General features: G+C 53.6%; 178 protein-coding genes, 11 tRNA genes, 2 rRNA genes, 1 pseudogene and 1 riboswitch. Of the genes and pseudogenes, 160 read left to right on the top strand and 32 right to left on the bottom strand.

Going from position 1 to position 211,606, the window contains the following annotated elements; translation table 11 throughout:
* The 20 genes from FCN15_RS10240 to glmS form a co-directional block, all read left to right on the top strand.
* Positions 1-86, top strand: a 23S ribosomal RNA gene (locus FCN15_RS10240); the annotation flags it as partial.
* Between the two features lie 207 nt (positions 87-293).
* Positions 294-410, top strand: a 5S ribosomal RNA gene (rrf, locus tag FCN15_RS10235).
* A gap of 16 nt (positions 411-426) precedes the next feature.
* Positions 427-502: transfer RNA gene (locus FCN15_RS10230), tRNA-Asn, on the top strand.
* Positions 503-505: 3 nt separating this feature from the next.
* Positions 506-581, top strand: a tRNA-Thr gene (locus tag FCN15_RS10225).
* A 13-nt stretch (positions 582-594) separates the two neighbouring features.
* A tRNA-Glu gene (locus FCN15_RS10220) sits at positions 595-669 on the top strand.
* A gap of 7 nt (positions 670-676) precedes the next feature.
* A tRNA-Val gene (locus FCN15_RS10215) sits at positions 677-752 on the top strand.
* A gap of 34 nt (positions 753-786) precedes the next feature.
* Positions 787-861 (top strand) — tRNA-Gln (locus FCN15_RS10210).
* 9 nt (positions 862-870) lie between these two features.
* Positions 871-943, top strand: a tRNA-Lys gene (locus FCN15_RS10205).
* 1,054 nt (positions 944-1,997) lie between these two features.
* A tRNA-Leu gene (locus FCN15_RS10200) sits at positions 1,998-2,081 on the top strand.
* Positions 2,082-2,086: 5 nt separating this feature from the next.
* Positions 2,087-2,161: transfer RNA gene (locus tag FCN15_RS10195), tRNA-Gly, on the top strand.
* A gap of 7 nt (positions 2,162-2,168) precedes the next feature.
* Positions 2,169-2,245 (top strand) — tRNA-Arg (locus tag FCN15_RS10190).
* Between the two features lie 19 nt (positions 2,246-2,264).
* Positions 2,265-2,341 (top strand) — tRNA-Pro (locus FCN15_RS10185).
* Positions 2,342-2,348: 7 nt separating this feature from the next.
* Positions 2,349-2,422 (top strand) — tRNA-Gly (locus tag FCN15_RS10180).
* A gap of 239 nt (positions 2,423-2,661) precedes the next feature.
* Positions 2,662-5,457, top strand: a complete 2,796-nt coding sequence (gene ppc / locus FCN15_RS10175) for a phosphoenolpyruvate carboxylase (protein WP_138494897.1) — start codon at positions 2,662-2,664, stop codon at positions 5,455-5,457.
* Between the two features lie 266 nt (positions 5,458-5,723).
* Positions 5,724-6,296 (top strand): RNA polymerase sigma factor SigW, encoded by a 573-nt coding sequence (gene sigW / locus FCN15_RS10170; RefSeq protein WP_138494896.1) that lies wholly within the window; start codon positions 5,724-5,726, stop codon positions 6,294-6,296.
* 119 nt (positions 6,297-6,415) lie between these two features.
* Complete coding sequence (locus FCN15_RS10165; RefSeq protein WP_138494895.1) at positions 6,416-7,033, top strand: zf-HC2 domain-containing protein; 618 nt, start codon at positions 6,416-6,418, stop codon at positions 7,031-7,033.
* A gap of 258 nt (positions 7,034-7,291) precedes the next feature.
* Entirely contained in the window at positions 7,292-8,122 is an 831-nt protein-coding gene (cdaA, locus tag FCN15_RS10160) for a diadenylate cyclase CdaA (RefSeq protein ID WP_138494917.1), read from the top strand.
* Positions 8,119-9,540, top strand: coding sequence for a CdaR family protein (locus FCN15_RS10155; protein ID WP_138494894.1), 1,422 nt, complete (start codon positions 8,119-8,121; stop codon positions 9,538-9,540). Before cdaA ends, FCN15_RS10155 begins: the two co-directional genes overlap by 4 nt.
* Before the next feature lie 74 nt (positions 9,541-9,614).
* Complete coding sequence (glmM, locus tag FCN15_RS10150) at positions 9,615-10,970, top strand: phosphoglucosamine mutase (RefSeq protein ID WP_138494893.1); 1,356 nt, start codon at positions 9,615-9,617, stop codon at positions 10,968-10,970.
* A 610-nt stretch (positions 10,971-11,580) separates the two neighbouring features.
* Positions 11,581-13,413, top strand: coding sequence for a glutamine--fructose-6-phosphate transaminase (isomerizing) (gene glmS, locus FCN15_RS10145; RefSeq protein ID WP_138494892.1), 1,833 nt, complete (start codon positions 11,581-11,583; stop codon positions 13,411-13,413).
* 204 nt (positions 13,414-13,617) lie between these two features.
* Here glmS and FCN15_RS10140 read toward each other — a convergent pair whose 3' ends face one another.
* On the bottom strand, positions 13,618-14,742 hold the full coding sequence (locus FCN15_RS10140; RefSeq protein WP_162515339.1) for an NADH-dependent flavin oxidoreductase: 1,125 nt from the start codon (positions 14,740-14,742) through the stop codon (positions 13,618-13,620).
* Positions 14,743-15,037: 295 nt separating this feature from the next.
* On the opposite strand from FCN15_RS10140, the gene FCN15_RS10130 reads away from it, so the two are divergent.
* The 4 genes from FCN15_RS10130 (at position 15,038) to FCN15_RS10115 (ending at position 18,449) form a co-directional block, all read left to right on the top strand.
* A complete protein-coding gene (locus tag FCN15_RS10130; protein WP_138494916.1) occupies positions 15,038-15,535 on the top strand; it encodes a DinB family protein in 498 nt (165 codons plus the stop codon).
* Positions 15,536-15,555: 20 nt separating this feature from the next.
* Positions 15,556-16,317 carry an SDR family NAD(P)-dependent oxidoreductase gene (locus FCN15_RS10125; protein WP_138494890.1) on the top strand — a complete coding sequence of 254 codons (762 nt, stop codon included), beginning with the start codon at positions 15,556-15,558 and terminating at the stop codon, positions 16,315-16,317.
* A 101-nt stretch (positions 16,318-16,418) separates the two neighbouring features.
* Positions 16,419-16,856, top strand: a complete 438-nt coding sequence (locus tag FCN15_RS10120) for an SRPBCC family protein (RefSeq protein ID WP_138494889.1) — start codon at positions 16,419-16,421, stop codon at positions 16,854-16,856.
* A 195-nt stretch (positions 16,857-17,051) separates the two neighbouring features.
* Entirely contained in the window at positions 17,052-18,449 is a 1,398-nt protein-coding gene (locus FCN15_RS10115) for an MATE family efflux transporter (RefSeq protein WP_138494888.1), read from the top strand.
* Between the two features lie 113 nt (positions 18,450-18,562).
* On the opposite strand, the gene FCN15_RS10110 is transcribed toward FCN15_RS10115, so the two are convergent.
* Positions 18,563-19,915 (bottom strand): MATE family efflux transporter, encoded by a 1,353-nt coding sequence (locus FCN15_RS10110; RefSeq protein WP_138494887.1) that lies wholly within the window; start codon positions 19,913-19,915, stop codon positions 18,563-18,565.
* Positions 19,916-20,068: 153 nt separating this feature from the next.
* Here FCN15_RS10110 and FCN15_RS10105 point away from each other — a divergent pair, with 153 nt between their 5' ends.
* Both FCN15_RS10105 and FCN15_RS10100 read left to right on the top strand, forming a co-directional pair.
* On the top strand, positions 20,069-20,767 hold the full coding sequence (locus FCN15_RS10105) for a TetR/AcrR family transcriptional regulator (protein ID WP_138494886.1): 699 nt from the start codon (positions 20,069-20,071) through the stop codon (positions 20,765-20,767).
* Between the two features lie 52 nt (positions 20,768-20,819).
* Positions 20,820-21,311 (top strand): DinB family protein, encoded by a 492-nt coding sequence (locus FCN15_RS10100; protein WP_138494885.1) that lies wholly within the window; start codon positions 20,820-20,822, stop codon positions 21,309-21,311.
* 122 nt (positions 21,312-21,433) lie between these two features.
* Here the strand turns inward: FCN15_RS10100 and FCN15_RS10095 are convergent, their stop codons facing one another.
* A complete protein-coding gene (locus FCN15_RS10095; protein ID WP_138494884.1) occupies positions 21,434-22,474 on the bottom strand; it encodes an NAD(P)-dependent alcohol dehydrogenase in 1,041 nt (346 codons plus the stop codon).
* 279 nt (positions 22,475-22,753) lie between these two features.
* On the opposite strand from FCN15_RS10095, the gene FCN15_RS10090 reads away from it, so the two are divergent.
* Positions 22,754-23,170: a MerR family transcriptional regulator gene (locus FCN15_RS10090; protein WP_138494883.1), complete on the top strand. Its 417-nt coding sequence runs from the start codon at positions 22,754-22,756 to the stop codon at positions 23,168-23,170.
* A gap of 47 nt (positions 23,171-23,217) precedes the next feature.
* Here the strand turns inward: FCN15_RS10090 and FCN15_RS10085 are convergent, their stop codons facing one another.
* Positions 23,218-24,042 carry an AraC family transcriptional regulator gene (locus FCN15_RS10085; RefSeq protein WP_138494882.1) on the bottom strand — a complete coding sequence of 275 codons (825 nt, stop codon included), beginning with the start codon at positions 24,040-24,042 and terminating at the stop codon, positions 23,218-23,220.
* A 193-nt stretch (positions 24,043-24,235) separates the two neighbouring features.
* Here FCN15_RS10085 and FCN15_RS10080 point away from each other — a divergent pair, with 193 nt between their 5' ends.
* Complete coding sequence (locus FCN15_RS10080) at positions 24,236-26,410, top strand: alpha-galactosidase (protein WP_138494881.1); 2,175 nt, start codon at positions 24,236-24,238, stop codon at positions 26,408-26,410.
* A 153-nt stretch (positions 26,411-26,563) separates the two neighbouring features.
* Here FCN15_RS10080 and FCN15_RS10075 read toward each other — a convergent pair whose 3' ends face one another.
* Both FCN15_RS10075 and FCN15_RS10070 read right to left on the bottom strand, forming a co-directional pair.
* Positions 26,564-27,238: a hypothetical protein gene (locus FCN15_RS10075; RefSeq protein ID WP_138494880.1), complete on the bottom strand. Its 675-nt coding sequence runs from the start codon at positions 27,236-27,238 to the stop codon at positions 26,564-26,566.
* Positions 27,239-27,585: 347 nt separating this feature from the next.
* Positions 27,586-28,926: an APC family permease gene (locus FCN15_RS10070; RefSeq protein WP_138494879.1), complete on the bottom strand. Its 1,341-nt coding sequence runs from the start codon at positions 28,924-28,926 to the stop codon at positions 27,586-27,588.
* A 266-nt stretch (positions 28,927-29,192) separates the two neighbouring features.
* Positions 29,193-29,299, top strand: a riboswitch (guanidine-I (ykkC/yxkD leader).
* Positions 29,300-29,367: 68 nt separating this feature from the next.
* Between FCN15_RS10070 and FCN15_RS10065 the strand changes: the two genes are divergently transcribed.
* From FCN15_RS10065 to FCN15_RS10030, 8 genes are all read left to right on the top strand, one after another.
* Positions 29,368-30,090 carry an urea amidolyase associated protein UAAP1 gene (locus FCN15_RS10065; protein ID WP_138494878.1) on the top strand — a complete coding sequence of 241 codons (723 nt, stop codon included), beginning with the start codon at positions 29,368-29,370 and terminating at the stop codon, positions 30,088-30,090.
* Position 30,091: 1 nt separating this feature from the next.
* Complete coding sequence (locus FCN15_RS10060) at positions 30,092-30,760, top strand: urea amidolyase associated protein UAAP2 (RefSeq protein ID WP_138494877.1); 669 nt, start codon at positions 30,092-30,094, stop codon at positions 30,758-30,760.
* Complete coding sequence (uca, locus tag FCN15_RS10055; RefSeq protein ID WP_138494876.1) at positions 30,753-34,439, top strand: urea carboxylase; 3,687 nt, start codon at positions 30,753-30,755, stop codon at positions 34,437-34,439. Before FCN15_RS10060 ends, uca begins: the two co-directional genes overlap by 8 nt.
* Positions 34,439-36,184: an allophanate hydrolase gene (gene atzF, locus FCN15_RS10050; protein WP_138494875.1), complete on the top strand. Its 1,746-nt coding sequence runs from the start codon at positions 34,439-34,441 to the stop codon at positions 36,182-36,184. The genes uca and atzF overlap by 1 nt, the downstream gene beginning before the upstream one ends.
* A gap of 257 nt (positions 36,185-36,441) precedes the next feature.
* Positions 36,442-37,290 carry an aldo/keto reductase gene (locus tag FCN15_RS10045; RefSeq protein WP_138494874.1) on the top strand — a complete coding sequence of 283 codons (849 nt, stop codon included), beginning with the start codon at positions 36,442-36,444 and terminating at the stop codon, positions 37,288-37,290.
* Positions 37,291-37,413: 123 nt separating this feature from the next.
* Positions 37,414-38,505 (top strand): glycoside hydrolase family 53 protein, encoded by a 1,092-nt coding sequence (locus FCN15_RS10040; RefSeq protein WP_138494873.1) that lies wholly within the window; start codon positions 37,414-37,416, stop codon positions 38,503-38,505.
* A 183-nt stretch (positions 38,506-38,688) separates the two neighbouring features.
* Positions 38,689-40,086 carry a phytoene desaturase family protein gene (locus FCN15_RS10035; protein WP_162515338.1) on the top strand — a complete coding sequence of 466 codons (1,398 nt, stop codon included), beginning with the start codon at positions 38,689-38,691 and terminating at the stop codon, positions 40,084-40,086.
* Positions 40,058-41,029, top strand: a complete 972-nt coding sequence (locus FCN15_RS10030; protein WP_238996607.1) for an RNA polymerase sigma-70 factor — start codon at positions 40,058-40,060, stop codon at positions 41,027-41,029. The genes FCN15_RS10035 and FCN15_RS10030 overlap by 29 nt, the downstream gene beginning before the upstream one ends.
* A 108-nt stretch (positions 41,030-41,137) precedes the next feature.
* Here FCN15_RS10030 and FCN15_RS10025 read toward each other — a convergent pair whose 3' ends face one another.
* Complete coding sequence (locus FCN15_RS10025) at positions 41,138-41,626, bottom strand: pyridoxamine 5'-phosphate oxidase family protein (RefSeq protein ID WP_138494871.1); 489 nt, start codon at positions 41,624-41,626, stop codon at positions 41,138-41,140.
* Positions 41,627-41,809: 183 nt separating this feature from the next.
* Here FCN15_RS10025 and FCN15_RS19475 point away from each other — a divergent pair, with 183 nt between their 5' ends.
* Positions 41,810-41,938: a DUF6254 family protein gene (locus tag FCN15_RS19475; RefSeq protein WP_238996606.1), complete on the top strand. Its 129-nt coding sequence runs from the start codon at positions 41,810-41,812 to the stop codon at positions 41,936-41,938.
* A gap of 228 nt (positions 41,939-42,166) precedes the next feature.
* The gene (locus tag FCN15_RS10020) at positions 42,167-43,150 is read left to right on the top strand and encodes an aldo/keto reductase (RefSeq protein WP_138494870.1); all 984 of its coding nucleotides are present in this window, start codon (positions 42,167-42,169) and stop codon (positions 43,148-43,150) included.
* A gap of 89 nt (positions 43,151-43,239) precedes the next feature.
* On the opposite strand, the gene FCN15_RS10015 is transcribed toward FCN15_RS10020, so the two are convergent.
* On the bottom strand, positions 43,240-43,707 hold the full coding sequence (locus FCN15_RS10015; RefSeq protein WP_138494869.1) for a GNAT family N-acetyltransferase: 468 nt from the start codon (positions 43,705-43,707) through the stop codon (positions 43,240-43,242).
* A 116-nt stretch (positions 43,708-43,823) separates the two neighbouring features.
* Between FCN15_RS10015 and FCN15_RS10010 the strand changes: the two genes are divergently transcribed.
* From FCN15_RS10010 to FCN15_RS09995, 4 genes are all read left to right on the top strand, one after another.
* Positions 43,824-44,561 carry a GTP pyrophosphokinase gene (locus FCN15_RS10010; protein WP_138494868.1) on the top strand — a complete coding sequence of 246 codons (738 nt, stop codon included), beginning with the start codon at positions 43,824-43,826 and terminating at the stop codon, positions 44,559-44,561.
* A 222-nt stretch (positions 44,562-44,783) separates the two neighbouring features.
* Positions 44,784-45,617, top strand: coding sequence for a BglG family transcription antiterminator LicT (gene licT / locus FCN15_RS10005; RefSeq protein ID WP_138494867.1), 834 nt, complete (start codon positions 44,784-44,786; stop codon positions 45,615-45,617).
* 131 nt (positions 45,618-45,748) lie between these two features.
* On the top strand, positions 45,749-47,674 hold the full coding sequence (locus FCN15_RS10000) for a beta-glucoside-specific PTS transporter subunit IIABC (protein WP_138494866.1): 1,926 nt from the start codon (positions 45,749-45,751) through the stop codon (positions 47,672-47,674).
* Positions 47,675-47,735: 61 nt separating this feature from the next.
* A complete protein-coding gene (locus tag FCN15_RS09995; protein WP_138494865.1) occupies positions 47,736-49,199 on the top strand; it encodes a glycoside hydrolase family 1 protein in 1,464 nt (487 codons plus the stop codon).
* 118 nt (positions 49,200-49,317) lie between these two features.
* On the opposite strand, the gene FCN15_RS09990 is transcribed toward FCN15_RS09995, so the two are convergent.
* Positions 49,318-49,689 carry an ArsR/SmtB family transcription factor gene (locus FCN15_RS09990; protein WP_138494864.1) on the bottom strand — a complete coding sequence of 124 codons (372 nt, stop codon included), beginning with the start codon at positions 49,687-49,689 and terminating at the stop codon, positions 49,318-49,320.
* A gap of 180 nt (positions 49,690-49,869) precedes the next feature.
* Here FCN15_RS09990 and FCN15_RS09985 point away from each other — a divergent pair, with 180 nt between their 5' ends.
* From FCN15_RS09985 to rbsB, 9 genes are all read left to right on the top strand, one after another.
* Positions 49,870-52,104: a heavy metal translocating P-type ATPase gene (locus FCN15_RS09985; RefSeq protein WP_138494863.1), complete on the top strand. Its 2,235-nt coding sequence runs from the start codon at positions 49,870-49,872 to the stop codon at positions 52,102-52,104.
* A gap of 236 nt (positions 52,105-52,340) precedes the next feature.
* Positions 52,341-52,604, top strand: coding sequence for a hypothetical protein (locus FCN15_RS19300; RefSeq protein WP_203232119.1), 264 nt, complete (start codon positions 52,341-52,343; stop codon positions 52,602-52,604).
* Positions 52,605-52,657: 53 nt separating this feature from the next.
* The gene (locus FCN15_RS09980) at positions 52,658-52,846 is read left to right on the top strand and encodes a hypothetical protein (protein ID WP_138494862.1); all 189 of its coding nucleotides are present in this window, start codon (positions 52,658-52,660) and stop codon (positions 52,844-52,846) included.
* 243 nt (positions 52,847-53,089) lie between these two features.
* Positions 53,090-54,073, top strand: coding sequence for a LacI family DNA-binding transcriptional regulator (locus FCN15_RS09975; RefSeq protein WP_138494861.1), 984 nt, complete (start codon positions 53,090-53,092; stop codon positions 54,071-54,073).
* A gap of 1 nt (position 54,074) precedes the next feature.
* The gene (gene rbsK / locus FCN15_RS09970) at positions 54,075-54,956 is read left to right on the top strand and encodes a ribokinase (RefSeq protein ID WP_138494860.1); all 882 of its coding nucleotides are present in this window, start codon (positions 54,075-54,077) and stop codon (positions 54,954-54,956) included.
* A gap of 1 nt (position 54,957) precedes the next feature.
* Positions 54,958-55,359: a D-ribose pyranase gene (gene rbsD, locus FCN15_RS09965; RefSeq protein ID WP_138494859.1), complete on the top strand. Its 402-nt coding sequence runs from the start codon at positions 54,958-54,960 to the stop codon at positions 55,357-55,359.
* Between the two features lie 12 nt (positions 55,360-55,371).
* Positions 55,372-56,853, top strand: a complete 1,482-nt coding sequence (locus FCN15_RS09960; RefSeq protein WP_138494858.1) for a sugar ABC transporter ATP-binding protein — start codon at positions 55,372-55,374, stop codon at positions 56,851-56,853.
* 1 nt (position 56,854) lies between these two features.
* Positions 56,855-57,823: a ribose ABC transporter permease RbsC gene (gene rbsC, locus FCN15_RS09955; RefSeq protein WP_138494857.1), complete on the top strand. Its 969-nt coding sequence runs from the start codon at positions 56,855-56,857 to the stop codon at positions 57,821-57,823.
* Positions 57,824-57,840: 17 nt separating this feature from the next.
* Positions 57,841-58,758, top strand: coding sequence for a ribose ABC transporter substrate-binding protein RbsB (rbsB, locus tag FCN15_RS09950; RefSeq protein WP_138494856.1), 918 nt, complete (start codon positions 57,841-57,843; stop codon positions 58,756-58,758).
* Positions 58,759-58,890: 132 nt separating this feature from the next.
* Here the strand turns inward: rbsB and FCN15_RS09945 are convergent, their stop codons facing one another.
* The gene (locus tag FCN15_RS09945; RefSeq protein WP_138494855.1) at positions 58,891-61,482 is read right to left on the bottom strand and encodes a PAS domain S-box protein; all 2,592 of its coding nucleotides are present in this window, start codon (positions 61,480-61,482) and stop codon (positions 58,891-58,893) included.
* Positions 61,483-61,760: 278 nt separating this feature from the next.
* Between FCN15_RS09945 and FCN15_RS09940 the strand changes: the two genes are divergently transcribed.
* The 4 genes from FCN15_RS09940 to FCN15_RS09925 all read left to right on the top strand — a co-directional run bounded on the left by FCN15_RS09940 (position 61,761) and on the right by FCN15_RS09925 (position 65,311).
* Positions 61,761-62,786 (top strand): ROK family protein, encoded by a 1,026-nt coding sequence (locus FCN15_RS09940; RefSeq protein ID WP_138494854.1) that lies wholly within the window; start codon positions 61,761-61,763, stop codon positions 62,784-62,786.
* Positions 62,787-62,849: 63 nt separating this feature from the next.
* Positions 62,850-63,398 carry a YfbU family protein gene (locus FCN15_RS09935; RefSeq protein WP_138494853.1) on the top strand — a complete coding sequence of 183 codons (549 nt, stop codon included), beginning with the start codon at positions 62,850-62,852 and terminating at the stop codon, positions 63,396-63,398.
* A gap of 195 nt (positions 63,399-63,593) precedes the next feature.
* Positions 63,594-64,682 carry a glycosyltransferase gene (locus FCN15_RS09930; RefSeq protein WP_138494852.1) on the top strand — a complete coding sequence of 363 codons (1,089 nt, stop codon included), beginning with the start codon at positions 63,594-63,596 and terminating at the stop codon, positions 64,680-64,682.
* Positions 64,682-65,311 carry a glycerol-3-phosphate acyltransferase gene (locus FCN15_RS09925; RefSeq protein ID WP_238996612.1) on the top strand — a complete coding sequence of 210 codons (630 nt, stop codon included), beginning with the start codon at positions 64,682-64,684 and terminating at the stop codon, positions 65,309-65,311. The genes FCN15_RS09930 and FCN15_RS09925 overlap by 1 nt, the downstream gene beginning before the upstream one ends.
* Positions 65,312-65,345: 34 nt before the next feature.
* On the opposite strand, the gene FCN15_RS09920 is transcribed toward FCN15_RS09925, so the two are convergent.
* Positions 65,346-66,353, bottom strand: coding sequence for a LacI family DNA-binding transcriptional regulator (locus FCN15_RS09920; RefSeq protein ID WP_138494851.1), 1,008 nt, complete (start codon positions 66,351-66,353; stop codon positions 65,346-65,348).
* 421 nt (positions 66,354-66,774) lie between these two features.
* On the opposite strand from FCN15_RS09920, the gene FCN15_RS09915 reads away from it, so the two are divergent.
* On the top strand, positions 66,775-68,520 hold the full coding sequence (locus FCN15_RS09915; RefSeq protein WP_138494850.1) for a glycoside hydrolase family 13 protein: 1,746 nt from the start codon (positions 66,775-66,777) through the stop codon (positions 68,518-68,520).
* A 100-nt stretch (positions 68,521-68,620) separates the two neighbouring features.
* On the opposite strand, the gene FCN15_RS09910 is transcribed toward FCN15_RS09915, so the two are convergent.
* Positions 68,621-70,204 (bottom strand): histidine kinase N-terminal 7TM domain-containing diguanylate cyclase, encoded by a 1,584-nt coding sequence (locus FCN15_RS09910; RefSeq protein ID WP_138494849.1) that lies wholly within the window; start codon positions 70,202-70,204, stop codon positions 68,621-68,623.
* 141 nt (positions 70,205-70,345) lie between these two features.
* Between FCN15_RS09910 and FCN15_RS19695 the strand changes: the two are divergent.
* From FCN15_RS19695 to FCN15_RS09875, 7 genes and pseudogenes are all read left to right on the top strand, one after another.
* Positions 70,346-70,471 (top strand): annotated as a pseudogene (locus tag FCN15_RS19695) (pentapeptide repeat-containing protein); the annotation flags it as partial.
* Between the two features lie 130 nt (positions 70,472-70,601).
* Positions 70,602-71,384 (top strand): ABC transporter ATP-binding protein, encoded by a 783-nt coding sequence (locus FCN15_RS09900; RefSeq protein WP_138494848.1) that lies wholly within the window; start codon positions 70,602-70,604, stop codon positions 71,382-71,384.
* Positions 71,385-71,389: 5 nt separating this feature from the next.
* Positions 71,390-72,202: an ABC transporter permease gene (locus FCN15_RS09895; protein ID WP_138494847.1), complete on the top strand. Its 813-nt coding sequence runs from the start codon at positions 71,390-71,392 to the stop codon at positions 72,200-72,202.
* Entirely contained in the window at positions 72,199-73,194 is a 996-nt protein-coding gene (locus FCN15_RS09890; protein WP_238996605.1) for an ABC transporter permease, read from the top strand. Before FCN15_RS09895 ends, FCN15_RS09890 begins: the two co-directional genes overlap by 4 nt.
* A 600-nt stretch (positions 73,195-73,794) precedes the next feature.
* Entirely contained in the window at positions 73,795-74,892 is a 1,098-nt protein-coding gene (locus FCN15_RS09885) for an ABC transporter substrate-binding protein (RefSeq protein ID WP_138494846.1), read from the top strand.
* Between the two features lie 155 nt (positions 74,893-75,047).
* Positions 75,048-76,517: a CoA-acylating methylmalonate-semialdehyde dehydrogenase gene (locus tag FCN15_RS09880; RefSeq protein WP_138494845.1), complete on the top strand. Its 1,470-nt coding sequence runs from the start codon at positions 75,048-75,050 to the stop codon at positions 76,515-76,517.
* A gap of 49 nt (positions 76,518-76,566) precedes the next feature.
* Entirely contained in the window at positions 76,567-77,931 is a 1,365-nt protein-coding gene (locus tag FCN15_RS09875) for an aspartate aminotransferase family protein (protein WP_138494911.1), read from the top strand.
* On the opposite strand, the gene FCN15_RS09870 is transcribed toward FCN15_RS09875, so the two are convergent.
* Complete coding sequence (locus FCN15_RS09870) at positions 77,897-79,774, bottom strand: PucR family transcriptional regulator (protein WP_238996604.1); 1,878 nt, start codon at positions 79,772-79,774, stop codon at positions 77,897-77,899. The genes FCN15_RS09875 and FCN15_RS09870 overlap by 35 nt on opposite strands.
* Before the next feature lie 359 nt (positions 79,775-80,133).
* Between FCN15_RS09870 and FCN15_RS09865 the strand changes: the two genes are divergently transcribed.
* The 7 genes from FCN15_RS09865 (at position 80,134) to FCN15_RS09835 (ending at position 87,769) form a co-directional block, all read left to right on the top strand.
* A complete protein-coding gene (locus tag FCN15_RS09865) occupies positions 80,134-81,525 on the top strand; it encodes an NAD(P)-dependent oxidoreductase (protein WP_138494844.1) in 1,392 nt (463 codons plus the stop codon).
* A 40-nt stretch (positions 81,526-81,565) separates the two neighbouring features.
* Positions 81,566-82,855, top strand: coding sequence for an NAD-dependent dihydropyrimidine dehydrogenase subunit PreA (gene preA / locus FCN15_RS09860; RefSeq protein ID WP_138494843.1), 1,290 nt, complete (start codon positions 81,566-81,568; stop codon positions 82,853-82,855).
* A 1-nt stretch (position 82,856) separates the two neighbouring features.
* The gene (hydA, locus tag FCN15_RS09855) at positions 82,857-84,311 is read left to right on the top strand and encodes a dihydropyrimidinase (protein ID WP_138494842.1); all 1,455 of its coding nucleotides are present in this window, start codon (positions 82,857-82,859) and stop codon (positions 84,309-84,311) included.
* A gap of 1 nt (position 84,312) precedes the next feature.
* Positions 84,313-84,648 (top strand): hypothetical protein, encoded by a 336-nt coding sequence (locus tag FCN15_RS09850; protein WP_138494841.1) that lies wholly within the window; start codon positions 84,313-84,315, stop codon positions 84,646-84,648.
* Between the two features lie 182 nt (positions 84,649-84,830).
* Entirely contained in the window at positions 84,831-85,862 is a 1,032-nt protein-coding gene (locus tag FCN15_RS09845; protein ID WP_138494840.1) for an ROK family protein, read from the top strand.
* Positions 85,863-85,921: 59 nt separating this feature from the next.
* Positions 85,922-87,175, top strand: coding sequence for an MFS transporter (locus FCN15_RS09840; RefSeq protein ID WP_138494839.1), 1,254 nt, complete (start codon positions 85,922-85,924; stop codon positions 87,173-87,175).
* Positions 87,176-87,193: 18 nt separating this feature from the next.
* Positions 87,194-87,769, top strand: a complete 576-nt coding sequence (locus FCN15_RS09835) for a sugar O-acetyltransferase (RefSeq protein ID WP_138494838.1) — start codon at positions 87,194-87,196, stop codon at positions 87,767-87,769.
* A gap of 190 nt (positions 87,770-87,959) precedes the next feature.
* Here FCN15_RS09835 and FCN15_RS09830 read toward each other — a convergent pair whose 3' ends face one another.
* Together FCN15_RS09830 and FCN15_RS09825 are read right to left on the bottom strand one after the other, a co-directional pair.
* Positions 87,960-88,382, bottom strand: a complete 423-nt coding sequence (locus FCN15_RS09830; protein WP_162515337.1) for a Rossmann-fold NAD(P)-binding domain-containing protein — start codon at positions 88,380-88,382, stop codon at positions 87,960-87,962.
* A 105-nt stretch (positions 88,383-88,487) separates the two neighbouring features.
* Complete coding sequence (locus FCN15_RS09825; protein ID WP_138494836.1) at positions 88,488-89,093, bottom strand: pentapeptide repeat-containing protein; 606 nt, start codon at positions 89,091-89,093, stop codon at positions 88,488-88,490.
* Positions 89,094-89,293: 200 nt separating this feature from the next.
* Here FCN15_RS09825 and FCN15_RS09820 point away from each other — a divergent pair, with 200 nt between their 5' ends.
* Entirely contained in the window at positions 89,294-89,812 is a 519-nt protein-coding gene (locus FCN15_RS09820) for a DinB family protein (protein WP_138494835.1), read from the top strand.
* 107 nt (positions 89,813-89,919) lie between these two features.
* On the opposite strand, the gene FCN15_RS09815 is transcribed toward FCN15_RS09820, so the two are convergent.
* Both FCN15_RS09815 and FCN15_RS09810 read right to left on the bottom strand, forming a co-directional pair.
* Positions 89,920-90,318, bottom strand: a complete 399-nt coding sequence (locus FCN15_RS09815; RefSeq protein ID WP_138494834.1) for an ArsR/SmtB family transcription factor — start codon at positions 90,316-90,318, stop codon at positions 89,920-89,922.
* Positions 90,319-90,744 (bottom strand): SRPBCC family protein, encoded by a 426-nt coding sequence (locus tag FCN15_RS09810; RefSeq protein ID WP_138494833.1) that lies wholly within the window; start codon positions 90,742-90,744, stop codon positions 90,319-90,321.
* Between the two features lie 412 nt (positions 90,745-91,156).
* Here FCN15_RS09810 and FCN15_RS09805 point away from each other — a divergent pair, with 412 nt between their 5' ends.
* The 11 genes from FCN15_RS09805 to FCN15_RS09755 all read left to right on the top strand — a co-directional run bounded on the left by FCN15_RS09805 (position 91,157) and on the right by FCN15_RS09755 (position 102,820).
* Positions 91,157-92,113, top strand: coding sequence for a ring-cleaving dioxygenase (locus FCN15_RS09805; protein ID WP_238996603.1), 957 nt, complete (start codon positions 91,157-91,159; stop codon positions 92,111-92,113).
* 1 nt (position 92,114) lies between these two features.
* On the top strand, positions 92,115-92,741 hold the full coding sequence (locus FCN15_RS09800; RefSeq protein ID WP_138494832.1) for an alpha/beta hydrolase: 627 nt from the start codon (positions 92,115-92,117) through the stop codon (positions 92,739-92,741).
* Between the two features lie 47 nt (positions 92,742-92,788).
* Positions 92,789-93,469, top strand: a complete 681-nt coding sequence (locus tag FCN15_RS09795) for a flavin reductase family protein (RefSeq protein ID WP_138494831.1) — start codon at positions 92,789-92,791, stop codon at positions 93,467-93,469.
* A gap of 10 nt (positions 93,470-93,479) precedes the next feature.
* Entirely contained in the window at positions 93,480-93,971 is a 492-nt protein-coding gene (locus tag FCN15_RS09790) for a MarR family winged helix-turn-helix transcriptional regulator (RefSeq protein ID WP_138494830.1), read from the top strand.
* A 492-nt stretch (positions 93,972-94,463) separates the two neighbouring features.
* Entirely contained in the window at positions 94,464-96,629 is a 2,166-nt protein-coding gene (locus FCN15_RS09785; RefSeq protein WP_138494829.1) for a peptide ABC transporter substrate-binding protein, read from the top strand.
* 72 nt (positions 96,630-96,701) lie between these two features.
* Positions 96,702-97,664 (top strand): ABC transporter permease, encoded by a 963-nt coding sequence (locus tag FCN15_RS09780; protein ID WP_138494828.1) that lies wholly within the window; start codon positions 96,702-96,704, stop codon positions 97,662-97,664.
* A gap of 49 nt (positions 97,665-97,713) precedes the next feature.
* Positions 97,714-98,613 (top strand): ABC transporter permease, encoded by a 900-nt coding sequence (locus FCN15_RS09775; RefSeq protein WP_138494827.1) that lies wholly within the window; start codon positions 97,714-97,716, stop codon positions 98,611-98,613.
* A 1-nt stretch (position 98,614) separates the two neighbouring features.
* Entirely contained in the window at positions 98,615-99,601 is a 987-nt protein-coding gene (locus tag FCN15_RS09770; RefSeq protein ID WP_138494826.1) for an ABC transporter ATP-binding protein, read from the top strand.
* Entirely contained in the window at positions 99,591-100,571 is a 981-nt protein-coding gene (locus FCN15_RS09765; protein WP_238996602.1) for an ABC transporter ATP-binding protein, read from the top strand. Before FCN15_RS09770 ends, FCN15_RS09765 begins: the two co-directional genes overlap by 11 nt.
* A 54-nt stretch (positions 100,572-100,625) precedes the next feature.
* On the top strand, positions 100,626-101,609 hold the full coding sequence (locus FCN15_RS09760) for a glycoside hydrolase family 113 (protein ID WP_420819565.1): 984 nt from the start codon (positions 100,626-100,628) through the stop codon (positions 101,607-101,609).
* A 176-nt stretch (positions 101,610-101,785) separates the two neighbouring features.
* Positions 101,786-102,820 carry a LacI family DNA-binding transcriptional regulator gene (locus tag FCN15_RS09755; RefSeq protein WP_238996609.1) on the top strand — a complete coding sequence of 345 codons (1,035 nt, stop codon included), beginning with the start codon at positions 101,786-101,788 and terminating at the stop codon, positions 102,818-102,820.
* Between the two features lie 226 nt (positions 102,821-103,046).
* Here the strand turns inward: FCN15_RS09755 and FCN15_RS09750 are convergent, their stop codons facing one another.
* Positions 103,047-107,714 carry an S-layer homology domain-containing protein gene (locus FCN15_RS09750; RefSeq protein ID WP_138494824.1) on the bottom strand — a complete coding sequence of 1,556 codons (4,668 nt, stop codon included), beginning with the start codon at positions 107,712-107,714 and terminating at the stop codon, positions 103,047-103,049.
* 860 nt (positions 107,715-108,574) lie between these two features.
* Here FCN15_RS09750 and FCN15_RS09745 point away from each other — a divergent pair.
* From FCN15_RS09745 to FCN15_RS09660, 18 genes are all read left to right on the top strand, one after another.
* Positions 108,575-109,177, top strand: coding sequence for a DUF4269 domain-containing protein (locus tag FCN15_RS09745; protein ID WP_238996600.1), 603 nt, complete (start codon positions 108,575-108,577; stop codon positions 109,175-109,177).
* A 270-nt stretch (positions 109,178-109,447) separates the two neighbouring features.
* On the top strand, positions 109,448-112,753 hold the full coding sequence (locus tag FCN15_RS09740; RefSeq protein ID WP_138494823.1) for a chitinase N-terminal domain-containing protein: 3,306 nt from the start codon (positions 109,448-109,450) through the stop codon (positions 112,751-112,753).
* A 264-nt stretch (positions 112,754-113,017) separates the two neighbouring features.
* Positions 113,018-113,770: a YveK family protein gene (locus FCN15_RS09735; RefSeq protein WP_138494822.1), complete on the top strand. Its 753-nt coding sequence runs from the start codon at positions 113,018-113,020 to the stop codon at positions 113,768-113,770.
* Positions 113,754-114,422 carry a CpsD/CapB family tyrosine-protein kinase gene (locus tag FCN15_RS09730; protein WP_138494821.1) on the top strand — a complete coding sequence of 223 codons (669 nt, stop codon included), beginning with the start codon at positions 113,754-113,756 and terminating at the stop codon, positions 114,420-114,422. Before FCN15_RS09735 ends, FCN15_RS09730 begins: the two co-directional genes overlap by 17 nt.
* Before the next feature lie 163 nt (positions 114,423-114,585).
* Positions 114,586-116,517 carry a polysaccharide biosynthesis protein gene (locus FCN15_RS09725; protein ID WP_138494820.1) on the top strand — a complete coding sequence of 644 codons (1,932 nt, stop codon included), beginning with the start codon at positions 114,586-114,588 and terminating at the stop codon, positions 116,515-116,517.
* A 126-nt stretch (positions 116,518-116,643) separates the two neighbouring features.
* Complete coding sequence (locus FCN15_RS09720; RefSeq protein WP_138494819.1) at positions 116,644-117,276, top strand: sugar transferase; 633 nt, start codon at positions 116,644-116,646, stop codon at positions 117,274-117,276.
* Between the two features lie 22 nt (positions 117,277-117,298).
* Positions 117,299-117,928: an acetyltransferase gene (locus tag FCN15_RS09715; protein WP_203232118.1), complete on the top strand. Its 630-nt coding sequence runs from the start codon at positions 117,299-117,301 to the stop codon at positions 117,926-117,928.
* A 14-nt stretch (positions 117,929-117,942) separates the two neighbouring features.
* Positions 117,943-119,124, top strand: coding sequence for a LegC family aminotransferase (locus FCN15_RS09710; RefSeq protein ID WP_138494817.1), 1,182 nt, complete (start codon positions 117,943-117,945; stop codon positions 119,122-119,124).
* Positions 119,124-120,407 carry a glycosyltransferase family 4 protein gene (locus FCN15_RS09705; RefSeq protein WP_138494906.1) on the top strand — a complete coding sequence of 428 codons (1,284 nt, stop codon included), beginning with the start codon at positions 119,124-119,126 and terminating at the stop codon, positions 120,405-120,407. Before FCN15_RS09710 ends, FCN15_RS09705 begins: the two co-directional genes overlap by 1 nt.
* A 73-nt stretch (positions 120,408-120,480) precedes the next feature.
* Entirely contained in the window at positions 120,481-121,224 is a 744-nt protein-coding gene (locus FCN15_RS09700) for a glycosyltransferase family 2 protein (protein ID WP_162515335.1), read from the top strand.
* 125 nt (positions 121,225-121,349) lie between these two features.
* A complete protein-coding gene (locus FCN15_RS09695; RefSeq protein ID WP_162515334.1) occupies positions 121,350-122,423 on the top strand; it encodes a glycosyltransferase family 4 protein in 1,074 nt (357 codons plus the stop codon).
* Positions 122,420-123,625 carry an O-antigen ligase family protein gene (locus tag FCN15_RS09690; protein ID WP_138494814.1) on the top strand — a complete coding sequence of 402 codons (1,206 nt, stop codon included), beginning with the start codon at positions 122,420-122,422 and terminating at the stop codon, positions 123,623-123,625. Before FCN15_RS09695 ends, FCN15_RS09690 begins: the two co-directional genes overlap by 4 nt.
* Positions 123,585-124,523: a glycosyltransferase family A protein gene (locus tag FCN15_RS09685; RefSeq protein WP_162515333.1), complete on the top strand. Its 939-nt coding sequence runs from the start codon at positions 123,585-123,587 to the stop codon at positions 124,521-124,523. Before FCN15_RS09690 ends, FCN15_RS09685 begins: the two co-directional genes overlap by 41 nt.
* A complete protein-coding gene (locus FCN15_RS09680; RefSeq protein WP_138494812.1) occupies positions 124,520-126,055 on the top strand; it encodes a lipopolysaccharide biosynthesis protein in 1,536 nt (511 codons plus the stop codon). The genes FCN15_RS09685 and FCN15_RS09680 overlap by 4 nt, the downstream gene beginning before the upstream one ends.
* An 85-nt stretch (positions 126,056-126,140) precedes the next feature.
* On the top strand, positions 126,141-127,307 hold the full coding sequence (locus FCN15_RS09675) for a nucleotide sugar dehydrogenase (protein WP_138494811.1): 1,167 nt from the start codon (positions 126,141-126,143) through the stop codon (positions 127,305-127,307).
* Between the two features lie 60 nt (positions 127,308-127,367).
* Positions 127,368-128,552 carry a GNAT family N-acetyltransferase gene (locus FCN15_RS09670; protein ID WP_138494810.1) on the top strand — a complete coding sequence of 395 codons (1,185 nt, stop codon included), beginning with the start codon at positions 127,368-127,370 and terminating at the stop codon, positions 128,550-128,552.
* A gap of 108 nt (positions 128,553-128,660) precedes the next feature.
* Positions 128,661-130,130, top strand: coding sequence for a DHA2 family efflux MFS transporter permease subunit (locus FCN15_RS09665; protein WP_203232122.1), 1,470 nt, complete (start codon positions 128,661-128,663; stop codon positions 130,128-130,130).
* The gene (locus FCN15_RS09660; protein WP_162515332.1) at positions 130,117-130,722 is read left to right on the top strand and encodes a TetR/AcrR family transcriptional regulator; all 606 of its coding nucleotides are present in this window, start codon (positions 130,117-130,119) and stop codon (positions 130,720-130,722) included. The genes FCN15_RS09665 and FCN15_RS09660 overlap by 14 nt, the downstream gene beginning before the upstream one ends.
* 189 nt (positions 130,723-130,911) lie before the next feature.
* Here FCN15_RS09660 and FCN15_RS09655 read toward each other — a convergent pair whose 3' ends face one another.
* Positions 130,912-131,646 (bottom strand): GH12 family glycosyl hydrolase domain-containing protein, encoded by a 735-nt coding sequence (locus tag FCN15_RS09655; protein ID WP_138494807.1) that lies wholly within the window; start codon positions 131,644-131,646, stop codon positions 130,912-130,914.
* 453 nt (positions 131,647-132,099) lie between these two features.
* On the opposite strand from FCN15_RS09655, the gene FCN15_RS09650 reads away from it, so the two are divergent.
* Complete coding sequence (locus FCN15_RS09650; protein WP_203232117.1) at positions 132,100-135,957, top strand: cadherin-like beta sandwich domain-containing protein; 3,858 nt, start codon at positions 132,100-132,102, stop codon at positions 135,955-135,957.
* Positions 135,958-136,094: 137 nt separating this feature from the next.
* Here FCN15_RS09650 and FCN15_RS09645 read toward each other — a convergent pair whose 3' ends face one another.
* From FCN15_RS09645 to FCN15_RS09635, 3 genes are read right to left on the bottom strand one after another with little or no spacing between them, the layout of a single operon-like run.
* Positions 136,095-136,766, bottom strand: a complete 672-nt coding sequence (locus FCN15_RS09645) for a GNAT family protein (protein WP_138494905.1) — start codon at positions 136,764-136,766, stop codon at positions 136,095-136,097.
* Between the two features lie 56 nt (positions 136,767-136,822).
* Entirely contained in the window at positions 136,823-137,503 is a 681-nt protein-coding gene (locus FCN15_RS09640) for a GNAT family N-acetyltransferase (RefSeq protein ID WP_138494805.1), read from the bottom strand.
* A 33-nt stretch (positions 137,504-137,536) separates the two neighbouring features.
* The gene (locus FCN15_RS09635; RefSeq protein WP_138494804.1) at positions 137,537-138,397 is read right to left on the bottom strand and encodes a carbon-nitrogen hydrolase family protein; all 861 of its coding nucleotides are present in this window, start codon (positions 138,395-138,397) and stop codon (positions 137,537-137,539) included.
* Between the two features lie 217 nt (positions 138,398-138,614).
* On the opposite strand from FCN15_RS09635, the gene FCN15_RS09630 reads away from it, so the two are divergent.
* The 18 genes from FCN15_RS09630 (at position 138,615) to FCN15_RS09545 (ending at position 159,618) form a co-directional block, all read left to right on the top strand.
* Positions 138,615-140,222, top strand: a complete 1,608-nt coding sequence (locus tag FCN15_RS09630) for a response regulator transcription factor (protein ID WP_138494803.1) — start codon at positions 138,615-138,617, stop codon at positions 140,220-140,222.
* A gap of 2 nt (positions 140,223-140,224) precedes the next feature.
* Positions 140,225-142,009 (top strand): cache domain-containing sensor histidine kinase, encoded by a 1,785-nt coding sequence (locus FCN15_RS09625; protein ID WP_420819564.1) that lies wholly within the window; start codon positions 140,225-140,227, stop codon positions 142,007-142,009.
* 199 nt (positions 142,010-142,208) lie between these two features.
* On the top strand, positions 142,209-143,501 hold the full coding sequence (locus FCN15_RS09620; protein WP_138494801.1) for an extracellular solute-binding protein: 1,293 nt from the start codon (positions 142,209-142,211) through the stop codon (positions 143,499-143,501).
* A 107-nt stretch (positions 143,502-143,608) separates the two neighbouring features.
* A complete protein-coding gene (locus FCN15_RS09615) occupies positions 143,609-144,499 on the top strand; it encodes a carbohydrate ABC transporter permease (RefSeq protein ID WP_138494800.1) in 891 nt (296 codons plus the stop codon).
* Positions 144,496-145,320, top strand: coding sequence for a carbohydrate ABC transporter permease (locus FCN15_RS09610; RefSeq protein WP_138494799.1), 825 nt, complete (start codon positions 144,496-144,498; stop codon positions 145,318-145,320). The genes FCN15_RS09615 and FCN15_RS09610 overlap by 4 nt, the downstream gene beginning before the upstream one ends.
* Before the next feature lie 44 nt (positions 145,321-145,364).
* Entirely contained in the window at positions 145,365-148,448 is a 3,084-nt protein-coding gene (gene lacZ, locus FCN15_RS09605; RefSeq protein ID WP_138494798.1) for a beta-galactosidase, LacZ type, read from the top strand.
* A gap of 180 nt (positions 148,449-148,628) precedes the next feature.
* Entirely contained in the window at positions 148,629-149,093 is a 465-nt protein-coding gene (locus FCN15_RS09600) for a hypothetical protein (RefSeq protein ID WP_138494797.1), read from the top strand.
* A gap of 178 nt (positions 149,094-149,271) precedes the next feature.
* A complete protein-coding gene (locus FCN15_RS09595; protein WP_138494796.1) occupies positions 149,272-149,817 on the top strand; it encodes an NUDIX hydrolase in 546 nt (181 codons plus the stop codon).
* Between the two features lie 19 nt (positions 149,818-149,836).
* Positions 149,837-150,397: a GNAT family N-acetyltransferase gene (locus FCN15_RS09590; RefSeq protein WP_138494795.1), complete on the top strand. Its 561-nt coding sequence runs from the start codon at positions 149,837-149,839 to the stop codon at positions 150,395-150,397.
* A 112-nt stretch (positions 150,398-150,509) separates the two neighbouring features.
* On the top strand, positions 150,510-151,040 hold the full coding sequence (locus FCN15_RS09585; RefSeq protein WP_138494794.1) for a YfiT family bacillithiol transferase: 531 nt from the start codon (positions 150,510-150,512) through the stop codon (positions 151,038-151,040).
* A gap of 140 nt (positions 151,041-151,180) precedes the next feature.
* A complete protein-coding gene (locus tag FCN15_RS09580) occupies positions 151,181-152,113 on the top strand; it encodes a manganese-dependent inorganic pyrophosphatase (protein ID WP_138494793.1) in 933 nt (310 codons plus the stop codon).
* Positions 152,114-152,336: 223 nt separating this feature from the next.
* Positions 152,337-154,553: a PAS domain S-box protein gene (locus tag FCN15_RS09575; RefSeq protein WP_162515330.1), complete on the top strand. Its 2,217-nt coding sequence runs from the start codon at positions 152,337-152,339 to the stop codon at positions 154,551-154,553.
* A gap of 197 nt (positions 154,554-154,750) precedes the next feature.
* Positions 154,751-155,272, top strand: a complete 522-nt coding sequence (locus FCN15_RS09570) for a MarR family winged helix-turn-helix transcriptional regulator (RefSeq protein WP_138494791.1) — start codon at positions 154,751-154,753, stop codon at positions 155,270-155,272.
* The gene (locus FCN15_RS09565) at positions 155,259-156,512 is read left to right on the top strand and encodes an MFS transporter (RefSeq protein ID WP_238996595.1); all 1,254 of its coding nucleotides are present in this window, start codon (positions 155,259-155,261) and stop codon (positions 156,510-156,512) included. The genes FCN15_RS09570 and FCN15_RS09565 overlap by 14 nt, the downstream gene beginning before the upstream one ends.
* Before the next feature lie 177 nt (positions 156,513-156,689).
* Positions 156,690-157,907, top strand: a complete 1,218-nt coding sequence (locus tag FCN15_RS09560) for an MFS transporter (RefSeq protein WP_138494789.1) — start codon at positions 156,690-156,692, stop codon at positions 157,905-157,907.
* 15 nt (positions 157,908-157,922) lie between these two features.
* Positions 157,923-158,186 carry a YqkE family protein gene (locus FCN15_RS09555; protein ID WP_138494788.1) on the top strand — a complete coding sequence of 88 codons (264 nt, stop codon included), beginning with the start codon at positions 157,923-157,925 and terminating at the stop codon, positions 158,184-158,186.
* 138 nt (positions 158,187-158,324) lie between these two features.
* Positions 158,325-159,056, top strand: coding sequence for an MBL fold metallo-hydrolase (locus FCN15_RS09550; protein WP_138494787.1), 732 nt, complete (start codon positions 158,325-158,327; stop codon positions 159,054-159,056).
* Positions 159,049-159,618, top strand: a complete 570-nt coding sequence (locus tag FCN15_RS09545; protein ID WP_138494786.1) for a TetR/AcrR family transcriptional regulator — start codon at positions 159,049-159,051, stop codon at positions 159,616-159,618. The genes FCN15_RS09550 and FCN15_RS09545 overlap by 8 nt, the downstream gene beginning before the upstream one ends.
* A 389-nt stretch (positions 159,619-160,007) precedes the next feature.
* Here the strand turns inward: FCN15_RS09545 and FCN15_RS09540 are convergent, their stop codons facing one another.
* Entirely contained in the window at positions 160,008-160,568 is a 561-nt protein-coding gene (locus tag FCN15_RS09540; RefSeq protein ID WP_138494785.1) for a type II toxin-antitoxin system PemK/MazF family toxin, read from the bottom strand.
* 464 nt (positions 160,569-161,032) lie between these two features.
* Here FCN15_RS09540 and def point away from each other — a divergent pair, with 464 nt between their 5' ends.
* The 6 genes from def (at position 161,033) to FCN15_RS09510 (ending at position 167,374) form a co-directional block, all read left to right on the top strand.
* A complete protein-coding gene (gene def / locus FCN15_RS09535) occupies positions 161,033-161,626 on the top strand; it encodes a peptide deformylase (protein WP_138494784.1) in 594 nt (197 codons plus the stop codon).
* Positions 161,627-161,729: 103 nt separating this feature from the next.
* Positions 161,730-162,404, top strand: a complete 675-nt coding sequence (gene deoC, locus FCN15_RS09530; RefSeq protein ID WP_138494783.1) for a deoxyribose-phosphate aldolase — start codon at positions 161,730-161,732, stop codon at positions 162,402-162,404.
* Between the two features lie 259 nt (positions 162,405-162,663).
* Positions 162,664-164,646, top strand: a complete 1,983-nt coding sequence (locus FCN15_RS09525) for a heavy metal translocating P-type ATPase (RefSeq protein ID WP_420819563.1) — start codon at positions 162,664-162,666, stop codon at positions 164,644-164,646.
* A 129-nt stretch (positions 164,647-164,775) separates the two neighbouring features.
* Positions 164,776-165,723, top strand: coding sequence for a thioredoxin-disulfide reductase (gene trxB, locus FCN15_RS09520; protein ID WP_138494782.1), 948 nt, complete (start codon positions 164,776-164,778; stop codon positions 165,721-165,723).
* A gap of 44 nt (positions 165,724-165,767) precedes the next feature.
* Entirely contained in the window at positions 165,768-166,004 is a 237-nt protein-coding gene (locus FCN15_RS09515) for a glutaredoxin family protein (protein WP_138494781.1), read from the top strand.
* Positions 166,005-166,243: 239 nt separating this feature from the next.
* Positions 166,244-167,374 (top strand): transglutaminase domain-containing protein, encoded by a 1,131-nt coding sequence (locus tag FCN15_RS09510; RefSeq protein WP_138494780.1) that lies wholly within the window; start codon positions 166,244-166,246, stop codon positions 167,372-167,374.
* A gap of 79 nt (positions 167,375-167,453) precedes the next feature.
* Here the strand turns inward: FCN15_RS09510 and FCN15_RS09505 are convergent, their stop codons facing one another.
* Positions 167,454-168,593, bottom strand: coding sequence for a virulence factor (locus FCN15_RS09505; protein ID WP_138494779.1), 1,140 nt, complete (start codon positions 168,591-168,593; stop codon positions 167,454-167,456).
* Between the two features lie 180 nt (positions 168,594-168,773).
* On the opposite strand from FCN15_RS09505, the gene FCN15_RS09500 reads away from it, so the two are divergent.
* Both FCN15_RS09500 and FCN15_RS09495 read left to right on the top strand, forming a co-directional pair.
* Positions 168,774-169,712 carry an MBL fold metallo-hydrolase gene (locus FCN15_RS09500; RefSeq protein WP_138494778.1) on the top strand — a complete coding sequence of 313 codons (939 nt, stop codon included), beginning with the start codon at positions 168,774-168,776 and terminating at the stop codon, positions 169,710-169,712.
* A gap of 113 nt (positions 169,713-169,825) precedes the next feature.
* Positions 169,826-171,460 (top strand): ABC-F family ATP-binding cassette domain-containing protein, encoded by a 1,635-nt coding sequence (locus FCN15_RS09495; protein WP_138494777.1) that lies wholly within the window; start codon positions 169,826-169,828, stop codon positions 171,458-171,460.
* 114 nt (positions 171,461-171,574) lie between these two features.
* Here the strand turns inward: FCN15_RS09495 and FCN15_RS09490 are convergent, their stop codons facing one another.
* Positions 171,575-171,772, bottom strand: coding sequence for a hypothetical protein (locus FCN15_RS09490; RefSeq protein WP_138494776.1), 198 nt, complete (start codon positions 171,770-171,772; stop codon positions 171,575-171,577).
* 417 nt (positions 171,773-172,189) lie between these two features.
* On the opposite strand from FCN15_RS09490, the gene FCN15_RS09485 reads away from it, so the two are divergent.
* The gene (locus FCN15_RS09485; protein WP_138494775.1) at positions 172,190-173,248 is read left to right on the top strand and encodes a C40 family peptidase; all 1,059 of its coding nucleotides are present in this window, start codon (positions 172,190-172,192) and stop codon (positions 173,246-173,248) included.
* Positions 173,249-173,411: 163 nt separating this feature from the next.
* Here FCN15_RS09485 and FCN15_RS09480 read toward each other — a convergent pair whose 3' ends face one another.
* Positions 173,412-173,777 (bottom strand): hypothetical protein, encoded by a 366-nt coding sequence (locus FCN15_RS09480; protein ID WP_138494774.1) that lies wholly within the window; start codon positions 173,775-173,777, stop codon positions 173,412-173,414.
* Positions 173,778-173,925: 148 nt separating this feature from the next.
* Here FCN15_RS09480 and FCN15_RS09475 point away from each other — a divergent pair, with 148 nt between their 5' ends.
* Positions 173,926-174,501, top strand: a complete 576-nt coding sequence (locus FCN15_RS09475) for a hypothetical protein (protein ID WP_138494773.1) — start codon at positions 173,926-173,928, stop codon at positions 174,499-174,501.
* A 190-nt stretch (positions 174,502-174,691) separates the two neighbouring features.
* Here the strand turns inward: FCN15_RS09475 and FCN15_RS09470 are convergent, their stop codons facing one another.
* On the bottom strand, positions 174,692-174,865 hold the full coding sequence (locus FCN15_RS09470; protein ID WP_138494772.1) for a DUF1328 family protein: 174 nt from the start codon (positions 174,863-174,865) through the stop codon (positions 174,692-174,694).
* Positions 174,866-175,153: 288 nt separating this feature from the next.
* On the opposite strand from FCN15_RS09470, the gene FCN15_RS09465 reads away from it, so the two are divergent.
* From FCN15_RS09465 to FCN15_RS09415, 11 genes are all read left to right on the top strand, one after another.
* Complete coding sequence (locus FCN15_RS09465) at positions 175,154-175,651, top strand: DUF948 domain-containing protein (protein WP_138494771.1); 498 nt, start codon at positions 175,154-175,156, stop codon at positions 175,649-175,651.
* 25 nt (positions 175,652-175,676) lie between these two features.
* Positions 175,677-176,249, top strand: a complete 573-nt coding sequence (locus FCN15_RS09460; protein WP_138494770.1) for a hypothetical protein — start codon at positions 175,677-175,679, stop codon at positions 176,247-176,249.
* A gap of 195 nt (positions 176,250-176,444) precedes the next feature.
* On the top strand, positions 176,445-176,792 hold the full coding sequence (locus FCN15_RS09455; RefSeq protein ID WP_420819562.1) for a YflT domain-containing protein: 348 nt from the start codon (positions 176,445-176,447) through the stop codon (positions 176,790-176,792).
* A gap of 252 nt (positions 176,793-177,044) precedes the next feature.
* Positions 177,045-178,220: a PP2C family protein-serine/threonine phosphatase gene (locus FCN15_RS09450; protein ID WP_138494769.1), complete on the top strand. Its 1,176-nt coding sequence runs from the start codon at positions 177,045-177,047 to the stop codon at positions 178,218-178,220.
* The gene (locus FCN15_RS09445; protein WP_138494768.1) at positions 178,210-181,884 is read left to right on the top strand and encodes a response regulator; all 3,675 of its coding nucleotides are present in this window, start codon (positions 178,210-178,212) and stop codon (positions 181,882-181,884) included. Before FCN15_RS09450 ends, FCN15_RS09445 begins: the two co-directional genes overlap by 11 nt.
* A 117-nt stretch (positions 181,885-182,001) precedes the next feature.
* A complete protein-coding gene (locus FCN15_RS09440) occupies positions 182,002-182,880 on the top strand; it encodes a CheR family methyltransferase (RefSeq protein ID WP_138494767.1) in 879 nt (292 codons plus the stop codon).
* Between the two features lie 94 nt (positions 182,881-182,974).
* On the top strand, positions 182,975-184,648 hold the full coding sequence (locus FCN15_RS09435) for a response regulator (protein WP_138494766.1): 1,674 nt from the start codon (positions 182,975-182,977) through the stop codon (positions 184,646-184,648).
* Between the two features lie 71 nt (positions 184,649-184,719).
* The gene (locus FCN15_RS09430) at positions 184,720-185,058 is read left to right on the top strand and encodes an STAS domain-containing protein (RefSeq protein WP_138494765.1); all 339 of its coding nucleotides are present in this window, start codon (positions 184,720-184,722) and stop codon (positions 185,056-185,058) included.
* Between the two features lie 19 nt (positions 185,059-185,077).
* Positions 185,078-185,527 (top strand): anti-sigma B factor RsbW, encoded by a 450-nt coding sequence (rsbW, locus tag FCN15_RS09425; protein ID WP_138494764.1) that lies wholly within the window; start codon positions 185,078-185,080, stop codon positions 185,525-185,527.
* Entirely contained in the window at positions 185,524-186,294 is a 771-nt protein-coding gene (locus FCN15_RS09420) for a sigma-70 family RNA polymerase sigma factor (protein ID WP_138494763.1), read from the top strand. Before rsbW ends, FCN15_RS09420 begins: the two co-directional genes overlap by 4 nt.
* 108 nt (positions 186,295-186,402) lie before the next feature.
* Positions 186,403-187,377, top strand: coding sequence for a magnesium transporter CorA family protein (locus tag FCN15_RS09415; RefSeq protein WP_138494762.1), 975 nt, complete (start codon positions 186,403-186,405; stop codon positions 187,375-187,377).
* 79 nt (positions 187,378-187,456) lie between these two features.
* Here FCN15_RS09415 and FCN15_RS09410 read toward each other — a convergent pair whose 3' ends face one another.
* The 3 genes from FCN15_RS09410 to FCN15_RS09400 all read right to left on the bottom strand — a co-directional run bounded on the left by FCN15_RS09410 (position 187,457) and on the right by FCN15_RS09400 (position 188,649).
* Positions 187,457-187,681 carry a hypothetical protein gene (locus FCN15_RS09410; RefSeq protein WP_138494761.1) on the bottom strand — a complete coding sequence of 75 codons (225 nt, stop codon included), beginning with the start codon at positions 187,679-187,681 and terminating at the stop codon, positions 187,457-187,459.
* A 65-nt stretch (positions 187,682-187,746) separates the two neighbouring features.
* On the bottom strand, positions 187,747-188,067 hold the full coding sequence (locus tag FCN15_RS09405) for a DUF5665 domain-containing protein (RefSeq protein WP_138494760.1): 321 nt from the start codon (positions 188,065-188,067) through the stop codon (positions 187,747-187,749).
* Positions 188,068-188,172: 105 nt separating this feature from the next.
* Entirely contained in the window at positions 188,173-188,649 is a 477-nt protein-coding gene (locus FCN15_RS09400) for a YtxH domain-containing protein (protein ID WP_138494759.1), read from the bottom strand.
* A gap of 221 nt (positions 188,650-188,870) precedes the next feature.
* Between FCN15_RS09400 and FCN15_RS09395 the strand changes: the two genes are divergently transcribed.
* On the top strand, positions 188,871-189,590 hold the full coding sequence (locus FCN15_RS09395) for a pirin family protein (RefSeq protein ID WP_138494758.1): 720 nt from the start codon (positions 188,871-188,873) through the stop codon (positions 189,588-189,590).
* A 130-nt stretch (positions 189,591-189,720) separates the two neighbouring features.
* On the opposite strand, the gene FCN15_RS09390 is transcribed toward FCN15_RS09395, so the two are convergent.
* Positions 189,721-189,948 carry a DUF1128 domain-containing protein gene (locus FCN15_RS09390; protein ID WP_138494757.1) on the bottom strand — a complete coding sequence of 76 codons (228 nt, stop codon included), beginning with the start codon at positions 189,946-189,948 and terminating at the stop codon, positions 189,721-189,723.
* A 200-nt stretch (positions 189,949-190,148) separates the two neighbouring features.
* Here FCN15_RS09390 and yyaC point away from each other — a divergent pair, with 200 nt between their 5' ends.
* The 6 genes from yyaC (at position 190,149) to FCN15_RS09360 (ending at position 197,477) form a co-directional block, all read left to right on the top strand.
* Positions 190,149-190,691 carry a spore protease YyaC gene (gene yyaC / locus FCN15_RS09385; RefSeq protein WP_138494756.1) on the top strand — a complete coding sequence of 181 codons (543 nt, stop codon included), beginning with the start codon at positions 190,149-190,151 and terminating at the stop codon, positions 190,689-190,691.
* 88 nt (positions 190,692-190,779) lie between these two features.
* Entirely contained in the window at positions 190,780-191,574 is a 795-nt protein-coding gene (locus FCN15_RS09380; protein WP_138494755.1) for an alpha/beta fold hydrolase, read from the top strand.
* Between the two features lie 137 nt (positions 191,575-191,711).
* The gene (locus FCN15_RS09375; RefSeq protein WP_138494754.1) at positions 191,712-192,368 is read left to right on the top strand and encodes a DUF6483 family protein; all 657 of its coding nucleotides are present in this window, start codon (positions 191,712-191,714) and stop codon (positions 192,366-192,368) included.
* A 100-nt stretch (positions 192,369-192,468) separates the two neighbouring features.
* Positions 192,469-193,293 (top strand): PhzF family phenazine biosynthesis protein, encoded by an 825-nt coding sequence (locus FCN15_RS09370; RefSeq protein ID WP_138494753.1) that lies wholly within the window; start codon positions 192,469-192,471, stop codon positions 193,291-193,293.
* Positions 193,294-193,340: 47 nt separating this feature from the next.
* Complete coding sequence (locus FCN15_RS09365; RefSeq protein ID WP_138494752.1) at positions 193,341-194,543, top strand: class I SAM-dependent methyltransferase; 1,203 nt, start codon at positions 193,341-193,343, stop codon at positions 194,541-194,543.
* A 222-nt stretch (positions 194,544-194,765) separates the two neighbouring features.
* Positions 194,766-197,477 (top strand): O-antigen ligase family protein, encoded by a 2,712-nt coding sequence (locus FCN15_RS09360; protein ID WP_138494751.1) that lies wholly within the window; start codon positions 194,766-194,768, stop codon positions 197,475-197,477.
* 351 nt (positions 197,478-197,828) lie between these two features.
* On the opposite strand, the gene FCN15_RS09355 is transcribed toward FCN15_RS09360, so the two are convergent.
* Positions 197,829-198,149, bottom strand: a complete 321-nt coding sequence (locus FCN15_RS09355) for a dehydrogenase (protein ID WP_203232120.1) — start codon at positions 198,147-198,149, stop codon at positions 197,829-197,831.
* Positions 198,150-198,327: 178 nt separating this feature from the next.
* Here FCN15_RS09355 and uptA point away from each other — a divergent pair, with 178 nt between their 5' ends.
* The 13 genes from uptA to FCN15_RS09290 all read left to right on the top strand — a co-directional run bounded on the left by uptA (position 198,328) and on the right by FCN15_RS09290 (position 211,280).
* Positions 198,328-198,936 (top strand): undecaprenyl phosphate transporter UptA, encoded by a 609-nt coding sequence (uptA, locus tag FCN15_RS09350; RefSeq protein ID WP_476703847.1) that lies wholly within the window; start codon positions 198,328-198,330, stop codon positions 198,934-198,936.
* A 2-nt stretch (positions 198,937-198,938) separates the two neighbouring features.
* Positions 198,939-199,511, top strand: a complete 573-nt coding sequence (locus tag FCN15_RS09345; protein WP_138494900.1) for a thioredoxin family protein — start codon at positions 198,939-198,941, stop codon at positions 199,509-199,511.
* Between the two features lie 27 nt (positions 199,512-199,538).
* Positions 199,539-200,171 carry an MBL fold metallo-hydrolase gene (locus FCN15_RS09340; protein ID WP_138494750.1) on the top strand — a complete coding sequence of 211 codons (633 nt, stop codon included), beginning with the start codon at positions 199,539-199,541 and terminating at the stop codon, positions 200,169-200,171.
* 206 nt (positions 200,172-200,377) lie between these two features.
* On the top strand, positions 200,378-200,602 hold the full coding sequence (locus tag FCN15_RS09335) for a hypothetical protein (RefSeq protein ID WP_138494749.1): 225 nt from the start codon (positions 200,378-200,380) through the stop codon (positions 200,600-200,602).
* 132 nt (positions 200,603-200,734) lie between these two features.
* Positions 200,735-201,115, top strand: a complete 381-nt coding sequence (locus FCN15_RS09330) for an ATPase (protein WP_138494748.1) — start codon at positions 200,735-200,737, stop codon at positions 201,113-201,115.
* A gap of 198 nt (positions 201,116-201,313) precedes the next feature.
* Entirely contained in the window at positions 201,314-201,601 is a 288-nt protein-coding gene (gatC, locus tag FCN15_RS09325; RefSeq protein WP_138494747.1) for an Asp-tRNA(Asn)/Glu-tRNA(Gln) amidotransferase subunit GatC, read from the top strand.
* Between the two features lie 30 nt (positions 201,602-201,631).
* Complete coding sequence (gatA, locus tag FCN15_RS09320) at positions 201,632-203,083, top strand: Asp-tRNA(Asn)/Glu-tRNA(Gln) amidotransferase subunit GatA (RefSeq protein WP_138494746.1); 1,452 nt, start codon at positions 201,632-201,634, stop codon at positions 203,081-203,083.
* A gap of 18 nt (positions 203,084-203,101) precedes the next feature.
* Positions 203,102-204,544 (top strand): Asp-tRNA(Asn)/Glu-tRNA(Gln) amidotransferase subunit GatB, encoded by a 1,443-nt coding sequence (gene gatB, locus FCN15_RS09315; RefSeq protein ID WP_138494745.1) that lies wholly within the window; start codon positions 203,102-203,104, stop codon positions 204,542-204,544.
* 321 nt (positions 204,545-204,865) lie between these two features.
* A complete protein-coding gene (locus tag FCN15_RS09310) occupies positions 204,866-205,783 on the top strand; it encodes a prenyltransferase (protein WP_138494899.1) in 918 nt (305 codons plus the stop codon).
* 179 nt (positions 205,784-205,962) lie between these two features.
* Positions 205,963-207,828: a DUF4097 family beta strand repeat-containing protein gene (locus tag FCN15_RS09305; RefSeq protein WP_138494744.1), complete on the top strand. Its 1,866-nt coding sequence runs from the start codon at positions 205,963-205,965 to the stop codon at positions 207,826-207,828.
* 127 nt (positions 207,829-207,955) lie between these two features.
* Positions 207,956-208,381: a peroxide-responsive transcriptional repressor PerR gene (gene perR, locus FCN15_RS09300; RefSeq protein ID WP_275259486.1), complete on the top strand. Its 426-nt coding sequence runs from the start codon at positions 207,956-207,958 to the stop codon at positions 208,379-208,381.
* Between the two features lie 127 nt (positions 208,382-208,508).
* Positions 208,509-210,224 carry a glycosyl hydrolase family 18 protein gene (locus tag FCN15_RS09295; RefSeq protein WP_138494743.1) on the top strand — a complete coding sequence of 572 codons (1,716 nt, stop codon included), beginning with the start codon at positions 208,509-208,511 and terminating at the stop codon, positions 210,222-210,224.
* 180 nt (positions 210,225-210,404) lie between these two features.
* Complete coding sequence (locus FCN15_RS09290) at positions 210,405-211,280, top strand: nucleotidyltransferase-like protein (RefSeq protein ID WP_203232116.1); 876 nt, start codon at positions 210,405-210,407, stop codon at positions 211,278-211,280.
* The last annotated feature ends 326 nt before the right edge of the window (positions 211,281-211,606 follow it).

Genomic DNA, 211,606 nt, shown 5'->3' with positions numbered 1-211,606 from the left:
TGAAGACGACGAGGTAGATAGGCTGGAGGTGGAAGTGCAGCAATGCATGGAGCTGACCAGTACTAATCGGTCGAGGGCTTATCCAAATGGACCCCACAAAGTGAAGAAGAAGCTTCGCAGCGGATTCCGAATACTTTGCGGGGACCCCGAGAACATCTAATTCGAAAATATTGTTTCGTATCCAGTTTTCAGGTGATCAAACATCTGAACCGATTTTTAAGCTGCATGCCTTTTATAAGGTCTGATATTTTGCTGAAGCGGTAACGCAGAAGTGAAGCAGCGCAAAAATCATGTTTGGTGGCGATGGCGGAGGGGTTCCACACGTACCCATCCCGAACACGACCGTTAAGCCCTCCAGCGCCGATGGTACTTGGACCGCAGGGTCCTGGGAGAGTAGGACGCCGCCAAGCGAAACATTTTATATATTCCCTGATAGCTCAGTTGGTAGAGCACTCGACTGTTAATCGAGTTGTCACAGGTTCGAGTCCTGTTCGGGGAGCCATATGCTCTCATAGCTCAGTAGGTAGAGTGCATCCATGGTAAGGATGAGGTCACCGGTTCGATCCCGGTTGAGAGCTCCATTCAATTTAATAAGGCCCGTTGGTCAAGGGGTTAAGACACCTCCCTTTCACGGAGGTAACAGGGGTTCGAATCCCCTACGGGTCACCATATTTTCGGAGGCTTAGCTCAGCTGGGAGAGCATCTGCCTTACAAGCAGAGGGTCGGGGGTTCGATCCCCTCAGCCTCCACCATTTATTAAAATGGACAACTTACATATTTCATTGTTGGGGATTAGCCAAGCGGTAAGGCAACGGACTTTGACTCCGTCATGCATAGGTTCGAATCCTATATCCCCAGCCATTTTTATGTGAGCCATTAGCTCAGTTGGTAGAGCACCTGACTTTTAATCAGGGTGTCGAAGGTTCGAGTCCTTCATGGCTCACTTTTATATATTTTAATGGGACATGTTCTTGCGGAAGCAGCGAATGTGTTTTTTTATTTTATGGCCTGTTTTTCTCCCAGAGAAGAGCGGGCTTTTTTTTTATTCAGCTTAAGCCTTGTAGCAAATTCTGCACAGGTAAGAGGCTTAAAAGCAGGGCGCATGGCTGAATCCCAGTGAGAAGGCCGTGTTTTTGCTTATAAGGGGCCTATTTCAATAATAGGGAGGAAGAGTGGGATAGAGGGTAAAACCTTTTCTGTGCAGCCTGGAGAGGTTTTAGGCATGAACTGGACATGTAAACTGCACAATGGGGGTTGTGTATGCTGAATTGCTGCAAGCACTTAGATGAAGTTGGCGTAACATGCACTGAAACCTTCGAACGAATTGAAAAATGTGGAAACACCGAATCGGCTCGGCGGCTGAGGCTTTTTCAAAAAAACCGATATATCTCAGCTTCTCCTGCCGTTTGAAACAGAGGCCTTTTTTCGCCGCTTGAATAGAATTATTCCTTTGTCTCTAACAGAAGAACACTACGCGGGCGTTAATGGACTCACTGCACGCTCAAACAGTCATGGTTCGATGCATGAAGAGGACAAGATAAGATACAGGAAATGGGGTGCGAATGTAAAGCAGCAGGCTGCCTTGAATCACTTCACAGGCTTAAGCTGGCTGAAGCTTAGTCCCTGGTAAACAGAAAGGCACAGCCTGCCGTTTAAGCATGCCAGTTCTTCTGCAGGACACGGATACACCGCGCAGCTAGAGGAGGAGCCGCTTATTACAGGTATAGATTGGCATTAAGGGAGAGGGGTGTAAGCATTATTTTCCATAAAGAGGGTTCGAAACGAGGAGATTGGAAAAGACTGAGGTGAAAATATAGCCCATCTGCAGACATAAACAGGGCTTTGAAGGGGGGAGAAAAACCAGTAAGAAAAATTCTTTTATATTTTTCCTCCAAAATGCTTGACTCTAATTAACTTGGTATGGTAAGATCATTCTTGTCGCTAACGAGATAAGTTAAAGCAAAATTAACGAATTTGAAGTTAGCCTTGAAAGATATGCGCGTGTGGCGGAATTGGCAGACGCACTAGACTTAGGATCTAGCGTCTTTGACGTGGGGGTTCAAGTCCCTCCACGCGCACCACTTATGCGGACGTGGCTCAGCGGTAGAGCATCGCCTTGCCAAGGCGAGGGTCGCGGGTTCGATTCCCGTCGTCCGCTCCATAATTGTGCGCCCTTAGCTCAGCTGGATAAAGCGTTTGACTACGAATCAAAAGGTCAGGAGTTCGAATCTCTTAGGGCGCGCCATTTATGACTCATAGTTTGTCGGGATGTAGCTCAGCTTGGTAGAGCACCTGGTTTGGGACCAGGGGGTCGCATGTTCAAATCGTGTCATCCCGACCATTATAATGCGGGTGTAGTTCAATGGTAGAACTCCAGCCTTCCAAGCTGGTAGCGTGGGTTCGATTCCCATCACCCGCTCCATACATAGTGATCAGCATCATCGTAGACGATGGTGCTTTTTGTTAAAAATAACTGCGTTTTTCGGAACTGCAGTTATCTTTATATCTATTGTTTTTATCGCTTTGACGTTTTATCGCATGAAATTGAGAGTGTTACAAAAAAATGAAGATTTTTAATACTCGATATTGTATGATGTTAACAATGCATGACATGTTTGTAGAAAATTCTACTGGATACGGGGAAACAGGAGGTATAAAAGAATGACTGAGCTTACGGTTACTGCAGGAAAAAATAATTCCAGCAACCTGCTGCGGCGGGATATTCGCTTTTTGGGCAATATTCTGGGAGAAGTCCTTGTCCACCAAGGTGGAAATGAACTCTTAGATATTGTCGAAAAGATACGTGAGGCGAGTAAATCGCTGCGGGCTTCTTTTTTGCCGGAGACCCATGAAGAATTTAAAGACATGATTAACGGGCTTGCTCCAGACATCCGGCATCAGGTGATCCGCGCGTTTGCGATCTATTTCCAGCTTGTGAATATTGCTGAACAAAATCATCGGATCCGCCGCAAAAGAGACTATGAACTCGCCGCTGGCGAGACGATCCAGCCTGGATCGATTGAAGCGTCGGTGATGGAGCTGAAGGAACGCGGATTCTCTTACGATGAAGTACAGGAGATTCTGCAGGGGATGTCGCTTGAATTGGTAATGACTGCGCACCCTACAGAGGCTATGCGCCGTGCCATTCTGGATATTCACAAGCGGATTGCCGAAGATGTAATGCAGCTTGATAATCCAACGTTGACCTTCCGTGAACGGGAACAGCTGCGAGAGAAGCTGCTTAATGAGGTTATCACACTGTGGCAGACGGATGAGCTGCGCGACCGTAAGCCGACCGTGCTGGATGAAGTGCGGAACGGAATGTACTATTTTCACGAAACCTTATTCCATGTGCTGCCGGATGTTTATCAGGAGCTTGAGCGCTGCTTGACCAAATATTATCCGGAGCATAACTGGCACCTGCCGACCTATTTGAAATTCGGCTCCTGGATCGGAGGGGACCGTGACGGCAACCCTTCGGTGACGGCGGATGTAACCTGGGAAACGCTGAAAATGCAGCGCAAACTGGCTGTACGTGAATACCAGCGGCTGCTCAGTGATTTGTTCAAACATCTGAGCTTCAGCACATCCATTGTCAATGTGAGCGATGAGCTGAAATCCTCGATCCTGAAGGACGGGGGAACGGTCGAGCTGAAGAAGACGCAGGCCTGGACGAATGAAAAAGAACCATACCGTATCAAACTGACCTACATGATGGAGAAGCTGTACAATGTGCTCGACGAAGCGCACAAAGGCCAGCCGGACCGTTATGCGGTGCCTGAAGAGCTGATTGAGGATTTGCAGATCATTGACCGCAGCCTGCGGCATCATTATGCAGACTACGTAGCCGATACGTATATCAAGAAGCTGATTCGTCAGGTTGAACTGTTTGGCTTCCATACAGCGAAGCTGGATATCCGTCAGCATAGCAAGGAACATGAGAATGCGATGTCGGAAATTTTGGCCAGCCTGAACATTACGCCAAACTATGCAGACTTGTCTGAACCAGAGAAGGTGAAGCTGCTGGCGAAGCTGCTGAACGACCCGCGCCCGCTTACGTCTCCTTATCAGGAATACAGCGAGAGCACGACAGAATGCCTTGAGGTGTACAGAACGGTATATATTGCTCAGAAGGAATTCGGCAAGAACTGTATTACCAGCTACCTGATCAGTATGGCTGAAGCAACCAGCGATATTCTGGAAGTGATGGTGTTTGCGAAGGAAGTGGGCTTGTTCCAGAAGGAAGCCGACGGTTCTGTCGTATGCACGCTGCAGGCCGTTCCTCTGTTCGAAACGATTGACGACCTGCACGACGCTCCGAATATTATGCGCGAACTGCTCAGCATTCCGGCTTACAGACAATCTGTAGCCGCAATGAACGATCTGCAGGAGATCATGCTCGGCTATTCGGACAGTAATAAGGACGGCGGCGTGATTACGGCGAACTGGGAACTTCGCGTAGCGCTCAAGGAAATTACTAAGACAGCTAAAGAGTTCGGCGTGAAGCTGAAATTCTTCCACGGCCGCGGCGGCGCGCTTGGACGCGGAGGAATGCCGCTTAACCGGAGTATTATGGTGCAGCCTGCTGAGACAATCGGCGGAGGCATTAAAATTACGGAGCAGGGAGAGGTGCTTTCCGAGCGCTATTCCTTGCAGGGGATTGCTTACCGCAGTCTGGAGCAGGCGACCTCCGCTCTAGTGATTTCGTCGATTAATGCCCGGCTGCCGAAGCAGGACGGACTTTATGAGAGCCAGTGGGAAGAGATTGTGAAGCAGATGTCGGAAACGGCGCTTAAGAAATATCAGGATTTTATTTTCCGGGAGCCGGATTTCCTGAAGTTCTTTAAAGAGTCTACACCGCTCGGCGAGGTAGGAGAGCTGAACATCGGCTCACGTCCATCCAAGCGCAAGAACAGCGATCGCTTTGAGGATCTTCGTGCGATTCCTTGGGTATTCGCCTGGACGCAAAGCCGTTATTTGCTGCCGGCCTGGTATGCTGCAGGTACAGGTCTGCAGGAGTTCTATCAAGGTAAGCCGGAGAATATGAAGGTCATGCAGGACATGTATGAGAACTTCCCGTTCTTCCGCTCCTTAATCGATACGCTTAGATTTGCTGTTGTTAAAGCGGATTTGAACATCGCCAGAGAATATTCCAAACTTTGCGGGGACGAAGAAATCAGAACCCGGATCTTTAAGCAAGTCGAAGCCGAGTTTATCCTGACGAAAAATCTCATTCTGTCCATTACAGGCGAACAGGATTTGCTGGATAATCAGCCGACTTTGCAGGAATCTGTAAGACAGCGTAATCCTTATGTGGATCCGCTGAGCTATCTGCAGGTTCAATTGCTCAGAGAACTGCGGGAAATCCGAGAGCAGGACGGAGACGATGCAGAACTGCTCCGGGAAGTGCTGCTGACTATTAACGGAATTGCTGCTGGGATGCGGAATACAGGCTGATACGCTGCAGCGGTTAACCATAGCGGGTGTACATGGGTACACCCGTTTTCTTTTTTTTGCAAGGTGATCGGCTCATGCGGGCTTTAGTAGTATTACGGTTAGTATTACGGCTTGCTTTTTAAAAGGGCATCCATTACGATTCTATTGAACTGTGCGAGTGGTCACCGGGCCGTATACGGGCCTATAGAAGGCTGTTTGACTGCTTAAAGGTTAAGGCAAATAAGGTAAAGAAAAATGCGAAGCAGCCGAAATCTGGGGGATAACGGATGTCAGAACATGCAGATGCAGGCTTGGTCAAGCTTGCCCGAAAAGGGAACCAGCGGGCTTTTGCCGAGCTTGTGGATTTATATAAAGACAAGGTGTTTCATTTGGCCTACCGAATGCTGAACAACCGGCATGAATCGGAGGACATTGTGCAGGAGACTTTCCTGCGCGTTTATAAGAACTGGGATAAATATGATGAGAATCAGAAGTTCTCGACCTGGATGTACCGGATTGCGACTAATCTGTGCATCGACAAGCTGCGCAAACGGAAGCCCAGCTTCTCACTGGATGCGGAACTGAATGATCAGGACGGAACGGACGGATATTCGCTGATCCCCGGGGACAACCGGACTCCGGAAAGTGAATTTTTGCTGAGCGAAACGCAGCAGATCATTCACCAGGCCATCGACGGCCTGCCGGCTAAATACAAAACGATTATGATTCTCCGTTATTTGCAGGAGCTCTCGCTGCAGGAAATAGGAGATATATTAAACATGCCCGTAACGACGGTAAAGACGCGAGTTCACCGGGGGCGGGAGTTCCTGCGGAAGCGGCTGGAGCATAAATTATTTTAGCAAAAATATTTGAAACTCACGCAGCGCTCGATCGTATAACAACAATGAAGTACGAGTATAGCTGCCTTATTTAGGCTTTTAGTTAAGCGACAAGTATGGCTGGGAAAGGAATGGCTCAAATGGATTGCAAACAGGCTGCCTCTTTGATGCATGAATATTTGGATAAGGATCTGCCTGAGGACCAGGCGCTTGATTTGAAGAGTCATTTGGATAGATGCGAGTCCTGCAGGACCCGGTTTAAGGAGCTGGAGCAGTCCGAGATGCTGCTCTTTGCTGCAGTAAAGCAATCACTGCCCTCAACATCAGATGATGTACTGGAACGGATTATGAGCAATCTGCCTAAACGCCGCAGACAGCAGGTTTGGATTACCTGGGTGAAGCGTCATCCGGCCATGACCGCAGCTGCTGTGTTCCTGCTTGTGATGCTCTTCAGTACATTATCGGTTTGGAAATCGGATGACCAGCTGGTTGTTAAAGGAGCCGATCTCGACAAGGTTCAAATTGAAGGGCATACCGTTATTGTTCCTGAAGGGACAGCCATAGCAGGCGATCTGACCGTCGAGAATGGCAATACGGAGATCTATGGGGAGGTCAAAGGCAATTTGACCGTAATTGATGGCTCGCTGTATGAAGCCTCTACCGCCAAGATTGCCGGTGATGCCAAAACGATTGATCAGGCACTGGACTGGATCTGGTACAGGATTACCAACACATTTACCGAAGTGGCCTCCCGTTAGCCCGTTAGCTGTCTATATGAAGAACTGCTGCAAGCCGGCGCCTCCTGTGAAGGAATAGGGCGCCCTTTTTTTGTAAGAAAAGGAAACCCCAAAGTTCGCGATAACAGAAAACCGAGGCTTAAAGCGGTTTCAGCAGGATATTTTACCCGCAAGCTTGCAACTGGAACCTTATCGTTATAACCTAGAGTTTAAGGGGAAAAGAATATAGAGAGCGCAGCATTGGTTTTACATAACCCGAAGAGGGATACCGGGGGCATGATGATGAATTATTTCCAGAACTTGACCTGGTCAGAATCCATTAAAGATCTGGTGGATGTGCTGGCTGTTACTTATATTATTTATTATTTGATCCTGCTGGTGCGCGGTACGCGGGCCATTCAGCTGCTCAAGGGAATTTTTGTGCTGGTCATCATTTGGGCGCTCAGCACCTGGTTTAATTTGTATACCTTAAAGTGGCTCATGAACCAGCTGTTTACTTTTGGGGTGCTGGCTGTGTTTATTATTTTCCAGCCTGAGCTTCGCCGCGGTCTTGAACAGCTGGGACGGGGCAAATTGTTTAGCCGGACTTCAGCCGATGAAGAAGAGTTCACACGGATGGTCTCTCATATCATTAAGGCTGTTAATTATTTATCCCGTCGCAAGATCGGGGCTCTGATCGTATTTGAACGGGAGACGGGACTGAATGAATATGTGGAATCGGGCATTCCCACGCAGTCTTTGATTTCGTCCGAGCTGCTGATCAACATTTTTATTCCGAATACGCCGCTGCATGATGGAGCCATTATTATTCAAGGGACAAGGATTACGGCTGCTGCCTGTTATCTGCCGCTTTCGGAGAATCCATTTATCAGCAAGGAGCTGGGTACCCGGCACCGTGCAGCGATCGGGATCAGTGAGGTAGGCGATGCGATGGCGATCGTGGTTTCGGAAGAAACGGGCCAGATCTCTCTGGCTTTGGACGGACAAGTCGTCCGCGACATCAATGAGGAATCGCTGATATCGAAGCTGTACGCGGAGCTGAGCCCGAAGGCCTCCGAGAACACCCGGAAAACCCCTTTCTGGAGGAGAATGGGGGGGAAGCAAGCATGAATAAATGGATTAATAATAACAATTTTGCGAAGATCATTGCCCTGTGCATCAGTTTGATTCTGTGGCTCATGGTGCATTTGGACAGTTCGGATTCTATAGCCGGTGTTAATGATTCAATCAGCACGCGTACCATTGATAACGTGAAGGTCCAGGTTTACAATTTTGATGAAAGTAAATACGTGATGTACGGCCTGGATCCGGAACGTGTAACGCTTGAGGTGAAGGGGAAGCTGACCAAGCTGACTTCGCTGTTTTCCGAGGATGATTACAAGGTTAAACTGGATCTGAGCAACGTAACCCCCGGCACGAAGACCATTCCGCTGAAATGCGAGCTTCCGAATGGGGTGGAGTGTGTATCGATTACGCCTTCATCAGCTCATATTACCATTGAAGCCAAGGCCTCCAAAGAGGTGCAGGCATCGGTAATTACGACCGGCGAGCCGGCGGAGGGGTATGAATTGGGAACTCCAGTGCTGAAGGACGACGGGAAAGTGACGGTCACTCTTCCTTCCAGCGAGATTGATGATTTAGCTAAGGTTCAGGGCGTGCTTAATGCAACGGGGATTAATAGTGATATTTCGGGAAAAAGTCTTAAATTAACCGCCTATGACAAAGCGGGGAACGCGATGGAGGATGCGGAAATATCGCCGTCTTCCATTGATGTCGATGTGCCTGTTATTAAGCTGTACAAAAGTGTGCCCGTAACGCTCAGGACAACCGGGAGTCTCCCTCCCGGATTCGCCCTTTCTTCCGTAAGCAGTGATACCGAGCAGGTCGTGGTATATGGTCCGCAGAGTGAGCTGGACGGCATAAGCTCTTTTCCGGTTACAGTGGATTTAGGCAATTTCACCGGGGATGAGGAGAGCAAATATACCGTAAGTCTGACACCGCCGGACGGATTTGAAAAAATAGAGCCTTCATCTATAGAAGTAACGATCAAGGCGACACCTTTTGAAAAAAAAACGCTGAATGACGTACCGGTCACGCTGGAGAATGTCGGCAGCAGCTATACGGCCAAACTTGTGAATCCCGCTTCCGGAACTCTCGATGTTACGGTAGAAGGCAGCACGGAGCGGATCGCCGCCCTGTCGTCAGATGATCTGTCTTTCAGTGCGGATTTGAGCGGATACAGCGAAGGAACCTATAATGTTAAGCTGGAACCCAAGCTTCCGCAATATATTACATTGCTTGATTCGGGCACAGACGGCACAGTCCAGGTGAAGATCACCGCCAAGGATACACCGGCTGCGGCTGAGCCCACGCCTTCAGCAGGGAGCAGCAGCCAGTCTGAGGCGCCCAGCACGGACGAGGTGAGTACACCCGCTGAAAGTGCAGGGGACAAAGGGAGTACAGAAGCCAGTGATGAGGCTGAAAGCAAGGAGCAGACAGATTCTGGTGCTTCGACAAATTCACCTTAACTTAAATAACGAAGATTCCCATACGATAATAATATGGTGATATGGAACGTAAGAAGAGGAGTGTAACGTTAACAATGGGGAAATATTTTGGTACAGATGGTGTCCGTGGGGTCGCCAATAAAGAATTGACTGCAGAGCTTGCTTACCGGATCGGCCGCTGCGGCGGTTATGTGCTTACAGGAGCCTCCACAGGGGCGGCTCATAAGCCTAAAGTCGTGATTGGCATGGATACGCGGATTTCCGGCGTCATGCTGGAATCGGCCCTGGTGGCGGGACTGCTGTCCATCGGCGCTGATGTGATTCGTCTTGGCGTACTCAGCACGCCTGCAGTCGCTTATTTGACCCGGGAGCTTGGCGCGGACGCCGGGGTTATGATCTCCGCTTCACATAATCCGGTTGAGGATAACGGAATTAAATTTTTCGGGAGCGACGGGTTTAAGCTGTCTGATGAAACAGAGCTGGAAATTGAAGAGCTGATCGACAAGGAAAATGATGAGCTGCCCCGCCCTGTCGGCGGCGACCTGGGTTCTGTGGAAGTCGATTATGATGCTAAATTGAAATACTTGGAGCTGCTTAAGTCTACGCTTACTTCAAAGTCCTTCCAAGGATTAAAAATCGTGCTCGACTGCGCGAACGGCGCCGCTTACGAGCTGGCTCCGCGCTTGTTCCGCGAGCTTGGGGCGGATGTGACCACGATTGCCGCTGAGCCAAACGGGCGGAATATCAACGACCACTGCGGCTCTACGCATCCGGAGAAGCTGAAGGCGGAGGTTGTGCGTTTGGGCGCAGATTTGGGCCTTGCGTTTGACGGCGATGCGGACCGTTTGATTGCGATTGACAGCACGGGGGCGGAAGTGGATGGTGACCACATTCTGGCTATTTGCGGCGATGCCATGAACCGTGAGGGAAAATTGGCTCAAAGCACGATTGTGACGACTGTGATGAGCAACATCGGCTTCTACAAGGCGGCGGAGCAGTTGAACCTGAATACGGTCAAGACGGCCGTAGGCGACCGCTATGTGATGGCGGAAATGCGCCGCGGCGGTTATAACCTGGGCGGGGAGCAGTCCGGGCATGTGATTTTTCTGGATTACAGCACAACGGGTGACGGGATCCTGACAGCGATTCAGCTTGTGGACACGATGATTAAATCCGGCAGGAAGCTGAGCGAGCTGAAGGCCTTGATGGTGCAGTATCCGCAGGTTCTCGTGAACGTTCGGGTGCAGGATAAGAGCAAATATGAAGGCAATCCGGGAATCGCAGCAGCGATTGCTGAGGTAGAAGGCAAGCTGGGGGACAACGGCCGCGTGCTTGTCCGTCCATCCGGTACGGAATCCTTGATCCGCGTCATGGCGGAGGGGCCTGACAAAGCCGAGCTTGAGAGCTTCGTTGCCCATATTGCCGGCGTTGTAGAGAGGGAATTAGTGTAAAAGGTATGGCCGCTGGTCGCACGGAACGGAGGCGATTCAGCGGTCTTTTTCATGCCCAATTGTCTGGAGTTTAAGGAGTTAGGTGTAAGAAAAGAGAGAAGAAACATTGCAAAATGACTTGCAGATGCATATAATTAACCATATTCTAAAACAGAAAGCGAGGGCCGTGAGGTTAATAAGCAGGATAAGCGCCAGAGCTTTCCGGCTTGCGCGGAAGGATGCACGTTGGCATGTTGAAGAACTGGGACGTGGCATTCCTATGGCAGCGGGAAGCTGACGAGGTAGAGGTGTTCGAAATTTCGGCGGGGACCTCTCGGTTAGGCATCAAACCGTGAATCAGGCAGCAAAACGGACGGGCGACCGTCCTGACAAACTGCCGGATGGGATGCAGCAATCTTAAACATTCTTAATTTTTTATATAAAAATTCATGAGTGCAAAAGAGACGCGGATTACAGCTGCGGAGAAGAACGGGATGCATTCAAGAATTCCTTGATAATTGAATACTTGACGATCGCTTCTAAGATCTTTACCGCAAATGTCTTCCACGGTTCATCTGGTTTGTCCAGACTGCGCTCAAACTTGAGATGACGAAACGGAGGATTTATTTATATGTGTGGTATTGTGGGATATATCGGAAATGGGGATACTCAGACGGTTTTGATTGAAGGTCTTAAGAAGCTGGAGTACCGGGGTTATGATTCCGCTGGTATTGCTATTTTTACACCAGAAGGTCTGAAAATCAGTAAATCGATCGGACGTTTGGCCAATCTGGAAGCGAAGCTGGAGGGCGCTCCTCTGGTGGGTTCCGCAGGGATTGGGCATACACGCTGGGCGACACACGGTAAACCGTCGGACGTGAACTCTCATCCGCATACCGACCATACCCAGAAATTTTCGGTTGTTCATAACGGAATTGTCGAGAACTATCTGGATCTGAAAGAAGAATTGATTGGGCAGGGATATACTTTTGTGTCCGAAACCGACACGGAGATTATTGTTAACCTGATCGCACGCGAATACAAAGGGGATATCGTCAAAGCGGTTCAGCAGGCTGTTACTTTTATGCGCGGTGCTTTTGCACTCGGCGTTCTGACTGAATACGAGCCTAACAAGCTGGTTGCTGTGCGCCAAGCCAGTCCGCTTGTTATCGGCGTTGGGGACGGCGAGAACTTTATCGGCTCCGACATCCCTGCGATCCTGAACTATACGCGTAAAGTGTACATTTTGAATGACGGTGAAATGGCTGTCCTGACTGAAGATTCTGTCGAACTGATGACCATTGAGGGGAATTTTATTTCTCGGGAAATGACGAATGTCGAATGGGATGAAGTGACAGCGGAAAAAGGCGGCTACGACCATTTCATGCTGAAAGAAATTCACGAACAGCCAAAAGCTTATCGCGACACGATGCGCGGACGCATGGATGCTTCCGGCCGTAAGGTGGTCCTGCCTGGGCTTAACCTGACCGATGAGCAGATTAAAAATATTACGAACATTCACATCGTAGCTTGTGGAACGGCTTATCATGCCGGCCTCGTAGGCGGCTCAGTGATTGAACAGCTTGTCCGTATTCCGGTTGCCTTTGACGTAGCTTCCGAATACCGTTACCGCTCGCCGCTGATCACGCCGCAAACGCTGGTTATCGTGGTCAGCCAGTCCGGTGAAACAGCCGATACGCTTGCTGCGCTTCGCGAAGCGCATGACAATGGCGCTCATGTGATTGCTGTAACGAATGTAGTGGGCAGTTCGATCGCCCGTGACGCTGATGATGTGATTGCAACTCTGGCTGGTCCGGAGATCGCGGTTGCTTCGACAAAAGCTTACTCGTCTCAGCTGATCGCGTTCTATCTGTTTGCCCTGTACCTGGCACAAGTGCGCGGTACGCAAACCGAAGCTGAAGTGGCGCACACGCTTGCTGCCATGCAGGCTTTGCCTGAGCAGGTAGAGAAAATGCTGGAGAACACGGATGCAATCAAGACTTATGCAGAGGAAATTGCGAAGCATGAACATCTGTTCTTCATCGGCCGCGGTATGGACTATGCCGTTGTGCAGGAAGGCTCGCTTAAGCTGAAAGAGATTTCCTACATTCACTCCGAGGCTTATGCGGCTGGCGAACTGAAGCACGGTACGCTGGCTTTGATTGAAGAAGGCATTCCGGTCATCGCCCTGCTTACGCAGGAGCATGTCATGGAGAAAACGGTCAGCAACATTAAAGAAGTGAAAGCCCGCGGCGGCGCCGTAATGGCCATCACTTATGATGAGCATGTTCCGAGCCTTCTTAAATCCGTTGACCAGGCGCTGTCCATTCCGAAGACACTGCCAATCTTGTCCGCAGCCTTGGCGGTAGTGCCGCTGCAAGTGCTGGCGTACTACGCTTCCCTGGCCCGTGGTTTGGATGTCGATAAACCGCGTAATCTGGCGAAGAGTGTGACGGTGGAGTAGGCGGGGGATAGGGTGTTTCCCTTTTTCATATGATAAAAGTCGTGACCAGTAAAAAGACTGAAACCGACTAAGATGAGTCGAGCAGTTCTAGGATTATTCCTAAATCAAGAGTCGTGGGTAAACACCTACGACTCTTTTTTGTTTTTAACTTAGTACCGAACTTGCTTTTATTTTCTTGCTTTTATTTTTAGAACGATCTACCGCTTATTCATTCTCCAATCCCGGGAGCGGTGGCCATATTGAGCCTTCCATGTTAAACATATCAATCGCTTTTGGCGGAATATGGAGGTCAGCAAGATTATGTTCTATGGCGGTATGGATTTCCTGGGCTCGGTTTTCTCTGATTTTTCTAGTGAAATCGGGTTCTATAAGAGCTGCTCTGGCTAGGGCCACCATATCTCCATGATTGAGTGCGTCTAGTGCATCGTCTGCAGTAAAGATATTTGAAACAATGATAACCGGACATCTTCCAGCGGCTTGTTCTTTAACCAGTTTCCCAAAGGATTTCTCCGACCCTTCAGGAGCGGCATCGTATCCGGCTGCGAGGGAGACATGGATATAGTCGACTTTTTCAGAAATAATTTTGTCGATTAACTGGAGAGATTCGTCAATTCTGTAGCCTACATTTTCTCCATGAATTTCCTCAGGCGATATCCGGTAGCCGACAATGGCGCCCTCTTTCCCGCTTTCCTTAACAGCACGCTGTACTTCTTGTAAGACTGCTAACGGAAAGGCCATTCGTTTCTCAAGGGTTCCGCCCCATTGATCCGTTCGGCGGTTGGAATAGGCAGAGAAGAATTGCTGCAGAAGATAATGATTGGCTCCGTGTATTTCCACTCCATCAAAACCGGCTTCGATTGCTCTTCTTGCTGCCCTGCCAAAATCCCCAATTGTCGTTTGAATTTCTTCCTCTGTGATTTCTTCTGGAACATGTTTTAAGAACGGGAATTCAATCGCACTTGGAGCCACAATTCGTCCGAGTCTCTCATAAACCGCTTCACGGCCAGCATGGAAAAGCTGTAAAATCGCTTTGTTCCCGCTTTTCTTTGCGGCTTGCGCTAATTTCTTCAGGCCTATAACGTCTTCATCCCTGGATACTGAAATTTGCCCCTCAAGCACAAAGGCTGATTCATTTATATAAGCTGCACCTGTAATAATAAGCCCTGCCACATCGGATCTTCTGTCAAAATAAGCCAAGTCTGTTTCAGACACAGATCCGTCCTCATTCGCTCCCATGACTAACATGGGTGCCATTGCTGTGCGGCTTGGAATTGTAGTTCCATTAGGTAAAGGTATGGGTTGTAATAAAGCATCATACTTAGAACTCAAAAGAATAACCCCTTTGCAAATGTGTTGGTTTATTACCTGAGTAATTTAACCAATGGTGTGAAAAGTAATGTTGGTGAGTGCTGGGAAAATTAGGGGGAACTCACTACGGGGAACATCCGTATCCGATCTTGGCTGGACTGGCTGGACTGGAGGGATTGGCTGGGTTGGCTGGGTTGGCTGGGTTGGCTGGACTGGCTGAATTCCGGGGGCGATCTGCACGTCGGCTGCTGCGTTTTGCTTCCAAAATGTGTTAGTATGGATTGGAGTGTACTAAATAATGAAGGGTGAGTTGCCGATCATGAAACAATTGATTCTCGGGGATGCCAAGCAGGAGCTGGCCGGTACACGGCGTATACTGGAGCGTCTGCCAAATGAGCAGATGATGTGGAAGCCGCATGGAAAATCGATGACGCTGGGCGGGTTAACGACGCACTTGATCAATTTGGTGAACTGGCAGGTCGCTATTTTTCTTCATTCTGAACTTGACCTTTCAGCCGTTCCGCAGCGGAGAGAAGCACTGGGAACCCGCGAAGAGGTGCTGGAGGAGTTTGACGCTAACGTCGCGAAGCTGGAGAAGCTGTTAGACGAGTGCGAGGAGGACAAGCTTGCGGAGGAATGGACACTGCGAAGCGGCGACCATATCATTCTGCGTCAACCGCGTGCCATGGCGTTTCGGACCTTTGGATTAAGCCACATGATCCACCACCGTGCTCAGCTTGGGGTTTATCTCCGGCTGCTCGACATTCCACTCCCGGGTCTGTATGGTCCTTCGGCTGATGAGCAGGGCAAATAAACGGACAAGGAGAACGGGACATGAATATTGACCTTTCTGGAAAAACAGCCCTTATCACGGGAGCGGCGGGAGAGCTCGGCCGAGTCATTGCCCGTACGCTTGCCGAATGCGGCGCGGATATCGCGTTGCATTACCACAGCAGTGAAGCCAAAGCAGCTGAACTCAAGAGCGAGATCGAGGCGCTTGGAAGACGCGCCGTGACTGTCAAAGCTGACGTGACAAAGCAGGATTCCATCGAGGCGATGAAGCAGGCCGCTGAGGCGGCGCTGGGTCAGGTGGATATTGTCGTGGCGAATGCGGTTGTGCAGTACAAATGGACTTCTGTGCTGGAGCAGCCGGCTGAGGACTATGCAAGCCAATTCGAGTCCTGCGTGATGCAGAGCGTATATCTGGCGAAGGCCTTCATTCCGGCGATGATCGAGAAGAAGGGCGGCCGGTTCATCGGCATCAATACGGAGTGTTCGATGCAGAATTTTCCGACACAATCCGCTTATGTTGCGGGCAAAAGAGGCATGGACGGCGTCTACCGGGTGCTGGCGAAGGAAGTCGGCGAGCATCAGATTACGGTCAACCAGGTCGCTCCGGGCTGGACAATCAGCGAACGCGAGCGCACGAACGGCTTGGACGAAAGCGGCGATTATATCAAGCAGGTGCCGCTCAAGAGACGGGGAACGGATCAGGAGATCGCGAATGCGGTTGCTTTTCTGGCTTCCGATCTGGCCAGCTTCATCACAGGAGCTTATATTCCGGTGAGCGGCGGTAACGTCATGCCGGCGATTTGAGCAGGGACGGCTTCTAACCTTCTATTGCGCAGTATTTGACCGGGTAGGAACGATGGATGAGAAACCCAAAAAAACAGGAAAATGAGGAGGCATCCTTCATCATGGAAGCAAATCATTCGGTAAAAGTAACCGTTCAGGCCGTCGTTGAAGCCCCTGTAGAAAAGGTTTGGAGCTGCTGGACGGAGCCGGAGCATATCACGAAGTGGAATCAGGCTTCCCAGGATTGGCATGTGCCAAGGGCGGAGAATGACCTGCGGTCCGGCGGCAGATTTGTGACCCGGATGGAAGCGAAGGATGGCAGCATGGGGTTTGATTTTGCCGGGGTATATGATGAAGTGAAGCCGCATGAGCAGATTGCCTATTCCCTGGAAGACGGGAGGAAAGTCCAGATTACGTTCGCGGATCAAGGCGGCCAAACCGTGGTCGTTGAAACGTTTGACGCCGAAAGCACGAATCCGGTGGAGTTTCAGCAGGCGGGCTGGCAGTCCATTCTGGACAATTTCAAGAATTACACGGAGAAATTCAACTACACCGAATAATTCTAAGCCTATTCTCTGGCGCCCGGCAGGGCGCTTTTTATTTTTCCTATTTAGCCAATTCTATTTAGCCAATTCTATTTAGCCATGTACTGTTTAGCCATTTACGATTTAACAACATCGCCATAGACGCATCAGCCCGCAGAAGCTACACTAGGGGGAAAGACAGCGAAAATAAACAGAGCAGGAGCTTATAACGTGACCTTAACCGATCGAATTCCCTCTTGGAAAAAACTCAGCCTTTTTGCCGTAACCTGGCCGATCTTTGTTGACTCCGTGCTGCGAATGCTGCTGGGCACAGTCGATGTATTTATGTTAAGCCGGATCTCGGATACGGCGACAGGGGCCGTAGGCCTGGCCAACGAAATTATTTACTTCTGCATTCTCATGTTCGGCTTTGTCGGCATAGGCACCAGTGTCGCAGTTTCCCAATATATCGGCGCCGGGCGGGAGAAGGAGGCAAGCCGGATTTCGGCGCTGGCGATTTCGATGAACTTGATCTTCGGGATTCTCGTCAGTGTTGTACTCGTTAGTTTTGGAGAATCTCTCCTGCGGCTGCTCAACTTGAATCCTGAGCAAATTGGCATTGCCAGCCGTTATTTAAAAATCATCGGCGGATTCATTTGGGTGGAGGCGCTTTCTTATGCCGTTTCGTCGGTCATCCGTTCGAGCGGCCACACCAAGAGCGTTATGTTTGTAACACTTGGGGTCAATCTGATCCATGTGACAGGCAATTACCTGCTCATTTTTGGCCATATGGGCTTCCCGGAGTGGGGCGTTAAGGGAGCGGCCGTATCAACGGTCGTCAGCCGTCTGCTTGGCATCGTCGTTCTTCTTATCCTGCTGTACCGCCGGATTCCTGCCCCGATTCGCCGGAAGGATTACGTGACCTGGAACGGTTCGTACATCAAACAGATTCTGGGCATCGGCCTGCCTGCGGCGGGGGAGCATCTCTCCTGGCAGTCGCAGTATCTCATGATCATCAGCTTTGTGAACATGATTGGCATTACCGCGCTGAATACGCATGTTTATGTGATGAACATATCGAACTATTTTATGGCGCTGGCGATGTCCATTGGGGCGGGCACGGAAATTATCGTCGGACAAATGGTCGGTGCGGGAGAGATGAAGGAGGCCTACCGGAGACTGATCAAAAGTGTAAAGGTCAGCTTCGGGTTAACCTTAGCGATCGTGGGTGCGGCAGCGATCTTCCGGCATGAGCTGATCGGCATGTTTACCGATGATCCGGACATTATTGCCGCCGGAGCGGGTATTTTTCTGCTGTCCATCGTACTGGAGCCCGGCCGGACCTTCAATACGGTTATTATCAACTCGCTGCGTGCCGCGGGGGATGCGCGTTTTCCCGTCTTGATGGGCGTGCTCTCCATGTGGGGCGTCTCGGTGCCGCTGGCTTATACGCTGGGCGTTCATTTCGGGATCGGGCTGCTAGGCATATGGATCGCTTTTGCGGTGGATGAATGGCTGCGCGGGCTGATCATGCTGCTCCGCTGGAGAAGCCGGGCCTGGGAGAAGAAGGCGCTTGTGAAGCCCGTTTCCGTTCCGGAAAGCGGCGCGGGGGCGCAGGCGCAGGCTTAAAGGATAACTTAACTAGATCTAAATACGTGCAAAAAGCCACTTCCTTCGAGGAGTGGCTTTTGTTGTCTTGCTGATCGGGCATTGCCTTTGGAAAATGGGGCCGGGTTATTTTTCTAATGAGCCAAACTCTCCAAATCCGGCTGCAATCTGTTCCGCAGACCATACAGCATGACGGCCCCGACAAGGAAAGCGACAGCGTCCGCAATGACGAGCGACCAGACTACCCCGTGGAAGCCGTTCAGGGAATTAGCGATAAACAGGACAGGAATCAGCGTAATGCCTTGAATAATGGACATGACGAACGCGGCGGTTCCCTGCGCTGTGGCCTGGAAGATCCCTGTAAACAAGGTGGTCATGCCTGTAATGAACAAGGACAGGAACGTCACACGCAGAATGTAGCTGCCCATTTCAATCAACTGCGGGTCATTTGTGAACAGGCCGATCAAGTGGCCGGAGATCAGGTAGACGAGGATGCCGAACACGGCGGCTAAGGCCACAATCGTCTTGATGGTGAAGCCAACCGTATGCTTCATGCGCAGTTTATTAGCAGTGTAGGAGAACGCAATGAGCGGCACGACGCCCTCGCACAATCCCATCAGAATAAACTCGGGAAACTGCAGCAGACGGGAGGAAATTCCGTAAGCGGCCACGGCCTGATCGCCATACTGGGTAAGAAAGTGATTCAAGATAAGCGACATTGCCCCCAGAAAAATACTCATTATAAAGACCGGAACTCCGATCTTGAATACATTGCCCAGAATGTCTTTGGTAGCCTTGAACCATCTGATGGAGACCGTCAGGAATTGGCTCTTGGTCCCCATATGGAAGGCATAGTAGGCACTCGCAGCCAGGTTGGAAATGACCGTAGCAGAGGCAACGCCGGTCACGCCCCAGTGAAACTCAAAGATGACTAACGCATCCAGCAAAATATTGACCACAACACTGAGCATCATGCCGATCATGGACGTGATGGCTGCGCCCTCTGCGCGCACGATATTTTCCAGTGTGAAGAAGAGGACGACAAACGGCGACCCAATCAGCATAACCGTGACATAGTCCTTCGTGAATGCAAAAGAGTCAGTCGTTGCCCCCAGGCCGTGAACGATGGGATTGATGAGCGGCAGGCCGGCGGCGATGACGAGAAGACCGAGAACCAGACTGCTGTAAAAGGCGAAGGCGGAGACATGCTTGGCGTCCTCGAATTTCTTCTCGCCCAGCAGACGGGAGATAAAGGTGCCGCTGCCCATGCCAATCAGGTTGCCCAGCGCCATGATAATGGCGAATAACGGCAAGGTCAGTGCAAGAGCGGTTAACATGGCCGTATTGTGGAGGGTGCCGAGGAAATAGGCATTCAAGATGGAATAGATGACGCTCATTGACGTGCCTAACATCATCGGAACGGCGAAGTGGGCTACGGCTTTGGCGATCGGTGTTTTTTCAAAGTAATGGAGGTTTTCTGCATCCATGGGAATCCCTGCTTTCTGTGAAATATAGCTGTAAAATGCTGTGGTCTCAATCTAACAGTGTTAGTTTGAACCTTACAGTGTTAGATGATATCATGAACCTAAGAACCTGTAAAGCATAAACTTACACTGTTAGATAAAAGGACGGATAATCATATGAAGAAGCAGCAGCCTCAAATTTCGGAGGAGAAGATTCTGGAGGCCTCCTGGGAGCTATTGGGAGAGGATGGCATTGAAAAATTCAGCTTGCGGCGCTTGGCCGACCGGCTTGGAATTCAGGCCCCTTCCCTGTACTGGTATTTCAAGAGTAAGCAGAAGCTCTATCAGCGCCTGGCCAACCAGGTATCCAAAATCATCCTGGAGGAGTTTCACTCCGAGGGGGATTGGAAGGAGCAGCTGACTGGGCTGGCGGCAGCCATACGGAGCGTGCTCAGCCGGTATCCCTGCTCCACGCAGCTCATGATGATGACGCTGCCCCACGAGCCGGACATTATCCGGTTCACCAACAAGATGCTGCTCTGCGTGGAAGACACGCCGCTGGCGCAGGAGCAGAAGATGCAGGTGGTCACTACGCTGATGAATTATGTTTTTAACTTTGTGCTGGACCATTATCAGCATGAGCGCAACGTCTCCGCGATTCTGAAAGAGCAGGCGGAGCTTCCGGGCGACGAAATGATTCGCCTGCTGGACTCTATGAGCGAGGAGGAAGCGGGGCTGTTCCGGAGAATGTTTGATAGCGGGCTGTTCGAGCTGATGGGAACCGACAGGGCGTTCGAGTTCGGCTTGAAGCTGATCCTGCTCGGGATCGAGCAGGTGATTCAGGAGCAGGGGCAGCAGGAGGAGCAGAAGAGGTAGACATGGATTTTAGCAGCTGCACAAATTTCATTCATGGGTGGTGTGCTTCTCAATGAAAACAATCCAAACGATGTACGAGCACTTGAATTGGGCCAATCAGCGCATTCTGGAAACCCTGCAAAGCATGGAAGAGCAGAATCAGGAGCTGAACCGTTTGTTCCTCCACATCCTGTTTGCAGAACAAGTATGGATAACCCGGTTACGTGGGCTGGACAGCACCCATCTGCCGATCTGGCCAGAGACCGGTGCAGATACCGATGCAGATGCCGATGCCGATGCAGATGTCGAAATCGAAGCCTGCGCAGAGCTTGTTAGGCAAAATAAGGAGAGTACAGCAAGCTTTCTTGCTGAGCTGTCCAATGCTGACCTGGATAAACGAATAGCCTACACAAACAGTAAAGGACAAGAGTTTGAGAACTCGGTACGGGACATTTTAACGCATGCCGCCCTGCATGGTCATTATCATCGGGGACAGATCAACCTGCGGCTGCGGGCAGCTGGCTATGAACCGGCGAATATCGACTTTATTACATTTGTGAGGTAATGGAATGCTGAACCGGCATTTTCACGAACAATCTTTCACGAAAAATCTTACAAAAAAAACGCCGACCGGTAAGGTCAGGCGTTTTTTTCGTACGGCATGCCTCGAGCAAGCCGTTACCCGGCTTACATCGTGCTGGTATCAATTACAAATCTGTACTTCACGTCGGAAGCCAGTACCCGCTTGTAAGCTTCGTCAATCTGGTCGGCGGAGATCACTTCGATCTTAGGCACGATATTGTACTTGGCACAGAAATCCAGCATTTCCTGGGTTTCGCGGATGCCGCCGATCATGGAGCCGGCGAAGGAGCGGCGGTGCCCGATGAGGGACATCACATTCAGGGACAATGGTTCCCCAGGCGCGCCGACGTTCACCAGCGTTCCGTCCAGAGTGAGCAGGGAGAAGTAAGCATCCAGATCAAGAGCAGCACTTACGGTGTTGATGATCAAGTCAAATTTTCCGGCGAGCTCCTTGAAGGTGTCCGGGTCGCTTGTAGCATGGTAGTGGTCTGCGCCCAATTGCAGGCCGTCGTCCTTTTTCTTCAGGGATTGGGACAGTACAGTGACCTCTGCTCCCATGGCATGCGCAATTTGAACTGCCATATGGCCGAGGCCGCCCATGCCTACTACGGCTACCTTTTTACCAGGACCGGCTCCCCAGTGGTTCAGCGGCGAATAAGTCGTAATCCCTGCGCACAGCAGGGGAGCTGCTGCGTCAAGCTCGATGTTATCCGGAATGCGGACAACAAAATTTTCCGTTACGACAATGTGAGTGGAATAACCGCCCTGAGTAGGTTCGCCGTATTTGTCAACGCCAGCGTAAGTAGGGACATTGCCTTTCAGGCAGTACTGCTCCTCTCCCTTGCGGCAGTTCTCGCATTCGCCGCAGGAATCCACCATACAGCCGACGCCTACCCGGTCACCGACCTTGTACTTCGTAACCTCAGGTCCCACTGCCGTAACAATGCCTGCAATCTCGTGCCCCGGAACGAGCGGATAATTGACAGGACCCCACTCGCCATGAGCGGTATGAATATCGGAATGGCAGATGCCGGCAAATTTAATTTCAATCAGTACATCCCGGGAATCCAGGTCCCGGCGCTTGATTTCGGCAGAGCGGAACGGCTTGTCCGGTCCGTCAACAGCACGTGCTTTAGCAGTTATCATGAATAATACCTCCTGGAATCTAATGTTTAATAGAGAAGAAGCAGTACAGGATAAGTACGGGTTCCTCTTGCATCAACCATTGTAGTCCTTACAGTTAACTCTAAGTCAAGCTGCTGAAAAAGATTACTTTCACGGCCGGCTTTCACGGCCCGCCTTTATTACCCGCTTTCGTAGCCCGCTTTGACACTTACCACCGAACATGATATTGTCCTATATATCTTAGAGTTAGCTCTAAGTCTATTTTAGAGGATACAGGAAGATCGGAGTGACAACGACAAAGTGACAACCTACTCAATCAGCGAAGCAGCCCAAATATTAAATCTTACGTCTTATACCTTGCGTTATTACGACAAGGAGGGCTTGATCCCTTATGTTGAACGAACTCCCAGCGGCAAGAGACTGTTCAAAGAGTCGGATATCGAAGCGCTGAGGGTCATTGAATGCCTGAAGTCCACCGGGATGCCGATCAAGGAGATTAAAAGCTTTATTGACTGGTGCTCCGAAGGAGATTCCACCCTGCAGCAAAGGCATGACATGTTCATGGAACGGAAGGCCTCTGTAGAAGCGCAGATGGAGGAACTGAGAAGAACGATGGAGCTTATCGAGCATAAATGCCTGTACTACAAGACAGCACTTGAGTCGGGAACGGAAGAGATTCATAAGCAGAACAAAATAGCGGATGCCTTTACTCCGTAAGCCGCCGGGGAGCCAGACACAGCTGGTTTGAACTGCCGTTAAGCCTGTTATGGGTGTTCGGTTTCCGTCCGGTACTGCTTAGGGGAAATTCCCTTTATCTTCTTAAAAATTTTTGAGAACAGCAGCGGGTCATTATATCCTACCGAACGGGAGATGTCCCCGATCGAAAGCTCCGCGTTGCCCATCATTTCACAGGCCTTGCCGATCCTGAAGCGGACCAGGTAATCCTGCAGGCTGATGTTCATCTGCTGTTTGAACAGCGAGCACAAATAACTCCGGTTCAGCCCGATAAAACGGGCGAGATCCTCGATCGTAATCTTCTGCGCAAAATTGAGCTCGATGAAATCCCTGGCTTGCTCCACGTAAATTTCGGCCCGGCTTTCCTTGTGGAGTGAGGGGGCTGCCGGGCTGTGTTCCACCAAGTCGGATAACATCAAATGTAGCAGTCCGGTTAACCTGGTTTCCCGGGCTTTTTGGTATTCCTTCGACTCCATCATCAACTGCAGGTATCCGGAAATCTGGTCGTCCCGCTTATAGTGAAGAATGGGAGAGGCCATCGACAGCCCGGCCTGCTTGAGAAGCATCTCGGCAAGAGGTCCGTTAAAGCCAACCCAGCCGTAAACCCAGGGATTGACCTTGTCCGCCTGATAATAGGTGACGGCGTCCGGGCAGATGAGAAAGCCCTGTCCTTTGCCCAGTCGGTATTGATGGCCTCCCGCCTCGAAAATGCCTTCCCCGTCCAAAATATAATGGAGCAGATAATGGTTCCTTACAGCCGGTCCATAAGAATGTCCGGGCGCACATTCCTCGGTGCCGAATTGGGTCAGGTACAGCTCGGAATGCTGTTTATTTCGCGCCAAATACTCAATCATACCTAAATCCCCTTAGTCAAAATTTCTAGCATTATAACATAAAGAGTCAGCACCATGCCATGTACGCCATATCTTGAATTGAGTTATTATTTCTCTATGAATAGATGGTTTCCAGTCTGAAGCTATCAAGCTTTAAGACATGTCGATTTTGTACATAAAGATTGAGCATGCGAGAGAAGGGAGAACTTTTTCAATGGGCATTATTGTGAACGAGCAAAACGGGCTGTTTCATCTGCAGTCCTCTGAGATGAGTTATTTGATTCAAATTGTGAACGGTTATCCGGTGCATGTCTATTGGGGCGCCAGACTGAAGCACAGGGAATCTATGAATGACCTGCTGATTCATAGTCCGGAAGGGGCCGGGCTGGACCGGCTGCCGCAGGAGTATCCGCAGTATGGAAGCGGCGATTTCCGGAATCCGGCCTACCAGGCAGAGCTTGAGGACGGAACCCGGATTACGGAGCTCAAATACGAGGGCTTCCGGATTACCAAGGGGAAACCGGCGCTAAGCGGGCTTCCGGCTGTATATACCGAGGAGGAGAACGAGGCGGAGACGCTGGAGCTGGAACTGAAGGACGCCTATTCCGGGCTCAAGGTGGTCCTGCTGTATACCATTTTCGCTGACCGGAATGTAGTCGTTCGTTCAGCCCGGCTGAGCAACGAAGGGGAGCAGAAGCTGCGGCTCCGCCGTGCGCTGAGCGCCAGTGTTGATTTTACGGGGAGGAGCGATTTGGAGCTTCTGTATCTTTCAGGTGCCTGGTCCAGGGAGGGGAATATCACCCGCAGGCCGCTCCTCCAGGGCGAAACCCGGATCGACAGCAAGAGGGGCATGAGCAGTCACCAGTTCAATCCCTTCGCCGCGCTGGTCACCAAGGAAACGACGGAGAATCATGGAGAGGCCTTCGGCTTCAGCCTGGTCTACAGCGGCAATTTTGAAGCGGGTGCCGAGGTGGACGCCTTCGGCTCTGCCCGGGTGAGCATCGGCCTGAACGCTTTTGATTTTGCCTGGCAGCTGGACCGGGGAGAGAGCTTCCAAACGCCTGAGGCTGTCATGGTCTACTCCGGTGAGGGGCTGGGCGGCATGTCACGCACGTACCACCGGCTGTACCGGACCCGGCTGTGCCGGGGGCAGTACCGGGATGAAGAGCGGCCGATTCTGGTCAATAACTGGGAAGCCACTTACTTTAACTTCAATGCGGATAAGCTTGTATCCATTGCGGAAGAAGGAGCCAAGCTCGGTATTGAGCTGTTTGTGCTGGATGACGGCTGGTTCGGCAAACGCGATTCTGATAATTCGTCGCTGGGGGACTGGGTTGAGGACCGCCGCAAGCTGCCGGACGGGCTTAAGGATGTCGCGGAGCGTGTCAACAAGCTGGGGCTTAAGTTCGGGCTCTGGTTTGAGCCGGAGATGATCTCGCCGGACAGCGAGCTGTACCGGAAGCATCCGGACTGGTGTCTGCATGTTCCCGGACGGAGACGCTCGGAGCTCAGATGGCAGCTGGTGCTGGATTACACCCGCAAGGAGGTCCGCGATTATATTTATGACTCGCTGGCAGCGATATTCTCTACAGTACCGGTCGCTTATGTAAAATGGGACATGAACCGCTGTCTGACCGAAATCGGTTCCGCAGCCCTGCCGCCGGAGCGCCAGGCCGAAACGGCACACCGCTACGTGCTTGGACTGTATGAGCTGCTTGAGCGTATCACGGCAGATTTTCCACATATCCTGTTCGAAAGCTGCTCAAGCGGCGGGGGACGGTTTGACCCCGGAATGCTCTACTATATGCCGCAGACCTGGACGAGTGATGATACCGATGCGGTGGAGCGCTTGAAGATTCAGTACGGCACCAGCCTGGTGTATCCGGTCAGCGCCATCGGGGCGCACGTCTCTGCGGTTCCGAACCATCAGGTTGGGCGGATTACGCCTCTGGAATTCCGGGGAGATGTCGCCATGTCCGGCAACTTTGGCTATGAGCTGGACCTTACGAAGTTTACGGATGAGGAGAAGGAGATCGTCAAACGCCAGGTTCAGACCTACAAGCAGATCCGCGGCTTGGTGCAGAAGGGCGACCTGTACCGCCTGAAGAGCCCGTTTGAGGGCAATGAGTCCGCGTGGATGTTTATATCCGAGGACAAAGAGGAGGTGCTGGTCTACTACTTCCAGGTGATGGCCGTGCCGCATCCTCCGCTGCGCTCCCTGCGCCTTGCCGGGCTTGATCCGGAGCTCGAATACGAGGTGGAATCCGGGGAAGGCGGCGGGAAGTCAGTGCTTGGCGGAGACCGGCTGATGCAGCTGGGCCTGCCGCTGAACCTTAAACAGAAGGATTACGAAAGCGGCTGGTTCCGGCTTAAGGCGGTAAAGTCCTGAAAAGAATAGAGAATGAACATTCATCCATGATAAAAATGCCCCTTTTGTGACAAAAGGGGCATTTGGCATTGCGAGATAGTGCAGGGTGCCTGATACAATGCTGAAATGGAATGGATCAGGTTCCTTTTACTTGTACTACTTGTACTACTTGTATTACTTGTAATACGAAGTAGTCAGCGGAACAAACCAGCTGCCGTTCTCCTCAATTCTCACAACCGAAACATACAGGTTCTTGGAGCCGGCGATATTAACCTCGACCGTCTTTAACCCGTCGCTGACAGGCAGCGGGACCTTCTTGAGGACGACGTCCGTATCTGTGTCTTTGATGGTAACCTCGCTGATGTCGGCGCCAATGGCAGCCATTTGCAGCTCCAGCTTCTGATATTTGCCTTCTGGTTCCAGGATAAAACCGGCTGAACGTGTGGATGCATAGTTATTGAAGAAGACGTCCTTGTAATCTTTGCCCTGGTAGACGGTGACCTGAGGATCCTGAGTGTGCCAGTCACTGGAAAATCCTTTGGCGATGGATACGCCCTCCAGCTTCTCGCCAAGAAATACGGTGTTGGTCTGCGGCTCGTAGGAAACAGCCGTCTTCAGAATCGTGGAGACCGCCTTGATCGGGAGATAGGTCGTACCGTTGTATGTAATCGGAAGCTGGACCTGGCCCTGATCATTCAGGAGCTGAACGGGGTTGCCGTTGTACTTGATTTGAATGTTTCCGTTCAAATAAGCCTTGATTTCTGTCAGGTTAGAGCCGGCATAGACGCCGGTTCCCAGACAGGCGGCCATTCCTAATCCGATTGCTGCCGCTGCGGTAAGCTTCTTCATCTCTTCTCCTCCTTGGATGGCTGCCTGAAGACTGCCATATTCATGTGCAGTTTACCAGCCCGGGGAGAGGAAAGGTGTCGAATCTTGAGACAGAATAACTTAAATTTGATAGAAATTCTTATTTTGGGAAAAAGGCCCCAGCCAAAGGACACGGCGTATTTTTCCGGAGTGAATTTAGGCGGAGTCCTTTAGGCTCAGTAAGCGGCGGTTCGCCCAAATTAATCCAAGCAAAGAGCGGCACCCATACCAAAGCAAAGAGAGGCATTCCATGTCAAAGCAAAGAGCGGCACCCATGCGCGGGGCCGCTCTTTTTTTCAAGGGAGTGGAGTGACTGGTGTGCGGCTGGTTTACACGACGCCTTCGGCGTCGGCAATCGGAACGGATACAGCGGAATCCTTCCGCTTGATCCGCGTGGCTGCGTAGTACAGGGAGCCGAGGATGAGCCAGCTGAATCCCAGCACGAGCGAATCGACATCCAGCAGGGTAACCAGGTACAGGATGAAGAGCGCGCCGATCAGCGGACAAACCAGGCGCACAAGCAGATCTTTGGGAGCGCGCTGCTTCCCGCGGATGATGTAGTGGAAGATAACGGCGATGTTCACGAACAGAAAAGCGGTCAGAGCGCCAAAGCTGACAAACTTGATGGCGGTATCCAGGCTCATGAACAAGGCAGCGAGTGAGATGATGCTTACAAGGACGATGTTAAATACCGGTGTGCGGAATTTGGGATGGATGGAACCGAAGGTTTTTGCGGGCAGAATAGAGCTCCGGCCCATTACGAACAGGAGGCGGGATACGGTGGTCATGGAGGACATGCCCTGGGACAGGACAGCGAAGATCACCACAAACGTGTAAATCGAGGCGAGCCCGCTTCCGCCAATGGTCTGCATGAGCTCAAAACCCGCAGAATCGGCATTGCTGAAGGTGAAAGAAGGATACATTTGCTGAATGAGGTAGGCGGTCACAAAATACAGCACTCCGGCGATGAGGACAATGGCCATAATGGCCCGGGGGATCGTCTTCTTTGGCTCTTTGGTTTCCTCAGCCATAGTGGTCACGGAATCAAACCCGAGGAAGGAGAAGCAGACGAGCGAAGCGCCGGCAAGAATAGTGGAGAAGGATACGCCATGCGAAGCAGGCAGCGGGTTGAACCCTGCGGTTAAGCCATTTTCCATTGCTTTGTACACGATCATCCCGCAGAAGCCGGCAATAAACAGCACCTGCATGATGACAAACACCTTGTTCAAGTTGGCCGACGATTTAATGCCGATAATGTTCACAACCATGATCACTAACGTTAGAGCCAGAATCCAGACAAAGGAAGGCACGGACGGAAACTGCGCATTCAGGTTAATCCCGAACATGAGAACCGCCACAATACAGGAGAACAGATAGTCAAGCAGAATGGCCCAGCCGACCAGAAATCCGGTAAAAGGATTCATGGACTTGGTCACATACGTATAAGCGGAGCCCGATACCGGAAAAGCCTTGGCCATCTGGCCGTAGCTGGCTGCCGTAAATACAATAGCGATAAAGGCCAGCACATACGCAGCGAGCATCATCCCTCCCGAACCCTCCGAAAGTACGCCAAAGCTGGTGAAGAAGATCATTGGCGACATCCAGGCGAGCCCCATCGTTACGACGTGTGAAATCGAAAGATTGCGCTTTAAAGTAACGGGTTTTGACATCACTTGTTCCCCCTTATTTTGATCCTGAGAGGCAGGACCGGATTTGTTCGTGTCATATGATCTAACATTGTTGCAGTAAAGCGGCAAAAAAACAAGTACTAATTTTCAGAAAATATAAGATCGAATGTTCGTCTTTGCTGAAAAATGCGCTTAAATTCGTATAATTTTCCATGAAAAATAATTTTTATTAGGTTCTACACACTTTTTAATTGTACGGATTCAGGCCTTTGTGTTAGCATACATTACATGAAAGGCCGAAACTGAATAACAATGTTTTCTAGGGTTCCGGGCTGCTTCAGGCGGCCGGCTGGTCCGAGAGAAGACGCATCGGCCCTGAGGCCGGTGTACACGGCGGGATAAAAGCCCGGGAGAATGATTCAAAAGGTATCCTTTTGACGTTCTCCCGGGCTTTTATATTTTTATATACGGGGAGGCACTACCATGACAGCACCTTTCACCATTACCATTCCAGCGGGCGGCAAATGGTCCGCGCATGTAAGCAGAGGCAAGCAGATTCAGATAACCGCAGCCGGGGAACGGGCCAATCTGGCCTGCCTGCTCTACAGCTCGCCGTTTCCTTCAGAGCGTTACAACATGCCGGATACCCTTAAAGCGCAGCACACCGCGATGTTAACCGCAGGCCATGTGCTGATGAGCGACCAGGGGCGGGTGCTGGCCTCCATTACCGGAGATACGGCGGGCTGGCATGACCCTCTTTCAGGCTATACCACCAGACAGGGTACGGATGAGAAATACGGGCTGACGCATTATCAGACGGAGAGAAACGGGTGGTACCGGAGCGGGGAAGAGAATCTCACGGTAGAGCTGTTCCGCCATAACCTGACGGCCAGGGATTTGATTCCGCCCGTGAATTTGTTCTCCAAGGTGGTGTGTGAGCTGGACGGAACCCTGCGGTATGAGGAACAGCCCGCCGCTGAACGGACGGTTACGCTGCGGACGGAGATGGATCTGCTGGTTATCTTCTCTAATACACCGAATCCGCTTGACCCGTCGGATCAGTATCCGGAGGCTCCGGTTCATATCACGATAACCGATGCGGCGCCTTTGCTGGAGGACGATCTTTGTGTGAATCACTGCGGCGAGAACCGGCGCGCATTTGAAAATACCTGGAACGCGAACGCGCTCCTGAAAGGGGCTTACTGAGATGACGATCTTCCAACCTGTAAGCAGTGAACGCAGCCTGACAGAGGCTGTTTACGATAAGACGATTCCGGCGGGAGACGGCTGGATGCACGATCTGCTGCCCGGCCAGGTGCTCCGGATCGTCGATGTAGAAGGAAACCAGGCGGTGGATACGCTGTTCTACTCTGCCGAAGACCCGGCTGACCATTACAGCGCAGTAGGCACCATTACCCGGCAGCGCAGCCTGTATTTAACGACAGGCTCCGTGCTGGTTGCTGAATCCGGGCGCGAACTGCTGAAGATTACAGCCGATACTTGCGGACGCCATGATACGATCGGCGGGGCCTGCTCGGCCCAGAGCAATACGGTCCGGTATTCGCATGATACGCTGCCGATGCACAGCTGCCGGGATACGTTCATGCGGATGCTGTCCGGGCGGAGTGAATTCACCAAACGCGACCTGGCCCCGAATGTCAATTTCTTTATGAATGTGCCGGTTACGCCGGAAGGAGGACTGACCTTTGCGGACGGCATCTCCGGCCCCGGCCGGTATGTGGAGCTGACCGCTCTCGCTCCGGTTACCGTGCTGATCAGCAACTGTCCGCAGCTTAACAATCCCTGCAACGGCTATAATCCGACACCCGCAAGAGTCTTGATCTGGAATGGAGAGGGGAGTGAGGCCCATGTTTAAGAAGATTCTGATTGCCAACCGCGGCGCCATCGCTGTCCGCATCGAACGTACCCTGCGCAGGATGGGCATCGCTTCCGTCGCCGTATACACCAAAGCGGATCAGGACAGCCTCCATGTGGCGCAGGCGGATGAAGCGGTGCAGATTGGAGAAGGCCCGGCTAAAGAAAGCTATGTGAATGCAGCGCTGATTCTGCGCACGGCGATTGAAACGGGGGCGGACGCAATCCATCCCGGCTATGGCTTTCTGAGTGAAAATGCCGAATTTGCCAAAGCGTGCGCCGAACACGGCATTACCTTTATCGGCCCGTCCCCGGAGCACATCGAGATGTTCGGCCTTAAACATACGGCCCGCTCAATGGCGCAGGCGGCCGGCGTCCCGCTGCTGCCTGGAACGGAGCTCATTACCTCAGTCGAGGAAGCGGTTCAGGCCGCTGCAGCGATCGGTTATCCGGTCATTCTGAAGAGTACGGCCGGCGGGGGCGGAATCGGCATGCGGATCTGCCAGGATGCAGACGCTCTGCGCGAAGCATTCGGCTCCGTCACCCGGCTTGCACTTGCCAACTTTAATGACGGCGGCGTGTTCCTGGAGAAATACGTGGGCCGCGCCCGCCACGTCGAAGTGCAGATCTTCGGCAACGCCTATGGAGAGGCGGCCGCGCTCGGCGAGCGGGACTGCTCCGTCCAGCGGCGGAACCAGAAGATTATTGAAGAAACGCCGGCGCCGCTGTTCCCGGCAGAGGTCCGCAGCCGAATGCATGAGGACGCCCGGCAGCTGGCACTTGCCGCCGGCTACCGTAGCGCCGGAACGGTAGAATTCCTCTACGATCCGGAGGAGGAGAAGTATTATTTTCTGGAGGTGAATACCCGCCTTCAGGTGGAGCACGGGGTGACCGAGGAGGTGCTCGGCATTGACCTGGTGGAATGGATGGTGCGTGAAGCGGCGGGAGAGCTGCGGAATCTGGATGAATTGAAAGGCCGCCCGCAGGGGCACAGCCTGCAGGTGCGGCTCTATGCCGAGGATGCGGTCAACGGATTCCGGCCGAGCGACGGCATGATCGATCAGATCGTATGGCCGCAGGATACGCGGGTTGAAACCTGGATTCAGAAGGGCGTGCAGGTGACCACGCTGTATGATCCGATGCTCGCCAAGCTGATTGTTCATGCGCCTGACCGCGAAGAGGCGATAACAGCCATGACCAAAGCGCTGGGAGAGCTGCGCGTCTACGGGCTGACGACGAACAAAGCTTATATAGAAGCTTTTTTGCAGACGCCTGCATTTCGGGAGGGGCAGGTCTATACGCACATGCTGAACGGGTTCACGCCGGCCGAGCATGCCATTGAGGTGCTGGACGGCGGTGTCCAGACGACGGTTCAGGACGATCCCGGCCGGATCGGCTATTGGGACATCGGTGTTCCGCCGTCCGGCCCGATGGACCGGCTGGCCTTCCGCACCGGCAACCGTCTGCTCGGCAACGAGGACAGCGCGGCCGGCCTGGAGATGACGCTGCGCGGCGGCGCCTACCGGTTCAGGGATGACATGGTCATCTGCCTGACGGGCGCGGATATGGAAGCCGAGCTGGACGGCGAACGGGTGCTGATGTACGCGCCGCTGTCCGTTAAGGCGGGCTCGACGCTGACGCTCGGGGAAGCCAAGCATGGCATGCGGACCTATCTGCTCGTTGCGGGCGGCCTGGATATGCCGCAGACGCTCGGCAGCGCCGCCACGTTTACGCTCGGCGGCTTCGGCGGGCATTCCGGCAGCGCGCTCCGCGCCGGAGCTGTGCTCGGGGTCAACCGCAGGGAGCACAGCGCGGGCGCAGGCACGGACGCAGGCGGAGGTACGAACGGGAACGGAGGCGGCGGAAATGCCGCCCTGCATCCGGCGCTGCTTCCAGCGCTGCGGGCGGAGTCCAGACCGGCCTATGGCCGGGAATGGACGATCGGTGTCATCCCGGGCCCGCACTGTACGGCCGAATATCTGCTGCCAGATTATCTGGACCAGCTGACAGAGACGGCGTGGGAGGTGCACTTCAACAGCTCGCGCACCGGCGTGCGGCTGATCGGGCCTGCTCCGCTGTGGGCGCGGGAGGACGGCGGTGATGCCGGTCTTCACCCGTCCAACATCCATGACAACGCCTATGCTATAGGCGCGCTTGATTTGACCGGCGACATGCCGATTCTGCTGGGCCCGGACGGCCCGAGCCTCGGCGGCTTTGTCTGTCCGGTGACGACAGCGACGGCTGAGCTGTGGAAGATCGGCCAGCTGCATCCCGGCGATACCGTCCGGTTTCAGCTGATCACGGTGGAGGAGGCGGAGCAGCTGCGCCGGGAGCAGGAGCAGTATCTGGCCAGCCTCGCCGGCCAGTCGGAGCTGCCGGAGCTCCCGCCGGTATCTAGCGGAGAGTATATGCCGCTTCTCGCTTATGAGGAGGCGGGGCGCCGTTTTCCAATCGCGGTCCGCTGCTCCGGGGATGAGAACCTGCTCGTCGAATACGGCGAGCGTGAGCTGGATCTGCTGTACCGCTTCCAGGTGTACATGCTGATGCAGGCGATTAAAGACAGCGGGCGCATTCCTTATATGGAAATGACGCCGGGGATCCGCTCCCTGCAGATTCATCTGGACGCGTCCAGAATGACGGTCAAGGAAGCCGCAGCGGCTGTCCTGGAGATTGACGAGGCGCTGCCGCCGCTGGATTCGATTGAGGTTCCGTCCCGGATCGTCAGACTGCCTTTGTCCTGGGATGATCCGGCTACGCGGCTTGCCATCGAACGCTACCAGCAAAATGTGCGCCCGGACGCTCCGTGGTGTCCGAGCAATCTGGAATTTATCCGCCGGATGAACGGGCTGGGCTCGCTGGAGGAGGTGGCGGAGGTTGTGTTTAACGCCTCCTATCTCGTCATGGGTCTCGGCGATGTGTATCTTGGAGCGCCGGTTGCCGTGCCGCTTGATCCGCGCCACCGGCTGGTCACGACCAAATACAACCCGGCCCGGACCTGGACACCGGAAAATGCCGTCGGCATCGGCGGCGCCTACATGTGCGTCTACGGCATGGAGGGCCCGGGTGGCTACCAGTTTGTCGGCCGCACCGTGCAGATGTGGAACAAGCATTATGAAACCGCCAATTTTGAGCAGGGCAAACCCTGGCTGCTGCGCTTCTTCGACCAGATCCAGTTCTATCCGGTGTCCGAGGAGGAGCTGCTGCAGATGCGGGAGGACTTCCCGCGCGGCCGCTTTACGCTGGAGGTGGAGGAGACGACCTTCCGTCTCGGCGATTACCTGAACTGGCTGGCGGAGATCGGGGAAGAAGCCTCGGTGTTTCGCACCAAGCAGCAGGCCGCATTCCAGCAGGAGCGCAATTATTGGAAGGAGCTCGGCATCGCCGAATACGTGTCAGAGCCTGAGGCTGCGTCCGCGCATGAGCAGGAGAGCCTGCCGGAGGGCAGCTCGGGAGTGAACAGCTCGATGTCCGGCAGCGTGTGGAAGGTGCTCGTCTCCGCCGGGGATGAGGTGCGCAAGGGCGATACCCTTTTAATAGAAGAAAGTATGAAAATGGAGTTCCATCAGCAGGCTCCATTCGACGGTGTCGTGGCTTCCGTATATGTATCCGCGGGAGACGAAGTAAGAGCCGGCGACTGCATTGTCGCCTTATATCCGGTAGAGAAGGAGGCGGTTGTCTGATGTCCGTGAACGCCGTACCTGTTGAATTGACTTTTTCTTCCCTGCGCCAGGGCTATCTGTCCAAAGCTTTTACACCTCGGGAGGTGATTGAAGCCATTATCCGGCGGGCCGAACGCGACCGGGAGATGAACATTTGGATTCTGCCGCCCGCGCTTGAGCGCATCGAGCCGTATCTTGACCGCTTGAGCCAGCTTGACCCGGTCGTGAGCCCCCTGTGGGGGATTCCCTTTGCGGTCAAGGACAACATCGCGGTGGCGGGCTGGCCGGTTACGGCCGGCTGCCCGGCCTATGCGTTCACCCCGGAGGAGCATGCCGGCGTAGTCGAGCGGCTGGCGGCAGCAGGTGCCATTCCGGTCGGCAAAACCAACCTCGACCAGTTCGCCACCGGCCTGGTCGGCACCCGCAGCCCTTACGGCGGCACGCATAACTCGCTGCGTCCCGAGCTGATCAGCGGCGGCTCCAGCTCGGGCTCCGCCGTGTCGGTCGCCCGCGGCCAGGCGGCCTTCTCGCTGGGCACGGACACCGCCGGCTCCGGCCGCGTGCCGGCCGCGCTGAACCGGCTTGTCGGCTATAAGCCGGCCGTCGGGGCGTGGCCGCTCAGCGGGGTCGTGCCCGCCTGCCGCAGCATCGACTGTGTGAACGTGTTCGCACACAGCGTAGAAGACGCAGCTGCGGCCGACAGCGTCCTCCGCGGTCTGGCGGAGGACGATCCGTTCTCCGCCGGCCGGCCGCTCGGGCGTCCGGTTCTGCCGAAGGTGTGGCTGCTGCCCAAAGGGCCGCTGCAGTTCTTCGGCCCGTTCGCCCGCGAATATGAGCAGGCGTGGGAGCAGACGCAGGTCCTGATCCGCCAGTCCGGAGTGGCGGTGGAGGAGATGGACGTCAGCCTGCTGCAGGAGGCGGCGGCCCTGTTGTATGAAGGGCCGCTCGTCGCGGAGCGCTGGTCCGATCTTGGCGCATTTGTGAAAGAGCATCCGGGGGAGGTGTTCCCGGTCACGGAGACGATTCTGCGCTCCGGAGCGAAGGCGGAATTCAGCGCCGCGGCTCTCTTTCAGGCCCAGCACCGGCTGTCCGAGATTAAACGGATCACCGCCAGGGCGCTGCGCGGCGCCGTCCTCGTGCTGCCGACCTGCGGCGGAACCTGGACGCGGGAGGAGGTCATTTCGGACCCGGTCCGCACGAACAGCCTGATGGGCCTGTATACGAATCACTGCAACCTGCTGGACTTGAGTGCGGTTGCCGTGCCGGCCGTGGAGGCCGGGCCGCAGCTGCCGTTCGGGGTTACGCTGTTCACGCTGCCGGAGGAAGAAGCGAACATGACGGCGGCAGCTTCCTTCCTGGTTAGCCGGACGGCGTCCGTTACCGTTGCGGTCTGCGGCCTGCATATGAGAGGGTTTGCCCTGGAGCCGCAGATGACCGGGCTGGGAGCCGTCTTCCTCGAAGAGGCGCAGACCTCTCCCGTTTACGAGCTGTATAAGCTGGCGACGGTTCCTCCCAAGCCGGGACTGATCCGGGTGCAGGAGGGAGGCGCCTCCATTGCCGTCGAGCTGTGGCGGATGCCGGCCGCTTCTTTTGGCCTCTTTACAGCCGCCATTCCGGGCCCGCTGGGCATTGGCAAAATCGAGCTCAGCGACGGACGCATCGTCCCCGGGTTCATCTGCGAAGGCTATGCGGCCGCAGGCGGGGTAAATATTACGGCGTCCGGCGGCTGGCGCAATGCCATGACAGAAATAGGTGCCAGCCTCTGAGAGACATGAACAGCATGATCAGTATAAACAGCATGAACAGTATGATCAGCCGGCCTGCGGTGAAGCAGGCCGGCTTTATTTTTTTAGAAGATGAACAGCGAGGCCTCAACCAGGCAGTCACTCAGCCAGGCAGTCACTCAGCCAGGCAGCCAAGCAGATTTCCTTCCCGGCCCGTGGTAGAATGCACATAAGAGCGTTTTCAAGCGATGGCATAGCAGCTTTTGGCCATTCATCATTTTACATAGGGAGGAAAGAATATGTTAAAACGTACACTGGGCAGAACATCCGTGCAGATTCCGGTAATCGGCCAGGGGACCTGGAAATTTGGAGAGCATCAATCAAAGGAGCAGGAGGAGGTGGCCGCGCTCCGCTTCGGGATTGAACAGGGGCTGACTTTAATTGATACGGCTGAGGAGTATGCGGATGGAGGTTCGGAAAGGGTTGTCGGCCAGGCGATTCAGGACGTTAGACAGCATATTTTTCTGGTGACAAAGGTATCCGCCAAGCACTGCTCCTATGAGGATGTCCTTCGGTCAGCCGAAGCGAGCCTGGAGCGCTTGAAGACAAGCTATATTGATTTGTATTTGCAGCACTGGCCGAATCCGGAGATTGAGGTTGCCGAAACGATGGAGGCGATGGCGGAGCTGGTCAAGAGGGGATTAATCAAGCATGCAGGCGTAAGCAACTTCAGCCCGGAGCTCTTGCGGGAAGCCCAGCGGGCTTTGGGGGATGTTCCGCTGGTCTGCAACCAGGTCGGGTATCATTTGAATGACCGGCGGATCGAGAAGGATGTCCTGCCCTATTGCCAGGAAAATGGTATTACCGTCATAGGCTACTCCCCGTTCGGGTACGCGCCGAAGGTGTTTGGCGGTGAAGGATTTCCGGAAGAGGGGACGAAGGAGCGCAGGGCTTTGGATGAAATAGCGGGCAAATACGGAGTCACCGCTTATCAGGTCGCCTTGAACTGGGTGGTGATGCAGCATGATCTCGTTACGATTCCGAAGGCGGCAAGCCGGAAGCATATTCAGGATAATCTGAACGCTTTGCATTTCCGGCTGGACCCGGAGGATCTGGAGCAGATCGAGGCCTTTTTCCCAATTCATTAAAAGGAATGGAATTCAATTCAATTGAATTGAATCGTCAGCAGAGTCAGACAGAGGCAGGGCGGGCTTCAGGCGTGAGGCTTTCCCTGATTCTTTGTTTCATAATCTAGTCGGGAGGACAAGCTCATGACAAAAAATTTTATCAAAGGAATGGACATCTCCTTCTGGGATGAGATCATCTCAGAGGGCGGTGCTTATTATGAGGACGGGCGGGAAAAGGATCTGCTCGCCATCCTGAAGGACAGCGGAGTGAATTCCATCCGGCTGAGGCTGTGGAATGATCCTGAAGCCGGTTATGTGAACCTGGAGCGCACCAAGCTGACTGCCAAGAAGATCAAAGAAGCCGGAATGCATTTTCTGCTCGATTTTCACTATTCCGACTATTGGGCGGACCCTCAGAAGCAGACCAAGCCGAAGGCCTGGGAACAGCTTTCTTTTCCGGAGCTGGTTCAGGCGGTTGAGGATTTCACTGAACAAGCCCTGACCGAGCTTAAAGCGCAGGGAACGCTGCCGGACATGGTGCAGATCGGAAATGAAATTACGCCAGGCATGCTGTGGGAGGAAGGCAAAGTTGGCGTTTGGGCCGATGCAGGCACTGCCGAGGAACGCTGGATCGGGGAGGAGCGGCTGAACACTGAAGAGCAGTGGTCCCGGCTTGCCGAGCTGGTGAAGGCCGGAATCAAGGGGGCCAAGCGGGCAGCCGGAGATGCTCCGGAATTTGAAATCATGATCCACCTTGACCGGGGCGGGGATAACGCGGCAAGCCGTTATTTTCTGGACAGGCTGCTCGCCCATGGGGCTGAATTCGACGTCATCGGGCAGTCCTTCTACCCTTGGTGGCATGGAACCTTGAAGCAGCTGGAGGACAATTTGAATGACTTGGCGGTCCGATACGGCAAGGACCTTATCGTTGTGGAGACGGCTTATCCCTGGACGCTGACTCCGGAGGACGGCCTGGAGTTTATTGTCAGCACCGATGAGCGGCTGCCTGAAGAGTATCCTCCGACTGTGGAGGGGCAGGCGCGTTATTTGACCGAATTAATGGACATGATCCGCCGCACGCCGGACGGCCGGGGCCGCGGATTCCACTACTGGGAGCCGGCCTGGATTCCAAGCAAGGAACAGTGGTCGGTGAACCATCCGAACAATTGGGCGAACCTGACGCTGTTTGATTTTAAGGGGAACAAGCTCAGTTCGCTTGATGCGCTGCGTCCATAAGGGGGGCGGTGAGGAAGGCCGGTGAAAGGGCAGGCAGGGCAGGCTTAAGCATTTTTGCGGAGCCTGCTTTTTTTATTTTGCGGAAAGGATCGGTCAAACCGCTCAAATCGGTCACGAACCGGTCACAAACCGAACCCCTTAATCGTCTTGTATTCATCCAAGAGGAAAGGGTGGAGCTGCATGATGCAGAAGGACAATGAGGCAGTCAATGAGGCAGTCAATGAGGCAGTCAATGAGGCAGTCAATGAGGCATTCAATGAGACAGTCAATGAAGCAGTCAATGAGGCGGTATGGGAGGTTATCGTGATCGGGGCCGGGATCGCCGGGTTAACGGCTTCGATTTATTTGGCAAGGGCAGGGCTGAACGTACTGCTGCTCGAAAAATCACACCCCGGCGGCCGCGCCGCTTCAACCGAGATGGAGGGCGCAAGCGTAAACCTGGGAGCCCATGCCCTCAACCGGAGTGTGCTCCCTATTCTGAGGGAGGTAGGCATCACGCCTGCCGGAGCGCCGCCAAAGCTGCCAAACGCCTTGGTATTCAAAGAGGCAGACGGCGGGCACAGGGCGCTCCCTCTTGGGCAGCTCCTGCTCGGTTCGTTCCTGAAGTGGCATGAGAAGCTGGAGCTGATCCGCTTCTACAGCCGCTTCCGCAGGGCGGACCTGGCGAGTCTGCATACGGTCAGCCTGCAGGATTATCTTGCCGGCCAGCTTGCCAGCCCGCGCGTGCGCAGCATCGTACTCGCGCTGGTCCGCTTGTCCACCTACTCGGATGCTCCCGAACTGCTGAGCGCCGCTGCCGCACTCGGGCAGCTCAAGCAGGACAAAGTGCTGTACCTGGACGGCGGCTGGCAGAGCCTGGTGAACGGGCTTGCTGAGCAGGCCCGGCAGGCTGGCGTGACGATCCGGACCGGCTCGCCCGTCCGCGAAATTACCGGCAGCGCGCCTGTAATGACCGTAACTTTAAAGGATGGAACACCGTTCACCGCCCGCCGCGTTCTTTCCACGGCCGGTCCGCTGGAGACGCTGGCCCTGCTCAACCCCGCGCTCAGCCGGGAGGAAGCCGCCGTTTATCAGCAGCTGGTTCCAGTCCGTGCAGCCTGTCTGGATCTCGTTGTATCCGGAATGCCTTTCCCTAAAGTAAACTTTGTATTAGGCGCGGAGGAGCCGCTGTATTACGCCAACCATTCCGCTGCCGCCTCATTGTCCCGCAATCCGGCCCATCAGGTCATTCATGTGATGAAGTATCTGCCCGCTGCCGGAGACACCGATCCGAAGCAGGATGAAGCTGAGCTTAAAGGCTTTCTCGAGCTTATACAGCCAGGCTGGAGCAGGCAGGTCATCCGGCAGCGCTTCCTGCCGCGGATGCTCGTCTCGCATTCACTGGTCACCGCCTCCGCCGGCGGCTTGGCTGGAAGACCCGGACCTGCGGTCCCGGGGCGGCCGGGCTTGTACGCTGCGGGCGATTGGGTGGGCGCTGAAGGAATGCTGGCGAACGCAGCTTTGGCGAGCGCAAAGGAAGCTGCCGGAAGTATAATAGCAGGCATAGAACAACTTGAAGGAAGGAATACGCGTGGAGCTTGATTCCGTATACAGGACGTACAGACCCCTTCTGCTGTCCCTCGCCTACCGCATGTTAGGAACCGTTACCGAAGCGGAGGACTTGGTGCAGGACGTGTTTATAACGGTGCAGCAGCAGAACCTCTATCAGGAGGAGAGTGCCGTCCGCAGCCTCAAGGCCTATCTGTGCAAAATGGTGACGAACCGCTGCCTGGACCAGCTGAAATCCGCACGCAAACAGCGAGAAGTCTACACCGGCCCCTGGCTGCCGGAGCCTCTCGTGCAGGATTACGCCATTACGCCCGGCCCGGCCTCAGCCGCGGGACAGCAGGCACAGGATCCGCTTCAAATTCTCCTGCTGGAGGATACTTTGTCCTATGCTTTTCTCGTGATGCTTGAGCGGCTGACCCCTGTTGAACGGGCTGTGTTCATTCTGAGGGAAGCCTTTGATTTCAACTACCACGAAATCGCGGATTTCGTAAACCGGACAGAGCCGGGGTGCCGGAAGATTTACAGCCGTCTCAAACGAAAAATCCAGGAGGAACGGCCCGCAGAGCCGTTCTCCAGCAGCAGGGCCGAGCAGCTTGTGCTGCAGTTCCTTCATGCCGGGGCGACCGGAGATATGGAAGGGCTCCTGGCGCTGCTGGCCGAGGATATTGTGCTGTACAGCGACGGCGGCGGCAAGGTCCTGGCCGCATTAAGGCCTGTTCATTCCAGCCAGCGGGTTCTGGCGTTTATTCAAGGGCTGATTGCCAAAGGCCAAGGCCAAAGTCAAGGCCAGGACGGCAGTGCAGGGGGCGTCCGCCTTGTCCGGGTAAACGGCCAGCCGGGGCTTGTGCTGACCAGCGCGGAGGAGGCTTATCCAACTGTTGTCAGCCTGGAATTCCAAGATGACCGCATTCAGCGGATCTATCTGATCCGCAACCCGGATAAGCTTCAGCACCTGAAGTTAAGTGCAGCCGAATAAACGATGCGGGCAACCATAACGGGAAACAGGCAGCAAAAAAAAATCGCCGCGCGCCTGAAGCGGCGCGCGGCGGTACAGAGAGCCGTTATCTTCGGCCTCTCCGTTCGTCTATTCCAATTCAACCGTCTTATTGATGTCGGTGCCTTCGGTATTTTTGCCCATCATACGGCGGAACATGAACTTGACCATTTTAAACTTGTTGCCGGAATCCCAATATTCCGCAGCTTCGGCCTTAACCTTGATGAGCACCAGATTCGGATCGTCAACGGTGGTTTCGAGAATTTCTTCGTAGGCCTTGCTCCAGAATTCCTTCAGCTTCTCGGTGCTCTGTACAAGCTCGGCTTCGCCGCGGATCGAAACGAAGGATTTTCCTGCATAAGCAACGTTAACCTGCCGGTTCTGGAGCAGCTCATGGAACTTGTCCGTATCTTTCTTCGTCAGGAACCACAGGTCGCCGTCGAACTCGACATCCTGGGTCTTCATCGGGCGAGATACGAGTCCTTCATCCGATATAGTCGTCAGCATAGCGGTATTAATGTCTTTAATGAGATCGCGAACCTTTTCGATCGCTTCTTGTTGATCATAAGCTGTATTCATTTCTTCATTCACCATCCTCTGAAATAGTCTTTCAATATTATTACACCCGTCACGCTTCGCTAAACAAAAACATAAACTCAGGACCGGCAGAGGTCCGGGGACCAGACATGAATGAATAAAGGCCGGGAGCGGCAAGATAGGAACGTAGTATCTATCCCCATTTTCCAGAGGAGGATTACTGTTATGGCTGACCAGAAAAGAAGGAAAGAAGCTGCCTGGAAGTCGCGGAAGCAGGAACAGCATCCCCATGGCAAGATCAAATCGCTCAAGGAATTGTCGGGCGAATATGACGAGGAGCATACTACCAGATAACAAAGGGGAGGCTGCCGGGTTCATGCCCGCAGTCTTTCTTTTTTTGTGGATAGTTTTGGGGCAGGAAAAAGAATACATAACCCGCGCAAGGGTTAAGAACAGCCAATTCGTGATAGCGCATTCATACCTTCATTTGCTACAATACAAGCGTTAGAAATTCAGGCATTAGAAATCCAGGCATTAGAAATTCAGGCGTTAAAATTTCAGATGGGAACAGGAGGCAGCAATATGAACAAAAGGCCGCTGGGCAGAACGGGTCTCATGGTCAGCGAAGTCAGCTTCGGCACTTGGGCCATCGGAGGCTCATGGGGACAAACGGATGAAGCGGAATCGCTTCGCGCGCTGGACAAGGCGATGGATGAGGGCGTCAACTTTTTCGATACAGCCGACGTTTACGGCGACGGCAGGAGCGAGCGGCTGCTCGCCCGCGCCACGAAGGGCAAGGAAGACCGCATTCATATCGCTACTAAATTTTGCCGCCAGGGGGATATCTTCGATCCGCAGACCTACTCGGAGCAGCGTGTCCGCCAGTGGTGCGAGGACAGCCTGAAGCGGCTGGAGCGGGACACGATCGACCTGTATCAGATTCACTGCGCACCGTTTGAAATTTTGAAGCAGGGCGCTGTGTTTGAGGTGCTGGACAAGCTGCAGCAGGAAGGAAAAATCCGCGCCTACGGCGTCAGCGTCGAAACCGTGGAAGAAGGCCTGTTCTGTCTGGAGCAGTCCGGCGTGCAGGCGCTGCAGATTATATTCAACATCTTCCGGCAGAAGCCGATTGCGGAGCTTCTTCCGAAGGCGGGCGAGCGCGGAACCGGGCTGCTCGTCCGGCTGCCGCTGGCCAGCGGTCTCCTGACCGGCAAGTTTACAGCGCAGTCTACCTTTGAAGCGGAGGACCACCGGAACTTCAACAGGGACGGCGCAGCGTTTAATGTGGGCGAGACCTTTGCGGGGCTGCCGTTTGACAAAGGCGTTGAGCTTGCGTTGCAGCTCGGCTGGATTGCGGAGGGCCGGGGCAATATGACGCGCGCCGCGCTCCGCTGGCTGCTCGATTTCAAGGAGATCACCTGCGTCATTCCAGGCTTCAAGAACGTCCGGCAGGTCGAAGACAATCTCGGCGTGCTGCAGGCGAACCCGTTCAGCGCGGAAGAGCACGAGCGTCTGCGTAAATTTTACGAAGAGCAGGTCCATGACCATATCCGCGGAGCTTATTAAGCAGAAGAGTGGACAAAGCAGAAGAGCGAACAGAAAAGGAGCCTTCCGGGGCTCCTTCTGTCTGCCTGCTGTTCAATTATTTTCCCAGCTTATTCTGCCGCGCCAGTCTCCTCTACCCTAAGAAGCATGTCCACATGGGGGATGTCGTCCTCCAGATAAACGTCCGAGATTCCCTTAAATCCGAAGGAGCCGTAGAAATGCTCCAGATAATGCTGGGCCTGAATCTTGATCTCCCGCTCTCCCCATACCTCTGTTATATAAGAAATGGCCATTGACATCAGGTCCCTCGCCAGTCCTTGTCCTCTATACGCCTGATTCACAATCACCCTCCCGATCGAAGCCTGAGGGTAGGACACTCCCTGCGGCAGCAGGCGGCAGTAAGCCGCGATTTCGCCGTTGTCCGTCTCCAGAAACAGATGATGGCTGGCCAGGTCCTTGTTATCGACCTCCGGGTACAGGCAGTTCTGCTCCAGCATAAATACATTGACCCGGTTCTGCAGAATCCGGTACACCTCCAGGCCGGTCAGCTTGTCAAACGCTTTCAATTTCCATTCCATGATGTGCACTTCCTTTCCGTGAAATCCATTATAGCACCAAAATTGAACTGCCCCTCTGTTTTGGGCTATAGTTATTCCAAGAGGGTTAACGCCATAACAGAAGGGACTTTTGAGTAATGGATTCATTATCGCAGATCGATCAATTGAAGAGATTCAGGCATGAAATTACCCGCTTTATGCTGATTTATAAGTTCGCCTTAGATGAAATTGAGACCAAAATCGACATTCTCAAGGAAGAATTTCAGACGCTGCACGACTACAGCCCGATTGAACATACCAAATCCCGATTGAAGTCGCCCGACAGTATCATGAACAAGATGCTCCGGAAAAATCGCGAGTTCTCGCTGGCCGGCATCCGCGGCTCCATCAAGGACATTGCAGGCCTGCGCATCACCTGCTCCTTTATCTCTGACATTTACACCGTCAGCGAGATGCTGCAGAAGCAGGATGACCTGAAGGTGCTTGAGATTAAGGACTACATAGCGCATCCGAAGCCAAACGGATACCGCAGCCTGCATCTGCTGGTGGAAGTGCCGGTCTTTATGTCTGACACCTGCGAGCATGTCTGTGTAGAGATTCAGATCCGCACCATTGCGATGGATTTCTGGGCGAGCCTGGAGCATAAAATTTTCTACAAATACAGCCAGACCGTGCCGCAGGCACTGCTGAACGAGCTGAAGGCCGCAGCCGAAGCCGCCAACGCGCTGGACCACCAGATGGAGCGGCTGCAGCGGGAGGTTCAGGAAGTGAAGGATGCGAACAGCGAAGCGGAAGCCGAGGAGCTGCAGAAGATCAGCCTTAACGACCGGCAGTTTATGCTGCCGGCCAACTTCATGAAGCTGCTGGGGGAATAGGAAGCGGCTGCTTCCGGTCCATGCATGGATTTAATTGGCACGGGCAAACTAAAGCTCAGGTGTAGACAACGCTTTCATCCTGTGCTATCTTAAATACGAGGCTTGTTACCGGTAACGCGGGCAAAACCACAATAGGATGAATACTTGATACGTTTCGTAAGTATTCTGTTTCTGTTGTCGGTTTTGCCCGCTTTTTATTTTCCTCAAAATTAGGTGGTTATCATGATTATCAAACAAATCTTTAACAACAACATTGTCAGCTCCCTGGATGCGAAAGGCCGCGAGGTCCTTATCCTCAGCAGAGGCATCGGGTTTAACCATAAAGCCGGCGATGAGCTTGACGAGAGCCAGCTGGAGAAGGTTTTTCATCTGAAGGACGAGGCGATTTACGAGAAGTTTAAAGCCACGCTGATGGAGACGCCGATGGAGATTCTGCAGGTCACGGATGACATCGTCACGCTTGCCCGCACCCAGCTGAACAAGAAGATTAGTGATGGCATCTACATCTCGCTGTCCGACCACATTCATTTTGCGACGACACGGATTAAGGAGAACATGATTGTCCAGAATCCTTTATCGTGGGAGATTCAGCATTTCTACAAAGCCGAATATGATGTGGCCAAGGAATCCATTACGCTGCTGCGGGAGCGGCTTGGCATCGAGTTTCCGAAGGAGGAGATCTGCAACATTGCGCTGCACTTCGTAAACGCCGAAATTAACGACTCCATGAATGATGTGACGCACATGATGCACCTGCTGCAGGATATCATGAATATCATCAAATATCATTTTAATGTGGAGTTTGATGAAGAGGGTGTGGAATACTTCCGATTTATTACGCATCTCAAGTATTTCTGCCAGCGGGTCATCACGCATACCAGCTATAACGATACGGAGGAGTATCTGTATCAGGTGGTCCGCAAGAACTATCCGGAGACGTTTGTCTGCATTGACAAGATCGAACGCTTTATCCGGAAGAACTACGATTACAGCATGACGCATTCGGAGCAGATGTATCTGGCCCTGCATCTGGAGCGTCTAATGAGAAGAAAATAAGCTTATGGGCTTGTAACTGTTCAATCAGGCAAAACCCGAATGATGAGCTGCGGAAAATGGCGAAGCTTCAAGCTCCCCGTCCCGTGCTTTCGTTCGGGTTATTTTAGTTCAATTTATTTGGGGGGATTCAGATGAATTACCAGGAAACGGCCAACAAAATCGTCGAAGGGGTCGGCGGCAAAAATAACATCAACTCCGTATACCACTGTGTCACTCGGCTTCGTTTCGATCTTAAAGATAATAGCAAGGCCGACAAAGCGGCTTTGGAGAAGCTGGATAAGGTCATGGGAACCAACATTGCCGGGAAGCAGTATCAGGTCATTATCGGCAATGACGTAGCCAGAGTATTTGATTCCATTGTCAAGGAATACCCGGAACTTCAGGACAAGAAGGAGAAAGAACAGGACGCCGGGGAGCAGAAGAACAAGAATGTCATCTCGCGTCTGTTTGAATTCATCGCCAGCGTGTTTGCGCCGATTCTGCCTGCGATTGCGGGCGCCGGTCTGCTGAAGGGCTTCATTGCGCTGTTTGTTTCACTTGGCTGGCTGTCGGCCGGTTCGGATACGTACCGGATTATTTCGTCCATCGGGGATGGCGTGTTCCACTTCCTGCCGATGCTGATTGCGTTTAGTGCGGCACGCAAGTTCAATTCCAATCCTTTTGTCGCCGTAGCGGTGAGTATGGCGCTGATGAGCCCGGATATTACGGCTCTGCTGTCAAGCGGCAATCCGGTTGCCTTCCTGGGCATCCCGGTTACTTCGGTTACCTATGCCTCATCGGTCATTCCGATTCTGCTGGCCGTCTGGCTGCTGTCTTATGTGGAAAAAGGCTTCAATAAGATCATTCCGTCTTCACTCAAACTGTTGTTTGTCCCGTTGTTCAGCTTATTGATTGTTGTTCCAATCACGATGATTGTTATCGGTCCGCTCGGTACCTTTGTTGGTGACGCCTTGTCCGGCGGCATTAACTGGCTGATCGTAGAGGGCGGCTTGCCTGCAGGTATTATTTTGGGCGGCGCTATGGCGCTGATCGTCATGACCGGGATGCACTACGCTCTTGTGCCGGTTATTCTCAGCAACCTGGCTACATCCGGTTTTGACAAGTTCCTGCCGCTGACTTACATCTCCAACATGGGTCAGGCGGGAGCGACAGCGGGAGTATTCTTCCGCGCCAAAGACAAGAAGCTGAAATCCCTCGCGCTTTCCACGGCTTTGACTGCCCTTATGGGGGTAACGGAGCCGGCGATGTACGGCGTCAACATGCGGTACAAAAAGCCGTTCCTGGCCGGTATGATCGGCAGTGCGGCAGGCGGCGGCTTCGCGCTGATGTTTGGGGTAAATGCTTACGTGCTTGCCGGCAACGGCGGCCTTCCAGGTATTCCTGCCTTTATCGGGCCGACATTCTGGTATGCGATTGGCGGTTTGGCTATTGCATTTGTCGTGTCGCTGATTGTCTCCATCCTGCTGGGAATCAAAGAAGAAGCGCCGGAACAGGACAATTCCCGTTCTGAAAGCAACGTTTCGGCTGAGCAGGACGAGGCTGCTGCGGCTTCGAATGCCGCTTTGTCTCCGGCAGATCTGTTGGAAGCAGGATCGGTTGAACCAACAGATGAAACGGTGTATGCCCCGCTGACAGGCACGGCCATTCCGCTGACGGAAATGGACGATCCGACCTTTGGCGAAGAAATGATGGGCAAAGGGATCGCTTTTGTGCCGGAGAGAGGCGAGCTTGTTTCTCCAGTTACGGGTACAGTTATGAACGTGTTCAAGACCAAACACGCCATCGTCATCCGCAGCACAGACGGAGTTGAGCTCCTGATGCATGTCGGCATCAACACGGTCAAGCTGCGTGGCCAATATTTCGAGGCGCATGTGCAGACAGGCGATCAAGTGAAGGCCGGCGATAAGCTGCTCACCTTTGAGCTGGATAAAATCGCCAGAGAGTACGACATCACCACCGCAATGGTTGTAACCAATACGCCGGATTATACCGTGATTGCTCCGCTTCAGCTGGGGCCGGTTGCGGCAAAACAGCCGGTGCTGAAGGTTGAAGTTTAACGGATCGGATAGCGCATAACGGATAGAGCAGGCTTTTTACAAAATAAAGGAGCTGATACAGATGGGTGCACCAAAAGGTTTTCCAGAGAACTTCCTGTGGGGCGGAGCGATTGCGGCCAATCAGGCCGAAGGCGGATATGCAGAAGGCGGCAAAGGGCTGTCCACCGCTGACATGGTCCCTTATTTTGAGAAGAAGGACTACACCAATCTTCGGGAACTGATGCATGTGACAAGCGAAAAGATTGAAACAGCGATTGCGCATAACAGTGCCGAAGGGTACCCGAAGCGTTACGGCATAGATTTTTATCACCGCTATAAAGAAGACATCGCTTTGTTTGCGGAGCTTGGCTTCAAGGCGTTCCGGCTGTCGATCAACTGGCCGCGGATTTTTCCAAACGGGGACGATGCCGAGCCGAATGAGCAGGGCCTGAAGTTCTACGATGAGGTGTTTGATGAGCTGCGCAAATACGGGATCGAGCCGGTTGTCACGCTCTCGCACTATGAGATGCCCATATCGCTGGTCTTGAATTACGGCGGCTGGGCGAACCGCAAAGTCATTGATTTCTATGTAAAATATGCCGAAACCGTCATGAACCGGTATAAAAATAAAGTGAAATACTGGCTGACCTTCAATGAGATCAATACAACCATCATTGAGCCGTTTACCGGCGGCGGGATCGTGGAAGACCGGGTCGAGAACGTGCTTGAGGCCTCTTATCAGGCCCTGCATCACCAGTTTGTGGCGAGCAGCCTGGCTGTTAAGCTTGGGCGGAGCATTAATCCGGACTTCCGGATTGGCTGCATGCTGGCGCGCATGATCCACTATCCGGCGACCAGCAGACCGGAAGACGTTCATCAGGCTCTGGTGGACAACCAGCTGAACCTGCTGCATACGGATGTCCAGGCCCGCGGCGCTTATCCGGCTTTTGTCGAACGCTATTTCGAGGACAATAACATTCATCTGGCCAAAGAACCGGGAGACGATCAGCTGCTGCTGGACAATACGGTCGATTTCATTTCATTCAGCTATTACACTTCTTTGGTCTCGACGGTTACGCCAGAAGAGTACGGGGTTACCGGCGGCAATCTGTACAGCACGGTCAAGAATCCGAACCTGCCTGTAACGGAATGGGGCTGGCAGATGGATCCGGTCGGCCTGCGCATCGTGCTCAAGGAAATGTATGACCGCTACGGGCTGCCGCTGTTTGTGGTGGAGAACGGTCTGGGGGCGCGGGACCGGATGGAAGAGGACGGGACGATCAACGATGATTACCGGATCGACTATCTGCGGAAGCATATCAGCCAAATGAAGGAAGCCGTCATGGACGGGGTTGAAGTGATGGGCTACACCATGTGGGGAGCGATCGACATCATCAGCGCTTCCACCTCGGAGATGTCCAAACGGTACGGTGTGATCTACGTAGACCAGGACGACAAGGGACAGGGGACACTGAACCGGTTCCGCAAAAAGAGCTTCGGCTGGTACAAGAAGGCCATTGCCAGCAACGGCGAGGATCTGGACTGACAAGCCCGCTTAGGCACTGATTCCGGACGCTCGCTTCCGGACAAATCGAAAAGGCGCTTTCCCTAAGGGGATAGGCGCCTTTTTTGCAGCTTAAAATAGAAGAATAGCAAAAGTCTGCTTACTCATGCGTAATATGCTGCAGGGTTTGTACAAAAATCTGTTCGATATGCGTATCGTCGAGCGAATAGAACACGGTTTTGCCTAATTTGCGCCGCTTCACAATTCTCAAATTCCGCAGGTACCGCAGCTGGTGGGAAACGGCGGACTGCCCCATCTCCAGCAGCACCGTGAGGTCATGCACGCACAGCTCCTGCTGCCGCAGGGCATCCACAATACGGATCCGGGTCGGATCGCTGAACGCTTTAAACCAGTCGGCCATCTGGGCGGCGGAATCCATGCTCAGCATGGCTGATTTGACCGCCAGCAGGCTGCCGCCGGTTCCATTGCAGGTAAGATCGCATTCTTCTGCGGTTAATTCTATATCCTTCATTGTCGTCGCACCTACCTAATATGAAGAACTGCGGCTCTTCTGAGCTTGGGTGATTGATTCATTTCCCATCAAATTATACCGATTCGTTGACGCAAAATAAAGGTAAGAATATAATGAAAGCAATACATGAACAATTGCTCATATGTTTTTTTGGGGATAGGGGAAAGGGGAAGCATTCCTATGCAAAACGCCAAGGCAACGGTTAAGCATGAATATGTTCTGAACGGTTTGGATTGTGCAAACTGCGCTTTGAAAGTGGAAAATGGAGTAAGGAGCATCCCCGGTGTGTCCGCGTGCTCTGTGAACTTTGTTACCCAAACTCTGGCTTTTGAAGCGGCGGCCGAAGAGAATGCGCGAATTGTTGAAGAGACGGCCAGAACCGTTAAGAAGCTGGAGCCCCGTATTAAGATGGAAGTCAAATTTAAAAATATACCCCGCCACGCACATGCACAGCTCCCGGGTCACAGCCAGGATCACGGCCACAGCCATGACCACAGCCATGATCATAGTCAAGGGCACGATCACAGTCATGATCACAGTCACGGGCATGACCACAGCCATGCGCATGGCCTGGATAAGAAGATGATGATCCGCCTGATCTCAGGCGCCGTAATTGCAGCTGCAGGAATGCTCGGGCATTTTCCAGGCTGGCTGGAGCTGGTGCTGTTTGGGGCTGCTTATCTGGTTATCGGGGGCGACATCGTCCTTCAGGCGCTTCGGAATATAGGGAGAGGCCAGGTATTTGATGAGTATTTCCTGATGACGATCGCAACGCTCGGCGCCTTTGGCATCGGCCAGTATCCGGAAGGAGTAGCCGTTATGCTCTTCTATCAAGTGGGAGAGCTGTTTCAGGGGCTTGCCGTTAACCGTTCCCGCAAATCCATTACCTCGCTGATGAATATCCGCCCGGATTATGCGAACCTGAAGACCGGCAGCGAGGTGCAGCGGGTGAAGCCTGAGGACGTCGCCGTCGGCAGCCATATTGTTGTCAAGCCGGGTGAGCGGGTTCCGCTGGACGGTATTGTTCTTGAAGGCGAATCTATGATCGATACCTCGGCTTTGACAGGGGAATCGGTTCCCCGTGAAGTGGAAGCGGGCGGCCAGGTGCTGGCAGGCTTTATTAACAAGAACGGGATGCTCACCGTCGAAGTGAAGAAGACGTTCGGCGAGTCCTCGGCAGCCAAAATTCTGGAGCTGGTGGAGAATGCCAGCAGCAAGAAAGCGCCGACGGAGAATTTGATCACGAAGTTCGCCAGAATTTATACGCCGGCTGTCGTCATCGTAGCGCTGCTGCTGGCTCTTGTCCCTCCGCTGGTGGTCAGCGGAGCCGAATTCTCGGACTGGATCTACCGCGCGCTGATTTTCCTGGTCATTTCCTGTCCTTGTGCGCTCGTGGTCTCTATTCCGCTGGGCTTCTTCGGGGGCATTGGAGCGGCTTCCAAGGCAGGGGTGCTGGTGAAGGGCGGCAACTATCTGGAGGCGCTGAACGCTGTAAAAGTTGTCGTCTTCGACAAGACCGGCACCTTGACCAAAGGCTCCTTTCAAGTCACCGGCATTTACCCGGCCGGCGGCTTTACCCGCGAAGAGCTGCTCCAGACTGCGGCTTACGCGGAGCTGCATTCCAGCCATCCGATTGCCGAATCGGTGGGCAGGGCTTATCCGGGAGAGCTGGATGAGAGCCGGATTGCCGGCTATAACGAAGTATCCGGACATGGCGTAGAGGTTACGGTCAGCGGGCAAATGGTCCTTGCCGGAAACACACGTCTTATGGACAGACACGGCATTCCGTTTGCTCAGCCGGAGGAGGCAGGCACCATCGTGCATCTCGCGGTTGAAGGAAAGTACGCCGGGCATCTGGTCATTTCCGATGTAATCAAGGAGGATGCCGCCGCAGCGGTGCAGTCCTTGAGGGAGCTGGGGATCAAGAAGACGGTTATGCTGACGGGAGACGCCACAGCGGTTGGCGAAGCCGTGGCGGAGAAGCTGAAGCTGGATGAGGTGTACAGCGAGCTGCTGCCGGAGGATAAAGTAGCCCAAATAGAGAAGCTGGAGGCCGGGAAAACGGCTAAGGAGAAGATCGCCTTTGTCGGCGACGGCATCAACGATACTCCTGTTCTGGCGCGGGCGGACGTCGGCATCGCCATGGGCGGTCTTGGCTCCGACGCCGCGATCGAAGCGGCTGACATCGTCATTATGAACGACGAACCGTCCAAAATTGCCGCAGCCATCCGGATTGCGAGACGTACCCGCCGGATCGTATGGCAGAATATTATTTTTGCTATGGGAGTCAAAATGCTGTTCCTGCTGCTGGGCGCTTTCGGCATTGCAACCATGTGGGAGGCCGTGTTCTCCGATGTCGGCGTCACGCTGATTGCCGTGCTTAATGCGATGCGGGTGCTCCGGGCGGAGAAGTAAGACGTTAATAATTATGGACGAAAAAGCATGAGCCTCTCCGGTCCCGCCGGGGAGGCTCTTTGGGGTGTCAGCTGAAATCAGCTTTAGACTGGCTGCAGCCGCTAAGCTAAAGGAAAACTTTAGTTGAATGACAACAGCGGTAGTCTAAAACTTCTTTTTCTGAAGGGAATGGATGAAAATTACCCGAATCTTATAATATGGTAAAATTATAGATACATATTTTAGACAGATAGGAAGTGAATTTCAATTGTCTACTAAAACAAAATTTTTTATCAGCTCGCGTTAAAGAATCAGATGTATTTATTCTGTTTATCGCTAATCAGGCGGGCACCTTTTATAAGCAAGCTCAACGGACTGTAACCCATATGGAAATGATTCAGGCTTACAAAGAGAGGAAAACCATTCTGGTGTTTGCGGACAGTACGGTAAAGGCAGAATATTTTTCAAAAGCAAAGGATATTATAGAAAACTACATAGAGCTGCACAAAAGGGATAATTGATAAAAATGCACTGATGTTCGAATTGGTGAGAATGATGATAGGAGGGATGTAGCATGGCATCTAAGGTTTATGTATCGCTAAATGGAGTTGTTTCTGAAGCAGTCGGAGCTCAGCCAAAGGATGCATTGTTGTTTGCATCTTCAAATAAATCCTCTGCTCAGGTTATCCGCGAACAACGTGCAGCTCGTCAAAAGAACAGCCAGTTGATTAAGGAAAGACTTGAAATGGCATTTAAAAGATAAATCAATGGATTACAATTATAAACTCAGACATCATTAGGGACTCATCCCTGATGATGTTTTTTTGTATTTATTTTTGAATTTAATAGAAAAGTTTATCCATGTATTTTAATTATTTTGCCAGAGATACGAGAGCTTTATAAAATCAAAAAAAAACGTATAGGCACTTGCCATTCTGAAAGCCCTATGTTATCTTATCTGTGTAACCGGTTCCACAACCGGTTGCCTGATGAGGAGAGAACAGCTATGGCAACGATTCGAGATGTGGCCAAACGGGCCGGAGTTTCGGTAGCGACGGTTTCGCGGATGATCAATGGAACAGGTTACGTCCATGAGGATACCCGCCGGAATATTGAAACCGCTATCAAGGAGCTCCAGTATACGCCGAACGAGGTCGCGAGATCTCTTTACAAGCGAAGATCCAAGCTGACCGGCCTGCTGCTGCCGGACATCACCAACCCCTTCTTTCCGGAGCTTGCCCGGGGGGTGGAGGATGAGATGCAGGAGCACGAGTTCCGCATCATTTTCGGGAACAGCGATGAGGACCGGGATAAAGAGCAGGAATATATTCAAACCTTTGTGCAAAATAACGTAGTCGGCGTCATCGCCTCCACCAACTATCCGGACTCGGATGTTTACCGGAACCTGAATATTCCGGTGGTCTTCCTCGACCGGACGGCAGATAACAGCCCATCGGTCTACTCCGACAGCCGGGAAGGCGGCAGAATCGCCGCCCGGGAGATCATCGCCCGCGGCAGCCGGCGCGTGACCGTTCTGCAGGGGCCCAAGCATATCCGGCCCGCACAGGACCGGTTCAAGGGCGCGGTCGAAATGCTGAGGGAGCATGGAATTTCATGCAGCGTCATTCAGACCTCGTCCTTCTCCTTCACGGAGGCGGGGACCTGGGCGGAGCAGCTGTTCCGGGAGTACCCGGATACCGACGGGGTTATCGCCAGCAACGATATTACAGCGGCTGCCGTGCTTCATGAAGCCCTGCGGCTCGGCAAGCGCGTTCCTGAGGACGTGCAGGTTATCGGCTTTGACGATATTCCGCTCAGCCGGATTCTGAATCCGGCGCTGACGACGATCCGCCAGCCGGCTTACGATATGGGAAGAACGGCGGCGCGCCTGCTGATTTCACTTATAGAGAACAAACCTTTAGAGCAAACTGCGATTCAGATGCCCGTCACCTTCACGGAACGGGATACGACAAGAAAGGCGGTTGAATAACATGGCGAAGATAGTAGTAGTAGGGAGCTCGTCCATTGACCTTGTAGTGACGGCTTCCAAACGTCCGGGAGCCGGCGAGACGGTGCTCGGGGAGAGCTTCAAGACGGTGCCGGGCGGCAAAGGCGCCAACCAGGCAGTGGCTGCGGCCCGCCTCGGAGCGGAGGTAACGATGATCGGCCGGGTCGGGGATGATTCTTTTGCCGAGCAGATCCTGAACAACTTTAAAGCAAACCGTGTTTCTGTGACTTATGTGGAACCGGTTACACATAGGGAGAGCGGAACGGCCCACATCACGCTGGCTGAAGGCGACAACAGCATCGTGGTCGTGAAGGCGGCGAATGACGAAGTCACACCGGAATATATAGGGACCCGTGCGCTGAAGGCGTTCAGCGGTGCAGATATGATCCTCATTCAGCAGGAAATTCCGGAGGAGACGGTCGTCTATGTCAGCCGCCTTGCCAAGGATCTGGGCATTCCGCTGCTGCTGAACCCGGCGCCGGCCCGTCCGATTCCGGAGGAGGTCATTGAGAATGCGGTATACATTACGCCAAATGAGCATGAAGCAAAGATCATGTTTACGGAGCTGAGCATCTCCGATGCGCTTCGTAAATATCCGAACAAGCTGTTTATTACGGAAGGCAGCCGGGGCGTGCGGTATTTCGACGGTGAGAAAGAAGTGCTCGTTCCTTCTTATAAGGTGGAAGTAGTTGATACTACCGGTGCGGGCGATACGTTTAACGCCGCCTTTGCGGTGGCGCTGGCCGAAGGCAAGCCGGTGTACGACAGCATCCGCTTTGCAAACCGCGCAGCTTCCCTGTCCGTGACCAAATTCGGCGCCCAGGGCGGAATGCCGCAGCGCCGGGAAGTAGAGGAGCAGATGTGAGATGAAGAAGCTGGGAATGTTAAACAGCCATATTGCGAAGGTGCTGGCCGATCTGGGCCATACCGATACGATTGTCATTGCGGATGTGGGGCTGCCCGTTCCGGACGGAGTTCCCAAGATCGACCTGGCGCTGAGGCTGGGATCGCCAAGCTTTGAAGCTGTGGTAAGCGCGATTGCCGAGGATATGGTGGTCGAGAAGGCTGTGCTGGCGGAAGAGATCAAGACCGACAACCCGGAGGCGCTTCATTATATAGAGCATCAATTTGCGGGGGCCGGGCTGGAGTATTGTCCGCACGAAGCGTTCAAGCAGCTGACCCGCACGGCGAAGGCCGTGATCCGCACGGGCGAAGCCAAGCCGTATGCGAATGTGATTTTGCAGGCGGGCGTTAATTTCGGGAAATAAGGAGGAGCCGTTATGCGCATTCAAATGAAAGGCATTCATAAAGCGTTCGGCGCCAACCAGGTGCTGTCGGGTGTCGACTTTGAGCTCGAGCCGGGCGAGGTCCATGCCCTGATGGGAGAGAACGGCGCCGGGAAATCGACGCTGATGAACATTTTGACCGGTATGCACGCCAAAGATGCCGGAACGATTACGGTCGACGGACAGGAGACGTATTTCTCCAATCCGAAGGAAGCGGAGAAGGCGGGCATCGCTTTTATCCATCAGGAGCTGAACGTCTGGCCTGATATGACGGTGCTGCAGAACCTGTTCATCGGACGCGAGATGTCGTCATCCTGGGGCCTTTTGAAAGAGAAAGAAATGAAGGCGCTTGCAGCTGAGCAGTTCCGCAGATTGTCCGTCGACATTCCGCTGAACGCCGAAGCCGGCGAGTGCTCAGTGGGCCAGCAGCAGATGATCGAAATCGCCAAGGCGCTGCTGACGGATACGAAGGTCATTATTATGGACGAGCCGACCTCGGCATTGACCGAGCGGGAGATCCGCAAGCTGTTTGAGGTGATTGCCTCGCTGAAGCAGGAAGGCGTGTCCATCGTCTACATATCCCACCGGATGGAGGAGATCTTCGAAATCTGCGACCGGATCACGGTCATGCGGGACGGCAAAACCGTAGATATGAAAGCGATCCCGGACACCAGCTTTGATGAGGTCGTCAAGAAAATGGTCGGGCGCGAGCTGACCGAACGCTATCCGGCGAGAACGCCGAACCCGGGCAAGGCAGCGCTCGAGGTGCAGGGAGTCTCCCGCAAAGGCCTGTTTGAGAATGTGAGCTTCCAGGTCCGGGAGGGTGAAATCGTTGGCTTCTCCGGCCTGATGGGCTCGGGACGCACCGAGATCATGAGAGCGCTGTTCGGCCTCGATCCGCTGGACAGCGGGGAGATCCGGCTGTTTGGCAGGAAAGCCGTTATCCGCAAGCCGGACGACGCAGTGAAGCTGGGCATCGGGTTTATTACGGAGGACCGGAAGGATGAAGGTCTGATCCTGGATTTTTCGGTGAGAGAGAACATGGTGCTGCCGAATCTGAAGAGCTTCTCTTCCAAAGGCCTGATCTCTTCGCAGAAGGAAAAATCCTTTGTCGATATGCTGATCAAGCGGCTCCGGATCAAGACGCACACCGCCGAAACGGCGGCCGGCAACCTGTCGGGCGGCAACCAGCAGAAGGTTGTAATCGCCAAATGGGTAGGCATCGGGCCGAGGGTGCTGATCCTCGATGAGCCGACCAGAGGCGTCGACGTAGGCGCCAAGCGGGAGATCTACCAGCTGATGAATGAGCTCACCGGACACGGCGTCGCGATCATCATGGTCTCCTCGGAGCTGCCGGAGGTGCTCGGCATGAGCGACCGGATTGTCGTCGTGCACGAAGGCCGGATTACCGGCGAACTCGGCAGGGAAGAGGCAACACAGGAGAAAATCATGACACTGGCTACAGGGGGACAATAACATGTCGACTTTAAACGAAGCAAAACCAGCCAAAGGCTTTCAGCTGTCTCAAGTCACGCAAAAGCTCGGGCCGCTGCTCGGCCTGATTATTCTGATTATTATTGTATCGGTTTTGAATCCGAGCTTTTTGGAACCGCTTAACATTCTGAATATGCTGCGTCAGGTTTCGATTAATGCCCTGATTGCGTTCGGGATGACCTTCGTCATTCTGACGGGCGGCATCGACCTGTCGGTCGGCTCGATTCTGGCCTTATCCAGCGCCTTTGTCGCCAACATGATGGTGGCCGGCCTGGATCCGATTCTGTCCATTATTATCGGCTGCCTGCTCGGCGGCGTGATGGGCATGGTGAACGGTCTGATGATTACCAAAGGGAAAATGGCTCCATTTATCGCAACGCTTGCTACAATGACGATCTTCAGAGGCTTGACGCTCGTTTATACGGACGGCAACCCGATTACAGGACTCGGCGACAGCAGGGCGTTCCAGCTGTTCGGCCGCGGCTACCAGTTCGGCATTCCGGTTCCGGCGATCACCATGATCATTACCTTCGCCCTCTTGTGGGTGGTTCTTCATAAGACTTCCTTCGGCCGCAAAACGTACGCCGTCGGCGGCAATGAGAAAGCAGCCAAGGTGTCGGGCATCAAGGTTACCCGCGTGAAGATCATGATCTACGCTTTGACAGGCCTGCTGTCCGCTTTGGCCGGCGCGATCCTGACTTCCCGTCTGAACTCGGCGCAGCCGACAGCCGGCGATTCCTACGAGCTTGACGCGATCGCAGCGGTCGTACTCGGCGGCACCAGCCTTTCCGGCGGCCGCGGACGTATCGTGGGCACCCTGATCGGTGTGCTGATTATCGGAATTCTGAACAACGGACTCAACTTGCTCGGCGTATCTTCCTTCTATCAGATGGTGGTTAAAGGGATTGTCATCCTGATCGCCGTACTCATCGACCGGAAGAAATCCGCATAAAGGGGAGGAGACTCACTATGAAAAAGCTTATTTTACTATCTGCAGCGCTGCTGCTTGCTTTAACAACCGGCTGCTCCATGCAGCCGCCAAGCTGGGCCAAGCCCAATACCGGCGGGGATTTAAAGGACATCAAGATCGGCCTGTCCGTTTCGACGCTGGACAACCCGTTCTTCGTCTCGCTGAAGAACGGCGTAGAGGCTGAAGCGAAGAAGGAAGGCATCGAGACGATCATCGTCGATGCGCAGAACGACTCCGCGAAGCAGAGCAACGACGTGGAGGACTTGATGCAGAAGGGTGTTAACATTCTGCTGATTAATCCATGCGACTCGGCAGCGATTTCCACAGAGGTGGAATCCGCGAACAACCTCGGCATTCCGGTCATTACGATCGACCGCTCCTCGGATAAAGGGGATGTGAAGGCTTTTGTCGCTTCGGATAACGTGAAGGGCGGCCAGATGGCGGCTGAATACCTCGAGAAGCTGGTCGGCAAAGGCGCGAAGGTCGTTGAGCTGCAGGGCGTAGCCGGCGCTTCCGCAACCCGCGAGCGCGGCAAAGGCTTCCACGATATTGCGGATAAAGAGCTGGACGTGGTCGCTTCGCAGGCGGCGGACTTTGACCGCACGAAAGGCCTGAATGTGATGGAGAACCTGCTCCAGGCCCATCCGGACGTGCAGGCGGTCTTCGCCCAGAACGACGAGATGGCGCTCGGCGCGATCGAAGCGATTCAAAGCTCCGGCAAAGATATTCCGGTGATCGGCTTTGACGGCAGCGACGACGCGCTGAAGTCCATCCAGGAAGGCAAGCTGACGGCAACGGTAGCCCAGCAGCCTGAGCTGATCGGCCAAATGGCGGTGCAGGCCGCAAATGATGTCCTCCAGGGCAAGACGGTGGACAAGTCCATTCCGGCGCCGCTGAAGCTGGTGACGAAAGAATAACCCCGTAAATAATTGAGCCTGTAAACGGTTTAGAGGATTAAGATTAAAGCAGCTAAACTTAAGGCCCGTATCTCACAGACAGCTGTAATCTGTGAGATACGGGCCTTATTTAATGGGGGCTTAGCGTACGTCCTAAACGATAACCTGGATGAAAGGAAGACTGATCTCGATCGTGGTGCCGACGTTTTCGGTGCTGTGAATCGTGACGGTCCCGTTGTGGTTCTCGATAATTTTCTTGCTGACCATAAATCCGAGTCCGGTGCCCTTCTCTTTGGTGGTATAGAAGGGGTGGCCGAGCCGCTCCAGCAGATGGGCGGGGATGCCGACGCCTTCGTCAATGAACCGGAGCAGATAATGGCTCCCGCTGCTGCTGCGGCCCAGCTGAATCGTTACGACTCCACCGTCAGGCATGGCCTCAATCGCGTTCTTGATAAAGTTAATGCAGACCTGCTTCAGCTGGTTCTTGTCGCATAAAATGCAGGCTTCTCCGGGTTCGAATTCGGTCACAATCTGAACGTTATTCATGTTGGCCTGCGAGTCCAGCAGGGTGATGACCTGCCTCAGCAGCTGGCGGATGTCGGCCGGCTCGAACTGGGCGGCCTGCGGCTTGGCGAGAATCAGCAGCTCGCTCAGAATCATTTCAATGCGGTCGATCTCCGAGGCCATGATGTCATAATAGAGCTGCTTCTCAGGCAGCCCCGAATTCATCAGCTGGACGAACCCTTTAATGGCCGTAATCGGATTGCGGATCTCATGGGCGATGCCTGCCGCCAGCTGCCCGGCGATGGACAGCTTCTCCGAGTTGATGAGCAGCTGCTCCGCCTGCTTATGGGCCGTCATATCCCGCAAATTCAAAGCCCAGCCGTTGTGGGAGCCCGGTTCATCCAGCAGGGGAAAGACGGAGATCTGCACAGGAATAATCGTGCCGTCTTTTTGCTGCCGGTTCGTTGCTATGGTGAACGGTTTGATCTCTTCAAAGGAAACCAGCTCCGCCTGGCCCGCGTCCTTGGGGATATGAGGCAGATCAAAGGCAATGGTGCCGACGAGCTCCGAGCCTGTCCAGCCGAAAGTCTTCTCAAAGGCAGGATTAATCCGCAGAACCCGGCATTCCGTATCCAGAATGAGCACCGGGTCAATGTTGTGATGCAGATAGGATTCCAGCTGCTCCTTGGCCGCTTTCAGCTTCTTCTCGGACTGCTTCTTCCCGCGGATATCCTGGGCACTGCCGGCAATGCCGACAATCTTGCCTGCATTGTCCCGGATCGGGAAGAAGGTGGCGCTTACCTCCACCGGCTGACCGTCCTTCCGCTCCCAGGTACTCTCATATCCTGCGATGGAACGTCCGGATAAGACTTCATTCTGCAGTATCTTCATCCGGGTTCTGCAGGATTCCGGAATAATCGGCAGCTGCCGGGCAAGCACCTCCGGCGGCGACCATTGGAACAGCCTCTGAAAGGCCGGATTGATTTGTTTGACGATGCCCTCGCGGTCCATGATCCATACAGCATCGGCATGGTTGACAATGAAAGACTCCAGCCTCTCATTGGCTGCTCGCAGCTCGTCTTCAGCCTGCTTCCGCTCTGAAAAATCCCGGCTGATGCACAAAATCTGAGTGACGGCGCCTTCTTCATTCTGAACGGGCTGAAAGGTGGTCTCAATGTAGATGTAATGGCCTTCCTTATGCCGGACGCGGTTAATACTAGCGTTTACCGCCCAGCTGCCGCTCCGGATCTTCTTCTGCTTGGGAAGCCGCTCCTGCGGATGCCAGTAATCAAAGATCCTCGTGCCGAGCACTTCTGAAACCTCATACCCCAGCAGGCCGGTAACCGCTGGAGATACATACTGGATGAACCCGTTCCTGTCGGTAAATACAATAATTTCTCTGGCGTGATCTGCAATCATCTGATACCGTCCCTGTGACTCCTTGAGCATATTCAAAGTTTGGATATTCTCCGTAATATTCCGCGAGACGACAACAACCTCCTGGATCTGGCCCGTGTCCGGGTCCGGAACAACGAAAGAGGTGGACTCCACCCATAAATACTGGCCGTCCTTCCTCCGGAGCCGGTAGGTCAGATTATAGCGGCTGCCCGTTTCAAGGAGAGTAAAATGCTTCTGCTCTATGTAGGCCCATTCTTCCGGATGCAGGAAGGCCTCGCCAGGCTGGCCGACCATCTCTTCCTTCCGGTAGCCCAGCACTTCATAACAGGAGGCCGACACATCCTTAAAGGTCCCGTCCGGGCTGTGGCGGGTGATGAAGTCATAGCTGTTATCCGCGACCGATTGATACAGCAGCTCTTTCTGCCGCAGCAGGTGTTCCTTCTCCAGCAGCCGGGCTTCTGCAAGCTTCAGCGCAGTAATATCTATGATTTGTGCAGCAAAATAAGGGGTGCCTTCCGGCCTGATAAGCAGGGAGATCACACTTGAAGCCCAGATGGTCTGGCCGTTTTTATGTATGTAACGCTTCTCCGTCCGGTAGATCTCCTCTTTGCCCTGCAGGATGAGCATAAAAGGGGAGAGACTGTCAGGGACATCATCCGGATGGGTAATATGTGTGAATGACTTATGCTGGAGCTCCGCCTCCGAGTACCCCAACAGCTGGCAAAAGGCAGGGTTCGCCCTTAAGAACAGGCCCCGGTCCGTAAGCAGAGCCATGCCTGTCGGCGCATGTTTAAAAATCTGATCAAAATAAGCCATGTCAATAATTTCATGTTCAGTAGACACCCAGAGTAAAACCTCCCGTCCAAGAAACTAAACTTGAGTATGGATGGACATTTTCTATCTGCTGGTCAATTTTTCCTGCCGGCTTACAGACAAAACTGAAAATTTGCTTAAAAGGGACGGGGGAGTCGGTCAGCGGCGGAAGGGGAAGTCCCGGCCTGGAGAAATTCAAGATTTAATACCTTAAGAAAGCCGCATTGTCACTGCCGGACACCTGTGCTAAACTCTAGGCATCAACTTATTAAACGTGTTTAAAAAGTCGGATTCCAAAGGGGACGCCCATGAAAGAGCAGTTTGTATCTCCCAAACAAATCAGTGAGCTGGTGGTCAGGCGGGTCCGGCTGGAGCTGATTCGTCTGGGCGATGCCACGAAGACGGAAATATCCAAAGGAGCTGAGATCAGCTTTCCTACGGTCAGCAGAATTGTGGATCAAATGGCCGGAGACGGGGAGATTCAGCTTGCAGGGACAGACCGCTCAAGCGGGGGGCGGCGTGCCCAGCGGTACCGGCTGAACCCGGATTTCAAGCATGGTTTGGCTCTCTACATTGAGAGAGAGGACGCCTTCTATACCGTCATTAATTATTTGGGAGAGGTGCTCGAGCAGGAGCAGACCGGGATCAAGTGGGAGCTGCGGCCGGATACGCTGACCGACATCGTGGCAGAGCTCATAGGGCGTTACCCCAAAATCGGGTGCCTCAGCCTGGGGGTGCCCGGTTCGGTGAAGAATGGCATCTCCTTCCACATTCCGAACTTTCCGGCCTACCAGAATTTTGATCTCAAGACGTACTATGAATCCAGGCTGCCGCTGAAGGTAGAGGTGGAAAATGATATGAACGCCGCGGTTCTCGGCTATCATGAATCCTTTACCAAGGCAGATAATCCGACGCTGGTGTATTTGTTCCTCGGCACGAAGGGGCCGGGCGCCGGTATTCTGATCAACGGCGATGTCGTGCGCGGCAGCAGCTTTTTCTCAGGTGAAATTTCTTATATTCCCCAATATGACAACATGAATTTTGCGGATGCTACAAAGAACGGCCGGAGCCGGCCGGAACAGACCCGGAGTGAGCCGCTGGTGATCGACAGCCTGGCCCGGATGGTGTCCTCGCTGGTAGCGGTGATTAACCCGCATGCCGTTATTTTTTGCCGGGAGGACTTGAATGAAGAGGCGGTCGAGGAAGTCACAAGAGCCTGTGCGAAATACGTGCCCGCAGAGCATGTGCCCAGACTGGTGCTGCGCGACAGGCAGCAGGATTATTTGAACGGATTGAAGCGAATCGCGCTCAGCCGCATGATTTCGGAGGTATGAGGGCTGTGCAGGGGCCGCGCGGACGGCGGGAATAAGGCGGATGCCCGAAAGGAGAGAATCAATATGCTAACCAAACTGGAGAGGCTCATACTCAGCAACCAGCTGCAGATCCTGAAGGCATTGAATCTCGGGGACGGCGAGTATTATGACGAGAAGATCAAAATTTTACAGCGGGGATATGCCCATTATTACGATCAGGTGATGGATATGGTCAGCGACGACATCCCGCAGCAGATCAGCGATGAGGTGTTCCTGATCCTGAATATGTTCCGCACGCTTTCACTTTCCTTCGATGACCTGAGCGGCGCGGGAAAGGCGGGGATTGAGAGGGAGTCCGTCATCTTCCGCGGCTTCAGCCGCCACTTAGAATTCCAGCACTTTTCTTTTGCCAGCTATGTGATCGAAGATGACGGCGGGTATGGGGATTTCGATAAGCCGGAAGGCTGCGACAGCGGCGCTCCCATGCTGCCGGCCTACCGCTCCATGCTGCGCCAGTGGGCTTTAATGGGCCATAAACAGACCTTGAGCCCCGACGAAATCCGCTTTATTGCCAAGCCGGCTTTCTCCATACGATTTCTGGAAAAATGGGACCGGCATTCGGTTAATCACTGACCTGGTTGATCCGGTTAACAACTGATTTCTTTAGAACATGAGAGCACCCGGGACAGGTGCCTGCAATCCAAGAAGTCTGAAGAGCTACGGCGCTTCCGGACGGCTTATTGCTGGCATTTCCCGGGTGTTTTGTACATAAAGTAGAATATAATCTGCTTTGGGAATTCGGGCTCCGCGGGAAAGCGAGGGGTTGCAATGTGGATATTTCTGATATGCATTATCGGATGTTTGGCGGGATTCGGACTGTTCCGCAGGAAGCTGCTTCCGGGCAGCGCTGCTCCCTATACCGGAGGAAGGGTGTCCGTCATCATTCCGGCCCGCAATGAGGAGGGGAATCTCCCATATCTGCTGAGCTCGCTCCGCGCCCAGACGTATCAGCCCGCTGAAGTTATCGTGGTTGACGATGCATCGGCGGACCGGACGCGGGCTGTCGCGGAGAGCTGCGGGGTGACGGTCCTGCAGAATCACGAGCTTCCGCCAGGCTGGACCGGGAAGACGTGGGCCGTCTGGAACGGCTTCCAGGCGTCAACCGGCGACATCCTCGTCTTTCTCGATGCGGATGTCCGGCTTGCGCCGGAGGCGCTGAACACGCTGCTTCAAGTCCGGGCCAGGGCGGGCGGCGCCGTTTCGGCGGTGCCTTACCACTATACGGAGAAGTTTTACGAGCGTCTTGCTCTGATTCCGAACCTGCTGGGGGTGTTTGCGTTTACGTCCCCGTTTGAACAGCGCAGTCCGCGGCAGGGCTTGTACGGCTCCTGTATTGTAACGTCCCGGGAGGACTATGAGGCGGTTAAAGGTCATGACGGCATTCGCGCCGAAATTCTGGACGACTTAAATCTTGGCGCCCAGTACCGGGCTGCGGGGCTTCCGGTTACCAATTATCTGGGCGGCAGAGAGGTCTCGTTCCGCATGTATCCGGATGGAATCCGCAGCGAGCTTGAGGGCTTCAGCAAGGGGGCGGTGAACAGCACAGCCCAATTAAGTCCTTATACGGTTCTCCTGGTTGCGGTCTGGTTCATCGGTCTGGCTGCGGCGCAGTCTCTCTGGTTTGCCTGGCAGGCGGACTGGATCTATGCCGCATTGGCCGGCTACCTGCTGTTTGCGGCGCAAATCCTCCTGCTGGCCCGCCCGGTCGGCCGGTTCGGCCTGGTGATGCCGCTGCTGCATGTGCTGTCCGTGCTGTTCTTCCTGATCGTATTTGGATATTCAGCTTATCAGGTGGTCTTTCTGAAGAAAGTGATCTGGAAAGGAAGGACCATTAAGGTGGGGGGCCGGAAATCTTGATGATGCTGATCCTGCTGGCATGGATTGAATTTGTGTTCGGTTCCTTCATGTTCTCTTGTTGGCTCGGCCGGATGGCGAAGGTGGATGTCCGGAAGGTGGGGGACGGCAACCCCGGTGCTTTCAACCTCTGGTCTGCGGCCGGTTACCGGCTCGGGCTTACAGGAGTGGCGCTGGATTTCCTGAAGGGCTATTTCCCGCTGGTTTGGATCGCCGGTCAGGGGCTGGAAGCCGGCTACCATCTGACCTTGCTGGCCGCAGCGCCGCTGCTGGGCCATATCTTCTCCCCGTTTCTTAAGTTTCGCGGAGGAAAAGGCATCGCAGTAACCTTTGGCATCTGGAGCGCGTTAACCGGATTTGAGGCTTCCTTGGTCTATGCCATTCTGCTCGCCTGCATGCTGGGTATCTCGAAGCTGCTCAGCAGAGGGGAGCGGGGGAGCCGGATTTCCGATGAAGCAAGCGGCCTCCACGTTGTGCTGGGGATGCTGCTGCTGCTTCTCTATTTATATGTAAGAGGCTTCTCCGGCCCGTTTCTGCTGCTTGGACTGATCAATTTGATCCTGCTGGTCTTCACCAACCGCAGCAAGCTGTCCATTCTGCTCAGACGCGGCAGGGTTATGAAGAATGGATAGATTTGATATGGCTTGCTGTCTTTCAGCCGGGAGTCTATCTGGTGCTTCCCCGCAGGGTCAAATGATGCGTGACATTGGTATGCGGCGGCTGCACCTGCTCCCCCTTGATCAGCTTGATCAGTTTCCGGGTCGCGGTCATGCCGATCTCCGTTGCGGAATAAGAAACCGTTGAGAGCTGGGGCCGGACAACCGACGACATGAAGCTTCCGTCAAAGCCAAACACGGCCACATCTTCAGGGACCTTGTAACCGTGGTCCAGCAGATAGTTCATCGCGCCGATCGCCATCCAGTCTGTTGAGCAAAATACAGCCGTCGGCAGCTTGCCGCCGCTGCTCTCCTCCAGGCGGCTCATCGCCTCCATGCCGTCCTCGACCGACATTCCGCTTTCAGCGATCCACTGCTCATTCAGCTCCAGACCCGCTTCCGACAATGCCCGGGCATACCCCTCGAAACGGTGCCCTCCGACGACGCCTTCATCTTTCCCGCGGATCATGCCGATCCGGCGGTGGCCTTTTTGAATCAAATACATCACCGCTTCAAAGGAAGCCGTAATATTATCCACATGAACGGACGGAATGGACGGATCAGGCGAAATTTCGCCCACAACGACGCAGGGCAGCTTGAATTCCCGGATAATCTCCAGATGCCGTTCGTTCAGCGGGGACCCTGCAAAAATAATCCCCTGCAGCCCTATTCCGCCGAACAGCCGCAAATATCCGAGCTCATTGTCCACCGTGGCATCCGTCAGGCCTACCGTTACATCATAACCGTATAAATCGGCCACATGGTTAATGCCGGTGTTGAAATCGTCCAGAACCGTATTGGAATTATGGGGAAGGATGACGCCGATCAGGCTGGAATCCGCTTTCGGCCCTGCGGCATCGCTGCTTGTCAGGCCGCCCCGGTAATTGGTTTCTTTGATGGCGCTCATCACCCGTCTGCGGACATCGTCGTTTACAGGCTTGCTGTTATTGACGACCCGTGACACGGTCGAGATGGAGACGCCGGCCATTTTGGCGATATCGTTAATGGTAATCTTCAAGGGAAAAATGGTCCTCCTTCCGGATGCCGCCCGGCTCCGTAAGCTTGTACGCTCTTTATTGTAATCGGAGAGAGGGCGTAAGTCTCCAACAAATGCTGGAACCGCTTTAAATTGCTTTAATTTGCTTCAATTTGCTTCAAATTCAGCCCTTTAAAATTGCAGAAGAACCCTATTGACCGCCGGTATACTTAGACTTATAATGACTGCGTCAGGAAAATATTTTCCTAATTTACGTTGTATCATAAACCAATCCATTAATCCATCTCAAATATCGGGGCGGAAACAGCGGTTTTTGTCCCAGAAACGGCTTGTCTGGGAAAATATTTTCCTTCGTTATGAAGGACGGAAGGCTGTTGGCGGAAGAGTCGTTGACGGAAGGCTTGTTTGAGAATGATTTTTTTACGTGAAGGGGCTGCAGAACTTGCATAAGAAATGGTGGAAAGAAGCAACAGCTTATCAGATTTACCCAAGAAGCTTTATGGACAGCAACGGAGACGGGATCGGCGACCTGCAGGGGGTTATCTCCAAGCTGGACTACCTGGCCGATTTGGGCATCAAGGTCATCTGGATCTGCCCGACTTACAAGTCGCCAAATGACGACAACGGCTACGATATTTCGGATTATCAGGACATTATGGAAGAGTTCGGCACAATGGGTGACTTTGATCAGCTGCTGCATGAGGTCCACGCGCGCGGGATGAAGCTCATTTTGGATCTGGTCATTAATCATACCTCGGACGAGCATCCCTGGTTTGTTGAATCGCGCTCCGGCAAGGACAGCCCTAAACGGGATTACTATATTTGGAGAGACGGCAAAGACGGCGCCGAGCCGAACAATTGGGAGAGCATCTTCGGCGGATCGGCTTGGGAATATGACGAGGCCAGCGGGCAGTATTTCCTGCACGTATTTTCCCGGCGCCAGCCTGACCTGAACTGGGAGAACCCCGAGGTCCGCAAAGTGCTGTACAGCATGATGAACTGGTGGCTGGATAAAGGGATCGACGGCTTCCGCGTGGACGCGATTTCCCACATCAAAAAGATTCCGGGCATGCCGGACATGCCCAACCCGGATCAGCTCGACTATGTGCCTTCGTTTGAAGGTCACATGAACCGCGAAGGCATCCAGGATTTCCTGCAGGAGATGAAGGAAGCTACGCTGGACCATTACGACGTGATGACTGTCGGGGAAGCCAGCGGCGTGGACGTCACTGATGCCGAGCAGTGGGTCGGGGAAGAGCGCGGCAAGTTTAATATGATTTTCCAATTTGAACATATGTCGCTTTGGGACAAGAGCACCGAAGGCGGGCTGGATGTGGTGGAGCTGAAGAAGACGCTGACCCGCTGGCAGAAGGGGCTTGAGAATAACGGCTGGAATGCGCTGTTCATCGAGAACCATGACAAGCCTCGCGTGATTTCCACCTGGGGAGATGACAAGAATTATTGGAAGGAATCTGCCAAATCGCTGGCCGCGATGTACTTCCTGATGCAGGGCACGCCGTTTATTTATCAGGGGCAGGAGATCGGCATGACCAATGTGCAGTTTAACGACATTGAGGATTATAACGATGTAGCGATCAAGAATTTGTACCGGATCGAGACTCAGAACGGCAAAACCCATGATGAAGTCATGCAGATCATCTGGAAGAACGGACGCGACAATTCCAGAACGCCGATGCAGTGGAACAGCCGGGACAATGCGGGCTTCACCACCGGCAAGCCGTGGCTGAAGATCAATCCGAATTATACGGACATCAATGTGGAGCAGCAGATGCTCGATCCGGATTCCATTTATCATTTCTACAAGAGCCTGATCAAGCTGCGCAATGACTATGAGGCAGCGGTGTACGGCACCTATGACCTGATTCTTCCTGAGCATGAGCAGGTTTATGCCTATACCCGGACCCTCGGAAATGAGAAGCTGCTGGTGATCAGCAACCTGACGGCTGAGAAGGCAAAGATCACGCTGCCGGAGAGCCTGGAGTATACGGCTGCCGGTCTGCTGCTGCACAATTCGTTCTCTGAAGTCGTTGGACTTGAGGCCGAAATGGAACTGGGACCTTTTGAAAGCCGGGTTTATCATCTGGTCACAAGTGCCCGGGAGCTGCAAGGAGCAGCGCCGCAGGGCGGGGAGAAGACAGACGCTCAGCCGGTTCTTGTAACTGAATAATATTGCGGAAAAATAAACAGAGCCAATCCTGCGTATGCGGGTATTGGCTCTTTTTTTGGCTTGTGCAGAACCGGAGGATTTCTTCATCAGGCCATTGCATTCACGGCGCTGAAGCTGCCGTCCGCCTCCGGGTCAGGTGCACCTGATTCCGCCCGCTGTGCTTGGAGCGGTAAAGGGCTTCATCCGCGGCGCTGAGAATTTCCTCCAGCGTACTGCCGCTCCGGTCGTCGGCAACGCCGAAGCTGGACGTAAAGGAGACCGGCCCTTTTGCCGTCATCAGCGGGCTTGCGGCGATTTCCTCCCGGATCGCTTCGGCCAGCTGGCCGGCCTCCTCAAGAGGCATGCCGGGGAGACAGATCACAAATTCCTCGCCCCCGTACCGGCCGAAAGGGCAGTCGTCCTGCAAATGGCCGGAGCCTATGCCCGTCATATGCCTCAGTGCCAGGTCGCCAATGTCATGGCCGTAGCTGTCATTGATGCTCTTGAAATGGTCGGCATCAAGAAGGATCAGGGACAGCGGCCGTTCAAGCTGCCTGCAGCGCGCAAGCGCCTCGCGGGACTGTTCCAGCCAGTATCCCCGGTTGTACACTCCCGTCAGGCTGTCCCGGGTTGCCATAAACCGCAGCTTCTCCTGCAGGACCGTCTGCTCCGTCACATCCGTGAGCTTGATCATCCGCCCGACGCAGCCCCCGCCTCTCTTAAGGACAGGGGTCGACCGAAGCAGGTAATGGAGGGTCTGCCCGCTGCGCAGCCACTTCGCCCGGGTCTCTGACTTGATGTCAGGGACGCTGTTTCTTACAAAAGAAGCCGCCTCCGGGCTGGCCTGCTCCATGAGCAGAAGCAGCGGCTTCCCGATAATGGAAGCGTCGAGCTCGGGAATCATTCGTTCGGCAGATGGATTGTAGTCGATGACTCTCCCGGACAAATCGGTGACGAGCACGCCGTCGACGAGATTGGCAAACAGGTTCTCCCGTGCGATCGGCGCTGCGGACAGCATGCCTCTGGACCAGATCGCGAGGATGTACAGCGTTGAAGTTATGCTCATCACGACAGGGACAGGGTCCATGCCGTAAGGCGAAAGCCCGAGCAAATAAGCCAGGGAAGCCGCGGAAGGCAGCAGAATGCCGATCAGAATGGTCAGCATCTGCCATTTGTAATTGTGCTTCATGGAATTCCATTTCGCGATGATGATGCAGGCGCCGGCAAACAGGCAGCCGAACGTGTAGCTACCGTGCACGATGTACCAGGGGCCCATCACAATATCGGCCGTCAGGAAAGGGGTATCAGGACGTAAATAGATTTCGCGGTAGAGCAGGTGGTGCGCATCATTGGTCAGAGCCATAACACACGACACGGCCGGAACCGCGAACAGCAGCGGCAGCGTAATCCGGTTCACCAGCTTGTCCAGCCCGACAAAATAAAGGACCAGCACCAAATCGGCGGGGGAGATGAACGGCAGGCCGAGATACTCCGCCTTGGTCCAGAAACGGATTTCATTTAGGGTGCCGCTGGACAGTTCAAGGGCATAACCAAAGATATAGATCGCAGAGGTAACGGCAATCGCGACGAAAGCTTTTGCACCCTGAAAGTCCGCCCGCCTGAAATAAGCAAGAAATGCGAGAAATACGTGAAGAACGCCGGAAAACGAAATAATGACAATGTAATCGGTATTTAGAGAGCCCATCAGCCGTGTTGTCACTCCTTGGGATTCAATGAATCAGTCCGTCTGTAATCATAGGAATCAAGTAAATAGTAACACATTTAACTCAATTTGGATGAAGGAATCCGGAGAAATAAGAGCAGCTGCCGCCCGTAAACTTTCAGATGTAAACTTTCCAGGTGTAATTTTTCCGAATGTAATCTTTCCGGATGTAAACTTCCTTCCTCGCTAATAGAGCTCCGCTGGACAAAACGACGAAATTTCCGGCAGAGCTCTTTACTTTTTGTCTAATGAGCCTTTGGAAGCAACCGTGTAACATGTTAGTTAATCCAACATGAGAGCGAATCTTTTTTATAAACAGGTCAGAAAAAGGGTATGAAAGCTCACACGAAATCAAGTTCATATAAGGGGGATATCAAAAATGGGGCTGTCGGTAAACAGTGTACCTGAAATCCGGTTTGAAGGCGTTGAGATGAAATACCGGACAGCGGCGGCCGAGGTGCTTGCGCTCCAGCAGGTCAGCCTGGACATTGCCCAGGGCGAGTTTGTGTCCCTGCTCGGACCGTCAGGCTGCGGCAAAACTACGCTGCTCCGTCTGATGGCGGATTTGATTCAGCCGACCTCCGGCGAGGTCAAGGTCGCGGGCAAAAGCGCGCGCGAAGCGCGGCTCGCCCGGAAATACGGAATCGTGTTTCAAAGCCCCGTGCTGTATGAATGGCGGAAGGTAAAGCATAACATTACGCTTCCGCTGGAGCTGATGGGAATGAAGAAAGCGATGCGTGAAGAGAAGGCGATGGAACTGCTGGAGCTGGTCGGGCTGAAGGGCTTTGAAGACAAATACCCCTGGCAGCTGAGCGGGGGGATGCAGCAGCGGGTGGCGATCGCCAGGGCGCTGTCGATGGAGCCGGAAATTTTGCTGATGGATGAACCTTTCTCGGCTTTGGATGAATTTACACGGGAGCGGCTGAATGAGGAGCTGCTGTCGATCTGGGCAAAGGTCAAGAATACGGTCGTCTTTGTCACACATAGCATTCCGGAATCCATCTTCTTGTCAGACCGGGTGTTTGTGCTGTCTCCTCATCCTGGCCGGCTGTCGGCCGTGGTGGATATTCCGCTTCCGCGGCCGCGCACGCCGGAGATGCGTGACAGCGCTGAATTTTTCGAACTGATTGCTAAGATACGCGGCAGTTTTGAAGGAAGGTGAACCCTATGAGGCCTCAGGCGCTTCTAATTCGAAATAAGCTGATTCCGCTCGCGGTCTGGGTTGTAGGACTGCTGGTGGTATGGGAGGGGCTGTCGTGGTTTCTGCTGCATGTCGCCCGGGTTCCGCTGGCCCAGTCCAGGCTGCCCTTTGTTCATCAAGTGGCGTCTGCTTTTTGGAAATACGGCCATACGCTCCTTAAGGAAGGCGGCGTTACGATCGGCAATGCTGCTTTGGGATTTCTGCTGGGAGCCGCGGCGGGCGGGCTGCTGGCCGTGCTGATGAGCCTTTCGGTTTGGGTAGAACGGTTGGCGTTCCCCTATGCCGTAGCCTCCCAGATGATTCCGATCCTTGGACTTGCGCCGATTATCTACGGCATTGTCAGGGATGAACAGGTGTCCCGGATTCTGATCTCGGGTTACATTACCTTTTTCCCTGTTGCGCTCAATATGCTGCGCGGGCTGCGCAGTGTCCCGGCCGCTTCGCTGGAGCTGATGCATTCCTATGCGGCCAAACCGTGGGCGGTATACTGGAAGGTCCGCCTGCCGGCTGCGCTGCCTGGATTGTTCGGCGGGCTGAAAATCGCCGCTCCGCTGGCGGTCACCGGGGCCATCCTGGTGGAGCTGATGGGCGCGCAGCACGGCGTCGGCGTCATTATGCTCAGAAATTTATATTACGGCCCTTCGCATACCTACATGTTCTGGGCCACCGTGCTTGCCGGAGCCGTAATGGGCATTGCCAGCTACCTGCTCATGAGCCTGCTGGAACGGCTGGTATCCCCATGGCAGCCGGAGTTCCGGCCTAAAGGAGGCGGAGAATGATGGAAAGCAATACGGCAGGAAATACAGTCAGCGAAATGCCATACACCGGGGCGAAGGAACGCGGGCTGATCGGCGCAGGTATCCATGCGGCTTCCAGTTCGGGCGGGGGAACAGGTGCAGGAGCCGGTCCTGGAGCAGGCGCACCTGCCGGGACCGGGCACAGCCTTGAAGCTAAAGGAAATCCGGGAAATCCGGGAATGCGGCGCACCCTTCTCCTCAGCCGTCTTGCCGCCGTAGGACTGCCGCTGCTGGCGGGCGTTCTCTTCATTGTCCTGTGGCAGCAGGGGCTGTTTCATAAGCTGTTTGGCCTGCAAAAGTACCAGCTGCCTCTGCCCGGCGCAATCGCCGAGGCGCTGCAGGACAATTTCAGCCTGCTGCTCTCTTACAGCGGCTACACGCTGGCCGAAGCGATCCTCGGCATGCTGGCCGGCTCAGCCCTGGGATTCGGCGTCGCGCTGCTCGCCGTTTCCTGGCCCAAATGGGGCAGCTCAGGGCTGCTGCTAGCCGCCGCTTTGAACGCCGTTCCCATTGTCGCCCTGGCCCCGATCATGAACCTGTGGTTCGGGGACGGCATCGGCTCCCGGGCGGCTATCGTGGCGGCGACCACCATGGCGGCTATGGCTATGAACGCCTATAAAGGCATGACAGCGGTTGACCCGCTGGCGATCGACCTCATGCAGTCTTACGCAGCAGGCAAGGGCGCCGTATTCCGGCACCTGCGCATCCAAAACAGCCTGCCTTATGTATTCACCGCCCTGAAGATCAACACCACGGCGAGCATGATCGGCGCCATCGTGGGCGAATTTTTCTACTCCTCACGAGGCCTCGGCTACCTGCTCTCCAATTCCATCAAGATTGCCCAAATGCCGCTCGGCTGGTCCTGCATCGTTGTCGCCGCCCTGGCCGGAATCCTCTTCTACCTCGTCGTCGAGCGCCTGGAGAAAGCCTTCCTCAAGTGGCACCCCTCCCGCCGTGACGCCGCTGGAAGCTGATGACCGAACCCGTCCAGCCGGAAAAAAGGGAACGGCCATGCTTGCGCCGCGCCCTGCTATAAAAATAAAAAACGTGGAGCAACGCTGCTGCTCCCAAGGCTGGACCCTGGTCTGAAGCGTGGTTGATGTCCGCCTTGTTGGAGTCCTGGTTGTAAGCACGGATGTAAGCACGGATGTAAGCGCCGATGTGAGCAAGGCTGTAAGCACGATTGCATGCCTGACTCCAAGCCAATTCTAAGCCCGATTCCAAGCCCGATTCTATGCACCATTCTATCTGCTTGGCCCCGCACTTATAAGGCAGTTTCTCATTCCTCCAGCTTCCCTGCGCAGAGGCCGAATGATTCCGGAGAAGCGAAGCGTTCGCCTTTGCTCTTGGATTCCCGCCACTCAATTCAAAGTTAAAGGAATCCAAGAGCAACAGCGATCATAGGAACATTCGGACTCGGAGCCAGCGCCAAAGTAAGGTCCCATCCGGCATCCGAGCCCGCGCCGCAGCTCGCATTCCACCGGGCGCCGCACCATTTTTCCGAATCCGTACATCAGCTGCACCGCTCCAACCCGCTTCGAGTGCAGCTCCACATACAAAAAGGGGGAAACCAAATGAGCTCCAAACCCAAACCATTCAAATTGAAACCGGCCCTGCTTCTGGCAGCCGTCATGCTGCTGATCTCCATCCTGGCAGGCTGCGGCGGAAGCAATAACAGCACCGAGCCGGCCGCTGCCGCGGAAGGCAGCTCCAGTGAACCGTCAGCAAGCACGGAGACATCCGCAGAGCCGGTCACCGTCAAGCTGCAGCTGAAGTGGGTGCCGCAGGCCCAGTTTGCAGGTTATTACGTTGCGCTGGATAAAGGCTATTACGAGCAGGAGGGCTTGAAGGTGGAGATCCTGCCGGGCGGCCCGGACATCGTGCCTGAGCAGCAGGTGGCCGGCGGGACAGCCGACATCGGCATCGACTGGGTGGCGAGCCTGCTGACGAGCCAGGAGCAGGGGATGCCGCTGGTGCAGATCGCCCAGATTTTTCAGAAGAGCGGCCTTGTGCTGATCTCCAAGAAATCGGCGGGAATCAATTCTCCGGCGGACCTGAAAGGGAAGAAGGTCGGCAACTGGATGGGCGGCAACGAGTTTGAAGTGCTGGCCCTGTTTGACAAATACAAGCTGGATCAGAACAAGGATCTGAAGTTTACGAAGCAGGGCTTCACGATGGACCAGTTCCTGACCGGCGAGATCGACGCGGCTTCCGCCATGACCTATAACGAGTACCAGGTTGCGCTGGAATCCGGCGTTGCGGCTTCGGATATGAACATCATCGACATGAACGATGAAGGCGTAGCGATGCTGGAGGATAACCTGTTCGCCAACAAAGACTGGCTGGCCAAGAACAAGGATACGGCGGCCAAGTTCGTCCGCGCTTCGCTCAAAGGCTGGCAGGATGCCATTGCCGAGCCGGAAGCGGCGATTGACAGCGTCATGAAAGTGGCTGAGGAAGGCAGCACCACCCGCGACCACCAGCTGAAAATGATGGAGGAGGTCGGCAAGCTGATCCAGCCGGAGGGCTTTGACAGCTCGAAGCTGGGCTACACCGACGAAGCCGCCTTTAAGCAAACGGCCGACATCGCCCTGCAATTCGGCGTCATCAAGAAGGAAGCGAATGTGAGCGAAGCCTTCACCAATGAAATTGTGGAGATGGCCTCAAAATAGCGGCTTGTCACCCTCACTGAACAAATCAGCGAACACCATCACTTTACACCTTACTCACTAATCGAAGGACACACTAATCGAAGGACACACTAATCGAAGGGCAAAGGGCCGCGGCGAGCCAGCGGCCTTTCGCGCCTATTACGGAGGAATGCGCCTTGTCATCCATCGAAACAGAGAAGCTCAAGCTGCAGAACCTGTGCGGCGGCACATGGAAGGAGTCCGGCAGCGGACGTTATGAAGATGTGTATAATCCGGCTACCGGGGAAGTCATTGCCTCTGTGCCGCTGTCCTCCAAAGCGGAGGTGGAGGAGGCGGTCAGGGCGGCTGCCGAGGCTTTTGCCATGTGGCGGAAGGTGCCTGTCCCGCGCCGGGCCCGCTACCTGTTTGAATACCAGCAGCTGCTGCTGAAGCACCGGGAAGAGCTGGCAGAGCTGATTACGCTGGAGAACGGTAAGAATCTGGAAGAAGCCATGGGCGAGGTGCAGCGCGGCATCGAATGCGTGGAATTCGCCGCCGGGGCGCCGACACTGATGATGGGCAGCCAGCTGCCGGACATTGCTTCCGGCATCGAATCCGGTATGTACCGGTATCCGCTGGGCGTCATCGGCGGGATCACGCCGTTCAACTTCCCGATGATGGTGCCGTGCTGGATGTTCCCGCTTGCCGTGGCATGCGGCAATACATTTGTGCTCAAGCCGTCGGAGCGGACGCCGCTGCTGGCGGGCCGTCTGGCCGAGCTGTTCCTCGAGGCCGGCTTCCCGCCGGGCGTGCTGAACCTCGTGCACGGCGCCCATGACGTCGTGAACGCGCTGCTCGAGCACGAGGCCGTGAAGGCCATTTCCTTCGTCGGCTCCCAGCCGGTGGCCGAATACGTGTACAAGACCGGCACCGCTTATGGCAAAAGGGTGCAGGCCCTCGCGGGCGCTAAAAACCACTCGATCGTCCTCCCGGACGCCGATCTCGACAACGCCGCCCGCAACATCACCTCCGCCGCCTTCGGGTCGGCGGGCGAGCGCTGCATGGCCTGCTCGGTGGTCGTCGTCCACGAGGACGTGGCCGACGAGCTGATCGGCAGGCTGCTGAAGGCCGCCGATGAGCTTGTCATCGGCGACGGCCGGGAGCCGGACGTGTTCCTCGGTCCGGTCATCCGGCAGAGCCACAAAGACCGGACCGCCTCGTACATCGAAGCGGGCGAACGCGAGAACGCGAAGCTCATCCGGGACGGCCGGCTGGATGCCGCCGCGGCGGATGGTTCGCCGGGCTACTTCCTCGGCCCGACGCTGTTTGACGGGGTCACGACAGAGATGTCGATCTGGCGGGACGAGATTTTTGCGCCGGTGCTGTCTATCGTCCGCGTCAGCAGCCTGGACGAGGCGATTGCGGTCGCCAATCAGTCCGAATTCGCCAACGGAGCGTGCCTTTATACGGACAGCGCCAGGGCGGTCCGGAAGTTCCGCGATGAGATTGATGCAGGCATGCTGGGCGTGAACCTGGGCGTTCCGGCGCCGATGGCCTTTTTCCCGTTCTCGGGCTACAAGAAATCCTTCTACGGCGACCTGCACGCGAACGGGCGTGACGGCGTTGAATTTTACACCCGCAAGAAGATGATTACGGCCCGCTACTAGGGCGAAGAAAGGGAGGATCCGCATGCTGAACCTGGAGAAGTCCGCCGGTATGGAAGAAACGGAAGAAACGGAAGAAGCCTTGTTAAAGGACCGGAAATATTTATGGCACAACATCACCCCGTACAGCGAACAGAATCCGCCGATGATCGCAGCCAGCGGCAGCGGCTCGTGGATTACCGATCTGGGCGGGAACCGCTATCTGGACGGCATGTCCGGGCTGTGGTGCGTGAACGTGGGATATGGACGCAAGGAGCTGGCCGAAGCGGCCTACCGGCAGCTGCTGGAGCTGCCTTATTTTCCGCTGACGCAGAGCCATATGCCGGCGATTAAGCTTGCCGAGAAGCTGAACGAATGGCTGGAGGGCGACTATGTCATCTTCTTCTCCAACAGCGGGTCAGAGGCGAACGAGGCGGCTTTCAAAATCGTCCGGCAGTACTTCCAGCAGACCGGCCAGCCGCTGCGGCACAAGACGATTGCCAGATACCGGGGGTATCACGGCAGCTCGATGGGCGCCCTCTCCGCGACCGGCCAGGCGCAGCGGAAATACAAATATGAGCCGCTCTCCGGCAGCTTCCTACATGTCAGTCCGCCTGACGGCTACCGCCGCCCGGCAGGGCAGACGCTGGAGCAGTTTAATCTGCAGTGCGCGCAGGCCATCGAGGATATGATCATCTGGGAAGGAGCCGAAACGGTGGCAGCCGTGATTATGGAGCCGGTGATCACCGGCGGCGGGGTCATTGTGCCGGAGCAGATTTATTTGGACCGGGTGCAGGAGATCTGCTGGAAATACGGCGTGCTGCTGATTATGGACGAGGTCATCTGCGGCTTCGGGCGTTCCGGAAGGAAGTTCGGGCATCAGAATTTCGGGCTGAAGCCGGACATCGTGACGATGGCCAAAGGGCTCACCAGTGCCTATCTGCCGCTGTCGGCTACAGCTGTCCGGAAGGATATTTATGAGGCGTTCAAGGATGCGAGTGACGAATACAGCCATTTCCGGCATGTGAACACATTTGGCGGCAATCCGGCGGCCTGCGCCCTGGCGCTGCGCAACCTGGAGCTGATGGAGGAAGAGCAGCTGGTCGGCCGCGCGGCCGTGCTTGGCGAAAGGCTGTATCAGGAACTGTCGGTGCTGCTGGAGCACCCGCTTGTCGGCGACATCCGCCATTTCGGGCTGATCCTGGGCATCGAGCTTGTGGCGGATAAAGAAGCCCGTCAGCCGGCTCCGCTGGACACGGTGAAGGCGGTCATCGGGCGGTGCAAGCAGCAGGGGCTGATCATCGGCAAGAACGGCGACACCGTAGCGGGCTTCAACAATGTGCTGACCCTGGCGCCGCCGCTTGCTTCAACGGATGAGGATATCGATTTTATCATCAGTACGCTTAAAGCTGTGATGAGCGGGTTTCCGGAAGCGTGAATTTCTCCGGGTGCAGAAACTGGTACGCCCGCAGGGCGACCTGGATCGAAATCCGGTTCTCCGGCTCCATAAAGTCCTCTCCGAGCAGCTCGGTGATTTTCTCCAGCCGGTAATATAGGGACTGCCGGACAATGAACAGCTTCCGCGCCGCGATCTGCTTGGAGCCGTCATGATCGAGGAAGACGCGCAGCGTGAGCAGCAGCTCGCTGCCTTTGCATTCGTCATGATCAATCAGCGGTCCCAGGTAGCTGCGGATGAAGGACTCCAGCGTGGTGCCGTCGTTCAGGCTCATCAGCAGCTGGAAGACGCCGAGATCCTCGTAGAACAGCAGCTCCGACCGGCTGCAGGGCTGCAGGCCAAGCGCCTGGGAGGCCTCGCTGCAGGCGGCTGCGGCATTTTTCAGCCCGGTACGGGGTTTGCTGACGCCAATCAGAATCGTATGGTCCTTGAATTTATCCCCGGCGGCAATGTGGAGCAGCCCGTTCAGGGCCTGCTGGAGGCGCAGCTTCGAAGGCTGCTTCGCTTTCAGGTCAAGCGCAATGACCGCGATCCGGTTATTTTTCATCGTCATGAGGGGGCGGAAGGCATATTTCTCAAAAATGGAACGCAGCAGCAGCGGAAGATGGAACCTCGCCGTTTCCCATTCCGTTTCGGCCGCGTTCCATTTGTCCTGCGTCCGGCTGCGCAGCTCCAGCATGCAGACCCGGAAGGGACTTTCGTTCAGCGTCAGAAAGTCGGGTCCGGCCATCGCCTTGAGCCGGCTGTCCTCTGTCAGCCTTCCGCCGAGCAGGTCATCGACCCACAAATTTTCCGTGAACCATTTCCGCTCTTCCATATAGCGGGTCCGCAGCAGCTCCTGGGCAATGGAGAGGGAGGCCGAATCCAGCAGCAGGCAGTCGTATTCGCGGGGCCTGCCCGGAGTCAGCAGCATCAGATACGCCCACGTCTGATCCAAAGCGCCTACCGGCTTGATGACCGCCTGCCGCCCCCGGAACTCGCGGAACGCAGGCAGGTGATCGGTCCGGCTCTGGGTCTCATGTTCTTCCGCCAGTCCGGCCAGATAATCGGTGTACGCCTGCTGTTCGCCTGAGGGCAGGGCGGGCAGGACGAGCGGTTTACCCTGAAGCGGATAATAAACAATTTGGGTTTGGGTGTTCTGCTGGAGCAGCTGGAGAATTTTCTGGGTGCCCTGGGAAGTGAGGCTCAGCTTGTAGAACGCCCTGGACGTGCTCTCCAGCTCCTGCAGCATCAGGTGATGGCGGTTGATGATCAGGGAATGCAGGTCGAGCGTAATGTCCACAAAGCGGACGGTTTGGGGGAACAGGATCAGCGGAAAGCCGCGTTCCTCGGCCAGCGCCGCCATTTCAGCGGGAATCTCCCGGAAGTAAGGCCCGGCTTCGATGCACAGGCAGGCCGCATTTTTCTTGATCAAATTATCCATAAACGTCACCGGCGACATGCCGTCTGCCGTAAACCCGACGCCGGTTGTCAGAATCATCTCCTCGCCGTGAATCAGGCTTTCGAAATTGGCGCTTTCCAGCACGTGGACCCAGCGGACCGGCCTTGCCAGGCCTCGTTCCCCGGCAGCCACCCGGGCACCGGCGAACAGCGGGCGCGCCAGCGCCTCAAGCACGGTAAAGTCCAGCTCGCGGCCTTCAGTCCCCGTCCATCCGCCGTGTCTTTGATCCGGTGCAGGCGCGTGCGCATGTGCGCGGGCGAGTTCTTTTTCATCCGTCATGTCATGTCTTTCGAAGGCCCGGTGGTCCCCCTGTGCTTTGCCATATCCCTTATCCAGCGTGCTGTCCTTGCCCTGCAGGCTCTGAATTACCCGGTTGTCGTCCATTCCCGCTGCCCCCTTCGCACATTCTGATTTTGTTTCTTCCGTAAAAAAAACAATCCTGAAATTTGACAAAGTGTCTAATGTAACGAAAATGCGATTTGACTATCATGTGGTTAAGCGATGTGAGAATAGATGACTTGATGAGGAAGTGAAGAGTAGACCTTTAGGCGGATAAAGATGTTGATGCTTATTTTACTACAAGAATCCTTCTTGTATAGAACTACTTTTGTAAAATAGGCTTAAAAAGTTATTTTTCATGGCAATAAACATAACATTTAATTAAAGATTTAATTTAAAGATGAATCCTGTATGAGCTTCAGCTGCACCGCACCACACTTTTGACACTCCGGGAGGGACAAGTTATGGAATACAGCAGCAAATCAGAGGCGTGGCTGCCGCACGGGCTGTCCGCAAATTTTGCCGAATTCGAACCGGGACTCACGGCTAAAGGGGCTATGGAGGAATCCAACCGCTGCCTGTACTGCTATGATGCTCCTTGTATAAAAGCTTGTCCGACCAGCATCAACATTCCTTCGTTCATTAAGAGAATCGCCACCGGCAACCTGAAGGGCTCCGCCAGAGCCATTATGGAGGCAAATCCGGTCGGCGCAAGCTGCGCGCGCGTCTGCCCGACAGAGGAGCTGTGCGAGGGCGCCTGCGTGCTGAATGACGCTTCCAAGCCGATCCAGATCGGGCTGCTGCAGCGCTACGCAACGGACTGGGCGCGGGAGAACGAGGTTCAGCTGTTTGAAGCCGGAGCGGCCAACGGGAAAAAGATTGCCGTCATCGGTGCCGGGCCCGCCGGCTTGTCGGCAGCGCGGGAGCTTGCGCGTGAAGGGTACGCGGTGGAGATGTTCGAGGCCCGGGAGAAGCCGGGCGGCCTGGACACCTACGGAATTGTGTCCTTCCGGCTCCCGCAGTCCGTCTCGCTCTGGGAGACAGAGCAGGTGGAGAAGCTCGGCGTCAAGATTCACACCGGCGTGAAGGTCGGCAGGGACGTTTCGCCCGCTGAGCTGAAAAATCATTTCGATGCCATCGTCCTCGCCGCCGGCATGGGCTATGTGCCGAAGCTCGGCATCGAAGGCGAAGAGCTGGAAGGCGTCTATGACGCCATCCGCCTCGTCGAAGCCACCAAAACCGGCGAGCTGGTGCCGGAGCTGCTGGGCCGGCGCGTCGCCGTGATCGGCGCGGGCAATACGGCGATTGATGCGGCGACCTGCTCTGTCCGGCTGGGGGCGGGCAATGTCAAGATGCTGTACCGCCGCACCCGGGAGGAGATGACGGCTTACGATTTCGAATACGAATTTGCCAAGCAGGAGGGCGTGGAATTCAGCTGGCTGACGCTTCCGAAGCGGATCGTTGGCGGCGGGGACGGCAAGGTAGCCGCGATTGAATGCGTGCGGATGACTTTAAGTGAACAGCCGGGGCCGGACGGCCGCCATGCGCCGGTCGAAATCCCGGATTCCGCCTTTCTGCTGCCGGTCGATGCCGTTGTAACGGCGATCGGCCAGGAGCGCCATCACGGCCTGATCGAGCTGCTCGGCCTCGAGCACAGCCGGGGTGTCGTCAAGATTGACGAGATCACCCGCCAAACCTCCGATCCGCAGATTTACGCGGCTGGAGACGTGGTGTTCGGCGCGGGCCAGGGCGAAGCGATGGTCGTATCGGCGGCCGAGCAGGGCAAGCTCGCGGCTTACTCGATTATCCGCCATTTGACGGACCGGCAGGATGAAGTGATGGAGACAGCGGTGTAAAGCGAAGAGACCAGAACTCAATAACCAAGGAGGTCATCATATGGCCGATTTACGGATTAATCTGGCAGGGATTCAATCACCTAACCCGTTCTGGCTGGCTTCGGCCCCGCCGACCAACACGGGCTATCAGGTGCAGCGGGCGTTTGAAGCGGGCTGGGGCGGAGCGGTCTGGAAGACGCTCGGCGATCCCATTATTAATACCTCTGCACGGTTTGCGGCGGTGAACTTTAACGGGCAGCGCGTCGCCGGCTTCAATAATATTGAGCTTATTACGGACCGGCCGCTGGAGGTTAACCTGAAAGAAATCGCGGAGACGAAGAAACGTTTTCCGGACCGGGCCGTCATCGCTTCCCTGATGGTGGAGCCGAAGCAGGAGAAATGGCATGAAATTGTCAAACGGGTTGAGGATGTCGGCGTAGATGGGCTTGAGCTCAACTTCGGCTGTCCGCACGGCATGGCCGAGCGCGGCATGGGCGCGGCTTCCGGCCAGCAGCCCGATCTCGTGGAGGCGCAGACGTACTGGGTGAAGGAGGTGGCCCGGACGCCGGTCATCGTCAAGCTGACGCCGAACATCACCGATATTACGGTGGTTGCCCGGCACGCCGTCAAAGGCGGTGCGGATGCCATCAGCATGATTAACACGATTAACAGTTTAGCAGGTGTAGATATTCATACCTGGAACACGATTCCGCATGTCGGCGGCAAAGGGGCGCACGGCGGCTACTGCGGTCCTGCCGTTAAACCGATTGCGCTCAATATGGTGGCCGAGTGCGCCAGAAATCCGGAGGTGGGCGTGCCGATCTCCGGTATCGGCGGCATTTCGACCTGGCAGGACGTGGTGGAATTTATGCTGATGGGCGCGACCGGCATCCAGGTATGTACGGCAGCGATGCACCACGGCTTCCGCATTGTCGAGGACATGATCGACGGCCTGTGCAATTATCTGGATGACAAGGGATTGTCTTCTGTGACGGAGCTGATCGGGCAGTCCGTGAGCCGTTATTCGAACTGGGGCGATCTGAACCTGAATTATAAAGTGGTGGCCCGGATCAACACGGACAAATGCATTAACTGCAACAAATGCCATATCGCCTGCGAGGATACGTCCCATCAGTGTATCGACATGCTGACCGGGGCGGACGGCAAAGCTTTTCTGGAGGTCAGGGAGGAAGACTGCGTGGGCTGCAATTTGTGCTCCATCGTATGTCCGGCTGAGGGCGCAATCGAGATGGTGGAAGTGGACAGCGGCCTGACCCCGATGACCTGGAATGAACGGCAGAAGGAAATCGCCAAGTTAAACGGCATCTATTCCCAAGCGGAGGTGGTTTGATATGACGAAGAAGCTCATCACCAATGGTGTAATCGTTACAGCCGCAGACACATATACGGGAGATATTCTGATCGAAAATGGCATCATCACCGAAATCGGCCTGAACCTGTCAGCGGCAGGAGCGGAGGTGATTGACGCGGCGGGCTGTTATGTTTTCCCGGGCGGGGTGGACCCGCATACCCATCTGGATATGCCGTTCGGCGGCACCGTCACGGTCGATGATTTCGAAAGCGGCACGATGGCAGCGGCGTTTGGCGGCACAACGACGGTCATTGATTTCTGCCTGACGACGAAAGGCGAGCCGCTCAGCAAGGCGGTGGAGGTTTGGCACGGCAAATCCCGCGATAAAGCGGTCATTGACTACAGCTTCCACCTGATGGTGTCCGAGCTGAATGACGCGGTGCTGGAGGAGCTGCCGCAGATCATTGAGAGCGAGGGCATCACTTCCCTGAAGGTATTTATGGCCTACAAAAATACGTTCCAGGCCGACGACGGCACCCTGTACAAAACGCTTCAGACCGCCAAGCAGGAAGGCGCTTTGGTGATGGTGCATGCCGAGAACGGCGACGTGATCGAATACCTGATCGAAAAAGCCTTGGAAGCGGGTCAGACGGACCCGATCTACCATGCGCTGACCCGGCCTCCCGAGCTGGAGGGCGAGGCGACCGGCCGGGCGATCTATTTGACGGAGCTGGCGGACTCGCAGCTCTATGTGGTTCACGTCACCTGCGCCGAAGCCGCTTGGAAAATCGCCGAAGCCCGCAAGAAGGGGCTGCGCATCTACGGCGAAACGTGCCCGCAGTACCTGGTGCTCGACCAGTCCTATCTGGAGAAGCCGGATTTCGAAGGGGCGAAATACGTTTGGTCGCCTCCGCTGCGCGAGGCCTGGAACCAGGAGGTGCTGTGGAGCGCCCTGGCGAGCGGCGGGCTGCAGACACTGGGCTCCGACCAGTGCTCGTTTGACTTCAAGGGCCAGAAGGAGCTGGGCCGGGGGGATTTTTCAAAAATCCCGAACGGAGGACCAATCATCGAGGACCGGTTCACCATTCTCTACTCCGAAGGCGTGGAGAAGGGCCGCATTACGCTGAACCAGTTTGTCGACATCGTGTCTACAACCAGTGCGAAGCTGTTTGGGTTGTTCCCGCAGAAAGGGACGATCGCCGTCGGGAGCGACGCGGACATCGTCATCTTTGACCCGTCCGTGACCCGCACCCTGTCGGCGGAGACCCACCATATGAAGGTGGATTATAACCCTTTTGAAGGGATGGAGGTCAAAGGGGAGCCGGTCTCCGTGCTTGTCCGCGGCGAGTTTGTCATCCGCGACAAGGCGTTTGCCGGAACAGCCGGAAGCGGCCGGTACCTGCGCCGCAAGCGGTTTGGCCTGCCGGCTGCGGCCCCGGTTCCAGCTCCGGCTCCAGCTCCGGCCAATGCGGAGCCAAGCGGGAGCGTGAGCTGAGATGAGCGCCTTTGATGAATACGACAAGGAGCGCCGGGAGATTGATGAGCTGCTGTTTAAAGGCTACAGGATTGAGGGAATTGAGGAGACGCTGGACGGGGCTTTGGTCAAATTTCGGCTGAAGCCTCAGGTGCCGGGGACCGCTGGCCAGCCCGGCCCATCAGAAGCTCCGTTGGTCAGCCCGTCAGCCGGTCTGCCAGCCAGCCGGTCAGCCGATCCGGCGGCCGATCCCTTTTATCTCGCCGAGGCCCGGCTGGAGCTGCCGCTGCTGACTGCGGATGCCCGCAAATACGTGGTAAGCCGGTATATAGAAATGATGCGCAGCCAGGCAGGGTGATGCAGGGCAGCGAAGCTTGGAAGATGAACGGAGAGCCGCAGCGTTTAGACGCTGCGGCTTTTTGCTGCGGAGAAGAGAATAATATAGACACAGTAGAGAAATTCCTTTAACATGACACTTATTAAAAGACTTTTAATAAGTGCTTTGAGCAGAAGGTGAGTCTGAAGAAGGTGAGTCTATAAGTGGAACCCATTATTAATAACACCATACGCGTAAAGGAAATGAACCAGGAGCTGGTCCGCCAAACGCTTCGAACCTTAAAGCAGGCCAAGAAATCGACAGTTGCCCGGGAGACGGGCCTGAGTGTCGCTACCTGCGGCAGCATTTTAAATGAAATGCTGGCAGCCGGGGAGCTGATTGAGCTGGATGCTGAGGAATCCAGCGGCGGCCGGCCGGCCAAAGTCTATCAGTATAATATGAACTTTTGCTATATTGCCTGTCTGATTGTCAGGACGGGAATTCAGGGGCATTCCCTGGAATATCGGGTAGCCAACTTGGCTGGCGAGGCGGTGGATCAGGGACTCGAGGAGCGAAAAAGGGTAGATGCGGAAGGAATCGAAGCCTTCCTTGATGAGCTTATTGCCCGCCATCCGGACATTCGGGCTGTCGGCATTGGGGTGCCTGGAGCCGTCCACCAAGGGGTCATTAACGTATCCGATATTGCCGAGCTTGTAAATGTTCCGCTGGAGGAGATGATCCGCGAGAAGCACGGAATCGAGGTTATTCTGGAAAATGATATGAATCTGACGGTATACGGGTTCTATCACAAGCAGGACGACATGCAGGAGAAGACCATTGCCGTGGCGACCTTTATTGAAGGGAGTCTTCCCGGGGCAGGGATGATGGTCGAAGGTCATATTCACAGGGGCAGCACCCGGTTTGCGGGGGAAATCGCCTTTCTGCCGTTCGGCCTGTCACAGGAAGAGCAGTTCCGGCAGCTGCATGACCGAAGCACCTTCTGCTCTATAGCTGCCCGGGCAGTATCCAGTCTGATTGCCGTCCTTAATCCGGAGATGATTGCGCTGACGGGGAGTCTGATGCGGCCAGGCGATGTAGAGCAGATCCGTCAGGAATGCCTGAACGTTATCCCGGCCATGCATATGCCAAAGCTGCTGCTGCTGGAGCATCCGGATGAGGATTATATGTACGGCTTGATCCGAATGACGCTGGAGAGCCTTACGTATTCGCTCAAGCTGGTGGAGAAGCGGCGCTGAGGCCGCCGGCAGCCACTTCAGCCGTCACAGACAATAATGGAGGGGGAATAAGAATTAACATGGCTGCATGGTTTTTGATCATTATCTATCTGGCTTTTATCAGCCTGGGACTTCCGGATTCGCTGCTTGGCTCGGCCTGGCCGGTGATGTGGCCGGATTTGGGCTCCTCAGTCGGTTCTGCCGGTGTACTGTCCATGATTGTGGCAGGAGGGACGATCGTGTCCAGCCTGGCCAGCGGCCGTATCGTGCAGCGTTTGGGCACCGGCAGGGTTACGCTGATCAGCTGCTTCCTGACAGCCGGGGCTCTGCTGGGCTTTTCCATGGCTCATTCGATCATCTGGCTTGTCCTTCTGGCCATTCCGCTCGGTTTGGGAGGAGGCTCTGTGGATGCGGCGCTGAATCACTATGTTGCGGAGAATTATAAGGCCCATCATATGAACTGGCTCCACTGCTTCTGGGGAGTAGGGGCGACCCTGGGGCCGATCATTATGTCTTTCTATATTGCGAACCATAACTCTTGGAAAAGCGGTTATGCTGCCGTAGCCGGCATCCAGTTCATCCTCGTTCTCATTTTGTTCGTTACGCTCCCCCTATGGAGACGTGTTGCAGCGGAGCGCGAACAGGAACGCCGGAAGAACGGAGCCGAAGAGGGGCGGGAGCAGGCCGAAGCAGCTCCATCCCAGCTGGGGGAGATTCCCGGAACCGGCGTCCTGCGGATAAAGGGAGTCAAGCCGACACTGATCTCGTTCCTGTTCTACTGCGGAGCGGAAACGACGGCAGGGCTGTGGGGGGCCAGTTATCTTGTGGGGGCGCGGGAGATCTCGGCCCAGACAGCCGCTTTATGGATATCCTTGTATTATGGCGGGATTACGCTAGGCAGAATGATTACCGGCTTTATTACCTTTAAAGTCCATAACCGGCTGCTGATCCGGTGCGGCCAGCTCCTCGCTGCTGCGGGAGGGCTGATGCTGCTGCTTCCGGAGCCTGCGTTTATTCTCGGAGGGCTTGTTCTGATCGGCCTGGGGTTTGCCCCGGTCTATCCGGGCCTGATTCATGAAACGCCGGCGCGCTTTGGACGGGAGAACTCCGCCAAGCTGATAGGGTACCAGATGGCAGTCGCCTATACGGGATCTACCCTTCTGCCGCCGCTCTTCGGCTATCTGGCTGCCAGGCTGAGCGTCTCTATTTTTCCATTTGTGGTGCTTGCTTGTATTGTTGTGATGCTGGTGAGTGTGGAGAAGGTCAATCATATTTTGAGCCGGCAGCCGCAGACTAAAGATTGGCAAGGTAAAGGTAAAAATACTGCTGTATAGAGAAAGGAATCAAACGGAATGCATACCCAATCGGAGAAAGAAAAAATGTTAAACGGCGAGCTCTATCAGGCGGGCGACCCTGAGCTGGTCAAGGAGCGCCTGAACGCACGCCGGCTGACGCGCCTGTTCAACCAGTCGCATGAGCTGGAAGAGGAAGAAAGAAAGGCAATTCTGCGGGAGCTGTTCGGTTCAGTAGGCAGCCAGTATTATGTAGAGCCGTCCTTCCGCTGTGATTACGGCTATAACATCCACGTCGGCGAGAACTTCTTTGCGAACTTTGACTGCGTGTTCCTCGACGTGTGCGAAATCCGGATCGGGGACAACTGCTTCATCGCGCCGGGCGTCCACATTTATACGGCCACTCATCCTCTGGATGCCGGGGAGCGGATCTCCGGAGCAGAATACGGCAAGCCGGTTGCCATTGGCGATAACGTTTGGATCGGCGGCCGGGCAGTCATTAATCCAGGCGTCAAGATCGGAAACAATGTAGTCATTGCATCCGGGGCTGTCGTTACAAAGGATGTCCCGGACAATGTTGTCGTTGGCGGCAACCCGGCAAGGGTGATCAAGCAGATAGACTGCAGTCCGGAATAATAAGCCTAAGATTCGGAGAGGGAGAAGGACCAGAGGATCAGAGTGAGCAGAGTGAGGTGAGCATTTTGCAAGGAGCGTAACTGCAGCACCAATAAAGCAGCCGCCGGTTTCTGACCGGCGGCTGCAAACTTTTTAGCCAAATGTCAGCAGTAAATAATCGTTTCCCTTTAGCGCAATGTATGATCTACTACTAGGATCTTCGGGTTCGATACCAGTCGATTGTAGCGGCCAGCGACTCTTCCAGTGGTGTTGCCCGCTGCCCGAACCGGTCCGTAAATTTTCTGCTGCTTACAACAAACTCTTTCTCAAATTGATAGAACATCTCGATGCTTTCCCTTGCTCCGGGAATGAATAACCCGCCAATGCGCAGCATTCCCTTCCCCATTGGCTTTATCCTGGCCTCAACACCAGCAAGCTGTGCGGCTAATTCTACAAATCTTGTCACGGGTACCGCATCAGCATTCGGTACATGCCAAGCCTCTCCATACGTATCCTCTGATTGTCCAAGCGTCACGAGCGCTCTCCCAAAGTCATCAATGAACGTAAATGTATGCTTCCGATCGGGTTTCCCTAATACAGAAGCAGCCTTGCCCATGGTGAGAGGCTGAAACATCCTTTCGCCAGCGGACGAATCCGTTACACCTGGCCCGAAGAAGTCGGACCCTCGGCCAATGACGACCTGAAGCTTTCCGCGGTGATGCAGTTCAACGCTGACACGCTACCCAATCTTTGCCCCATAAGACTGGGCGACCCAGACGCACTGCTCCTTGTCCATTTTCAGGCCTGCAATCGAAAAAGACTTGAAATCGACGCCTTCCATCACCGCGCCCCTGGCATCGGCCCCGTAGACATTCGCTTTGTCCATGACCGCCATGGTCAAATCACTGTCTCTTAAATCGGCCTTCTCCAGATTGGCCCCCGACAGGTCAGCCTCTACGAAATTAACGCCGCGCAAATCCTGCTTAGCCAGCCGGGTATGCCTCAAATTGGTGTAGGACCAGTCCCCTTTGACAATGGAGAACCCGTCCAGATTGGAGCCGGTGAAGTCGGACCCCATCATTTTGCAGTCCTCAAATTTGGACACATAAAGGTTTGCACCGCTGAAGTTACAGTTCTCGAATGCGGATTCCTTATGAATGGAGCCGTTTAACGAAGCCCCGCGGAAATTACACTCGATAAACCGGCAGCCGGCAGAGGAGATCTCCTCCAGGGAGCCGTTCGCGAACGAGCAGCGGGTAAAGGTGCAGCTGATCAGCTCGCCATATTTTAAATCCTGGGTACTGAAGTCTACTTCTTCAAAATTCCGGTTTATATGCTGGTACATAAAAATGCCCTCCATCAATCATAGGTCAGATTAGGGTTGTAAATCCTTTCTAATATAGCACACGGGTGTCAAGGGCCGTTAAAGCTCTGCGTAAAGTCAAGCCTATTATTTTCCCGGGCGGGGCGGGGCCGAGAGAAGAGGGCTGATTTTGCAGCGTATTTATAGTATTGTAGATAAAAAATCCAAAAGGTGGGATTCCAATGACCAACAGACCACAGCCTGGGGAATATCCGGAATATACTGCGGGGTACATTGCCAAGGTGCCGGACGGCGAAATTACGGACCTGCTTGCCGGCAGGCTTCATGAGGTGAGCGACTGGATCGACAAGCTTCCGGAGGAGCTGGGGGAAGTCCGCTATGCGCCGGATAAATGGACGGTTAAAGAAACGCTTAGCCACATGATTGATACGGAGCGGGTGATGAGCTACCGCCTGCTGGGTGTCGCGAGAGGGGACCAGACGCCTTTTCCGGGCTTTGACCAGGATGAGTATGTCCGCAATGGTGCAGTGATCAGCCGGACCTTCGAGGAGATTGCCAAGGATTACACCGCAGTGCGGACGGCAACCTTGACGCTGTTAGACGGGTTGTCGGAGGAAGCCTGGCCGCGCCAAGGGACGGTTAACGGATACCCGACAACGGTCCGCGCTTTGGCTTACATCATTGCAGGGCATGAGCTGCACACGCTGGGTGTGCTGAGGGAGAAGTATCTGCAGGTTTGATCGGCAGCTAGAGCTTGACATGGAAAATAGATTTGAGACTCAAGCAAAAAAGACGCAAATAAATGCGTCTTTTTTGCTTTCTACTATCAAATTACTGCACGATCCAATCACTCCGCATTCTCCCCGCGTTCTGCCGCCTGCGGCCGCTCCGCTGCGTGCAGCGGAACAGCGGCCCCGTCGTTCTCCACCAGATGACGGAGCATGGACAGCTTGTTGTCCCAGTACTGCTCGTAGAAGGAGACCCATTCCTTCACTTCCTTCAGCCCCTCGGCCTCCAGCTTGTAGCGGGTTTCCCGGCCGTCCTTCCGGACACTGACAAGGCGGGAATCCGCCAGAATACGCAGATGCTTGGAGACAGCCGTCCTGGTCATTGCAAAATGTCCGCAGATTTCGTTCACCGGCATTTCCTTCTCCGCCAGCAGCTTCAGCAGCCTGCGCCGGCTCGGATCGGCGATGGCCTGGAAGACATCGTGCTTCGCGGCTGACTTCGCAGCGGACGGTGACATTTACTGCTCCACCAGTCCCTGGAGCTTGGCCACAAGGCCTGTCCAGCCATTTGCCATATTTTCCTGCACGACAGGATGCGGCTGGCCGAACTCGGTAACTTTGTCCGCATCCCAGCCTTTATGGTAGAGGTGGAATTCGGTTTGGCCGCCAAGGTCCTTCAGCTCAAAGGAAAGGGTCCAGTCCTTGCCCCAAGTGAAGCTGAGCCGGGTCGGCGGGTCAAGCTCGGTGACCTTGCATGGGGAGTCCCCAAAAGGGCCTGCCTTCAGGATGAACTCATGCCCGACTACGGGCTCAAACGTATTGGGCATAAACCAGGCGGCAATGCCGTCTGAGGTGGCTACGGCCGCCCATACTTTTTCGATTGGCGCTTTGAAGACAGCCTGCTTGTGGACTTCCGGGGAAAAACCGTGCTGATTCTCTGACATGAAATAACCTCCGTTGTTGGTTGGGATTCATTTTAGAAACCGTTAGAAGATCGCTTAATCTAAGTAATGAAACCAATTGGTTTCTTGTTGTTTATTATAGGAAACCATCAGGTTTCATGTCAATGCTGAATATCGAGAGCATGTCGAGAGATATAACTTACTATTATTCAGTACTTGACAAAAGGTCAGGAATCAATTAATCTTTAATTAAAGATAATTTACTTAAAGATAACTAATGTTTGAATAATAAATTCACTTTATAGACTGAACGATAGAATGCTGCAAGGGAGGGAAAGGATTCCGAAGAAACATAAGTGTCCGCCGAACAACAGCGACCGCAGGAATCTTTCCCGTACCAGCCCCAAAATGCCATTTAAAGTTCAGTCTATATAATCCAAAGGAGCGATTAATCATGAGTACGCAAAACATGCAAACAGCAGGTATCCACCATATTACGGCCTTTGCGGGTGATCCGCAGGCTAATGTTGATTTTTACGCTGGAGTTCTGGGGCTTCGTCTGGTGAAGAAGACGATTAACTTCGATGCGCCGGAAATTTATCATCTGTATTTCGGGAATGAAGGCGGCTCGCCGGGAACGATCATCACCTTCTTTCCGGCTCCGGGTTCGCGCAGAGGCCGCATCGGCGGCGGACAGGTGGGAATTACCACTTATGTTGTCCCTGCCGGCGCGCTTCCATTCTGGGAGGAACGGCTGCGCAGGTTCGGCATTTCCGTCATGAAGGCTTCCCGTTTCGGTGAGGATTATCTGCAGTTCAGCGATAATGAAGGACTGAAGCTGGAGCTGGTAGAGCGTGAAGAAGGTCCGGCCAGCACATGGTCGTTTGGCGGCGTACCGGCGGATAAAGCGATTAAAGGCTTCGGCGGGGTCGTCCTGTACAGCGCAAATTCGGCTTCGACAAGAAAGGTGCTGACCGAGGTGCTGGGCATGACGCTTGCCGGCGAGGAAAATGGCTTCATCCGCTTCAAGGCGCAGGGTGAGCTAGGCAACATCATCGACGTTCCGGCAGCTGACGTGCCTTGGGGAGCAGGCGGGGCGGGGACGGTCCACCATATTGCCTGGAGAGCAAAAGACTACGACGAGCATCTGGAGTGGAACAGACAGGTGTCCAAACACGGCTTTGGTACAACGGGGATCGTAGAGCGCCAGTATTTCAAAGCCTTGTATTTCCGCGAGGAGGGCGGTATCCTGTTTGAAATCGCCACCGATCCTCCGGGCTTTGCAGTCGATGAGCCGGCCGAAGAGCTTGGGCTGGAGCTGAAGCTGCCTTCCTGGTACGAACCTCAGCGTGAGGCCATCGAATCGATTCTGCTGCCGATTGAAGTCAGAGTGCTGGAGGAGGATAAATAAGATGAGACATGTATTTGTACAAGGAACCCGACCTGACGCGCCGACCTTTGTTATGTTTCACGGCACAGGCGGCACCGAGCGCGACCTGCTGCCGCTCGCGGAAATGATCTCGCCGGAGTCGTCCGTCCTCGGCCTCCGCGGCAATGTGCTGGAGAACGGCATGCCCCGGTTCTTCAGACGCCTGGCGGAAGGCGTGTTTGATGAGCAGGACCTGATCGCCCGCACCCGGGAAGTATATGAATATCTGGACGAAGCGGCGGAGAAGTATGGGTTTGACCGCAGCAATCTTATTGCGGTAGGATATTCCAACGGAGCCAATATCATCGCAAGCCTGTTGTTTCACTATCCTTCCGCAGTGAAGGGAGCGATTCTCTTCCATCCGATGGTGCCGCTGCGGAATGTGGAGCTTCCTGCATCACCGGGGCTGCCGGTATTTATCGGGGCAGGCACGAACGACCCGCTTGTCCGCAGCAGCGAAACGGAGGAACTGGCCGGGCTGCTGCTGGGAGCCGGGGCTGAGGTGACGGCTCATTGGGAGAGCATGGGACACCAGCTGTCCAGAGCGGAAGCGGAAGCGGCTAAAGACTGGTACAGCAGACAATTTGGCGGGTCTGTCTCACAAGGATAATCCGCACGGTTCAAAGCTTGAACTTCTTCAAGAAAAGAGGGATGGCCATGATATCCATTGATCCTGCCTGTCAGCAGGAGCGCGACAACTATAAGCTGCTGATCGGCAGCATCATCCCGAGGCCGATTGCATTTATCACAACGCTGGGCGGGGACGGAACGGTGAACGCCGCTCCGTTCAGCTATTTTTCTATTGCGTCGAGTGCTCCGCCGATTCTGTCGGTGTCGGTTCAGCGCAAGAACGGAGAGATGAAGGACACGGCCCGGAATGCGCTCAGCCGCCGGGAGCTTGTTATTCATATTGTGGACGAGAGTCTGGCGGAGGAGATGAACAAGACGGCTGCGCCGCTGCCCCCGGAGCAGAGCGAGCTCGAATTGACCGCTCTTACCGCAGTCCCAAGCGAAGCGGTAGCGGTTCCCGGAATCAGGGAAGCCAAAATCCGGATGGAGTGCGTGCTGGAGCAGTGGATTCCGGTCCGCGGATGGAGCGGGCCTGAGGCTGACCGAACGGAAGCAGGCGAAAGGGCAGGAGGCAGCCAGATCTCCGGCGGGGAGCCGGAGAATGTGGTGAGCGACCTGCTGCTTGTAAGGGTGGTGCGGTTTCATTTCGACGAGCAGGTGTACCGAGGCGGTTATATTGAAGCCTCAGCGCTGAAGCCGGTCAGCCGTCTGGCGGGCGATGATTACGCGGGGCTTGGCGATATTTTTACTTTGATCAGACAACGTTAGAGGTGAGGTTATGCCTGAATTTGAACAGCAGCCGCAGCAGGAGAAGGAGCTGGAGCAGGAGCAGGAGCAGGACTATCAGGATTCCCTGAAGCTGTTCATTGTGCTCTCGAAGGCCTACCGGTCCTTGATGGACCGCGCGGTCAAAGACATGAAGCAGTATGGACTTGCGGCATCGGAATTTACGATTTTGGAAGTGCTGTATCACAAAGGAAGCTTCCCGCTGCAGCAGATCGGGGAGAAGGTGCTGATTACAAGCGGCAGTATGACCTACAACATCGACAAGCTGGAGAAGCGGGGACTGCTCAAGCGGGTGCCGAGCGAGGCGGACCGGCGGGTCATTCTTGCAGAGCTGACCGATGAAGGGCGGCAGCTGTTTGATGATATTTTTCCCAAGCATGCGGCTTTTGTCCACTCCATGATGCCGGAGCTTACCAGTGAGGAGAAGCGGGCGCTGACCGAACAGTTAAAGAAGCTGGGCAGGGATGCGGCGGGAATGCTTTGATCCAGCGTTAAAGGAACCTCCATCTTCACGATGGGGGTTCTTTGTTTTTTTAGGAATAGCACAACCTCTGAAGGAACATATCCGTTTGACCAGGAATCGACAGTGAACGACCTTATTTACAATTTGTTAGTCGAAAACGAAAATAAAGATACCAAACTTAATGTTAGAAAATGTGATTGTTTTCCCTAACTTTTTTGCACGTTTGTTGAAATTTTATTGAAAACATAAGAAAAATATACATATATGCGCCTATAAACGGATTTTTATTTTGTTATTGACAACATAACATCCAAAATTTAGAATGAAAGCGTTAACAGTTTTGGTCATTCGGTTAGAGTTTGTTAGGTTATTTTGTTAGGTAGTTTTCTGCTCTTGAGGATGACTGGTTTTATTCTTTTCACTTTGTTAGGGGGTTGGGAACAAGGTTTAGTCGGTAAGTGCTGTACGGAGTCTTCAAACCATTAAAATGCAATTGAGGAGGTCAGCCTGAGAATGATCAAAAAGAAAGCCATACCCGTTTTGATTCTGTCTTTAGCTTTGGTATCCATGTCTGCATGTTCTAATGGGAATTCCAGTAATACCGCATCCAGCAGCAATGTTAAGAGCTCCAGCACAAATTCAAGCTCAAGCTCTGCGGACAGCAAAAGCACGGCTACAACCGGGGAGGACGGACAAACCGCCCCTAAAAATGAAAACGCTTCAGATCCTCAGATTAAGGCTGGAAGCAAGGTAACGGTATTTAATCCGAAGATGCCGACCCTCGACCCGACACAGTGGCAGGGACAGATTCTGGTGGAGCAGGGCACGCTGCTTGAAGGGCTCTACGGGTACAATCAGGACAATGAAATTGTGCCGAAGCTCGCAACCGGCTATAAGGTTTCTGATGACGGCCTGACCTGGACCTTTACGCTGAGACAAGACGCGAAGTGGTCAAACGGCGATCCCGTGACTGCCAATGATTTTTATAATGCCTATATGTATCAGCTTGATCCGAAAAATACGACTGCACAGCTGTGGCTGAGCGTCCTCAATAACGTGAAGAACAGCTACGCCTACCATGCGGGTTCCGTGGAGAAGGATAAAGTGGGCCTCAAGGTGGTTGATGATTATACCTTTGAAATTACGACAACGCTGCCTCATGCGATTCTGGGCGAGCTGGTTCTGGCCGGGGCCATGCCGATCAATTCGAAAGTGCTGAAAGAGCATCCGACCGACTGGTTTGAGCCGAAGAATTTCGTAAGCAACGGTCCTTACATGGTGAAATCGTTCACGCCGAACGGGGAGCTCGTGATGGTGGTGAACCCGAACTACGTAGGGGTTAAAGACCAGCTGAACCGCGGAAATGTGGAGACGATTGTTGTCGAGCCTGCCACAACCGTTCCGGTGGAGAATTATATGGCCGGCAAAACAGACGTCGCTTTAGTGCAGTCTACATCAGATCTGCAGTATGCGAAGAAGGGGGATTTGAAGTCCCAGCTGTACACTGCGCCGAACTATTCGATCCGGTACCTGGAATGGAGCAATCCGGTTACAGAGTCTCCATATGACAAGAAAGAAGTGCGTCAGGCAATTGCGAAAGCGCTGCAGCGCTCGCCGATCGTAGACTCCGTGCTGAACGGCATGGGAGGGGCAACGAATACCTTCTCCACGCCGGGCTGGCCGACCGAGAAAGACTTGAAGGGACTTCCGGAGAGTGTGGAGGAAGCGAAGCAGCTGCTGAAGGACGCGGGATATGAGAACGGCAAAGGCCTGCCGAAATTAATGCTGTACATCGGCGTTAAGCAGGTGGATGCCCAAGGCGAACAGATCGCCCTGGCTCTCGGACAGGAGCTGCAGCAGAACCTGGGTATTCAAACCGAAATCAAGCAGCTGAATGAGACGCAGTTTAACGCTTACCAATATAACGGCCCGCAGGCGGGCGCAGAGCCCGGCTTTATCCTGGCCTCCGGCGCAACGAACTGGAGTGAGCCGGGAAGCCTGGATATGGGCGCGACCCAGCAGCTGTATTCCCTGGGAACGCTGGATGCTCCGCTGGAAGCGACTCAGAAATTCATTGACTGGAGCAAGGAAGTCTATTATAAGCCGGCTATTGAGCAGTACGGAGACCCGAATAATGCAAGTGCCGGTGTAGAGTGGAGCGACTGGGCTGCGCTTGAGCAGGCGGCCAAAGCAGACATTGCCTATCTGGATGAGTGGACGGCGAAGCAGCCTGCCGAATGGCAGCCATACTTGAAACAGCCGGGAGTACCGACCCCTGCAGAGCAGTGGCAGCAAATTGTAGACACCTGGAAGAAAGCCAAAACGAAAGACGAGAAGCACGCGGCTTTCGTAACCGCCTGGACCTTCGTGGCGCCTAACGCGCCTGGCGGCAAACTGAATCAGAATGCGCTGGATGTTCAGGTATACTACAACCAATACAGCTCGGAGCAGCTGCTGAATTTGAGAATGTGGCAGGCTGAATTTGTAAACGGTTTAACGGTTGATGAGGCAGCACCTAATGCGGTCAAGGTTGTAAACAGCCTGATGGAGGACGCGTATGCGATCCCGCTGTTCTATCAGAAGCAGTTCTTCCTCGTGAAGCCGGGCATTACCGGCGTTCAATCTAATCCTTGGGCTTGGGGCAACTTCTACGGACTCCATTTCTTAAATGTAGAGTAATCGCGGCATATTGAATAATGACCATTCAGGGGCACCGGTTTGGTGCCCTTAAATGGTAGAGGAGGCTGAATTATGGCTGTCGCCAGATTTATTGCAAAACGGCTTGTTCAAATCATAATCACCTTAATCCTCGTAATTTCGGCCAGCTATATCATGATGTACTATTCGCCGGGCGGATTTATGAACAGCAGCATTATGGCTACGGCACTCGCACCGCTGCAGGGGCAGAATCCCGTGCTTTATCATCAGGTGATGGACCAGTTTGAGAGCCGTTATGGGCTTAATTTACCGCTCTGGCAGCAAATCCTGAAGTATTTGTGGCATGAATTCTCCTTTGATTTCGGCAATTCGATGCAGAACCCGTCCCTGCACATTTCCGCACAGCTGAAGCAGACGCTGCCGGTCAGCGCACTGCTCGCCTTCGGGTCTGTCGTTCTCTCCGTCGTGATCGGGGTTCCGCTCGGCATCATTGCCGCATTGAAGCGGAATACCTGGATTGATTATGTCGTGAGCACGGTATCCTTGGCCGGCCAGGCCATTCCGGCTTTCGTCCTCGCGGTCATTATGGTTCTGCTGTTCGGTGTTGTTTTTCAGGGGATCCTGCCGGTAACCGGGTGGGGAAGCTGGAAGGAGATGGTCCTGCCGGTCATCTGTCTCGCGGCCGGGAACGTCGGCGTGGTGGCCAGATACATGCGGGGCAGCCTGATCGAAACCTTGCGGCAGGATTACATCCGCACGGCGAAGGCGAAGGGCGTCAAATACTGGCCTCTAGTATTCAAGCATGGGGTCAAGAACTCGTTAACCGCGATGATTACGGTCATCGGACCGCAGTTTGCTTTTACGGTCATGGGGACGATTTGGGTCGAGCAGATCTTTGCGATTCCAGGGCTGGGTCAAGTCATGCAGTCCGCATTCACCAGCTTTGATTACCCGCTTGCGATCACTTCCGTATTTCTGCTTGGCTCTATGATTATGCTCATGAATTTGCTGGTGGACATCGTTTATGCCCTGATTGATCCCCGGGTCAAGCTGTAAATAAGCGTGTGATACAATCCATACTTTTACTTTTGAGGAGGGGGAGCCCTTGGCTAGCACAGCTGCAGCAGCCCGTACGGAACTTGCAGTCAAGAAAAAAAGTAAAAACAGATCGCCGCTTTATCAAGGATGGAAGCGGTTTAAGCGGCATCGTCTGGCCGTCATCGGTCTGGTTTGGGTAAGCCTGTTCTTTATTGCCGGCGTGATCGGACCGTGGGTGGCGCCTTATGATTACCGCGTCGGTGACTTTCTGGCGATCAATCAGGGACCGTCCCTGAAGCATATTTTCGGTACGGATAATGTCGGCCACGATATGTTCAGCCAGATTCTATACAGTGTCCGCAGTGCTCTCATTATTGCCTTGGGGGCCACGCTGGTTAGCTTTGTGATCGGGATTGTTCTAGGTTTGTGGGCCGGCCTGCGGGGCGGAATCGCAGACGTCATTATTATGCGTGCTGTCGACTTTATGATGACGCTGCCGGGCTTCCTGTTCGCTTTGATCCTCGTTATTCTGCTGGGCCGGGGGTATTGGTCGCTGATTCTGGCGATCGGCATACCGGGCTGGGCGGGTTATGCGAGGCTGGTCCGGTCCCTGGTGCTCGGCATGCGGAACGGGGAAATGGTCGAGGCGGCAACCGCCTTGGGTGCTTCCCAGGCTCATATTGCCAGACGCTATATGCTGCCAAATGTCGTCGGCAGTATGGGAGTTGCTCTTGCCTTCGGCATTCCCGGAGACCTGGTACAGATCGCCGGGCTGAGTATTTTCGGAATGGGGCTGCAGCCGCCGATTCCTTCCTTTGGCAACATGATTGCCCAAGCCAGTGACAACATTCTCGGATTCCCTTGGCTGCTCTATTTCCCGGCGGGAATTTTTGCTCTAACTCTGCTTTCATTTCTGTTTGTAGCGGACGGCCTTCAGGAAGCCTTTAGTCCGAAGGGAGGAAATTGACATGGGTGAACCGCTGCTGTCGATTGATAACCTGCATGTGAAATTTGCGAGAAGCGAGGATGAGGTTTATGCCGTGAACGGGGTAAGCTTCTCCATTAACGAAAATGAAACGCTCGGCATCGTCGGCGAGAGCGGATCAGGCAAATCGGTCACGCTGATGTCCTCGATCGGGCTTCTTAAAGAGAATGGGACAATAACGGCCGGAACAGCGAATTTCCAGGGCAGGGACCTGCTGAAAATGCACCGGAAACAGCTGGAGGATATCCGCGGCCGCGATATAGGCGTTATTTTTCAGGATCCAATGACGAGCTTAAATCCGGTCATGCGGATCGGGGACCAGATCATGGAGGCGATGCTGACGCATCATTATGCGGGCCGCAGGGAGGCTTACGACAGAACCCTTCAGCTCATGCACGAAATCGGCATTCCCGATCCGAAGACAAGGTTTAGGAGCTACCCGCATGAGTTCTCGGGAGGCATGCGCCAGCGCATTATGATCGCAATCGCCCTGGCCTGCGAGCCGCAGCTCCTGATCGCCGACGAGCCGACGACAGCGCTCGATGTGACGGTGCAGATGCAGATTCTGGCCCTGCTGCAGGACCTGCGCAGACAGCGCGGCATGAGCGTGGTGATGGTGACGCACGACTTTGGAGTAGCCACGAACTTCTGTGACAAAATCATCGTGATGTACGGCGGCAGGATCATGGAGGTGGCCGAAACCGATCACTTTATCCGGGAGACGGCACATCCGTATTCCATTGGCTTAAAGCGCTCCATTATCGAGATTGGCCACAAGGGCAAAGAGATTCTGCCGATTCCCGGGGCGACCGCCGCAATAACGGAGGAGCCGGCCGGCTGCCCGTTTGCCCCCCGCTGCACCTATGCGAGCGCGCGCTGTCTCCAGGAGGTCCCGGAGCTCCGCCCGTTTGGTACCGATCATCAAATTGCCTGCCATCATGCCGAGGAGGTGGTTTCCCTTGTCCGATAATTTGCTGCTGCAAGTAGAGAATGTGACCAAAACCTTTCGGGTTCAGGGGAAGAAACTGCATGCCATTGAAAATGTATCCTTTGCCCTGGAACCGGGGAAAACGCTTGGGCTAGTAGGCGAGAGCGGCTCGGGCAAATCGACGTTAGGCCGCCTGGTTCTGCGGCTGCTGGATTCCGATCAGGGCAGAATCCTGTTCAATGGAACGGATATTTCCAAGATCAAGAAGAAGGACCTGCGCGCCCTGCGCCGGGATATGCAGATTATTTTCCAGGACCCAAGCGCAAGTCTTAATCCGAGAATGACGGTGGGAGATGCCATTGAGGATGCGATGGAGATCCATCAGATCGGTACAAAGGCCGCCCGCCAGGCGCGGGTCAGCGAACTGCTCCAAAGGGTCGGCCTGCCTGATGAAGTCAAATACGCTTACCCGCATGAATTGTCCGGGGGGCAGCTGCAGCGGGTCGGAATTGCCAGGGCCTTGTCGCTGAATCCGAAGCTGATTATATGTGATGAACCGGTCTCTGCGCTGGATGTATCGGTTCAGGTTCAGGTGATCCAGCTGCTGCGCGACCTGCAGAAGGAATATAACCTGACTTATATTTTTATTTCGCATAACCTGGCGGTTGTCGAATATCTCAGCGATGAGATCGCCGTGCTGTATTTGGGAGAAGTGGTGGAGCAGGCCCCTGCGGATGAATTATTCAGGAATCCGTCCCATCCTTATACCCAGGTGCTGCTGAATTCGATCCTGAAGATTCCGGAACGTCCGGAGCAGCGGCAGGAGATGCTGTCCATCCAGGGCGAGGTGCCGTCACCGCTGAATCCGCCTAAAGGCTGTCCGTTCCATCCGCGCTGCGCCTTTGCCATGGAGACGTGCAGGACAATCAAGCCGGAACAGAGAACGGTATCGGAAGGGCATTTTGCAGCCTGTCATCTGGTGGACCAGGCTGCAGGCGGGCTGCACCGGTAAGGGCGGCCGCCAAACCGCATAGAGCCCTTCGAGGGTGGAGAGGAAGTGTCAGCAATGTTTATTAAAGGCATGACTTACGGCTGGAACAGCAAGCGCGGCGACTACCGCCAGCCTTACGCCTTAGATTCATTAAAGAAGTTAAAGGAGACGGGCAGCGAATGGATCGCTTTGGCCTTCTACACGCTTCAGCCAAACATTTATTCCACCGATATCCCCTTCGATTACGGCGTCACCATGACGGACCGGGATATTGAACACGCAGTGAAGCAGGCTCATGAATTGGGGTTAAAGGTGTGCCTGAAGCCGGTCGTCAACTCGGCGGACGGGATTTGGCGGGCCCATATCGGATTTCCGGAGGAGGAAGGGGCACAGCCTTATTGGGACGCCTGGTTCCGCTCCTACACGAACTTTCTCTGCCATTATGCGGAGCTTGCCGAAGAGCTGGGCTGCGAAATGTTCTGCCTCGGCTGCGAGATGGTTGCCACAGAGAAGAAGACAGAGCACTGGACCGCCGTTATTCAGCGCGTGAGACAGCTGTACTCCGGACCGGTCACCTATAACGCGAATCACGGGACGGAAGAGGGCATCGCCTGGTTTGATCAGGTGGATCTGATCGGCACCAGCGCCTATTATCCGGTTGCGAGCCGGCCCGGGGACAGCGAAGCGGCCATGCTGGAAAAATGGCTGCCGATCCGCGAGAAGCTGGAGCGGCTGCATGCGAAATTCGGCAAGCCGATAGCGTTCCTTGAAATCGGCTGCCGGAGCGCGCTCGGCTGTGCGGCGATGCCGTGGGATTTTCAGCATACGGACCTGCCGTTCAGCGAGGAGGAGCAGGCGAATTTCTACAGCTCGGTGATCAAGACGTTCTGGGACCAGCCTTGGTTTGCAGGCTTCTTCTGGTGGGACTGGAGCGTTAGTCTTTATCCGCTGGAAGAGGCGAAGCAGAACCGCGGCTTCGATATTTACGGCAAGAAAGCGGAGCAGGTATTAAAGGAATGGTACGCCAAGCCGCGGATCGGCAGCGAAAGCTTTGTCTGAATCTGAAATTGAACCTGAGTCTGAGTCTGAGTCTGAATCTGAATCTGAATCTTTTACTTATGCGCTTGCCGGATCACAAGCATTTCTGGAAAGGACGAGCGGCTGTTCAAAAAAGGCAGAGGTTTTGCTACAATTGGGGGAAGCTGATTAAACGGAGTGAACCTGGATTGAAAAAAGTGACCATGCAGCAGATTGCCGAACAAGTCGGCGTTTCCAAATTCGCCGTATCTCAGGCGCTGTCCGGCAAGCCTGGTGTCGGAGAAGAGACGAGGATGAGGATCGTTCAGGCAGCGAACGAGCTGGGATACTCGTGGAAGGCAAAATTTATCAAGAAAGAAAGACCTGCCGGAGAGCCGAAAGGGAAGACCTCCGCCGCAAAGGGCACCGTCATTATTCTGATGCCAAACGTCCGGTTCCAGAGCCGGGAATCCCTGTTCTGGGGCAAAATTATCGACGGCGTATCGGCAGCCCTGGCCGAGCGCGAAGTCGGCGTCATGATGGTGACCGAGAGCTATTCAGAGCATTTGCTTAAGAGCATTAATCCGGAGGGGGTCCTCGGCCTGATCGGCATCGGGTATATCGCAACCCAGCTGCTTCTCGAGATCCGGTATGCCGGAATACCGTTCGTGCTTATCGACCATGAGGATGCCCTTGTTCCTTCCGATACCGTATTTATGAACAATTATGACTGCATGAAGCAGATGACCTCGCTTGTGCTGCAGACAGGCCGGCGCGATCTCCGCTTTGCCGGAAGCCCGGGATATTCCCGCAGCTTCCATGACCGCTGGCTCGGCTTCCGCATTGCGATGGAGGAGGCAGGGCTGCAGATGTTCCGGGCGGAGGATGACCCGTTTCTGCAAATGGAGGAGGACGCCTACCTGATCGTGGAGCGGGAAATTCCGCAGCTCGTGGAGCAGGGGAAGCTGCCTTCCGCGTTTATTTGTGCAAACGATTTTTTCGCTTTCCTTATCGTGAAGTCCCTGATTGCCAACGGGGTAAAGGTGCCTGAAGACGTCGCGGTGACCGGGTTCGACCATACGGACGAGGAGCCGAGCCTGCCCGCGCTCAGCACGATCCACGTCCCGAATGCCATTCTCGGAAAGAGGGCAGTCGAAATGCTGTTTGACCGGCTGGCCGCTCCGGACCGTCCTTTCGAGAAGACGATGATTCACGGCTCTCTTCTGCTGCGGGAGTCGTTCAAGAAGGACTGAGCGCAGCATCCTTCAAATATCCGCACAGTGCCAGCCGGCTAAAATGAACTGCACCCCAACTTGTTAGACATCATTTAACAAGTTGGGGTGCAGTTTTTGTGTCCAATAGAGCCTGTCTCGTAAAGGAAAATGTTAGGATAGTGCAGCTAACAAAAAAACAAGAGCCCGGTACAATACCGGGCTCTTGCCGTTCATGCTGCCTGAATAAGCTGCCTAAATCAATTACTTACTCCGCACTTTCCTCAGCCGGAATTTCCGGCCGGACTCCTTTTGCAGAGCTGTGCGGTTTGGAGGCCTCTTCGATATCGCCGTACGCCCAATAGGAGGTTGGCACATCCGACCAGGACTGCGGTGTCAGAAGCGGTCCGCGGCCGATCATCCGGTTAACGGCCGTCACGAATTCGGCACGAGTCAAATCGTTGTCCGGTTTGAACGTCGAATCGGAATATCCTTTAATCAGACCGGCCGTTTTCGCCGTGTTGATCATATCCTGCGCCCAGTGGCCTTCGGTGTCGGTAAAAGCGTTCCCCTTCAGCACGGCAAGCTGCTTATACCGGACCATAATGGCGGCCAGCTCGGCACGGGTCACATGGTCATTAGGACGGAACAATCCGTCCGATCCGCCCCTCATCAAACCGGCTTCCGTTACGACGGAAATGTAATTCCGCGCCCACATGCCGGTATGAACATCGCGGTAGGTGAGGCCTGTGTATTCGACATCCAGCGTTCCTTTCAGCAGTCTGGCGAACACTGCGGCTACCTCAGCGCGGGTAACGCCCCGTTCAGGACGAAACAGACCATCCGGATAACCTTTGATGTAGGCCAAATGACTTTCCAGCTCAGGTGCCGTGGCATCCGCCGAAGGACTAGGCTGCACTGTAGACGATCCTGAGCTGCCGGAAGACACTGAACTCGAGCTGTTATCCGTTGAAGGAGCAGCTTGTGCAGTCAGGCTGAGGCTGTAGGCCACAAGCGATTGTCCGACGTGAATAATCCCGTTGGACACGTAGCTGTCCTCGCCTGGCAGCGCAGCTGTATTTCGGCCTTCCGTGCGGCTGTCATAGGAGTTGTAGCCGTCTTTGGAGGCGGTAATGTAATAATCGCCTTCCGAGTATACCAACCAGGCATAATCCCCGAGAGCATCCGTTGCTTGAGGGTTGTGATTCTGGTTGGGAGCAAATCCAAGCCGCTCCGGAAGGTCAACTAGCGTTCCAGGCTGCCGGCCTTTCGAGCGGTTAAGCGGCGTGTCAGCCCAATAGAGCTTCATTTGTACGCCTTCAATCGGTGCGCCTGTATCTGTGTCCGTAATTTTACCATAAGGGTCAATCAGCGCATCTTCAACGGCGAGCTCCCCGTTTTGCTGAACGTTCAGGTTCAGATAACTGCCAGCCAGCTTTTGACCGTCGGCAGACGTAACCTGGAACAAAATTTTATAATTACCCGGCGCAAGCTCTTTCACCTTAAAGCTGCCTTCCGGTGTAACTTCAACTTCAGCATCCAGGGGCTGACCATTGCTGTCATACAAAGTTCCGCTGACGGATTCTTCCGCTGCCAGAACTTGACTAATACTTTGTACAGCATCGCTGTTTTGGTCGCCGACCAGCAGCAGGCCGCTGACCTGGCGGTCCGCAGTGAATTTCTCTCCTGCTCCGGACAAGGTGCCTACCTGCACCGACTGTTCCGAATCAACCAGGATGGTGCTTCCTCCGACTTCAAGAGGCGCCTGGATGTTTAACTTGTAGGTCCAGTTGCCCCGAGGTACTACAATCGTATATTTTCCTTCCGAATCCGTTACCGTTTCCGCTTGGAAGTCGATTACGCCATCCGCGTCAAAATCTTCAGCTACGCTGACTTTTGCGCCGGCAATCGGCTGTCCGGCATGGACAACAACACCCGTAATGGAAGCTGGCTGGAAGACAATCGAAATGGCCTGTTCAGCAAAGATGCCCTGGTCCATATCCCGGACCGTAACGGTCACTCCCTCTGTTGCAGGGGTTATACCCTGGAGCAGAGGAGCCGTCAGCACCGTTTGAGCCGTGCCTTCCGTGCTTGTCTGCAGCTCGGTTTGAGCGAGACTTCCTGCGGAAGCTTCAAACACTACAGGCACGTCCTGCAGCGGCGTTCCGTCAGTTGTCGTAAGCGACGCCGTCAGCGTACTTGTCGAGACACCGTCACCGACGATGCGGCTAGGGTCAGCCGTCAACTGGAGAACAGCCGTTTCCGGCAGGGTTACATCTTGTTGCAGCGTATGGCGATTCTGCAGAGTCACCTGTTCGCTCGCCAGCAGCTTGGAAGGGATGCTCACGGCCAGGGTATAGTCCTGCGGAGCCTGCTGCTCGAAGCGGTAATGACCCTGCTCGTCACTTAGGGTTTCGTCAATAATGCTGCCTTCGTCATCCAGCAGCTGGACAGTCAGGCCGGCAACAGTGCCTCCAGTGGAGCTGTAAACCGTACCCTCAATCGCAGCCGAACGGGACAGAATCAGAACTTCAACCGGATTTGAAGGCTGGGATTCACCGCCATCATTGGCAGCTGTAACTTCGAAAGTATAAGTCACATCAGGCATCAAGCCGGTTACACCGTATACCACATCGGTTACGCTGTCGGCAATTCTTACCCCGTCCTGATACAAATTGTAATAAGTGGCACCTGTTACGGTGTTCCACTGCAGGTCTGCTGTTCCTTCGTCCGTTGTTCCGTTCAGGGATAGCGTAATCCCGGATTCAGGCGGGTAAGGAAGAGTCTTAACGAGAGCAGCGATGCTGGCCGGAGATTCTCCGCCTTCATTAACTGCTATAACCGTAAATTCATAGCTGGTTAACGGAGATAGTCCTTCCGCATGATAGGACGGAGAGGCAAGCCCGGCTGCTATCTCAGTTCCATCCCGGTATACCGTGTAGCTGTCAGCACCATTTACAGGTTCCCAGGATAAATACGTATCCGTTTGTCCCGTCTGATCAGCCTGCACGTTCAGCGGGGCAGTAGGAGCTACAGGAACAACTTTTAAGCTTGGCCCGAACAGAACCGGAGTTCCTTCCTGGGTCCCAGTCTGGGCAACAGGTGTCACTTGGAAGAATAAATATTGGCCCAAGTCCTCCTGCCCGGCGGTGTACGTTTTACTTGTAGCGCCTGGTATCAGCTGTTTGTCCGATCCGTCTGCCTGTGACGCCCGGTACCACTGATAAAGCGATTGGCCTTCTTGATCATCGTCTTCGTCAGCAAAAGTATAATTGCCGACAAACGTACTGCCTACAGATCTTCCGCCTGTGATGGACAGAAGGCCCGCCGTTGGGGAGTTATCTCCAACAGGGCCAGCCCCTGCACTGACGGCCGGTTCGCCGATAAGCACGCCGGTTTGGGCAGCAGGTGTTACCTGGAAGAAGATATATTTGCCATAATCATCTTTGGTAAGCTGATAACTGTCAGAGTCAGCTCCTGCTATCTGCACTTTGTCCGAGCCGTTCTCCTGAAGACCTCTATACCAGAGGAATACCGAATCTCCCTCCAGATCCCCGTTGGTATCACGGTAAGAATAGAGGCCATTCACCAGCTTACCGACTTTCAGTGTGCCGGCAATCGACAAGCTTTCCGCTCTTGGTGCTGTGTTCACGACATAACCAACCGGATCGAAAGTTCCGGTTTCGTTAATCTTAGCGGTCAGCGTTTGTTGATCTTTGCCAGCTGTCGTGATGGTGTAGCCGTTTAGGGTATCCGACGGATCGGCTTCCATCCAGACTTGGCCGGGCAGAACCGGTGCAGAATAGCTGCCGTCCGATCCAGTCACCGGTGTCAGCACGTTGCCGGCTGCGTCCGTGATTTTTACAGGAACACCGGCAAGGCCGGATTCTTCCTCATCTTGGACCCCATTGTTGTTTGTGTCGTCAAACAGAACGCCTGCCGTTTGTGTGTTTGTAACGGTAAGGCTGATTTCATCCGATGGACCGGGGAAATACGTCCAGGTGTCCATCGCAATATCGTTACCGAAATTGTTCGAAAATCCGTGAGCACCGGTTGTTCCGCCGCTCTCAATACCGCTGCTGGCGTTAGCCGGCGAGACGCCGATATTGCCGCTTGTATCTTTAAGGCTGATTTTGGTTCCCGACGCTGTTGTATAGTCGCTGTCATCATAATAAACCGTAGAGGCGGTGAGCCCATCCGGGAAGGCGGTAGGATTGTTCAGCATCGTAATTTTAACGCCATTTGGCGCATTTTCCACGTCCAGCATCGGGAAATGATATTCCCCGCCTTTAATCGTAAGTTTCACTTTATAAGTGCCGGCTGGAACCGAATTTCCATTACGGTCTTTGCCGTTCCAAACGACCTTATTGAGTCCTTCCGACGAGACGCTTTCTATAACCGTATCACTGCTGGGGTCATAACCGGTTACGCCGTCCGTATCGAGGATCAGCTGGTAAGTGGCTGCAGAACTCGTCGTGAACTGGAAAGTCCCGCCAGTGCCGACTGCCGTTAAACTGCCGCTGTTTGACGAGTTGGAAAATGCAAATCCTACCGGCGTAGGCGGCAGAACCGGGTTAACCGGAACATCGCTCGGCAGATCGCTTGCCGGTTCGTTCAGAAACACCCGGTGAGTGACATCCGTGTCAGAATCCGGCATACTCGGATCCTGAACGGTTATCCCGTCCGGCAGCACGTTGCTCTTAATAGGGACGGAATGGTAAAGCGTTTTACCGTCTGAGTCAATGTAACCCCGGTTATTGGAGAAGAAAATAAAACCGTATGGATCAATGCCGTTCATATCGGTTTTGTACTGAAATCCGTCTTTGGTCAGAATATAAAGGACTGATTTCAAAGAAACGCTGTTCTTGCCCATATTAAGGGATAAATAGTTGGCAAACACCCGTCCTTTTACTTCTTGGTCATCCGTGTTTTGCACGGTGATGTCCCAGCCGGCTACAGTTCCTTTTTGAGAGGAATCCGTGGGGAGTACTGAAGCCGCGACAGGAGTAGGGTCATTTCTGTTGGTCGGACCGTGGAATTGGACCTTCCACCAGCCTGTCTCTGTAGCACTGACTTCAAGGGGGTGTAACCTCCCTTGGTTGGATAAGGTCCCGCTTGCTCTTTGGCAATCGTGTTAATGAAGCCTTTGCCGGAGCTAAGCACGTCAAGTGAACTTACTGTTCCGCTTGGGCTTGTTACGACAATATCCGATGTACCGCTGTTGTCGTAAGAAGAGGCTGAGCTGGAACCCAGTAAGATGGTCTCACCTTGTTTGGCGTAAGCGTAAAAGCTGGTTGCCCGCTCAATGCCAGCCAAATAAGTCCCTGGAGCCCACTCGATAAACGGACGGTTTCCTCCGTTCTGGACGAGCTCCCTGCTTCCTTCAGCCTGTGCGCTTCCAGTCCAGCTGGACCAGGAGAGGAGCGTTAACGTGAAGAGGCCTAAAATTATTCCGGACAAGCCGGATAGTCTTCGTTGCAACCCCATATTCAACTCGCTTTCTGTAAATGATTTAGTGTCTCCGAATTAACTGATCACCAATTAATAATTCTATAGAAAGAGCATTGAATTTACTAGATGAAAAATGAGAATTTTGTCGTAATTTATCTATTTCTTGTCGTAATTTACCGATTTAATGAAGGGATAATTAATTAGTTAATAATGGATTAATGAATTAGGAAAATAATCCTCGTCTATGAGAGGAGATAGGATGGCCGATTGGATAGGAGAAAGGTCAACATAGATGAAGCCAATCGGAAGCCATTGGAGGGGACACGCTATTAAAAAGGGAAAGGGGTGAACCGCCAGGTGGAGCCGGATTGGTTCAATATTGACTATTTAAAGCAGGGAAGCGCAGTGCAGCGGGAGGTGTTTGAACTGCTGCAAAAGCATGAACTGCTGAGCAGGCTGGCGCCTTACGATCCTGTGCTGGCCGGCACAGTGCCTATCCGGATTGATGTTGAGGGCAGCGATCTGGATATTATTTGCGAGGTGCGCGACTTTGGCGCTTTCGAAGAGCTGCTCGTACGAAGTTGGGGAGATTATCCTGGTTTCAGGCTCAGCCGAAAAACCGTACTTGGCCTCCCCCGGCTCAAGGCCAATTTCATCTGCGGTTCGCGGCCGGTTGAAATCTTCGGGCAGCCGCTTCCCGTCCGGCAGCAGAATGCCTACAGGCACATGGTGATTGAGCACAGGCTGCTGAGTCTGTTTGGGGCTGAATTCCGGGAGCAGGTCATCCGCTGCAAGCGCCAGGGGCTGAAGACAGAGCCGGCATTCGCCGCACTGCTTGGGCTGGACTGCAAAGGCAATAAGAGCAGCAGGCTTGACCCCTATCAGGCCCTGCTGGAGCTGGAAGAGCGGAGCGATGCAGAGCTGCTTCAATTGACAGCCCGATTCTGACAGCCGGATTCGAACCGTTCAGCAGAGACCACACTGTCTACTTAAAGCAGCATCACTGCCGCCGCCGCCAGCCGCCAGCCGCTAGCCTCCAGGCAAAATAGACCCTGGCATTTGTGAGATTTTCCAATTTAATTCCATCTGCTAGGTTTCTCGTACAAACTTACATAGATTTACAAAAAATCAGACTTCTCCTAATTTTTCCGTGATAGGATAAGAGGCACATGTGGACGGAAGTTGTCCGCCGAACCATTTTTCTTAAGGAGGAAGGGTATGAGGGAGAAGCATTCAAGTTGGAAGAAGAAGCTGCTGGGCAGTGCGCTTGCGGCGGCGGTGGCCTTACCGCTTCAGCTGTTCGGGTTTGGCCCGGGACAGGCGGCTTTCGCCGAAGGACCGTCCGATCCTGCGCCGTATATCGAAGCAAAAGTGGTGAACGAGCATGCAGGCCAGAAAATTTTGTTCGACAACACCCATGAGCAGACCGCCGGCGCGGCTGACTGGGTCATTGATGGTGCTTTTTCCGATTTCGGCAATGCGCTTGCGCAGGAAGGCTACTATGTGAAGGAACTCCGCAAGACAACCCCGATTACCTTAAGCGACCTCAGCGGTTACGACGTGTTTGTCGTGGCTGAATCCAATGTGCCCTATAAAGCAAGTGAGCAGCAGGCCCTGGCTGATTATGTGGAAAATGGCGGCAGCATCTTCTTTATCGCCGATCACTACAATGCCGACCGCAACAAGAACCGCTGGGACGGCTCCGAGGTGTTCAACGGCTACCGCCGCGGCGCCTGGGACAATCCAGCCAAAGGGATGAGCACCGAGGAGGCCAATTCCGAGGCGATGCAGGGCGTCGTCAGCTCCGACTGGCTGGCGGATGAATTCGGCGTGCGCTTCCGCTACAACGCGCTGGCGGACATTAATGCGACCAATATTGTCGCTCCGGACCAGGCCTTCGGCATCACGGAGGGCGTGTCTGCCGTCGCAATGCATGCAGGCTCCACACTTGCCATCCTTGATCCAGCCAAAGCCAAAGGCATCGTGTATCTGCCTGAGACGGATGAAGCCTGGGCCAGCGCCGTTGACCAGGGCGTATACGAAGGCGGCGGCACAGCTGAAGGCCCTTATGCAGCCATAGCGAAAAAGGGTGCCGGCAAAGCCGCCTTTATCGGCGACTCCTCGCCGGTGGAGGACGCCACGCCGAAGTATCTGCGTGAAGATACCGGCGCGAAGAAGACGACCTACGACGGCTTCAAGGAGGTCGACGACGGCAAACTGCTGGTGAATACCGTCAACTGGCTGGCCAAGAAGGAGAGCTACACGGACTTTACGCAGGTGAACGGCCTGCAGCTGGATCAGCCGACGACGCTGCTTTCGTTTGAAGAGCCGGCGAATTCAACGGAGCCGCAGGCCGAGCCTTGGGCCGCGCCGGATGCCGGCTACAAATGGTACGACCGCTCCACCTTCAAAGCGGGCTCCTATGGCGGGCCGGCGGCGGCGGCGAGCGCCGTGTACGGGTTAACGCACCAGGCGACACTGCCGAATGCGGCGGATTTCCAGATCCGCGTAACCGCAGATAACCTGCCTGCGGGCACAACGGTCTCCGGATTCCAGCTGGGCATCTATCTCGTGAGCGGCGGGTCGCAGATCGCCATGGTGCAGAACAGCGATGGCACCTGGCCGGCAAGCTACGGTTACAGCACGGCCTTCAGTCTGACGGCTGATATTAACGGCCATGCCTACAAGGATCTAACCGTCCGCCTCAAGCCGGGCACAACGGCGGCAGCCAATCTGCGCCTGCGCCTTAATGGCACGAACCTGAAGACGGAATCGGTGACGCTGGGCAATGTGCCGGCTGAACCGCTTCCGGCGGAAGAAGATCCGATTCCGGCAGCCATCTCCATCGGCGAAGCGCGGGCCAAAGCAGCCGGTTCGCTTGTGACAGTGGAAGGCGTCGTCACGACGGAGCCGGGCATTTTTGGCGGACAAGCCTTTTACCTGCAGGACGAGACAGGCGGCATTTATGTGTACCAGAGCCAGAGCGGCTTCCATGCCGGCGACAAGGTTAAAGTAACGGCTTCCACCGCTTTATATAACACCGAGCTGGAGCTGACAAGCCCGGCTGCGATTGAGAAGACAGGCACGGCTGAACTGCCGCAGCCTGCCGCGGCAGCTGCCGTAACAGATGCGAACCAAGGCCAGCTTGTGGAGCTGGACGGCGTGGCCGTAACGAATATCATCAGCGCGACGCCAAGCGGCTCCTTTGAATTTGATGCGGTGGCGGCAGACGGCACAAGCAGTCATGTGCGGGTGGACGCCCGGACAGGCCTTACGCAGGACAGCTTCCCTTACAAGGAAGGCCAATCGCTTGATATTAAAGGGGTAGCGGCTATTTTTAAAGGCGTCTATCAGCTTAAGCCGAGAAACCTGGAAGACTTCTCTTTAGCCGGTGAGAGCGGCGCGGCTCCGGTAACGGAAGCGTCTTTGTCCGCGGAGCCGAATGGCGCAGGCTGGTACAGCCAGGCTGTAACCGCATCGCTCGCAGCTGCTTCCCCGAATGGAGCCGGGGCGGTTATTTCCTACAGTCTCGACGGCGGTGCGGCGGCGGTTTACAGTGAGCCTGTAACCGTCAGCGGTGACGGCGTTCATACGCTTAGCTATTATGCGGTCTCATCCTCCGGCCTTGCAGAAGAGCCTAAAGAACTGCAGATCAAGATCGACACCACCGCGCCTGAGGCCCGGCTGACGGAATCCGGGCATGCGGTCGGCGATGTGAGCGGGGAGGATCAACTTACCTTTGAACTGGAGAGCAGCGACACCTTGTCCGTGGTGGCGTCCGAGCAGCTTCTGCTGGACGGCCAGGCGATTGCAAGCGGCCAAAGCATTAATGCCTCTGATTTGAGCACAGGCACCCACACGGTAAAATATACGGTGACCGACAACGCCGGCAACACGGCGGAGCAAAGCTATACCTTCCAGGTAACCGGCGCCACGCTGGCCACAGGCGTTCCCGGCACACCGGTTCTGTCCTCGAACAGCGGACACAAGAACGGACTCAGCGACGGGAATTTCACCGTCACCATGAATATGTGGTGGGGCAGCAACGGCACGACCTACAAGCTGTATGAGAATGGCGTGCTGATCGACACCCAGACGCTGACCGACGCTTCCCCGTCGGCTCAAAGGGCAAGCACGGACATTCAGGGCAAACCGAACGGCACTTACGTGTATACCGCTGAATTAACCAACAAATTCGGCACCACATCCAGCAACACTTTAACTGTAACGGTCAAGGACGCTTCCCCGGGCAAGCCGGTGCTGTCCCAGGACAACTGGGACGGGGACGGCAGCTACAAGGTGACCATGAATTTATGGTGGGGGACGAACGGCTCGGAGTACCGCCTCTATGAGAACGGGGTGCTGATCGACACCCAGACGCTGAACCCGAACACGCCGTCGGCGCAATCGGCTTATACCGACATCAGCGGACGCGTCCCAGGCACTTATGAATACCGGGCAGAGCTGATCAATGCGGCAGGAGAAACGAAGAGCGACACCATTAAAGTAACAGTGAGCAAGTAAAAAAGCTTCAGGCGCTTCGCCGGCAGGCCGGCGCCTGCAGGTACAGGGAGAGCGCAGCCGATTCGGAGGCTGCGCTCTCTTTTTCATAAAGAATCACTTCCGCTGTTCATGCATTTCTTCCTTATGCCGTCCTTCTTGTTCCTCTATATTGCCTGCTGGAGAAGGTGCAAGAGGTTTCCTTGTAGAATAGATTAGAAAATAATACAATATTCGTGCAATTCTGCAAGTTAATTAGAGGAGCTCGGAAGGAGGCTGGCGTCTTAGATGGAAGAGTACACGTTCATGGACTATATCGCCATAATCGGGAAGCGGAAATGGTCCATTGTTCTTATTGTGCTGGCCGTAACGCTGGGTGCAGCGGTATACACCAAATTCATGCAGCAGCCGGTATACCAGGCCTCAGCCAGATTGTTCATCAACAATACAAGCACTTCGCAGGACAAACCTATGGACATTAACGATGTCATTTTCCAGCTGCAGCTGATGACTACCTATAAAGAAATCATCCGGACCAATGCCATTATGGATAAGGTAGCGGAGGAGCACCCGGAGTTTGGCATGACAGGGGACCAGCTGATCGGCAAATTGGCCGTCAGTTCGGCAGAGAACTCGCAGGTGATGACTTTGCAGGTTGAGGATCCTTCCTACCGCAGAGCCGCCGAAATTGTGAATGCGGTTTCACTGACATTCAAACAGGAGATTCCCATCATCGCCAAAGTTGACAATGTGTCCATTCTTACAGCGGCAGATTTGAGCAAGAACCCGGCTCCTGTGAAGCCCAACTTTAAACGGAATGTGGCTTTTGCCTTTATTGCGGGAGTGATCGGTGCGGTCGGGCTGGCTTTTCTGCGGGAGGTTATGAATAACACGCTGAAGAGCGAGAAGGATGTAGAATTCGTTCTGGGCCTGCCGACACTGGCTGTTATTGGACCCCAAGGGAGCAGATCAAGAAATGGACGGGCACGGAAGAGAAGACTTGATAAGCAGGGAGAACAGCACAATGTCACGATCGACTAATAAAAGGGCCATCGCCGCCTATAAATATCCCCACTCCGCTGAGGCAGAAGCCTTTCGCAAGCTGCGCACAAATATTGAACTGAACAGCGTGCAGCAGCCTTTACAGACTCTCATGGTCACATCGTCCGAACCGGGGGAGGGCAAGTCTACCGTTGCAGCCAATCTGGCGGTGACTTATGCGCTGGCAGGGCAAAGAGTGGCCTTAATTGATGCTAATCTCCGCAAGCCGGTGCTTCACCGGACCTTTGCCCAGCTGAATGGCTGGGGGCTTGTATCCGTACTGAACGGCCAGTGTGCTCTTAAGGATGCCATTTACGATACGGAAATTGACCAACTGAAGCTGATCCCCTCCGGACCTGTTCCCCACAATCCGACAGACCTGATCTTATCCAATGTGATGAGATCAGCGCTTGCAGAGCTCAAGGAACGTTTCGACCTGATCCTGTTTGACAGCCCGCCTGTGCTCACCTTTCCCGATGCGCAGATCTTATCCATGCACTGCGATGGGGTTATTCTGGTGGTCCGTTCAGGAAAGTTAAAGCAGCCCGCTGCAGCGAAAGCCAAGAGAGATTTAGAGCATGTCAATGCGAGAATCGTAGGGGCGGTGCTGAATCATTTTTCAAATAGGTCAAAAGGCCTTATTCATTTATAATTAAAAAGAACTAGTGTTAATTTGATACCAGGAATATGTAACTAATTGAATATAAAAGCTAGAGTCTATGCGACTAAAGAACAATTGTCGAATTTTCCCAAGCATGGTACTATTGAGTTGTCAAAAATCTACATAAGCAGGCAATTTATAGGGGGAATTCGTCATGGTTGGCCGTTCTGCTAGGAAGTCGATCCTTGTTGTCACCGATATGATAATTGTCTTAACCGGGATCTGGAGCGCTTATTTCTTTCGCTTTGGAGGCGAAATTTCGGACAGTTATTTGTCGCAAATGTATGTATTTTTGGCTATTGGCACGATTGGCTATTCTTTATTCATGATCAAATTCAGGCTTTATAACCGCATATGGCAGTATGCCAGCATCGGGGAACTGGTATCCCTGTTTAAAGCCGTCCTGTTGGGATCGGTTTTTTCGTATATGCTAGTTTTATTGAGCAACAAGAAAGCGGTTCCATTATCCGTAATTATACATACGTTCGAAACAGTATTGCTTATGACAGGCTTGACCCGCTTGATCTGGAGATTGATCGGAGACAATTATGAGCACCGCCGTAAGGGAAGACGCAATACGCTGCTAATTGGCGCGGGCAGCTGCGGAACGATGGTAGCCAAGGAAATGAAGCATAATTCTTCCTCCAGAATGTACCCAAGTGCCTTTATCGACGACAACCGAGCCAAGCACGGCTCCAGCATTCAGGGCGTACAAGTGATCGGCGGCCGGGATAAGATCGTGGAGGCCGTAGAGAAATACAAGATTGAAGATATCGTCATTTGCATGCCTTCGGCATCCAGGAAAGAGATTTCTGAAGTCATCAAGATAAGCAAGTCTACTTCAGCCAGTATCAAGATTGTCCCGCAGATTCATGATCTGATCGAGGGCAAAGTCGCATTAGAGAAGATTAGGGATGTAAATATTGAAGATTTGCTGGGCCGGGAGCCTGTGAAGGTCGATTTGAAGGGCATTGCTGAATATGTATCGCGAAAAATGGTGCTGGTCACCGGCGCAGGCGGCTCCATTGGATCAGAGATTTGCCGCCAGATTGCGGCATATGAACCGGAGAAGCTGATTCTGCTCGGGCATGGCGAGAACAGCATTTATAAGATTGAGCAGGAGCTGAGACGCAAGCACCCCGGGCTGGCTGTCCAGCCGGTCATTGCCGACATCAAGGAACGCGGCGCGATCGAGCAGGTGTTCAGGGAGTACGGGCCGCAGGTTATTTTTCACGCTGCTGCGCATAAGCATGTGCCCTTAATGGAGAAGAATCCGGCAGAAGCGATCCGGAATAACGTGTTCGGAACGAAGAACATAGCGGAATGCGCCCACCAGTTCCATGCGGAGAAATTCGTCCTGATCTCGACCGACAAGGCGGTAAACCCGACGAGCATCATGGGGGCGACGAAGCGGATTGCGGAGACGATTGTGCAGAGCCTGGGGGCAAACAGCGAAACCCGGTTTGTCGTTGTCCGCTTTGGCAATGTGCTGGGCAGCCGGGGCAGCGTGGTTCCGGCCTTCAAACAGCAAATTGCAGAGGGCGGGCCAGTGACGGTAACGCACCCGGAAATGACCCGGTATTTTATGACGATTCCGGAAGCGGTAAACCTGGTGATCCAGGCGGGCTCTTATGCCAAAGGCGGCGAGATTTATATTCTCGATATGAAGGAGCCGGTGAAGATTGTGAAGCTGGCGGAAGATTTGATTTCTTTGTCGGGTTACAAGCCTTACGAGGATATCGAGATTGTATTTACCGGCATGAGGCCCGGAGAGAAGCTCTATGAAGAACTGCTGCTGGATGAAGAGGAGCTGTCAACCACCTTACATAACCGCATCCGCGTCGGCCGGCCGGTCAAGACGACTATGGATGAATTGAAACTGAATCTGCTGCGGCTTGAGAAGTGCCTTGAGCAGCCGGCAGAAGATATCGTGACAGTGATCTCCTCTATCGTCCCTACATACATAGGTTTTCAGAATCAGCCGCTTCACCCGGAAGCGCAGGACGATCCGTCCCAAATCGGCAGAATGTCTGTGCCGCTGTACCATCAGAAACGGCCTGCCAAAGACATGGCTATCGCCAAGTAAGCCGGTAAACGGTAAGTAAGCAAGCCGGTAAACGGTAAGTAGGCAAGCTGGGACGGTCAGAAGGCAGCTTTGTTCCGGAAGCCGGGCATATTTGAACGTAGAACATATTATGAGGTGTCTTCTTCCATGTATTCAAAACTCAAGAAACTGGCAGATATCAGTGCAGCCATAGTCTTATTGCTCGTACTCTGGCCGTTCTGTCTCATCATCGCCGCTGCCATCCGGATGGATTCCAAAGGGCCGGTATTCTTTAAACAGAAACGGATGGGCCGTGGCGGCAGGCCGTTTACCATTTTTAAATTCCGTACGATGAGGGTCGAGGCCGTCAGGGATGGAAGAAAGCTGGCCGATGTGGAGCGGATGACGAAGCTGGGCAATTTTCTGCGAAAAACAAGCCTGGATGAAATTCCGCAGCTGGTCAATATCGTGCGCGGCGAAATGAGCTTTATCGGCCCCAGGCCGCTGCCGCTGGAATATGCGGGGAGCTATTCGGCAGAGCAAATGAGGCGGCATGAGGTGACGCCGGGCCTTTCCGGCTGGGCGCAGGTGAACGGAAGGAATCAGATCGGCTGGGCTGAGAAGTTTGACTACGATCTCTATTATGTGGATCATCTCAGCTTTCTGCTGGATCTGAAGATCCTGTGGCTGACTTTGTGCACGGTAGCTGCAGCCCAAGATGTAAATCATTCGGCCATGCTTACGATGCCGGCTTTAACCGAAGAAATCCAGCTTGCGAACAAGGGTGATCATCATGCCTGAGTTACTCATGCGTAAATTACTCATGCCTAAACTACTAATCCTGGGCGCAGGCGGGCAGGGAAGAGTCGCGGGAGAAATTGCAGAGTTAATGGGCTGCTGGAAGGACATCGCTTACCTGGACGATAATGCCGGGCTGACCAGCGTGGACGGGTTCCCGGTCATCGGCAGGCTGAGTGATTATCAAGGGCTGAAGCATCAGTTCAGCCACGCCTTTGCAGCCTTCGGCCATAATCAGCTGAGAATGGAATGGATAGCGGCCCTGACGGCGGCGGGATTTGAAATACCGGCTTTGATCCATCCCCAATCGGTCGTAAGCAGGCGGACTGCAGTCGGCGCGGGTACCCTGGTCATGGCCGGTGCGGTGGTTAATCCCAATGCCCGTATTGGTGCCGGAGGAATTCTAAACACGCAATGCAGCGTAGACCATGACTGCCTGCTGGAGGACGGGGTCCACATTTCGCCCGGGGCGCACCTGGGGGGAGGCGTGCAGGTAGGGCGGCTCACCTGGATTTGCATCGGGGCAAGCGTGTCCAATCATCTCATCATAGGTGCCGGTTCCATTATTGCTGCTGGAGCGGCTGTGGTTCAGGACATTCCGGATTGTGTTCTGGCGGCGGGAGTACCTGCACAAATCAAGAAAAAGCTCATCTAGGGGGACATCCAACATTGAAGAATTCCAAGCTTATCCCGCTGTCGGTGCCTAACCTCTCCTTAACTATATTAGAGAATGTTAGAGAGACGATTGAAACAGGCTGGGTTTCGACAGGCGGCAGATTTATCACCGAATTTGAAGCGAAAATAGCAAAGTATACCGGCGCCCCGAGGGCGGTATCGACACAGAGCGGCACGGCTGGCCTTCATCTGGCTTTGCGGGTATTAGGCATAGAACCCGGGGACGAAGTCATTGTCCCGTCCTTAACCTTCATTGCCGCCGTTAATCCGGTCCGTTATATGCAGGCCGAACCTGTGTTCATGGATTGCGACGACACCCTAAACATGGATATGGACAAGCTGCAGCGGTTTCTGGAGCTGGAATGCGATCAGGTGAACGGGCAGACGATCAACCGGCGGACCAAGAGACCGGTCAAAGCCGTTGTGGTCGTCCATGTCTTTGGCAATCCGGCGAACATGGACAAGCTCATGCAGCTCAAAGAGCAATACCATTTGCACGTCATTGAGGATGCAACAGAAGCGCTGGGCTCCTATTATCTTGCAGGCAGATATGCCGGACAGCACTGCGGTACGATCGGCGACATCGGGGTCTACTCTTTTAACGCGAATAAGATCATTACGACCGGCGGGGGCGGGATGATTGTATCGCCTCATGAGGAGTACCTGGAGAGAGCGGCTTTCCTGGGTGTACAAGCCAAGACCGATCCTCTCTATTTCATTCATGACGAAGTAGGCTATAACTACCGGATGACCAACATTCAGGCCGCATTCGGAACCGACCAGATCGACCAGCTTGAAAGATTTATTGATGCCAAAATCAGCAGCTACCGGCTCTACCAGGCAGCCATAAGCGACATCCCGGGGCTGGAGCTGTACCCCTTCAGGCCGGACACCCGGGCCAATCACTGGTTCTACTCTCTCTACATAGATGAACAGCAGTATGGACTAAACCGGGACGAACTCCTCCGGCAGCTGAACGAGAGGCACATTCAGACCCGGCCCTTGTGGGGCTTGGTGCACAAACAGAAGCCGTACCGGGGCTGTCTCGCTTATGAGATCGAGAATGCTTGCAGGTTTGAAGACAATCTGCTGAATATTCCCTGCAGCACCAGCCTGCTTGAGAGCGAGCTGGACCAGGTTGTTGAAGCGCTGAGGACGCTGGGGGGAACGAGATGATGAGGAAGAACATTTGGATGCTCAATCATTATGCAGCGAATATGTTCAGGGACCAGGGCGGAAGACATTACTGGTTTGCGAAAAATCTGATCGGGCAGCATGCCTGCAGCCCAACGATTTTTTGTGCCTCTACGATCCATAACTCCTCCGATGTGATTGAGACGGGCAGAAAGAAATATGTGACCGACACGGTGGACGGCATTCCCTTTGTGTTTATGAGGACGCCGCTCTACACGGGCAACGGCAGGTCCAGAATCCGGAACATGATCAGCTTCTACCGCAGTCTGTATCCGGCCGCCAGAGCATATGCCAGATTGAACGGCAAGCCGGATGTCATTTTAGCCTCAAGTGTTCATCCATTAACGCTGGTTGCCGGAATCAGGCTGGCCAAGGAATTTGGGGTGCCGTGCATATGTGAAGTGCGGGATCTGTGGCCTGAAAGTCTCGTTGCCTATGGCTCGCTGAAGAGAGAGAGTCTGCTCGCCAAGCTCCTTTATCAGGGGGAGAAATGGATCTATAAGAAAGCGGACGCCGTCATTATGACCTGGGAGGGCGGGAAGGATTACGTCATCGGGCGCGGATGGTCCAGGCAGGTAGACCCGGAGAAGATCAAGCATATCAACAACGGCGTGGACATCGAGCTGTTTGACCAGAACGCGGCAGCTTATCCGGATGTGGATGCCCGGCTGGAGGACAAGCGGTTCACGAATATCGTGTACACGGGTTCGATCCGGAAGGTCAATCAGGTGGGGCTGATCCTGGACGCGGCCAAGATTATTCAGGCCCAGGGAGCCGGGGAGCTGCGCTTTCTCATCTATGGAGCCGGCGACGAAACAGAGCTTCTGCAGAAGAGGTGCGCGGAGGAGAGCATCTCTAACGTTATTTTTATGGGCAAAGTCAACAAACAATCCGTACCGGCCATTCTCAAATCGGCAGACATCAACCTGCTTCATTATTCCAGCACTTCTCTTGATCAATACGGCCAAAGCCAAAACAAATTATTTGAATACCTGGCAGCGGGAAAATGTATCGTACAAACCTATTCGCCAGGCTACAGCATCTGCGACCGGAACGACTGCGGCATCAGTGTCGCCAATCAAACTGCGGAGGAGATCGCCAAAGCCATTCTTACAGCTTATCAAGATAAGGATAGAAGCTGGGAACTGGGCCTGAATGCCAGAAGGACGGCTTATCAATATGATTTCAAGCGGCTGACGCAGCAGCTCGTATCCATCATTGACGAAATTGACGCGAAAGCAAGCGGGACGGGATATGGGAATTGACCGGAGTACAGGGCGAGTACAGGAGGAAAATATGCGGCTGCAGGTACTGGTATCTACCATGCATCAAACTAATATGAGCTTGCTTGATAGGATGAATCTGGGGGCCCGGGCTGTTGTGGTCAACCAATGCAGCGGGGACGGCGTTCAGCAGCTGGAGCACAAGGGATACGGGATTCACTGGATCAATTCGTCCGGGCGGGGCTTGAGCCGCAGCAGGAACATGGCTCTCAGCCATGCAGCGGAAGCCGTCTGCCTGCTGGGAGATGATGATCTGGAGTACAGGGATGGCTGCGAGGAGATCATTTTGGAGCAGTTCAAGCGGTATCCGGAAGCGGATGTGATTACGTTTCAAGTAGAGGGGATAGAAAGGCCGTTCAAAACGTACCATCCGGAACCCCGCAGATTAAATTTCCTGACCTCCATGAAGGTCTCCTCAGTCGAAATCGCCTTCCGCCGGGAGAGGCTGGAGCAGTCAGGCATACGTTTCAAGGAGCAGTTTGGGGCAGGCGCTGTTTATCGCATGGGCGAGGAAAATATTTTTCTGGCGGAGTGCCTGAGGAAAGGGTTGAAGATCCAATACGTGCCGGTGAAGATCGCGGATCTCCATATCGGCGATTCCTCATGGTTCAAAGGGTACGACCGCGATTATTTCATCAGCAGGGGAGCGGCCTTTACCGCGATGTCCAGGCTTCATTCCTTAGCCCTGATTGTCCAGTTTGCAGCAAGAAAGCATGGGCTGTTTAAAGAGGAAATGTCCCGGCGGGAGGCTGTGCGCTGGATGCTGGAAGGAAGGCGCCGCTATCTGAGGGGCGGGTAGAATGGCTGGCGGGGCGTCGAGGACAGCCGTGACTGCCGGGACACCGGGACATCCAGGACATCCGGGACATCCGGGACATCCGGCCAGCAGCAACCATCTGTCATACGGAAATGAGGCATCAATGGATGAAGATATTTTTCGTCGGAGATTTCAAGAATGATACAGGTCCGGGGATCGCAAATAAGCTGCTTCGAAAGGGCCTGGGCAGCAGCAGGAGCTATCTGTATTCAGAGGGGCACGGCAGAATCGGGCGTGTATTTGAGATCATATGGAAGACCCTGAGGTCCGATTGCGTCTGCATGTGCAGCGCGTCAAGGAGCAATGCGCTTGTGATCAGAGCGGCACGGCTCCTGCACAAGCCAGCCTATTATGTCATGCACGGTTACCAGACGTTTGAACAGAAGCGGAATAACCCGCAAATATCCGGGCAGAAGCTTCAGCAGATTCATCATTCTGAAGCATTTATTTTTAAGCATGTGAACAAGGTGTTCTGCGTCTCAAAGAAGTTTATGGAGTACATGAAGCAGGCTGAGCCGGAATACGCCGATAAATTTGACTACCATTACAACGGGGTAGACCTGGAGCAGATCGAGCAGGGAATCAGCGCTTCTCAAAGCGCAGAGCCGGCCCGGGACCAGAATGATCAGCATAAGAACCACCGGGACAAGAACCCCCGGCAAATTGTATCCATCGGCGGCGGGATGCCGCAGAAGAATAATCTCACCGTCTGCCGCTCCATTGATCAATTGAACCGGGAGAAGTCCATGGCGCTCAGCTATATCGTGATTGGCCTGCCGTACACCGATAAAGAAGAAATTTGCAGCTACGAATTTGTCCGTTACTACGACCATCTTCCGCATGAGCGCGTTCTTGAGATTCTGGCCGAAAGCGGGCTGTACATTCAGAACAGCAGCTTTGAAACGTTCGGGCTGGCAGTTGTAGAGGCTCTGCTCGCGGACTGCAGTCTGCTTCTGTCGGAACAAATCGGCATGACGGATCTGCTTGGGACGCTTCAGGAGGGGGATCGGATTGCCAATACGGATGACCCGGCTGAGATCGCGGAGAAGATCGAGCGGCTGATCAAGGAAGGCAACGCCGGCCGGCTGAAAGCGGGGCTTGAGACGAAGGAAATCGGGTACCGGCAGGCAGCAAGCGGATTGGTTGATAAAATAACCGCTGCACAGGTCTCCAGCCGATGAATGCAGGAATAAGAAATGCGATCAGCAGCCGGTTGTTATTCGCGATTATTATCGTGAATCTGGTGGCCTTTTTAAATATCCGTATCTTCAGAATGTACGCGGGGCTTTCGCTCTATGGCAATTTGGCTGTGCTGCTATTGATCTTCTTTCTCCAGAACAAGGTGTCCCGCAAAGAGCAGGACGTGCTGCTGTTTGTCATGCTGTTCATGGCCTTCGGGTTTGTAACCCTGCTGATTACGGACGGCGGCTTCGGCAGTGTCCTTACTCCGGCTTACAGCGTGCTTACGTACTGGATGATCAGAAGATGCGGGCTCGACCGCCGAAGGATCAAGCTGCTGCTGATTACGCTGCTGGTTGTCCATCTGTATTGGGACATTCATTCCGTCGGCCTGTATGATGAGTTCCTGGCCAACGAACAAGGCACCCTCAACAGCAATACAGTTGGCGTGGTGCTTCTGTACAGCACGATTTATATCAGCATTTTTATCCGGTATTTGAAATGGAAAGGGTCAGGCGGCATGCTGCTTGTCCTGTACGCGGTAAGTATTTGGGCGATTTTGAACACCGAATCCCGGGGAAGCCTGATCACCCTGATCATGTTTATTGTGTTTGATACTGTGCTGCCGAAGAAGGTTTGGCGGATTAAAAGTTTTGCGCTCCTTGTCAGCCTGGCCATTATCGTTCTGGGCGTCCTCTTTACTTATGTCTACAGCTCGATGTACGAGAAGGGCATCAGCTATTCGGTGCCTTTTACAGAGAAGTCTTTATATTCCGGAAGGGAAGTTATCTGGGGCAATTTCTACCGTGAGGTTGGCAAGGACGAGGTCTCCATCTTTATCGGCTTGGGCTCCAAGGCGGATTTGTGGGAAGGGCATGAATTGAACCTCCATAACTCCTACCTTACTGTGATCACTAATTTCGGCTTTACGGGATTCATCCTCTTCTTTGGGTTCTGGCTGCTGCAATTGAATCAGTTATACAGCCGGATTTCCCTTTCAAAGACCCAGGCCCGGCTGATTATGGGATTTCTGTGCGTGTTAATTAACGGGCTGATCGAAGTGTCCATGCTGTGGAATATCGTCTACTTTTTCAATTATATGTTTATGGGATTGGCCTACCATTTATCGGATGAGGACCCGGATAACAGCAAGGAGCAAAGCGATGAACAAGATACGGCTATCGATTATCACTCCGGCCTTTAACCGCGGATACATTCTGCACGTTCTTTACGAATCGCTGCTTCGGCAGTCCAGCCGGCAGTTCGAGTGGATCGTCGTGGACGACGGGTCAGCGGATAACACGAAAGAGCTTGTGGAGGGCTGGCAGCAGAGTCAGAGTCATAGCGGCGGCTTCGAGATTGTCTATATCAGGCAGGATAACGGGGGCAAGCACCGGGCCTTAAACCGTGGAATTCCCCAGGCAAAATATGACTATATCTATATTGTAGACAGCGACGATTATCTGGTTCCGGATGCCGTGGACAAGATCTGTCAGTGGATAGGCACTGTTGACGGGAAGCCTGAATTTGCCGGGGTATCCGGACTGTGGGGGCATTCTGCTGACCGGCCGGCCGGCCAGTATCCTGCAGGGAAACCTTACGTGGATGCCACAAATCTGCAGCGCAAAAGGTTCAAGCTGCTTGGAGATAAGTCTGAAATTTACCGCAGGGACCTGCTGCTGAGCTATCCGTTCCCGGAGTTTGAGAACGAGAAGTTTCTGGGAGAGGCGGCGGTGTGGGACCGGATCGCAGGAGACGGGTACAAGCTCAGGTGGTTCGGCGAGGTGATCTGCATCGGCAGGTATCTGGATGACGGATTGACGCGGAATAACGGCACCCGAACGAAACTGGACAATTTCTCCGGTTATACGTTTGTGGAGAAGCAAAATGCGAAGCTGAGACGGTTCCCGGACAACTATCTGGCCGTTGGCAGATATATCGGGTATGCCAGGATGCGCAGCCTGAGCTACAGCGAAATCCGGGCAACGCTGGAGATCAGCCGCGGCATGCTGCTTGGGGGCCTGCTGCTGGGGCTGGCACGGACCGGAATAAAGAAGCTGAATGGTTCAATCAAAGGCCGAAAGCGCGGACTGGAATCATGAGTACCTCCAGAGCGCATCACTTCACCTTAAATATGGCATCTGGCATTCTCTACCAGGTGCTTGTCCTGATCCTGAACTTTGTGTCCCGGATCATCTTTATCCGCACGCTTGGCGTGGAGCTGCTCGGGATAAACGGCCTGTTCTCCAACATTTTGTCCGTGCTGGCCCTGGCAGAGCTGGGGATGGGAAATGCTTTTGTGTACAGCATGTATAAACCTCTTGCCGCACAGGACACAGCGAGATTGACCGCGCTGCTCAATTATTTTCGAAAGCTGTATTATGGCATTGCAGCCGTCGTTACGGTGCTGGGTCTGGCGATGATTCCTTTCCTGAAATACTTCATCCATCTGGAGCAGCCGGTGCCCCATACTACGATCTATTATCTATTGATTCTGTTTAATGTTGTGGCTTCGTATCTCTTTGTGTGCCGGACCTCCATTGTGATTGCCGATCAGAAAGCCTATAAGCTCAAGATTTATAACATGGTGTTTGTGGTCTTCCGGTTTATTCTGCAGATTATCGTGCTGCTAACTTTGCAGAGCTTTCTGCTTTATCTCCTGGTGCAGATCGCCTGTGTGCTTGCCATCAATATCATGAGCGTCCGAAAAACCGTTCAGCTCTATCCTTTCATTAACGGGAGAGACCAGCTGGACAAGGGGAGTAAAAGAGAAATCTGGAATACGATCAGGTCCTTCTTCTGGTACCAGATTGGCGGAGTGATTCTGAACAATACGGACAACATCCTCATTTCCATCCTCCTCGGCACGATATGGGTAGGCTATTATTCCAATTACAGTTTGATCATTACGCAAATCGTAGGTTTTATAGGTATCATCTTCACAGCCTTCCAGGCGGCAATTGGAAGTATCAATGTGGAGGCCAATCCGGAGCGGCAGTATTTTATGTTCCGGGTCATCAATCTGGTGAGCTTCTGGCTGCACGGCTTCTGTACCATTTGTCTGGTCCTTCTGCTTAACGATTTTATTGCGTTATGGGTGGGCAGCAGCCTGGCCATGGATGCCTGGACAGTATATATGGCGGTGGCCGTCTTCTATATTCAAGGCATGCTGCAGCCGATCGGGGCTTTCAGGCAGTCCTCCGACCTGTTCAAGGATACGAAAGCAGTGATGCTTTATGCCTCCATTATTAACCTGGCGTTGTCCGTCTGGTGGGGGATGGCTTTCGGGCTGGCGGGCATTCTGGCGGCGACCGCGGCGGCGCGGCTTGCCACAAATATCTGGTACGAGCCTTACAAGCTGTACCAGCGCTTTTTCAAGAGACCGGCCGCTTCCTATCTCCTCGGAGAGCTGGGGCATGCCGCTGTCTTGATTGGCGTAGGGACTTTGACCTTCCTGGCCGTTCAAGGCATCCATCTTTCGAATCCGTATCTAAACTTTGGAAGCAGGCTGCTGGTATGTGCTGTCGCTGTCAACACCGGGTTCTATCTGAGCTTCCGGAAGACGGAGGAATTCAAGTATGTGCTCGGCAGAGCGGTTAATCTGGTTGTGAAGAAGGCCGGCAAAGCGGCATAGACTGGAAGGGCCGTATTAATGAAATGGTCAAGCAAGTGGTCAATTAAGTAGTCAAGATTGTTCTGAACAAGAAGGAGCTGATACGGTGAAAATCGCGATTGCTGGATCAGGTTATGTAGGGCTGTCCAATGCAGTCCTGTTGGCGCAGCATAATGAAGTCGTTGCCCTGGACATTGTCCAGGAGAAGGTCGATCGGATCAATAACCGCATATCGCCGATTATCGACAGTGAGCTTGAGGAATATCTGGCGGCGAGGCCGTTAAATCTGACCGCGACTACGGATGCCGAGAAGGCGTACAAGGATGCGGATTACATCATTATTGCGACGCCGACGGATTATGATCCCGGTAAAAATTACTTCAACACCGGCTCGGTGGAAGCGGTCATTGAGAAAGTGCTTGCCATCAGTCCTGACGCCGTAATGGTGATCAAGTCGACGGTGCCGGTCGGGTACACGGAGAGCGTGCGCAGGAAGTATGGGACGGATAACATTCTGTTCTCGCCGGAATTTCTGCGTGAAGGGAAAGCGCTCCATGATAATTTGTACCCCACCCGGATTGTAATTGGCGAGCGTTCAGAGCGGGCGGAGCGATTGGCCGGCCTGTTCGTGCAGGGGGCCCTGAAGGAAAATATAGACGTGCTGTTTACGAATTCAACAGAAGCCGAAGCCATCAAGCTGTTTGCCAACACCTACCTGGCCATGCGCGTCGCTTTCTTTAATGAACTGGATACATATGCCGAAGTCAGGGGGCTTGATGCCGGGCAGATCATTGAAGGCGTAAGCCTGGACCCGAGAATCGGCAGTCACTATAACAATCCTTCCTTCGGGTACGGGGGTTACTGTCTGCCCAAGGATACCAAACAGCTGCTGGCCAATTATATGGATGTGCCGAATAATATTATCGGTGCCATTGTGGACGCTAACCGGACGCGCAAGGATCATGTCGCCGAACGGATCCTATCTTCAAATCCGGGGGTGGTGGGCATTTACCGCCTGACCATGAAGACGGACTCGGACAATTTCCGGCAGTCGTCGATTCAGGGCGTGATGAAGCGGATGAAGGCTAGAGGCGTGGAAGTGATTGTGTACGAGCCGGCCATTCAGGAGGACTATTTCGAGCACTCCAGAGTGGTCACGGATTTGAATGAGTTTAAACAAGCCTCGGACATCATTGTTGCGAACCGCTTCTCCGCAGAAATAGCGGACGTCCGCGATAAGGTTTATACGCGGGATTTGTACGGCAGGGATTAGCGGGCCGGTGTATTTTTAGAGAGCAGCCTCAATAAATTAGGATAGAAAGGATGGGAAAATATGGACATTAGGCAGCTTCGGGCAGACGAATTTGATTCTAGTATCGAGCTTTCGCAGTACGCATTCGGCTACAAGCTATCGGCTGAGGACCGGGAGCAGCGGCGCACCCATTTTAAACCGGAACAGTTCTGGGGTGCTTTTGAAGAAGAGGAGCTTCAGGCGAAATTAACCCTGCTCCCGCTGGAGCTGTATATTCAGGGACAGCCTGTGCCGATGGGCGGCATCGCCGGGGTCTGCACCTGGCCGGAGCACCGGCGGAAGGGGCTCGTGAACCAGCTTCTCCAGCAGGCGCTTATCGTGATGAAGGAGCAGGGGCAGAGCTTGTCCTGCCTGCATCCGTTTCTGGTTCCTTTCTACCGGCGTTTCGGCTGGGAGATCTACACCGAATACAAGAAATATACGATTCCGGTTCAGCAGGTGACAGGCAGGTTCCATGCGCCGGGCGCGGTACGAAGAGGAGAAAGGGACCTGTCAGTCCTGGGGCCGCTCTATGAATCCTTCGCCAAACGCTACAACGGGACGCTGGTGCGGACCGCCGAATGGTGGGAGCGTTCGGTGTTTGACGAGGAGACCTATACGGCGGTTTATTATTCCGAAGCCGGCAGGGCGGAAGGGTATCTGCTCTACAAAATAACGGGACAGGAGCTCACTGTCGATGAGTTTGTCTGCCTGAACGAAACGGCCCGCCGCGGACTGTGGGGCTACCTGGCCAATCATGATTCCAAGGTGCAGCAGATTGTGGTAGACCATGTGCCTGCGGATGATCTGCTGCCCTTCCTGCTGGAGGACCCCCGCTGCAAGCAGGAGGTCTGGCCTTATTTCATGGCCCGGATCGTGGACGCTGCCGCGTTCGTAGAGCGGTATGGGTTTCAGCCTGCAGCTGACAGCGGGGACGGGGACAGGATTTTGACGCTTCAGCTGCGCGACGAATTTGCTTCCTGGAATGACGGCACTTGGCAGCTCAGCGTTAATGCGGAAGGGCAGGGACAGCTTCGAAAAATAGAAGACCCGGCGCAGGCCGCCGGCGTCTGCTGTGACATTCAGACCTTGACCGCTGTGCTGCTCGGATACAAGACGCCGCGCGAGCTGCTGCGCTATGAACGGATCGCGGGCAGTAAAGCCGGCATTGCTGCGCTGGAGCAGGTTCTTGCGCCAAGGCCGACAGCGCTGATGGACTTTTTCTAGAGAAGTGCGTTAAGAGGTGCGTTGACGAGCGGACAATTGTCAGCTATGATAAAAGTCACGAACGGACAATTGTCCGCGTATAGACAAAGGAGAGTGAAAGTTTTGGATATGGGAGCTGGGGTTTCATCCTCTGCCAAACTGGATTTAAGTAAGATTAAGAGAGGGCCGATTGTAGCTGCGCTGATTATCGGTGCGTTTGTATCGATTCTGAACGAAACGCTGCTGAACATTGCTTTTCCCGATTTGATGAAGAACTTCGGGATCGACGAGCCGACCGTTCAATGGCTGGCAACGGCTTACATGCTGGTGGTGGGCATTCTGGTGCCGATAACGGCACTGCTGCAGCAGTGGTTTACAACGAGACAGATGTTTATCGGCGCGATGACGCTGTTCCTGATCGGTACGATTATATGCGGCGTGTCCCCCGTATTTGGCATGCTGCTGGTAGGCCGGATTGTTCAGGCGCTCGGAACAGGCTTGATGCTGCCAGTGCTTATGAATACGATTCTGGCAATTTTCCCTCCGGAGAACCGCGGCGGCGCGATGGGGATGATTGGTCTGGTTATTATGACGGCTCCGGCCATTGGACCGACACTGTCCGGATTAATCGTGGAATCGCTGAACTGGAGATGGCTGTTCTTCATCATCATTCCGCTTGCAGTGTTCTCGATTATTTTTGCGGCCGTTTATTTGAAAAATGTAACCGAGCTTACGAAACCTAAAGTTGATTTTCTGTCCATCGTGCTGTCCTCGCTAGGTTTTGGCGGAGTCGTATACGGCTTCAGCCGCGCCGGTGAACACAGCTGGTCGGATACAGCGGTCATCTGGACGATTGCCGGCGGCGCAGTCTGCCTGGCTCTGTTCGTCTGGAGACAGCTTATGGCGAAGGAACCGATGCTGGACCTGAGAGCGTTCAGATACCCGATGTTTTCCGTAGTAACCGTACTGATGCTGATCATGATGATGAGCTTGTTCTCCACCATGATTATGCTGCCGCTGTTCCTGCAAAATGTACTCGGCATGACGGCCTTGGCCGCTGGCCTCGTCCTGATGCCGGGCGGTATTATCAACGGCTTGATGGCGCCGATTGCCGGGAAGCTGTTTGACAAGCTTGGACCAAGAGCATTGGTTATCCCGGGTCTGATCATCGTAGTAGCGGCGATCTTCCTGTTCTCGCAGGTGGATACCTCCTGGTCGAAGCTGCACGTTATTCTGGTGCACGTTCTGATGATGATCGGAATCTCCATGGTAATGATGCCGGCCCAGACAACGGCGCTGAACCAGCTGCCAATACGTCTCTATCCGCACGGCACAGCGATTATGAACACGCTGCAGCAGGTGGCGGGAGCAATCGGAACGGCATTGTTTATCAGTATCATGACTTCCGGAACCAAGCATTATATGGAGAAGAACGGCCCGCAGAATCCGCTCGAAGCCATGGTCTCCGGCCTGCATAATTCGTTTATGACAGGTTTCTACCTGGCGGTCGTTGCTTTCGTTATCGGCTTGTTCGTGAAACGGACGTTCTCCAAAGAAGAGGCAGAGTTGAAAGAAGGGAAGGCTGTTGCCGAACAGTAAAGAACTCGATGAACTAGCCCTGAAGATTCAGGAGACAGCCCAAACCTTGTTCGACGAGCACGGGGTCGAGGAAGTCTCCATGCACCGGATCGCCCAGGAAACCGGCATCGGGCAGGGGACGCTGTATAGACGATATCCAAGCAAAAGCAAGCTCTGCCTGTCTTTGATGGAGAATAAGTTTAACCGCCTGACAGGGGAGATCGAAGCCTATCTGCTTGAAGCGAAGGAGCTCCCGATTGTCGAGCGTTTGTCGGAGATTATGAAGCGTCTGCTGAACAATCTGGATAAGGACCTGCAGAGCATGAAGACGCTCCTCAACTCCCCGAGGCTGGAAGAAGCAACGGCGAATTTGTGTGAAATTCCTCCATTTATTTTTATCAGGGGGAAGGTACACGATCTGCTCCAGGAGGCTCAGCAGTGCGGGGAGCTGCGGCCGCTCGATCTGGACTTCACGTCCAGCTTTATAGCGACTTCGCTGAAGCCTGAGCTGGTTTTTTATCTCCATGATATGGGATATACGACCGAGCAGATCGCCGAAAAATACTGCGAGTGCGCGATTAAGCCGCTGTTCACCGCGCAACCGCGAAGCTAAACTGCAGTAATAACTTCAATAAACTCGCAACGAAACAGGCAAAGAAACACGCTCCGTGAATGGTACATTCCGGGCGTGTTTTTCTTTTATTTGCAAGCAGGAACTCGCCGCGCGGCGTTAGGCAGAAACACCCCTTCCAACATAGAAGGGGTGTTCTTATGCAGCCTGAGACTGAAATCAGGGGGCTGATTAATTTTTCGTGTAGCTGACGGAGTAGCTGTTGGTTGTGAAGTTCAATCCGGCAGGGGAAGAGGTAATTTCGAAGCCGAACTGGACGCGGTTAAGCGTTTCGTCCCCGAACCAGCCTTTGCCCTTGATCCAGTTCATAATGGCAAGAACATCGACGGTTCCGGAGCTGGTGCTGCTTGTTCTTACGAAAGAATATACGGCATTGGAGCCGTTGCTGCCTTTATAGACGTTCCAGGTATGGCCGCCTGCGCTGACATTTGTATAGGCCGGGACGGGATCGCCTGCAGCGCTCCAGTTATCCGAAATCGGTTTTACACCGCCGGCATAGTTCATCCAAAGCATGATTTCATAGGCATTATTGCTGCCCGCCCAGATGTCGTAGGCAGATTCGAAGCTGGCTCCGCTTGTGGGAACGGTTACATTAAAGCTGCTGCTGGCGCTCTTCAAAGCACTGAGCTTGACGCCAATTTCTTTGTTGCTGTTCGGATAGGATTTGATGCCGCCGGTGTCAGGATGCTGGGCCCAGACTCCCCAGTTGCTGTAGGAATTTGCCCAAATGGACTGGTAACCGGCTCCGCTTCCCCAAATATTGTTGTAGACCGTATAGCCGCCATTCGACCAGCTGGCATATTGATCGGATGAGGACCAGGCTGCGGCAAAAGCGATCGAAACGGACGAAGTAATTCCGAGCAAAAGGGTCAATGCAAACGCTGCAAATTTAGATCTCTTCTTCATCTTACATCCTCCTATAGTTTGGTATAAGGCGGCAGCAACGACTGGAAAAATTGGTAACGCTTACACAAAAGATTATATAGAGTGCTGTTCCATTAAAAACACCCTGTAAATTGTATAATTTTTCATATAAAAACTATACATTTTTTGTTAGTTTTGAATATTTGATGTTATTTCGACAAGATTCCTTATTTTTCTTGTGTGCCCTCTTTAAAAACATCCAATAAATACCGATAAAAATGGGGCTGAGCGATTTATCCAATTTTAATATTGCGTTATCTGCCAGCAGCATGAATCTACATCATAGTTATCGGGGGGAGTAATTTGGTTTCAAAATTTTGGAAGAAAGGGTTTTCAGGTTTATTGGCATTCTTGCTGGTGCTTCAGGCATTTCCTTTTTCAGCAGAAAAGGCAGCAGCGGGACCAGCACCGGAACCAGCGGCCGACACCTGGACCGTGCAAAACTCTGGCACAATACGTGATCTGTACAATGTCGTGTTCAGCAATAATGAATTCGTGGCAGTTGGCCAGTACGGCGCCATACAAATCTCTTCGGATGGTGTGAACTGGACCAGCAACTATGTAGACGTGAGTGAGTTTTATGATGTTACCTACACAGGATCTCAGTGGATTACGGCCGGCAAATATGGCGAAATGGGTACTTCTGTTGATGGATCAGAATGGGATTATAAATATATCTCGGACGGGACATTTGGGATAGCGATCAAGGGGCTCGCTTCAAACGGCTCGAAGATTATCGCAGTCGGATCAGGAGTCGCGGGGGAACTAACCTCTGTCTCTCAGAACGGCTACCTATGGAGCACTCAGGCAATAAGCGGAGTTCAATTAAATGATGTAACCTATGGAAATGGAAAATATGTCGCTGTCGGGGACAGTGGAGCGGTATACATCTCCACCGATGGAACGACTTGGTCTAACGCTTCGATAGGGAGCGGCGCCAAGCTGAATCGGGTAGCGTATGGAAATTATCAATACGTGGCTGTAGGGGACGGGGCTATTTATACTTCGTATGATGGCGTAGACTGGTCACTCCGTTCGCTGCCAAGCGATGTTGTCAGTGAGACCAGCTTATATGGCGTAACATACGCTGCTGGGAAATACATTGCTGTCGGCGCAGGCGGAGTCATCGTGAGCTCAGCCGATGGTGCTGTATGGAAGTCAGAAGACTCAGACGCTGACAAGGATTTCAAAGGGATTGCGGCAGGAAATGGAAAATTTGTCGCTGTAGGGCTTGAAGGCCAGCTTTGGACCCAGGACATCAGCTCCAATGCGGATTTAAGCAGCCTGACTTTGAATTACAGCAGCCTTAACTATGAATTGTCGCCAGCGTTCGATCCGGCTACTACAGACTACACTGCAACCGTTCCGTATTACACAGACCGGGTGACCGTAACGGCGGAAACAGCTGACTCTTATGCATCTGTTGGAATCAACTACTGGCCTGCGGTTCTCCAGACTGCCAGCTACAGCTTTTCTTTAAACTTGGGCCAGAATACGATGACCATTCCGGTTACGGCGCAGGACGGTACCCAGAAGACTTACAAGATCATCGTAACCAGGGAGGAACTGCTCTCGGCTGATGCATCTTTGAGTGCTTTGGATGTAAGCCATAATACACTGGATCCGGCGTTTGTAAATACGCCTGAAAACAGCGGCTACATGACCCACGTTGACAGTTCGGCCACCTTCGTCGATATAACAGCTGTTCCCAATGAAAGTCACGCGACTTTAACGATCGATGGTGAGCCTGTTGAAAGCGGCGTTCCGTTTCATGTTGATTTGGATTCAGGAGAACAGACCTACATCAATATTATTGTCACAGCCCAGAACGGGGTTAACTCCAGAAGTTACAATGTTTGGGTACTCAAGGACACGACACAGCTGTCCACCAATGCCAATCTGTCGAATCTGACAATCAGCGAAGGTACGCTGTCGCCGAATTTTGCAGAAGAGACGACCACCTATACAGCTACAGTAGGAAATGAAGTAACCAGCGAAGATGTGACGGCAACGGTTGAGGATGTGAATGCCACGTTGACCATTAATGGTGAAACTGCACTCAGCGGAAATGCGGTTAATGTTCCGCTGTCCGTAGGTCCAAATTCCATTTCTGTACTCGTTACGCCTGAGAGCGGTCAACAGCAGACCTACACGATTGTTGTAACCCGGGAAGGGGATACACAGCAGGGCGGTGGAGATCCTGAGCAGGGCATCGCAGAACTGTTAGACCTTACGCTGAGTCAAGGCACGCTGTCCCCGTCATTTGACGCTGATACGACCGTCTACACGGCGACAGTAGGAAGTGACGTAACCAGCGAAGATGTGACAGCAACGGTAGAGGGTACAAATGCCACGCTGAGCATTGATGGTACAGTTACCACCAGCGGAACTGCAGTTAATGTGCCGCTGTCCGTAGGTCCAAATTCAATTATTGTACAGTTAATTCCTGATAGCGGTCCAGGGAAGGCCTACACCATTATTGTGACCCGGGAAGGAGAAACGGAGCAGGGCGGAGATGATCCCGAGCAAGGTGGAGGAGAAACGCAGCAAGGTGCAGCGGATCTGGTTGACCTCGCACTCAGCCAAGGTACGCTGTCCCCGTCTTTTGCGCCTGAAACAACTGGGTATACAGCTAAAGTAGGACATGGGGTAAGCAGCGTAGATGTAACCGCAACGGTCGAGGATGCCAATGCGGCATTGACCATTAATGGCACATCTGCCGCAAGCGGCGAAGCGGTTACTGTACCGCTGGCTGTTGGCGCGAATACAATCACTGTGCTGGTCATTCCTGATGGCGGTACGGCAAAGACCTATACCATTGTTGTGACTCGTAAAGCTGCCTCCGGCTCTTCCGGCAGCCAAGGCTCTTCCTCTTCATCCGGCTCCTCCGGCACCAGCGGTTCTTCTGCTGCAAGTGGAACCAGCCAAACAAACGTTGAGGAAATTACCGTTGACGTACAGACGGCTAAGGCAACTGAGAATACAACGGTAGCCAAGACTTTGGTGAAGAGAACTACAGAGGCAGACGGTACGAAAAAGGATGACGTCACCTTCACAACAGATAAAGTAGAGGAGACGCTCACACAAATCCTTTCCCAAGGCCTCGATACGGCCAGAATCGTCATTCCAGACAACGAAGATGTTGTCTCCCAAGTCAATGTGACGGTTCCTAAGTTATCCGTAGACCGTCTGTCCGATGGGCAGGCCAATCTGGAAATTTATACAGAGAATGCTCTGATCGGCATTCCAAAAGCCTCTCTTCAGCAGTTTGATCAGGACCTGTACTTTAATTTTATTCCGATTAAGGATGCTGCCGACAAGAAGAGCGCCGAGGAACGGGCGAAAGCCGATGAAACGGTTCAGGAAATTGCTCAGGACGCTGCATCCTCCATTCAAGTCCTGGGCAGACCGATGACGATTGAAACCAATATGCAGAGCCGTCCTGTTACCCTGACTATGCCGCTTAGGGATGCGGACCTGCCTGCCAATGCGGAGCAGCGCGAGCATGTGCTGAACAATATTTCCGTATATATCGAGCACAGCGACGGCACCAAGGAATTGAAGAAGGGTACAGTCGTGACTTTCCCTGACGGAAGCCAGGGCATTCAAATCAGTGTAGATAAATTCAGTACCTTTACGATGGTTTATATGGACGGTGAGCCTCATACGGCTTACATCAAGGGATATACCGACCATACCTTCAGACCGGATTCGCTGGTTACAAGAGCGGAAATGGCTGCAATGCTGGCCAGAAACCTGGATTCCATCGACACTTCCGCAGCTGCCGGATATACCGATGTAACGCAGCAAAATTGGGCCTATAATGAGGTTCTCCAGGTTCAGCAGTATGGCATGATGATCGGCGATGGCGGATTATTCCGGCCGGGCAGCAGCATTACACGGGCGGAAATGGCCGCTATTGTTAACCGCTGGCTGAAGAAGACGGGCGTAACTTCTGCATCTGCCGGAACGGACATCAGCAGCACATCCTCCTACACGGATACGGCAAACAGCTGGGCTGTTAAGGACATTGAGGCAATTAAAGACCTTAATATTATGGATGGATACGGGGACGGCTCTTTCCGTCCTGATGCTTACCTGACCCGGGCAGAAGCCGTTAAAGTGCTGAACAGATTGTTTGACCGCGGTCCGCTGTATGGCACTTACACCCCGTCCTTTGACGATGTAAATGAAACTCACTGGGCTTACCGCGAGATTGAGGAAGCTGCAAGAAGCCACACCTACTCGATCTCTGACGAAGGCCAGGAATTGCTGGTTAACAGCGTTAATTAAGAAGCGGTTCACACCGACTGCTTAACAAATAATTGCTGCAAGCCATGGGCAAAAAATAAAACCGGTTCCGGTCATCATGACGGAATCGGTTTATTTTTTACTGCTTTAATTCTTTAGGGGACAAACAACCTTCAGGCTCAGATCGGCAGCAGGGCCACCGTTTCTTTGTGCTTCAAATCGGCTGTCATGTCGAGCCACTGCTGCGGCTTGTGATCCAGCACGCTGTAGTAGCGCTCCAGGAATTGAACGATCAGGGCCGCGGACAGCTCTTCCTGCTCATAATCGGCAGGCATAAAGCAGAGATCGAGCCCGCTGACCGCTTCGCCGTCATTGTTCCAGGACGGATGCACGTAAGGGAAGTCGAGGCGCTTGTAGCCAAGATGGGACAGCACTTCGCGGCGCACAAAAGGATCCATCGGCTTCACGCCGCCGAATTCATGCTCCAGATCCCGGTACGGATCATAGATTTCAGCAAACATGCCGCTGAGCTCCTTGCCGCTCGCGGCGGCCAGAGCGTGCAGATCCTCCTGTCTTTGCTTCCACAAATACCGCCCAATCCCGAGGCCGGGCTTCCCGATAATCGTGAAGTCGGTCATCGCCACGTTAAAATCCTCATAATAACGGTATTCTGTTGTGCCGACCACTTTGCCGTCCAATACGGCCACAAACACACGGATGCCCGGATCTTCGAGCGGCTCCTTCCAAAGATCGAATTCCAGCACTTCCTCAGGCGGAAAAACCTCCTGCATCAAGCGGTGCATATCCGCAAACAGCGGATCGGTAATGCTTGTAATGCGGTGATACTGCATGTTGGCTGCCATAGGCCTTCAGCTCCTTGTTCCTTTATTTATTGTTGCAAAAACGATTAGCGGCCAGAACTGCGAAACGGATTCCGCCATTCCATCAGCGTCCCGTAATTTCTGGACTCTTCATCCTCCAGATACCCGGAGACCACCTTCACCGGCGTCCGGCCGCAGCGAAGCAGGAAGGTCAGGACAGGATCTTTTAACCGTCCTTCAACGACCGCCTGGACATACTTCTCTGCGCTCATATTGTCTGCGTAAGTGTGGTAGCCCGGCATACGCCCGCCGCCAAGCAGACGGTCCAGTCCAAGCTGGACGACCACCTCGTACATGGAGAACATCAGCCATTTGCCGAGGCCGAGCTTACGGTACGCCGGATCGACGGAAATGTCGACCACATAAAGCGTATTTCCGTCCGGCTTGTGGCTGCGGATATAACCCTCGTCGGTAACTTCGGCCCAGGTGTGATCGGGATGCGCCGGATCAAAATCAACCCGCAGACCGGTCATCGAACCGGCCAGCCTGCCGTTAACCTCCACGCACAGCGCCCCCTCCGGAAACAAGGTCACATGGTTGATCAGCTGCTCCCGGTTCCACCAAAGCTCGGATGGGAAGGGAGGAGGGAAGCAGGCCTGCTGGATGCCGAACATCCCTTCAAAATCCTCTTCCCGGTAGTTTCGAATGACAACAGGCACCGGCCGGTCCTGGCTGTAAATGTAGAACTCTTTGCGGTAAGCCGCCATCTTTCCATTGCCTCCTTACAAGCTTCAAGTCCTTTAAGCTTTCCAGTCCGGATACAGGTCCGTCCGGCGGTCGCGCCAGGTGCTGACAGAGCCCTTCCGGCGGACCTGCTCCAGCAGGGCGAGATCAAGATCCGCTGTAATGATCATATCCTGGTTGAGCTCGCCTTCGGCCAGGATGCCGCGGGGCGGGAAGGGGATATCGTTCGGCGTAATGACGGCCGCCTGGCCGAAGTTGGCCCGCATGAAATCAACAGTTTGCAGCGCGCCTACCGTGCCGGTAGACACGACATACACCTCGTTCTCTACCGCGCGGGCATGGCTCGTATAGCGGACGCGGTAGAAACCATGGCGGTCGTCCGTGCAGGATGGACTGAAGATGACAGCAGCGCCTTTGGCACGGGCCAGCCGGACGATCTCCGGAAATTCAATGTCATAGCAGGTCAGGATCGCGATTTTGCCTTTGTCCGTCTCAAAAATCTCCAGTCCTTCACCCGGAGCGATCTTCCATTCGTCAACCTCGGTCGGCGTTATGTGAAGCTTGGGCTGCTCGGCCACGCGGCCGTCCGGGTAGAACAGGTGGGCCGTATTATACAGCCTGCCGTTTCTGCGGATGACATGGGTTCCGGCGATGATATGCATGTTCTCGCGGGCGGCCAGCGAGCTGAACAGCTCCCGGTACGGCTCCGTGAAATCGGGCAGGTCACCTATGCTGAGGGCCTCACCCTGTCCATTGCCGATGGACAAGAGCTGGGTCGTCAGGAATTCGGGGAACAGAATAAATTCGGTGCCGAATTCCGCAGCGGCTTTGATATAATGTTCAGCCTGGGCGGCAAATTCAGCAAAGGAATTTATAGTATGCAAATGGTATTGCACGGCGGATACTCTCAGTTTCATAACTGCCTCCTTAAGCCCGGCAGGACCGGTTCAAATAGACTGATAGTCAGCATAATATCGTTCATTATGAGGGGATTCAGGGCCTATTTCAAGTGTCCGGCTGCAGGGGGCAGGGCGGTGCCTTGGCGTGCCGGGTTCGGAAAGTCTGGCAAATTGACAAGAAATAAGAGATATAATAAGAAGAATTATAAATAATAAAAGGGCGGGTCAGCCAACGATGAATACCTATTGCAAAGTGCTTGTTGTAGATGATGAAATGCTGGTACGGCAGGGCATCAAGTATCTTTTTGACTGGGAGAGCGAGGGCTTTACCATCGCCGGCGAAGCCTCTAACGGGGAGGAAGCGCTCGAGCTTATTCCCCAGTTGGAGCCGCACATTATTCTGATGGATATCGTCATGCCGGTGATGGACGGCGAGGAGCTCGCAAGACGGATTCAAACCCGCTATCCGGGCATCAAAATTATCGTGCTGAGCAGCTTCAGCGAATTTGAATATGTACGTTCCACCTTCCAGAGCGGGGCGTCGGATTATATTCTTAAGCCCAAGCTAGATGCGAAAGAGCTGCTGGCCATTTTGAAAAAGGTAGCGTCCGCCATCCCCGCGCTGCAGGGCGCCGCAAAGCCCGGCAGCAAGGAGCGCGTGCTGGAAGCCGCGCTGGATAAGCTTCTCTCCGGGTATCCGCTGGAGAATGAGCAGCTCCGCGGAGCTATGGGGGACATCTTCCCTTATCCGCTGTTTATGCTGCTCGCAGCCGAGCCTTCGGAGCGGAGCGCTGCAGCTGCTGCTGAAGACCTGCAGCCTGTAATGACATCTGTATTTGAGAGACTGGCTGAAGCCTATTCCCTGAACATCAGCTTTCGTGCTTTAAGACAGGACGAAGGGAGGGTGCGGCTGCTGCTGAACACGGATGAATCCTCTCTGGAAGCTCTGCCTGATCTCCTCCAGGAGCTGACGCATGACTGCGGAGTTGAAGGGCACCCGGCCGCAGCTGCGCTGAGCGCTGCCTTTCACCAGCTTGACCGGCTTCATGAAGCGGCCGAGGAAATTCCGGCCCTGCTGGAGAAGCGCTTTTTCCTGCCGGAGGAGCGGGTGTTTATTGGCGGAAGACAGCAGCAGGGGCAGCAGAAGGGACAGCAGCTGGCGCATAACGGCCCGCAGGCCGGATTTGACAGCGAAGCCTTCAATCATGAATTGAACGAGCAGGATTTTCACGCGGCTTTCACCCGGCTGCGCCGTTATTTGACCTCCATGCCCGGCCGCCTGGATACGGAAATGTACGATTTCAAGTCGCTAATGGGCCATAGTGTCTTTAATATCATTCTGGCGCTGCTGCGGTTTCAATATGAGGCAAGGCAGCTGGAGGAGCGGAAATATGAATATTTCCGCAGGATTCATGAGGCTGTCAATATTCATGAAGCGGTCCAGCTGGTGGAGGCCTTTCTGGAGGAGGCCGAGGAATGCATCCAGCAGCGCATGCGCTCTGCAGGCGGCCAGGCGGTCCAGCGGATTCTGGCCTATATTCAGGACAATTATGCGGAGCCGCTTACCCTGACGGAGATCGCCCAGCATTTTCACTTTAATCCATCCTATTTATCCAATTATTTTGCGACTCACAATAAGGAAGGGTTCAGCGAATATCTGAATAAAGTCCGGATCGAGAAGGCCTGCGAGCTGCTGAGACAGGGCGACAAGTCGATCTCGGATATCAGCAGCCTGGTCGGATACTCGGATCACAGCTATTTTACGAAGGTATTCCGCAAGCTCAAAGGCGTCTCGCCAAGCCAATACCGCAGACAGCCAATGGAAGGACTGCATGAACTATGAAACTGAAACAAAGCACAAGCCGCTTCTCCCCGCAGACACTGTTTGGCAAAATCTTCGTCGTGATGGTGGTGAGCACCATCTCGGTCGCCCTGGTTACCTCGCTGCTCATGGTCCAGGTCTCGCAGAAGCTGTTCATGAACACGTTCAGCATTACCAACACCAAGATCATTCAGCAGATCAAGAACAGCTTTGAGGACTTTAACTATGACATCGTTACGGTATCGGGCGAGGTTGCGCAGAGCCTGACCGTCAAAACCTTTCTGACCGAAGGCGACAAGGACTCCTTATCCAATAATTTCTCTGTCTACCGGATGACCGATCAAATGGAGCACATCCTGAGTAGTCTCGATATTAACGAGGTAGGCGTCGCCATCATTGGCGTGAATGGACGGAGCTATTTCAATAACCGCGCCTACTGGACAGGCACTACCGGAGAGCTGAAGGGCAGCACGCTGTATGAAGAGACGATTCAGCATCCGGAGAAGCTGTCCTATCACTATTTCAAAGGGGATGAGGAAACCTCGGACCAGCCTCTGATCATTGCCTCCAAGGCGCTGCGGAACCCTTCGACCAAAGAGATTTACGGCATTTTATTCATGATGATCCGGGAGAAGGATTTCAGGCAGTTCTACGGCAACTTTACGAGCACGGGCAACGATGTGGTGATTCTGAATCATAACGGGCAGATTGTGTCCAGCAATCTTGCCGGGCGGATCGGCCAGACCTCCAAAGAACTGCTGCAAAGCGCCGAGAACATCCGGACGCAGAATCTCGATTACATGACGGTGAGCACGAGCGGGGCAAGCGAGATCGTCCTGGCGGATTATTTGCAGACTTATGATTATTACATTGTGAACCTGATTGATAAGAAGATGGCGCTGGAGAAGCTGTTCCCGGCCAAGCAGATTATTTTGACGGGGGCTGCCATTGTGACGGTGTCCCTGATGGTCATATTTATTATCGTTAGACGGGTAACGCGGTCGCTGCGCATCCTGGTCAGACAGATGTCGAGCGTAACCAAGCGGAATCTGCATAACTACATTACGATTGGCGGCAGCTATGAGACGAGAGAGCTCGGGACGGCCTTTAACTATATGCTTGACGAGCTGAATGATTACATCAGCCAGCTGGTGGAGACCCAGAGGGAGCAGCGAAACGCGGAGCTTGCGGCGCTGCAGCGGCAGATCAACCCGCATTTTCTGTACAATACGCTGGCGTCGGTCAATATTCTCGTTCAGCGCGGCAATAAGGAGAAAGCAACGGAGACGATCCGCGCGCTCATCTCCCTGCTGCAGAATACAATCAGCAATGTGTCGGAGACCATTACGGTCGAGCAGGAGCTCATTAACCTGAAGCATTATGTCTTTATCAACCAGGTCCGCTACGGGCCGGGCATTCAAGTCGATTATTTCGTATCGCCGGACTGCATGAAGGCCCAGCTTCCCAAGTTGATCCTGCAGCCGTTTATCGAGAACTCCTTCTTCCACGGCTTTATGGACCGCACCACCGGCTATATCTACGTCATGATTGCCAGAGAGGGCGGCACGCTCGTCTGTGAGGTCGTGGACAACGGGACCGGAATGGACCTCGAGGCGGCGGGCAGCAGACTGTCCAATCCGGCGAACAAACGGCAGATGTTTACCGGCATCGGCGTCCGCAATGTGCATGAGCGGATTCTGCTGCTGTACGGCGAGCATTACGGCGTAACGATCGAAAGCAAACCAGGGGAAGGAACGAAGGTGCGCCTGAGAATCCCTTGGCTGATTAGCTCGGAGGACGAAGCTTAACGATCTAAAGAAATTACGATTAACTAAAAAAATTGCCAGAACTTTAAAATGTATACGGTTACAACAACTAAGAATTTCGCCAATCCGGATAGAGATATTCCTAACGGGTTAAAATTAGACAATGTTAAGATAATGCCATAGAACAACAGCAAACGCTTTCAAAGAGCGCTTTCAACAATGAGACAAGGGGGATTTACACGTGAAAAAAGCATTCGTCGCTCTGCTCGCTTCCATCCTGCTCCTGTCGGCTTGCGGCAGCAAGTCCGAGAATTCGGCCTCCGGGGGGAACAGCGGCTCAACGAGCAAGGAAATTACCGTTTGGGCATGGGATCCGAACTTCAACATCGCGGCTATGAAGCTGGCGGTTGACGCTTACGCCAAGACCAATGCCGATCAGAAAGTAAGCGTTGTGGAATACGCTCAGGACGATATTATCCAGAAACTGAATACAGGCCTTAACTCAGGCACAACGAACGGACTTCCGAACATTGTCCTGATTGAGGATTACCGGGCGCAGAGCTTCCTGAAAGCTTATCCGGACGCTTTTTACGACTTGTCGAATTCCATTAAGGCTTCCGACTTCGCTGATTACAAGATTGCCTCCAGCAGCCTTGACGGCAAGCAGTACGGCGTTCCGTTCGACTCCGGCGTTGCAGGTCTGTACGTACGGACGGATTACCTGAAGGATGCGGGCTACACTGTAGACGATCTGACCAACATCGACTGGGACAAATATATTGAAATCGCCAAAGACGTCAAAGCCAAAACCGGCCATGACATGCTTACACAGGATCCGAACGACCTTGGTCTGGTCCGCATGATGATCCAGTCCGCCGGCTCCTGGTATACGAAAGAAGACGGTACGACACCGGATTTGAAAGACAATGCGGCGCTCAAAGACGCTTTCACAACCTATAAAGCGCTGATGGAGTCCAACACGGTCAAGATTACTTCCGACTGGAGCCAGTTCCTGGCCGGCTTTAACAGCGGCGATGTGGCTACTGTTCCTACAGGCAACTGGATTACGCCTTCTGTTAAGGCAGAAGCTTCCCAGTCCGGCAAATGGGCAATCGTGCCAATGCCTAAGCTGAAGAATACTTCAAGCTCCGTTAACGCTACAAATATCGGCGGCAGCTCCTGGTATGTGCTGAACGTTCCTGGCAAAGAGCAGGCTGCTGAATTCCTGGCCAAAACACTCGGCTCTGATGTGAATCTGTATCAGGATATGCTGACCAAAGTCGGCGTCATCGGCACCTTGAAGGCAGCCGGAGAAGGCGAAGCGTATAAACAAGCCGACGAGTACTTCGGCGGACAGAAGACGGTTGAAGACTTCTCGCCATGGACGCAGCAGATTCCGCAGGTTAACTTCGGTATGAACACTTACGCAATTGAAGATATTCTGGTCCCTGAAATGCAGAACTACCTGAACGGCCAGGATCTTGATAAAGTGCTGGCAGACGCGCAGTCTCAGGCTGAAAGCCAGCTTCAGTAACCGCCGGGAGGACCTCCCGCGGATCAAAAACTTGTTGCCCCCGCATACCGTCCTGCCAGCAGGGCGGTATGCTTTTCTAAAGAGGAAGAGAAAGGAGCCTAAGCCTCATGAAGAATCAATCCGCAGCACGCTTACGGTTAAACAGCAGACTGACGGGCTGGATGTTTATCATTTTCGCCGTCATTATGATCTGCGCGTTTTACTTCTATCCGATGATTCAAGCGCTGATCTTGTCCTTCAAGACAGGGACCGGGGCGAATATGCATTTCAATGGCGTAGACAACTACAAACGGCTGTTTACCGATAAAGTCTTTCTTACTGCACTCAAGAATACGTGCATCTTTCTGATCATCCAGGTTCCCATCATGATCCTGCTGTCGATCTTTATTTCCGTTCTGCTGAACGACAGCAAGCTGAAGTTCAAGGGCTTCTTCCGTACCGCAATCTTTCTGCCGAGTGTAACTTCACTTGTTGCTTACTCGGTTGTGTTCAAATATATGTTTGGCACAGACGGCCTGGTGAACCTGGCCTTGACCAAACTGCACCTGATCTCAGCGCCGATTCAGTGGATCACAGATCCGTTCTGGGCCAAGATTACGATCATTATCGCCATTACCTGGCGCTGGACCGGTTACAACATGATCTTCTATCTCTCCGGCCTGCAAAATATTGACCATTCCATTTACGAAGCTGCGCGGATCGACGGCGCCTCGGCGTTCAGACAGTTCAGATCTATTACGATACCGCTGCTGAAGCCGATCATCCTGTTCACTTCGATCACTTCGACCATCGGTACGCTGCAGCTGTTTGATGAAGTCATGAACATTACGCAGGGCGGACCGGGCAACGCAACGCTGTCCATTTCGCAGTACATTTACAACCTGTCGTTCAAGTACACGCCGAACTTCGGCTATGCGGCAACTGTGTCCTACACCATTGTGATCCTGATTGTGCTCTTGTCCATCATCCAGTTTAAAGTGGCAGGTGACCGAAAATGACGAAATTCAAACGCTTCTGGATGTACGCCTTCTTGACGGCAGCCGCGATTATCTCGATATTCCCGTTTCTGTGGATCGTGATCAGCGCGACGAACCTCTCGAAGGATGTGTCGAACGGCCGGCTTCTGCCGGGCTCGCAGCTGATCACGAACCTGCACCACCTGACCCAGCAGATCAATCTGGGCCAGGCGCTCTGGAACTCGGCGCGGATTGCGGTCATTACAACCGTACTCGCCCTGCTGATTGCCTCTCTGGCCGGCTATGGCTTTGAGGTGTACCGCAGCAAGACGAAAGACATCGTGTTTAACATTCTGCTGCTGTCGATGATGATTCCGTTCGCTTCCCTGATGGTGCCTTTGTACCGGATGTTTGCGGACTTCTCCAAGACCGTTCCGTTCTTTGGGGTAGATACGGTATCCTCCGTCATTCTGCCGACGTTTACAACCGCCTTTCTCATCTTCTTCTTCCGGCAAAGCTCGAAAATGTTCCCGAAAGAGCTGCTGGAAGCCGGGCGGATCGACGGTCTGAGTGAGCTCGGCTTGTTCTTCCGAATCTATATGCCAACGATGAAAACAACCTACGCGGCCGGCGCGATTATCACATTCATGTCGAGCTGGAACAACTATCTGTGGCCGCTCGTCGTGCTGCAGTCCCCGGAGAAGCGGACAATTCCGCTCCTGATTTCGAACCTGGGCTCCAGCTATTCGCCGGATTACGGCATGATCATGGCCGCTATTGTAATCTCGACTTTGCCTACGGCGCTGGTGTTCTTCCTGATGCAGAAGCATTTTGTGGCCGGTATGACAGGCTCCGTAAAATAATACTCTAATCTTAGCTATTAGCAGACTACAAGGAGTGTTAATCCATGTCCGAACAACAACCGCAGCTCGCCTGGCTCAGCGACCCGGCCGTATTCCGGGTGAACCGGGTCGACGCCCATTCCGATCACCGCTACTACCGAACTATGGAGGAGGCGGAGGCTGGAGAGCCGATGGGGATGCGCTTCAGCCTGAACGGCGGCTGGAAGTTTAACTATGCCGTCAACGCGGCGGCACGTCCCGAAGCTTTTTACCAAACGGATTACAGCACGGAGGGCTGGAACGAGATCCAGGTTCCGGGTCATATCCAGCTTCAGGGCTACGGCCACCCGCAGTATGTGAATACGATGTATCCGTGGGATGGACTGGATGCGGTAAGACCGCCGGAAATTCCGCAGGAGCAGAATACGGTAGGAAGCTATGTGAAAATGTTCGAGCTGCCGGCGGATTTCCGCAGCAGCTCCAGCCCGGTATATATCTCTTTTCAAGGCGTAGAGTCCGCCTTCTATGTGTGGCTGAACGGCCATTTCGTCGGCTACAGCGAGGACAGCTTTACGCCATCCGAATTCGACCTGACGCCTTACCTGCAGGAAGGCCGCAACAAGCTTGCGGTGGAGGTGTTCCAGCGCAGCACCGGCGGCTGGCTGGAGGACCAGGATTTCTGGCGGTTCTCCGGCATTTTCCGTGAGGTGTACCTGTACACGGTGCCCGAAATCCATGTGCAGGATTTATGGGTTCGGACCGAGCTGGATGATTCGTTTACCGAAGGCAGGCTGCTGGCCGAGCTGGCTTTGAATGACAGATCCGCGTCCATGGCCGGGGTTTCGGCCCGGCTGGAGCTGAAGGACGCAGCAGGCGAAACGGTGCTGTCGCAGACCGCTGCCTTCACAGACGGGAAGCTGGCGGCGGAGCTGTCTGCAGGCCGGGTTCAGCTGTGGAGCGCGGAGCGCCCTTACCTGTACAGACTGTGCATTTCCGTTCTGAATGAAGCCGGCGAGACTGTAGAGGCGATCGTGCAGAAGACCGGCTTCCGCCGCTTTGAAATGAAGAACAAGGTTATGCTGCTGAATGGAAAGCGGATTATGTTCAAGGGCGTGAACCGCCATGAGTTCAACTGCCGCAGCGGCCGGAATATCACCAAGGAGGATATGCTTTGGGACATCCGGACGATGAAGCAGAACAACATCAACGCGGTCCGCACCTCCCACTATCCGAATCAGACGCTCTGGTATGAGCTGTGTGACGAATACGGCCTGTACGTAATTGACGAGATGAACCTCGAGACCCACGGCTCCTGGCAGAAGCTGGGCGCGGTTGAGCCGTCCTGGAACATCCCGGGCAATAAGCCGGAGTGGGAAGCCATCGTTATGGACCGCGCAATCTCCATGGTGGAACGGGACAAGAACCATCCGTCCATCCTGATCTGGTCGTGCGGCAATGAGTCCTACGCCGGCGAAGTAATCGTGAACGCGGCGAACTATTTCCGCTCGAAGGATCCGGGCCGCCTGGTGCATTATGAAGGCGTGTTCCATAACCGCGATTATGACGCAGCAAGCGATATGGAGAGCCGGATGTACGCCAAACCGGCGGATATCGAGGCTTACCTGAACAGCAATCCGTCCAAGCCGTACATCAGCTGCGAATACATGCACGCAATGGGCAACTCGGTAGGCGGGATGCACAAGTATACCGAGCTGGAGCAGAAATACGAGCTGTACCAGGGCGGATTCATCTGGGATTACATTGACCAGGCGCTGGTTAAAAAAGACCGCTACGGCAAGGAATTCCTGGCCTACGGCGGCGATTTCGGCGACCGTCCTACGGACTATAATTTCTGCGGTGACGGAATCGTGTTCGCAGACCGGACGGTATCGCCTAAGATGCAGGAAGTGAAGTTCCTGTACCAGAACATCAAGCTGGTGCCGCAGCAGGATGAGATCCGCGTCATTAACGAGCAGCTGTTCGAGAGTACAGACGCTTACTCGCTGCGCCTCAGCCTGCAGAAGGACGGGCGGGAAATCGCCGCCGGCCGGCAGGATATTCATGTGCTTCCGGGACAGGAAGCCGCGGTGAAGCCGGAGTGGGGCGCCAAGCTTGCGCAGCTGGCACCCGGCGAATACTGCATCCAGGCCACGCTGCATTTGAAGGAAGCGGAGCTGTGGGCGGAGGCCGGATTTGAAACCGGCTTCGGGCAGCATATTTTCACCGTGGGCGAAACGGCTGCGGCGGGTTCCCAGCCTGCTCCGGCTTCGGCTTCGGGCAGCGTTAAAGTGATCGAAGGCGACGTTAACATCGGCGTGAAGGGTGAAGGGTTTACCGCCATCTTCTCCAAAGGGGCGGGCTCGCTGGTCTCCCTGCGCTACAACGACCGCGAAATGGTCGAAATTCCGCCGGCTCCGCTGTTCTGGAGAGCAACCACGGATAATGACAAAGGCACGGCGCTCGGCTACCACGCTGGAGCCTGGTTTGCAGCCAGCCTTGCGCGCAGATGCTTGTCCGTGAACGTGTCCCAGCCGGACAGCAGCAGCGCAACCGTTACATTTGAATACGGGTTCAGCATTCACCCGGATCTTCGTTTTACTACGGCTTACACCGTCCATGGGGACGGAAGCGTCCGCGTGAAAGCTTCCTATAAGGGCGCGGAGGGGCTGCCGGATGTGCCGATCGTTGCCTGGTCCTTCAAGATGAAGGCGGACTACAGCCAGACGGAATGGCTGGCGCTGGGTCCTGAGGAGAACTACAGCGACCGCAGCTTTGGAGCCCGCCTCGGCTGGTTCAGGAAGCCGGTTGCGGAGCTGCCATCGCCTTATCTGGCGCCGCAGGAATCGGGCGCCCGCACGGGCGTAAGAACGCTGCGCGTCACCGACGAAGACGGACGCGGTCTGCAGATTCAGGCGCCGGCCGCAGCGCCGTTTGAGGCGACGGTATCGCCTTACACGGCCTTCGAGCTGGAAAGCGCCGCCCACGCTTACGAGCTGCCGCCGGTCCACTACACGGTCGTCACGATAGCCGGCCGCCAAATGGGCGTAGGCGGGGACGACAGCTGGGGCGCGCCGGTTCATCCGGAATACCGGATTCCTGCCGGCCAGGACCTGGAGTTTGAATTTGTATTAAGCTTCAAAAATGTATAAGCAGGCTTCTATGGACTTCAGGAGGCCCGCAGCCAGGAGCTGCGGGCTTTTTTGTCACCTTGATTTTCTCGCCGCAAGCGGAAGAAGGCTGTATCCCGTACCGATTAATTGTATAATGGTAGACGGTTGGATAAATTCGGCAATAGACGTGAAATATTTCGAATCAGATGGGGAGCAGCTATGGCGAATTCAGGGGAAACTTACAGGGTCAAAAGCGCTACCGTCACCGAAGGCTTGGTCGTGATGGCCATCGCTGTCGTGGTGGTGGCAGACCTGGTGCGCAGAGCCTATATCACGGGAGAACAGCCGCTTCTTTATGCAGGCTTGGCTGTCCTGGTCTACTGCGCCGTGCTTACTTTAGTCGCGCTGATCCGGGTCGTAAGAAAGCCGCATGAGCTGGTCATCACCCGCACGGCGATTTCTTCCCGCGGCCGCACGCTGGAGGCTTTGCAGGTGGAGGAGATCATGATCAACGGCTTGTCCCGCAAGCTCATTGGCATCAAGCCCAAGGGCAGCAGGATCGTTCCGGCGGTCTGGGCCTTCCGGTTCGTAGAGGACGCCGGGGAGGCGTTCAGGGATCTGGAGCACTGGGCCAAAGTGAATAAAGTGACGATGACGGAGAAGAAATTTTTCAAATGGATCTAATTTTACAAAGATCATGATTTCGGTTTACGTCCGCCTGATGCTTCGGTGTTATGCTGAATACAAATACCGAACCCGGAAGGCCGGCTCAATCTGGAGCCATTTAAACCGCAAAGAATGAGTCAGATGGAATGGATCCGTCTGGCTTATTTTTTTATGTCAGGAGAGGGGAGGATGTCAAGTGATCAAATATAATATCTGCTTTATGAAAAAGGGCTCCGAGGTGCTCCTCCTCAACCGCGAGCGCTCCAGCTGGATGGGCTGCTGGAATGGGATCGGAGGCAAGCTGGAGGCCGGCGAGACGCCGCGCGAATCCATGGTCCGGGAGATTTTTGAAGAGACTGGCATTCCGGAATATGAGCTCCGCTTCAAAGGGCTGATTACCTGGAACAGGGGGGAAGGCGGGTACGGCGGCATGTACACCTACATAGCGGAGGTGCCGGAACAGAATGGGCTGGCGACGCCTCTCCGAACGGATGAAGGCATTCTGGACTGGAAGCAGCTGGGCTGGATTCTGCATCCAGGCAACGTCGGCATAGCTTCGAATGTCACGCGGACGCTGGATACCCTGATCAGGGACAGCCGCATTTATGACCATCACTGCACTTATGAGAACAATCAGCTCGTTCAATATGAGCGCACAGAGATCAGCGGGGATTTGGAGACGGATCCCGGATACCGCGAGCGTTATTTTGAGAGATACAGCGGTGCGGAACACCATTATTAAATGAAAGGGGAGAAGAACGATGGCATTAATGATCGAAACGGAGCGGCTGCTGCTCACAACGTTAACCGCAGCGGATGCCCCGGAGGTTTTGGCGTATATACAGAGAAACCGCAGCTTTCTTGCGCCGTGGGAGATTCAGCGCGACCCTTCCTACTACACGCTGGAGGTGCAGGCCCGGCTGCTGGATGAGGAGGCCTTCAAGACTGAGCACGGCCAGATGCTCCGGATGTGGATTTATACCCGCGGGGAGAACAGCCGGCTCATTGGCTCTGCCGCTTTGAGCAGCATTGTGAGAGGCGCGTTCCAGTCCTGCCATCTGGGCTACAAGCTGGACGAGGAGGAGCGGAACAAGGGGTATATGACGGAGGCGCTGCGGGCAGTCATTGATCATGCTTTCGATAAGCTGGAGCTGCACCGGATCGAGGCCAACGTCATGCCGCGCAACCTGGCTTCGATGTCCGTCCTGCATAAGCTGGGTTTTTATAACGAAGGCCTCGCCTTTAAATACCTGAAGCTGAACGGCGTCTGGGAGGACCATATTCATATGGTGCTGCGGAACGAAGCGATGGAAGAGAGCTGAAGGCATCTAAACCTTCTATCCCTCCCGGCGCTTCTTATTTATAATAACTGCATAAGAAGCTGCAGCAGGTACGCTCACCATGATAAATATTCTATAAAAGGAGAGGTCAGGCATGGACCCAAGGTATCCGATCGGACAATTCGAATGGGAGGGCGGCATTTCAGAGGATCAGCGGGAACGCTGGATCAGGGAAATCGAGGCATTTCCCGGCAGGCTGAAGGATGCCGTCAAGGCATTTACGCCGGATCAGCTGGAGCTGTCCTACCGGGAAGGGGGCTGGAACGTCAGGCAGCTGGTGCATCATTTGGCCGACAGCCATATGAACAGCCTGATCCGCTTCAAGCTGGCTCTTACGGAGGATACGCCCACCATTAAGCCTTACTATGAGGACCGCTGGGCCGAGCTGGGCGACGTGCAGAACGGGGAGATCGGAATTTCCCTGACGCTGCTGGAGATGCTTCACCGCCGCTGGGCGCTACTGCTGCGATCGATGCAGGACAGCGATTATGCGCGTTCCTTTCTTCATCCCGAGTCCGGCAAAACAATCCGGCTAGACTACTGCCTAGGCAGCTACGTATGGCACGGCAATCACCATCTGGCCCATATCGGCCTGGTGCAGGACCGGCTTTCATCTGCAGAATAGCCCGTCAGATTCATCTTGTAAATTGCTAATCCTATTAAAATTATAGGAATTTACTTGATTTTTCAGGTATAATCTTGATAGGAAATCCTGAGATAGGGTATACTTGTCTCGCCTATTATAGAATGAAGAGGAGAGTCGAAATGGGAAAAGTATTGGTCTTTGGTCATAAAAATCCGGATACGGATACAATTTGCTCGGCAATTGCTTACGCTTACCTGAAGAATCAGATTGGTGTTGAAGCGGAGGCTGTCCGTCTCGGCACCGTTAACGGTGAAACTCAATTTGCGCTGGACCGCTTCCAAGCGGAAGCTCCGCGTCTGGTAGAAGCCGTTGCGGAAGAAGCGAAAGAAGTCATTCTGGTTGACCATAACGAGCGCCAGCAAAGCGCTTCCGACATTGATAAAGTCCGCGTGATCGAGGTTATCGACCATCACCGGATCGCCAACTTTGAAACCAGCGGCCCGCTGTACTACCGCGCTGAGCCTGTTGGCTGTACGGCTACTATTTTGAAGAAGCTCTACAAAGAGAACGGCGTTGAAATTCCTGCCAACATTGCAGGCCTGATGCTGTCCGCTATCATTTCCGACTCCCTGCTGTTCAAATCGCCTACCTGCACAGAAGAAGACGTGGCTGCAGCCCGCGAGCTGGCTGAAATTGCAGGCGTGAATGCGGACGAATACGGCCTGGACATGCTGAAGGCAGGCGCTGACCTGAGCCAGAAGACCATCGCCGAGCTGGTATCCCTGGATGCGAAAGAATTCCAAATGGGCAGCTCCAAAGTCGAGATCGCTCAGGTTAATGCCGTAGACGTGAACGACGTGCTGAGCCGCCAGGCTGAGCTGGAGTCCGCTTTGAACGGAATTATTGATGAAAAAGGCCTTGACCTGTTCCTGTTTGTCGTAACAGACATTCTGAACAACGATTCCGTCGGCATCGCGCTGGGCAGCAAAGCTGCTGCAGTAGAGAAAGCCTACAACGTCAGCCTGCAAGGCAACAAGGCTGTGCTCAAAGGCGTTGTTTCCCGCAAATCCCAGATCGTTCCGGTATTGACCGAAACGTTCGGCACGCTTTAATTCTTCGAATTTCGATGACTTAGATAATAAGCAGTTTTGACCGCCCGGTTTTTGAACCGAACCCCCATTGTGCTGGACATAGCCAGACAGCTGGAGGCCCGTTCGTTGCCGGGCGGTTTTTCCGATTTTATTGACTATTGTGTTAATGTTTGATAGATATGTAAGCATAGACATTAAACGCATGATATTTTTTATATATCTCAGACAGGAGCTGCAACTTGGAATGGACAAACCGACATGGCCAGCTGAAGTTATAGAACATATTCCCGACGTGTTGAGCTGCTTTACCGAAGATGGAATTTGTTTGTCGGTTTCACCCTCTGTAACGAAAGTTCTTGGCTACAAGCCTGAAGAAATGACCGGCAGCGGATTTCTGGATCTATTCTGCCCGGAAGATAAAGACCGGGTGCTTCAGCTGCTGAATGAAGGCGGCGGAGTCTGCACCTGCCTGGTCAGTAACAGCGGGGGGGAAATGATTCCGCTGGAGATTTCCGTAAGCGTTATCTCACCGCCTGTGGGGGGGGGCTCGCGCCTCGCGGCTGCCCGCGATATTTCGGAGCGGTACCGTAAGGATCAGATGCTGAACCAGGCTCTGGAAATTACTAAGATCGGCGTTTGGGAATGGGACATCATTTCGGACAAGGTAACCTTGTCTGACTCCGTATTCCGGATGTTCGGCTGCGGCAGCACGGTCGAGATATTTTCTCATGATGATCTGCTGCTGGGAATTCATGCAGAGGACCGGGAGGCTCTGACGAAAGCCATTGCTGAGGCTCTTGATGGCGGTGAATTGAATGAGATTTTCCGCACCGCGGACGGCCGCCAGTATTTGCACTTCCGGGCAACGGTCACACGGGATGCAGACGGCGAACCGGTACGGATCAGCGGTACGGTACAAGATGTGACGGACCGGAAGAAGGTAGAAATGGAGCTGCAGGAGACGGTTGAGCGCTATACGTCGCTGAAGAAATACAACTATGACGCCGTTTTCTCCCTGACGCTTCAAGGGGATATTATTCACGCTAACAAAGTGGCCGAGCGCATGACCGGCTATCAAGCGTCCGAGATGTCTGGACAGCCTTTCGTAAAGTTTATAGGTGAGGATACGCTGCCGCCGATCTTTGAAGGGCAGGTGAACGAGAATCTGATTGAACAGATTGTTCACCGGGACGGCAGTGTGACCGAGGTGCTGTCTACTTTTGCTCCGATCATCATCAACGGGGAGCAGGTCGGCCTCTATGTGATCGCCAAAGACATTTCCGAGCAGAAGAAGCTGCTTGTTGCCAAAGAAGCTGCGGAGCGCACAAACAGAGCCAAGAGCCAGTTTCTCGCCATGATGAGCCATGAAATCCGCACCCCGATGAACGGCGTGATCGGCATGACCGAGCTGCTGTTGAATTCGCCGGGATTGGAGAACAGCCAGATCGAATATGTGCAGATGATTCGCAAGAGCGGGGAGCTGCTGCTCAGCATCATAAACGATATTCTCGATTTCTCGAGGCTGGAATCCGGCAAAACGCCTCTCCTTCTCAGCAGCTTCAGTATAAAGGAGTGCGTAGAAGAGACGATTCAGCTGCTGGCTACCCAGACCCGGGAGAAGGGGATCGCCATTGTCTTCGAACGGGATTCTGATGCGCCTGATTACATAAGCGGTGATGTCGGCAAGCTGAAGCAGGTGCTCGTCAATCTGATTGGCAACGCTGTAAAGTTCACGTTCCAGGGCTCGGTATCCGTTTCGGTGAAGCGGGTACCGGGAGACGGGAGTAAGCAGAAGATTCAGTTTACGGTTCGCGATACCGGAATCGGAATCCCTGAACAGCAGCGGGAGCATCTGTTTGAGCCATTTTACCGGCTGGAGCATTATATCAATCGAAACAGTGAGGGGTCAGGCCTCGGCCTCGCCATCTGCAAGCAGCTGGTTGAGCTGATGGGCGGAGAAATCTGGCTGGATGAAGGCAAGCCGGAGGGAGGCAGCACTTTTCACTTTACAGTCAAGGCTGATGAGGTTATAAGTCACCTGCCGGAATCTGCGGCAGCCGAGGCGCAAGCCGCCGCTTCGCTTCACAGAAGGCAGCTTCATGTTCTGGTTGCTGAGGATAACGAAATTAACCAGAAAGTCATCAAGAAAATGCTCGAGAAGCAGGGGCACAGCGTAGAGGTCGTAGACAACGGCTTTGCGGTGCTGGAAGCGGTTAAGAAGCATGCCTATGATATGATCTTTATGGATGTTCTCATGCCTGGAATGGATGGGCTGGAGGCATCCCGGAGCCTGAACCGGACCTATCCGAAAGAGAAGAGGCCGGTGATCATTGCGGTGACCGCAAATGCTCTGCCGGATGACCGTGACAAAGCCATTCAGGCCGGCATGGACGACTATCTGAGCAAGCCGTTGAAGAGCCAGGCGATTTCGGATATGATCAATAAGCATTTTAAACTGTAGCTTTATTTGCAGCTTCATTTGTAGCAGTTTTTATAGCTTTATAGCAGCGGGGCGGACATTGTTGTCCGTCTCTTTTTATTGAGGACTTCTCATAAAAATACTCTGTTATAACGCAGGCTCCCAGCCGCTCTGACATTGACAAGGAACAGGAATCGTCATATAGTTGTTATGACAACCTTTTAATTTGGAGGGATTTCATGTTGAACAACGGGCTGGATGAGTCGCTGGGATTCCTGCTTGGCGTAGCCTACCGGAAGGTGGCGCAGCTGTTTCAGCACCATCTGAAGGATCATAATATGACCCCGGAGCAGTGGGCGGTGCTCTACCGGATCAGTGAAGAGGACGGGATGATTCAGCGGGAGATCGGCAGGCGGGCGGAGAAAGACAAGCCGACGACTACCCGGATTCTTGCCTCCCTGGAAGAGAAAGGGCTGATCCGGAAGGTAGGAGGGACCGAGGACCGGCGGTCTGTCCGTGTCTACATCACGCCGGAGGGAAGAACCAAGGTTCAGCAGATTGAACCCTTGGAGCGGGCCGCCATGGAAGAAGCGCGTGCCGGATTCAGCGATGAAGAATACAAGCTGCTTATGGGGCTGCTGGGCCGTCTGATCCGGAACAGCGGTCCTGACCTCGGTCCTGGCCTCAGTCCTGACCTCAGTCCTGATAAAGTACAGAAACAAGATGAATTTAAGCAGGATAGGAGTGTTGAACATCAATAATCAAGCATCTGGACAAATAGAGAAAGCGGAACCCTTATGGACCAAATCATTTATTCTACTGACTGTCAGCTATCTGCTGCTGTTCTTAAGCCTGCAGATGCTGCTTTCCCCTTTTCCCGCCTATGTGAAGGAACGATTTCATCCCGGAGATTTTCTGGTCAGCATGGTTACAAGCTTGTTCGCTTTGTCTGCCATCTGCACCCGGCTGGCCGTCGTTCCTGTACTGAGAAAGGTTCACAGGAATATCGTGTTATTCACCGGACTTATCATTGCCGCGGCAGCTACCTTTCTATACGGCTTCGCCGGCTCGATCGGCGCCGTCCTGGCGCTTCGGGTCATGTTCGGGATCGGGTTTGGAATGGCCAGCACGGTCATGCCGACACTCGTCTCCCAGATTATTCCGAAGCAGCGCCTCGGGGAAGGCATCGGTTATTTCGGGCTGTCGACCAGTCTGGCCATGTCCTTTGGCCCGATGATCGGTCTGACGGTGATGGACGGCTATGGCTTTAAACCGTTGACCAATGCAGGAACGCTGGCCGTACTGCTCATCCTTCCGGTTCTTCTCCTGACCCGTAGTGTTCCCCCGCAGCCGGCCCGGACGCAGGAGCATCATGCCGGAAGCCCTGGGAAGCATGTTAAACCGCCGCGTTATATCAATAGAAAAATTGCGCTTCCCGCGCTGCTGAATACGCTTATGTCTTTGACCTACGGAAGCCTGCTCGGCTTTCTGGCTTTGTACGGCAAAGAAATCCACCTTGCCCAAATCGGCTTGTTCTTCTTGTTTAACGCCATAACTGTACTGATTATCCGCCCTGTATCCGGCAGACTGTTTGACAGCAAAGGACCTGCTGCTGTGCTGGTCCCTGCGGGAATCATTGTATTTGCCAGCCTGTTCCTGCTGTCTTATGTGCACGGCCTGCCGCTGTTGATCGTTTCGGCGCTGCTGTACGGACTGGGCTTCGGGGCGATTCAGCCGGCCACCCAGGCCTGGATGCTGCGGGAAAGCCCTTCCTACAGCCATGGGGCGGTCAACAGCCTGTTCTACAACTCGATCGACTTTGGCGTTGCGGCCGGCTCCATGCTGCTCGGCATCGTCGCTTCCCATTCCGGCTACGCCGTCATGTACCGCTGGTCGGCCTGCAATATGCTGCTGTTCCTGGCCGTATTTGCAATCGGTCGGCTGTTATCGCGCAGTAAGCACGCTGTGGCGGAAGACGTTACTTCGAACGATAAAGGATAGAAAAAAGCAGAAATAAAGCTATAATAAGTAGTAAAATGTTAAGCTTGTGAAAATTGCAGATGCGGATCGCGAAAGAATCGGAACGTGAATAATTCGGTTCGCGAAAGATTCGGCGGCCGCATCCCGCAGGCTCACAAGCCAAGCCCTTCGGACGGCAGTCCGGAATGGAGGATACATATGAGCAGTTTGGATTTGCTTCGCCAGCCCAAGCAGCGCAAGCTGCTGCTGAGTGCAGGAATCAGCTGGCTGTTCGACGCGATGGACGTCGGGCTGCTGTCTTTTGTAGTAACGGATCTTGCGAAGAAATGGGCGCTCTCCTCCTCGCAAATCGGTGTTCTGACGAGCATTAACGCAGTGGGGATGGTCTTCGGGGCAGCCTTGGCGGGGATTCTGGCTGACCGCTATGGGCGGAAGGCGGTTTTGCTGTGGACCCTGCTCATCTTCTCAATCGCGAGCGGCTTGTCGGCGCTTGCAGCAAGCTTCACCGTGCTGTGCCTGCTGCGGTTCGTTGTCGGGTTCGGTCTCGGCGGAGAGCTTCCGGTAGCCTCAACGCTGGTGTCGGAATCCGTCCCGGTCAGGGACAGGGGGAGGGCAGTGGTGCTGCTCGAGAGCTTCTGGGCGGTCGGCTGGATCGCCGCAGCGGTTGTGGCGTATTTCGTCATCCCTGAATACGGCTGGCAGGCAGCGTTTGTCATCGGCGCTATTCCCGCGCTCTACGGCTTATATCTGCGCCGGGCGATTGAGGATTCACCGCGCTATCTAAAGGGCAGACAGGAACGGGGACCTTCCTTCGGGGAACGCTTCTCGCTGGTATGGTCGCGCCAGGCCCGCCGCTCCACGATCATGCTGTGGATCCTGTGGTTTACCGTTGTCTTCTCGTATTACGGCATGTTTCTGTGGCTCCCGACGGTGATGGCCGGCAAAGGCTACAGCACGGTAAAAAGCTTCGAATATGTGCTTATCATGACGATCGCCCAGCTGCCGGGCTATTTCACGGCCGCTTATTTTATCGAGAAATTCGGGCGCAAGTTCGTATTGGTGATTTATTTGCTGATGACCGCGCTGAGCGCTTTGTGGTTCGGCCATGCTTCCTCGCTGTCCTCGCTGCTTACCGCCGGTGTCTGCTTGTCCTTCTTTAACCTGGGGGCTTGGGGGGCGATGTACGCTTACAGTCCGGAGCAGTATTCGACTAAACTGCGCTCAACCGGCGTAGGCATGGCGACGGCCTTCGGGCGGATCGGCGGGGTACTCGGGCCCCTGCTGGTAGGCTATATGCGTGACCAGGCGGTGCCTGTAGGAACCATATTTACGATGTTCTTTATAACAGTGCTGGCTGGCGCCGCAGCCGTGCTGTTTCTGGGTAAGGAAACGAAAGGGCTGGAAATTGAAGATTGACGGAGGTGCCTCACCATGGCGAAAAAGAATGGCAGACAGCAGCAGCAGGCTTCTGTCCGTGAAGAGAATAAGGCCGCTACGCTTAAAGATCTGCTGAATCCGGATGTAGTGAACAAATTGAAGGAGCAGGCTGCGGAAATGAAGCGTGATGAAGAGAACCGCAGGGAGCAGGAGCGGATGAAAGCGGAGGAGGCCCGCAGACAGGAGCAGAAGCGCCTGGAGAGCAGTTTTGAATATCTGCTGGACAACAGCAGTCAGGACTGGAAAAAGTTCAAGTGACAAGCGTGTAAGAAGCGCGTAAGCCAGAAGCCGGCAGGGTGATCCTGCCGGTTTTTTTTCGGCCGAGAATAGGGATTTACAAAACTAATGCCATTAGTTATATTGAATTTAATGAATCCTGATAAGGGAGAGAGAAGAATGAAAATCACCAAGCACAAAGAGCTGATTCAGCTGAGCTTTATGCCGCGCCTTTTTCCGGTTAACTGCTATCTGATCGAGCTGGAACGGGAATTGATGCTGATTGATGCTGCTTTGCCTTTTAGTGTGAAGGGGATATTAAAGGCCGTGAAGCAGTTTGGAAAACCGCTGAGCACCGTCCTGCTTACCCATGCGCATAATGATCATATTGGCGCGCTGGACGGCCTTAAGGAGGCTGTCCCCGGAATCAGCATCGGAATATCGGAACGGGATTCCCGCCTTCTGGCCGGAGACCGTTCACTGGACCCGCAGGAACGGCAGACACCGATCCGCGGAGGTGTGCCGTCCGGAGTAACCTCCAGGCCGGATTTGCTGCTTCGGGACGGTGATCGTATCGGTCCTCTGCTAGCTGTCAGCTGCCCGGGGCATACGCCCGGGTCGATGGCTTTTCTTGATGAGCGAAACGGCAGCCTCATTGCCGGGGACGCTTTTCAGCTGCGGGGAGGCATTGCGGTATCCGGACAGCTTCAGCCCTGGTTTCCCTTTCCGGCCCTGGCAACTTGGAGTCCGGAAGAGGCCCTGCTGTCCGCCCGCAAATTGATAGAGTGCCGCCCATCGGTGCTGGCCGTCGGTCACGGCAGTCTGCTGCATCATCCTCTGGAGGCAATGACCCGTGCCGCAGAGAAGGCCGGACAGAAGCTGCAAGGGAAAGGGGGCAATCCCGGTGCCTAGAGCCGGCCTGGATGAGAACTTTGTCCTGCAGGCAGCGGCAGAGCTTGCGGATACCCTCGGGGCGGATGGGGTCACACTCGCCGTTCTGGCGAAACGGTTAAATATCCGTCCGCCTTCCTTGTACAATCACATTCAAGGCCTGCCGGATCTCCGCAGGAAGCTGGCGGTTTACGGGGTGGATCTTCTTTACCGCGAAATGAAGCAGGCGCTGGAATCCGGCGTTTCTAAGCCCGAGAAGCTGCAAGCGCTTGTAGAAGCTTATTTGTCGTTTGCCGAGCGGCATCCCGGCTTATATGAGCTCACCCAGCGTTCGCTCGGGCCGGAGGTTCGGTCCGCCGGAGAACCGATCGTTCAGTTGATGCTAGAGCAATTGAAACAGATGGGAATCTATGGCCGTTCTGCTATTCATGCGGTTCGCGGACTGCGGAGTATTCTGCATGGATTTGTTTCGCTGTCGAAAGAGGAAGGATTCGGCCTGCCGTATGCCTGGAAGGAAAGTCTGGATTATACGCTGCGGGCGTTTCTCAAGGGATTGAAGACCATGGCGGAAGGGAATAAATAAAAGAGGGCAGACGATGATTAACTTTGTTTCAGAAGGGTAAAGAATCAACATAGGGTAAAGAAAATCAACAAGGGTACCTGCGGACAAAAATAATCCCCGTCATATAGTTGGCGGGGTGACTTTGCCCACGACCCGGTGAGCGACATATTATAATCCTATATGCAAATAGGAATTTTATGCCTGAAGCAGATAAAAAACAGATGATGAAATGGAAAAAGGAGCACTAGGCTCCTATTTCAGACTCAAGACACGTATTACGTGTGATTTTATCCACGACTAGGTGGATGACATATGAATATGATGTACACAGACCATGTACACATAAAAACTTCTTGGCATAATAGTAACCTTTTCGTAGGTTATTGTCAACAGCATTTTTGCGCTGTATATCAAAGCCCAAACGTCCATTTGACACGGTTTTCAAGCCGATTGATGTCTTCCTCATCCAGATTGCCGAGGTGTTCTTTCAAACGAACCTTGCTGACGGATGTCGTTTCTTCGGTTTTGGCGGCAGAGTCAAAGGCCAGAAAGTCGTATTTATGCTTAAACAAGAAATAATGGCTTTGGAACCGGGGTACTGGCAGGCCGTCTTTGGTCAGAACAGCTTGTCCGGTTTTGAAGTTGGTTTTGGATTTGAGATTTTTGGTCAGCGGAACAACAAGTACATTGCCGGAGGTCGAGTTAACCGTATTATTGGAAATTATAATGACCGGGCGTTCTTCGTTCTGCTCACAGCCGATATTCTCGCCGAAATTACAAAAGTGAACGGCGCCGCGGGTCATTTTGCGGCTCATTTGTGTCTTCTCGTTATCGATCCAGTGGTGGGCCAGCTCAATCTTGACCGGCTTCCACTTCAAAATGGCCTCTTCCTTCTGCTTCTTAAGTCTTGCGAACCGGTCGCGCTGGACTGGCACGCGTTTAGGTGAATTTACATGTCCTTCTTCGCTCATGGCTCCTCCTGTTTTTCTCTTCTCATTTTCTCTACATATTTTCTCTACACATTGGGTGGTTGGCACGGTCCTTCACAGCGCATGACAGCGCATGGCAGTAAAAAAAGGGAATATGATTATTTGTACACGCAAATGCAGTCATCTTAAACAATCGGGAAGAAAAAAAGTGCGGATGACGGCCGCAGTCTCCCGGCGGAGCCGGCAGCAGAAGTTTGGCCGAATAAAGCAGTAGTTTATTCTGTATACCATAATTTAGGCGGTGAAGCAAGCAGCTTCCCCGCCAGAACACAGGATGCGGAAAAATGCGGAATTTTATAAGCGAAGACTGTACATTTTTTGACAAAAAGGGCGGTAGAGTGCTAATTTATAAGCGTTCCAATTGAATTCCAGGTTCTGCTCCTGGCCGGATCCAGGCAGAGCCCCTGGGCAAGGCTAAAAATTACCGCATTGAATGCCAAAGGTGGATGACGAATTTACTTATGAAATTCTCGAGTGATTCTATTATAACGATGGATGACATCGTCCGCGAGGGCGACCCGATCCTTCGGACTGTAACCAAGCCTGTAAGTATTCCGCCTGCACCGGAAGATCTTGCTGAAATGGACGCGATGCTGCTGTTCCTGAAGAACAGCCAGGATGAGGAAACCGCCAGAAAGTATAAGCTGCGCGCCGGCGTAGGCTTGTCTGCGAATCAGATTGGCCTGGATAAACGGATGTTCGCTGCTTATTTTCTGGACGACTCGGGGAATCCTGTGGAGCTGGGCCTATTCAATCCAAAAATCATCAGCCATTCAGAGTCTATGACCTATCTGCCGGAAAGTGAGGGCTGCCTCTCGGTCGACCGTGCCGTACAGGGATTTGTGCCCCGCTACGAGAAGATTCAGCTCAAAGCATGGGACCGCGAAGGGAAGGAGCTGAAGCTCCGGTTCCGCGGTTTTGCGGCGATCGTAATGCAGCATGAGATGGATCATTTAAACGGAATCATGTTCTATGATCATATTAACAAGGAGAATCCGTATAAGCTTCCAGCTAATGTGCGGATATCGAGCCTGTATTAGAAGCCGCTGACCAAGACCGGAGTTATGTGTGCAAAAGAGGACACGCTTTGCTAAGATGATGACAGCAGCCAAGGCTGCGCAACACCACATTGGAGGATTATCTATGAACAACTCGTCTATCGCATCAATGATTGATCATACGCTTCTTAAGCCGGAGGCCCGCAAAGAGGATATTCTGAAGCTTGCAGCTGAAGCTGCGGAGCACGGATTTGCTTCCGTATGTGTCAACCCGGTTTGGGTAGCAGCAGCGGCAGAAGCGCTGAAGGACAGCCCGAACGTGAAGGTATGTACGGTGATCGGCTTCCCGCTCGGAGCCTCCCATCCTGCAGTCAAGGCCTTTGAAACGGCTCAGGCTGTGAAGGACGGAGCAGGGGAGATCGACATGGTCATCAACATCGGAGCGCTGAAAGACGGAGACGACGAACTCGTGCAGCGTGATATTCACGGTGTAGTTGAGGCTGCCGGCGGCAAGCTGGTCAAGGTCATTATCGAGACCTGTCTGCTTACGAAAGAAGAAATCGAGCGGGCCAGCCGCTTGTCTGTTGCTGCAGGAGCCCATTTTGTGAAGACCTCCACAGGCTTCTCGAAGGGCGGGGCTACGGTTGAGGACGTGGCTCTCATGCGCCAAACCGTTGGTCCGGAGATCGGCGTGAAAGCATCCGGCGGCGTTAGAACAGCCGAAGATGCGCTGGCCATGATTAAAGCGGGAGCTACGCGTCTTGGCACCAGCGGCGGTGTAGCCATCGCTCAGGGCTTGAAGAGCACTACGGATTATTAAAAATAGAATGAGCTCAAAACCTTCGTCCGCCTTTGGACGGAGGTTTTTTGTCTTTAGTGAGATCAAGCCCATTTACTTTGCCGGGCGGCAGTCGTATAATAAAGCCAAAAGTTTCTGCAAGTAAACAAATTTGAACAAATGCAACAATGATTATCATTCTCAATACCATGCTGCTTCGGGAGGCTCCCGGAGCAGCATGTGTCGTTTTAAGGGGATTAAAAATGCTTCTCATTCTCAATAAAGAAGGGACGGATGATCGGTGGAGGCACTTGAGAAGAATGCAATTACGGTGAATGAGGCGCTCGGAGGGCGGGATCCGCGCAGAAAAAGAAAGCTGCCTTTCCTCTCCATGCTCCGGCATGGGGAAATGCTTCAGGCGGCGGGCAGCGGGCTGCTCATGCTGGGAGGCTGGGCAGCCGGGCATTGGTCGTCGCATTGGCTGTCGCTCATCCTCTATGTGATGGCCTACAGTGTGGGCGGCTGGACCAAAGCGAAGGAAGCGGCTGTTACTCTGGTGAAGGAGCGCGACCTTGACGTTAATCTGCTTATGATCGCAGCTGCGGTTGGAGCGGCCGCTATCGGCTACTGGAATGAGGGGGCGATGCTGATCTTCATTTTCGCGCTGAGCGGCGCTCTGGAGTCGTTCGCAAGCGATCAGAGCCGCAAGAGCATCTCGTCGCTGATGGCCATGAGACCCGAGAAGGGGGTCCGCGTGAGCGGAGGCCGAATGGAGTCCGTGCCCGTGAGCGAGCTTGCCGCAGGGGACCTGGTGCTTGTCCGTCCGGGTGAAATCATCCCGGCAGACGGCATTATCCAAAGCGGGTCATCTGCGGTGAACCAGGCCGCTATCACGGGGGAATCCATACCGGCGGACAAGACGGCAGGAGACGAAGTCTATGCCGGCACGCTGAACGGGGAGAACGCTCTGTATGTGGAAGTGTCCGGCCCGGCTGAAGATACTTTATTTGCCAAAATAGTTGCGCTGGTCGAGCAGGCGGAGGAAGCGGTGCCCGCATCCCAGCGGTTTATCGAGAAATTCGAGGGGATTTATGCGCGGACGATCGTCGCGGCGACCCTGCTGCTGATCGTCTTGTGTCCATTCGTCTTCGGATGGACTTGGAATTTATCTTTTTATAAAGCCATGGTCTTTCTGGTTGTCGCGTCGCCGTGCGCATTAGTGGCATCCATTATGCCTGCCATGCTGTCAGCGATTTCAAGCAGCGCCCGCAAAGGCATTCTGTTCAAAGGCAGCATTCATGTGCAGAATCTGGCCGAGACGCGCGTTGTGGCGTTCGACAAAACCGGCACGCTGACGATGGGCAAGCCGGTGGTGACCGATTTGATCGCCAAAGAAGGGGAGGAAGAAGCCCGGCTTCTTCAAATGGCGGCCTCAGCCGAGCAGGGCTCCTCTCATCCGCTGGCCAAGGCGGTAGTGGCAGAGGCTGCCCGGCAGGGAATTGCCCTGCAGCCAATAACGGAGATGAAATCTATCGCCGGCTGGGGTGTAGAGGCGATCATAGGCGGCGCGGAGTGGAGAATCGGCAAGCCGGGCAGTGCGGCTCAGCTGAGCATCGATCATTGTCCGCAAGCAGAGGAAGAGGCCTGGTGGATGGAGCCGGTCCGGAAGCTCGAATCCGAAGGGAAGACGGTATCCGTTATTCTTCGAAATGAGGAGCTTGTAGGCCTGCTTGCGCTGCGGGACGAAGTCAGACCGGCGGCCAAGGCGGCTGTAAGCCGCCTGCATGAGCTGGGAATCAAGGCGGCGATGCTGACCGGCGATAATGAGGCGACAGCAAGGGCAATTGCGGCTGAAGCCGGAATCGACGTGGTGCTGAGCGGCCTGCTGCCGCAGGACAAAGCGAAGCAGATTGAGCGGCTGCGCGGGCAGTACGGCGGAGTAGTGATGGTAGGCGACGGCGTCAATGACGCTCCGGCTCTGGCTGCTGCCAATGTCGGCATCGGGATGGGGGCAGGCAGCGGCGCCGCCCTTGATGCGGCGGATGTCGTTCTGATGAACGATGACATCGGGCGCATTGCCGGAGCCATATCGCTGAGCCGCAGAAGCCTGAGTATTGTGAAGCAGAATATGATTTTTGCGGTGGCAGTGATTACGCTGCTGATTGCAGGCAACTTCGGTATCGGGATTCCGCTTCCGCTTGGTGTGGTAGGACATGAGGGAAGCACCATTCTGGTCATCTTGAACGGACTCCGCTTATTGCGGTACGGCTCTCACTCTTCATGATTTCTTCATTTAACTTTCATAGGATACTCCCGATAGGTATGTTGACTTCAATTTAAAGGTGCCAGATAATATTTTACAGAAGATATGGCAGCTGATTGATTACAATTTAGAATATTGGGGGAACTGAACATGTATAAATCTATTATTATCGGTACCGGCCCTGCCGGCCTTACTGCAGCTATTTATTTGGCCCGCGCCAACATGAAGCCGCTTGTGATCGAGGGGCCTCAGCCGGGCGGACAGCTTACGACGACTACCGAAGTCGAGAACTTCCCTGGTTTTCCGGAAGGCATCATGGGTCCTGATCTGATGGACAACATGCGCCAGCAGGCGGAGCGTTTCGGCGCAGAATTCCGCACAGGCTGGGTCAACAGCGTGGACACCAGCAGCAGACCTTTCAAGCTGCAGGTTGACGGACTGGGCGAGCTGGTCGCCGAGACTTTGATCATCTCCACAGGCGCTACTGCGAAATACCTCGGCATCCCGGGCGAGCAGGATAATGTCGGCCGCGGTGTCAGCACCTGCGCTACGTGCGACGGATTCTTTTTCCGCGGTAAAGAGATTATTGTTGTCGGCGGCGGCGATTCGGCGCTTGAGGAAGCTGGCTTCCTGACCCGTTTCGCCTCCAAAGTGACCCTGGTTCACCGCAGAGACGAGCTCCGCGCCTCCAAGATCATGCAGGACCGCGTCCGCGCCAACGAGAAAGTGGAGTGGGCACTGAACCGCACACCGCTTGAGGTTGTAACGAACGAAGCCGGCGTAACCGGCCTGAAAGTGCTTAACAACGCAACAGGCGAAGAAGAAATCATTGAAGCGAACGGCGTGTTTGTCGCGATCGGCCACCATCCGAACACCGGATTCCTGGGCGGACAGATCACAACGGACGAGAATGGTTATATCGTGGTTAAAGCAGGCACCTCCGAAACGAACGTACCCGGCATCTTCGCCTGCGGCGACGTGCAGGATACCCGCTACCGCCAGGCGATCACAGCAGCAGGCAGCGGATGCATGGCAGCAATCGACGCCGAGAAATTTATCGAAGCGATGGAGCATGAACAAACGGCCGTATTGGGTTAAAATAAGAATAGATCTAATTCAGGTTGAAGGGAGATTTTTAGGAAATGGAAAATGTAATTGTTTATACAAGCACAAACTGCCCGAACTGCAAGCAGGTCAAGAGCTTCCTTGCTGATAAAGGAGTTTCTTACGAGGAGCGCAACATCGAAACGAATGAAGAATACGCCCAGCAGGTATGGGATATGGGCATGCGCGCTGTGCCGGTAACGGTAATCGGCGAACAGAAGATTCTAGGCAACAACAAACTGAAGCTGGAAAAGGCTTTGGCTGAGCTGGCTTAAGACAGTCAATAAGTACGTGAGAGGCTTGCCGGATATTGTCCGGTGAGCCTTTTTTTATTTTACAAAATAAACGCCGGGCTCGACAAAACTAGAACCTCCCGTGCTCAGAAGGCTGTGCTACAATCAGGAGAGAAACGGTACAAGAAGGGAAAGCAAGTTTCTTAGCGAGCATTATTGGGTGATAAGCATCAAGGCGTCAGCTGGTTAAACTAGATGTGGATGCAAAAGGGGAGAAGAGCATGAAGAACCTCCGAAGCCTAATTTGGAAAGCTGCTGTTATCGGTTCCTTAACCCTGGGTGCCTCTCCGGCTGGAGCTGTGGGCAGCACATCCGCCTCGCCGGCGGGTCAAACACAAACAGCGCTTGTTACCGAGCTGCAGGTTGAACAGCAGCTGGCTGCTGTATTAGCGGCCCACAAGAATACGGCGAACTTTAAGTACAAGGGTGATACAAGCAAATTTGAAGCTCTGCTGGATGCTGCGCTGATGAAGGCCTTGGACAAATCGCCTTACATGCGGTATATCCTCGACCGCTATCAGTATGCCTGGAAGGGCAGCAGCGCGCTTGTGAATGTCACCGTATCGTTTACCTACAGGGAGACGACGGAGCAGACGGCATATGTGGACCAGCGGGTCAAGGGCATTCTGGGAACAATCATTACTCCGGCTATGACAAGTGATGAGAAAGTAAAGGCCATCCACGACTGGATCGTGGGGGATTTGAAATATGACGAGAGCCTGCGGAATTATACGGCTTATTCCGGTCTGACAACGGGTGAGGCGGTTTGTCAGGGGTACACCCTGCTGGCCTACAAGCTGTTGTCCGGTGCCGGAATAAAGAGCCTTATTGCGGAGGGGACGGCAAACGGCCAGCCGCATGCCTGGAACCTGGTGTCGCTTGGCGGCCGGTGGTACCATCTGGATACGACCTGGGATGACCCGGTGGGGCAGAAGGCAGGCGCACCCATCAGCTATGACTATTACTTGCTGTCTGACTCCGAGATAAAGAAGGATCACAGCTGGACCAAAGCCTATCCGGCGGCGGGAGTAACTTACAGGACGGCACTGTCCGGCCTTAAACGATCCGATCCGGCCCATGCGGCTGTTTACAGGGCGCTGGAGCAGGAGCTGGGCTACACGCTCTATGAGGAAGGACAGAGTGTTTCCGGCAGCGCAGGATTAATAACCAAGGCGAAAGAGGCCATCAAGGCCGGCAAGTCAGAGGCTACGGTCCGGTATTCCGGCCAGGAGACGCAGCTGGTCAAAGATTTGGGGAAATTATACACCCTGAACATCCAGAATATTACGTACTATGCAGAACCGCTGAATGGAACGAAGGATCTGAAGGTAACCATTGCCTGGCAGAATTAATTCTTTCAAATCGGTCTGCCAAAAAGAAGGAAGACGTGCCGCACGGCTGAGCTGTGCGGCACGTCTTCTTAATTTTTTATCAGCTGCGCTCCCGTTTCGCCATCTGCTGCCAGACCGTGCCGGCGGCTTCCTCGCCGGCTTCAATCCGCTCGAGCGCCATGCGGGCCTGCAGGCTGACCTCGAACTCGGGGTCCTGAGCCGCTTCAAGCAGCGCATCGCGGGCACTGTCGGTTCCGACTTCGTACAGGAACCGGGCGGCGCGCCAGCGGACAAGCTTGCTCTTGTCGCGCAGGGTCTCGATCATCGGTCCGGTAGCGGCGGGATCGCCAATATCGGACAGGGTGTCGCCGGCGGTTCTGCGCACGGCGGCTGAGGCGTCCTTGAGCGCCTGGTACAGCAGCTCCATCGCTTCCGGCGTCCGCAGGTCGCCGAGATACACAACCGCGAGGCGCCGGACCTGCATCTGCGGATCCTTCAGCGCTTTGGCCAGCAGCGGCAGCGCGCTTTCGTCCGGCTGCAGGCCGTCAAGCGCGGCATAGCGGATGTGCCAGTCCTCATGGCTCATCCGCTCGCTGGCCTCCTGCAGGCTGAAGCTGCGGCGTTCTTCGACGAATTCGCCCTGCTTCTGGCCGTGGGCAATCGCCTGCTTCACAATATCCGCCAGACGCTCCGGCGGATAGGCGGCTTCCAGCTCCTGCTCCACTTCGCGGGCGATGTCCGGCAGCTCGCCGTACCGCACGCCGTAATCCGTCAGCTTGCGCTCCTTGATCAGCGTGGCGCTGGCAACCTCCGTTATGGCGTTGACGAAACGCTCGGATAGGGCGATCCGTTCCTCCTCGCCCCGGGCTTTAACCCGGATCTGCATCGGAATGCCGCGGAAGAACTGCACGAACACTTCTGCTTCGCCGAAGTGGCCGGCGGCCGCCTCCGGATCCTCCGGCGACCAGGCGGACTCTACGCCTTTCTGGCCGAACTGCTCCTGTACGGCGGCAAGGATGGCCTGCCAGTCCGCGCTGCCGATCCGGTCCAGGGCGATAAAATCAGCCGTATGGAACACGCTTTTTACACCGGGAATATGAAGCAGGTTTACAATAAAAGGCGGTGCGGAGCGCTCATTGCCGGCTGTATATGTTTTTCGGATACCAGGCTCCAATGTTTCGTCCAGATGAAGCTTCATCGTGTTGGGGCTTGGCGTCGGTTCGATAAAGGTAATTCTCATATGAGTTCACTTCCTTCCTTAGGTCATCTTTATTTTACAACAAGTAAGGGGGAAGTCCCAAGCGTGCCGGAAATGCTGCATCGGAATGGAAGCTGCAAATGAAGGGGACCAGTTTGGAAACCGCCTTGTTATTGGTTAAAATAATTGAAGAATGATTTAAGCGAAGGAGGAGACCTTTTTATGGCTAGAGACCGGTACAGCAACATGAATAATGTGAGCACCGACAAGACGCTCAAGCAGTTTCGACAATGGCGGGAAGAACGCCGGAGCAAGAAAAAGGACTACTCCTTTGTAATCCCGAATATGCAGCCGGACCTGGAGTTCCTGCGCAGTAACCGTACAGAGCCTACTTTAACGTGGATCGGGCATTCCACTTTTTTTATTCAATATGAAGGTGTAAATATCGTAACGGACCCGGTCTGGGCGCCCCGAATGGGCTTTCAGCGCCGCCTCGGTTCGCCGGGCGTGCCGATCTCGGACGTTCCGGAGGTTGACCTGATTCTGATTTCGCATTCCCACTATGACCACATGCATGTCTCTTCGATCCGCCGGCTTTATGGGCCGAATACGGAGCTCATTGTGCCTTCCGGGCTGAAACGGAAGATGGAGCGGAAGGGCTTCCGGCGCTGCCGGGAAATGAGCTGGTGGGAACGACTGTCCGTGAAGGGGTTTGAACTGTCTTTTGTCCCTTCGCAGCATTGGACGCGGCGGACACCGTTTGACACCAACTCCTCGCATTGGGGCGGGTTTGTGCTGGAGCCGGGGCCAAACCGGAAGGCTGCGCAGCCGCCGGTCATTTATTTTGCGGGGGACAGCGGTTATTTTGCAGGCTTCAAAGAAATCGGCAGCCGCTTTAACATTGATGTAGCTCTCATTCCGATCGGCGCTTACGAGCCGGAATGGTTTATGACGCCGCAGCATACGACACCTGAAGAAGGCGTTCAGGCCTTTCTGGATGTACAAGCGAAGATGATGGTGCCGATGCATTATGGGACTTTCCGGCTAGCGGATGATACAGCGAGAGAAGCGCTCGACCGCTTGGAGCAGGACCGTCTGAAGAGAGGGCTTTCGGAAGAACAGATCCGGGTCGTCATTCACGGCGAGACTTTGCGGCTATAGTCCGGCTGAAACTTTATCTCCTAATCCTAGGAAAAGGGTTCGAATGCGGCGATTGGTATGCTATAATATTGAGTCAGCAGTGTGAATAATGATAAAGGACGGTAATCGAATCCATGATAAGTACAAGTGGTGTAACGCTCCGCTACGGAAAACGGGCACTTTTTGAAGATGTGAATATAAAATTTACAGCCGGCAACTGCTATGGTTTGATCGGCGCAAACGGTGCGGGCAAATCGACCTTTCTGAAAATATTGTCCGGCGAAATTGAAGCCAACAGCGGCGATGTGTTTATGACGCCGGGCGAACGTATGGCAGTATTGAAGCAGAACCATTACGAATATGATGATTTTCCAGTGCTTGAAACGGTTATTATGGGCCATGACCGTCTTTACAGCGTAATGAAAGAAAAGGATGCCTTGTACGCTAAAGCGGACTTTTCCGAAGAAGACGGCATGCGTGCAGGTGAACTAGAAGGCGAATTCGCGGAAATGGACGGCTGGAATGCGGAGTCCGATGCGGCTTCCCTGCTGATCGGCCTCGGTATTGCGCGTGATCTTCACGACAAACAAATGCGTGAGTTGAGCGGTAACGAGAAGGTCCGCGTCCTGCTTGCCCAGGCTTTGTTCGGTACTCCGAACAACCTGCTGCTTGACGAACCTACGAACCATCTGGATATGGAATCCATCGCTTGGCTGGAGAACTTCTTGATGGATTATGAAGGCACTGTTATCGTGGTATCCCACGACCGTCACTTCCTGAACAAAGTTTGTACGCATATCGCGGACATCGACTTCGGCAAAATCCAGCTGTACGTCGGCAACTACGACTTCTGGTATGAATCCAGCCAGCTGGCACTCAAGCTAACCCGTGAATCGAACAAGAAGAAGGAAGAGAAGATCAAAGAGCTGCAGGCGTTTATTCAACGTTTCTCCGCGAACGCTTCGAAATCGAAGCAGGCGACTTCCCGTAAGAAGCAGCTCGACAAGATTACGCTTGAGGACATCCGTCCTTCCAACCGGAAATATCCGTTCCTGCACTTTAAGGCAGAACGTGAAGCCGGCAAGCAGCTGCTCACTGTTGAAGGCCTGACGAAAAGCCTGGAAGGCGAACAGGTGCTCAGCAACGTGAACATTGTGGTTAACAAAGGCGACAAAATTGCGTTTGTTGGACCAAACGGGTTCGCTAAAACGACACTTTACCAAACGATCATGGGCGAGCTGGAGCCGGACGCGGGATCTTACAGCTGGGGCGTAACGACTTCCCAGGCTTATTTCCCGAAAGACAACTCCGCTTATTTCGACGGTGTGGACTTGAACCTTGTGGAATGGCTGCGCCAATACTCCAATGACCAGGACGAAACCTTCCTGCGCGGCTTCCTTGGACGGATGTTGTTCGCAGGCGAAGAAGCGCTGAAGAAAGCAAGCGTGCTGTCCGGGGGCGAGAAGGTCCGCTGTATGCTGGCGAAGATGATGCTCAACGGCGCGAACGTCCTGATCTTCGATGAGCCTACGAACCACTTGGACCTCGAATCCATTACGGCGCTGAACAACGGTCTCATCGACTTTGACGGCACGATTCTGTTTACGTCGCATGACCATCAGTTCGTGCAGACGATCGCCAACCGCATCATTGAAATTACGCCGAATGGCGTGATCGACCGCGTGATGAGCTATGACGAATATCTCGAAAACGAAGAGATCCAGAACCTGCGCAAGGAGCTGTATCCCGCTGAGATGATTGAGAAATAAAGATGATTGAGAAATAAAGATAAATCGCAGGGCAATCGGAATCCTATTCCTGCTCCCTGCATCCCAAACAAACAAGCAGGCCGCGTTCGCGGCCTGCTTTTGTTTGTCCTGCTCTTATGATCCGCCTGTCCGGCGGCGCTGGTTGTTCGGCTTTTTGTTGTTCTGGCTTCGCAGCGTCTTTGTCGCTTGATTTCCGGGTGCAGAGGAATTCTTGCCGCCGCCGGCCTGCTGCTGTTTCTTCTGCTCCAGCTTTTGGCGGATCGCTTCAGCCAGATCAATCTTCTTGGGCTGATTGTTCTCATTTTCGCTCATGTCTTTCATCTCCTTGGATCAGAGGCTGTCCTTATTTTATACGTTTTTAAATCGGCGAACAATGGGATGCTGCAAAAGATTGTTCCGACGGGACAGGCTGGCTTCCGCTTGCGGGAAGGGGGCTGTGTTATTTTTGTGAAATATTCAGAAAAAGGCTCCGGATCTTGCACGAGTGCAACTTTGGTAATTGTAACCTCATCTGGATAATCTGCCAATAATCGTGACTATTGGATTATAAAAACTAGCAAAACGAGTAGTTCTAAAGTACCGGTGTGCTAAGAATTGCTAATTTGGACTCATAGGCTCCTAAGAGCGCGGCTGTCTATAATGGTGGCAAGCTAAAGTAAGGATACAAGCTTTCCTATTCGTCTCTTAAAGCTAAATAAACCATATGAAGCACAACAGGAGGAGCTACAGATGAGAGTCACCAAATGGACAGCAGCAGCTTTATTGGGAGCAGCGGTATTGGCCGGCCTGCCGGCTTTGCCAGCATCGCCTATTCATGCGGCCGAGGTACAGAGCCAGGTTTATACAGGAGTTGTGGTAAAAGGGGTAAATTTACGTTCACAGCCGTCTACTTCAGGAAGCATTATCACCATGCTCAAGACAGGGGAAACACTGACGAATGTCACGGCAAGCGGAAGTTACTGGTACAAGGTAACGACTTCTTCCGGTGTAACGGGATATGTCAGTTCTTCATCTGCTTACATACAAGTTACGCCTGTTACAAGCACGAGCAGCCAGTCTAGTTCGGCTGCAACCGGGCTCATCGTTTCAGGAGTCAATCTCCGCAGCGAGCCCTCTACGTCCAGCAGCGTTATCCGGCTTGTGAAGAAAGGGGAGACCGTTCAGGTTCTTGAAGCCCCTAACAGCTATTGGTACAAGATCAAGACTTCGGATGGACAAACCGGTTATATCAGCTCATCCTCCAAGTACGTAGAGGTGCAGGGCCAAGTTCCTAGCAGCAGCGGCAGCGTCAGTGGCAGCACAGGCGGCACCAGCAGCTCTAATAGCAGCGTGGGAAGCACGGCTAGCCGTGACCAGCTGATCCAGAAAGTCTTTGAAGTCGGCCGGAGCTATCTTGGAACCCCGTATCAGTACGGATCCGACCGCAGCACCACCGCCACGTTTGACTGTTCAGATTTTACGAGAACCGCTTACCGTGAAGCGACAGGAGTCATTTTGCCGGCAGATTCTCGCCAGCAGGGAGACTGGGTAAAGGCGAACAGTACAGCAGTTTATGATATAAACAGCCTGAAGCCGGGGGATCTGATGTTCTTTATGGATTATCTGGGATCCACGGATGCAGCCTATGCAGGCGTTGACAAGACCCAGGCACGGATTTCTCACGTAGCCATCTATATGGGCAACGGCCAAATCCTGCATACTTATTCCGTCAGCTCAGGCGGCGTCCGAATCGATACTTTGTCCACATCCTGGAAGAGACGGTTCCTGTTCGGAGGCAGCGTATTGTAACAGCTGGTTGTTACCGCGTGATCGCGGGCGATCATGCATAAAACAAAAAACGGATCTTCTCTTGCGAGAGGATCCGTTTTTGTGTACGGCATTCATTGTACAGAAGAGTCCGGGAGTCCGGTCTTCCAGCTTGCTTGCTACCTATGCAGTCTTTGCTATGATATTATGGATAAGCGATGTAGCCCGGAGCATACACCCATGCTTTTCCGAGCCAAGTGTAAATTTCTACCCAGTCTCCTACCATATTGCCGGTTGGCGTTACGGTTTGCGGAGCCAGAGCGCTCCATGCTTTGCCTTGAGGAACATCGTAGAAATAAGTAACTTCAGTCAGCTCCAGCGGGGCCGGGGCAACGGTAATCAGTTCTGGAACAATAATAGGCTCCATCATGGATCCTTCGTATGTAGTGCCAGTTGCAGTAGTTGTGGATACGACTTCACCAGTAACAACACTGCTGTCTGCTGCGGAAGCAGCGGATGCCAAGGCTGCAGTTAAAGCAAAGGAAGCTGTGATTGCCGCGATTTTTTTCATAAATAAGTTCCTCCTCTATTTAAATTAAATTTTGTGTCGCTCGCATTTATTTAATAACCACGGTAATAGGACTAGAATCATAGTTTGAGAAAAATATGCCAATTAAGGAAGCTAATCTTCCTATTGGCGGTCCTGGAAGGAGGCTGTAATGCGCAAGAAACGCTGGATAATCGGAATTCCGCTTCTTCTCGCGGTTGTTCTGGCTGCTGCTGTTGCTGGGTTCATTTCTTATATCAGGCCAACCCATGAGCTCAGCCTCAGTTATGAAGAAATAGACTGGGAGGGCAAGCTTCTGGGTATTGTCCAGTCCGGGGAAACGGCTTTGACACTGAGCGAAGAGGAAATCAACAATCTGTGCAAGAAGGGGCTGGCGGAGCGTGCGGCTGAGGAGGGGGTGTCGTACACGATCGAGGGAGCCGATTTTCATTTGAACGGGAACCAGCTTTCGGCTGACGCCATTGTAAAATGGGGACCAGTCCGCGGGGAAGGCACCGCCTACTTCGCGCTGTCCTTTGAAAACGGCAGACTGATTATGACGCCTCAATCGGTCAAGATCCGGAACCATGCTTTCTCCCCGTCCTTATTCAAGCTCAAGACGATTCAGATTGACCCCGGCCAGTATCTGCCTGAGCTCGTACAGATTACGAAGATCAGCTTTGGCGAGCACGAGATGAAGATCGGATTCTCCATTGATTGGATGCTGCTTCCCGGTCTGCTGAAGTAATTGAAAGGACTGAAAGGACTGAAATGGCTGAAATGGCTGAGTTCGGCTTAAATACTGGAACTGAAATGTTATAACTGAAACGCTAAAACTGAAATGTTGAACCAAAAAAGGAGGACCCGTGCGGGTCCTCCTTTTTCTGCAGCTGCTTTAGTTATATAGACTGAACTTCGTCCTGATCCGGCTGCTTTAGCTACATAGAGCTTCTTCGTCCCCGTCCGACAAAGAGCGAGATAACGAAGAGGATAAGAAACAGGAAGAACAAGACTTTGGCAACAACGGCAGCTGCGGCCACAATAATATGGAAGAATCCGAAGATGCCGGCAATTAAAGCAACTACAAGAAAGATAAGCGCCCATTTCAACATGAAAACCAACCTTCTTTCATAAGTAAATGTTAGAGCTCCAGGCATCACCCGGCATCCGGCATGTCATTCTTTCCGTTCAGGTACCATTTGGGGAAGGGATGATCTGCCGGGCGCCGTCCCGATGGGGCGGTTAACCAAGAGCCTTTGTAGCCACCATTAACCGGAGGCCGGGGGGATGAATCAGGAGCGGAAAGACCAGTTTTTACCTGTCACTCGGCCTTGTTTCGGGCGAAAAACGATAGGGTAACTAAGAACTAACTCAATCATCACAGAAAGCGAGGAAACGCTATGTCACTTATTTGGCAGCTCAGTGTGGCACTGATTGCAGTGGCTTTTACAGGCCTTGTAATCTATTTGATTAAAACCTTAAAGGCAGCCGAGAAATCGCTCGACAAAACTTCGCAGACGCTGCAGGAGGTTCAGAAGACAATTGACGAGCTGGGATATGAAGTCAAGCATGTGCTCCGCCATGCAAACGGCATTACGGAGGACGTTCAGAACAAAATGAAGCAGATTGATCCTGTACTGGATACCGTTAAAAATGTCGGCGATGTGCTGAGCGAGGTCTCACTTGCTGCTAAGCAGGTGTCCACGACCTTGATCGAACGCTTTAAGAAATCGGCGGATCAGCCCGAGCATACCCCATCTGCTGCTAAAGCAGCGGTTCAGACACCATCGGACCGGACGATTAATGCCTACGCTGCGTCGCATCCGCAGCGCTCTCATGGAGGCTGGATGAAATGGGTCGACGTTGCAGCCGGACTGTGGCAGAAGTACCGTGCTTAAGAAGCCTGAGAAAGGATGATTATATATGCTGAGTTTATGGACCTTAATGCTGACCCTGCTGAGTTCGTCTTCGAGTTTGCCGGGAGTTCCCGGTACAGCAGTGGAATCTGCAGCACCAGCACCCGGAATTTCCCTGACGGCAAGCAGCCAGCAAGCCGGTCACTGGACTCAGCCTTTTCAGGCTTTGGAGCTTCAAACCCGCAGGCCGGAGGAACTTCGGCTTGCCTCTCTTCAAACCTTGAACGGAGTCGCGCTGGATTGGAGCTCACGAGAGCTTGTTGCAGCTATGGGCGAACCAGTCAGAATCACTTACGACTCTATTACGGGCTATACCGAATATCACTATCCGGAGGTTACGGCCGGGCTGTATGACGATACTGTCTATTATGTTCATGCGGACAAGCTTCAAGGCGGAATTCATGTGAACGGACAGTTTATTCCCCTGACCCGCAAGGGACTGGACTTGTTCTTAGGCAATCCATCCAGCCGGGCAGAAGACGGGGAGGTTTACAGCCGTGAGGAGAAGGTGCTCAAGGTTTATACCAGCCAGGATGGGAACCGGACCGGAGCAGATTTATTTGATGAGATCATTTCCTGACCGCAAGGGTCAACAGGTAATGGTCAAAAAAATAATGCTCAAAAAAATAATGGACAAAAAAATAATGGTCAAAAAATATTATTAACCTGTTTCAATTGCTTTGTAACAGGTTAATAATTGACGGGTCAGTCACTAATGATGATTCTGTCGATCCTGTCAACGAAAGCAACGATAATATAGGAGAGGATGAGTATCATGAGCTCAATGAATAATACACAAGCTTATGCCAAAGTCGTTCCAAATGGTGTGCAGGCGGTTCAGGAAGTCGAGGAGCTGCGCCGGACAGGCTACAGTGACGATCAGATCTTTGTGCTTGCCCACGAGGAAAGCCGTACGGACCGGATTGCCGAAACGGCAGCCGCATCCGAAATCGGGATGAAGGAAGAAGGCATGATGGACACGGTAGCCAATTTGTTCCGTTCGCGCGGCGACGAACTCCGGGCGAAAATAACCTCCCTTGGCTTTACCGATCACGAAGCAGATTTCTATGAGAAAGAGCTGGATCTAGGGAAAGTGCTGGTTATTGCCAAGCAGAAATCCTGACTGATAAAATTTAAAATACAGCATATTCAGACAGCATCAGAGCTTGTTCGGCTGTCATTCAAGTTCAGATTATAGATAAGGAATGGGAGTAATGTGCTTCCATTCCTTATCTATGTTTTGGATTCTTTTGATAAATGTTACATTAAAGGATAGGTTAGGTATAAAATAAACGAATAAGCAGGCATTAATGATATAGTTAGATTAATCGCCTTCGATGGACAGCTAGCTTTCAAATGGTTAAAGGAGAGGTATATGAGAATCTTAATCGTAGACGACAATCCAACTAACTTGATCATCATTCGTGAAATCTTGAAGAAAGAGAACTACCGCAATATCACTTCCGTATCCTCCGCACGTGAAATGCTCCAGGAGCTCCGGGTCGGCGAAGAACCGTCCGCCCAGCAGTTTGCCTCCACCCAGATTGATCTGATTCTGCTTGATATGATGATGCCGGAAATGGATGGGATTGAAGCCTGCCGGATCGTTCAGGAGCATGAGCATTTAAAGGATATTCCGATCATTATGGTTACAGCTGTCGGCGATTCCAAGAAGCTGGCCGAAGCGCTGGATGCCGGAGCGGTTGATTACGTCACTAAGCCGATTAACAAGGTCGAGCTGATGGCGCGTATTCGGCTTGCGCTGCGGCTGAAGCAGGAGAAAGACTGGCATAAGGAAAGAGATCAGCGGATTCAAGAGGAGCTGAAGCTGGCGGCTCTGGTGCAGAATGCCGTCCTGAGCGCCCCTTTGGACGAGGAGCGTTTTGCTATTGAAGCCCTTTATAAGCCTTCCTTTGAGCTGGCCGGTGACTTGTATGCCTGGTATCCGCTGGGCGAAGGACGTTATGGAATCATTTTGCTGGACATGATGGGACATGGCATTTCATCTTCCTTGTTCTGCATGTTCATCGCTTCTGTGCTCAAAGATACGGTCAACACCTATGTCGATCCGGAAAAAGTCATTCAGGAGCTGAACCGGCGCTTCAGCCAGCTGCATATCGAGAAGAGCCTTGTGCAGTATTACTTCACCGCGATCTATATGGTGGTGGATACGAAATTCAAGCGGATCGATTACGTCAATGCGGGACATCCGCCCGGCCTCTTTTTCCATGAAGACGGAACGATTGAGCATTTGACGACGGTCTGCGCTCCGGTTGGGCTGTTCGACAAAATCGAAGTGACGCCGCGGACCTTGTCTTACAAGGGAGAGGGGCATATCGTGCTGTATACGGACGGTCTGCTTGAGGCGGTGGAAGGCGATCAGGATACCCAGCTTGCCTATTTGACCAGCCAGCTTGCAGGCAGTCACCGGATGAACCGGGAGAACATTTCGCGGCTCTTCTTTGACGACAATCTGGAGCAGGAGCGGGATGACGACAAATGCCTGGTTTGGATATCTTTAAAGAAAGGGGAATCTGCCAATGAAAATTAGATCCAAGCTGCTCTTGGGCTTCGGCGCGCTGATGATTATTCTGCTTGCGCTTACTTCTGTCAGCTACGACCGAATGAAATATATGAATGACAAACTGGATCAGGTTTATCACGAACGTTATTTGAAGGTGCGTTATTCAGCCAATATACGGACGTCGGTTAATGAAACTACGAAGGACATGGCCAATCTGCTTCTGGACCCGTCCATTTCGGTCAGCGAGTCCCAGTCTGAGGTCGAACGTTACCTGAAAAATGCGATTCAGTATTTCACTTTACTGAAACAGACGGCACTGGATACAGATGAGCAGACGCTGCTCCAGAAGGCCGAGAACGATTTGAACAGCTATTCCGATTATATTGACAAGCAGTTTGCGATCCTGAACCAGGGCGATTACAACAATGCCAAGGCGTATAAGAATTCGGCAGGCAACCCTTTGCAGAACAGTCTGATTCAAAATCTGATTTCGTTATCGACCTATCAGGATTCGAAGATTGATGTAGAGATCAAGGATGCCAACGAGGCTTACCGGCGCTCGCTGCAAATGTCGGTGGGCGTTATGACGGCAGGTCTGCTGCTGGCTTTGGGAATCATTTTATGGGTGCTTCCAAGTATCACCAAAGGTCTTAATACCGTCTCCATGATGATTACCAGCTTTGGCAAAGGCAAATTCAAAGCGATTCGCCGGATGCGGGTGCTGACAACCGACGAAATTGGGAATGTCGCCAGGGTATTCCAGCAGATGGCGGAAGATTTGGATGCGAAGCAGGAACTGGAGCGGCAGTATACCCAGTCCCAGAAGGATCAGGCGTGGATCAGCTCGAATCTCGCCCGGATTACTGACCTCTTCCACGGCGTTAATTCCCTGGAACAGGTTTCGCAGATGTTTATCAGTGAATTTACACCGCTCCTGGGCGGGACATTCGGAGCGCTTTATATCCGCAGTGAAGGGGATAACCCCAATGAACTGCTTCTGGCAGGCGCCTATGGCATGGATGAAGATTCCCGGCCGCGCAAGACATTCAAGATCGGCGAGGGTCTGGTCGGCCAATGTGCGGCTGACCGGAAGCCGATTGTGCTGAATCAGGTGCCGGAGGGGTATGTATCCATTCGTTCGGCTACAGGGGCCAGCGAGCCGCATGTCGTGATGATTCATCCCGTCCTATTTGAAGATGAGCTGCTGGGCGTGCTGGAAATTGCCAGCCTTGATCATTTTACGTCGCTTGAAGAGCAGCTGCTGGCTGAGCTGCTGAACAATCTGGGAATTATTCTGAACAATATTTCCGGACGCCTGCGCATTGAAGAGCTTCTGCGGGAGTCCCAGGCGCTTACGGAAGAGCTGCAGGTGCAGTCGGAAGAGCTGCAAAGCCAGCAGGAAGAACTGCGCCGCTCCAATGAAAATCTGGAGAAGCAGGCGAGTGCGCTTAGACGCTCCGAGGACCAGCTGCAGCGCCAGCAGGAAGAGCTGGAGCATTTTAATACAGAGCTTGTAGCCAAGACGCGTGCGCTAGAAGAACAGGTGCATGAAGTCGAAGAGAAGAACCAGGAGATTGAGAAGACGAAGAACCAGCTTGAAGAACAGGCCATGCAGCTGACTCTTGCGAGCAAGTACAAATCGGAGTTCCTGGCCAATATGTCGCATGAGCTGCGGACTCCATTGAACAGCCTGCTGATTCTGTCGCAGCTGCTCTCCGAGAATAAGGATCAGAACCTGACCGATAAACAGATCGAGTATGCACAGACGATCTATATGTCGGGCTCGGATCTGCTGAAGATGATCGACGAAATCCTGGATCTGTCCAAGGTGGATGCCGGCAAGATGGAGATCAACCGCGAGCTGGTCAGCCTGCAGGAGCTGGAGAAATTCGTCATTCAGAATTTCGGGCCTGTAGCCCAGAAGAAGCAGGTTGCCCTTGAGGTGAATATTGCTCCGGGTCTGCCGGAACGAGTAATGTCGGACGGGCACCGGCTGAAGCAGATTTTGCGGAATCTGCTGTCTAATGCATTCAAGTTCACCAATGAAGGTTCAGTCAGCTTCACGATTGCTGAAGCGGACAAGCGTGAGCTTCCGGCTTATCTGGATTCATCGGCGGACTACCTGGCTCTTTCGGTCAAAGATACAGGTATCGGAATTCCGCAGGACAAGACCGATCTGATCTTTGAAGCGTTCCAGCAGGTAGACGGTACAACCAGCCGGCAGTATGGCGGCACCGGCCTGGGCTTGTCCATCAGCCGGGGGCTTGCAGGCCTTCTCGGCGGAGGAATCGGACTCCAGACGGCAGTGGGCAAAGGCAGCGCCTTTACCATGTATCTGCCGAAGACGGTGGATGACGGGAAGCCGAAGCTTAGCGAGACCTACGCGGAGGCTGCGGCGGCCAACGAAGAGCCGGCCCAGCTGCTGGCAGTGAGCTCTCCGCCTGCTGCCGTGAAGCAGGCGCCGCCTGTACTGGTGCAGCAGCCGATTGATGATGACCGGGAGCAGATCGGCCCTAAGGACCGGGTGCTGCTGGTCATCGAGGACGACGTGCATTTTGCCAAAATCTTGGTCGATATGGCCAGAAACTATGGCTATAAAGTATTAACAGCGATGCAGGGGGATGTCGGCCTGCACATGGCCCGCAGCTATCTGCCTGACGCGATTATTCTGGATATTCAGCTGCCGGTTATGGACGGCTGGTCCATTCTGAACGAGCTGAAGGGCAGTGCGGAGACCCGCCACATACCGGTTCATGTCATTTCGGTTGCGGACGATGTCAAGCACGGCCTCATGATGGGGGCGATTGCGTTCCTCAAGAAGCCGTCAAGCCGGGAAGACCTGGAGGATGCTTTCTCTCATATCGAGACTTATATGGAGAAGAGCCTCAAGCATCTTCTGGTCGTCGAGGACGACGAAATACAGCGGCGGGCGATCATTGAGCTGATTGGCCACGATGATGTAGTAATCAAGGCTGTATCAACCGGCAGGGAAGCGCTTGAGGAGCTGCGCAGCCAGCATTACGACTGCATGGTGCTGGATCTGATGCTGACAGATATGACCGGCTTCCATCTGCTGGATCAAATCCGGGACGATGAAGAGCTGAATGATCTGCCGATCATTATTTATACCGGTAAAGAGCTGGACAAGCAGGAAGAGACGCGGCTGCGCAAATATGCCGAATCCATCATCATTAAAGACGTGAAATCACCGGAGCGGCTGCTTGATGAAACAACCCTGTTCCTGCACCGGGTCGAAGCCAACCTGCCGGAAGAGAAACGCCGTATTTTACGCCAGCTGCACAATAAGGAAACGCTGTTCGAAGGCAAGAAGATTCTGCTCGTCGACGATGATGTGCGCAACGTCTTTGCGCTCTCAAGCGTACTGGAAGGCTACCGGATGGAGGTTGTCTTTGCGGAGAACGGACGGGAAGCCATTGAACTGCTTGAAGAGCACCGCGACTTCGACCTCATTCTGATGGACATGATGATGCCGGAAATGGACGGCTATGAGGCGATGCGGCGGATCCGGGCCATGGAGGAGTTTGAGAAGCTTCCAATTATAGCGCTGACCGCCAAAGCGATGAAGGAAGACCGTGTCAAATGTATCGAAGCAGGGGCGTCTGATTACATGAAGAAACCGATCCAAACCGATCAATTGCTGTCCTTGATGCGGGTCTGGCTGTATTCGTAAGGCTGGAATGAGGGTAATAAATGTTAATGGATGAAGATTAATAAAGATTAATGCAGGTTAATGCAGGTTAAGGATAAGAATAGGCAAGTTTAAGAGGGAATTGAGGTTAACGATAAGATGACATCCAAAGATCCCAGCATTGAAGATTTGGAATTAGCGTTCTCAGATACAGCGGAAATGGATGAACGCGAGGAAATAGAGATCAAGCTGCTGCTGGAGGGCGTACACCGTTTGTACGGCTATGATTTTCGGAACTATGCGGTTCCCTCTCTAAAGAGAAGAATATGGCATTCCGTTCACAGCGAGAATCTCCGTACAATTTCCGGGCTGCAGGAGAAAGTCCTCCACGACCGGGATACGTTCGACCGGCTGGTTCACAACCTGTCGATACCCGTAACGGAGATGTTCAGGGACCCTTCCCTGTTCAAGACCTTCCGCGAGAAGGTGATTCCGATCCTGCGGACCTATCCGTATATCCGGATTTGGCATGCAGGCTGTTCTACAGGTGAAGAGGTTTATTCGATGGCCATTATGCTGCATGAGGAAGGCCTGTATGACAAGGCCCGAATTTACGCCACGGATATGAATGCAAGGTCGCTTGAGCAGGCTAAGGAAGGGATTTACGGCATTCAGAAGATGAAGCTGTATACCAAAAATTATATCGAAGCGGGAGGCACGCACTCCTTCTCCGAATACTATACGGCCCGATACAACTCGGTGAAGTTTCATCCGTTTCTTCAGAAAAATATGATTTTTGCCGAGCATAATCTGGCGACAGACCGGTCATTTAATGAATTTAACGTCATTTTTTGCCGGAATGTCATGATTTATTTTAACGAAACACTTAGAAACCGGGTGCACGAGCTGTTCTATGAAAGCTTAAGCCGTTTCGGCGTGCTGGTTCTGGGGTCAAAGGAATCGATTCATTTCACAGACTATTCGAATTGCTTTGAACCGCTTGACCGGGTAGAGAAGATTTACCGCAAAATCAAATGATTTCTAAGGACGGCAAGGATGGCGCAGGACGATGTTCGGCAATTCGTTTCTGCCTAATCTGCGGGAGGGTGCCGGCTTTGGTTAGGAGGATCACATGGGGGTAGAAGAACCAATTCACATACTGCTTGTAGATGACCATCCGGAGAATTTGCTTGCACTGGAAGCCGTACTTGACAGCGAAGAATATCATCTTGTGAAAGCAACCTCCGGAGAAGAGGCGCTTCGATGTCTATTAAAGGACGAGTTTGCCGTTATCGTGCTGGATGTGCAGATGCCGGGAATGGACGGTATTGAAACGGCCAAGCTGATCAAGGCGAGAGACAAAACAAAGGATATTCCTATTATTTTTATATCGGCCAACAGCAAACAGGCGGAGCATCTCTTCGCCGGTTATTCGGCCGGAGCGATCGACTACATGGTCAAACCGTTCATCCCGCAGATCCTGAAGTCCAAAATAGACGGTTTCGTCAGTATGTTCAAAACCAATCAGAAGCTCAAGTCCCAAACCATGCTGCTTCATCAGAAGACAAAGGAACTGGTGCAAATCAACCGCGAGCTGGTGGAAGCGAAGGAAGCGGCTGAGATTGCCGCCAAAGCGAAGACGGAGTTCCTGGCCATGATGAGTCATGAGATCCGCACTCCCATGAATGGAGTCATCGGAATGATCGACCTGCTGATGGAGACGGATTTAAGGGAAGAGCAGAAGGAATACACGGAGATTATACGCAACAGCGCCGATACGTTAATTTCTGTCATTAATGATATTTTAGACTTTACTAAAATGGAATCTGGTAAAATGGAGTTAGAAGAAAGCCCCTTCGAGCTCCGCTCTACGGTTCAGGAGGTCTTTAACCTGTTCTCGGTAGAGGCCGGGCGCAAGCAGCTTGAACTGGTTTATTTCATTGAAGACAGCCTCCCGTGTGTGCTGTATGGCGACCGGGGAAGGCTGAGACAGGTTCTGATCAACCTGATATCCAATGCGGTGAAATTTACCGATCAGGGCGGCATATACGTCGTAGTGCTGCCCAAGGAAGAGAGAAATGGAGATATTACGCTGGAATTCACAGTCAAGGATACGGGAATAGGGATTGCGCCGGAGAAGCGCGAGCGGCTGTTCGAGCCGTTCTCTCAGCTGGATTCCTCGATGTCACGCAAGTACGGCGGTACGGGGCTTGGCCTTGCGATCTGCCGGACGCTTGTGCAGATGATGGGCGGAAATATTACCGCCGAGTCTGCCGAAGACCGGGGAGCCACCTTCTCCTTCAGCATTGTCACCAGAAGATGTGAAGATGAACTGGAATTGTACAAGCTGGAGAATGAAGTTGGGCTGAAGCAGCAGCCTGTTCTTGTCAAAGAGCGCGTCCTGGTTGTCGACGACCACCCGATCAACCAGAAGCTGATGAGCGGCCTGCTCGCCAAGCTGGGTTATCAGACGGATGTTTCGGAGAACGGCCGGGAAGCCGTAGAGATGGCCGCTCACTATAATTACTCTTATATCTTTATGGATCTGCAGATGCCTGTCATGGACGGGCTCGAAGCGACCAGACAGATTCGCGCCGGCAGCGGGAAGAGAAGGCCGCCGTTTATTTTTGCAATGACGGCTAATGTCATGGAAGGCATCAGGGCGCGCTGCCTGGAGGCCGGTATGGATGACTATATCAGCAAGCCGGTTAATCTCGGTGCGGTCAAAGCTATTTTGGCCAAATACAAACACGGCTCCCTGGCAGCTTCCGAACCGCAGGCGAGGCCGGTGGAACTAAATGGATAATCGATTTTTGTTTCAGAGCGGGTTATAGAAGGGTATTAACTAAAGAAACCAAATATCGGGAGAGATTGTCTATGAATACAAATAAAAACGAGAAATTTTCAGCCACTACCGAAATGGATAACGGAACTTGCACGGTATTTCTGCAGGGAGAACTGGATTTGTCCGTTGCTCCCGAGTTTCGCCAGATTATGGAGCCCTTGGTTGAGAACAGCGAGCAGGATCTTGTCCTTAACCTGAAACATTTAAAATACATTGACAGCACAGGAATCGGGATTCTGCTGTCTATCCTTAAAGTGAGACATGGAATGAACGCCCAGTTTTATGTCCGTGAAGTGCCGGCGCAGATTCAAAAATTGTTTGATATGACCGGGATTGCGAAGTTCTTTGCCTCACAAGAGAATTCCCAATAAGGAAAGGATCGAAGATAGGATGAAAGAAGAAGTTCAACAAGTACAGTTAAATTTGCCGGCTACTGCAGATTATGTGGATATCGTCAGACTGAATCTTTATGGAATTGCCTCCAAAATGGGCTTCTCCTATGAAGATATTGAAGACATGAAGGTGGCCGTTTCGGAGGCTTGCAACAATTCTGTCCTGTACGCTTATAACCATGAAGACGGAATGGTTGAAGTGACGTTTGGCATTCATCCGGAAGAGCTGGTTATTACGGTGAAGGATAACGGGGAAAGCTTTGATTCCTATAAAGGCGACGAGGCTGCCACTCTTCATGATAAGGAATTGGGAGAAGCGCAAATCGGGGGACTTGGTTTTTATCTGATGCAGGCACTGATGGATGAGGTCAGCGTTATTAATGAAGCTGGTAAAGGAACCAAGGTGGTTCTGACCCGTAAACTCACTCGAAGCGAGGAAAGAGTATGACGGACAAGCTGACTCCCCCCGACGCTTTGAACGAGTCAACGGGATTGATATGGGAATACCAGCAGACCAAAGATAATGAAATTGCTACAGTGCTGATCAAGAAATACGAGCCTATGGTAAAAATGGCTGCTGGCAAAATTGCCCGCAATCGTCCCGATTTATATGAAGATCTGTACCAGGTAGGACAGATGGCGCTAATCAGACTGCTGCAGCAGTATGATATTGAGATGGGTATTCCGTTCGAGCCTTACGCGATGAAGAGTATGATTGGACATATGAAAAATTTCCTGCGGGACAAGTCCTGGTACATTCAGGTTCCCCGCCGGATCAAAGAGAAAGGCGCATTGGTCCAGCAGGCGATTGACGAGCTTACAGTGAAGCTGGAAAGATCGCCCGATGTGAAGGAAATTGCAGCATTTCTGGAGCTGTCGGTGGAAGAAACGGTTGAAGTGCTGGCGGGGCGGGAATGTTATCATTACGTGTCCCTCGACTCTCCGCTTTCTCAGGATGAGAGTGCGGCTACGCTTGGTGAATTGATTAGCCACGATGCGAATGACTATGATGCCGTCGAGAAAAGAATGGATCTTCAGCAGGCCATGAGCCAGCTTAAGGAACAGGAGCAGAAGGTGCTGCTGCTTGCCTTCCAGGAAGGACAATCCCAGAGAGCGATTGCCCAGAAGCTGGGGGTTTCGCAGATGAGCGTCTCGCGGATCCAGAAGAGAGCGACGGAGAAGCTGAAGCAAATTATGTCGAACTCCGGTTTGTAATCGCTATGGGACAATGGAATCATACCTCAACATAAAGACACGTCATGATGATTGAGATCATGACGTGTCTTTTTAAAAAAAACGGATTGGTAATAGGAGAATATAAGAATGGACCAGGGATTAGGCAGGGAACGGATTTGGCGGATGCAGGCAGGCTGGACTTGGACGGATCTGCAGATGGAGGATTGGAACGCTCCGGAGCTGAAGCGTCTGCTCGATGAGACTCCCCTTACAGAGGAATGGATAAAAGGAACTGCGGACATGCATACAAATTATTTGTCCGTCAGATTTCCGGAGGGCCAGCATCCGATTATTTTTGGCGTGATGCCTTATTCGTTGAAGCCCGATGTCAATTCCGAGAGGGAATGTGAGCATTTTCTCTTCTTCGTCAGCCAGACGGAATTGATTACGGTCAATTTGGATGAGAAAACCCGCTTTATTCTGAATTCAAGAGAAAGGATCAATATGTTCCTGGACTGCAAGCAGCCGGTCGACGGTCTGTTTGTGCTGGCGCGGACCATCCTCCATTATTTTCATGAAGGGATGGACAAATTCGAAATCAACCTGCGCAAGGTTGAGGAGGTAATGAGGGAGCATAACGAGAAGAACCTGATGGACCGCATCCTGGATTCCAGGTTTGAGCTGCTCTACTGGAGCAACCTGTTTATTCCCTATCTGGAGTTAATAACGGCTGCGCGCGAAGCCTATTTGGACGAGCTGGATAAGAGCATTTCTTTTAAGCGTTTCTATTACCGGGCTGAGCGGATGGAGACCTTGTTTAACCATTACGAGAAAGAAATCGATACGCTCATTATGATTGACGACGCCGTCTCTGCCTTCAGAGGCAACGATATTATGAAGACACTGACGATTATTACCGCCATATTTACGCCTGCAACCGTAATTGGCGCGATTTGGGGAATGAACTTTGATTACCTGCCCTGGATTAAAGCCGGATCTAACGGTTTTGTGCTGATTACGCTGATTATTCTGCTAAGCACGGGAGGCCTCTACGTGTGGATGTGGATGAAGGGCTGGACAGGGGATTTGCTGAGGGTTCGGCGGAAAAATTCTAATTTATAACGTTATAGCGTTTAAATCCAGCTATAACAACTATAAAGCCTAAGCTTGCCGCTTAGGCTTTATTTGAATGGGAGCATGGTTATTGCTCCGGGTCATTCATCAGACCCCGTTCTTCATCCTGGCTGTTCGTCTTCATTTGATCCATATCTTCGCCAAGCTGCTTCAGGTCCTCCATGTCATTGACCATGGAACCGTTTTGGGCTTGCTCCAAATCCTTATGCTTCGGGAACTCGCCTTCCCGTGCATCCTCGATCTGTTTCTCCACATACTGCTGCTGTTCGCTCTCCGGATTGACGTGCGGCATAGGAACGCCTCCTTTAATTATAGGTGGTCAGGCTTCTTAGAGGGGTAATGCTGCAGATAGAATTACTATTGCTGCTTATAGGCGTTAATATACTCCTGAAGCTGGCCAATGTATTTACCGATTAATGGAAGATCTACGAAAGCACTGATCATCCAGCCGAGCAGGGCCAGAACAACAGCGGTTCCGACTGTCAGCCCAAGCCCGCGGGATAAACCGGCTGTAAAGTTGGTAATGATCCGCTTCTTCGGGCTGGTATAGTTCTCGATGATGTCTTTGAAGTCGGATTTCTCCAGCGCTGTCGCGATATCATCAAGCCGGGTATTTAGACGTTTGACTTCATGTCTGAGTTCAAAAGGGTGATCTTTCGTGTCGTAAATTTTCGCCATCAGGCTCCCTCACTTTCCTCTGTGCGTTATTTCCCGCTGGAAATAAAGAGCCAGCCGTAATTACAGCTGGCCATATATAAAGGGCTATCAAGTCAAGTATGCTGTTTAGTGAGCTACAGCAGATTGGGCTTTATTGTTAACGTCCTTGGCCGCATCCTTCGAGGTGTCTTTAACGTCTTCAGCACCTTCAGATGCTTTATCCTTCACATTTTTGGCCATATCGGCTTCGGCGTCCATCACATCGGAAGCGCCTTTCTTCACTTCTTCCGCTACACCGGTGGAAGCTTCCTTCACGCTGCTCATTACGGAGCTGGCGCTGTCGCCAAGGGTTTTGACCAGCGAACCGGCTTTCTCGCTTACGCTTGAATAAAGAGTTGACGCCTTGTCGGTAACCGTCGAGCACATATCCTTGGATTTGTCAGCCGCCTTGCTCATTTTGTCAGCCAAATCGCTGCGCATCTCACGGCCTGGCTTTGGAGCGAAGAGAAGTGCGGCAGCCGCCCCAACCAAGGCTCCAACAAATGCACCCTTCACGAAAGTTGAACCGCTTTGTGCCGGATATTCTTTTTCTGCGTTATTCATATCGAATCACTCCTTATCTTATTATCCTTATCAGTTCAAGCTGTGCTTACTTCGTATATAAACGGGATGCCGGTTCATGAATCAATGGGGGACAGGCGGATCGGCAGTGAAAGTTTTCCTGAATTGGTTTGATTAAGGGGCCGGGGGGCGGGGTATTAAATAGACAATTATAGCGTCCATTTCCTATATATATTGAGGAAAATCGCGGAGGAGTGTTGGATATGATCAAGAAGCAAACAGCAGCTGAACGCCATACCTCACATTCGGGATCTATTCACGGGGAATACAGCTTCTCTTTTTCTGAATATGAAGATGCCGGGAATGAACATTTCGGCTGTATGCTGGTTCACAACGATTATACGCTGATGGCCCAGCATTACGGGAAGGACTGGCCTAACCACGATCTGGAGATCATTACAATGGTGATAGAAGGCAAGCTCCGTTATACGGACAGCTTGGGAAATGCGATAGATCTGCCGGAAGGAAGCGTTCATGTTCTGACGAGCGGGACGGGAGTCACGCATTCGGAGTCTAACCCGTCTGACAAGGCGCAGACCCGCTACCTGCAGTTCTGGTTCCTGCCTGCCCGGAAAGGGGCGGAGCCTAGGCAGAAGAGTATAACGGTGTGGGAGGATCAGCGGCGAAACCAGCTGTTTCCGGCCGTTTCAGGAAGAGGCGAAGATCCTTATTCGCTTCCGGTTACTCAGGACCTCACGCTGTATGTTTCGAAGCTAGAGACGGACAAGGAGCTTGAACTCCCTGCGCGCAGCCGCCGGACCTATATCTTTGTCACTGCTGGCAACCTTAAGGTGGAGTGCGGGAAAGAGATTCTGGAGCTTAAACAAGGGGATTCTGCCCGAATTCATGAGCCGGCTCCAATCCGGATAATCGGAACAGCCAGTGAAGGCCAGACTGATCTGCTCGTGGTGGATATGCCATGATGGCTGCTTTCTTGGCCGCGAAAAAAAAGAGCTGTCCCGTTTTGGCGGCCTCCTGCCTTGAGCAGAAGCAGCATGCCAAATCCGGGACAGCTTTATTTTGCGATTATTCAAAGTGAATTTGATAGGCCCGTCAAGCTTTGCCGCGCAATTGGCCCAGCTCTGAAGCAATAGCCTCAACTTCCGAGATGCTCATTCGCTCCTTGCTCATCACAATCTCGTACACTTCCTGAATATCCTCATAGCGGTCCACCGAGAAGGCCGATGCCTGCATGGCGGCGCCGGTTGCCATTCTCAGCTTGCTCTTGATTGCCTCAATCATATATTCCACGTTCTCCTGCGTTTTCTGACTCAAATCCATAAGGCACACCCTTTCCCTGAACGGTAATCTTTTCGTATTGTATCATGCCGGGCGAAGGGATACACGTTTTCAATAGTTTTTGTGCTGCGCCGGATTTTTGTGCTCCGATTGAATTTGGGTTACAATCGGAAGCAACCGGAAGCAACCGGAAGCAACAAGAATGAAAGCGATAAAGCAACATTTACAAAGGAGCAGACTGCATGGCTATCAACCGTTATCCAGGGGAACGGGGATTTGCGGCCGCCCCCAGGACCAGGGTAAACGGGGCGGGACTGGAATCCTTTTTCCGCGGGATCGCTGCAAGACACCCTCTGGAAAGCACTCAGTTTATTTGCATCGGTACAGATCGTTCGGCCGGGGATGCCCTTGGCCCCTTAACCGGAAGCAGGCTTGCGCAATATGGAATAAGCTCTGTAATCGGGACGATGCCGGAGCCCTGCGATGCAGATACGCTTGCGTCCAGGCTGCTTGAGCTTCGCGACGACCGGATCGTCATAGCCGTCGATGCCTGTTTGGGTTCCGAGCTTTCTGTCGGGGCCTATCTGGCGGCGCATGGCCCGCTCCAGCCTGCAGAGTCAGTCGGGCTTAGATTTCCTCCGGTCGGGGATTACAGCATTGCAGCCGTAGTGAACCGGAAAGGGCCAAAGCCTTATCAGTCTCTTCAGACCGCTTCGCTTCACTTGGTGATGACGATGGCGGATGAAATTGCCGCAGCTGCGGCAGCGGGATTCGGACTTAAATAATTCCAAAAATTCCGAAAGCGTTTCAGACAGCAAGCAATTGGCTTAATAATAGTCAAATGTTTGATTTTTAGGAAAGAAGGTTGGAATCATGGAGAAAGCATTGGTTAATGGTATAAATATCGCTTATGAGGACCGCGGGGAAGGGGAAGTCATCGTGCTGCTGCACGGCTTCTGCGGGAGCTCGATGTACTGGGATTCGATTATTCCGGAGCTGAGCAAGCATTACCGCTGTCTGGCGCCTGATCTTCGCGGCCATGGTTCCAGCGACGCGCCTTTGGGAGCTTACACCATTGAACAAATGGCGGAGGACATTAAAGAGCTCCTGAATGTACTGGGCATTGAATCATGCACGCTGCTCGGGCACTCGATGGGCGGTTATGTCACTTTGGCTTTTGCCCGGCAGTATCCAGCCAAGCTGGACGGTTTTGGCCTTATTCATTCCACAGCCTATGCCGACAGCGAGGAAGCCAAGGAGAACCGGCTGAAGGCGGCCGCGGCCGCGCAGTCCGGAATTACTACCTTTATCGACGGTCTGGTACCGGGACTGTTTGCGGAAGAGCATGTAGAGAGCATGCCAGATGCGGTAAATGCAGTCCGCGAAATCGGCTACCGCACGCCTCCTCAGGGAGCGTCAGGGGCAGCAATGGCCATGCGCGAGCGGGCCGACCGCCGTGACGTGCTGTCCGCAACCCCGCTGCCCGTGCTGCTTGTCGCAGGCGAGAAGGACCGGGTGGTGCCGCTTGAGCGTACATTTACAGCGGATGGCAGCAATGTAACCAAATGCGTCCTCAAAGGGGCCGGACACATGAGCATGTACGAAGCGCCTGAGCAGCTTCTGGCGGTGGTGGAGGATTTTTCCCGCAGCATTTATGATAAGAAATAGACAGAATCAGCTTCATACAAATTTCAGGACAGGTTCTGCTTGTGGGCAGGCCTGTCTTTTTGCGGATGGCAAACCCCGGCCAAATGGCTTACAATTTGTTGTACATGCAGAAAGAATCAGTGATGGAGGCCGTGTACATGCTTAGAAGAGATTATTTGGTTCGGATGATTGAGGACATGACCGAGGCGGTTGTCACCGTATTCGGGCTGAAGCAGCAGAAGAAGCACACGGAAGCCCTTTGGAAATTGGATGACTTGTTCAAGCGGCACTTCCGTTTGAACAGCCAGCTCTTAAATTCATTGTCCGTCAAGGACATTATTGATATGTTCCGGCTTGGCGACAAGGTAGAGGCGGACAAGCTCCAAAGTATGGCGCGCCTGATGAAGGAGGAGGGTTTGGTTTATCTCGAAATGAACGATACCGACGAAGGCCTGAAGCGTCTGATGAAGGCGCTCCATTTGTTCATTTACTCCACCTTTCACGGAGCCGACAAGGAGCTGTGGGGAGTGGATAAGGAAGTAGGCGAAACCCTGGCCGCTGTAAAAGGCTACCGTCTTCCCGCAGACACGGAGAAGCTGCTGCTGAGCTATGAAGAACAGGAAGGCCGCTTTGACAAGGCGGAGGACTGCCTGTTCCGTCTGCGTAAGGACGGCGAGGTCGGCAGCGAGGAGGCAGCGGCCTTCTACAGAAGGCTGCTCCAGCTGGACGATGAAGCTCTGGAGCGCGGCGGACTGCCGCGGGAAGAAGTGCTTGAAGGGCTGGAGCTTGTGGAGAAGGAAGCGGATAACGCTTAATATAACGGTTGGTATAATGCTTAATAAACCTAAATCCAATTAACCGGTTCGGCCCGGCTGCTTCTGCGCCGGCGGCCGTCCAGAAGGAGGAACCTAACTCATGGAATTGTATATTGTTGATGCTTTTACCTCCCGTCCGTTCGGAGGGAACCCTGCAGCGGTCTGCATTTGCGAGCAGCCGCTGGAGGCCGGAATGATGCAGCAGATCGCCCAGGAAATGAACCTTTCGGAAACGGCCTTTCTGACCAAGATCGAGGACGGCTACCGGCTCCGCTGGTTCACGCCTGCTGCGGAAGTCAAGCTGTGCGGACATGCAACGCTGGCCAGCGCCCACATTCTTTGGGAGACCGGGCGGCTTGGAGCCGGCGAGGAAGCCAGATTCCACACACTTAGCGGAATCCTGACGGCTCGCAAGAATGACGGGCTGGTCGAGCTGGATTTTCCCGCCTACGGTCCTGCGGAAGAAACCAGCGCCGTCATCAGGCTGAAGGCTGCGGAAGCACTGGGGCTGAAGGAGGAGCAGCTGACCGCGGTGTACCGTTACGGCGAAGATATGCTGATCGAACTGGATTCCGAGGATTTAGTCCGCAGCTTGACTCCGGATTTTAAAGCGCTGCAGGACATTGAGACGCGGGGCATCAGCGTTACTGCGGCAGGCAAGGATGCGGAGTTTGACTGCGTCTCCCGCTTCTTCTGCCCGTCCTTAGGCGTGAATGAAGATCCCGTTACGGGTTCGGCTCACTGCGGCATTGCTCCGTATTGGTCAACAAAACTTGGAAAAAGTAAACTTAAAGCCTATCAGGCTTCGGCACGGGGCGGTATGCTGGAGCTGGAAATGGATGGCGGGCGGGTGAAGATCGCCGGGCCGGCTGTCACAGTGCTTAAAGGCAAGCTGGATGCGCCTTTCCTGGTTTCTTTTTCATAAGTATATACACAGCAGTAAATTGACATGTGAAAGGTAGCGGTACTTCAATGGATTCATTACGAAAGCTCATTCAGGATATGGTGGCGGCAGGCTCCGGCCAGGGCGGTTTGATCTCGGCGACACTGAGCCAGCTCCGCAGCAAAGCGGACGGGCAGGCCTTTACGAAGGTGCAGCTGAAGCCGGTTGAGCTTAAGGGCAGGCTGCACTATCAGCTGGCTTACCATTATTCAAATAAAGTGACGCATGACAACCTTGTGCCGGAAATGCTGGAGGAACGGCTGATGGACCTGTTCGAAACGACTTTCCGCCAAGGTCTCTTTAGTACCTCTGAAGCGGACTATCAGGTGCTGATCAGCAAGAAATTTAAGGTATCGATTTTGAAAAAGCCCGCAACCAAACAGGCTGCTTCCCTTAGCCACAACCGGAAGAAGCGCTATCTGCTGGAAGAAGGGACACCGGTTCCTTTCCTGGTTGAACTGGGTATTATGAGCCCGGAAGGCAAAGTGTTTGCGAAGCGGTACGATAAATACAGGCAGATCAACCGCTTTCTGGAGATGATCGAAGACGTGGCCGGGGACCTTCCCCAGGGGCGTCCGGTTACCATAGTCGACTTTGGCTGCGGCAAATCGTACCTCACTTTCGCTTTATATCATTATTTGTCCGTTGAATGCGGCATGCAGCTGAATGTTGTCGGATTGGATCTGAAGGCCGATGTCATCGAACACTGCAGTACGCTGGCGAAGAAGCTCGATTATGCAAATCTGCGGTTTCTTGTCGGGGACATTGCAGACTATGACGAATTAAGCCGGGTGGATATGGTTGTGACCCTCCATGCGTGCGATACGGCCACCGATGCTGCTTTGGAAAAGGCTGTCCGCTGGGGCGCCTCTGTCATTCTCTCGGTACCCTGCTGCCAGCACGAGCTGTTCAGCCAGATTGATGCCCCGGAGCTTGCGCCGCTGCTGTCGCACGGCATCTTGAAGGAACGCTTCTCTGCACTGGCGACGGATGCCATCCGGGCCAAGCTGCTGGACATTCTGGGCTACAAGACCCAGCTGCTGGAGTTTATTGATATGGAGCACACGCCGAAAAATATTATGATCCGCGCTGTCAAAGGCTCCTCCGGCGACCGGGACCGGTTATGGGAAGAATATACGGCATTCCGCAGCTTCCTCAGCGCGAATCCTTATCTGGAGAACGCCTGCCGGGATCTGCTGCCGGAGCCGGGGGCTGGAAAGAGCCGGATTTAATAGAGAAAGAGATGAAATGAATTGATAAAGAGCTGAATTATATAAACCCTGTCCTGGTTGCGGGGATTGAGGCTGCATGAAGAAGTCAACACTGTTAATCAGGTTGGCTTTTTTTGTATGCCTTTCTTTAAGCATATCTTTCTTTAAGCATATCTTTCATTAAGCATATCTTTAATTAAGCATATTTCGGCGCGAAAGACGGGAAGCGGGATGAAGAATAGAATGAAGAGCGGGTGGAAGTACGGGTTGAAGTACGGGTTGAAGAGCGGCCTGAAGCGTCAAATGAGGGGCGGAATGGAGATCGGTGTAAAAGAGGCTGCCGGAGTTCTTCTTTCAGCGCTGCTGCTGACGGCCACCGGAATCTGGGCATGCCTGCAGACCGGCTTGTATTTCGGCGGGTCTATCTATCTGCCCGCCGCTGTTTGGCTGCTTGGGGCGGGAGGACTGATGCTGTGGCGTTTCAGCTGGAGGGTCAAGGCGGCGTATTTGCGCGGAGGATGGGGAGCAGCTTGGAGAGAAGATGTAGGCTTAAGAGTAAATAACGAGGAACGTGAGAGTAAGAAAGGAGGAAGGGGAAGGGAAAAGGGATGGGAAAAGGGATGGGAGAGACACCGGTCCGCCCGGCCGGGCTTTCCGCTGCTGGCAGCAGGCCCGGCTGTGCTTGCCGGGCTCTATGTGCTCAGGCTGGCGGACCATCCGCTGTCCATGCAGGCCACCGCGGAAGCGGCACTGCGCTGGGGCTGGCTGGCCGTCATGGCCGCCGCTCTAGCATGGACGGCCGCCCGGCCCGGCGGCCGCCTGCTGCTGCGTGCCGGATGGAGCCTCATCGGCACGCTGCTGGCGTACACCGCGCTGGCGGCGGTGTACGGGCTGGTGCCGCTGCCGCATGCGGTGCTGCGGACTGCGGACAGCGGCACAGCCGCGTTCGGCGCCCGGCTCGGCGGGCTGCTGCAGTACCCGAACACGTTCGGCGCCGTCATGGCCGCCTTCCTGGTGCTGCAGCTGCTGCGCCTTGCCGGGCTTCCCCCAGCCGCCCCGCTGCGCTGGCGGCTTGTCTGCTCAGCCCAGGCACTGCCCTGCGGGCTGTGCCTGCTGCTGAGCGAGTCCCGCGGCGCCTGGCTCGCCGCGGCGGCCGCCTGGACGGCGGCCGTGCTGACCGCCCGCGGCGCAGCGCGCGGGCGGCTGATTGCCTGCACCGGCTGGATCATGGCCGGTGCAGTGCTGCTGTTCCGCCGGCTTGCCCAGGCGGAACTGGCTCCGCCGCCGCTGCAGGGGCTTGCCGAGCTCGCGGCGGCGGGTTTGGCGGTCCTGCTGGGACCGCCGCTTTGGCGCAGGGCCGGAGCCGCTGTACGCTCGGCTCCGGCCCTGCAAGCACTTGCGGCCCGGCTTGCAGGGCCGCTGGCACCGCGGAACGCTCTCGATTCGAGCGGTCCCGGTCCTTTTTCCAAGCCTTTTCACTCCCGTGACTCCCGCGAGTTCAGCAGTTCCCGCCATTCCCGCGAGTACCGTGACTCCCTCGAGCCCTCCAGTCCATCCAAGCCCCGCCCGCTCTTGGGGCTGAGCCTGCGCCGCCTAAACAAGCTGCGGCCGCTTCCCGCTTCCCTCCGGGCAGTGCTGTTAGCAGCCATTCTGGTTGCCGCCGCCGGTTTTATCCCATTGGGCAGCAGCCACCATGAGGCCGCCCTGCGGACAAACGTTTCAACAGCCAGCGCCCGGCTGCTGATGTACCGGGACAGCCTGTCTTTGTTTCGTGAAGCTCCCTGGTTTGGCCAGGGCGGAGACGTTTGGAGAAACGCCTACCGAAGCGTGCAGAGCAGCCCTTATGTTGGCTCGGTCATGCACAGCAGCCTGCTGGAGCAGCTCATGAATTTGGGATTCAGCGGAACCGCCGTCTGGCTTGCCTGGCTGACTGCTATGGGGATTCGCCTCGCTCGCGGCAGAAGCCCTTGGCTGTGTTCTTATCTCGTTCTGGTGCTCCATGCTTTCATCGACTTCGATTCTTCATTCGGACTGTACGGTTTGCTGCTGGTGTGGGCAGGAGCGCAGGGAAGAGGGCGGAAGCAAAGCTCCGTCCAAACCGGCGGCTCTTTTCCTGCAAGGCTGACCACTGCAAGCCTGATCACCTCAAAGCTAACCACTTCGAGGTTAATCCTTTGGAGGCTATTCAATTGGAGGCTAATCCCTGCCAGGCTGCGCCAAAGGAGGCTGATCCCCGCCGAGTTGATTAATAAGGGATTGATTAATAAGGGATTGATGAATAAGGGACTGATCAACGAGAGGTTAAAGCTGAAGCTGCCGAAGCATCTTCAAATCCGCCGTCTGTCAGCCCTGCGCCCCCTGATTAACCTCCTAGCAGCAGCCCTGCTGCTCCCGGCAGGCTTGTCCAGCCTGCGGATGCTGCAGGCCGACCAGCTTTACCGGCAGGCCGTAAGCCGCAGCTTGGCTGCGCCTCAGGCACTGCCGGAGCTGCGCCGGGCGCTGCAGCTTAATCCGCTGCAGCCCTCCGTCCGGATGGCGCTGGCCGCAAGGCTTCCGCAGCAGGAAGCGGTCCTGCTGCTCCGCTCCGGGCTGCGCTTCAGTCCGCGCAGCCCGGAGCTGTACAGCCGGCTGGCCGAATCCGCCGCCTCCGGCGGTGACCTTAGGGCCGCCGCATGGTGGGCTGAAGCGCTGCGGCTTGACCGTTTCAACACGGTCAAACAGACGGAAGCGCTTCGGAGTCTGGCTGCGCTTGCCGAGCTCAAGCTCAGCCAGGGGAAAGAGGCCGAGGCGAAGCTGGCCGCCGTGACCGGGCTTTCGATCTACGCCCGCTACGAGGCGCTGAGCAGGGCATTAGAGGATCCGTCCGCCTTACGCGGACGCAATGACCGCCGCTTCTATCTGACGCAGGAGGCCGGAGAGGAGGCGGAAGCCTTAAACCGTTGGTTTAAGGATTAAGGAGCTCTCCGCTGTTCCTTCTGGGGCCTTCGGACAGGAGGCCCGCCCGCCAGAACTGCCGGAATCCGGCTTTCGCATTCCGCTTGCAGGAACGCCGTTCCGTTCCTGGAGCGCCCGCCTGAGCCGCTGAAGGGCAGCCCCGCATTTTGCAGCAGGCCCGCTGCTCATCTCTTGCTTCACCGGAGTCTGCCAGAACCGGAATCTGTCTCCCGCTTCACGAGCAGGCCCGCCTCCCAGCTCCTATCCCGCCTGGCCCGCTAGAACTGCCTGAATCCTGCTCCGCCTATTTTGGCATTTCCTTGCCATCGAATCCGGTCATCCCGCCTCCCGGCCCTTACTCACCGCCCAGCCCTAAGCCCCGCAAAAAGCCGCCCGGAACGCATGCTTCAGCTTCTCCTGGTCTACCTCCCAGAGAGCCGCTAGCTCGCCGCTGACCGCTTCGTCCCACCAATCGGCAAGCAGCCTGCGGTTTGCATGGTTTTCGGCGATCCAGATCAGGTTGCCGATCACCTTTTTGTAATAGAGGGCTTCGCCCTCGGCTATTTTTTCCTCCGGAATGTACACGTTCATCCGCTTCACAGCCCGGTACAGCTCTTTGCTGCAGCCTCTGCGGATTTTTCGCGGGCTAGGCAGTTCGTTTTGATGCTTCGGCTTTGGCCCCTGTATCGGCATAACGATCACTCCTTTCTGCTTCCACAGCATATGCGGACGCCCCTTAAGCGGTACCGGGGGAGCAAAGTAGAATGCATGTCCGCTCCTATGCTAGAATAGACTGGAGATTGGCGGCTGACATCAAAGTTCAGGTGATCAATTTAAAGAAAGAAATAACTATGGAGAGTGAGGTCCAACTGTGCTATCGGACATTATTAGCAATCTTCTGCACTGGATTGAAGGGCTGGGTTATTTCGGCATCATGCTTGGTCTTATGGTGGAAGTCATCCCGAGTGAAATTGTGCTGGCGTATGCAGGTTATCTGGTCTCGCAGGGACACATCAATTTTGTTGGCGCCGTTATATTTGGAACAATAGGAGCTTTGATCGCCCAAATCTTCCTGTACTGGATTGGCCGTTACGGAGGCAGACCGGTGCTGGACAGATACGGCAAATACATTTTCATGACCAAAAAACATATCGACGCCTCCGAAGCCTGGTTTCTGAAGTACGGCTCAGGCATGGTCTTTTTTGCCCGGTTTGTGCCGGTTGCCAGACAGGCCATCTCGATTCCGGCGGGGCTCGCCAAAATGAAGCTCAGCAAGTTTATTCTGCTGACCACGCTTGCCAGTATTCCATGGAGCATCCTGTTCATTTATTTGGGCAAGGCGCTTGGGGAGAACTGGGAAGACATCGATAAGAAGGCGGAGCCGTATGCGATGCCGCTTCTGCTCGCTGCGCTGGCTCTGCTGATCGCCTATTTCCTGATTAAGTGGATCTTTTCGAACAAGAAGAAGAAAGGGGCATGACCATGAGCCGGATGAGCAATGTCGCCCATAAATTCGGCAAAGGCCTCAGCCATAAGCAGTTTGTAGAGGCAATGACGCAGAACAAGGAAGCATTTCTGCAGGGCTGCGACAGCTTTGCCTGGCCAAGCGGGGAAGACCGCGAATTCTTTGAAAGCCTGAAATTCCGTGACGATTTGCGCGTCCTTATTGCAGCTGCCGACTGGTGCGGAGATGTTATCCGCAACATTCCTGTCGTGTTCCGTTTGCTCGAGGCTGCTGAGATTCCGTCCGAAGTATTGATTCTGGAAGAACACCCGGAAGTGATGGATGAATACATGACGCTGGGCGGACGTTCGATTCCAATCGTGATCGTGGCGGACACAGGCGGTTCCGTGCTTGGCTTCTGGGGGCCGCGTCCTAAACATATCCAGGAGATCATGGCTGCGTTTAAAACCGCGAATCCGGACAGGGAAGCGCCGGGATGGCAGGAAGGCATGGCCGAAACGCGCCGCAAAATGATCGAAGCCTACGGAGAAGGTACGGCGGTGCATCCTTATGTCGTGTCGGAAATCCGTGAACTGCTGGCGGGGGTATAAGAGGGGAGATATGAGGGGAGATAAGACATGTTAAAAATAGACTCGTTTGCTTTGGGCCCGCTCCAAACCAACGCTTATCTGCTGCAGGGAGACGAAGCCGGCAGGGCAGTGATCATTGATCCGGGCTCGAATCCGGCTGCGCTGATCCGGCGGATCGAGCATTTGGAGATCGAGGCGATTTTGCTGACGCATGCTCATTTTGATCATATTGGCGGAGTTGACCAAATCCGCAAGCTGAAGAACTGCCCGGTGTACGTGCACCCGATAGAAGCCCAGTGGCTGTCTTCGCCCAAGCTGAACGGCTCGCTGATGTGGACGGATGTGACCGAACCTGTCGCTACGGACGACGCAGAGTTTGATCTTGGACAAGGCCAGACGCTGTCGTTTCTCGGCGAATCCTTCAAGGTATACCATACACCGGGTCACTCTCCGGGCAGCGTAAGCTTCTTATGCGGGAAGCATTTATTTTCCGGTGATGTGCTGTTCCGGCAAGGGGTTGGACGAACGGATCTGCCGGGCGGACGGGAGAACGATCTGATCGACTCCATTCGCGGCACGCTGTACCGCTTTGAAGATGATGTCGTTGTCTATCCCGGACACGGTCCGCGCACGACAATCGGCTACGAACGGAGTCACAATCCGTATGTTCCGGGAGCCTGATTTCTGGATAAAGACGAATAAAGGCAAAAAATGCTAGACAGTCTTATTATCATTTGCTAGGATGATTAATATAACTGAACATGTTAACTATTGCGAAGCACGCAAGCTGTGGAGATTCTCCCGGTTTGCGTTCTTTTTTTGTCTAATTTTCTATCTAAATTTCTATCTAAATTTCTAATAGAGACGACAGGGGGAGCTTCAGGAGGATGCAGAGATTCGACGAATTTGACCGGACAGAGCCGCAGACCGGCCAGCGCCGGGTGCCGGAGAAGAAATTTTGTGCAAGGACAGGCGGTGCGGCCGCTCCAGCCGCCGGCAAGCCGGATCTGAATACCGGAAGCTCCGCGGTCTGGAATCATGTCAAATACAGCGGACAGGGAATCAGCCAGCCCTGGTATTCCCGGCTTCAGGCGCTTAAACAGCGGAAATAGCCTGAATTCAGGCGATTCTGCTTTCTCATGGTTCTCCCTTTAAAAGTGATAGCAGTGTTCCTTGACCTCGGTCTACTATTTTTAGTAGGATAGGGATTAAACAAATAAGTCATATTTTCAGGGAGGTAGACGATGCTTCGTTTGGGAGAGAGAATTGTAATCGTCGATGATGCTTTCGAGCAGAATCTTCCTGTTGGGGAATACGGCTACATCATTGCTTATGACCGTAATCCGGACAACGCGTTTGATTACGTGGTCCGTTTGCCTATATTGGGCCGGAATTTTTTTGTTCCTGAGGGAGATATTGAGTCCGAGGAGCAGCTGATTAAGCAGGAAGTAGATCGGGTCGAACGTGAAGCGCTTTTGGATTTCGCCTTAGCCACCCATAACGAAAAATTATTTTTTCAGATTATGAATGGCGATGCAGAGCAGCCGGAAGCACCAGAACCAACACAGGAAGCGATGTCCACAGCCGATTTTATCAAGCAGGTAAATTTGCGGGCTTGGATTTAAAAGAATGGCCGGATCAGCGGTACGCCCGCTGGCCGGCTTTTTTTGTCCGTGTTCCTGCGGATCTAATATGCAGATTGCTGGCGCACGCTCTTTCGCTTTACACCATTGAATTGGATCATTTTCTGCAATATAATTTTAAACAGTCTTAAGGTCTGCTAGAATGAATTTATTACCTAGAGAAGGAAAGGGGCGCCTCGAATGTCCATTCAGACTAAAGACGTCCAGCATGTAGCCAAGCTGGCCCGCCTGAATTTGTCGAATGAAGAACAGGAAATGTTTACCGAGCAGCTGAACGCGATTTTACAATATGCGGAGAAATTAAACGAACTGGATACGGACAATGTACAGCCGACCACTCACGTCCTGCACCTGAGCAATGTGCTGCGTGACGATGTCGTGCAGGAGAGCCTTCCGGCAGAGAAAGTATTCCGCAACGCACCGGAAGAGGAAGACGGGCAATTTAAAGTACCTGCGGTACTGGAATAGCAGAGAATCATTTTTTAGGAGGGAAACGCATTGACGTTATTTGACTTACGGCTGCAAGAACTTCACGACCGGCTCCACAGCAAGGAGCTGTCCGTTACGGATCTGGTCGGCGAAGCCTTTGCCGCAATTAAAGAGCGGGACGGGCGCATTCAGGCATATCTCGCTTTAAATGAAGAAGGAGCCAAACAAACGGCTGCCAAGCTTGATGCGAAGCTGTCCGGCGGGGAAGCGCGGGGGCTGCTGTTCGGCCTGCCTGCCGGCATCAAAGATAACATGGTGACCGAAGGTCTGCGCACGACCTGTGCGAGTCAGTTTTTGAAGAATTACGACCCGATTTACGACGCGACAGCCGTTACCAAGCTGAAAGCGGCCGACGCCGTGACCCTCGGCAAGCTGAACATGGATGAATTTGCGATGGGCGGCTCCAACGAGAACTCGAGCTTCCAGGTAACCCGAAACCCTTGGGATCTCACCCGGGTTCCCGGCGGCAGCAGCGGCGGTTCCGCAGCGGCAGTTGCGTCCGGACAAGCCTATTTCACGCTCGGCTCCGACACAGGCGGTTCGATCCGTCAGCCGGCTTCCTACTGCGGTGTAGTAGGGCTTAAGCCTACATACGGCCGGGTTTCCCGCTATGGGCTCGTTGCGTTTGCATCATCCCTGGACCAGATCGGCCCGGTTACGAAAAATGTTGAAGACGCCGCTTACGTCCTTCAAGCCATCTCCGGATATGATCCAAAGGATTCCACCTCCGCTAATGTAGAGCTGCCTGACTACCTCAGCGCGCTTACCGGCGATGTGAAAGGACTGCGGATTGCGGTGCCTAAAGAATATTTGGAGGGTGTAGATCCGAAGGTCAAAGACGCGGTTATGGAGGCCCTGAAGACGCTCGAATCGCTGGGCGCAGTCTGGGAAGAGGTTTCTCTTCCTCATACGGAATATGCGGTAGCCGCCTACTATTTGCTGGCTTCCTCTGAAGCTTCCTCCAACCTGTCCCGGTTTGACGGCGTTCGGTACGGCGTGCGTGCGGACAGCAGCAATCTGCTCGAGCTTTATCATGAGTCCAGAAGCCAGGGCTTCGGTCCGGAAGTGAAGCGCCGGATTATGCTTGGCACGTATGCGCTCAGCTCCGGCTACTATGACGCCTATTATTTGAAGGCACAGAAAGTCCGGACACTGATTAAGCAGGATTTTGACCAGACCTTTGAAAAATACGACGTCATTATCGGGCCTACGGCTCCAACGACGGCATTCCCGATCGGCTCCCAGGTGGACGATCCTTTGACGATGTACCTGAACGATATTCTGACCATCCCGGTCAGCCTTGCCGGCGTGCCGGCGATCAGCGTGCCTTGCGGTTTTGCAGACGGACTTCCGGTCGGCCTGCAGATCATCGGCAAAGCCTTTGACGAAAGCACCGTGCTGCGCACCGCGCACGCCTTTGAAATTCATACGGAGCACCATAAGCGGCGCCCGTCGCTTTAAGTGAAGCAGGAGGTTCTTATGTCAACATCCAAATATGAAACCGTCATCGGGCTGGAAGTGCACGTGGAGCTGCATACGAAGAGTAAAATCTTCTGCGGCTGCTCCACCGAATTCGGCGCGCCGCCCAACAGCCATACCTGTCCGGTCTGCCTCGGCCATCCCGGCGTTCTGCCGGTACTGAACCGTCAGGCCGTAGACTATGCAATGAAAGCCGCCATGGCGCTCAACTGCGAAATCGGCGATGTCAGCAAATTCGACCGCAAGAACTATTTCTATCCCGACTCGCCGAAGGCTTATCAGATTTCTCAGTTTGATCAGCCGATCGGCCTGAACGGATATATCGATATTGAAGTAGACGGTACAACGAAGCGGATCGGCATTACCCGTCTGCATTTGGAGGAAGACGCCGGCAAGCTGACGCACGTGGACGGCGGTTATGCCTCCCTGGTCGACTTTAACCGCGTCGGTACGCCGCTTGTCGAAATCGTGTCCGAGCCGGACATCTCTTCGCCGGAGGAAGCGCGGGCTTATCTGGAGAAGCTGCGTGCCATCATGCAGTACTGCGATGTTTCGGATGTGAAGATGGAAGAAGGCTCGCTGCGCTGCGACGCGAACATCAGCCTTCGCCCGCACGGACAGAAGGAGCTTGGCACCAAAGCCGAGCTGAAAAATATGAACTCCTTCCGCGGCGTACAGCGCGGCCTGGAGTACGAGCAGCTCCGCCAGGCCGAGATTCTGGACGAAGGCGGACAAGTCGTGCAGGAGACGCGCCGCTGGGATGAAGCCCAGGGCAAGACGCTGTCCATGCGCAGCAAGGAAGAAGCGCATGACTACCGCTACTTCCCCGACCCGGATCTCGTTACGCTGCATATCGACGCAGCGTGGAAGGAGCGCATCCGCGCTTCCATTCCGGAGCTTCCGGATGCGCGTAAAGCCCGGTATACCTCGGAGCTTGGCCTGCCGGATTATGACGCAGGCGTCATTACCTCGTCCAAGCAGCTGGCTGATCTGTTCGAGAGCAGCCTGCAACACACTTCGGACGCCAAAGCCGTGTCGAACTGGATGATGGGCGACCTGCTTGGCTACCTGAACAGCAATAGCCTTGAGCTGTCCGACGTCAAATTGACGGGACAAGGCCTGGGCGAGATGATTGGTCTGATTGAGAAAGGCACGATCAGCTCCAAAATCGCCAAAACCGTCTTCAAAGAAATGCTGCAGAGCGGCAAGCTTCCGCAGCAGATCGTTGAGGAGCAGGGCCTGGTGCAGATCAGCGACGAAGGCGCTATTTTGGCCATCGTTAAAGAGGTCATTGCCGACAATCCGGCTTCGGTAGCGGATTACCAGGCAGGCAAGGACAAGGCGATCGGCTTCCTTGTCGGACAGGTTATGAAGCGCAGCAAGGGCAAAGCCAATCCGGGCCTTGCGAACAAGCTGCTGGTTGACGAGCTGAAGCAGTCTTAAGCCGTTTTAAGCGTTTTAAGCGTTTTAAGCGGCTGTCAGCAATCAGCAGCCGGAGCCTTAATCAAACATTTTCCAGAGTCAAACAGCACTGTCGCTGCATGACGCACTCAATAGCGCTGTTGCGCATGACTTACCACTATTTCTCCCAAAGAAGCGTCCCGCCAGGCGGGTACGCTTCTTTGATTTTTCGTCATGAATCCCATTTACTGGTTAAACTTCAAGATCATTTCCTTGTTCCATCGCGCTGGACATGTTGTATAATTACATGTTGTTATACGTACAACAAATTTTAAGAAAAGAATGGAGGCACCTGAGGTGGCGATGAGCAAATGGCAGTTATTTCTTAAAGCTACCCGGTTTTACTCACTTCCCGTTATGCTGGTTCCGGTCGTTCTGGGGACAGCAGCAGCTTATGTTTGGGAGAAAGAGTTTCATCCGGTTTTATTTATTTTGGCGTTTCTGGGAGCGGGAGCGGCACATCTCTTTTCCAATATGATTAATGATTTGTGGGATTACCGCAACGGGACCGATACGGCGGCGCAGGAGACCGAAGGGCTTGTTTCTACCAACTCCGGCCTGCTCACAGGCGGAATTATGTCGGAGAAGGCCTTTGCCGGAATGACCTGGCTGTTTCTGCTGATTGCCGTGGTCTGCGGCGTGCTGCTCTGTATTTTCAGCGGCTGGGAGCTTATGTATTTTGTAGTTGTTGGGGCGCTTATCGCCTATTTTTACGTCGCGCCTCCGCTGCGGTTTGGTTACCGGGGCAAAGGCTACAGTGAAGTGGCAATTCTCTTTGCTTTTGGCATCATGCCTGTGACCGGGGCTTATTTTGTGCAGACTGGGGAATTCAGTCTCCGTTCCGTTCTGCTGTCGCTGCCTGTCGGGCTGCTGACAACGCTGCTTTTGTTTAACCATCACTTTTTGCACTGGCAGGCCGATCAAAAGGCTGGCAAATTCACTCTGGTTGTCGTTTGGGGCGAACGCAGAGCACTTGTTCTGTCCCGGGTAATGACCGTGCTGGCTTATGTCCTTCTGCTGATTTGTATTTTTACGGGGACACTGCCGTTTTATGCGGTGCTGGCTGTTCTGTCCGTTCTGCCGCTTTACCGGGTTTACCGCGGGCTGCAGAGCCAGAACCCCTCACCCGCATACTTGCCGCTGATGGGTGCCTCGCTGAATGCTTCCATGTGGTGCGGCTTGATCATGTCTGCTGCTTTAATAGTACAGATTCTAATCTAACGCAAAAATATCCCTTGCATGCTCCGGGCCTCTTTCTCTCGCCGGCTCTCACTAAACCGGCAGATGAAGAGGTCTTTTTGCTGTCCGGAAACAGCCTGATTTGGGGACTTGGTTACGGACGATCCGGAAATCGGGTATGATAACCTAAAGGCAAGGCCAAACACAGGAGTTGAATTCGTATGGCTAACTACTTTTCTTACAAGGATGGAAGCAAGCGGAAGCAGAAACCCCAGGAGTCAGCATCCCGCCGGAAGAGCGCGGGTTTCATGCCGAGAAGGCGGAAGCTCAAGCTGGTATCGGTTTTGCTAGCAGCCCTGTTACCGGGTCTCGGGCACCTTTATTTGAAGCTCTTCGGCAAAGGGATTACGCTTATTTATCTCATCCTGATCGACGCGGCTTCTTTGGTTTATTTTTCTTCTTCCCGCATGCACATTAATGTGCCGCTGTTAATATTGCTTGTCCTTCTCGTACCGGTCATCTACTTCTACAGCATCTATGATGTGCTGCAATCCACGGATTACTGGAACGCCCGCAGGGGCAGAGACACAGAAGGAAGCCGCCGTTCAGCCGGTAAGAGCATCCGGCGCGGTCTGGGTCTTGGCGGGCTGATGATTGGCGGCGGTCTGCTCTTATTTTTGCTTCGCCAGCAGCCGGAATGGTTTACGCTGTTTATTCAGAATTACGGCGGATATGCGGTCGCAGTTCTGTTTCTGGCTGCTGCGGCCGTGCTGACTGCCGGTGAGAGCCGGAGGCGCTTTAAGCGGACCGGACGGTTAACGGCGGCGATCTTTTTGGCTGCTGTAGGCGTTTTGCTCATACTGGATTTGTATTTAAACAGAGACGCCATGCTTCTATTGTTGAAATGGTGGCCGATTTTACTGGTGGCACTGGGCTGTGAAGCGATTTTTAATATTCTTCGCGGGAGAAATAAAGGCGGAACAGAGGGAAGCCCGCGGATCCGGATGGATTTGAAGGGGCTGCTCTTAACGCTTGCGGCTTCGGTCTCCGTATTCGCGATTACCCAGCAGGATCACTACGTGCAGCTTTGGAAGAAGGTCAGTCTGGATTTGACGGCTGCCAGCATGGAATTCAGTGAAGAGAAAGGGACAGCAGTTGTCAAAATGCCTCTCGATCTTCCGCTGGCATCCGAAACCACCAAGTTAGCCGTAGACGGCGTGAATGGCAATATAACGATCAGCAGAGAATCGGTTTATGACGTTCAAGTGCAGTATAAGGTTTATGTAGATGAAGCCGATCCGGTTAAAGCTCAAGAAATCGCCGAGCAGACCGGCATTGAGGCCTCCTCAGGGCAAACGCTGGAGCTTGCCGTCAAGGACAAGAGCTACGGTGACTCGGGCAACCGCCATCCCAGAGTGAACATGAATATCATCCTTCCTTATAATCGCAGCTTGACTCTAAAGGTCGCGACCACAAACGGGAATCTGCTTGTCAAGAATCTCGCGGCGGATAAAGCCAGTCTTGAGACCGGAAATGGCAAAGTTGAAATCAGAAACGTATACGGCGAAATGACAGCCAAGACCTTTAACGGTGATGTGGCCGTTTCAGATATTATTGGAAATGTCCAGGCCGAGAGCGAAGGTGGAAATTTAACCGCCGAAAGTATTTATGGAAATCTCAAGCTTTCTACATGGGTAGGGGACATTACTGTCAAATCAACCGGCGGAGATATCGACATCAGCACCAAAAATGGCAATCTGGACATTGATGAAGCTCCAAATAAGCTGTCCGCCCAAACGCTGAACGGTCAAATTCTTCTGAAATCCAATGTAATCGGGGGAGACTGGAACGTTTACAGCGCAGTAGGCGAACTCCATATTACCCTGCCGGAGAAAGCAGATTATACACTCGAAGCTTCCAGCGGTTATGGCGGGATAGAAACCAACCTTCCGTTCCCGGTCGAGGATAAGACCATTAAGGGGACTTGGGGAACCGGAGAATACAAAGTGACCCTGGACGGCAACAGCAACGTATTCATTCAGAAAGAGGCGATTAACTCGCTAAATTCGCGCACAGATCCGGAGTAAACTCCATTTGGCGGCTGCGGTTTTTGCCTTGTGCTGCGTTGACAAACGTTTTAGGGGACACGTACAATAAAAATAATACAAATCACACATGTAATACATGCAAATTTTTCAGAAGGCGGTGGACATCATGTCTGCACAGGTACAGCATGCCTTAGACCAGTTAAAATCAAACGGTGTCCGCATTACGCCGCAGCGTCATGCTATTCTTGCTTATTTGATGGAGTCGATGGAGCATCCTACGGCTGACGAAATATATCGTGCGCTATCACCAAAGTTCCCGAACATGAGTGTAGCTACCGTTTATAACAATCTTAAGGTTTTTATAGAAGCCGATATGGTTCGCGAGCTTACGTACGGGGACAGTTCAAGCCGGTTTGACGCAGATGTGTCCGATCATTATCATGTGGTGTGCCAGCAGTGCGGCAAGATTAAAGATTTTAGTTATCCTTCCCTGCATGAAGTGGAGGAGTCGGCTGAGCATGCGACGGGGTTCAAAGTATATGGTCATCGTTTGGAGCTTTACGGCGTCTGCCAGGAGTGCTTTCCCAAGTAAAGAGCGGCTTAAGCGGAACAATGAACGAACAACAATCATACGGACGTGCAGAATTCCCTAAGGGAGGTTCTTCGCGTCCTTCCTTTTTTAGAAGATTTATTTCAACAACGGAGGTATTTATTGCAGAATGAGCCGTAAGAACAAGTGGAAGAGGCGAAGAGCAAGACCTTTGCGCAAGCTGGGACTGCTGATCTTATTTTTGTTTTCCGCATTTATCGTTTACCGGATTTTCGTGCCGAATGGTGCGCACACCGACCCTGAATGGAAGGGAATGGACAAGCCGATCTTTTTCAAGGATAAAGTAGAAGCTTACTCTGCCGCCGAAACCGGTTCGTCGCTCAGCCTTCCTTTGCCTGTGATTCAAGAGAAGCTCGATCAGGGTGCGCGCTATGAAGAAGGTACGGGTTCTGTCATATTAGCAACTGCTGACAAGCTTGTCCGGGTGCAGGTAGGCCAAAGTAAAGGCACGCTCAACAATGCGGCATTCAGCTTAAGCAGCGCCCCAATAGAACAGAATGGTGTTGTCTATGTGCCTGCCGGGCTGATCGAGCAGATTTATGGCGTTCAAATTGAAGAGGACAAGGCTTCGGGAGCCGTCCGGGTGTTCATGCCGGGGGAGAGCATTCAGCATGCCGCTGTCGAAGCCGATAAGAAGGGCAAAACAACTCCTCTCCGTGAAAAAGACTCCATTCACTCGGCAATTCTGGCCGACTTGGCCCCTCAGACCCCTTTGCGGATCTTGAGCAGCTCGGGTGACTGGTATTATGCCCAGACGAACAGCGGATATACCGGCTTCATTAAGCGGAGTCTTGTAGAGGTCAAGGATAAAGCTGCTGTTCCCAAGACGGAAGCAAAAGTTCTGCCGGCCGTTGAGGCTTGGAGCAGCAAGAAGATCAATATGACCTGGGAAGCGGTCTACGAGGTTCCTGCGGATCCTGATATCATCGGGACTTTAACCGGTGTTAACGTAATCAGTCCCACCTGGTTCCAGCTGGCCGATACCAAAGGCAATGTGAAGAGCAAGGCTGACCCCGATTATGTGGAACAAGCGCACACCCTCGGAAAGCAGGTCTGGGGTCTGTACAGCAACAGCTTCAGCGCAGAGCTGACGAAGCAGGCTTTTGCCGCTTATGAAACGCGCATACGGGCTATCAATCAACTTCTAAATTATGCCAGAAAATTAGATCTGGACGGCATCAATATCGACTTTGAAAATGTAGAAACAGAAGATGGCGGCAATATCACGCAATTTATGAGAGAACTGAGGCCCTTGGCCCGGGCGCAGGGAATGATTGTATCGATGGACGTCACCCCGAAATCGGACAGCGAGCTCTGGTCCAAGTTTCTGGACCGCAAAGCGTTAAGCGGCTTAGTCGATTATATGGTTGTCATGGCCTATGATGAGCATTGGGCCGCCAGCCCGGTTTCCGGGTCGGTTGCTTCACTGCCTTGGACAGAAGATGCGGTTAACAAAATCTTGACGGAAGACGCCGTTCCGGAGTCCAAACTGATTTTAGGCGTCCCGCTGTATACCCGCGTTTGGACTGAAACGATAACAGATGGGGTGACTGAAGTTAGCTCCAAGGCGATCAGCATGAACAAAGCCCAAAGCATTCTTAAGCAGTATTCGCTCACGCCTGCTGTCTCCTCAGATACGGGTCAAAATTACGTACAATATGAAGAAGACGGCGCATTAAAAAGAATCTGGCTTGAGGACAGCGAGTCATTACTGAAGAGAGTTGAACTTGTAAAAAGCCTGCACCTGGCCGGAATTGCCTCCTGGAGCAGAAGCTTTGCTTCCGCAGATGCCTGGACGGTATTAAAGCAGGTCAACGCCGATTAACCGGTTAATTCGGCGGTTATTATTAGAATTCCAACCCCTGGGAGAGTTTCTCCCGGGGGATTTTATTTTTAATCCAAATTTCTTGAAGCAGAGAATGGATTCGTGATTTTGAAGCAGGAAACTGACATGCATTGTAGAAATTTATAAGCAGGGGTATTTGCGTAACGACGCCTGACCGTGATGGAGGATACCGTGAAATCATTGTTTATTAACGATGAACTGATAGGACCGAACACCTTTGGAGCGATTGGCTGCCGCCAAACCGCAAATGGCATCCATAACGCAATTATGCTGGATTTTGACTTCCTTATTCTCGTTGTTTGCAAAGATCTAGATAAGAAGCCCGGCCCGGAACATATCCAAATTGGCTTATTTGAATGCCAAGTGTTATTCGTAACAGGCAGTGATTTGGAGAGATGGGCAGTTTCCGGAGATAACGCTCAGCTGTTGAGCTGTTTTTTGCAAGGAGAGGTTATTTGGGATAAGCGGGAGGAACTGAAGCAATTGAGAGGACGTATTATTGATTTTGAACAATCTGTACGGGAGAAACGCAAGCTTAAGGAATTTGCGAGCTTCCTGAAATTTTATACCGAAGCCAAAACGTTAAATCAAAATGGTCACTTTCTGGATGCTTACGCAGCCATAATAATGGGACTGCAGCATTTGGGCCGTTTGGAGCTTTTGGAGAACAGCGTGAGAATTGAAGGACAGATCTGGGAAGAGCTGCATGCTCTTAATACGCCTTCTTATAAGCTGTACTCCGAGGTGAGCTCGAGTATGGAGACATTAGAGCAGCGTCTGGAATTGGCTTTGCTTGCCTTTGAATTTTCAGCTGTAACGAAAATGGCGGATAGCTGCACTTTGCTTCTTCGCATTCTGCGCAGCCGCAAAGAACCCTGGAGCCTTCAAGAATTGCTGCATAAGGCAGAACTGCAGGATATAAGAGAAGAGCTGCCTATGGTGCTGCGAAAGCTTGTGTATCGTTCAGTAATTAAGCAGACAACGAATACAAAGATCAAAGAAGCTGCCGGTCAAGGGATCTTATATTGGATATGATGGCCGGCCGCTATTCATTTCAATTTAGGTGTTGACTTAGTTATTAAGCATATGTTAAATTAAATCTCGCCGCTAAAAAAGGCAGCCAAGCTTCAAGCAGTCAGCACTTAAAAGTTTTTTAAAAAAATGCTTGACTGTAAGCTGGACGATGTGATATATTATAAAAGTCGCCGCTGAGATGCGGTGAAGAGTAAAAGCGAGTTTGATCTTTGAAAACTGAACAACGAGTGAGAAATAAACAACGAGTAACAACTCGTCAGATTCAAAATGAGCTACAAACTTTACTTTTATGGAGAGTTTGATCCTGGCTCAGGACGAACGCTGGC

It is taken from the genome of Paenibacillus pinistramenti (assembly GCF_005869875.1).
Taxonomy (GTDB): domain Bacteria; phylum Bacillota; class Bacilli; order Paenibacillales; family Paenibacillaceae; genus Fontibacillus; species Fontibacillus pinistramenti.
The sequence above is the reverse complement of the archived record's forward strand: the minus strand, read 5'-3'. Positions and strand labels throughout refer to the sequence as shown.

Bases quoted from the DNA above. Each gene is read 5' to 3' on its own strand.
- FCN15_RS09805 (WP_238996603.1), top strand. From the start codon at position 91,157: ATGAGTACGCAAAACATGCAAACAGCAGGTATCCACCATATTACGGCC.
- FCN15_RS09340 (WP_138494750.1), top strand. From the start codon at position 199,539: ATGTTAAAAATAGACTCGTTTGCTTTGGGCCCGCTCCAAACCAACGCT.
- FCN15_RS10105 (WP_138494886.1), top strand. From the start codon at position 20,069: ATGAAGAAGCAGCAGCCTCAAATTTCGGAGGAGAAGATTCTGGAGGCC.
- FCN15_RS10000 (WP_138494866.1), top strand. From the start codon at position 45,749: ATGAATTACCAGGAAACGGCCAACAAAATCGTCGAAGGGGTCGGCGGC.
- FCN15_RS09610 (WP_138494799.1), top strand. From the start codon at position 144,496: ATGACGAAATTCAAACGCTTCTGGATGTACGCCTTCTTGACGGCAGCC.
- FCN15_RS09475 (WP_138494773.1), top strand. From the start codon at position 173,926: ATGCGCAAGAAACGCTGGATAATCGGAATTCCGCTTCTTCTCGCGGTT.
- FCN15_RS09725 (WP_138494820.1), top strand. From the start codon at position 114,586: ATGGTTGGCCGTTCTGCTAGGAAGTCGATCCTTGTTGTCACCGATATG.
- FCN15_RS09290 (WP_203232116.1), top strand. From the start codon at position 210,405: ATGGAGGATACCGTGAAATCATTGTTTATTAACGATGAACTGATAGGA.
- FCN15_RS09840 (WP_138494839.1), top strand. From the start codon at position 85,922: ATGGCTGCATGGTTTTTGATCATTATCTATCTGGCTTTTATCAGCCTG.
- FCN15_RS09400 (WP_138494759.1), bottom strand. From the start codon at position 188,649: ATGAATAACGCAGAAAAAGAATATCCGGCACAAAGCGGTTCAACTTTC.
- FCN15_RS09705 (WP_138494906.1), top strand. From the start codon at position 119,124: ATGAGGAAGAACATTTGGATGCTCAATCATTATGCAGCGAATATGTTC.
- FCN15_RS09440 (WP_138494767.1), top strand. From the start codon at position 182,002: ATGACATCCAAAGATCCCAGCATTGAAGATTTGGAATTAGCGTTCTCA.
- FCN15_RS09690 (WP_138494814.1), top strand. From the start codon at position 122,420: ATGAATGCAGGAATAAGAAATGCGATCAGCAGCCGGTTGTTATTCGCG.
- FCN15_RS10035 (WP_162515338.1), top strand. From the start codon at position 38,689: ATGCAGAAGGACAATGAGGCAGTCAATGAGGCAGTCAATGAGGCAGTC.
- FCN15_RS09370 (WP_138494753.1), top strand. From the start codon at position 192,469: ATGGAATTGTATATTGTTGATGCTTTTACCTCCCGTCCGTTCGGAGGG.
- FCN15_RS09990 (WP_138494864.1), bottom strand. From the start codon at position 49,689: ATGAAGGATATAGAATTAACCGCAGAAGAATGCGATCTTACCTGCAAT.
- FCN15_RS10070 (WP_138494879.1), bottom strand. From the start codon at position 28,926: ATGTCAAAACCCGTTACTTTAAAGCGCAATCTTTCGATTTCACACGTC.
- ppc (WP_138494897.1), top strand. From the start codon at position 2,662: ATGACTGAGCTTACGGTTACTGCAGGAAAAAATAATTCCAGCAACCTG.
- FCN15_RS09365 (WP_138494752.1), top strand. From the start codon at position 193,341: ATGGATTCATTACGAAAGCTCATTCAGGATATGGTGGCGGCAGGCTCC.
- FCN15_RS09885 (WP_138494846.1), top strand. From the start codon at position 73,795: ATGAGCTCCAAACCCAAACCATTCAAATTGAAACCGGCCCTGCTTCTG.
- FCN15_RS10075 (WP_138494880.1), bottom strand. From the start codon at position 27,238: ATGAAGAAGCTTACCGCAGCGGCAGCAATCGGATTAGGAATGGCCGCC.
- FCN15_RS09600 (WP_138494797.1), top strand. From the start codon at position 148,629: ATGGCGAATTCAGGGGAAACTTACAGGGTCAAAAGCGCTACCGTCACC.
- FCN15_RS09550 (WP_138494787.1), top strand. From the start codon at position 158,325: ATGAAAATCACCAAGCACAAAGAGCTGATTCAGCTGAGCTTTATGCCG.
- FCN15_RS09560 (WP_138494789.1), top strand. From the start codon at position 156,690: ATGAGCAGTTTGGATTTGCTTCGCCAGCCCAAGCAGCGCAAGCTGCTG.
- glmS (WP_138494892.1), top strand. From the start codon at position 11,581: ATGTGTGGTATTGTGGGATATATCGGAAATGGGGATACTCAGACGGTT.
- FCN15_RS10095 (WP_138494884.1), bottom strand. From the start codon at position 22,474: ATGATAACTGCTAAAGCACGTGCTGTTGACGGACCGGACAAGCCGTTC.
- FCN15_RS09495 (WP_138494777.1), top strand. From the start codon at position 169,826: ATGATAAGTACAAGTGGTGTAACGCTCCGCTACGGAAAACGGGCACTT.
- FCN15_RS09490 (WP_138494776.1), bottom strand. From the start codon at position 171,772: ATGAGCGAAAATGAGAACAATCAGCCCAAGAAGATTGATCTGGCTGAA.
- FCN15_RS09540 (WP_138494785.1), bottom strand. From the start codon at position 160,568: ATGAGCGAAGAAGGACATGTAAATTCACCTAAACGCGTGCCAGTCCAG.
- FCN15_RS09940 (WP_138494854.1), top strand. From the start codon at position 61,761: ATGAAAGAGCAGTTTGTATCTCCCAAACAAATCAGTGAGCTGGTGGTC.
- FCN15_RS09345 (WP_138494900.1), top strand. From the start codon at position 198,939: ATGAGCCGGATGAGCAATGTCGCCCATAAATTCGGCAAAGGCCTCAGC.
- FCN15_RS10085 (WP_138494882.1), bottom strand. From the start codon at position 24,042: ATGATTGAGTATTTGGCGCGAAATAAACAGCATTCCGAGCTGTACCTG.
- rbsK (WP_138494860.1), top strand. From the start codon at position 54,075: ATGGCGAAGATAGTAGTAGTAGGGAGCTCGTCCATTGACCTTGTAGTG.
- FCN15_RS09445 (WP_138494768.1), top strand. From the start codon at position 178,210: ATGAAAATTAGATCCAAGCTGCTCTTGGGCTTCGGCGCGCTGATGATT.
- FCN15_RS09735 (WP_138494822.1), top strand. From the start codon at position 113,018: ATGGAAGAGTACACGTTCATGGACTATATCGCCATAATCGGGAAGCGG.
- glmM (WP_138494893.1), top strand. From the start codon at position 9,615: ATGGGGAAATATTTTGGTACAGATGGTGTCCGTGGGGTCGCCAATAAA.
- FCN15_RS09410 (WP_138494761.1), bottom strand. From the start codon at position 187,681: ATGCCGCACGTCAATCCGGAGAGCGAACAGCAGCAGTATGTGGAGAAA.
- FCN15_RS09575 (WP_162515330.1), top strand. From the start codon at position 152,337: ATGGACAAACCGACATGGCCAGCTGAAGTTATAGAACATATTCCCGAC.
- FCN15_RS10010 (WP_138494868.1), top strand. From the start codon at position 43,824: ATGGATTCATTATCGCAGATCGATCAATTGAAGAGATTCAGGCATGAA.
- FCN15_RS09460 (WP_138494770.1), top strand. From the start codon at position 175,677: ATGCTGAGTTTATGGACCTTAATGCTGACCCTGCTGAGTTCGTCTTCG.
- FCN15_RS09980 (WP_138494862.1), top strand. From the start codon at position 52,658: ATGGCATCTAAGGTTTATGTATCGCTAAATGGAGTTGTTTCTGAAGCA.
- FCN15_RS09810 (WP_138494833.1), bottom strand. From the start codon at position 90,744: ATGTCAGAGAATCAGCACGGTTTTTCCCCGGAAGTCCACAAGCAGGCT.
- FCN15_RS09795 (WP_138494831.1), top strand. From the start codon at position 92,789: ATGATATCCATTGATCCTGCCTGTCAGCAGGAGCGCGACAACTATAAG.
- preA (WP_138494843.1), top strand. From the start codon at position 81,566: ATGGCCGATTTACGGATTAATCTGGCAGGGATTCAATCACCTAACCCG.
- FCN15_RS09295 (WP_138494743.1), top strand. From the start codon at position 208,509: ATGAGCCGTAAGAACAAGTGGAAGAGGCGAAGAGCAAGACCTTTGCGC.
- FCN15_RS09570 (WP_138494791.1), top strand. From the start codon at position 154,751: ATGTTGAACAACGGGCTGGATGAGTCGCTGGGATTCCTGCTTGGCGTA.
- FCN15_RS10065 (WP_138494878.1), top strand. From the start codon at position 29,368: ATGACAGCACCTTTCACCATTACCATTCCAGCGGGCGGCAAATGGTCC.
- FCN15_RS09415 (WP_138494762.1), top strand. From the start codon at position 186,403: ATGGACCAGGGATTAGGCAGGGAACGGATTTGGCGGATGCAGGCAGGC.
- FCN15_RS09760 (WP_420819565.1), top strand. From the start codon at position 100,626: ATGTTTATTAAAGGCATGACTTACGGCTGGAACAGCAAGCGCGGCGAC.
- rbsC (WP_138494857.1), top strand. From the start codon at position 56,855: ATGTCGACTTTAAACGAAGCAAAACCAGCCAAAGGCTTTCAGCTGTCT.
- FCN15_RS09835 (WP_138494838.1), top strand. From the start codon at position 87,194: ATGCATACCCAATCGGAGAAAGAAAAAATGTTAAACGGCGAGCTCTAT.
- FCN15_RS09465 (WP_138494771.1), top strand. From the start codon at position 175,154: ATGTCACTTATTTGGCAGCTCAGTGTGGCACTGATTGCAGTGGCTTTT.
- FCN15_RS09790 (WP_138494830.1), top strand. From the start codon at position 93,480: ATGCCTGAATTTGAACAGCAGCCGCAGCAGGAGAAGGAGCTGGAGCAG.
- FCN15_RS09645 (WP_138494905.1), bottom strand. From the start codon at position 136,766: ATGCAGTATCACCGCATTACAAGCATTACCGATCCGCTGTTTGCGGAT.
- FCN15_RS09470 (WP_138494772.1), bottom strand. From the start codon at position 174,865: ATGTTGAAATGGGCGCTTATCTTTCTTGTAGTTGCTTTAATTGCCGGC.
- FCN15_RS09870 (WP_238996604.1), bottom strand. From the start codon at position 79,774: ATGGACGACAACCGGGTAATTCAGAGCCTGCAGGGCAAGGACAGCACG.
- FCN15_RS09910 (WP_138494849.1), bottom strand. From the start codon at position 70,204: ATGGGCTCTCTAAATACCGATTACATTGTCATTATTTCGTTTTCCGGC.
- FCN15_RS09815 (WP_138494834.1), bottom strand. From the start codon at position 90,318: ATGTCACCGTCCGCTGCGAAGTCAGCCGCGAAGCACGATGTCTTCCAG.
- FCN15_RS09875 (WP_138494911.1), top strand. From the start codon at position 76,567: ATGGAAGAAACGGAAGAAACGGAAGAAGCCTTGTTAAAGGACCGGAAA.
- FCN15_RS09850 (WP_138494841.1), top strand. From the start codon at position 84,313: ATGAGCGCCTTTGATGAATACGACAAGGAGCGCCGGGAGATTGATGAG.
- FCN15_RS09900 (WP_138494848.1), top strand. From the start codon at position 70,602: ATGGGGCTGTCGGTAAACAGTGTACCTGAAATCCGGTTTGAAGGCGTT.
- FCN15_RS09405 (WP_138494760.1), bottom strand. From the start codon at position 188,067: ATGGCGAAAATTTACGACACGAAAGATCACCCTTTTGAACTCAGACAT.
- FCN15_RS09780 (WP_138494828.1), top strand. From the start codon at position 96,702: ATGGCTGTCGCCAGATTTATTGCAAAACGGCTTGTTCAAATCATAATC.
- FCN15_RS09680 (WP_138494812.1), top strand. From the start codon at position 124,520: ATGAGTACCTCCAGAGCGCATCACTTCACCTTAAATATGGCATCTGGC.
- FCN15_RS09640 (WP_138494805.1), bottom strand. From the start codon at position 137,503: ATGGCGGCTTACCGCAAAGAGTTCTACATTTACAGCCAGGACCGGCCG.
- FCN15_RS10045 (WP_138494874.1), top strand. From the start codon at position 36,442: ATGTTAAAACGTACACTGGGCAGAACATCCGTGCAGATTCCGGTAATC.
- FCN15_RS10165 (WP_138494895.1), top strand. From the start codon at position 6,416: ATGGATTGCAAACAGGCTGCCTCTTTGATGCATGAATATTTGGATAAG.
- FCN15_RS09420 (WP_138494763.1), top strand. From the start codon at position 185,524: ATGACGGACAAGCTGACTCCCCCCGACGCTTTGAACGAGTCAACGGGA.
- FCN15_RS09395 (WP_138494758.1), top strand. From the start codon at position 188,871: ATGATCAAGAAGCAAACAGCAGCTGAACGCCATACCTCACATTCGGGA.
- FCN15_RS09985 (WP_138494863.1), top strand. From the start codon at position 49,870: ATGCAAAACGCCAAGGCAACGGTTAAGCATGAATATGTTCTGAACGGT.
- hydA (WP_138494842.1), top strand. From the start codon at position 82,857: ATGACGAAGAAGCTCATCACCAATGGTGTAATCGTTACAGCCGCAGAC.
- FCN15_RS09975 (WP_138494861.1), top strand. From the start codon at position 53,090: ATGGCAACGATTCGAGATGTGGCCAAACGGGCCGGAGTTTCGGTAGCG.
- FCN15_RS09935 (WP_138494853.1), top strand. From the start codon at position 62,850: ATGCTAACCAAACTGGAGAGGCTCATACTCAGCAACCAGCTGCAGATC.
- FCN15_RS09670 (WP_138494810.1), top strand. From the start codon at position 127,368: ATGGACATTAGGCAGCTTCGGGCAGACGAATTTGATTCTAGTATCGAG.
- licT (WP_138494867.1), top strand. From the start codon at position 44,784: ATGATTATCAAACAAATCTTTAACAACAACATTGTCAGCTCCCTGGAT.
- FCN15_RS09485 (WP_138494775.1), top strand. From the start codon at position 172,190: ATGAGAGTCACCAAATGGACAGCAGCAGCTTTATTGGGAGCAGCGGTA.
- FCN15_RS09450 (WP_138494769.1), top strand. From the start codon at position 177,045: ATGAGAATCTTAATCGTAGACGACAATCCAACTAACTTGATCATCATT.
- FCN15_RS09590 (WP_138494795.1), top strand. From the start codon at position 149,837: ATGGCATTAATGATCGAAACGGAGCGGCTGCTGCTCACAACGTTAACC.
- FCN15_RS10155 (WP_138494894.1), top strand. From the start codon at position 8,119: ATGAATAAATGGATTAATAATAACAATTTTGCGAAGATCATTGCCCTG.
- deoC (WP_138494783.1), top strand. From the start codon at position 161,730: ATGAACAACTCGTCTATCGCATCAATGATTGATCATACGCTTCTTAAG.
- gatC (WP_138494747.1), top strand. From the start codon at position 201,314: ATGTCCATTCAGACTAAAGACGTCCAGCATGTAGCCAAGCTGGCCCGC.
- FCN15_RS09825 (WP_138494836.1), bottom strand. From the start codon at position 89,093: ATGTACCAGCATATAAACCGGAATTTTGAAGAAGTAGACTTCAGTACC.
- FCN15_RS10110 (WP_138494887.1), bottom strand. From the start codon at position 19,915: ATGGATGCAGAAAACCTCCATTACTTTGAAAAAACACCGATCGCCAAA.
- FCN15_RS09430 (WP_138494765.1), top strand. From the start codon at position 184,720: ATGAATACAAATAAAAACGAGAAATTTTCAGCCACTACCGAAATGGAT.
- FCN15_RS09960 (WP_138494858.1), top strand. From the start codon at position 55,372: ATGCGCATTCAAATGAAAGGCATTCATAAAGCGTTCGGCGCCAACCAG.
- cdaA (WP_138494917.1), top strand. From the start codon at position 7,292: ATGATGAATTATTTCCAGAACTTGACCTGGTCAGAATCCATTAAAGAT.
- rbsB (WP_138494856.1), top strand. From the start codon at position 57,841: ATGAAAAAGCTTATTTTACTATCTGCAGCGCTGCTGCTTGCTTTAACA.
- FCN15_RS09715 (WP_203232118.1), top strand. From the start codon at position 117,299: ATGCCTAAACTACTAATCCTGGGCGCAGGCGGGCAGGGAAGAGTCGCG.
- FCN15_RS09740 (WP_138494823.1), top strand. From the start codon at position 109,448: ATGAGGGAGAAGCATTCAAGTTGGAAGAAGAAGCTGCTGGGCAGTGCG.
- FCN15_RS09865 (WP_138494844.1), top strand. From the start codon at position 80,134: ATGGAATACAGCAGCAAATCAGAGGCGTGGCTGCCGCACGGGCTGTCC.
- rsbW (WP_138494764.1), top strand. From the start codon at position 185,078: ATGAAAGAAGAAGTTCAACAAGTACAGTTAAATTTGCCGGCTACTGCA.
- FCN15_RS09390 (WP_138494757.1), bottom strand. From the start codon at position 189,948: ATGGATTTGAGTCAGAAAACGCAGGAGAACGTGGAATATATGATTGAG.
- FCN15_RS09305 (WP_138494744.1), top strand. From the start codon at position 205,963: ATGGCTAACTACTTTTCTTACAAGGATGGAAGCAAGCGGAAGCAGAAA.
- FCN15_RS10120 (WP_138494889.1), top strand. From the start codon at position 16,419: ATGGAAGCAAATCATTCGGTAAAAGTAACCGTTCAGGCCGTCGTTGAA.
- FCN15_RS09820 (WP_138494835.1), top strand. From the start codon at position 89,294: ATGACCAACAGACCACAGCCTGGGGAATATCCGGAATATACTGCGGGG.
- def (WP_138494784.1), top strand. From the start codon at position 161,033: ATGACGAATTTACTTATGAAATTCTCGAGTGATTCTATTATAACGATG.
- FCN15_RS09355 (WP_203232120.1), bottom strand. From the start codon at position 198,149: ATGCCGATACAGGGGCCAAAGCCGAAGCATCAAAACGAACTGCCTAGC.
- gatB (WP_138494745.1), top strand. From the start codon at position 203,102: ATGTCAACATCCAAATATGAAACCGTCATCGGGCTGGAAGTGCACGTG.
- FCN15_RS09505 (WP_138494779.1), bottom strand. From the start codon at position 168,593: ATGAGAATTACCTTTATCGAACCGACGCCAAGCCCCAACACGATGAAG.
- FCN15_RS09310 (WP_138494899.1), top strand. From the start codon at position 204,866: ATGAGCAAATGGCAGTTATTTCTTAAAGCTACCCGGTTTTACTCACTT.
- FCN15_RS09500 (WP_138494778.1), top strand. From the start codon at position 168,774: ATGGCTAGAGACCGGTACAGCAACATGAATAATGTGAGCACCGACAAG.
- FCN15_RS09580 (WP_138494793.1), top strand. From the start codon at position 151,181: ATGGGAAAAGTATTGGTCTTTGGTCATAAAAATCCGGATACGGATACA.
- FCN15_RS09830 (WP_162515337.1), bottom strand. From the start codon at position 88,382: ATGTTTCAGCCTCTCACCATGGGCAAGGCTGCTTCTGTATTAGGGAAA.
- FCN15_RS10100 (WP_138494885.1), top strand. From the start codon at position 20,820: ATGAAAACAATCCAAACGATGTACGAGCACTTGAATTGGGCCAATCAG.
- perR (WP_275259486.1), top strand. From the start codon at position 207,956: ATGTCTGCACAGGTACAGCATGCCTTAGACCAGTTAAAATCAAACGGT.
- FCN15_RS09770 (WP_138494826.1), top strand. From the start codon at position 98,615: ATGGGTGAACCGCTGCTGTCGATTGATAACCTGCATGTGAAATTTGCG.
- FCN15_RS09585 (WP_138494794.1), top strand. From the start codon at position 150,510: ATGGACCCAAGGTATCCGATCGGACAATTCGAATGGGAGGGCGGCATT.
- FCN15_RS10025 (WP_138494871.1), bottom strand. From the start codon at position 41,626: ATGAATACAGCTTATGATCAACAAGAAGCGATCGAAAAGGTTCGCGAT.
- FCN15_RS09335 (WP_138494749.1), top strand. From the start codon at position 200,378: ATGCAGAGATTCGACGAATTTGACCGGACAGAGCCGCAGACCGGCCAG.
- FCN15_RS09375 (WP_138494754.1), top strand. From the start codon at position 191,712: ATGCTTAGAAGAGATTATTTGGTTCGGATGATTGAGGACATGACCGAG.
- FCN15_RS09480 (WP_138494774.1), bottom strand. From the start codon at position 173,777: ATGAAAAAAATCGCGGCAATCACAGCTTCCTTTGCTTTAACTGCAGCC.
- yyaC (WP_138494756.1), top strand. From the start codon at position 190,149: ATGGCTATCAACCGTTATCCAGGGGAACGGGGATTTGCGGCCGCCCCC.
- FCN15_RS09730 (WP_138494821.1), top strand. From the start codon at position 113,754: ATGTCACGATCGACTAATAAAAGGGCCATCGCCGCCTATAAATATCCC.
- FCN15_RS09555 (WP_138494788.1), top strand. From the start codon at position 157,923: ATGGCGAAAAAGAATGGCAGACAGCAGCAGCAGGCTTCTGTCCGTGAA.
- FCN15_RS09930 (WP_138494852.1), top strand. From the start codon at position 63,594: ATGTGGATATTTCTGATATGCATTATCGGATGTTTGGCGGGATTCGGA.
- FCN15_RS09435 (WP_138494766.1), top strand. From the start codon at position 182,975: ATGGGGGTAGAAGAACCAATTCACATACTGCTTGTAGATGACCATCCG.
- trxB (WP_138494782.1), top strand. From the start codon at position 164,776: ATGTATAAATCTATTATTATCGGTACCGGCCCTGCCGGCCTTACTGCA.
- FCN15_RS09695 (WP_162515334.1), top strand. From the start codon at position 121,350: ATGAAGATATTTTTCGTCGGAGATTTCAAGAATGATACAGGTCCGGGG.
- FCN15_RS10040 (WP_138494873.1), top strand. From the start codon at position 37,414: ATGACAAAAAATTTTATCAAAGGAATGGACATCTCCTTCTGGGATGAG.
- FCN15_RS09720 (WP_138494819.1), top strand. From the start codon at position 116,644: ATGTATTCAAAACTCAAGAAACTGGCAGATATCAGTGCAGCCATAGTC.
- FCN15_RS09890 (WP_238996605.1), top strand. From the start codon at position 72,199: ATGATGGAAAGCAATACGGCAGGAAATACAGTCAGCGAAATGCCATAC.
- rbsD (WP_138494859.1), top strand. From the start codon at position 54,958: ATGAAGAAGCTGGGAATGTTAAACAGCCATATTGCGAAGGTGCTGGCC.
- FCN15_RS09785 (WP_138494829.1), top strand. From the start codon at position 94,464: ATGATCAAAAAGAAAGCCATACCCGTTTTGATTCTGTCTTTAGCTTTG.
- FCN15_RS09685 (WP_162515333.1), top strand. From the start codon at position 123,585: ATGAACAAGATACGGCTATCGATTATCACTCCGGCCTTTAACCGCGGA.
- FCN15_RS09630 (WP_138494803.1), top strand. From the start codon at position 138,615: ATGAATACCTATTGCAAAGTGCTTGTTGTAGATGATGAAATGCTGGTA.
- FCN15_RS09510 (WP_138494780.1), top strand. From the start codon at position 166,244: ATGAAGAACCTCCGAAGCCTAATTTGGAAAGCTGCTGTTATCGGTTCC.
- FCN15_RS09515 (WP_138494781.1), top strand. From the start codon at position 165,768: ATGGAAAATGTAATTGTTTATACAAGCACAAACTGCCCGAACTGCAAG.
- atzF (WP_138494875.1), top strand. From the start codon at position 34,439: ATGTCCGTGAACGCCGTACCTGTTGAATTGACTTTTTCTTCCCTGCGC.
- FCN15_RS19475 (WP_238996606.1), top strand. From the start codon at position 41,810: ATGGCTGACCAGAAAAGAAGGAAAGAAGCTGCCTGGAAGTCGCGGAAG.
- FCN15_RS09360 (WP_138494751.1), top strand. From the start codon at position 194,766: ATGAAGAGCGGGTGGAAGTACGGGTTGAAGTACGGGTTGAAGAGCGGC.
- FCN15_RS09330 (WP_138494748.1), top strand. From the start codon at position 200,735: ATGCTTCGTTTGGGAGAGAGAATTGTAATCGTCGATGATGCTTTCGAG.
- FCN15_RS10060 (WP_138494877.1), top strand. From the start codon at position 30,092: ATGACGATCTTCCAACCTGTAAGCAGTGAACGCAGCCTGACAGAGGCT.
- FCN15_RS09700 (WP_162515335.1), top strand. From the start codon at position 120,481: ATGAGCTTGCTTGATAGGATGAATCTGGGGGCCCGGGCTGTTGTGGTC.
- FCN15_RS09455 (WP_420819562.1), top strand. From the start codon at position 176,445: ATGAGCTCAATGAATAATACACAAGCTTATGCCAAAGTCGTTCCAAAT.
- FCN15_RS09655 (WP_138494807.1), bottom strand. From the start codon at position 131,646: ATGAAGAAGAGATCTAAATTTGCAGCGTTTGCATTGACCCTTTTGCTC.
- lacZ (WP_138494798.1), top strand. From the start codon at position 145,365: ATGTCCGAACAACAACCGCAGCTCGCCTGGCTCAGCGACCCGGCCGTA.
- FCN15_RS10125 (WP_138494890.1), top strand. From the start codon at position 15,556: ATGAATATTGACCTTTCTGGAAAAACAGCCCTTATCACGGGAGCGGCG.
- FCN15_RS09635 (WP_138494804.1), bottom strand. From the start codon at position 138,397: ATGAAACTGAGAGTATCCGCCGTGCAATACCATTTGCATACTATAAAT.
- FCN15_RS09995 (WP_138494865.1), top strand. From the start codon at position 47,736: ATGGGTGCACCAAAAGGTTTTCCAGAGAACTTCCTGTGGGGCGGAGCG.
- FCN15_RS09615 (WP_138494800.1), top strand. From the start codon at position 143,609: ATGAAGAATCAATCCGCAGCACGCTTACGGTTAAACAGCAGACTGACG.
- uca (WP_138494876.1), top strand. From the start codon at position 30,753: ATGTTTAAGAAGATTCTGATTGCCAACCGCGGCGCCATCGCTGTCCGC.
- FCN15_RS09925 (WP_238996612.1), top strand. From the start codon at position 64,682: ATGATGCTGATCCTGCTGGCATGGATTGAATTTGTGTTCGGTTCCTTC.
- FCN15_RS10015 (WP_138494869.1), bottom strand. From the start codon at position 43,707: ATGGAATGGAAATTGAAAGCGTTTGACAAGCTGACCGGCCTGGAGGTG.
- FCN15_RS10080 (WP_138494881.1), top strand. From the start codon at position 24,236: ATGGGCATTATTGTGAACGAGCAAAACGGGCTGTTTCATCTGCAGTCC.
- sigW (WP_138494896.1), top strand. From the start codon at position 5,724: ATGTCAGAACATGCAGATGCAGGCTTGGTCAAGCTTGCCCGAAAAGGG.
- FCN15_RS10020 (WP_138494870.1), top strand. From the start codon at position 42,167: ATGAACAAAAGGCCGCTGGGCAGAACGGGTCTCATGGTCAGCGAAGTC.
- FCN15_RS09895 (WP_138494847.1), top strand. From the start codon at position 71,390: ATGAGGCCTCAGGCGCTTCTAATTCGAAATAAGCTGATTCCGCTCGCG.
- FCN15_RS09665 (WP_203232122.1), top strand. From the start codon at position 128,661: ATGGGAGCTGGGGTTTCATCCTCTGCCAAACTGGATTTAAGTAAGATT.
- FCN15_RS09380 (WP_138494755.1), top strand. From the start codon at position 190,780: ATGGAGAAAGCATTGGTTAATGGTATAAATATCGCTTATGAGGACCGC.
- FCN15_RS09800 (WP_138494832.1), top strand. From the start codon at position 92,115: ATGAGACATGTATTTGTACAAGGAACCCGACCTGACGCGCCGACCTTT.